Below are 170,832 nucleotides of genomic sequence, written 5' to 3'. Positions count from 1 at the left end.
GGAACCTCCAGACGTTCAAATGTGGCTCTACCAGTCCACACCCCGCACCAGATTGCGGAACAGACCGTGGACCGGCAACCCACGAACCTCTTTGAACCCGGGGTTCCAGTCCTACGTCAGGCGATCACCACACTTCATATCGTCTAGCCTGCGGGGTTGCCGGGTTGGTGAAAAGGGGAAGCCAGCGCGTGCCGCGGCGAAGCCCGCGGAAACGTCGAATGGGCAGAAATCCGGGATTACAGACAGATCGGGCATTGGAGATATTGCGTTTGGGTCTGGTTTAGTTATCCAATAGTGAAACTTAGTTTTCTGTGACGTACATCTCTTTGTCGGCGATACACTTTTTAAATCGACTTGAATACGCATCCCTCCTGCAACAAAAAGGTAAGAAAATGCAGATCTCCCGTTCGCTCCTGAGCAACCCCGCACTCAAGGCCGCCACGGTGCTCGCCGTGAGCGCATTGGCCCTCACAGCCTGCACGAACGCCTCCGAGACCGGGACCGGCGGCGCGGCCACCCCTTCCGGCAGCGCGGCGGCAAGCTTTGACCCCAGCACGGTCCAGAAGGACGATGCCCTGGCGGCCATGTTGCCTGAGGCGATCAAGACCAAAGGCACTCTGACCGTGGGCTCGGATACGTCCTATGCACCCGCAGAATTCCTCGGTACCGACGGCCAGACCGCCGTGGGCTACGACGTCGACATCGCCAAGGCGATTGGCGCCGCGCTGGGCCTGAAGGTCCAGGTCCAGACGGCCGAATTCACCGGCATCCTCCCGGCCCTGGGCCCGAAGTACGACCTCGGGATCTCCTCCTTCACCATCAACCCGGAGCGGCTTGCCGCCGTGAACATGGTCAGCTACTACAAGGCCGGCACCGGCTGGGCAGTCCAGAAGGGCAACCCGAAGAAGGTGTCCCTGGATGACCTGTGCGGCAAGTCCGTCGGTGTGCAGACCGGCACCATCCAGGAGGATCCGGATCTCTCCGGCCGCAACAAGAAATGCCTGGCCGAGGGCAAGCAGCCCATCAACATCGTGACGCTCAAGACCCAGACGGATATCACCACCCGCCTGGTCAACGGCAGCATCGATGCGATGGCAGCCGACTCCCCCATCATCGGCTACGCGCTGACCCAGACCGGCGGTCAGCTTGAAAAGCTCGGCGAGGTCTACGACGCCGCACCGCAGGGTATCGCCGTCGCCAAGTCGGACAAGGCCCTGGCAGACGTCATCCAGAAGACCGTCACCAAATTGATGGAAGACGGCTCCTACAAGAAGATCCTGGAAGGCTGGGGCGCCGCTGACGGCGCCATCACCACGTCCGAGGTCAACCCGGCGGTCTCGTCTTGAGCCTTCCCACAACCCCACCAACGGCAGGGACAGCGATGGACAGCCATCAGGACGCTCACGCAGCGCCGGTACTGAACAACGCAGTACCGGTGCGGCACCCCGGCCGCTGGATCAGCGCCGTCATCATCGTCGGCGTCCTTGCCGCCTTCCTCCAGAGCCTGTTCACGAACCCTAACTTCCGCTGGGATGTCGTGGGCACCTACATCCTGGACACCAAGGTGGTCCAGGGCGTGATGTGGACCCTGTTCCTGACGTTTGCCTCCATGGTCCTGGCAATCGTCCTGGCCATCCTCCTGGCCTTCATGCGGCAGTCCGACAACCCTGTGTTCCGCTGGTCCAGCTGGACGTGGGTCTGGTTCTTCCGCGGCACCCCGGTGTACACCCAGCTGCTCTTCTGGGGACTGGCCACTGTTCTCTATCCGACCATCGTCCTCGGAATCCCGTTTGGTCCTGCAGCCATCACCTGGGTGACCTCGGATCCCACCCACGGCCTGATTCCGGCCATCCTTGGCCTGGGTTTGAACGAGTCCGCGTATCTCGCCGAGATCTTCCGTGCCGGCCTGAAGTCGGTGGACCAGGGCCAGAGTGAGGCTGCCGAGGCACTTGGCATGACGAAGGGCAAGATCATGCGGCGGATCATCCTGCCGCAGGCCATGCGCGTCATCGTTCCGCCTACCGGCAACGAGACGATCGGCATGCTGAAGACCACGTCCCTGGTCCTGGCCGTGCCGTTCACGCTGGACCTGACCTTCGCGACCAATGCCTTGGCCAACCGAATTTACCTTCCGATTCCGCTCCTGATTGTCGCCGCTTTCTGGTACCTGCTAGTCACCAGCCTGCTGATGGTGGGCCAGCACTTCATTGAGGCGCACTACGGCAAGGGCGTGGACAACCGGGTTCCGGCCGCAGTCAACCCCGCGGCAGCCAAGGCTTCCGCGGCAGTGGCCCCCAGCGCCGAGGCCGAGCCGGACCTGAAGATGGACTTCCCCGAGGAGGAGGCGAAATGACGATCACCACTGAGAAACCGCTGGTACAGATCGAGGGCCTTCACAAGTACTACGGCCACCACCACGTGCTGCGCGGAATCGACCTGACCGTCAACCAGGGCGAGGTGTCGGTGGTGATCGGCCCTTCCGGTTCGGGCAAATCCACCATGCTCCGCTGCGTGAATCTGCTCGAGACCATCAGCGCAGGTCGCATTTCCGTGGGCGGCGAGCTGATCGGCTACCGCGAGGTCAAGGGCCGGCTCCATGACCTGAAGACCAAGGAAATCGCGGCCCAGCGGCGCGAGATCGGCATGGTGTTCCAGCGTTTCAACCTGTTCCCGCACAAGACGGCGCTGCAGAACATCATGGAAGCTCCGGTCCAGGTCAAGGGCCAGTCGAAGTCAGTGGCCCGGAAGCGGGCCCTGGAGCTGCTGGACCGCGTGGGCCTTGGCGACCGTGCCGGCCACTACCCGTCCCAGCTCTCCGGCGGCCAGCAGCAGCGCGTTGCGATTGCCCGGGCCCTGGCCATGGATCCCGAGCTCATGCTGTTCGATGAGCCCACGTCCGCGCTCGACCCGGAGCTCGTGGGCGATGTCCTGAACGTGATGAAGGACCTCGCCAAGTCCGGCATGACCATGATCGTGGTGACCCACGAGATCGGCTTCGCCCGGGAGGTCGGTGACCGCCTGACGTTCATGGACGGCGGCATCGTGGTGGAGTCCGGCGACCCGCGGGAGGTCCTGGCCAACCCGCAGCACCCCCGCACCAAGGAGTTCCTGAGCCGGGTGCTGTAGCCCGACGCGGAAGGTTCCCGTCGATGCGCAAATKCCCTGTCGCTACCGTTATTCGGGTGGCGACAGGGCATTTGCGCGTCGCGGGAAGGGTTGTGTGTCATGGCCACGGTGCGGAACGGGCTCGACGGCGGGGTGCACCGAACGCGTCCAGCTTCTGTTCCAGCCGGCCCGGTTCCATGAGGTCCGCCCAGGCCCACCGCACCACCCGGAGCCCCGTGGCCCGGATCCGGTTTTCGCGCTCTTTCTCGTCCACGACGGCCTGCGATGCGGTCCTGCCCCGAAGGTATTCGGGTTTCAAATATTTCTCGACGCCGTCGAACTCGCCCACCAACCGTGCTTTCTGCCAGTAGTAATCCCCATAGCCCACCAGACCGGAGCCGTCCCGGACTTCGTGCTGAAGTTCCGCCGGCTGGAAACCGGCTACGCACATGAGCCCGCGGCTGTAGGACTCCCCCGGAGACCGGGACCGCGGATCCGCGAATTCCACGGCAGCCCTGATCCTCCGCGCAGCCGCAGCGGTGTAATTGCCGTCGACACCCGCCAGCAGTATTTCCTTAGAGAGCGCGGGCAACCCATGCGCGGGGTCAGGCCTAAGCACATGGTCCAAGGGAACAATGGCTTGAGCAAACGGCGTGAAAGCAGCCAGATCCAGCACCGTACGGACCCTCCCCGTGACCAGAAGGCCCTCGCGCCGGAACACCTTGAGACCGTCCGGGTCTGCGTAGTGCCGCCGCACTCCGGCGCGCGAGCGTCCGCCGCCGCTCTGAAGCGTCAGCGCATGGACCGGATGACGCTGGCCAATAGTTGGAACTCCCCACACGGACGCGGCTGAGTGCCTGGCAAAAACTGTCCGGGCCGTGAATGTCTCCGCCGCGGCACTAACCCGGATCCGGTACTGTTCCCAAGGCTGCAGCGACCTCCACGCCTCCCCGTCGACGTAGACGCCATGGCGCACGCGAACCAGCGCGCCTGACCGGCAGCGTTGGGCGAGATCTTTCGGCGTGAGCCCATGTTGGATGTGCTCGCGGGCCAAGATCAATCTCGGTAGTTCGTTCATGGAACGAACATCGCAGCAAGGGAGGATCGGCGCCATGACCGGCCGCCCGGATGTGGACAACCCGACGCCCTTCCCCTCCGCAGACACAGATTCCGGCCTGCGACGCTCATTCCGGCCTGCGATACGCAAGTTACCTGACGTGGCGGGTATTCGGGTGTCGACTGGTATTCTGCGCAGCGCAGGGCGCCGAGCGCAGCGCCGGGCCAGGAGCGCCCCGCAGCCAGCGGCTACGTCTGCGGGAGGCCTTCCACGGCGGTGGCCACCGCGGCCCGGATGGCGCGGTGCAGCTCCCCCAGGCGGTGCCGGTCCGTGCGCACTTCGATGATGCTGCGGCCCTCCAGCGGGCCGGCCAGCGCTTCGGCAAGTTCCGCCGTCGTGCCGACCCGGCGGTGCGCGACGCCGTAAGCCGCGGCCAGCGCGGCGAGGTCCACCTGCTGCGGGGTGGCGAAGAGGCGTTCGACGGCGTTGCCGTAGCGTCCCGCCGCGGCGACTGCGCCGTGCTCCAGGAGCCCGAATATGGCACCGCCGGCGTCGTTGAGCACCACGATGCGCAGCTGCGGTTCGGCCTCCCCGGCGCCGAGCAGGAGTCCCCCGGCGTCGTGCAGGAACGTCACGTCCCCCATGAGCACGGTGGTTTCCTGTCCCCCGCCCAGCGCGATCCCCGTGGCGGTGGACGTGGTGCCGTCGATCCCGGCCAGCCCCCGGTTGGCGAACACGGTGGCCTGCGGCTCGGCTGGCGGCGCGCCGGCGAGGTCGACGTCGCGGATCCCGTTCGAGGAGCCCAGGACGAGCTGTCCGCGGGCGTGTTTCCAGACCTCGGCGCCGACCGACGGGCCGGTCGCGGCAGGGGACGCGGCCAGGACCAGGTCCACGGCGTGCTGTGCGGCGGCTCCTGCCAGCAGCCAGGCATCGAGCCACGCGGCGGCTCCGCGCCCGGCGAATTCCGCCAGGTCCGCCAGGGATTCAAGCGGCAGTTCGGTGCGGCGTCCGGGTTCGTACCAGGCCACCGGCACGGGCTGGTACAGGGCGGAGGGGACATCGGCCCGCTCCAGCAGAGCGCTCACCGGCCGGGAGAGCGTCGGCCGGCCGAAGAGGACCACCCGTTCGATCGGGTGGGCCGAGTCCGCGCCGAAGTGGTCGAGCAGCAGCCGGTAGGGCCCCACGGCGTTGGGGCCGAAGCGGGCGTTGGAGGACGGCTCGGCCAGCAGCGGCAAGCCGTGCGCGCGGGCGAAGGCCTCGGCGACCGGACCGGCGTCGTGCCCGGCCAGCACCACGGTGCGCCGCTCCGGCAGTGCCGTCGGCGCAGCCGGGAAGTCCAGCGCCAGGGGGCTCCGGGCGGCCCGGTACAGCCCGCGTCCGCCCGCAGCGGGCAGCCCGTCGCCCACGGCGGGGACCAGCGGGTCGCGGAAGGCAAGGTTCAGCTGCACCGGCCCGGGAGGGGCGTCCTCGAAGGCTCCGGTGGCGGCGCTGAGGGCGGTGTCCACGGCGCGCCGGGGATCGCTGCCCGCGGGCACGTCTACGGCGAAGCGGACGTGCTCGCCAAAGAGGTCCAGCTGCACGGTGGTCTGGTTGGCACCGGTCCCCCGCAGTTCCTCGGGCCGGTCGGCGGAGATCACCACGAGCGGCACCGCGGCGTGGTTGGCCTCCATGACGGCCGGCAGGACGTTGCCGACGGCGGTCCCGGACGTGGTGAGGACGGCGGCGGGGGCACCGGCGGACAAGGCGAGGCCCAAGGCCGTGAAGCCGGCCGAACGCTCGTCGATCCGGACCAGCAGTTCCACGCGTCCGGCGGCTTCGGCCTCGGCCAGGGCGTAGGCCATGGGCGCCGAGCGCGAACCCGGGGACACCACCACCTGGCGCACACCGGCGGCGAGCAAACTGTCGACGGCGATGCGCGCGGTCTCCACCGCGGTTAGGCCGCCGGGAGTCGCCGACGCGGCAGCGGAATCCGGACTCACATGTTCTCCGGCGTTTCGATGCCCAGCAGTTCCAGGCCGCCGGAGAGGCGGCGCAGCGCCAGCGCGCACAGGGCCAGCCGCGAGTCCCGGACCGATTCCTCGGCCTTGAGCACCGGGCACTGGTCGTAGAAGGTGGTGAACAGCTGCGCAAGCTCAAAGAGATAACCGCAGAGCCGGTGCGGCTCCAGCGCGTCCCGGACCTTGTTCAGCGTCGCGTCGAACTCCAGCAGGTGCAGGGCCAGCGCGCGTTCTGCGGGTTCGACGACGGCGATCGCCGTGGCCGGCCCGCCCGCCCCGGCTGCCGCGATGCCGGTTGCCTGGGTGCCGGCCGGCGTGCCGCCGTCACCGCCGGTGACCTGCTCCAGTACCCCGGCTTTGCGCAGGATGGAGCGGATCCGTGCGGCAGCGTACTGCACGTAGGGTCCGGTGTTGCCGCTGAGGGCGAGCATGCGGTCGAAGTCGAAGACGTACTCGGTGTCGTGGCCGGTGGAGAGGTCGGCGTACTTGACGGCGCCGATGCCCACCTGGCGGGCGGTCACGGCGCGTTCGTCCTCGCTCAGCTCGGGCCGGCTCGCGTCAATGACGGCACGGGCGCGGTCCACGGCCTCCTCGAGCAAGGCCATGAGTTTCACCGGGGCACCGGAGCGGGACTTGAGGATCTTCCCGTCCTCCCCGAGCACGTTGCCGATCTGCACGTGCACTGCCTGCACCGTGTCCGGCAGCCAGCCGGCGTCGCGGGCGGTGGCCATGACCATGCGCAGGTGGACGTTCTGCGGGGCACCCACAACATAGAGAACCCTGTCGGCCGCCAGGTCCCGGACCCGGTAGCGGATGGTGGCGAGGTCGGTGGTGCCGTAGCCGTAGCCGCCGTCGGACTTGCGGATGATCAGCGGCAGCGGCTGCCCGTCGCGCCCGGTAAAGCCTGCGGGGAAGGTGCACAGGGCGCCGTCGCTGATCCGGGCGAGGCCGCGTTCCTCCAGTTCCTGGCACAGCTGTGCCAGATGCGCGTCGTAGGAGCTTTCGCCGGCGATGTGGTCATCGGTGAGGCTGATGCCCAGCGTGGAGTAGATGGCGTTGAAGTAGCGCTTGGACTGTGCGACGAGCCGCTGCCAGACGGCGAAAGTCTCGGCGTCGCCGCTTTGAAGGGCCACGACGCGGAGCCGGGCACGGGTGGCGAAGCCGTCCTCGTCGGTGGCGGAGGCGTCGAACTTGGCCCTGGCGGCCTGGTAGAACGCGCTGGGGTCCTCCACCAGCAGCGCCGCTTCCGGCGAGTCCTCACCGACCTCCAGCCAGTGTTCGATCAGCATGCCGAACGGGGTTCCCCAGTCACCGATGTGGTTCTGCCGGATCACGGTGTCGCCGAGGGCTTCCAGCACCTTCACGAGGCTGTCCCCCACCACGGTGGTGCGCAGGTGGCCGACGTGCATTTCCTTGGCCACGTTGGGGGAGGAATAGTCGACGACGACGCGCTGCGGCGTCGCGGCCGGCGTCACCGCGGTGGCCTTGGACGCGGCCTGGACCGACTCTGCATTGAGCAGTTCCTCGATCCAGGTGCCGTCAAAGCTCAGGTTGATGAAGCCGGGCCCGGAGATTTCCACGCTGGTGCAGATGCCGTCCAGGTTCAGCGCTTCCACGATCTTGGCGGCGGCGTCCCGCGGCGGCAGGCCGGCCTTCTTGGCCAGGGCCATGGCGGCGTTGATCTGGATGTCGGCGAACTGGGAGGGCCTGACCACCGGGTCCGTGTGCCGGAACTCTTCGCCGAACGCGGCGGCAATTGCAGCCTGGACTCTGGGGACAACCAATTCGGCCGGATTATTCACAGTCCCAAATTATCAGTTCGGGCTTGCCCGGGCTTCTCCCCTCCCTCAGCCCAAAGCAACGCGGGGTCAGATCGCGCCCATGTAGCGCCTCAGCATGGGCGCGAAGTGACCCCGCGTTGCAGTTGCGGGAGGTGGCTAGGCGCCGGTGCGGAACACCTGGACCACGGACGGACGCGGGGCACGCACCTGGCCGGGCTTCGGCGTCGCGCCTTCGGCGACGTAGTCCGGGAAGTAGGAGTGCTGCTCGGCGAAAGTCCCTTCCTCGCCCGGGTGCTGAACGGCAACGAACACTGTGCGTTCGTCGTCGTGGATGACCGGGCCGCAGGTCTCGGCGTCGCGCGGGACGGCCAGGAACTGCTCCACCTTGCCACGCTCGGCACCGGCCAGGGTCACCTTGAAGAGCCCGTCGGCGTAGCCGATGCTGGAGGGCGCGCCGTCGGTGGAGATCCACAGGTTGCCTACGGAATCGAAGGCCACGTTGTCCGGGCAGGAGATGGGTGAGACCTGGCTGGCGGGGAACCCGGCGAAGTAAGCGGCGGAGTTCTTGGCCGGATCGCCGCAGACCATTAGCAGGTTCCAGCCAAAGGTGGTTGACGTCTGGTCCCCGGTCTCGGTGATTTCGACGATGTGGCCATCGCGGTTGAGGGTGCGGGGGTTGACCTCGGTGGCCCCTTCCTTGCCGGGCTTGCCGCGGTCCGCGTTGTTCGTGCAGACCACATAGACCTTGCCGGTGTGCAGGCTGGGCTGGACGTCTTCGCAGCGGTCCATCTTGGTGGGGCCCACCTTGTCGGCGGCGAGGCGGGTGTAGACGAGCACCTCTTCCACGGACATCCCGGCCACCTTGGACTGTCCGCCCACCACCAGGGGCAGCCACTCCCCGGAGCCGTCGAAGGCTCCGTCGGCCGGAAGCTTGCCCGCGCCGTCGAACCCCGAGGCCGGGGAATTTCCGGTGAACTTGGCGACGTACAGGTCGCCCTCGGAGAGCAGCATGAGGTTGTTCCTGCGGTCCTCCGCCGTTTTCCCGGGCCGGTATGTGCCGGCGGAGACGAACTTGTACAGGTAGTCGAAGCGCTCGTCGTCGCCCATGTAAGCCACCACGTGGCCGGACTTGGCGACGATCACGTTGGCGCCTTCATGCTTGAAGCGGCCCATCGCGGAATGCTTGCGGGGCGTGGAGGAGGGATCGAACGGGTCCACTTCCACGATCCAGCCGAAGCGGTTGGCCTCGTTCTGGTAGCCGGGGTTGCGGGTGTCGAAGCGCGGGTCATCCAGTTCCCACTGGCGGGCAGTGGGCTTGCTGGTCAGGCCGTAGCGCTTGTCGGCGTCAGAGGTTCCAGGCGTGGCGAAATAGCCGTTGAAATTTTCCTCGCCGGACAGGATGGTGCCCCACGGCGTGGTGCCGCCGGAGCAGTTGCCCAGCGTGCCCTTGATGGAACGGCCGGAGGGATCGGCTGCGGTCTTCAGAAGCGCGGATCCGGCGGCCGGGCCGTCGAGCTGGTAGGTGGTGTCGGTCAGGAAGCGGCGGTTCAGGCCCGCGCCCCGGACGTAGTTCCAGGGCTTGTTCTTGTTCTTGCGCTCCAACTCGACCACCGTGAGGCCGTGGGCTGCGCGGCCGATCGCGCGGGCCTCGGCGGCGTCGAATCCAGCTGGCAGCATGATGGACTCGTTGGTGTATTCGTGGTTGGTGAAGAGCACGGCCCGGCGGTCCTTGGAGCCGTCGATCGGCAGGATGTCCGTGTAGTCGTTGTTATAGCCGAACTGGCGGGCCTGCGCCGCCGCGCTCTGGCGATCGAGGTCGAAGGCCGGCGAGTCCTTGAAGAGCGGGTCGCCCCAGCGGATGACCGGTTGCCAGGTGAACCCGGCCGGGACGGTGAGCTGGTCCACGGCGGCGTCCACCGGAGCGATGGCGGTGAACTGCAGCTTCGATTTTCCAAACCCCTCCTTGGCGGCGGCGGCGAGGCCCGGGCCGCCGTCGGCCGCGGCGGGCCCGGCGGACGTGACAGCGTTGCCGAAAGCGACGGCGAGGGCTCCGGCGGCGCCGAAGCCCAGGGCGGCGCGGCGGGACATCGTGGCGGAGGCGATATCGCGGAAGTAGCTGTTGGTGCTGGTGTTGCAGACCTCGCCGGAGCAGGCGTTGTCGCACTTCAGCGCGCAGGTAACGGGGCTTCGTTTGCCTTTGGTGTGGCCAAGCATGGGGAGCAGGGAGAACGTGCGTCCGGAGGAGACAGACATGGAGAGACCTTCCATGGGGTGAGTTGCGGTCGGGCCCACCCTTCCAGCCGCTGGCTGCCGAGAGGCGTCTCCCAGATGAAGGCTCGGTGAACGGCGCACCTCCCTACGGAACCCGCCCTACCGACCTCGCACTACGGACCAAGGCACTACGGAGCAGTCGATGCGGCCAGCACCGCGTGCACGCGCCGCAGCCGGTCCAGCCACCAGTCCCGGCGTTCCGGTGCGGCGGCGTGTGCGTCCAGCAATTCCGGCGCCGGGCGGACGTCGCGGAGGGTGATCGCGCCGTCGTCGGGAACCAGTGAATCCTGCGTGACATCAGCGGCGAGCAGGGACACTGTCCCCAGGCCGCAGGCGTACGGCAGTTCGGGCAGGGCGGCGGCGAGGGCCAGGCCGGCCCGGATGCCCACAGAGGTGTCCAACGCCGAACTCACGACGGCGGGCAGCCCAGCCTGCGCCACGATCTGCAGGGCGCGGCGCACTCCCCCGAGCGGGGCGACCTTGACCACGACCAGGTCCGCGGCGCCGGCACGGGCCACTTTGAGCGGGTCCTCTTCCTTGCGCACGCTCTCATCCGCGGCAATCAGCACGGGGACGCCGGCGGCCCGCAGCTGCCGCCGAACCTCGGCGAGGCCCGCGATCTCCGGCACGGGCTGTTCTGCATATTCGAGCCCGACGGCGGCGAGCCGCCTGAGTGCCGTGACGGCCTCCGGCACGTCCCAGCCGCCGTTCGCGTCCACCCGGATCGCGGCGTCCGGCAGGGCCTCCCGGACGGCCGCCACCCGGGCGGCGTCGTCGTCGAGGCTCTGGCCGCGTTCCGCGACCTTGACTTTGACCGCGTCCACCCGGCCAAAGCGGGCCAGGATCTCGGGCACCTGGCGCGCCGGCACGGCAGGGACAGTGGCGTTGACCGGGACGCTGTCCCGCAACGGGGCCGGAAACCCGGCCCAGCCGGCCTCGATCGCGGCCGCAAGCCAGCGGGAGGCCTCGGCGTCGTCGTACTCGGGGAAGGGAGAGAATTCGCCCCAGCCCAGCGGCCCGCGGAGCAGCAGGGCCTCGCGCTGCAGGATGCCCCGGAACTTCACGCGCATCGGCAGGCTCACAACATGGGCGCCGGCCAGGAGTTCGTCGAGGCCGGGCAGGGGCGCGGCGGGACGTGCCGGGGTGTCCATGGGGAGGGCGGGCATGGTGCCACTGTACTGGCATGCCCTCCTGCGATGCCGCACCGGGACGCGAACGTCTGGGGACGCGAGGCGCTCGGAAGCGCCGGGACGCGGTGCAGGGAGGCTGATGAGGTCCTTGATGGGCCGGCGATGACTGGGGGTGAGTCCCTGGTCCAGGAAACTCGTCTTCGCCGGCCCCGCTCAAGGAGCGTAGTGCCGGGGGATCATCCGCGCCGGCACAAACGACTCTACGAGGCCCGGTCCGGCGCGACACGAGTAGCGAGTACTCGATTATTGGCAGGCGCTACACCCGGCGCGCGCCGGACCTTCAGCTGGCGCGCAGGGTTCTGTGGGACCCTTGATGGCATGACTTTTTGGCGGAAGCACACCCCTGGGGACCCGTCTGCCCGAGTCCAGAAAACCCCGTCTGCCGGAGTCCAGATAACACAGCTCCCGGAAACGCAGCTTCTCACCGCCCTGCCGCCCGAACCTCCGGAACGCCGGCCTCGAGCCCACCGAACACGGGATGCGCAGGCAGCGCCGCCTCCCGGCAAGGCCACGGCCGCCTTGTTCGTGCTGGCCACGGTGGCCTGCGTCGCCGGGCTGGCCGCCACCTACTTCTTCTTTGTCCGCACCACCACGGGACAGTTCATTGACGAATCGGCCCTCGTCGAAGCCGTTGAGATCAGCGGTACCGTGGGCAAGGCCGCCACGAAACTCCTGGACTGGCTGCCGGCGCTCTCTGTGGTGATCGCGTCAATCGTGGTGGTTTTCGTCACCATCCTGAGGCGCCGCTGGTCTGCGGCCGGGATCGCGATTGCTGCCTGCGTGGGCGCCAATGTGGCAACGCAAATCCTGAAGGACCTGCTCCCGGTGCGGCCATACCGCGGCGTCGAGACACTGGAGCTGAATTCGCTGCCCTCGGGCCACACCACCCTGGCGGCCTCGGCCGCAGCAGCCGTGTTCCTGCTGGTCTCGCCGCGCTGGCGGCCGCTGGCCGGCTATCTGGGCGGCAGCTTCGCGGTCGCCACGGGCGTGTCCACCCTGATCAACCAGTGGCACAGGCCCGCCGACGTCGTGGCAGCCTTCCTGCTGGTGGGCACGTTCATGATCCCGGCCGGCTGGCTGATCATCCGCCGGGGCCCGCGCTGGAACGTCTGGGACGGTTACGGAGGCCACTGGGCCTCGGCCAGGGTGTGGCTGCTGCTTCCGGTCCTCACCGGCCTTGCCGCGGCAGGGGTGGCGGCGTATGCCTTGCTGAGCATCGGCCCGGGCGGGCAGATCAGCACCATCAGTTACTTCTGGGCCGGAACGTCGCTGATCATCATTGCCGGCTACCTCGGCACCGTGGCCGGCGTGTGGTTGTTCGGCCTGGCCGCCCGGCAGGTCAGTAGTTCAGGCGGTCAGTAGTTCCGGCGGTGTTTAAGGCGCGGAATGGTCACGGCGAACACCGCCGCGGCGGCGAAGCCGATCACACCGGTCGCAGCCACGCCGGCCCCCAGGGCAGCGACCGCGGTGACGGCTGAGAGCAGCACGGGACCGCCGGTGGCGCCGGCGTCGGCCATGAAGCGCCAGATCCCCAGGAACTGGCCGCGGCCGTTGTCCGGCGAGAAATCGGCCCCGAGCGTCATGTTCAGGCCGGAGCTGATGCCGTTGCCGAAGCCGATCAGGAGCGCAGCCAGCATGAGCGAGACGAATCCCGTGCTGAGCGGGATCAGCAGCATGGCCGTGCCCATGATGAGCGTGGACGGTACGGCCACCCATTGCCGGCCCTTGCGGTCCATCAGCTTTCCGGCCGGATAGAACACCAGCATGTCGATCGCCCCGGAGATCCCGTAGATCAGGGAGGCCTGGGTGGGGTCAAGGCCCAGGTGATCGGCCCACAGCGGGATGACCACCTGGCGCGAGGCGCGCAACGCGCTCAGCAGCAGAACGCCGGCCCCGACGCTGAGGAAAACGCCGGCGTGCGACACAGCGATGCTGCGCATGGTGGGCTGTTGCACCGGAACGCCGTCGGCCGGAAGCGGCTTCGCCTCGAGGTCGGGGATGGTGACGGACACCGCCGCCGCCGCGGCCATGGCCACGACGCCAGCCCAATAAGCCCCGCTGATCCCGGCAAACTGCATCACGGCGGCCCCGATGAAAGGGCCGATGAAGATGCCAATCCTGTTGACGCCTCCCAGTGTGGACAGGGCCCGTGCCCGGACCATGACCGGCACGGCCTCCGTCAGGTATTTCTGCCGCGCCAGGCTGAAGACGCTGGCGGCCATGCCCACCACCACCATCGCCGCCGCCAGCACCCAGAGGCCGCCGGGAAACAGCGGTGCAACCGCCGCCGCGGCGAGGGCGACAGCGCTGGCGGCCGCGGCCCCCACGATCGCCCAGCGTTCCCCGAATTTCAGCGTGATCAGTGACGCCGGCAGGTTGAAGAACCAGGACCCGAGGCCAATCAGCGTAACAATCAGCGCGGCCCCTGGAACCGAGGCGCCAAGATCGCGGGCGGACAGGGCCACCACGGGAAGGATCGCGCCCTCACCCAGGCTGAACATGAGGGCCGGCCCGAACGCGGGAACGGCGATGCTTCGGAGGCTGAAGGGTGCGAGGCGTGTGGTGGTCATCCCCTTCATCCTAGGCATCCGCCGGGGCCCTCCCTGACTTAGGCGTCGAAGTGGGTGCGGACCCCGACGCTGGTGACGTGCCGGAGGACGTCCGCGGCGACGTCACGGAGCTTCTGGTTCCGGTTGCTGGATACTCGGGTCAGGATGGCCATGGCCTCGTCCTGGGAGCAGCGGTTCTGCGCCATGATCACACCACAGGCGAGATCTATGGAGGTGCGGTTCTCCATGGCGGCCTGCAGGTCCTCGGCCCGGGACTGGGCGGTTCCGATGCGCACGGCCAGGCGCAGGGCACGCCCTGCCAAGTCCGCGAACCCGGCCGCTTCAGCGATGGTCGCCTCCGTGAAGAGTCCAGTGTCCGCCGCGAAGAAGTTCAGTGCCGCGGCGGCGTCCTCACCGATCTCCAGGGGAACGCCCAGGGTGCTGCGGCACCCGTTAGCGGCAAGCTGGAGCTGGTAGTCGGGCCAGCGGGGGTCCGTGTCCACGTCCGCCAGCAGGACCACGGCCTTGGTGCGGAGGGCCTCGACACAGGGGCCGGAACGGAGACTTTGCTCAATGCGGTCCAGGACCACGGCGTGAGGGCTGCTGCCCGCGACCGTCATGGTCCGTTTACGGCGCTGGAGCGTGACACCGCACTCAATCTCGGCGCCGGTCATGTGGCTCAGCGAGGCGGCCGAAAACTCCGCGAGACGATTCAGGAAGTCGTCGACGTTTTCGGTCCCCAGGAGTAAGTCCTGCAGGTGCCGGGCGGCGTCGTCCCCGACGTAGTTGTTGGCCATGCTCAAATGTACCGCGGAGTCCTGCGTGGGCGCGTTTAGACGTAGCCGTCCACGATTGCCGCGGCGATCTCACGGTAGGCGCGCCGCGTTTCAGGGCGAAGTACGTCGAGGGTGACGAGGTCGCCGTCGGCCACTCCGCGGTCGTGCGGAACCGCGATCAGCTGGCGGCAGATGCCGGACAGGTGTTCCTCGATTGCGTCCTTGTCCACCCGGGTGGACACCTCGTCCTTGTCGGTGATGACCACGACGGCGTTGCGCGCCAGGTCTTCGTAGCCGTGGCTCGCCAGCCAGTGAAGGGTGCTTCGGGCCCGTTTGGCGCCGCTGACGGCATAGCCGGCAGCGATGATCAGGTTGTCCGCCGACTGCAGGATGCCGCTCATGGCATTGTGCGTCACGCCCGTGCCGCAGTCGATCAGCGCCACGGAATAGTAGGCGGAGATGAGCTTGCGGATCCGCAGGTATTCCTCGGCCGTCAGCGAATCCGATACCTCGGGATCCTGTTCACCGGCAATGAGGTGCAGCCTGCCGGCATGGTGCATGTAGCGGGCCAGGGCCGTGAGGGAATCGACTGACTCGATGTTCCCGAGCAGGTCCGTGATGGTCCGCGGGCTCTGCTGCTGGTAAATGCCCTCGCCGAGGGCGCGTTCGACGAGGTCGCCGGAATCAGGGTTGGCGTCGATCGCGCACGGGGGATCGCCCCGGAACTCCGCCAGGGTCAGTCCGACGCCAACCGTGGTGGAGGTCTTGCCGATGCCGCCCTTCAGGCTCAGGACGGCGGTGTTGTAGCTGCCCTGGAGCTGGCGGGAGATGCGCCGGGCCAGTTCGTCTTCCTCACGCTGCCTGGCGCTCGGGCCCAGGTTCAGCCCGCCGCCGGTCAGGTTGTAGAGCGCCCCGCGGAAACCGCCGACGGGCCGGGGCTTCTGCTCGCGGACAAAGAGACCCGGGGAACTGATGAAGTCGGGCACCGGGGCGTCGGCCAGTGCCGCCGCCCTGCTGGCCGAACGCGTGGAACGGGTGGGCTGGGCGGGCACGGCAGGAGCAGCCTCGGGGGCAGGCGGCTTCAGAGCAGGATCCTTGGACGGTTTTGCGGGCTGCGGGCGCGCGGGTGCGTCGGCTGCAGCAGCAGCCTGCGCCCAGGAACTGCTGGGGGCCGTCGGGCGCTGGTCAGCCTGGTTGCTGGAAATGATAGGCATGGTTCCTGTCCAGGCGTCGGAGTCGTCGCCGCGGCGGCGGTCCCTCCGACGCGGGAGTTGGGCCTCCTCTGCAGCTGCTTCAGCTTCAGCGAGGGCGTTGGCGGTCTTGTTTTCGACCTGTTCTGGCATGTTCGTTCCCCCCAGGGATCACAGCGCAGACCGCTGCAGTGCTCGATTGACATCGTTCCAGGAACAAGTCTAGGGGCAGTAATGAGCACACTTACCATTACTGCCAAGATCCTGGCCCTAGCGGTGGGCCCCTGTGTCCTGCAGGCGCTTGATAAACCAGCGCGACTGCTCGGGGCCGTACGGCAGGATCGGGATGGCCTTGGTGGCGTCGTCCGGGGTTTCCCGGGTGGCCTGGATTGCCTGCCGGACCGCGGTGGTCATGGTGTTGGCCATGGTCTTGACGAACTGGTCCGAGCACGGTTCGCCGTGGCCGGGAATCAGGAACTCGTAACGGTGCCGCAGCGCAGAGAGGTGCCGGAGGGCGTCGGCCCAGTCTTCCGGGAATGAGTCCTCGAAGGAGGGGTGTGAACCCTGTTCCACGAGGTCGCCGGCGAAGAGGGTGCTCGCCGTGCCGACCAGGAGGTCGCCATCGGTGTGGCCGCGGCCCAGATAGAACAAGGTGGCGGTCTGGCCGCCAAGATCCACAAGGACGGGCTGGTCCTTCACGATGGCGTTCGGAACCACCAGCTCGGCATCGGTGCCCTGACCGGCCGCCATTTCCGGTTCCGCCGAGGCCACGAACCGCCGCTGCTCATCACCGTTCTCCTCGATTTCCGCAGCGCAGTTCTCGTGCGCCCAGAATTCCGTGACGCCGTCGTCGGCGAAGACGGCGTTGCCGAAGAAGTGGTCGTAGTGGGCGTGCGTGTTGACCACCACCAGTGGCAGCGCGGTCTTTTCCCGCACGGCCGCCAGGATCTCACGGCCCTGCCGGGGGCCGCCGCCGGTGTCGATCACCATGGCGCGCTCGGTGCCGACCACCATACCCGTATTGAGCAGGGAACCTTGAGTTGTCAGTACGTAGTTGTCTGGACCGACCTCGAGCCATCGTGACATTGCATCTCCGTATTTCCGACGCTTTTCCGGCGTTGTTTGTGCGGTCTTGTTGGTGCTGTGTTGGTGCGCTGCACAGGCCTCGATTCTACCCGTGTCGGCTGGCAATTCCCTTCAGGGCATGCCCGTCCCGCCCCTGTGGCGGCTCTGCCCGGAGGCCCTCGTCTTAGCCTCGCCGCGGAGTAGCCTGTGGCCACCACTGACGACTTTGCCCTCATCCGCCGCTTCAGCGCGAACGGCTGCTGCTCCTGCCGGCGTCGTGGCTGGTGCGGCGGCCTTCCGCGCGGGCGGAGAAGGGAGCGGGAACCGCACAGAACTAACCGTGCGGCCCCGCCCGGCCGGGAATCCCGGGCCAGGGAATCCCCCGAGCCAAGTGCTCACATGTCCGCGAGCGCCGACCCCGGGTTCTCGATCGCGTCGGCGACATAGCGCAGGAAACCGCCTGCGGCGCCCCCGTCGCACACCCGGTGGTCGAACGTGAGGGTCAGTTCGGTGACCTTACGGACCGCGAGCTCGCCGTTGACCACCCAAGGCTTGTCGATGATCCGCCCGACGCCCAGGATCCCCACCTCGGGGTGGTTGATGATCGCGGCGGAACCGTCAACCCCGAACACGCCGTAGTTGTTCAGCGTGAAGGTGCCGCTGCCCAGCTCCGCCGGGGTCGCCTTGCCCTCGCGGACGACGGCGGTGAGGCGGCGGATCTCGGCGTCCAGTTCGCGGGCGCTGAGCTTGTCAGCGTTCCGCACCGAAGGCACCATCAGTCCGCGGTCGGTCTGCGCCGCGAAACCGAGGTTGACGCCGTCGAAGGCCACAATCTCCTGCATCATGCCGCCCGCAGCATCCTCGGTGGTCACGATCCGCGTGTTCAGCTCCGGGAACTTCTTCAGCCCGGCGGTAACGAACCGGGCAATGAAAGCCAGCAGGCCCGGGGTATTGTGCGGGTCAGCCTTCTTCAGCGCCGCACGCATCTCCACGAGCGCCGTGGCGTCCACATCCACCCACACCGTCGCTTCCGGGATCTCGGACCGGCTGCGTGTCATGTTCGCCGCGACCGCCTTGCGCACTCCACGTACGGCTGTGCGTCCGGAGATGCCCAGCCCGGTGCGCGCATCGGTACCCGACGCCGAGGCCGGAACGGCCGGCTCCACGACAGGTTCCGCGGCCGGGCGCTCAACCACCGGTGACGGCTTGATGACGGCTTCGACGTCGCGCCGCATGATGAGCCCGCTGGCCCCCGACCCCTGGAGTTCCCCCAAATCAACCCCATGATCGCGCGCCATCCGGCGAACCAGCGGAGAAATAACCGCCCCGAGCTTCCCCGGCACCCGGGTCCGCAGCAGCACCAGGTCATCGGCAGCCTTCTCGGCAGCAGACGCCGGGCCGGCAGGCTCGACAAGCGAAGTAGCGACGGCCCGCTTAGGAGCCCGGCTCCGCCGGGCAACCCCATGCCCGCCCGGAGTCCCATAGCCGATCAAGACATTCCCAGACCCAGCCTTCTCCTCCTCGCGGTAAGCCTCAGCCGCGGCAGCGGCCGGGGTGTCAGCAACAACACCAGCCGACGCAGGCAATGCCGCCCCGGGAGTGGCATCGGGCCTGTCGGAGCCGGACGGCATGCTGCTTGCAGCAATGCCGTCCGGCGAAGGGGCGGGTGCGGCATTGCCTGTGGCGGCGCCACCGGCGGCATCATCCGCACCGGCCCCACCCGAAACCGGGGAAGCACCGGCAGCACCCACAGGCATCACCGAGATCAGCGGCTTGCCGACGTCGAGCGTCTGGCCGGGCTCGCCGTGCAGCACGGCCACGGTGCCGGCGTACGGGGAGGGCACCTCCACCATGGACTTGGCCGTCTCCACCTCGGCGATCGGCTGGTCGACGCGGATCTCGTCGCCCACGGCCACGAGCCAGTTCACGAGTTCGGCTTCGGTGAGGCCTTCGCCCAGGTCCGGGAGGAGGAATACTTTGGGTTCGCTCATGGTCAGTCTTCCCACTGGAGGTCGTCAACGGCGTCGAGGATGCGGTCCACGCCGGGCAGGTAGTAGTGCTCGAGCTTGGGCGCCGGGTAGGGCACGTCGAAGCCGGTGACGCGGCGGATCGGCGCGGCGAGGTGGTGGAAGCAGCGTTCCTGGACCCGGGCGACGATTTCCGAGGCCACGGACGCGAAGCCGTGGGCCTCGGCGATCACGACGGCGCGGCCGGTCTTGCGGACCGAGGCGCAGACGGTCTCGTCGTCGAACGGCACGATCGAGCGGACGTCGATCACTTCCAGCGAGCGGCCTTCCTCGGCGGCGGCGGCCGCGGCGGCAAGCGCCGTCGGGACGGACGGCCCGTAGGCGATCAGCGTGGCGTCGGTGCCGGGGCGGGCAACGGCGGCCCGGCCCTCGGAGGAAGTGCCGTTCTCGGTGTTCGCGGCGTGCTCGGCGCGCAGCGCGTCCAGGTCCACCTGGTCCTTGGACCAATACAGCTTCTTGGGCTCCATGAACATGACGGGGTCGTCGGAATCGATGGCTTCGCGGAGCATCCGGTATCCGTCGGCCACGGTGCCGGGGGTGAAGACCTTCAGGCCGGCGGTGTGCGCGTAGTAGGCCTCGGAGGAGTCGCAGTGGTGCTCCACTCCCCCGATGCCGCCGGCGTACGGAACCCGGATGACCATGGGCAGCTTCACGGCGCCCTTGGTGCGGTTGTGCATCTTGGCGACGTGGCTGACGATCTGTTCGAAGGCCGGGTAGGCGAACGCGTCGAACTGCATCTCGATGACCGGGCGCATGCCGTTCATGGCCATGCCCACGGCCATGCCCACGATTCCGGATTCGGCCAGCGGGGTGTCGAAGCAGCGGCTGGTGCCGAAGGTCTTGGTGAGCCCGTCCGTGATGCGGAAGACGCCGCCGAGCATGCCGACATCCTCGCCGAAGACCAGGACCGAGGGGTCCGCGTGCATGGCGTCGGCCATCGCGGTGTTCAGAGCCTTGGCCAGCGTGATGGTCTGCGGGCCGGTCAGCTCTGCGGTGGCAGCAGCTTTGGCGGCGGCGCGGGCGGTCGCGGCGCTGACGTTCCCGTTCGCCTCGGAGGACGTGGTGATGGTGGGGCTCATTTGCCGGCCTCCGTAGCGGCGGATGCGGCTGCGGCGGATGCGGCGTCGCGTGCCAGTTCGTCGGCGAGCATGGCTGACTGTTCCTTCAGCTGTGGGGTGGGGGTGGAGAAGACGTACTTGAAGAGATCCTGCGGTTCCACCGGAACCTCTTCGCTGAGGCCTTCGCGCAGCTGCGTGGCAACTGCTTCGGCCTTGTCGGTGATCCTGGCAGCGCGGTCATCGTCCAGCAGGCCGCGGTCCGTCAGGTAGGTCTGCATCCGGCTCAGCGGGTCCTTGGCCACCCATTCGGCGACTTCGCTGTCCTGACGGTAGCGGGTGGCATCGTCGGCGTTGGTGTGCGCCTGCATCCGGTAGGTGTGCGCCTCCACGAGCAGCGGGCCGGAACCTTCCCGGGCGAGCTTGACGGCCCGGCCCAGGACGGCGAGCAGGGCCACGACGTCATTGCCGTCCACGCGTTCGCCGGCCATGCCGTAGCCCACGGCCTTGTGGGCCAGCGAGGGCGCAACCGACTGGTGCGCGAGCGGCACGGAGATCGCGTACTGGTTGTTCTGGACGAAGAAGACCACAGGAAGGTGGAAGACGGCGGCGAAGTTCAGGGCCTCGTGGAAGTCGCCTTCGCTGGTGGCGCCGTCCCCGCACATGGCCAGGACCACGGTGTCCTCGCCGCGCAGCTTGGCGGCGTGCGCAACGCCGACGCCGTGCAGCAGCTGGGTGGTCAGCGGAGTGCACTGGATCCCGACCTTGTTCTTGGCGGGGTCGTAGCCGCCGTGCCAGTCGCCGCGGAAGAGCGTCATGGTCTGCACAGGGTCCACGCCGCGGGCCATGACGGCCACCGAGTCGCGGTAGGTGGGGAACAGCCAGTCACCCTCGGCAAGGCACAGTGCGGCGGCAACCTGGCACGCCTCCTGGCCGTGGCTGGAAGGGTAGACGGCCATGCGGCCCTGCCGGACCAGCGCGGAGTTCTGGTCGTTGACGCGGCGGCCGACGACGAGCTGCTCGTAGGCGGCCAGCAGTTCGGCCTCGCTGGGCAGGCTGTATTCGTGCCCGGGCTGGGTGCCCTGTTCCGTGTGCGGGTTCAGGGTGCCGTCGGGGCCGACCATCTGGATCTGGTGGCGGGCCGGGAGCATGTAATCCTCAACCGTGATGCCGAACTTGGTCACGGCATCACTGGCTGGATTTTGCTGCGCGGCCTGCTGCGCAGGTTGCTGCGCAGCATGGTCTGCGGAGATCGTCATTGGTCCGTCCTTCTGTAGCCACTAATCTTTCCCAGTATGCTGCCAGCCGCTGTTTCGTATCCACCTCCGTGGCAAACCGTGGAGAAGTCCACAAATTTGCCCTAGTCTGGAAGACGAATCGTAAGTGTGAGCTGGATTACCGGCGGGGGTTGTAGACGAATGGCAGAGCTTGAGGCGGAGCAGGTGGCGGTGCCGCTGGACGATGTGGACCGGAACATCATTGCGGAGCTGACCCGGGACGGCCGGATGTCCGTGACCCAGGTGGCCGAGAACGTCCACATTTCCCGCGCCCACGCGTACACCCGGATAGCCCGGCTCACCGGTGAAGGCGTCCTGACCAAGTTCACCGCCCTGGTGGATCCCATCAAGGCCGGCTTGAAGTCGTCGGCCTACGTCACGCTGAAGGTGCGCCAGCATTCCTGGCGCGAGCTGCGCGAACTCCTGCGCGCCATCCCGGAGGTCCATCACATCGCGCTGGTGGGCGGGGACTTCGATGTCATCCTGCTGGTGCGCGCCGTGGACAACATTGACCTTCGCCGGGTGATCTTCGACCAGTTGCAGTCCATGCCCGGTGTCTTGGACACCCAGACCTTCCTGGTGTTCGAAGACGTGGACACGCGCTAGCTTACGAACGCCTTCATCCAGGCCCGGAGCTCCTCGCCAAACTCCACCCGCTCGGCCGCGATCGAGATGACCGCCTTGAGGTAGCTGAGTTTGTCTCCGGTGTCGTACCGGCGGCCCCGGAAGACCACACCGTAGACGCCGGCTCCGTCGCAGTCGGACACGGCAAGGGTCTGCAGCGCATCGGTGAGCTGGATTTCGCCGCCACGGCCGGGCGGGGTGTCCTCCAGCACATCGAAAATCTCCGGATGCAGGACGTACCGCCCGATCACGGCCAGGTTCGACGGGGCATCGGCGATGGCGGGTTTCTCCACGAGCCGGTTGACCCGCACATGGTCCTGGCCCGGCACCACCGAAATGTCGGCGCAACCATAGGCACTGATTTCCGCGGGATCCACCTCGATCAGCGCCACCACGGAGCCGCCGGTCCGGGCCTGGACGTCCATCATGGTGGTCAGCAGCTCGTCCCGCTCGTCGATCAGGTCATCGCCCAGCAGGACGGCGAAGGGTTCATGGCCCACGTGCTGGCGGGCGCAGAGGACCGCATGGCCCAGCCCCTTGGGGTCGCCCTGGCGCACATAGTGCAGCGGGCCCAGGCGGGAAGCGTGACGGACGGCCTCCAGCCTGTCGAAATCACCCTTGAGTTCAAGGGCGTGCTCCAGCGAGGGTTCGCGGTCGAAGTGGTCCTCCAGTGCACGCTTCTGGCGCCCGGTAACCATCAGCAGATCCGTCAGCCCGGCCCGGACGGCTTCTTCCACGACGTATTGGATGGCCGGCTGGTCGACCACCGGCAGCATTTCCTTGGGCATTGCCTTAGTGGCCGGCAGGAAGCGCGTTCCCAGCCCCGCCGCGGGTATGACAGCTTTAGTTACAGATCTCCCCAGACTCATAACCGAACATTACAAGCGGGTTAAGGAAATGAGAATGCTTCGGGGCAAAGACGAGTACTCGGGAAATGAGTTTCCGCGGAACCCGCCGGGCCGCCGGTCAGCCCTTGAAAACCGGGGTGCGCTTCTCCTGGAAGGCGCGGAAACCCTCGGCGTAGTCCTCGCTCTTGCACAGCCGTGCCTGCTCTGCGTTTTCCTCTTCCATGGCCTCCCACAGCCCCAGCCGCTGGTCCCGGATATGCGCCACGAGCTCTTTGCTGGCCCGGAACGCACCGGTGGCGCCAGTGGCAACGCCGGCCACGATGGCCCGGGTGTTCTCCAGCAGTTCCGCCGCGGGCATGGCCCGGCTGAACATACCCCGTGCCACGGCGTCGGCGCCGCTCATGAGCTCCGCCGTGTAAATCAGGTCCAGGGTCCGGTGCATGCCCAGGCGCTCGGTGAAATACCAGTGCCCGCCGGAATCGAGGGTGGCGCCGAGCTTGGCGAACGGTGAGCCGAACTTGGCGTTCTCCGCCACGTAAACCACATCCGTGGCCAGCAGCAGGCCCAGCCCCACACCGAGGCAGGCGCCCTGCGCCGCCGCGAACGTGGGCGCGGGGAAAGTGCTCATTTTCTTGAGCAGCGGCTGGACGAGCCCGCCCAGGTACGCCTGCGCGTCGTCGCTCTCCGGGGTCACGCCGGCGATGTCCCGGCCGGCGCAGAAGGCGCGGCCCTCGCCGCGGAGCAGCAGTGCGCGGACCTCGCCGCGCGCGGCGGCGTCAGCGGCGTCGTCGTACGCCCGGGACAAATCCGCGAGTGCCTGCTCGTCGAGGGAGTTCAGCTTGTGTGGGGCATCGAGTACGACTTCGGCAACGCCGTCGGCGATGGACAGGGAAATCATGGGGCTCCTTGGATTCGAAAGGCGGGCGCCGAAAAACCTAGACGTCGAAGTCGACCGTGACTTCCGGGGTGGTGGGGTGGGACTGGCAGGTCAGGACGTAACCCTTGTCGAGCTCATCCTGCTCCAGGGCGTAGTTCTCGTCCATGGTGACATTGCCGCTGACCAGCTTGGCCCGGCAGGTGCCGCAGACGCCGCCGGCGCAGGCGAACGGCACGTCGGGGCGGACCCGGAGGGCGGCGTTGAGGATGGATTCGCGGGCGTGGGTGGGGCTCGCCACGTCGCCCTGCAGGCCGTCCAGCTTGAACGTGATCTTGTAGGTCTCCTTGGACTCGTCCTCGATCACTGGCCGGCCAATGTTGCCCTCGGGGCGGTCCGGCTTGCCGGAGGTGAACAGTTCGAAGCGGACGTGCTCCGGGGCGACGCCGCGCGCGGCGAGGGTGTCCCGGCACAGCTGCACGAGTTCGAACGGGCCGCAGAGGAACCATTCGTCGACGTCGTCAGCGTGGATGGCGGTGCCCAGCAGCGCCTGCAGCTTCTCGGCGTCGATCCTGCCGCTGAGCAGCGGCGCGATCCGCTGTTCACGCGAGAGCACGTGGTGCAGCGCCAGCCGGGCCGGGTACTTGTCCTTCAGGTCCGCGAGTTCTTCGAGGAACATCACGTCCATGGCGGCCTTGTTGGCGTAGATGAGGTCGAAGCGGGTCTCGGGGTGGGCCGCCAGCAAGGTGCGGGCGATGGCGATCACGGGGGTGATGCCGGAGCCTGCGGCGATTGCCACGAACGAGCCGGGCTCCCCCGCCAGCTCCTTCGGATCATTCATGGAGGTCATAACATTTTGCTCCACCGGCTTGCCGTCGCGGCCGTGCTTGGAGACGAAGGCACCCATGGGGCTCATGACGTCCAGGACGTCGCCGGCCTTGAGTTCGGCGTTGGCCCACGTGGAGAACAGGCCCCCGAGGTCTTTCTTGATGGCCACCCGGATTTCGCTGCTGCCGTCCGCGAAGCTACGCGGTTCGGCGCAGATCGAGTAGCTGCGGCGGATCTCGTGCGGCTGCCCGTCGGCGTCGGGCAGGGTGGTGCGCAGCGCGACGTACTGGCCCGGCAGGTAGTCGAACTGCCCGGATAGCCCGGCCGGGACGCCGAACGTCACCTCGATGGCGTCGTCGGTGAGCCGGCGGACCTCATCCACCGTCAGGGTGTGGAAGGACGCACGACGGCGGCCGGTGGCTGCGGCCGACTCCGCGGCGGTCTGGCGGACAACCTTCATGGAGGCACCTGTTCCTTACAAAACTTTGAAGTAGTCGAACGGTTCCTTGCAGTCCTGGCACACGTAGAGGGCCTTGCAGGAGGTGGAACCGAAGCGGGTGAGTTCTTTGGTGTTCAGGGATGAGCACTGGGGACATTTGACGGCAAGCGCGAGCCGGACCGGGCCGGCGTGCCGGACTGCCGACTGGCCCGACGGCGGGGCGATCCCGTACTGCTCCAGCTTGGCCTTGCCGTCCTCGCTCATCCAGTCGGTGGTCCAGGCCGGGGAGAGGACAAGTTCGACCCTCACGCTCGGGTACCCCGCGCGGTGGAAAGCCGCGGTGAGGTCATCCCGGATGGCGTCCATGGCGGGGCAGCCCGAGTACGTCGGGGTGATGGTGACCTGGACGGCGGGAACCATCCCGCCGTCGTCGTAGAACTGGACATTGCGCAGGATGCCGAGATCAGCAATGGTGAGGACCGGGATTTCGGGGTCGCACACAGTGGCTGCGACCGCCCAGGCTTTCTCCTGGGCGGTGTTGCCCCTGGCGGCGTTGCGGCGCTCCGCGGTTTCCGGATCGGAGACAAACATTTCCATGGTGCCTACCAGCTGGCTCCGGGGTGCTCGCGGGCGAGCACCTGCATCTCGGCGAGGATGTAGCCGAGGTGTTCGGAGTGCAGGCCGCGGCGGCCCCCGCCCGGTGTGGGCTGCACATTGGGGACCTCGAGCTCGGCTTCGGCCAGGACCTCGCCGGTGAGCCGGTCGAAATCCTCGCGGAGGCTCGAGGGCTGGGGCGCGGCGCCGGCCTCGCTGAGGCGTCCGGTGAGCTCGTCGTCGCGGAACAGCTCATCCACGAATGGCCAGATGACTTTGAACGCGTGGATCATGCGCTGGCGTGATTCGTCGGTGCCGAGGGCCAGGCGCAGGACCCACTGGGCGCTGTGGTCCCGGTGGTAATCCACCTCCTTGACCGCCTTGGCGGCGATGCCGGCCAGGGTGGAGTCGGTGGAGGACGTCAGCCGGCGGTAGAGCTCGAACTGGTAGTAGCTGACCACGAACTGCCGGGCAATGGTGACGGCGAAGTCGCCGTTCGGCTGTTCGAAGAGCGCCGCCGAGCGGAACTCGTGCTCGCGGCGGAGGTAGGCGAGATCGTCTTCGCTGCGCCCGTCCAGTCCGCCGGCGTAGCTGAGGAAGGACCGGGCGTGGCCAAGTTCGTCCAAGGCGATATTGCCGAGGGCGACGTCCTCTTCGAGCTCCGGCGCGCGGGAGATCCAGTGGCCCAGGCGCTGGGCCAGGATCAGGGCGTCGTCGCCCAGGCGCAGGGCGAACTCGGCGACGTCTTCGCTCGGCTTCGCGGTACCGCGGCTGACAGAGAGCGCGATGTCTTCCGGGCGGAGGGCGTTGCCGGGGGTGATGCGGGTGGCGCTGGCTCCGCTGTCTCCGGCGGCGCCGGATACGCCGACGGTGATGTCGCCGTGGCCGGTCGTTTCCTCTGAGTTGAGGGCTGTTTCAGGAGTAGTGCTCACAGGTGCTTCACGCCCTCACTCTTGGTGTAGTACGTGGCGTGGCGGTAGTCCTTGCCCTGGGGGGATTCAAAGAAGGAGCCTTTGGAATCCGGGTCGCTGGAGGCGATGGCCTCGGCCGGGACCACCCAGATGGACACCCCTTCGTTGCGGCGGGTGTAGAGGTCCCGGGCGTTGCGCAGGGCCATGGCCGCGTCGGGCGCGTGCAGGGATCCTGCGTGGACGTGGGACAGGCCGCGGCTGGAGCGGACAAATACTTCCCAGATGGGCCAGACGTTTCCTGCTTGGGGTTCTGTTGTCATGCTGCTGATTCCTTCTGCTTGCGGCTCTGCTTTTCCGCGTAAGCGGCTGCGGCTTCGCGCACCCACGCGCCGTTCTGGTGTGCCTCGCGGCGCCGTTCCAGGCGCTGGGCGTTGCAGGGGCCGCGGCCGGCCAGGACTTCATGGAATTCGGCCCAGTCCAGCGGCCCGTGCTCCCACTTCTTGGTTTCCTCGTTGAACCGGATGTCCTTGTCAGGCAGCGTCAGGCCGAGGACCTTGACCTGCTCCATCATCATGCCGACAAACCGGTTGCGGAGTTCGTCATTGCTGAATCGCTTGATGTTCCAGGCCATGGACTGCTTGGAGTTGGGCGAGTCGTCATCCGGGGGGCCAAACATCATCAGGGCCGGGGCGTACCAGCGGTTCACCGCGTCCTGCGCCATCTGCTTCTGCTCGGGAGTGCCGTGGGAGAGTTCCAGCAAAATCTCAAAGCCCTGGCGCTGATGGAAGGACTCTTCCTTGCACACCCGGACCATGGCCCGGCCGTAGGGACCGAAGGAGGCGCGGCAGAGCGGCACCTGGTTGGCGATCGCGGCGCCGTCGACCATCCAGCCGATGGCACCCATGTCGGCCCAGGTGCGCGCCGGGTAGTTGAAGATTGAGGAGTACTTGGCCTTGCCGTCCATCAGGTCCTGCATCATCTGATCACGCGGCTGGCCGAGGGTTTCGGCGGCGGAGTAGAGATAGAGTCCGTGGCCGGCCTCGTCCTGGACCTTGGCCATGAGGATGGCCTTGCGCTTCAGGCTCGGGGCGCGCGAGATCCAGTTGGCCTCGGGCTGCATGCCAATGATCTCCGAGTGGGCATGCTGGGAGATCTGGCGCAGGAGCGTTTTGCGATAGGCCGGGGGCATCCAGTCACGCGGCTCGATCCGGGAATCCTCCGCCATGACCTTGTCGAAGTATGCCTGGCCCTCGGCGTCGCGCCGGGCCGCGTCCTCGGGCCTCGGCTCATGCCGTTCCGGCGATGGCTCGGCGGGCACTGACTGCAGGGTCTGCGATGCCATGGTTGCTCCTCATGAATTTCCGATAAATAATTACCGACCGTTCGTTCAGGATATGCGGAAGGCGCGAGATGCGTCAAGGACAAAGGTTTGCCGCAAACCGCCGCGCCAGGGCATCTATACCTAGAGCTACTATGTTTGATACCTTTCAGTCCTACGTATCACTTCTAGGCACAGGAGGCGCGGTGCGCATTGATAAAGACCTGGTCGCCGCTTCAGCCACTCCCCTTGTGCTGGGCATCTTGGCGGACGGCGACCTGTATGGCTACGCAATCCTCAAGCGGGTGACTGAGCTCTCGGGCGGCGGCATGCAGTGGACCGACGGAATGCTCTATCCGCTGCTGCACCGGCTCGAGCGGCTCGGTTACGTGTCCTCGCTGTGGGGGACGTCCGACGCCGGGCGCCGGCGCAAGCACTACACCATCACGCCGGCGGGCAGGGATGCCCTCGCCGACCGCCAGGAGCAGTGGACCGTCGTCGCAGACGCGCTGCGCCAGGTGTGGCAGACCACCCAAGGCCCGGCGGCCGCGACTGAGGGGTGGGCGTGATGACGCCACACGCTGAGCTGGAGGCCCAGATCGACCGGTGGCGCGGATACGTTCAGCGGAACCGGGCGATCTCCCCCGCCGACGTCGACGAGCTCGAGGACCATCTGCGCGAGCAAATCGCCGACCGGCAGGCGACCGGCCTCGACGACGAGGAGGCCTTTCTCGTCGCCATCAAGCGACTGGGCAACCTGGACGCCGTCTCCCGCGAATTTGCCCGAGAGCACTCGGACCGGCTGTGGAAGCAACTCATCCTGGTACCGGCAGGCTCCGACGACGCCAGCGCGTCCCCGTGGCGCGAGTTGGCCGTCGTCCTCTCACTCGCCGTCGGGGCGGGCGCGGCCGTCAAGGCCGGCTCTGCCTGGCTCGACGACGGCGCCGCCCTGATGCGCAACCTGGGCTTGCTCGTATTCCCCTTCCTGGCCGCGTTTTTCGCGTGGAAGCGGCGCATCACCGGTGCGGTGGCGGCGACACTGATCGTCCCGTTTGCCGCCCTGGCGGTCGCCCTCAACGTCTACCCCTTCGCCCCAGCCGGATCCACCGGGATGCTCGCCGCCCTGCACGCCCCGGTCATCCTGTGGCTGCTGACCGGCCTGGCCTACGTCGGCGGGAGGTGGCGGTCCGACAGGCGACGCATGGACTTCGTCCGGTTCACCGGCGAGCTCGCGGTCTACTACACCCTGCTCGCGCTGGGCGGGGCAGTCCTGATCGCCCTCACACTCGCGACCCTCCGGGGTATTGGTGTCGATTTCCAGCCGGTCCTGGAAGGCTGGGTCCTTCCGTTCGCCGTGCCCGGAGCTCTGGTGGTCGCTGCCTGGCTCGTCGAGGCCAAGCAGCAGGTTGTGGAAAATATGGCCCCCGTCCTCACCCGCGTTTTCACACCGCTGACCGTTGCCATGCTGCTGGTCCTGCTGGCCGTGCTCGCCACGGCGGGCGGTTTTGTCGACATCGACCGAAACCTGCTCATCCTCATGGACGCAATCCTGGTGCTCGTCCTCTGCCTGCTGCTCTATTCGATTTCCGCCCGCGACCCGCTCGCCCCTCCCGGACTGTTCGATGCATTGCAGTTGGCCCTCGTCATCGCGGCCCTTTCGGTCGATGCCGTGATGTTGACGGCGATGCTGGCCCGTATCGCCGAGTTCGGCTACAGCCCCAACAAGATCGCCGCGCTGGGCCTGAACCTGCTGCTGTTGGTGCACTTGCTGCGCGCGGCCTGGCTCGCCGTCGCCTTCCTGCGCGGCCGTCTCCCGTTTGCTGCCGTCGAGCGCTGGCAAACCCGCTACCTGCCGATCTATGGCGTCTGGGCAGCAGTCGTGGCGGCGGTCTTCCCGCCGGTCTTCGGCTTCATCTAGTCGCTGCCGTCAGCGCCGGTCCCCGAAGTGCAGGTGCGGCGCGGAGGTGTTTCCGGTGTTGCCGATCTTGCCCAGTGTCTGGCCGGGCAGTACGTTGTCGCCCACTTCGACGGTCACCGAGCCCTTCTGCATGTGGGCGTATGTCGCGTAGCGGCCGTCGCTGTGGCGCACCGTGACGTTGTCGAACGCATCCGGACTCGGAATCATTCTGCTGCGTCCGCCCGGCTCCGCGGCGTAGAAATCAGCAGCCGAAACTTCAGCCCCCAGCACTTATGAGCCCGCGCAGGGATTGGGGCTTTGATCGCGCCCGGATCGTGCAAGGCTAGTGGCATGGATCTGGAGGTTTCGCCCGCGCTCACGATTCCCGCCGCCGAACTCGGCTGGCGGTTTTCGCGTTCGTCCGGGCCCGGCGGACAACACGTCAACACCTCGGACAGCCGCGTCGAACTCTCGTGGAACGTTGCCGGCTCGGCCGCGCTTTCGGATGGCCAACGGCTGATGCTCCTCACGCGTCTGGGCCAGCGTCTCATCACCGGGGTGATCACCGTGACCGCCTCGGAGCGGCGCTCTCAGCTGCGCAATCGCGAGATCGCGCTGGCCAAGCTCTCCGCGCTCGTGGCAGAGGGGCTTGCTCCCGAAGGTGCCCGACGCCGCGCCACCAAACCCACCCGGGGCTCGAACCGTCGGCGCCTCGCCGCAAAGGGACAGCGGGCAGAGACGAAACGTCAACGGCAGCGGCCGTCTGCCGACTAGCGCCATCCCGCTGCTAATTTTCCAGCCACGGGGAGGCGCGGCGCCCGCAGGCAGGGGAACCCAGCCCGTGGGGCGGGCCGCTGGGCGCCGCTCGCGACCGCCACGCCGGGGGCCGGCCGGTCGTGAACGCCCAGTTTCGTGAGCGCGAGCGGGCCGAGGACGGTCAGCAGGCTCCGGCCGCGGCCCACCCGGTGCCCGTTGACCTCGGCCACGACATTCTTCACTCGAGGCCCTTGTCGGAAAAGAAAGCAAAATCTCATGGTGCTTTCCGGCAGCCAGGCTCGCCATGCGCAGTTAGACTCGGAAACCATGCCGCTGGCAAGAGTCTCGCTAATGGAAGGTGGATTGTCCTTGCAATCGCCCCGCCCCGTTCGGATCCTGACGGTCTGCACCGGCAACATCTGCCGCTCGCCGGTGGCCGAGCGCCTGCTGCAAGCTGGCCTGGACCAGGTGCAACCCGGTGCCTTTGAGGTGCGGAGCGCCGGCACGCGGGCGATGGTGGGCGAGCCTATCCAGCCACTCTCTGCAGAGATCATCAGGACTTATGGCGGAACGCCGGACGGCTTTGCGGCCCGCCAACTCACGCCGGAAATCCTCAAGGAGTCCGATCTGGTGTTGACGATGACCGTTGGTCATCGCGGTGAGGTGATGCAGTTGGATGCCTCATTGCTCAAGCGCACCTTTACTATCCGCGAGTTTGCCCGGATGCTTGAGGTCCTTGAGCAGCGCGACACGCCCTCCCCATCCAGTGACGTTTCGGGCTTTTGGCGGGAGCTCCCCGGCCAGGCGGCGTCGGTAAGGCACTTGGCGCTGCCCAAGGACGCCTCTGACAACGACGTTGTGGATCCCTACCGACGCGGGCAGGAGTCCTACGACCAGATGGTGGACGAGCTCGCCCCGGCCATCCTGGCCATTCTGCGGTTCGCACACCACCGCAGCTGAGTCGGGTGCTTGTATCTAGGCCGCCGCCAGCCTTCGGACCCGGGGAACAGCGGCCGTTTCCGCCGGCGCGACGATGCTGAGCTGGCATTCTGACTGAAGCGGATCAATGGCGGGCGGCAGGTGGTGGGAGGCGGAGCACTCCCGCAACTGCTCGAGGGCCGCCGGTTCCACCACGGCGTGGCTGACATCCACCACCAAATGGAGTCCTTCCCTCAAGTGGTTTGCCCGCTTGACCACCACGTACAGGGCTTGGAGGCTCCTCGCCGTCACATGTCCCTGTGCTGCTACTTCTGCCTGGCCGCAATCGAGATCGAGCCTGACAAGAACCCGGATTTTGTGGTCCACAACGATTCCCCTGTTCGTGCATTTACCGCTTGGTCGCGACGCTGCGACCGCTTTGGCCGCGACGCTGCGACCGCAACCCAGCCTAGGCAGGGAGTGTGACGCAGGCAACAGGGCGCTTCATATCGGGGAAACCTCGCGTTATGTGCCGGTTTATTAGCGGAAAAGTGTTGATCGGTAGGCCCGGTGTATTGTAAAGGAGGCCCCACGGCGGCCATCCAGGCACTTGGCCCAAGTCCAGGACGCAACGGAGAGCGACGTCGTGGCCTCCTACCGCCACGGCGGGGAACTGCATCCACCGGATGCAGGACGAGCCAGCGCGGCCAGCCAGTGCACTCTGCGTTTCGCGCCCCTCAATGCTCCGGCGCGGCACGCCTGGGTACTGACAGCCAGAATCCGGGCACCAGGCCCGGCCGACTTAGAGGAACTCATGACACACCCCTTCGACAGCCCAGATGACGTCCGCGGGGCGGAAACCCGCGAACGGCGGCCCGTGAAGAAACGCCGAGGCCGCAACGTGCTGATCGCCGTCGCCGTCGTGGTTGCGCTCGTCGCGGTGGTGGCAGGTGGCTACCTCTTCAACCTCGCACGGACCTTTGACTCCGGCACGAGCAAGATTGACCAGGCCTTCCCGGAGGAGTCCACGCGCCCGCAGAAGACAAATACCGCGATGAACATCCTGGTGATGGGCAGCGACAGCCGCGGCGCCACCGAATCTGATGCCGCGGGTGGAACGCCCACGAACCAGCGCGCGGACACACTGATGCTCATGCACATCCCGGCGGACCGCAAGAACATCTACACCATGTCCATCATGCGCGACCTCTGGGTGGACATCCCCGGTCACGGCGAGGCGAAGATCAACTCGGCGCTGGCCCTAGGCGGCACGCCCCTGATGGTGCAGACCATCGAGTCGATCTTCCACCAGCGCATCGATCACGTAGCGATGATCGACTTCGAGGGCTTCAAGGGACTCACAGACGCGCTGGGTGGGGTGAGCGTGAACATCAAGGTACCGTTCACCTCGACCGCACTGCCGGGCCAGTCCTTCGCCCCGGGCCAGCACACCTTCAATGGAACGCAAGCCCTGGCCTTCGTTCGCGAACGCCACGCGTACGCGGACGGCGACTACCAGCGGGTCCGCAACCAGCAGGAGTTCCTGCGGGCCATCATCAAGAAGTCGATCGCGGGCCAGACCCTGAGCAACCCGATCACGATCAACAACATGGTGGGCGCCGTCTCGCCGTTTGTCACGGTCGACAAGACCCTGGACTCGGGCGCCGTGGCAGGGCTGGGGCTCGAGCTCAAGGACATCCGTGCGCAGAACACCGTCATGTTCACGCTGCCAACCGGCGGCATCGGAACGTCCACGGACGGCCAGTCGATCGTGCTGACAGACCCGAACGCCATCAAGGACATTTCCGCGGCGATGGCCTCGGATTCCCTGGGCGAGTACGTCGCCGCGAACAAGTTCGAGAACGGGAACTGAGCCCCGTCAAGTGAGGCGGCAGGAGAGGCCCTTGGACCCTTAGCCCGCGGCGGGCGGCAGTGCTAGCGTCCGTTCATGGGGAACGATCCGGAGCCAGCAGACGCGGCTTCCGCGGCGTCCCCGCCCCCTTCCACATCCCCCGCGGCGGGCCGCCGTCGTCCGATGATAGTGATTCTGGGCGCGCTGCTCGCGGTGGTCGTGGCCGTCGCGGCGTACGTCCTCACAGGGCAGCGGGCCGGGGGGCCCGCTCCGGCCGGAGACGCGGTGCCGACCGCTACCCCGGCTGCCGCCACAGCGAGGGTACCGAGCCCCACGCCCTCGCCGCCGCCCAGCCCCACACCCACGCCGGAACCACCCGCCGTCGCCCTCAACATCTTGCTGATCGGGAGCGACAGCCGCGTGAATGAACGGGCTGCGGCCGCCGGCGGCTCCGCCTCCGACCAGCGCGGGGACGCCCTCGTACTGATCCACCTCCCGGCGGACCGGAAGAGCGTCTACGGCATCTCGATCATGCGCGACCTGTGGGTGAAAATCCCCGGTCACGGAACCGCGAAAGTGAACGCCGGGCTTGAACTTGGCGGGCTGCCCCTGATGACGCGGACGGTGGAGGCGCTGCTGGGCCAGCACATCGACCACACCGTGATGTTGGACTTTCAGGGTTTTGCCGCCCTGACAGACGCGCTCGGCGGCGTCGACGTCAACGTCAAGCGGGCATTCACCAGCACCGCTGATGACAAGGTGTATTTTCCGGCGGGCGTCAACCGACTCAACGGGCTCCAGGCCCTGGCCTTTGTCCGTGAGCGCCATGCCTTCCCCGACGGCGACTACCAGAGGGTCCGGAACCAGCAAACTTTCCTCAAAGCCGTCATGGCAAAGATGGCATCCGAAGGCCGGCTGGCGGACCGCGACACCATCCGCAAACTCATCAAAACCGTGCTGCCGCACGTGACCCTGGACGCAAGCTTCACCCTCAAGTCGCTGGAAAACCTCGCCTCCAGCCTCCGCAACACAGTGCCGGGCCGTGGCGCGTTCTTCACGCTGCCGACCGCCGGCACCGGGTTCAGCCAGGACGGCCAGTCGATTGTCCTCCAGGACCCTGCCGCGACCGCCGCGGTCTCCGCCGCACTGGGCTCGGGAACGCTCGCCCGCTACGTGGCGGCCCACAATCTGCAGAACGGCAACTGAGGCTCCTCTTCGGTACATTGGGTCCATGACCCAAACTCCCGCCCAGCCGTCCCACCAGCCCCCCGCCGCCCGGAAAGTTCCCTCGGTGCGCACCCACCACGGCGACGCGTTCGAGGACAACTACGAGTGGCTGCGGGACAAGGAATCCGCCGAGGTGGTGGACCTGCTCAAGGCGGAAAACACCTATCAGGAGGCGTTAACCGCGCACCAGGAGCCGCTGCGCGAGGCCATCTTCCAGGAGATCAAGGGCCGCACCCAGGAAACGGACCTCTCCGTCCCGAACCGCAAGGACGGCTGGTGGTACTACACCCGCTCGGTCGAGGGCAAGGAGTACGGCATCCACTGCCGCGTGCGCGGCCAGGACACCGGGGACCGCGTCGCGGACTGGACTCCCCCGGCCGTGGAAGCCGGCGTCGTCATCCCCGGCGAGGAAGTCCTCCTCGATGGCAACCTCGAGGCCGAGGGCAAGCCGTTCTTCGCCGTGGGCGGGGCCGCCACCACGGTCGACGGCACGCTCTACGCCTACGCCGTGGACAACGCCGGCGACGAGCGCTTCACGCTGCGCATCAAGGACCTGCGCACCGGTGTGCTGCTGCCGGACGTGATCGAGAACGTCTTCTACGGCATCTCCTTCTCACCCGACGGCAGCCGGATCTTCTACACCGTGGTGGACGATTCCTGGCGGCCGTACCAGGTGAAGTCCCACGTGCTCGGCACGCCCGTCAGCGAGGACGCGGTGATCTATCAGGAGGACGACGTCGCCATGTGGCTCGGTTTCGAGCTCTCGGCTGACAGGCGCCACCTTGTGCTCAGCATCGGCTGCTCCGAGTTCAGCGAGACCCGCTTGCTGCGCTTTGATGACTTCGACGCCGGATTGCGCACCGTGATCTCCCGCGACGAGCGCATCCTGTACGAGGCCGAGCCGTTTCTGCTGGCCGACGCCTCGGGCCGGAGCCGGGAGCGGATCCTGCTCACCCACAACAAGGACGCCATCAATTCCATGGTCTCGCTGGTGGACCCGGCAGAGCTCGCCAAGCCGCTCGCCGAGCAGCACTGGGACACCGTCGTCGCCCATTCCGACCAGGTCCGCGTCAACGGCGCCGGGGTCACCTCCACCCACGCTGTGGTCTCCATCCGCAAGGACACCATCGAACGGGTCCAGGTCCTGCCCCTGGCCGGCCTGGGCACACCGGAGCAGGGCGCCGCGGTGGAACCGGCGTTCGACGAGGAGCTGTACACCGCCGGCGTAGCGGGCTCGGACTACGAGGCCCCCGTCATCCGGATGGGCTACACCTCCTACTTCACCCCGTCCCGGGTCTACGACTTTGTGCTGCCCACCCCGGAGCAACCGGGCGGTGAACTCCTACTGCGCAAGGAGAGCCCGGTGCTGGGCGGCTACTCACCGTCGGACTACGTCGCCACCCGGGAGTGGGCCACCGCCGGGGACGGGACGAAGATTCCGCTCTCGGTGCTCCGCCACACCTCCGTACCGCAGGATTCGACGGCGGCCGGTCTGGTGTACGGCTACGGCTCGTACGAAATGAGCATGGATCCGGGCTTCGGGATCCCCAGGCTGTCCCTGCTGGACCGGGGCATCGTGTTCGTGATTGCCCACATCCGTGGTGGCGGCGAGCTGGGCCGGCACTGGTACGACGACGGCAAGAAGCTGCACAAGAAGAACACGTTCACGGACTTCATCGCGGCCACCGACTGGCTCGCCGGATCCGGCTGGGTGGACCCGGGCCGGATCGCCGCTATGGGCGGCTCCGCCGGCGGCCTACTGATGGGCGCCGTCGCCAACCTGGCGCCGGAAAAGTTTGCGGCGATTGTTGCCGCCGTCCCGTTCGTGGACGCGCTGACCACCATCCTGGACCCCGAGCTGCCGCTCTCGGCGCTGGAGTGGGAGGAATGGGGCAACCCCATCACGGACCCGGACGTGTACGCGTACATGAAGTCGTACACGCCGTACGAGAACGTCCGCGCCGTGGCGTACCCGAAGATCGCCGCGGTCACCAGCTTCAACGACACCCGCGTGCTCTACGTGGAGCCGGCCAAATGGGTGCAGCGGCTGCGCGAAGTGAATACCGGAAGCGAGCCGATTCTCCTGAAGATCGAGATGGAAGGCGGCCACGGCGGCGCCTCGGGCCGGTACGTGCAGTGGCGCGAACGGGCCTGGGACTACGCGTTCGTCGCCGATTCCCTCGGCGCCACCGAACTGCTGCCGGGAGCCGGGCTGAAATAGCCGAATGACCCATCGATCGCTCCGTTGGCGCCCTTTTGGACGTCCGTAAGGGCAGTTGCGGAGCAATCGATGGGGTTCCGGTACCCAATCAATGATCATCATGCTTACTATTGACCGGTGTTAGGCACATCGATGTAGAAACTGCTCACTGGGGGCAGCAAGTGTGCCGGAGATGGAGTTTGGTATGAGCGTTGAGCAGGGGATGACCCCGTTGACTGATGATGAGCTGATGGCACAGGGCGGCACCGCCCTCCCGGACAAGGAGGTCGCCTCTGTCCTGGACCTGAACGCCGACCTAAATCTGGGAATCAGCGCCGCGGCGCCGATCGACCTCGGCATCGCGGCCAACGCCAACGTTGCCGCGCCGATTGATGCGGCCGCGTCGGCAAACGTGCTTTCCTTCGGGTCCGAGTCCCAGGCCCTGGCCGATCAGGGAACCCTCATCAACCAGGGCATCACCGGCGATGCCACCGCAGACTCCACCCAGGACAGCGTGCTCGATCAGGGCAGCGGCACGGATGCCGGGACCGCGGCGGATGCTGCTGCAGCGCCTGCCGCCTCGGATCCGGGCACAGCCGCCGATCTCGGCGGTGCCGTGCCTGCCGGTACTGTACCTGCCGGCGCTGTACCTGCCGGGGCTGTTCCCGCCGGGGCCACCGGCGTCCTGCCCGATGGCACGGCCCCGGACCTGGGCGGCGCGGCGACTGATGCGGCCGGAGCCGCCGGCGCCGCGGGTGCCCTCAGCGGCAACCTGCTCAACGTCGACGTAAACCTGGACGCCAACGCCGGCATCGCAGCACCGATCAACGGCGCGGTGGCCGCGAACGCCAACGTGGCCGCGCCGATCGACGCGGCCGTCGGCGCCAACATCGGCTCAATCGACAGCAACGCGTTCGCCGTCGCCCATCAGGATGCCATCATCAACCAGGACATCCATGGCGACGCCACGGCGTCGGCTGACCAGCAGTCCGACCTGAAGCAGTAGCACCCAGATGAGCACTGTGCACGGAGGGCCGTCCGGGCAGGACGGCCCTCCGGCCGCGCCCGCCCCCGGCGGCGTCGGCTCGGCCACCAATACTGCTGGCGGGTCTGCCGCAGTCACTGCCGGATCCGACGTCCGAACGGCCGGCGCAGGAACGGCCGGCGCCGGTACCGCCGGCACAGGTGCTGAGGGCGCAGGTCGGTCCGTGGCGGTCGGCCTGCAGCCGGTGCCGGTGCGGGCCGACGGCGTGCAGCTGATCGGCGAGGCGAAGGGGTCCGGCTACAAGGAAGCCCCGTCGCTGGTGCGCCGCTCCGACGGCCAGACCATCCAGCTCACCCGCCTGCTGTACCTGGTGCTCGAGGCGATCGACGGCGAGCGGGGCTTGGAGGAAATCGCCGGGCACGCCAGCAACAGTTTCGGGCGGCTCGTCAGTGCCGAGAACGTCCGCACTCTGATCACCTCCCAGCTCCTCCCGCTCGGCCTCCTCCGGCTGGCGGACGGTTCCGAGCCCGCGGTGAAGAAATCGAACCCGCTGCTGGGCATGCGCTTCCGGTATTCCGTGACCGATCCGGAACGCACCCGGAAGATCACCGCGCCGTTCGCCACGCTGTTCAACCCCTTGATCGTGGTGGCCGTGACCGCTGCCTTTCTGGCCGCGTGCTGGTGGGTGCTGATGGTCAAGGGTCTGGCTTCGGCCACCCACGAAGCCTTCGCCAACCCCGGCTTGGTGCTCCTGATCCTGGTGGTCACGGTGCTCTCGGCCGGTTTCCATGAGTTTGGCCACGCCGCCGCCGCCCGCCGCGGCGGCGCCACCCCCGGCGCTATGGGTACGGGCCTGTACCTGATGTGGCCAGCCTTCTACACCGACGTCACCGATTCCTACCGGCTGGGTCGGGGCGGAAGGCTGCGCACCGACCTCGGCGGGCTCTACTTCAACGCAATCGTGGCCGTTGCCATCATGGGCATCTGGTGGGCCACCGGGTTCGACGCGCTGCTGCTGGTGGTGGTCACCCAGATCCTGCAGATGGTCCGGCAGCTGATGCCGCTGGTCCGATTCGACGGCTATCACATCCTGGCCGACGCTACCGGCGTCCCGGACCTGTTCCAGCGCATCAAGCCCACCCTGCTGGCCCTAGTGCCGTGGCGAAAAACGGATCCCGAAGCCAGACTCCTGAAGCCCTGGGCGCGGACCGTGGTCACCATCTGGGTGCTGGTCACGGTTCCCCTGCTGCTCTTCAGCATGGCCACCATGGTGCTGACCCTGCCGCGCGTTCTCGGCACCGCCTGGGACAACGGCCTCAAGCAGCAGGCCATGCTCTCCCACAGCCTCACCGCCGGGGACTTCGCCGACGCCGCCGTGCGGGTGATCGCGATCGCGTGCCTGGCACTGCCGGTGCTGGGCATCCTGTACATCCTGCTGCGACTGGTCCGCCAGCTGGCCACCGGGCTGTGGCAGAAGACCCGCGGCAAGGCCCTCCAGCGCGCCACCGCCATCGTTGCCATCGCGGCCGTGGCCGCGGGCCTCGCCTGGGCCTGGTGGCCCGGCGCCGATACCTACCGACCCGTCCAGCCGTACGAGCGCGGCACCCTGGCCGACGCCACCACGGCAGTCTTCCCGGCCGCCGTCACCAGCCGGATGGCAGAGGGCCAGTCGGGCAAGACCGTGGCCCTGTGGCCGGAGGGCGCCCGGAAGCCCACACGCGACGAGCCGCAACTGAGCATGGTCCTGGTGCCCCGCCAGGCCGCCCCGGACGGCTCGGCCGCGACGCCCGGCTCGGAAGGTACGGCCGGCGCCGCGGCGCCGGCTGCCCCTTCTTGGGTCTTCCCCTTCGACCGCCCGGCCGCTCCGGAGGACGACGGCAACCAGTCCCTCGCGGTCAACACCACTGACCGTTCCGTGGTCTACGACGTCGCCTTTGCCCTGGTCTGGGCGGACGACGGCGCGACCGTGGACACCAAGAACGAGGCTTACGCCTTTGCCAGCTGCGCGGACTGCGCCGCAGTGGCCGTGGGCTTCCAGGTGGTCCTGATTGTGGGCCAGACCGATGTGATTGTCCCGGAAAACCTCTCGGCTGCGGCCAACTATAACTGCCTCCGGTGCTTGACTTACGCCCTGGCGAGCCAACTGGTGCTCACCCTCGACGGGCCCCTGAGCAGCGACGGCATGGCCAGGCTCAAGGCGTTGTGGCAGGAAATCGCTGCCTACGGTAAGGACCTGCGGAACCAGCCGCTCTCAGAGATCCAGGGCCGGCTCAGCGCGTACAAGGAACAGATCATGGCGGTCATCAAGGCTGATCCGAGTGCCACCCCGTCCGGGTCTGCCGGTACGGCCACGACGCCGGGCGCAACATCCGGCGCCACTTCCGGCGCCAGAACCGGCACCACAACCGGAGCTTCTCCCGGCAGCACGCAGGCTCCGTCACCGGGCTCCAGCGGCTCCGGGACCCCTGCCCCGGCTGGCGGCGCTGCTCCCACTGACGGTTCCGCGACGTCCGTTCCCGGCTCGGGTTCCGGCTCGGGTTCCGGTTCGGGTTCTGGGGCCACAGTGCCCGCGGAGCAGCAACCGACGCAGTCCGCGGCACCGGCGCCGGCCGGTTCCACCGCGCCTGCGGCGGGGACGGCCACGCCCGTGCCGGCAGGAACCGCCCCGCCGGCTCCATAGGCGCGCACCCGAACGGCACCCGGACCGGGTCCGGCCCGCCCGGGGGCGCGTGTTGCCCGGATGACGGCGCTCCCTCCCAGTTGCTGGCCGCCGGTACCGATTCCGGTCCCGTGGAACCCCGGGATTACACGGGACCGGGGCGGTCCGGGCAGAAGCAACTGGGAGGGAGCGCCGCCCTGGACTTCAATCCGTTGAGCGCTTCGCGGGCCAGCGGGCCTTCCATTCATCCGCGAGGAGGGTGTACACCATTTCCGTGGCCCATTCGCCCCTTAGTGCCACTTTGACCTGCCACTTTTCATCTGCCGCGATTCCAGGCGCACTGAGTCGTTGAACCCCGATGACCAACGCGGCAACCAACACGGAGAGGCAAATCGATGAAACTGACGCTGACAGAGTTCCTCACATTGGACGGCGTGGCGCAGGGCCCCGGATCGCCCGAGGAGGACACCAGCGACGGCTTCACACAGGGAGGCTGGTTCGTCCCCTACCTGGACGAGGATTTCATCCAGCGGGCGGCGCACTGGCTCGCTGAGGCGGATGCGTTACTCTTCGGTCGCCGGACCTACCTCAATTTTGCGAGGGACTGGCCGAACATCACGGACCCTGACGATCCATTCTCCGAAAAGATGAATGGGTTGCCGAAGTATGTGGCCTCGCACAGCCTGGCGCACGCTGGGTGGGCGCCGACGACCATCCTGTCCGGGGACGTCCCCGCACAGGTCGCCGAGTTGAAGAGGCAGCCCGGCAGGGAGCTGCAGATCCACGGGAGTGCCGGGCTGGCCCAGTCGCTGCTGGGCGCAGGGTTGATCGATGAACTGAGGCTGGTGATCGCCCCGGTGCTGGTGGGCAACGGCAGGCGGCTGTTTCCGCCCGGAGGCGCCCCGGCGGGCCTTCGTCTGGTCCGCAACGAGACGACGCCGGGCGGACTGGCCATTCTTATCTTTGAGTCGGCAGGGCTTCCCACGTACGGGACCTATGATCCCGGTTCGTCCCGTGCATGAGGCAGGCAGAGCCTGTCCCTAGGCGGTGCTCTCCTTCGTCGCGGCGTTCGTCTCCACAGCATCCCTGCCGAGCCAGAGGCCGCCGGGTTCAACCGCCGGGGCTTGGTTAGCGGGCCTTCCATTCATCCGCCAGGACGGCATACACCACTTCGGTCGCCCATTCGCCCTTGTAGTGCCACTTATCCACCTGGCGTGACTCCAGACGCATGCCGAGCCGTTCACAAAGCGCCGCCGAGTCCGTGTTCAGGGCATCGAGCTTGGCGTCGATGCGGTGGAAGCCCAGGTCCTCAAAACCCAGCTTGAGCAGCGCCCGGGCGGCCTCGCTCGCGATACCCCGGCCCCGCGCCTCCGGCGCCAGGCTCCAGCCGATCTCGGCCTGCCCGCACCCCTCCAGCCATTTCAGCACCACCTCGCCCAGCAGCCCGGGCGAGTCCGCGGACTCAATGGCCAGTGCCACCCAGTCGCCCTCCTTCTCGAAGTCGAAGTTGGCGTACCGTCCCACCGTTTCCATCGACTGGGTGTAACTCTTGGCCTCGCGGGGCAGGAACCGGGCGGTTTCCGGGAGCGAGTGGTAGGCGTGGAAGGCATCGAGGTCGGACGCTTCAAAGCGCCGCAGCACGAGCCGTTCGGTGCGGATGGGCAGCGGAGGGAGGGGCTTGGGTTCGGTCATGACTTCAACGCTACCCATCCGCTGCTCCATAAGCGCCGTTTTGAGCCGCCACACGGGCGGTTACGGAGCAACCGATGCCCGGGCGACGACGGCGGCCGTTGCCTCGGCGATCGCCCGCTCCTCGTCAGTGGGGACCACCAGGACCGGCAGGGCCGACGTCGGGGTGGAAATGACCCGGGGTTCCTTGGACCGCTCCCGGTTCAGCCCGGCGTCGAGTTCGACGCCCAGAGCACCGAGCCGCTGCGCCACCAGATTACGGAACTGGTGCGAGTTCTCGCCGATCCCGGCCGTGAACACAAGGGCCCTCGCACCGCCGACGGCCACGTGGTACCCGCCGATGTACTTCGCCAGCCGGTACGACGCGACCGCCAGGGCCATGGCCGCCTTGGCATCGCCGGCCTCCGCGGCCTCCACAACCGCTCGCATGTCGTTGTTTCCGGCCAGGCCCTTGAGCCCGGACTGCCGGTTCAGCATCGAATCCAGGTCCTCGGGTGACCAGCCGGTCCGGGCCAGGAAGACCAGGATGGACGGATCGAGGTCGCCGGAGCGGGTTCCCATGACGAGTCCTTCGAGGGGGGTGAATCCCATGGACGTGTCGATCGACTGGCCGCCACGGATCGCCGTGACCGAGGCGCCGTTCCCCAGGTGGGCGATGACGGCGTCGAACTCCTCGACCGGAACATCCAACAGCGTGGCCGCCCGGTGCGCAACGTATTCGTGCGAGGTGCCGTGAAATCCGTAGCGGCGGATCCCGTGGTTCGTGTAGAGCTCGTCCGGCACCGCATAGCGCCAGGCGTGCTCGGGCAGGGTGCGGTGGAAGGCGGTGTCGAACACGGCCACCTGCGGCAGCTCGGGCCACTTCTTCGAGATCGCACGGATGCCGAGGACGTTGGCGGGGTTGTGCAGCGGAGCGAGCGGGTTCAGCCGTTCAATGGCCCGGGTGATCTCGTTGTTGACCAGCACCGGCTCGGCGAAGCGCTCCCCGCCGTGCACCACGCGGTGGCCCACGGCATCGAGCACGCGGTCCCCCAAGGCTGCGTGGATGGCCGCGTCCACCTGTTCGAGGGCCTCCGCGTGGTCACGGGGGCCTTCGATCTGGCCGTCGCCCTCACCGCCGGCACCCATGCCGATCTTTTCGATCAGGCCTTCGGTGAGGACGTTGCCGGCCTCAACGTCGCGCACCTGGTACTTGAGCGAGGACGAGCCGGAGTTGATGACGAGCACGAGCATGGGGCCTCCTAAGCCTTGGCTTCGACGCTACCGTGAGGGTGCGTCGGGACTGGCATCACGCCGGAGCCTGGCGGAGCGCTCCGTGGGATCCACTATAAATTGCCGGACCGGCAAGGGCGCCAATCCGTTGCGAAAGCCGGTCCGGGCGCCTAGAGTCGGCGGACCAACTAGACAACGCACGAAGGGATTTCCATGACTAACGACGCGACCGAGCGCGAGCCCGCCCAGCCAGAGAGCACCAAGCCGGCCAGCGGTTCCGGAAGGCCGGATCCCACCGGCGTCGTAGGTGCGAACCCCGCCCTGGACGATACGGGAAACCCGAAGGCAGCCGAGGTCGGAGAAGCCGGCGAGGCCCCCGAGAATCTGCAGGATCTGGATCTCACGCCGGCCGGGCTGGCCGATGAGCCTGCCAAGCAGGAAGATCCCGAAAGTCCGGCGAAGCCGGAAAACAGCTGACGGGAAATCAGCTGACTAGGCACGGGCCGCCGCGGGTGCCGGCTCGGCAGCGGGCTCCACGGACTGCGCCTGGACGGCGGTGATGGCCACCGTGTTCACAATGTCCTCCACCGTGCACCCGCGGGAGAGGTCATTGACCGGCTTCCGGAGCCCCTGCAGGACCGGCCCGACGGCGACCGCCCCCGAGGACTGCTGGACCGCCTTATAGGTGTTGTTGCCGGTGTTGAGGTCCGGGAAGATGAACACGGTGGCCTGCCCGGCGACGGACGAGCCGGGCATCTTGGACTGCGCGATCGCGGCGTCCACGGCGGCGTCGTACTGGATGGGGCCTTCGACGGCGAGATCCGGGCGGCGGCCCTTCACGGCTTCGGTGGCCTGCCGGACTTTGTCCACTGCCTCCCCGGTCCCGGACCCGCCGGTGGAATAGGAGAGCATCGCTACCCGCGGCTCCACGCCGAACTGGACCGCGGTCTCGGCTGAGGCCAGCGCGATGTCTGCCAGTTGCTCCGCGTTCGGGTCAGGATTGACCGCGCAGTCGCCGTAGACCAGCACCCGGTCCGGCATCAGCATCAGGAAGACCGAGGAGACGATCTTTACGCCGTCACGCGTCTTCACGAATTCCAGCGCCGGACGGATGGTGTGGGCGGTGGTGTGCGCGGCGCCGGACACCATGCCGTCCACCGCTCCCAGCTGCACCATCATGGTGCCGAAGTAGCTGCCGTCCAGCATGACTTCCAGGGCCCGGGCGAGGTCCACGCCCTTGTGCGCGCGCAGCTCCGCATATTTTTCCGCAAACTGCTGGCGCAGCTCCGACGTCGCGGGATCCACGATTTTGATGCCGGCGAGCTCGATGCCCCGGGTGGACGCCAGCTCCCGGACCGCGGACTCGTTGCCCAGGATGGTGAGGTCGCAAACGTCCCGCCGGTGCAGAATCTCGGCGGCGCGCAGGACCCGCACGTCGTTCCCCTCCGGGAGGACGATGTGGCGGCGCTGCAGCCGGGCCCGCTCAATGAGGTCGTGCAGGAACCGCAGCGGCGTCATCCGTTCCGGCCGCGGCAGGTGCAACCGCTCCAGCAGCTCCGCTTCGTCCACCCGTTTGGCCCACAGGCCCAGGGCGGAGGCCACTTTGCGGCGGTGGCCGGACCAGATCTCGCTGCGCACCTCGGAGACCCGCTTGGCGGTGGTGTATGTGTCGTCCAGGGCCGCGAACACGGGGAATGGCGCCTGCGCCAGCAGCGAGTAGATGTTGGGGTCCGGGGCCAGGCCGCCCGTGAGGATGAGCGCCGACGGCACCGGGAACTCCGGAGAGAACGAGGACGCGAGGCACCCCACCATCACGTCCGCACGGTCCCCGGGGACGATCACCAGGGCGCCGTCGTCGAGCACGTGCAGGAAGTTGGCAACATTCATCGCCGCCACCTTGATGGAATGGACGTCGCGTTCCATGTCCGGCCGGCCGGCCACCTGGCCGATCCCGAGGGCCGAGGCCACCTCGCCGGTGGTGGGCCGGGCGATGTCTTCCAGCTCAGGGAAGACGTACACGGGGCGGCCGGACGCACCGGGCTTCACGGCGGCGGCGATCCCGTCCATGTCCTCCGGGTCTGCACGGTTCACCATGATGGCCAGGAGGCTGCAGCGTTCCGCCGCCAGTTCCTTGCGGGCAACCTCGACGGCGTCTGCGGCTTCCGCGACTGTCCGTCCCTTCGCGCCCACCACGGCCACCACGGAGGCGGCCAGGTTGTTCGCGAGGCGTGCGTTGAGATCGAATTCGACGGCGGCATCCTGGCCGGTGAGGTCCGTGCCCTCCACAATGACCACGTCGCAGTGGCGGGACATTTCGGCGAAGATCTCCACGCAGCGGGCGTCGATCTCGGCCCGGTTTCCCTCGGCCAGCAGCCCGCGGACCTCGGCAAACGTCAGGCCGCCGCGGCAGCGCTGGTCGTCAAGATCGAACCGGGCCTTCATCAGCGCCACCATCGGGTCCGCAGCGGCGTCGTTGCCGTGGACCACAGGCTTGAAGAAGCCGATGCGGTCCGCGTGCCGGTGCAGCGTGTCCGCCAACCCCAGCGCTATGAGGGACTTGCCGGAGCCCGGGGTGGTCGCGCTGACGTAGATTCCTTTGGCCATGTGTCCCAGCATACTTACACCTCTTGACAGCGGGCACCCGGATGGGATTACCTAATGAACATTCGGTAAATAAAGCTGGAGGCAACGAGGCATGGCTGAACTGACGATTTCCGGTGGCACCCACGCCATCCTGAAAGATGACTATGCCTCCGAATGGATGGGCATCGAAGTTCTCGCACTGGACGACGGCCATGCCACGATCCGGATGACGCTCCGGCAGGAGATGCTCAACGGATTCGGCATGGCCCACGGCGGAATGATCTTCGCCTTCGGCGACACAGCCTTCGCACTGGCCTGCAACCCGGCCAGCCCGGGCCCGGCCGAGGAGGGCAGCATCACCGTGGCCTCCGGCGTCGACATCAACTTCCTCAAACCGGCGTTCCGCGGGCAGGTCCTGACCGCCGTCGCCAACCGCCGCGCCAGCACCGGGCGCAGCGGGCTGTACGACATCCAGATCTATGCCGCCGATCCCGGCGCGGGCGCGCCTGGGACGCCGCCGTCGGCACCCGCCGGCCCGGTTCCCTCCGCCACGGTCCCGGGCGAACTCCCCGCTGACCTCGCCACCGGCGCCGCCGCGGGCGAACTCATCGCCGAGTTCCGCGGCCGCAGCCGCACCATCTCCAAGAAATAGAAACAGGGAACCACAGATGAGCCAAGAAACTGCCGCCGCCACCACTGACGCTGTCCTGGACCGCGAGGAAACCATTTCCCGCGACGAACTCGAGGCGCTCCAGCTCAGCCGCCTGCAGCACACGGTGGCCTACGCCTATGACCGTGTCCCCCTGTACAAGCGCAAGTTCGACGAGGCCGGCGTCCACCCGGCGGACCTGCGTGAGCTCTCCGACCTCGCCAAGTTCCCCTTCACCACAAAGGAAGACCTCCGGCTCGAGTACCCCTTCGGCATGTTCGCCGTGCCGCAGAACGAGGTCGCCCGGATCCACGCCAGCTCCGGCACCACGGGCCGCGCCACCGTGGTGGGCTACACCAAGAAGGACCTCGCCGACTGGGCCAAACTCGTGGCCCGCTCGCTGCGCGCCTCCGGCGTCCGGCCGGGCATGAAGGTGCACAATGCCTACGGCTACGGCCTGTTCACCGGCGGCATGGGCGCCCACGCCGGCGCCGAGGCCCTCGGCTGCACCGTCATCCCGATCTCCGGCGGCCAGACCGAACGCCAGATCACGCTCATCCAGGACTTCAAGCCCGACGCCATCCTGGCCACCCCCACGTACCTGCTGACCATTGCCGACGCGATGATCAAGCAGGGCATCGACCCGGCCTCCACGTCACTGAAGTACGCGGTCCTGGGCGCCGAGCCGTGGACCGAGGAAATGCGGCACGAGCTCGAGACCACCATGAACCTCAAGGCCTGCGACATCTACGGCCTCTCCGAGGTCATGGGCCCGGGCGTCGCCGGCGAGGCCGTGGAAACGCAGGACGGCAGCCACATCTGGGAGGACCACTTCCGGCCCGAGATCATCGACGCCTTTGACCCCACCGTGGTGCTGGGCGACGGCGAACCGGGCGAGCTCGTCTTCACCTCGCTCACCAAGGAAGCGCTGCCGATCATCCGGTACCGCACCAAGGACCTCACGCGGCTGCTGCCGGGGACCGCCCGCCCGGCGCACCGCCGCATGGGCCGCATCACCGGCCGCAGCGATGACATGATCATCCTGCGCGGGGTGAACCTGTTCCCGTCGCAGATCGAGGAGATCGCCCTGCGCATCCCCGAGCTCAGCCCGCACTTCCAGCTGGAACTGACCCGGCCCGAGGGCACCCGCATGGACCAGCTGACCGTCAAGATCGAGCGCCGCGACGCCGTCACGATCGAGGGTGCTTCGGCCGCCGCCAGGGCCCTGCAGCAGCAGATCAAGATCCATGTCGGCTCCTCCTGCACGGTCGACGTCGTCGACCCCGGTTCGCTGGAGCGGTCCAACGGCAAGCTGCGGCGGATCTACGACATGCGCCCCAAGGGCTGAGTAGCACCCGATCGTGAGAAACTAGCCACTATGCCCAGCACAGCAACCACCACCAAGCGCGGCCGCCCCGGCTATGACCAGCAGTCGGTGCTGGTGATCGCCGTCGACGTCTTTAACCGCCACGGCTACGACGCCACCTCGATGGGCATCCTTGCCGAGAACCTGGGCATCTCCAAGTCCGCGATCTACCACCACGTGCCGTCCAAGGGCGACCTGCTCAAGCTCGCCCTGGACCATGCCCTGGGCGGTCTCGAGGCGATCCTGGACCAGCCCGGGGCCACCACCGGCTCAGCCGATGCCCGCCTGGAGTTCGTGGTCCGCCAGACCATCTCGGTGCTGGTGGAGCGGCTGCCCTTCGTGACGCTGCTGCTGCGCCTGCGCGGGAACACGGAAATCGAGCGGGACGCGCTGGAACGGCGCCGCACCTTCGACCACAAGGTCGCCGCCCTGATTTCCGAGGCCCGGGATGAAGGCTCGCTCCGCCAGGACATCGACCCCCGCACCGTGACCCGCCTGTTGTTCGGCACCATCAACTCGATTGTCGAGTGGTACAAGCCGGGAGGCTCGCTGTCTCCGGAGAAGCTGGCCGACGACGTCATCACCATGGCGTTCCACGGCCTCCACGTCCCCCGCTAGGCCGGGACCTTCCGTTTCTCCTGCGGAACCGTCATTGACGGCAATCTCTCATTGGCGGCCCCGAATCTTATTGACGGAGCCGGGCGCCGGGTCCACGCTGTGAGCATGGCCACCAGATTATCGAAGGTGCTCATGGGCGCTTTCCCCCAACTGCGCTACGAACCCACCGCCAAAAGGGTCCGCGCGAGCCTCGGCGGCGACGTCGTGGTGGACACGCTGCAGGCCTGGCTGATTTGGGAACCCCGGCGGGTCACCCCCATTTTTGCCGTGCCGGAGCAGGAACTGCTGGCGGAGCTGGCACCACCGGCCCTGCCGGCACCTGCCGTCGAGGAACACGCCTTCGCGCTTCGGAAGGGGGAGGCTCCGACCTCACTCGACCCCGGAACAAAGTTTGGCAGGCACACCTGCCCCGGCGAGGAACTCGACGTCGTGACGGCGGCGGCAACGGCTCCCCGGGCAGCCTTCCGCCCCGAGGACCCGGACCTGGCCGGCTACGTGGTGCTGGATTTCACCGCCTTCGACTGGCTCGAGGACGATGAGGAGATTATCGGCCATCCACGTGACCCGTTCCACCGCGTTGACATCCGTTCGTCGTCCGCGGAGGTGGATGTGGCGCTCGACGGCGTGACGCTCGCCAAGACGAACGCCGCGCAGTTGCTCTACGAGACGCTGCTCCCGGTGCGGTACTACATCCCGCCGTCGGATGTGCGGCTGGAACTGATGGAGGAGAGCCCCAAGCGGACCGTCTGCCCGTACAAGGGCCAAGCGAGCTACTGGAGCTACCCGGAGTCCGCGCAGGGCAGGAATATCGCGTGGAGCTATGACCGGCGCTACCGCGACGCCGCCCAGATCCATGGCCTCATCAGCTTCTACAACGAAAGAGTGGACCTGAGGGTCAATGGCGTACTCCAGGTCCGCCCCGTGTCGCCGTGGTCCCGCCCCGACGGACCGGCGGCACCTCCCGGATGAGGGCCGGCCCCCACGACAAAAGGGACGCCAACAGAAGGGGCGCCCCGCTGAGCCGGAGCGCCGCGCTTCTCTCCACCCTGATCTTGTCCCCCCGACTTTCCAGGGCTGGACCGGACCTCAGAGCTGGTAATCAGCTGCCGTGGTGATGTTCTCGTGCACGCAGAGAATATTGTGCTCGGAGTCCATGAACCAGGCACACTTCTCTGAATCAGTTGTACAAATGTGGTTTTCAGTCTTGAGATCCGGGAGATCGTAGTCCTGGAACATGACGCCCTTGGCTTCCATTTCCTGGACTGTGCGTTCGATCTCGCTGACTTCGAAACTCAGGGTGGTGTGCTCTGAATGCTTTCCATCCTTGACTGGCATCAACTGCAGCATCGGGCCGTCGCCGCTGCCAAATAATTCACTTCCGTCGTCTGCCACTCCCCGGTGCGGGAGACCGAGCATCTCGGCGTAGAAACGCCGGGCGCGTTCTGCATCATCGACTGGCAGGACTGTTGTGGCTTTGTTGAGTACTAGGGACATTTCGCCACCTCCTACGAGCACGATTTTACGCCGGAGCGTGGTGGAAAGAGCCTGCAAATTGCCCCCTGAACAGGCGACGCTCCACCGGATGCACCCGTTCCTCAGCGGGCGGCGTCGGAGCGCGGCACCGGGCGATAGTAGTCAGTCAGGAATCCGGCGAGGAGACCGCCCAGAAGCAGCATCAGCCCCGGCCAAAGTCTTATGGGGCCAACGACGTCACGGATATCGACCCTCAGGAACGGCAGAAGCAGCAGCGCGACGGCTCCGTAGATGATTGCCAGCGCCAGTCCGATCTTGATCATGGTTGCACCCAGTGATCGCATCTTCTTCTTGGGAAACTGCTTCGCGTAATCCTGCGCATTAACGAAGTCGTCGCCAGCCGGAGTCCCGGCGTCGCTCTCGTGAGCGCGGACTTCGTCCAGGGTCTCCGCGATCTCCTCTTCCGAGAACCCGCGGATGCGCAGGTTGAACGTCAGGTCCCGTGCGTAGCTCATGGTTGTTCCTGTCGGGTGGCTCGGATCTCGGTGAGGGTTTCGTTCATGCGCTGCCAGGCTGCCGCCGAGCTCTGCATCTCGCAGATAGTGTCACGACTTAGATTGCGGGACAACCCACATTTTCCGGGCAAAAGTCCACCCCGCTCCTCTGTTAACCCGACACGATCGTTGCAACTCCCATAAATTCTGGGGGTTGCAACGACCGTTGGAGCCTCAGTGAGGTGGAGCGTCGGGAGGGGCTACTTCTCGACGAGGGTCAGGACGTCGTAGGTCGCCACGATTTCGTCGTTCTGGTTGGTCAGGACGGCGTCCCAGGCCACCTCGCCGTACTCGTCGGTCTCGCGCGGGGTGATCTTCTTGGCCGTCAGGGTCACACGGATGGAGTCGCCCGCGGCCACCGGGGTGATGAAGCGCAGGTTCTCCAGGCCGTAGTTGGCCAGGACGGGGCCCGGGGCGGGCTCCACGAACAGGCCGGCGGCCCAGCTGAGCAGGAGGTAGCCGTGCGCCACGATGCCCGGGAAGAAGGGGTTGGCCGCCGCGGCTTCCTGGTTGGTGTGGGCGTAGAAGGTGTCCCCGGTGGAGTTCGCGAACTTGGTGATTTCCTCCAGAGAGACCTCACGCAGCTCCGAGCGGATGGCGTCGCCGATGTGCAGCGTGGCCAGGGATTTCCGGAACGGGTGCTGGCCCTCGGTCTCGAGCGTGAAGTTGCGGTCCGCGCCGGTGTGCCAGACGCCGGTGACGGCGGTAAGCATGTTGGGCGAACCCTGGAGGGCCGTGCGCTGCATGTGGTGCATCACCGAGCGGATGCCGCCGAGCTCTTCGCCGCCGCCGGCGCGGCCGGGGCCGCCGTGGACCAGGTGCGGGACCGGGGAGCCGTGCCCGGTGGAGCTGCGGGCGTCCTCGCGGTTGAGCATGAGCACGCGGCCGTGGTGGGCCGCGATACCGGTGACGAGTTCGCGGGCAACCTCGGGATCGTTCGTGCAGACCGAGGCGACGAGTGAGCCGCCGCCGCGGGCAGCGAGGCGGACGGCGTCGGCCAGGTCCGTGTAGCCGATCACCGAGGACACCGGGCCGAAGGCCTCGAGCGAGTGGACCTCCTCGGTCTCCGGGTTGGCCCAGCTCAGCAGGACCGGGGACATGAAGGCACCGCCGTCGACGACGCCGACGCTGCCGTCCGCGCTGGTGACCTTCGGCGCATCGAGCGTGCCGTAGGCAAGCTCCCCGCCGGCGTCGAGCATGGACTGGACGGCGGCGCGCACGTCGGCGAGCTGCTCGAGGGAGGCGAGGGCGCCCATGGTGACGCCTTCGGCGCGGGGGTCACCGAGCACGACGCGTTCGCGGATGCGGTCCCCCACGGCGACGGTGACGTCGGCGACGAGTTCCTGCGGCACGATCGCGCGGCGGATCGAGGTGCATTTCTGGCCGGCCTTGGCGGTCATCTCGGTGACGAGGGACTTGATGAAGGCGTCGAATTCCGGCGTGCCCTTGACAGCATCCGGGCCCAGGATCGCGGCGTTGAGCGAGTCGGTCTCGGACGTGAAGCGGACGCCGCCCTTAACCACGTTGGTGTGGGACTTAAGAGTGTTAGCTGTCGAGGCCGAACCCGTGAAGGCCACAAGGTCGCGGTAGTCCAGGTGGTCCAGCAGGGTGCGGACGGAGCCGGAAATCAGCTGCAGCGAGCCCGCGGGCAGGATGCCGGATTCGTCGATCGCCTTGACCACGGCCGCGGCCACGTACCCGGTGGGGGTGGCCGGTTTGACGATGGTGGGCACGCCGGCGAGGAAGGCCGGGGCCAGCTTCTCCAGCATGCCCCACACAGGGAAGTTGAAGGCGTTGATCTGCACGGCGACGCCGGGGATGCGGGTATAGATGTGCTCGCCGGCGAACGATCCGTCGCGGGACAGCACCTCCATGGGGCCATCCACCACTACCTGGGAGTTGGGCAGTTCGCGCCGGCCCTTGGACCCGAAAGTGAACAGGACGCCGATCCCGCCGTCGATGTCGATCATCGAGTCGATCTTGGTGGCGCCGGTCTGCGCCGAGAGCGCGTAGAACTCCTCGCGGCGGCCGTTGAGGTACTGCGCCAGTTCCTTGAGCTTGAGCGCGCGCTGGTGGAAGGTCAGCGTGCCAAGTTCCGCCTGGCCGGTGGTGCGGCCGTAGTCCACGACGGCGGCGAGATCCAGCCCCTCGGTGCTCACCTTAGCCAGGAGTTCGCCGGTGCTGGCGTCCAGGACCGGCGCTGCGCCGGCGGCGGAGGCGGCGTCGGGAGTCCACCAGGAACCCCGGATGAAACTGGGAACGATCTCGACAGTGTCTACTGTGGGTGCGGCTGTGGTGGTCATCGTTGACGGGTCCTTCCAACGGGGGAGCAAGATCAACACGGCCGGAACATTACTGACCGTCCGTTCGGTAATATGATCTAGAGTACATGAATGAGGCCTGCCGCACACTAGCCGCGGCGGCACCGACCGTCCGGGCCCACGGCTGGCCGGCAACAAAGGAGACGATATGACGCCCGAGACCGGCAGCACCGAGTTGTGGAAGATTACACTCGGGGAACTCGACGAGAAGATGGGCGTGAAGATCGTCGAGGAGTCCGTGGACCGCGTGGTGGCGACCATGCCGGTGGAGGGCAACCGGCAGTCGTTCGGGCTCCTGCACGGCGGCGCGTCGCTTGCCGTGGGCGAGGCCGTGGGGTCCTGGGCCGCCGTCATCCACGCCAGCACCCTGGGCAAGACGGCGGTGGGCGTCGACGTCTCGGCCACGCACCACAAATCGGCCCGCGAGGGGCTGATCACGATCACGGCAACCCCCATCCATCTGGGCGGCACCCTGGCCACGCACGAAGTGCTGATCACCAACGAGGCCGGCCAGCGGCTCTGCACCCTGCGGATCACCAACCTGCTGCTGGACCGCAAGGCCTGAGTCCGGAAATCGCGGCTCGCGGCACGCGCCTTCGCCCCCAACCCCTCGGCGTCGCCGGAACCGTGCGGGGTCGCCGGAACGTTCCGGCGACCCCGCAGCTTTCCGGCGAGACCGCAGCTTTCCGGCGAGACCGGGCGTGGATGCGGGCCTGGAGGTGGACCTAGGACGTGGACGTCGCGTACACCCGGTCTCCCCGTCGGCGTAGGGCCGATGGACCCGGAGGGCCCGCTGCCCCGGCTGTTAGCGTGGAAGGGCTGAGTCGCCCGGCACCGCCGGGTATCACCGGTCGCACCCGAAGGATCCGCCATGCTCTCTGACACCTCGCTTCCTGTCATCAAGGCAACGCTTCCCGTAGTCGGCGAGCACATCGAGGAAATCGCCAAACGCTTCTACAAACACATGTTCGAGGCGCGGCCGGATCTCCTGGATGGCCTCTTCAACCGGGGAAACCAGGCGGACGGCCGCCAGCAGCAGGCACTCGCCGGATCCATCGCGGCATTCGCCACCATGCTCGTGGAGAAACCGGACCAGGTGCCGGATCATCTGCTCTCCCGGGTGGCCCACAAACACGTCTCGCTGGGACTGAGCCCGGACCAGTACCAGATTGTCCACGACCACCTCATCTGGGCGATCGTGGATGTACTCGGGGATGCCGTCACTCCCGAGGTCGCCGCCGCGTGGGACGAGGTCTATTGGTTGATGGCGAACCTGCTCATCAACAAGGAGCGCGGGCTGTACAACGCCGTGCACCTCTCCCCCGAAACCATCTGGCGGACGTGGCGGGTGGTACAGCGGATCCAGGAGAGCGCCGACGTCGTCTCGTTCGTCGTCGAACGGACCGACGAGCGCGACGTCAAGCCGTCCCTGCCCGGGCAGTACGTGACCATCAAGATGACCATGCCCGACGGCGTGCAACAGCCGCGGCAATACAGCCTGACCAAGGCCGACGACGGGCAGCACCGGCAGTTTGCCGTCAAGAGGGTCCATGGACTTCCGACGCCCGACGGCGAGATGTCCACACTGCTCCACCACGATGTCCAGGTGGGCGACGAGGTGGTGCTCTCAGCACCGTTCGGCGACGTGGTGCTGGAGTACACGGACCGGCCCCTCGTCATGGCCAGCGCAGGAATCGGCATCACCCCCATGGCCGGGATGCTCTCCCACCTCGTTCAGTCCAGTTCCCAACGCCAAGTGATGCTCCTGCATGCCGACGACAGCGAAGCATCCTTCCCGCTCCGCGCGCAGGTCACGGAGGATCTCGCGAAGCTGGCGGACGGGACCTTGAAGACGTGGTTCCTGACTCCCACCGAGGCCGGCGGCACGTCCGGGTCCGCATTCACCGGCTTCATGGATGTCAGCGACGTGGAACTCCCCGACGACGCGGAGTACTACCTCTGCGGTCCCCTGCCGTTCCTGAAGTCGGTTCGGAGCGCCTTGATTGCCGGTGGCGTAGCGGCCAAGGACATTCAATACGAGGTTTTCGGCCCGGATCTCTGGCTGGCTGACTTCCAGTAGCCGCGGCGCGCTTTTCTGCCCCGCCCCCGCGGGTTCGCCGAAAACCTGCCCGGGTCGCCGGAACGTTCCGGCGACACCGCACCTTTCCGGCGAACTGGGGCCCCGGCGTGGATGCGGGCCTGGAGGTCCGGCTACCGCACCGGCCGGAGCCGGCCGAACGCCACGAAAGCGGCGCCGAGCAGCAGGGCTCCGGCGCCCAGGCCGGCGGCAGTCAGGAGCCCGCCGGCACCCGTGCTGGCCAGCAGGCCAGCATTGCCTGCCGTCGTGCCGTCCGGTGCTGTGCCGTCCGGTGCTGTGCCGCCCACAATTACGGAGGTGTCCGACGGCGGGACGGGAACTCCGGCGGGTTTGGCCGGCTGCGCGGGCACTCCTGGCGGTTGGGCAGCAGGCGGCTGCGCGGCCACTCCTGGCGGCTCGGCAGCAGGCGGCTGGGCCGGGGACCCACCCGAAACGGCAGGGGGGTCGATAATGAAGGCTACTTTGGCCGGGCGCGAGGTGACCCTATCAACCGCCTGCGTGACCGTCAGCGTGTGCGCTCCGGCCGCCAGTCCCGCAGGGAACGGGACGCTCCACCGGGCGTCGCCGGCCGGGTTCCGCGCCGTCCGGGGCTGAAGCGCCGCCCCGGCTCCTGCCCCACCGGCTTCAGCCTGCACCGATCCAACGATCACCCCGTCCAGGGCAACGCGCACATCCGCACCGTCAACGGCGGTGCCGGAGATGTCCGTGGGCAAAGCGCCCGGGCGGAGGTGTCTGCCGTCCCGGATGCTCGACACCGCCGGCGCCGGCGGCGTGACGGTATATGTGCTGGTCGCGGAGGGGCCGTCCGCCTCTCCGGGAGCTGTGAGCACCGCCGTGACCGAGACCTTCCCGACGACCAGCTGATCGGCCACGTTGATGCTCCAGCGGCCGTCCAGACCGACCGTCCCCGAGCCGTCGACGTCGCCCGACAGCACAACGGTCGCACCGGGCATGCCCGTGCCGGCGATGCTGTTCAGCGCAGGCAGAGCGGTACCCGTCGGCGTCGTCATTCCGGGCGCCGGAAGCGGGGCAGCTGCGACGGTGGCCGTAAAGGACGCCGGTCCAGAATGGCTGAAGCCGTTCACGGTCTCCGCTGAGAAGGCCAGCTGCCCACTCGGTAGCGGGGCCCGGAACGTCCAGTTCCCGGCAGCATCCACCGGCACGTCGAGATTTTGCCCCCCAACGGTGATGCGGACCTTGGATTTCGCAGCCACCACGGAGGCCGGACCGGCCCCCACGTGCCCGCTAATCGGCGCCCCGGCTGTGACGGTTCCGTTGGCGGCCGCGGTGAGCGTTGGCTTGGTCAGGAACAGCTGCAGCTGGACACCGCCGGGGACCCGGCCAGCAGCGTCCTCCAGCGTGGTGGCGATGGCGCGTGTCTGGACGCCGCCCTCGCTTTCGGCTCCGGTGTGCATGCCGACGGCGAAGTTCCCGCTGATCCACGGGCCGCCGGAATCTCCGGGGCGGGACTTTACCGTACTGGAGTCGAAGCCGTTCAGGGCCCGGAGATCGTTGTCATAGTTTGGTGGCAGGGAGTTCGGTCCGGCGATGACCCAGGTGCCCACCGAGTCCACGGTCCCGCACGACCAGCCGAGGCTCCGGCCGGAGCGGCACACGGGCTGGCCCTGGAACGGGGCCACCGTGCCGACGATCTTCACCGACGTCGGCCCCGGATCGGCGGGGTTGTCCCACCGCGTGACGGCGGGCTGGAGGTTCAGGCCGCTCCTGATGCCTTGGAGGACGGCAATGTCCGTGCCGACGTTGGTGCCGTCAGCAGCCACTACTGAATTGCCCGGGCCGCCGAACTGGCTGAACCCGAATGTCCCCAGGGTCCCGGCGGCCGCGCCCAAACCGGGCCCGCCGGCCGCCGGCGCTCCTGCCGGAATCTCGATCAAGGCCTGCTTCGCGGTGCCGTCCGCGGCACAGTGTCCGGCCGTCAGGACCAGGGGTTTGCCCGCTTGGCTGAAGGCTCCGAAGCCGGCCGAACAGACGGAGTGGCGGTCAACGACGTACCCCTGGCCGCCAAAGAAGTCCTCCTCCGTCGAAATCCGCGATCCTCGTTCCAGCGCCACATTGGCGTAACGGGCCACGAATTCCGCCGCGGACATCTTCGGCTTCGCGCCCGACGCTGCAGCCGGCTGCGGATCCGGGCCGGAGGTCGGAACGGACTGCGCCGTGTTGGTGCCGCCGGTGCGGATGACGAAGTGGCCGTCGGTGTAGGTGACAGCCTGCAGCCCGGCGGCCCCGACCTCGCGGACGTAGGCCTCGAACAGTTGCCGGGTGCTGGAGGCCAGAAGCTCCGCGGCCGAGGGTGCAACGGCGGCAGCTTTGGGTGCCACAAGCACAAAGGTGGCCGGTCCGGTCCCGTCCAGTTCGGCCACGCGGGCCAGGAGCTCGGGGCCGCTGCCTTCAACCGCGATCTTGCCGCCGGCGAGGCTGATCCCCACATAGCCGGGAAGGGCCCGAAGGGAGGGCGTGGCGTCGGCGGCGCGCCGGGCCAGTGCACCGGCGGCGTTAAATTCCGTAAGGGTCATGCCGAGGTCCCGCTGCACGGCCTCGGCGAGGCCGGCGTCGTTAATGGGCGTCGTAGCGGACGTGGATGAAGGGTCCGGAGTCGAAGACCCCGTCTCTGAGGGAGCAGAGTCCGACGGCGCCGCCGTCGCCGGGACCGCCGTCGGGACCGGCGTCGTCGTTGGTGTCGATGCCGCAGGAGCCGGTGAGACGGTGCCGGTGCCGGTTTCAGCCAGCGCCGGCACCGCGGACAACGCACCAGCAGGCAAGATGCCGGCAAGCGCAATCGCGAGGGCCGCGGCGGCGCGCACCATCGGCTGGAACTTCGGAGTCTTCACCGGGCTACCCTACCTGCCGAGCTTTGCCAAGATGGCCGCGAGCTCGCCGGGGGTCACACCGTGGCGGCACAGGTAGTCCGCGGTGTTCAGGGACCGGACAAATTCCAGCAGGCTTTTGCCCCGGGATTCCAGCAGGGGCAGCAGGACGTCGTCGGGCAGAAACCGTTCGTGCGGATGCGGGACGACTGTGCGCCGGTGGTGCTCGTTGATGCCCCTCATGGAGCGCTGGTAGCCGCGCACAATGGCCTCGTCGCTGTGCCCGGCGAGGTCCTGGAGCATGGCCGCGATCATGCCGCTCCGGTCCCGCCCGGCGGAGCAGTGGATAACCACCCCGCCCTCCGCCGCGGCCACCGCCGCGGCCACCGCCATGAAGACACGGGTCAGCAGGTGCGGGAACAACCTGGCATTGTCGGCATAGCAGGCAGGGTCGTTCAGGTAGGGCACGCAGAGCGCGCGGAATTCGGCGTTGTCCGGGTCTTCGGTGGCGGCCAGCACGACGTCGAAGCCGGCCAGGGCCGCCGCCGCCACCGGCGGATCGGCCTCCCGGCGCCGGATTTCGGTTTCGTTGCGGAGGTCGATCACGGTCCGGATGCCATGGCGGTGTGCCTGCCGCCAGCCGGCCTCGGTCAGCCATTCCCGGCGCCCCATCCGGTACACGTCGCCGGCCACATGCCACGCGTTGACGGCCCCGTCCCACTCCACCGCACCGGGCACCGCCGTCGCCCTGGCGTGCTCGGATGACCCGGCGGGAATTGTCATCCTGAAAGCTAAGCACACGCACCGGCGCTGATCCACGGTGGAATTCAGGAAAGTTCTGCACAACGGGACTATCGGTATGGTGTGGGTCCGGGCTTCGGCATAGGGTGGCGGTGAACCCGGCAGCCTCCGGGCTCTTATCAGTTCGCCCGCGGCCGGGACTGACACCCCTTCGCGGCACGTTTCACGGCACTGGCGCTGAATCCAGCATGCTACTGAGGGGAACACCATGGGATCTCTGAATCTTCGACGCCGGCGGACGGCTCTGGCGGCCGGTCTCGCCACTCTGGCGCTGGCAGTCGGTCTGGCGGCGGTGCCGGCGCAGGCCGTGGACAAGACCAAGTACATCGCACTGGGAGACTCCTACGCCGCTGGGCAGGGGGCGGGGCCGTACTTAGATGATTGTTACCGCAGCGAGAACACCTATTCCGAGCTCGCGGCCGAATCGAAAGCCATCAAGCTGGTCACTAACGCGGCGTGCAGCGGCAAGACGACCCAGGACGTCGTGAACACCCAGTTAAGGAAACTGAACAAGAGTACGGAGCTCGTCACTATCACTGCCGGCGGCAACAACCTCCGGGTTGGGGCCATCTTTACGTCCTGTGCCGCAGCGATGGTCAACCCCGCCGCCGTCCCGCAGTGCGAGGCTGCCACGGCCTACGCGGCGGGCGAGATCGCGAGCAAGAAACTGGCCGGTGATGTGACCGCGATGATTCAGAGCGTGAAGGCTGCCGCGCCAAACGCCAAGGTTGTGGTGACGGGCTACCCCTACCTCTACGATCCGGTCGCCCCCGGTCAGACGGATCCGATGTCGCTGTTCATCAACAAGGCGGCCCAACTGGCTGACGGCCTGAACGGGTCCATCGCCGCAGCCGCCTGCGCTACCGGAGCAGAGTACGTCGACGTCAGGGCAGCCTTCGCCGGTCACGGCATAAACTCGGCAGCCCCGTGGATCAACCTCGACCGTTCGGCCCCGACCAGTCCCGACAACTTCCACCCGAATGCCAAGGGGTACCAGGCGTACTTCGCATCGCTTAACCGGGCCAAGGCCTACTCGGCACCCTAGCGCCGCTTGGCCAGCCTGGACTCCAGGGCGTTCCGGACCATCGGCCACTCGTGTTCCAGGATGGAAAACACAACAGTGTCCCGCAGCGCCCCGTCAGCGCTGCGGGTGTGGCTGCGGAGCACGCCGTCTTGCTTTGCGCCCAGCCGCGCGATTGCCTCGCGGGACTGGTGGTTGAGCCAGTGCGTCCGGAACTCGACGGCGGGGCAGCCGAGCGTTTCGAAGGCATGCCGCAGCAGCAGCAACTTGGAGTCTGGGTTGGTCCCGCTGCCATGTGCCGACGCCGCGTTCCAGGTGGAGCCGATCTCCACCCGGGGCGTGGCGGCGTCGATGTTCATGTAGGTGGTCATGCCTATCACCCGTCCGGCTCCGCCCGTAGCGGGATCCAGCAGCCGGGTAGTGAAGGGCAGCATGTCGCCGCTGTCCTGCAGGGCCAGGCGCCGCTCAATCTCGGCGGCCATGTGTTCCGGCGCGGGCACACTGGTGTACCAGAGCTGCCACAGCTCGCCGTCGCGGGCCGCCTCGACGAGGCCGTCGTGGTGGGCCGGGCTCAGCGGCTCAAGGACGACGTATTTGCCGGTCAGGGTGATGGGGGCGATCGCGGGACGGTCCAGGGAAGTCACCGCACCATCCTAGGGGCACGGACAGGCGCCGGTCACTTGGTCCAGTCGAAGAAGCCTTTGCCGGACTTGCGGCCCAGTTCCCCGCGGGCAACCTTGTCCCGCAGGATTTGCGGCGGAGCGAAACGATCCCCCAGCGTGGACTGCAGGTACTCCGCGATGCCGAGGCGCACATCGAGGCCCACGATGTCGGTGGTCCGCAGCGGGCCCGTGGGGTGCTTGTAGCCCAGGACCATGGCGTTGTCTATGTCTTCAGCGCTGGCCACGCCCTCTTCCACCATCCGCATCGCCTCGAGGGCGATCGCGACGCCAAGCCGGGAAGAGGCGAAGCCGGGCGCGTCGTTGACCACGACGGCGGTTTTGCCGAGGGCCTCGACCCAGCCGCGGGCGGCCTGGGCGAGGGCGTCGGAAGTCTGCTCGCCGAGGACCACCTCGATCAGCGTCGACGCCGGCACCGGGTTGAAGAAGTGCAGGCCCAGGAAGTTCTGCGGCCGCTTCAGCTCACGGGCCAACCCGTTGACGGACAGCGACGACGTGTTTGAGGCGAGGTAGGCGCCGTCGGCGAGCCGTTCCTCGATGCCGCGCAGTGCGGTGACCTTCAGATCCCAGTCCTCCGGAACGGCTTCGACCACCAGCTGCCGGCCAGCGAAGTCGTCGTAGTCCACCGTGACCTCGAGCCGGGAAGCCATCTCGTCCAGGTTGCCGTCCACGGCGCCGCGCTCAATGCTCTTGGCAGCGGCGGACTCGACCCGCTCCCGGGCGGCCTCGGCCGAAGCGTCGTCCCGCTCGACCACCACGACATTGGCTCCCTTGATCAGGAAGGCGTGCGCGATGCCGGCGCCCATGCGGCCGCCGCCGAGCACACCGACGTAGTCGGGAAGGTTGTTGTCGGGGAGTGCGGAGTTGCCCATGTCTATTTCTGCTTCCCGGATTCTTTGGCTGACTTCTTCTCTGATTTCTTCTCTGATTTCTTGTCCAGAAAAGCCTGCATACGGTCGAACTTGGCCTGGGACTCGAAGAGGATCCCCTGCGCCAGCTGGTCGATGAGCGGATGCGCCTCGGCCGGGGCCTGGAACACGGACTTGGTGATCCGGACGGCCAGCGGGTCCTGCCTGGCGATCCTGTCGGCGAGCCCGTGGGCGGCGTCCATCAGCCCGGACGGTTCATGGATTTCGGTGATGAGATTGACGGCGAGGGCACGTTCTGCGCGCAGCACGGCACCGGCCAGCAGCATTTCCTTGGCGACGGGCTCCCCCACGAGTTCCTTCAGGCGCCAGCTGGCGCCGGCGGCGGCCAGGATGCCGAGACCGGTTTCGGGATTGCCGATCCGGACTGACGGGGTGCCGATCCGGAAGTCGGCGGCGTAGGCCAATTCGGCGCCACCACCGAGGCAGAAGCCGTCCAGAGCTGCGATGACGGGCATCGGCAGCTTGGCGATCCGGACGAAAATGGTGGAATTGATGCCCTGCAGGGCATCGTCGCGGCGCCGTTCGCGCAGCTGCCCGATGTCGGCACCGGAGGCAAAGACCCCGCCGGCGCCGGCGATAATGAGGACTTTCGGGTGCTGCTCGAGATGGGCGCAGACCGCGTGGAGTTCGTCGACCATCTGCTGGTCGATCGCATTGCGGACCTCGGGGCGGTTGAGCACCACCACCACACGGTCCTCACGCTCTTCGACCAGGAGCGTGCTGAAGCCAGCCGCTTCGAGGGACAGTGCCGCGGCCGCCACTACACGCCCTCCAGCAGCATGGCCGTGCCCTGGCCGACGCCGATGCACATGGTGGCGAGGCCGATCTTCGCGTTTTCGCGTTCCATCCGCCCCAGCAGCGTGATGGCGATCCGGGAACCGGACGACCCCAGCGGGTGCCCCAGGGAGATCGCGCCGCCGTCGCGGTTCACAATCTCCGGGTCGAGACCGAGCCGGCGCATGCTGGCCAGGGACTGGGTCGCGAACGCCTCGTTCAGTTCGACGGCGCCGAGGTCACCGACGCTGAGCCCGGAACGGGCGAGCACCTTCTGGGTGGCCGGGACCGGGCCGATGCCCATGATTTCGGGCTCGCAGCCGGCAGAGGCGCCGTCGATGATGCGGGCCCGCGGTGTGAGGCCAAGCTTCTGGATGGCTGCTTCGGAGGCCACGATGATGGCGGAGGCGCCGTCGTTGAGGGTGGAGGAGTTGCCTGCCGTGACGATCGAGCCGCCCTTGACAACCGGCCGGAGCCCGGCGAGGACGTCCATGGTGGTGCCGGCACGGGGGCCCTCATCGGTGTCCACCACGGTCTCGCCCTTGCGGGATTTGACGGTCACGGGGACGATTTCCTCGGCGAAGCGGCCGGCGGCGATGGCGGCCAGGGCGCGTTCGTGGGAGCGGACAGCGAAGGCGTCGGCGTCCTCCCGCGAGATGCCGTCAATCCGCCCCACTTCTTCCGCCGTCTCGGGCATGGAGTAGGTCATCTTGCCGTCCCGGGAGAGCTCACCCTTGGTGAACTGCGGGTTGACGAAACGCCAGCCGATGGAGGTATCGAAGATTTCGCCCGGTTTGGCGAAGGCGGTCCGGGGTTTTTCCTGGACCCATGGGGCCCGGCTCATGGATTCGACGCCGCCGGCGATCACGATGTCCGCGGCGCCGGATTTGATCATGTGGCTGGCCATGATGATGGCGCTGAGCCCGGAAGCGCAGAGCCGGTTCACGGTGATGCCGGAGATGTGGAGGGGCAGCCCGGCCAGGAGGGTGGCCATCCGGGCCACGTTGCGGTTCTCTTCGCCGGCGCCGTTCGCGTTGCCAAGGATTACCTCGTCGATGGTGTCCGGATCGACGCCGGCTCGTGACACTGCCTCGCGAACCACAAGTGCGGCCAGGTCATCGGGGCGGACTGCGGAGAGGGCGCCGCCGTAGCGGCCCACGGGGGTGCGGGCGCCGCCAACAAGAAAAGCCTCGACCATGAGAACATCCTTCACCAAGAAAGCGGGGCCGGCAGCAGAGTAAATTACCGACCGTTCGTTCTATAAAGATTACACGGCGGGGCAAAGGGGTCAACCGGATGCCGCCGGATTACGCGACGACGACGCCCAGATGCGCCGCGAGCAACGGGGCGAGCAGGGTGAGCTGGTAGTCATCCACCACGAGACCGGCCAGGCTGCCCAGGCCGCTGATGGTGCGGAAGTCGGTGCCGCGGAGGTCGAAGTCCTTGAGCCGGGCGCCGGTGAAATCTAGGGTCCCGATCGTGCAGTTCTTCAGGGCGACCCTGGTGGCGGTGCAGGAGCCCAGATCGAGTTCGTTGATGATGCAGTCGCTGATCTGCACGTCCGTGAGCTTGGACCCTCGCAGGTTCACATAGTCGAGTTTGCCGCCGTCGATCCGCACCGACTGCCAGCCGCTTTCATAGAGCTCCGCCGATCCCCAGCGGGGGTTGCCGATCTCCACATCCCGGAGGCTGGCCCGGGCCGCCATCAGCACCGGGGCGTAAACCTCGGTCAGGACGCAGTCACGGAACGTGGCGCCGCGCAGTTGCGTCTCATTGAGGGACACTCCATTGAATTCGCATTCGGCAAAGTCCGTGGCGCCGAGGTCCAGGCCGTCTGCGGACGCGCGGCTGTACCGGACGCCGTCGTACCGAACACCCCGCCGGAACTCCGGGGCGGGATCGTCCCGCAGCTCCCCCGGCCGGACCGGCGCAAGGCGGGGAGCTGTGACCTTGGGAGCTCTGTCCGCCGCAGCGCGCCGCACCGTCACAGGGATTCGGCTTTGGCGGCGATGTCCGTCAGGTCTTTTGCAAGCGCCTTGCGGGTGATGCGCATTCCCAGCGGACCGAACACGGCGAGCATGATCCTGTTGAACCGGGTCGGCTCGATGACTTCGGCGCCGAAGGTCAGCGTGAGATCCGTTCCGCCGTCGCGCTCCGCCAGCGAAAACCTGGACGTGTAGTCGGCGCCGCCCTGCAGAGCCTTCACCGTGGTAGTGCCGCCCCGGCCGCCCGACGGCGCCTCGGCCTGGGAAACCCACATCTCCACCGTTTCCGAGCGCCCCAGCATGGTGCGGGTTTCCTTCCATCGCGTGCCCACGGCGTAAGGTCCGTCGGTGAGCATCTGGATGGACTCGACGCCGGACAGGGTCGCGGCAGATCCGGGAATGTCCGACACCACCTTCCAGACCGAGTCCGCGGGAGCATTAATGTGCTGCGTGAGAGTGGTCTTGTGGTCCATGACCTCGAGCCTATCGGATCACCGTGCGTCACCCCTTGAATTAGTAAGCATGCTTTGTGTTATGGTGATCGAACAGTGAATTTCAACCGGAAACGAAAGGTGGCCAACACCATGGGTGTCGGAGACAAGATTCAGAACGAAGCGGAGAACCTGGGCGGCAAGGCCAAGGAAGCTGCCGGAAACGCCACAGACAACGACCGGTTGCGCGCCGAGGGCCAGAAGGACCAGGTTGTAGCCGACGCGAAGAAGGTCGGCGAAAACGTCAAGGACACCTTCAAAAAGGACTAGTCCTTCCAAATTTTGCGGCGCCGGATCTTCCTTTGGGGGATGTCCGGCGTCGCTTTTTTATGCCCGTTTGCGAGAATGGCCCCACACCGTCGACAAAGGGGACACCATGGCACGGACCAAAGCAGACCACGGCCAGCCCGCCGGCCGGGAACTCAGCAACGTCGACCTGAGCCGGGCCAGTGCAGCCGCCGGCGGCTCCCCGGTGCTGCGCGGCTACCTGGCGTCGCCGGAGGGCGAGGGGCCTTTTCCTGCGGTCCTGATGGTCCATGAGGCCTTCGGCCTGGACGACATCACTGTCCGCCACGCCAACCGCATGGCGGCGGCCGGTTACCTGACGCTGGCCGTTGACCTGTACAGCGACGGCGGCGCCCGCCGCTGTCTCGTGGCCACCATGCGTGCACTGGCGGCGGGCGAGGGCCGGGCCTTCACGGATCTGGCCACCGCCCGGGACTGGCTGCGGGAATCGGGCCGGACCACGGGCAGGATCGGCGTGATCGGTTTCTGCATGGGCGGCGGCTTCGCCCTCCTCCTGGCCAATGACGGCTTCGACGCCGCCGCCGTCAATTACGGCCGGCTCCCCAAACACCCCGAGGAGGCCCTCGCCGGCGCCTGCCCGATCGTGGCCAACTTCGGCGGCAAGGACCGCACCCTGCGTGGCGGGGCCGCGAACCTCGAGGCCGTGCTCGACAGCCTGGGCGTGGCCCACGACATCAAGGAATTCCCGCACGCAGGGCACGCCTTCCTCAACGATGTGGAGACAGGGCCGAGGGCCCTGCGGCCGCTCTTCCGGGTCATGGGGGTCGGTCCGGATCCGGAATCGGCCCCGGACGCCTGGCAGCGGATCGAGGACCACTTCGCCCAGCACCTGAAGGCCTGAGCCCGCGCGCCGGACGGTGCGACGACGCTCGATCCCAGTTACTCGGTGCCGGACCCCGCTTCACCTCTCCGCACCCCCGGGATTGTGCGGGTACGTAGAGGAGCGGCCAGCAGCAACTGGGCGGGAACGTCACGGCGCCATCGGAAGGTGCCCCTGAGCCCGCGCGCTCTCGTGGACTAGAGAGAGCGCACGCTGGTCATACCGCCTCGCGCTGCCCGGCCCGCAGGAGGGGCGCGAAGAACGCGGCGAGTTCCGCCGTCGCCGTCAGCGGCAGGACGTTGGCCACGTACTGGTCTGGCCTCACCACCACCACGACGCCGCCGCGGTCGATGCCGCGCAGTTCGAAGATGTCCGCCGTCGGATCGGTGGCGTAGACATTCTCGAGGTAGGTGAGCCGGAGCGGACCCACCTGCGGCTTGAACGGCGCCGGCACGGCGCCGATGTCGATGCCCGTGTGGTCCTGCTGGTAGATCACCTTCACGTCGAACCAGGCGTCGCGGTCTGCCCCTTCGGGGGTGGCGGCGAGCGGCGAGTCCGGCGCGTTCGCGATCCAGTCGGCAAACTCGGCGGCGGCCGACGCCGCACCCTGCTGCGCTGGGCCCGGTCCCGCCTGCGGTGCCGCCGCGTCCGCGAAGACGTAGATGCGCCAGCGCCCGTCCGCCTTCGCCTGGTGGCCGAGCTGGACCGGATTGGTGTCGCACACGCGCTGCACCGGCGCAGATTTGAAGCGCTTGCCGACGGGGAAGCCGGTGGCCAGGTTCTGATGTGTCGCCTCGCCGACGATCATTGACGGCGCGTACTCCGTCATGAAGCCCGCGGGGAACTCGGCGGTGCGCACGTAGAAGTCCTCGAGTTCGGAGGGGTTCTCGAACTCCTCGGGCTTCTTCGCCATGAGTGTCGACCACACCTTGTCGAAGTCGATGAGGTTCTTGGCAACGACCTGCCGCTCGGCCGAGTAGGTGGTGAGCAGGCTTTCCGGGCTGCGGCCCTCGAGCACGTGCCCGAGCTTCCAGCCGATGTTGAAGCCGTCCTGCATGGATACGTTCATACCTTGGCCGGCCTTGGCGCTGTGCGTGTGGCAGGCGTCGCCGGTGATAAACACGCGTGGCGTGCGCGTGCCGAGTTGCTCCGGGAGGACGTCGTCAAACCGGTCGGTGAGGCGGTGGCCCACCTCGTACACGCTGTGCCACGCCACGTTGCGCACGTCCAGCGTGTAGGGGTGGATGATCGCGTTGGCCTTGGCGATGATCTGCTCGATGGTGGTCTTGCGGACGGCCCCGTTGTCGTCTGCGGCCACCTCGCCGAGGTCGACGTACATGCGGAAGAGATGCCCGCCCTCGCGCGGGATCAGAAGGATGCTGCCGCCGTCATGGGACTGGATGGCGCACTTGAGGCGGATGTCGGGGAAGTCTGTGTTTGCGAGCACGTCCATGACGCCCCACGCGTGGTTGGCCTGGTCGCCGGCCATGGTGCAGCCGATCGAAGCCCGCACTTTGCTCCGCGCGCCGTCCGCACCCACGACGTACTTCGCCCGGACTCTGCGCTCTTGGCCCTCGTCGGGGCCTGCCGTGTGGACCAGGGTCACTGTGACCGGGTACTCCCCTTCATCAGTGACCTCAAGGCTGCGGAACTCCAGGCCGTAGTCGGGCGCCATGCGGGTGGGTGAGTTCGCCATGAACTCGCCGAAGTAATCCAGCACGCGGGCCTGGTTGACGATCAGGTGCGGAAACTCGCTGATCCCGCCCGGGTCGTCGAGGGTGCGGGCGCTGCGGGCGATGTTCGAGGGGTCCTGGGGGTCCGGCTTCCAGAACGCCATCTCCGTGATGCGGTACGCCTCCGCGATGATCCGCTCGGCGAAACCGAAGGCCTGGAAAGTCTCGACACTGCGGGCCTGGATGCCGTCGGCCTGGCCGATGGCGAGCCTCCCGCCGCGGCGCTCCACGATCCGCGTGGTGACGCCCGGGAACTGGGAGAGTTGCGCTGCGGTGAGCATGCCCGCAGGGCCGGTGCCCACAATGAGCACGTCCACTTCGTCAGGAAGCTGCGTGGGCCGATCGATGCCGACGCCGGCGGCCGGCTGGACTCGCGGGTCACCGGATACGTAACCGTGGTGGTGGAACTGCACGGGCTTTCCTCACTTCGTTGTGTGGCGGGTCGTTGTGTCGGGGCTTACGCCGTGGCGGCGTTCGATATTAGAACATGACGTTCGATAATAGAATTTTGATTCCCAATCCAAAACTGTACGGCAGATATGACGCGGGTTACAAGCACCGTGGAAATTGCCCAATAAGGGGTTGACGTTCCCCGATCCGCGGACCATAGTTTTCGTATACGATTTCGTACTCGATGAGGAGCAACACTTGGAACAGGTCACCGACCACATCCTGGCCGCGGCCCGGAAGGTCATCGCTGTGCATATCAACTACCCCAGCCGGGCAGCCCAGCGCGGGCGCACGCCGGAGCAGCCTTCCTACTTCCTGAAGCCGTCGTCGTCCCTGGCAGTCGGGTCGGCAGCGGCCCCTTCTACGGTGGAGCGTCCGGCCGGCTGCGAACTCCTCGGCTACGAGGGCGAGATCGCCCTGATCATCGGCAAGCCCGCCCGCCGCGTGGGCATCGAGGACGCCTGGAGCCATGTCGAGTGGGTCACCGCGAGCAACGACCTCGGCGTCTACGACCTCCGTTACGCGGACAAAGGCTCCAACCTCCGCTCCAAAGGCGGCGACGGCTTCACGCCGGTGGGGCCAGGCCTGATCGCGGCAGATGCCGTCGACCCCGCGAAACTGCGGATCCGCACCTGGCACAACGGCCAGCTGGTCCAGGACGACACCACCGGGGACCTCCTGTTCCCGTTCGCAAGGCTCGTGGCCGATCTGTCCCAGCTGCTCACCCTCGAAGAGGGCGACATCATCCTCACCGGCACCCCCGCCGGGGCCTCGGTGGCCAAGCCGGGCGACGTCGTCGAGGTGGAAGTCAGCGCCGGCGAACCCACCGCGCTCTCTACCGGCCGGCTGGTCACCCGGGTTGCGGAAGGCACGACGCCGTTCACTGACTTTGGCGCCCGGCCCAAGACCGATGACGTGCAGCGGGAGGAGGCGTACGGCTCGCGCGAGGCCGCCGGCCTCGCAGCGCCGGAGGGCGCCGCGGTCGGACCCGTCCTGTCCCCGGAGCTGAAGGCGAAGCTGGAAAGCGTCTGCACGGCCACCCTGTCCTCCCAGCTGCGCAAGCGCGGCCTGAACAACGTCAGCATCGACGGACTGACTTCGACGCGGCCCCAGAAGCGGATCGTGGGCCTGGCCCGGACCCTGCGCTACGTCCCCAACCGCGAGGACCTCTTCAAGACCCACGGCGGCGGTTTCAATGCCCAGAAGAAGGCCATCGATTCCGTCAACGAGGGCGAGATCCTCGTCATGGAAGCCCGCGGCGAAAAGGGCACCGGCACCATCGGCGACATCCTGGCCCTCCGCGCCCAGGTCCGCGGCGCCGCGGCCATCATCACCGACGGTGGGGTCCGTGACTTTTCGGCCGTGGCAGCGATGGACATGCCCACGTACTATGCCAACCCGCACCCCGCGGTCCTGGGTCGCCGGCACATCCCGTGGGACACGGACATCACCATCGCCTGCGGGGGCACCACCGTGCAGCCCGGGGACATCATCGTGGCCGACGCGGACGGCATCCTGGTGATCCCGCCGGCCCTCGCCGACGAGCTCGCCGACGACTCCATCGCCCAGGAACGCGAGGAAACCTTCATCGCCGAAATGGTGCAGCAGGGCCACAGCGTGGACGGGCTCTACCCGCTCAACGCCGCATGGCGGACCCGCTACCAGGAATGGGAAGCCGGCAAGGCCAATGACTGACACCGCCGCCCCCGCCACCACAGGCAACGCAGCCACCACGGCCAGCAAGTCCGAGCAGGCCTACGCGGCCGTCAAGTCCCGGATCGTGGACGGCACCTACTCCCCCGGCTACCGGCTGGTGCTGGCGAAGATCGCCGAGGACCTGGGCGTCAGCGTGGTCCCGGTCCGCGAAGCCATCCGCCGGCTCGAGGCCGAAGGCCTGGTGACGTTCGAGCGGAACGTCGGCGCCACCGTGGCCGGGATCGACCCCACCGAGTACCTCTACACGATGCAGACCCTTAGCATCGTCGAGGGGGCCGCCACAGCCCTCTCGGCGCCGCTGATCGGGGCGGCCGATGTGGCCCGCGCCCGGGCCGTCAACGCCGAGATGCGCGAATGCCTGCAGCACTTCGACCCCGTCCGGTTCACCCGGCTGAACCAGGACTTTCACAGCGTCCTGTTCGAGCACTGCCCCAACCCGCACATCCTGGACCTCGTCCACCGCGGCTGGAACCGGCTGGCGTCCCTGCGATCGTCCACGTTCCGCTTCGTCCCCGGCCGCGCCCACGAATCCGTGGACGAACACGAGGCCCTGCTGCAGCTGATCGAGTCCGGCGCCAGCCCGGACGACATCGAAAAGGCCGCCCGCCGCCACCGCAGCGCCACCCTCGACGCGTACCTCGCCCAAAGCAACGCGGGGTCACTTAGCGCCCATTAAGGCCCCCTACATAGGCCGTAAGTGACCCCGCCCTGCACTCTGTAAGTAAGGAAAAACAATGACGTTCACTGCCGCAGAAACCACCACCCACCACGTTCCGCAGGACCTTCCCAGCCACATCCAGCACTACATCAACGGCGAATTCGTTGACTCCGTGGGCGGGAAGACCTTCGACGTGCTGGACCCGGTCTCCAACACCAACTACGCCACCGCCGCCGCCGGCCAGAAGGAAGACATCGACCTCGCCGCCGCCGCCGCCCGGGACGCGTTCGTCAACGGCCCGTGGCCGAGGATGAAGCCCCGCGAGCGGGCCCGCGTCCTGAACAAGATCGCCGACGCCGTCGAAGCCCAGGAGGCGAGGCTGGCCGAACTGGAAACCTTTGACACCGGCCTGCCCATCACTCAGGCCAAGGGCCAGGCGCTGCGTGCGGCCGAGAACTTCCGCTTCTTCGCGGACCTGATTGTGGCCCAGTTCGACGACGCCATGAAGGTCCCCGGCGCCCAGATCAACTACGTCAACCGCAAGCCGATCGGCGTCGCGGGGCTCATCACGCCGTGGAACACGCCGTTCATGCTCGAATCCTGGAAGCTCGCCCCGGCCCTGGCCACCGGCAACACCGTGGTGCTCAAACCGGCCGAGTTCACCCCGCTGTCCGCCTCGCTCTGGGCGCAGATCTTCAAGGACGCCGGCCTCCCGGACGGCGTGTTCAACCTGGTCAACGGCCTCGGCGAGGAGGCCGGCGACGCGCTCGTGAAGCACCCGGACGTGCCGCTGATCTCCTTCACCGGTGAAACCACCACGGGCCAGACGATCTTCCGCAACGCCGCGGCCAACCTCAAGGGCCTCTCCATGGAGCTCGGCGGCAAGTCCCCGTGCGTAGTGTTCGCCGACGCCGACCTCGACGCCGCGATCGACTCCGCCCTGTTCGGTGTCTTCTCCCTCAACGGCGAGCGCTGCACCGCCGGCTCCCGGATCCTGGTGGAACGCGCCGTGTACGAGGAATTCTGCGACAAGTACGCCGCCCGGGCCAAGAACATCGTGGTGGGCGACCCGCACGACCCCAAGACCGAGGTCGGCGCGCTGGTCCACCCGGAGCACTACGCCAAGGTGGCCTCCTACGTGGAGATCGGCAAGACCGAAGGCCGGCTTTTGGCAGGCGGCGGCCGCCCGGACCACCTCCCGGAGGGCAATTACATCGCCCCGACGGTGTTCGCCGACGTCGCCCCGGACGCCCGGATCTTCCAGGAGGAGATCTTCGGCCCCGTGGTTGCCATCACCCCGTTCGATACGGACGACGAAGCCCTCGCCCTGGCCAACAACACCAGGTACGGCCTGGCGGCCTACATCTGGACCCAGAACCTGACTCGGGCGCACAACTTCTCGCAGAACGTCGAGGCCGGCATGGTCTGGCTCAACAGCCACAACGTCCGCGACCTGCGCACCCCGTTCGGCGGGGTCAAGGCTTCAGGACTGGGGCATGAGGGCGGCTACCGCTCCATCGACTTCTACACCGACCAGCAGGCCGTCCACATCACCCTCGGCACCGTTCATACGCCCAAATTCGGCCACACCCCCCAATTCGGCGCCTAAGCGCCCTGCGACCCCACCTCAAAGAAGAGAGAACGCCATGACTAACTTCGTCCCCACCCCCACTGTCCCGGCCCCGGATATCGTCCGCTGCGCTTACATGGAAATCGTCGTCACCGATCTCGCGAAGTCGCGCGAGTTCTATGTGGACGTCCTCGGCCTGCACGTCACCGAGGAGGACGAGAACGCCATCTACCTGCGCTCCCTTGAGGAGTTCATCCACCACAACCTGGTGCTGCGCAAGGGACCCATCGCCGCCGTTGCCGCGTTCGCGTACCGGGTGAAGTCCCCCGCCGAGGTGGACGCCGCCGAGGCCTACTACAAGGAACTCGGCTGCCGCACCGAGCGCCGCAAGGACGGCTTCACCAAGGGCATCGGCGACTCCGTCCGCGTCGAGGATCCGCTGGGCTTCCCCTATGAGTTCTTCTACGAGACCGAGCACGTCGAACGCCTCACCCAGCGCTACGACCTCTACTCCGCCGGGGAGCTCGTGCGCCTGGACCACTTCAACCAGGTCACCCCGGACGTTCCCAAGGGCCGCAAGTACCTCGAGGACCTCGGCTTCCGCGTCTCCGAGGACATCCAGGATTCCGACGGCGTCACCTACGCCGTCTGGATGCACCGCAAGCAGACCGTGCACGACACCGCCCTGACCGGCGGGAACGGCCCGCGCATGCACCACGTCGCGTTCGCCACCCATGAGAAGCACAACATCATCCAGATCTGCGACAAGATGGGCGCCCTGCGCATCTCCGACCGGATCGAACGCGGCCCCGGCCGGCACGGTGTCTCCAACGCGTTCTACCTCTACATCCTGGACCCCGACGGGCACCGCATCGAGATCTACACCCAGGACTACTACACCGGCGACCCCGACAACCCCGTGGTGACCTGGGACGTGCACGACAACCAGCGCCGCGACTGGTGGGGCAACCCCGTGGTCCCGTCCTGGTACACCGAGGCCTCGCTGGTCCTGGACCTCGACGGCAACCCGCAGCCTGTCATCGTCCGTGAGGAAAAGTCCGAGATGGCCGTGACCGTGGGCGCCGACGGGTTCTCCTACACCCGCAAGGACGCAGCCCCCGAGGGCGACCGAACGGGCTTCAAGCTCGGGGCCCAGCTCTAAGCCTCGATCTGCCCGGCCGGTCCCGCATCCCGCGGATGCGGGACCGCGCCTCAGACGCCGCCCAAATTGACCTGCCCAACCACCTGAGGAGCACCCGAATGCTTGACCCCGCGACGATCGAGGCCATCGCCGACGAACTGCTGGAAGCCGGGCGCTCCCGCACCTCGGTCCCCCGCCTGACTGCCCGCTACCCGGATATGACGGTGGAGGACTCCTACGCCGTGCAGCAGTTGTGGCGGCGCCGCAAGGAGGACGCCGGCCGCACGCTGGTGGGCCGCAAGATCGGCCTTACGTCCAAGGCCATGCAGGCCGCCACGGGTATCACTGAACCGGACTACGGCGCGATCTTCGATGACATGGTCCTCGAAACCGGCTGTTCTGTGCCATGGGACCGGTACACCCACCCCCGGGTGGAGGTGGAACTCGCCTTCGTGCTGAAGAAGGACCTGTCCGGCCCCGGCTGCACCATCTTCGACGTCCTGAACGCCACCGACTACGTCGTCCCGGCCCTCGAGATCCTGGATTCCCGGATCGAAATGGAGGGCAGGACCATCGTGGACACCATCGCCGACAACGCCGCGATGGGCGCCATGGTGATCGGCGGGCGTCCGGTGAAGCCCGACGCCGTGGACCTCCGCTGGGTCTCCGCCATCCTCTACAAAAACCAGACCGTGGAGGAAACCGGCGTGGCCGCCGGCGTCCTGGACCACCCGGCCAACGGCGTGCACTGGCTCGCAAATAAAATCGCCGCCCACGGCGACTCTGTGAAAGCCGGCGACATCATCCTCGCCGGATCCTTCACCCGCCCGCTGTGGGTCTACAAGGGCGACACCGTGCACGCCGACTACGGACCGCTGGGGAGCATCACATGCCGCTTCGAGTAGAACCCGACGCCACCTTCCGTGACGCCCTCGCCGCGGCAGACCGGCCGCTGGCCGGGATGTGGGTCTGCTCCGGCAGCCCGCTGGTGGCCGAGCTCAGCGCCGGGGCCGGCCTTGACTGGCTGCTGATCGACGCCGAGCACAGCCCCAACGGGCTGGAATCCATCCTCGCCCAGCTGCAGGCCGTCCGTGGCTACCCGGTCCAGGCGATGGTCCGCCCGCCCGTGAACGACACCGTGCTGATCAAGCAGTACCTTGACCTGGGCGTCCAAAACCTGCTGATCCCCATGGTCAACTCCGCCGCCGACGCGGAGGCCGCCGTGGCCGCCACCCGCTACCCGCCGCACGGCGTCCGCGGCGTGGGCTCCGCCCTGGCTCGGGCGTCGCGCTGGAACCGGATTCCGGACTACCTCGCCCGCGCTTCCGAAACCGTCAGTGTCACCGTCCAGATCGAATCCGAAGCAGCCGTTGCCGCCGTGGACGACATCGTGGCGGTGGACGGCGTGGACGCGATTTTCCTGGGCCCCTCCGACCTCGCCGCCTCGATGGGGCTGCTGGGCCAGCAGGAACACCCCCGGGTGCGCGCCGCCGTCGAACACTGCCTCGCCGCCGCCAAAGCGGCCCGGAAGCCCGCCGGCGTGAACGCCTTCACGCCCGCCACCGCACACCGGTACCTGGCAGGCGGCGCAGCCTTCGTGCTGGTCGGGGCCGATGTGTCCATCCTCGCCCGCGGCTCCGAGGCACTGGCCGCCGAATATATGCCACCGGGCCCGGGGGTTGAGCCGGCCAGCACCCCCGTCAGCTACTGAGGATCCGCAGCGTTAAAAGCGACGGCGGCAACCACCTGTTCGAGGTGATTGCCGCCGTCGCCGCGCTACAGCCTGTTGCGGTCAGCTTGGTGCGGCCCGCACCGGGACCGGTAGGTCCTAGCTGAAGAGCTCGCTCTTGGGCGAGTTGTTCTTGACCTTCTGCCAGCCCAGCCACAGCACCAGGGCGAAGAACGGAACGGTCGCCAGGGTCCACAGACCCAGGTGGAAGACCTCGCCGGTCTTGCTGGTCATGGTGTCGAAGCCGATCAGCACGGTGATGGCCAGCAGCGCGACCAGTCCGGCCCAGCTGGTCCAGGGCGAGCCCGGCATGGGGAGGCTGGAGACGCGGCCCTTCTGGTGTCGCAGCGCGATCTGGCTGGCGAAGATGGCGCCCCACGTGAAGATCACGCCGATCGAGGCGGTGTTCAGCGCGAGGTCGAAGGCGTGCGAGCCGCCCAGCCAGATGTTCAGCATGATGCCCACGAGGTAGAACGCGGCGATCGCGAGGATGGCGGCGTACGGCACGTGGCGCTTGGACATTTTGGTGAGCCACTGCGGGGCATGCCCATTGTTGGCCATGGTGCGGAAGACACGGCCGATCGAGTACAGGCCCGAGTTGCAGGAGGACAGCGCGGCGGTGATGACGATCATGTTCATGACGTCGCCCACCCAGCCGAGGCCCATCTGGCCGAACACGGTGACGAAGGGGGACACGCCGGCCTTGTACTGGTCCGAGGGCAGCAGCATGGCCAGGAGCAGGACGGAACCGACGTAGAACACCACAATGCGCAGTACGACGGCGCGGATCGCCTTGGGCACTTCGCGCTTGGCGTTCTGCATCTCGCCGGCGGTGATGCCGACGAGTTCGATGCCGTTGTAGGCGAAGATCACGGCGTTGAGAACGAGGACCATCACGAGGGCGCCCTTGGGGAACATCCCGCCGTCGTCGGCAAAGAGGTTGGCCACCGAGGCGTGGCCCGTGCCGACCTTGGCGTTGGTGACCACCATGAAGGTGCCGACGGCCAGGAAGATCAGGATGGCGCCAACCTTGAGGCACGAGGCCCAGAATTCAAACTCGCCGAACGCCTTGACGCTGAGCAGGTTGACCGCCACCAGCAGCGCCAGGGCCGCAATCGCGGAGGCTTCCACCGGCACGTTGGGGAAGAAGAACTGGAAGTACAGGCCGATCGCGATCAGTTCCGCGATCCCGGTCATGCCCCAGTTGATGAAGTACATCCAGCCGGAGAGGAAGGCACCCTTCTTGCCGAACATTTCGCCGGCGTAGCTGACGAAGGAGCCCGAGGTCTGGCGGTACATGATGAGCTCGCCCAGAGCCCGCATGAGCAGGTAGGCGATCACGCCGGCAATGGCGTAGGAGAAGATCAGCGCCGGGCCCGTGGACGCCAGGCGTCCGCCGGCCCCCATGAACAGGCCGACGCCGATTGCGCCGCCCATCGAGATCATCGTGACGTGGCGGCCGCTCAGGGTCTTCTTGTAGCCCTCGGCGCTGAGGGTCGAGTCGACGGCGGGTTGCGCCGGCGCGCTCTTGAGTTCTGTGGGGGTAATTGATGGCACAGCTGATTCCTTGTAGGTCGGGGTATGGCCGGAACAGGACCGTGGATTCAAGTACACAAAATTCGGGCCTAAGCCTCTTGCAGGGGCCAAGACATGTACCGAACCTCACAAGTGTCGAAGCTCGGGCGGCTCATCTATCGTACTAGCACTCAGAGCCCCGGCGTGACCCGGGCAACACCCGGATGCTCCCCGAAAGCGCCACAACACCGGAAATTTCACGAAAAAGCGCAGGTCAGAGGACTGTTTCCATTACCCTAAGCACACCGGCGGGAACTTTCCGTCCGGTGTGCCTGCAACTCAGTGCAGGCCACGGCAGGAACGCCGTGAGTCAGGGGGGACCATGAAACAGAGAGCGCTACTGCCTGCAGTTTTGCTTCTCGTACTGGCGGGTTGTTCGAGCGGCGGTTCCGGTCCGGCGGGAACCAGCACCGCAGCAACGCCAGCACCAGCAATATCAACATCACAGACATCAGGATCGCCGGCGCCGGATGCCTCCGAGCCGGGCGATGTTTCCACTTCGCTGAACGCGCCCGACGCATTGCGGCAGCACGTCTGCACCGCAACAGCCGACGGGTCCTGGTCCTTCAAGGGCACCCTAGTCAACAACTCGGATAAGAACAGGGTGTTCACCGTGGCCATCGCGGTCACAGCCGGCCCCACGGTGGCAGGGCACGCCCTCATCACCCAAGTTGTCCCAGCCGGCCGGTCGGCCGACATTGCCGCGCCGAACTTCGCCAAGACCAAGGACGGCGGCGCGACCTGCACGCCAGTCGTCTCCGTAGAGGACGCCCCATGACAAAGAAGTTACTTCTCATCACGGCCGTGGTCCTCGGACTAACTGCCGGGCCCTTGGCCGTCGGGCCGGCCTTCGCTGAGGATGCGCCGGCGGCACCGCCGGCAACCAGCCCGGCGGCCACGCAGACCGCAACGCCGGCCACGCAGACCGCAACGCCGGCGCCGACCGGATCCGCGCCCACCAGCCCGGTTCCAAAAACAACCGCAACTCCCACTCCGACGGCGACGGCGAAAGCCACCGCGGAGCAGACACTACCCCTTGTCGAACCGACGCAGACCCCGACGACAGAGCCGACGCCTCCGTCCGTCGTTGTCCGAGGAGGCATCGAGACCAAGTGGACGGCACTGAAGGGTGCCGCCGGGGCTCTCGGCGCGCCGACCGCCGTCGAGGTCTGTTCACTGGGCGTTTGCAGCCAGGCGTTCGACGGCGGATCCATTTTCTGGACCAAGGCAACAGGGGCGCACCCGATCCTGCTGACCGAGGGACACACCGGCCCCCGCTGGCACGCAAAGGGCGGCCTGGCGATTTTCGGCTATCCCGTCACGGATGAGAATGCGGTGTCTGGGGGAACTATCCAGAAGTTCTCCAGTGGCCGCATCCTGGCATGGACAGGCACGCGGATGCTGGAGTTCTCGGCCCTAAGCGGCATCGGGAGCCGCTGGGCCGCGGCCGGCGGCGAGACCGTCCTGGGCCTCCCGGTAGCCGCCGAGGCCTGCGGTCTGAAGGGATCCGGGTGCTCTCAGCGGTTCGATAAAGGCAACATCTACTGGGCGCCGGGAACCGGCGGCCATGTCGTCTGGGGTGGCATCCTGGGCCGCTGGACGGCCGGCGGGGCGCAGAACAGTTCGCTGGGCTACCCGCTCACTGAGGAAACCTGCGGGACTTCAGGGGGCTGCGTGCAGCACTTCCAAGGCGGCAGCATCTTCTACTCGCCCACCACGGGCGCGCACGTGGCCCGCGGCGCTATCGGCAGCCGATATTCCGCTGCCGGAACGACGCGAAGCACGCTGGGATACCCGATCACGAGTGAGACCTGCGGACAACCCGCCGGTGGCTGCGTGCAACGCTTCCAAGGCGGAAGTATTTACTGGTCACCCACCACGGGTGCATGGATTTCCGGCAGGGGAATCGACAGCAGGTTCGTCTCGGCGGGTGGCCTTGGCGGCTCGCTGGGGTATCCCATCGCGAGCGAGCGCTGTGTTGCCGGTGCCTGTTCGCAGTCCTACCAGCGCGGGGATATCACGTGGACCACGTCCGCCGGGTCCCGAGTGTATGCGATGTCTGAATGCCATAAGCTCAACAACGGCCAGGCCAAGTACTCCACGTACGGAGCGAACCGCGTCCTGCTTACCTGGACCTCAGGCTACGGACAGTCCCACGCGACCAACATGTACTGCGTGAAGGTCGCCGGAGCCTACGTGCAGGACTGGCGGACTGACGGCTACGTCGGTAAATCAGGGTTCAAGCCGCCGGGAGTGCCGTCCGGTCCCACCCGGAACCTGTACTCGCCCACCGGCTCGTTTTCCGTGACGGAGGCCTTCGGCCTGGGCAACCCGGGAACGAAGCTTTCCTACCGCACCCTGAATCCCCGTTCGCGGTGGGGCGGCAACCCCTGGACGCCCACATACAACAAGTACCACGAGTCTTCCTCCTGGGTGGGCTGGGACGAGAACATGTGGTGGTTCGCCAGCGGGGGCTACTACCGCCAGGGCGTGGTCATCAACTACAACCGGCCTAACATCGTCCAGGACGCTGGCTTCGCCATTTTCCTGCACATGAACAAGATTCCGACAGCCGGTTGCATCTCGCTCGATGACTGGGCAGTGGTGGACTACATCCGCAAATCCACCCCGGGCGACCGGATCATCATGGGAACCTACGGGGCCCTGTTCCGGTAGATCGCTGTTCCGTTAGATCCAGCACCACAGAAAGCTAACGCCCGGCGCCCTCGGCCCGGGCGTTAGCCATTTCCGGGCGCAAACCCCGGTGGGTCGTTCTGCTACACCAGAGCGCCGTCACGCATGGCGTAGCGGAGCCAGTTTCCAGAGCCGGCCCCGTGCCCGGTTTCGCTTCGCTTCGCGCACGTGCTGAACCACTCCCCCAGCGCGCGGTCGTGGCTGACCATGACCAATGTCCCTTCGAAGCCGGAAAGGGCCGCTTCAAGCTGTTCCACCAACACGGGCGCCAGATGGTTGGTGGGTTCATCCACCAGCATCGTCCCGTAGCCGCCCAGCAGGAGCCGGGCCAGCGCCAGCCTGCGTTGTTGCCCAGCGGACAGTCCGCCCACCGGCACGTGGAATTCGCTGGTCCGGAACAGCCCCAGACGCAGCAGCGCCTCGGCGTGCTCATCGATGTTGCCGCCCAAGCCCGAGGCAAAAGCGGGCAAGAGCCGCAATGCCGGGCGCTGTGGGAGTTCCAGTTCCTGCTGGAGGTAGCCGATCCGGCCGTGCCTCGCCACGGTGCCCTTGGCCGGCACCAGCGTGCCGGCCAGGACGGAGAGCAACGTGGACTTGCCGGCACCGTTGGGGCCTGTGATGAGGATTTTCTGCCCCGCCTCCACGCGGAAGTCCGTGGCTTCCAGGCGGCCGGGCACGGCCACCCCTTTCGCTTCAAGAGCGGGGCCGGCCGCAACGTCCGCCCGCAGATCCGTCGCCAGCTCCAGGGGAACCGGGGGGCGGTCGATGGGATTTTCCTCCAGGCGGCGCAGACGCTCCTGGGCGTTGCGGACCTTGCTGGTGGCCGCCTTTTGCCACGTGCCGGCCTTGAAGTCGAACCCCATTTTGTCGCCGTCGCGTTGGCGGGCGTAGCCCATCTTCCCCGCCACCGTGTCCGCCTGGAGCTGCTCGGCAGCCATCGCGTCAAGCCACCCGCGGTACTGCTGCGCCCAGCGCTGGCGTTCTGCAGACTTCTCCCGCAAGTAGCCTTCGTACCCGTTGCCATACCGGTTGACCGCCCGGCGTTCGGCATCCACCTCAATCACGGTAGAGGCCACTTTGCGTAGCAGCACGCGGTCATGGGAGACCACCACCACGGTTCCGCGGTGCGCGGCCAGCCGCGCCTCCAGCCAGGCCGTGCCGCTGGCGTCAAGGTGGTTGGTGGGTTCGTCCAGGAGCAGGATGTCCGCGGGATCCGCGAGCACGCAGGCCAGTGCCACGCGTTCCTGTTCCCCGCCGGAGAGCGAGCCCAGTGTCCGCATCCGGTCCAGCCCGCCCAGGCCCAGCCGGTCCAGCGCCGCCTCCACCCGGGACTCCGCGGCGTAGCCTTCCCTGAGCTGGTACTGCGTCTGCAGGTTTCCGTAACGCTCCAGTTCGTCCGCTTCCGCGTCGGCAAGCCCGCGCTCCAGACGGTCCAGCTCGGCCTCCAGTGCCCGGAGCGATTCCAGCGCGGCGTCAATCGCGTTGCTGACGGTGAACTGTTCCGGCAGGCCGTGGGTCTGGGCCAGGTAGCCCACGCGGCCGTGGCTGACGGCGGTGCCCTCGTCCGGAGCCTCCAGCCCCGCCAGGATCCGGAGCAGCGTGGATTTGCCTGCGCCGTTTTCGCCGACGATCGCCACATGCTCGCCTGCTGTGATGGCAATGTCGACGCCGACGAAGAGCTGGCGGTCCCCATAGCCATGGGATACGCCCGAAAGGCGGAGATGTTCGCTCAAGGAGTCCTCGCAGGTAGATGCCCAGCCTGCCCGGCGGCGGCTTGCGTCCTCAGTATCGCACCGTCGACTGTTAGGGAGGCACGGGGGCGCCTCCCGCCGTCGGCCGGGCTCAGGGTACTGGACCGCGATAGTCTGCCGCGGCGCTAGGCTGGGGACATGGGCACAGCTCTCCGCACACCACCCGCGCCGCAGCCGGAGCTTTACCGGTTCTCCCGGCTCGATTTCATCACTGTTGGACTCTATGTTGCCGTGGCCGCATTCTTCGCCGTGGCGGGCGCGTTGTTGGCGCCACTGCTGCTGCAGATCTCGCCCAATCCTGCGGTGGCGTCCTACGCGGTGAACCTGGTCTTTTACGCCACCATCGGCGCCCTTGCCCTGGCCGCCGCTCGGCGCGTCGCCGCCCGCGACCTCCGCGTCCTGGCCACCAGGCCCTGGTTCACGGCGCTCATGGTGCCGCTGGCCGTCGTGGTGATGCTCATCGTTACCGCGGTTCTCGTGGCCGTCAGCGGGCCGGTACAGACCTCCGCCAATCAGGCCGGTCTCCAGGCGCTCATGCAGCAGGTCCCGGTGTGGCTCATGGTGCCGCTGCTGGTGATCGTGGGCCCGTTCGTCGAGGAATACATTTTCCGCCACCTGCTGATCGGCAAACTGAGCCGCCGGGTCAACCTCTGGGTCTGCTGCGCCCTGTCCGTGGTCCTCTTCGGGGCCCTGCATATCGTGGGCCAGGAGCAAATGACCCTGCAGGTGCTGATGCCCTACCTGGCCATGGGTGCCGTCCTGGTGTTCGTCTACGTCTGGACCGGGAAGAACGTGATGTTCTCCTACTTCGTCCACGCCTCCAAGAACCTCCTCGCGGTCATCTTCATCTACGCGATTCCGCCGGAGGTCCTCGAACAGCTGCAGCAGGTCCAGGGCTAGCCGAACCATCGCGGGGTCACTTGGCGCCCATTCCGGTGCCCCGCATGGACGCCAAGTGACCCCGCGATGCTTTGGGATTGTCGGGGGCCGGGCCCTTCCGGCGCGGGCGCCGACGTCGTAGGTTCTTTCCATGACACTGAACATCCAGATCGCCGTGGACTGCAAGAACCCGCACGAGCTCGCCGACTGGTGGGCTGAAACACTGGAATGGGCCGTGGAGCCCCAGGATGAGATCTTTATCCACTCCATGATCGAGCAGGGCTTCGCCACGGAGGCAGACACCACCACACACCGCGGCAGGCTCGTGTGGCGCGAGGGCGCCGCGATCCGCCCGCCCGACGAAATTGACGCCAAATCGCCCGCCCGGCGCATTCTGTTCCAGATCGCCCCGGAGGAAAAGACCGTCAAGAACCGGGTCCATTGGGACGTGAGGCTCGCGGGCGCGGATAAGGACTCAGTGCGGGCCCTTGTTGCGCGTGGCGCCACGTTCCTCTGGACGGCCAACCAGGGACCGCATTCCTGGCACACCATGGCGGACCCGGAAGGCAACGAGTTCTGCATCAGCTGACGCGATTACTAGACTCGGACTGTGAGCAACGAAATCCCCGCCAAGGTATCCGACGTCTTTGACCCCACCCGGTGGCGCACCGTGTCCGGTTTCGACGACTTCCAGGACATGACTTACCACCGGCAGGTGGAGCGTGGCGCGGACGGCTCCGTGGTCCGGGACCTGCCAACCGTCCGCATCGCCTTCGACCGCCCCGAGGTCCGCAACGCCTTCAGGCCCGGCACCGTGGACGAGCTCTACCGCGCCATGGACCACGCCCGGATGACCCCGGACGTGGCCACGGTCCTGCTCACCGGAAACGGCCCCTCCCCCAAGGACGGCGGCCACTCGTTCTGCTCCGGCGGGGACCAGCGGATCCGCGGCCGCGACGGCTACCGGTACGCCAACGGGGAATCGACGGAAACCATCGACCCCGCCCGCGCCGGCCGGCTGCACATTCTGGAAGTCCAGCGGCTCATGCGCACCATGCCCAAGGTGGTCATCGCCGTCGTCAACGGCTGGGCGGCCGGCGGCGGGCACTCCCTCCACGTCGTCTCGGACCTCACCATCGCCTCCCGCGAGCACGGAAAGTTCAAGCAGACCGACGCCACCGTGGGTAGTTTCGACGCCGGCTACGGCTCGGCCCTGCTGGCCCGCCAGATCGGCCAGAAGTCCGCCCGGGAAATCTTCTTCCTGGCCCGCGAATATTCCGCCGAGGACATGGTCAGGATGGGCGCCGTGAACGAGGCCGTGGACCACGCCCGCCTTGAGGAAGTCGCCCTGGAGTACGCCGCGGACATCGCCCGGCAGTCCCCGCAGGCCATCCGCATGCTCAAGTTCGCGTTCAACCTGGCCGACGACGGCCTGGCCGGCCAGCAGGTCTTCGCCGGGGAGGCGACCCGCCTCGCGTACATGACCGACGAGGCCGTGGAGGGCAAGGAGGCCTTCCTCGAGAAGCGCGATCCCGACTGGTCCGCGTTCCCGTACTACTTCTAAGGCGCACTGTGACTTCCGGAAGCATGAACATCGAGCCCGCGCTCAAGGCGCTGGCTGCCGCCCTCCACGGCGAGGGTCCCGCCGTCGAGCTCTCCGCCGGGCCGGACGGCTCACCGGCGCTGGGCTTCCCTGACACGGCCGGCATCGAGGACGCGGCCGTCGTGGTGCGGACCTCCGGGTCCACTGGCACGCCGAAGGCAACCGTCCTGACCGTCGAGGCCCTGGCGGCCTCGTCCGTGGCGACCGCCTTTGCGCTCAAGGGCGAGGGCCAATGGCTGCTGGCCCTGCCCGTCCAGTACGTGGCCGGGGTGCAGGTGCTGGTCCGCTCGCTCTTTGCGGGGACCCGCCCGTGGGTCATGGACCTGTCCGGCGGCTTTACGCCGGAGGCCTTCACCGCAGCGGCGCTGGAGCTCACGGACAAGATCCGTTTCACCTCCCTGGTGCCCACCCAGCTTCGGAGGCTGCTGGATACGCCCACGGCCGAGACATTGGCGGTGCTGCGGCGCTTCAACGCCATCCTGCTCGGCGGCGGTCCCGCGCCGGCGGAGCTGCTCGCCGCGGCCCGGGACGCCGGAGTCCGCGTGGTGACCACCTACGGCTCGTCCGAGACCTGCGGCGGGTGCGTGTACGACGGCTTCCCGGTCGAGGACGTCCTGGTCCGGGTGGAGGACGACGGCCGCATCCTCCTGGGCGGGGCAACCATCGCTGCCGGGTACCTTCAGGCCCCCGAACTCTCGGCCGCGACGTTCAGCGAAGAGGACGGCGTCCGCTGGTACCGCACCAACGACCTCGGTGAACTGGACGCCGACGGGCGGCTCACCGTGCTCGGCCGGGCCGACGACGTCGTCATCACCGGCGGCGTCAAGGTTTCCGCCGCCCATGTCCAGGCTGAGCTGGAAAAGCTCGACGGCGTGCGGGCGGCTTTTGTCGCCGGCGTGCCCTCTGCCGAGTGGGGCCACGCCCTGGCTGCGTACGTCGCCGTGGGCGACAGTTCCGCGGAAGGCCTGGCGGCGTTCGCCGCCCGCCAGAACGAAACCTGGGGACCGATGCTGGGCGCCCTGGCCCCGAAAACGGTCCTGCCCGCGGCGGAACTGCTCATGCTGCCCAACGGCAAACCGGACCGCCTGGGCATGACGGTCCTGCTGGATGCGCTCCATCAGGGAAAATAGACAAGCCGCTTCCGGCCAGCTCTCCAACCAACCAACGAGTATTCAACCAACAGCGAGTATTCAACCAACCAACGAGGTACTGACCGTGGCCACAGCCGCACAATGGATCCAAGGCGCCCGACTGCGCACCCTGCCGGCCGCGATCGCACCGGTGCTGATCGGCAGCGCAGCCGCCTACGAGATGGATTCGTTCATCCTGCTGAACGCCGTGCTGGCCGCCTTGGTGGCCCTGCTCCTTCAGATCGGCGTGAACTACGCCAACGACTACTCGGACGGCATCCGCGGCACGGATGAAGATCGGGTGGGTCCCCTCCGGCTCGTGGGCTCGGGCGCGGCCAGCCCGGAGCACGTCAAACGGGCCGCGTTCGCGGCGTTCGGGCTGGCGATGCTGTTCGGCCTGATCCTCGTGATCATCACGCAGGCCTGGTGGCTCATCCTGGTCGGCGTCGGCTGTGTGCTGGCCGCCTGGGGCTACACAGGCGGCAAGAACCCGTACGGCTACCTCGGCCTGGGCGACGTCTTCGTGTTCGTGTTCTTCGGACTCGTCGCAACGCTGGGCACCACGTACACGCAGGCGGGGCAGCTCAGCCTCGCCGCCATCATCGGGGCGATCGGCACCGGGCTGATCGCGTGCGCGCTGCTGATGGCCAACAACGTCCGCGACATCCCGACCGACAGAAAGGCGGGAAAGAAAACCCTGGCCGTCCGGCTCGGAGACAAGCACGCACGCGAAAGCTACGTGCTGATGCTTGCCGTCGCGATCCTGCTGGTCATCGTCCTGGCCCCCGCGCGGCCGTGGATGCTGATCGTGCTGCTGCTGATCCCCGCCAGCCTCATGCCGTCCTGGCTGATGATCGCCGGGCGGCGGCGCAAGAGCCTCATCCCCGTCCTGAAACAGACCGGACTGATCAACCTGGGCTTCGCCGGGCTGTTTTCACTCGGGCTCATCCTCAGCCACGGGTTCTAAGGCCGCGGCCCTGAGCCGCAGCTGTGCACGGACTGCTTGAACCAGGACTGGTTGAACCAGGACTGGTTGAACCCGCGGCCGGGCTCAGGCCCCTGGCTGCTGGGAATCCTTGCGGCGGTGCTCCGTGCGGACTGCAATGTCGGGGTTCGCGTCCACGAGGCGGTCTTCGGCGTCGGCGTCAGCAACCTCGCCGGCGCTGCGCAACGGCTTCGCCTTGCCCGAGAACCGGTGGTGGAGCGTCGCGGTGGCCGCGTCGCGCTGCCTCTGGAAGAACAGGAAGCTGATAGCGAAGGACATCATCCCGGCGCACAGGGCAGCCAGGAGCACGCCCAGCTGCAGGTAGAGGAAGAGGGCAAACAAGGGCGCAAACAGCGCCAGCCGAATCAGGGTGTATTTGAGGAAAGCCACCCCTCAAGTTTAGCCGCCAGAACGGCGGCGCTGCTTCGGTCTCCCCCGCCCCTCGCCGCTGCGGCCGGCGGCCTGCACCCGGGCACAGTGGCAGGCGCCGTGGAGGCGCCCGACGGCTAGACTGAAGATATGCTCCGTGTAGTGGTTCCGATCGTCATACTGGCCGTCTTTGTCTATGGACTGGTGGACCTCATCCGCACTGATAAGCGGCTGACCAGGGGCATCTCCAAGACCGCCTGGATCTTCGTGCAGGTCCTCCTCCCCGTAGTCGGCGCCACCCTGTGGTTTCTCCTTGGCCGCCCCCGCGCCACGGACACCGCTCCGGTCGCCTACAGCCACCCGGTAGCGCCCGACGACGATCCCGACTTCCTCCGCAACCTTGAAATCCGCCGCCGCAACCAGGCCGAGGCCGACAGGCTCAAGAAGCTCAAGGAAGAACTCGAGGCCAAGGAACGCAAGCCCGACGCCGGCGGCGCGGAAGCCAGCGGCACCGAAGGTGCCGGCGATGCCCACGAACCCGGCGACGCCGGAACGCCAGGAACCGACGAGGTTAAGTAGCGCGAGGTTCAACAGCGCGGAGTTCAGTAGCGCGAAGTTAGGCAGGGCGAGGTCCAGTGGGTGGGTTGACCGTTGCACTATTCCTGTTGCCACCGTGGTGAACAGTGACGAAAGGCCCCGCGCCAAGCGCGAATCCGGCGCCTAGAATGGGTAGATCATCGGCCAAAGCACCTTGGCCTCGGAAGTGGTGGAATGCGTTTGAACAGTGAAAATGCGTTTGAACAATGAAATGTGTTTGAACAATGAAATGTGTTTAAACAATGGAATGCCTTTGAACCATGGATAACATTTCGCGCAGGACCCTACTATCCGCCGGCTTGGGTGCCGGCATTCTCATTTCGTTGCCCGGGCCCGCTGCGCCCAGCATCTCAATCGCGGAGGATACCGGGCTCCGGGGCGACCCGTTCATGCTCGGCGTCGCCTCAGGCGAACCGTGGCCGGACGGCTTCGTGCTCTGGACCCGCTTGGCGCTTGACCCGCTCGCCGAGGATGGCCTCGGCGGAATGCCGTCCCGGAGCATCCCGGTCGCCTGGGAGGTAGGCGAGGACGCCGCGATGGGCAAAGTGGTGGCCCGGGGCCTTGAATACGCCCATGTAGAGAGCGCCCATTCCGTACATGTGGAATTACGGGGGCTTCAGCCGGGCCGCGAGTACTTTTACCGGTTCCGCTGCGGACGTTATGTTAGTCGCACTGCCCGGACGCTTACGAGCCCCGCACGCCATGAAACTCCGGCGGCGCTCGCGATGGCCTTCGCCAGCTGCGCGAAGTATGAGCAAGGCTACTTCACGGCGTATGCCCGCCTTGCCCAAGACCACCCTGACCTGGTGCTGCACCTTGGCGACTACATCTACGAACGCCGCAGCGGCACCGATGTCCGCGAAGAGGCCCGCCACCTCGACGTGCTGGAGACCGTAACGCTTGAGGGCTACCGTCAACGCCATGCACAGTACAAGTCCGACGCCGATCTGCAGGCTGCGCATGCGATCGCACCGTGGCTGGTGGTATGGGACGACCACGAAGTCGACAACAACTATGCGGATGACGTTCCGGAGGACAGGGATCCGAGGGAGATGAACGATACCGCTGCGCGATTCCTTGAGCGCCGCGCCGCGGCCTTCAAGGCCTACTACGAGAACATGCCGTTGCGCGCGTCCTCAGTGCCGGCCGGAACGGACATGAAAATATATCGCACGATCCAGTGGGGCCAGTTGGCCAATTTCCATATGATGGACACCCGGCAGTACCGGGACGCTCAGATCTCCGGCGGCGGCCGGGGCAAGAATGTTGCCGGGCGGCTGGACAAGAACCGCACAATCACCGGCACCCTGCAGGAGAAATGGCTCCTGGAAGGCTTCAAGAACTCCACCCAGCGCTGGGACATCCTGGGCCAGCAGGTTTTTTTCGCGGAACGGGACCGCAATGCGGCCGCCAGCATCGACGACGTCTCCATGGACAGTTGGGACGGCTACGCGGCATCTCGGCGGCGCATTACCCAGGGGTGGGTGGATGCCAACGTGCGCAACGCCGTCGTACTCACAGGGGACGTGCACCGGCACTGGGCCAACGAACTGAAAATCGATTTCAAGGACCCAGACTCGCCGGTGGTGGGCTCAGAACTGGTCAGCACGTCCATTACCTCCGGGGGCAACGGTTCAGGTGCCACGTTCGATCCAGTCATGGCGTGGAACCCGCATTTGAAGTTTTTTAACAATCAGCGCGGCTACGTGACTACGCGAATCACCAAGGACTCCCTACAGGCGGATTTCCGCGTACTGGACTTCGTCAGCGTGCCGGGTTCCCCAGTCAGCACCAAGGCCTCGTTCCAGATCAACGACACAGTCCCGGGCCTCGAGCCCCAGGCCTAGCTGTACCCGGCCAGACGCACGGTCCCCGCCGGTCCCCTGTCCCCGGCCGGCGGGGCTGCAGCTTTAAAGCCCCGAGTAGGAGTGCAGGCCGTTGAAGAACTGGTTCACGATCGTGAAGTTGAAGACCACGCACAGGTAGCCGACGATCGACAGCCAGGCGGCACGGGTTCCGGTCCAGCCGCGGGTGGCGCGGGCGTGCAGGTATCCGGCGTAGACCACCCAGATCACGAACGTCCAGACTTCTTTCGTGTCCCAGCCCCAGAACCGGCCCCATGCCTTCTCGGCCCAGATGGCGCCGAACATCAGCGTAAACGTCCAGCCGACGAACGCGATGGCGTTGATGCGGTAGGACAGGTTCTCCAGGCTCAGGGCGTTCGGGACCAGGCGCATGAACCCGAGCTTGTCGGCACCGCCGGCGGCGATGGTCTTCTGCCGGTGCGACTGCACGAGCTGCAGCGCGGACATGGCGAACGTCAGGGTGAACAGGGCCGAGGACATCACTGCGATGGAAACGTGGATGATCAGCCAGTAGCTCTGCAGCGCCGGCACGAGGTGGCCCACGGGCGTCCAGAAGGCGATGGAGGCCGCAACCAGCATGATGATGGCCAGGCCGATCACAAACGTGCCCAGGAAGCGCAGGTCGCGGCGGATCAGCACCAGCAAGAAGACGGCCACGGCCACGAACGCGCCGGTGGTGAGGAATTCGTACATGTTGCCCCACGGCACCCGGCCGGCACCCAGCGCGCGGGTGATCACCCCGGCCGCGTGAATTGCAGCGCCGAGGACCGTCAGCGCGACGGCCACCCGGGCAGGGGCACGCCGCTCACCGGCGTAGCGCATGCTGCCGTCGGCGGTCTGGCCCGCACCGGCCGCGGTGCCGCGGCCGGAGACGGCCGACGTCGGACGCTCGGCACGGCCTGCAGGGCCGCTGACGTCCGCATCGGAGCGGTCAACGTCGCCTCCGGCGCTCCCCGCCCCGACGCCGACGGGTATGCGCGCGGCCTCAGCAGGGGTCGCCTGGGCGGCCAGTTCGGCGGCCTTGAGGTCCACCGCGCGCAGCATCTTGCTGCTCTTGGCCAGGTCCCAGGCGAAGGCGATGAACGCCACGGTGTACGTGCCGGCGGCCAGCAGCATGAAGAGCTCGCTGTACTGGCCCATGGTTTCGTTGATCGAGAACAACATTACTGATCCTTCTTCGACTCGGAGGAGCCGGCTGTTGACTGGATGAAGTCTTCTGCGGGTTGTTCTGGGGTGGCGTGTGTGCCGCCGTCTGCCGTGCTGCCTGTTGCCGTGCCGGCCTTATCCGCCCGGTCATTATCCGCCGTTGCGCTGGGAGCAGGCTGGGAACCGGTCGTGGCGTCCACGCCCAATAGCCACTCGTCGGAGAGGATTTTGCGTATGGCCGCCGCCTCCCCGGCGAGGCGGTGGTCTTCACCGCGGGCCAGGAGACCGTACTCCACCATGGTGCGGCCGTCCGCGTGGGTGCCGGCGCGGACCCAGACGCGGCGCCGGTTCACGTAGAGCGAGGTCACCAGCCCCGCCACGGCCAGGAGCGCGAAGATCAGGGCGTACAGCTGGCCGGGGTTGTGGTGGATGTCCACGCCGATGTAGCGCTTGACGCCGTCGAAGCTGATGGAACCCTTGCCGTTCGGCAGCGTGTAGCTGCTCCCGGGCGCCAGGACAATGCCCTTCGTGGCCAGGTTGCGGGCGTTGAGCGGCGTCAGCTTCTTGACGTCGAGCTCGAAGACGTTCTGCGGGGAGCCAGCGTTCAGGCCGAGGTCGCCGAAGTAGGAGTTCAGCGTCAGCTGAGGGTTGATCAGCTCCGGGTCACCGCTGAAGGACACGCCCTTGTCGGAGACGAACGCCGTCGGCAGGAAGAACCCGGCGAAGGCGAGCTGTTCCGGTTTGGCGTCCGGGACCTTGATGACCACGGAGGAGTAGTAGTTCTCGCCCTGGAGCTTAGCCACCACGGGACCCTGCATGGCGATGTTTCCGGCGCCGTCGCGGACGGTGACCACAGGAGCGTAGCCGTTGCCGGTGAGGTACACGCTGGTGCCGCCGAGGCTCAGGGGGTCGTTGACCTTGAGTACTTCCTTCTTGGCGGGTGCGTCCGGGTTTTCCTTCGTGGTCACCGCGGCCGTGAAGTCGATGGGCTGACCGAACTTGCCCTTCGACTCACGGTCGAACTTGATGTCGAATTTATCCAGCTGCACCGAATACGGCTGGAGTTGGCTGCTTTGGAAATTGGTGCCGGGCGTGAACTGGTCGTAGCCGACGAGGGTGTTGACGAACGTGTCACCCTCCACCAGGATCCGCTGCCCGCTGTAGCCGAAGAGGCCGCCGGCCGCCACCGAAACCAGCACGCCGATCAACGCGGTGTGGAAGACGAGGTTGCCGACTTCCCGCAGGAAGCCGCGTTCGGCTCCCAGGGAGGGGCGGGCGCCGTCGCGGTCCCGGACGTCCACGCGGTATCCGCGTTTCTTCAGCAGTTCCGCGGCGTCGGAAATGGCGGCCGACGCCGGGACCCCATCGTCGGCCGGAATCACGAGGGTGCCGTATTCGGGGAGCCTGGACAGCCGGGCTGGCGTGCGCGGGGGCTGGGAGCGCATCGCCTTGTAGTGCGCGATGGCGCGCGGGATCACGCAACCGATCAGCGACACGAACAGCAGGATGTAGATCGCGGAAAACCATGCCGACGAGTACACGTCATAGAGCTGCAGCGAGTCCAGGATCTTCCCGTAGTCCGGGTGGTCCTTGATGTACTGGGTGACAATCGCCGGGTTGGCCGGGCGCTGCGGGAACAGCGAGCCGGGCACGGCGGCGACGGCAAGCAGCAGGAGCAGAAACAGGGCCGTGCGCATGCTGGTCAGCTGCGTCCACGCCCACCGGAGCATGCCCCAGGGACCCAACGAGGGCAGGACGGCCTCGGGCTTCGGGGACTTCTTCTTCTTTTCGTTCACGCGCTCGCTCATCAGATTGGCAATTTCACATCGGTTTGGAACCAGTACTGCAACCCGGAGACCCAGGTGCCCCACACCCCGCTGGCCATCAGAATGCCGAGCAGGATCAGGATGCCGCCTCCGGTGCGCTGGATGGCGAGCCGGTGCTTGCGGAAGAAGGACATCAGGCCGATGCCGCGGCGCACGGCCAGGGCGATCAGCAGGAACGGGATCCCCAGCCCCAGGCTGTACACGAAAGCCAGGAACGCGCCCTTGGCCGCCGAGGAGCCGCCGGAGAGGCTGAGCAGCTGGACGGCGGAATAGGTGGGGCCGATGCACGGCGCCCAGCCGAGCCCGAAGGTGATGCCCAGCAAGGGCGCGCCCCACAGCCCGGCCGGTGGTTTGGCATGGATCTTGGCATCGCGCTGGAGCCAGCCGAAGCCGCCCATGAACACGACACCCATGATGATCACCAGGACGCCCAGCAGCTGGGTGATCCACTTGTTCTGCGAGCCGGTGATGAGGCTGCCCAGCTGCCCGAACGCCCCGCCGAGCAACACGAAAATCACGGAGAATCCGAGGACGAACAGCCCGATGCCGGCCAGCATGCGGCCGCGCCTTTGCTTCTGCAGGTCGACGCCGGTCAGTCCCGTCACGTAACCCAGGTATCCGGGCACTAGCGGAAGGACGCACGGCGAGAGGAACGAGACGAGTCCGGCCAGCAGCGCGACGGGAATGGCAAGCAGGAGCGATCCATTCAGGATGGCTTCGGCGAAGGGGCTGTTCACGGCTGGGCCCGCGCTACTCGGCCACGGCGGAGGCGATGAGGGATTTCAGGGTGCCCTGCTGGATTTCGCCCAGGACCCGGGAGGCGACGCGGCCTTGCTTGTCCAGCACGAGGGTGGTGGGCACGGCACCGGGCGGCACGAGTCCGGAGACGGCCAGCAGCACCGCGCCGTCCTTGTCATTGAAGCTCGGGTACGTCAGGTTGAAGGTCTTGTCGAACGCGTCGGCCGTGGCCTTCTCGTCGCGCAGGTTGACGCCGAAGAACTGCACGCCCTTGGTCTTGAATTCCTGGTGCAGCGCCTCGAGGGAGGGCGCCTCGACTCGGCACGGGGCGCAGGCGGCGAACCAGAAGTTCAGCACCGTGACCTTGCCGGGGAAGTCCGCCGACGTGACGGCCGTGCCGTCGAACAGCGTCCCCTTCAGCGCCACGGGACTCTTACGGTCAGCGACGGCGAACTCGGTCACGGCCCCGTCACCGGCCACGTAATTCTTGTTATCCCCGGCCTTGGCCTGCTTGGCGAGGGCGTCGTCCTGGGCGCAGCCGGAGAGCCCGAAGACGGCAGCCAGCGCGGCGCCGCCGATGGTCAGGACGCTGCGGCGGGACAGCGGAGTCCCTTCGTAGCGGTTGGCAGCCACGGTCAGGCTCCCGGGGTGCTGGCAGCACCGGGCAGGAGGGCGGCAGCGGGCTCGCTGTAGTCGACGCGCACCAGAGCGCCGGCGTCGTCGAACACCAGGGAGGTGAGGGACGTCAACGTGCATTCGCGCTTGCGCGGATCGTGCCACAGCGGCCTGCCTTCGGCGCTGAGCCGCGTGGCCCAAATGGGCAGCTGGTGGCTGACAAGGATTGCTTCGGCCCCGTTGCCGCCCAGTTCGACGGCACGGACGCGCGCGTCCTGGACCGCCGCGATGACCCGCGCGGCCTGCTCCTTGTACGGCTCACCCCAGGAGGGCCGGAACGGGTTGTACAGCCGGGCCCAGTGCTTGGGCCGGAGCAGCTCCGCCTTGGAGACGTGGAGACCCTCAAAGTAGTTCTCGGCTTCGATGATGCGGGCTTCGGTGGCAACCTCGAGGCCCAGGGCATCGGCAATCGGCTGTGCCGTCTCCTGGGCGCGGCTCAGCGGGGACGCGGCGAGGTGGACGATCCGGGCCCCTTGTTCGGATCGCTCCCGGAAGTGTTCGGCCAGCGTGCGGGCCATCTCCCGGCCGAGGTCGGAGAGGTGGAATTCCGGCAGCCTGCCGTACAGGACGCCATCGGGATTGTGGACCTCGCCGTGGCGGAGCAAATGAACAGTGGCTTGGGGCATGTCTACCAGTTTCTCAAAGATGCCGGTCGATCTGAAATCTTCTACGGAAGGTAGAACTGACGAGTTTGGAAAAATGTTCCCTGGAGTTGGAATAAAAGATGCAAATGCATGTTTATACTGGGTGAAGCAGTTAGTTGAGATTTCAACCAATGATTCTTCAACTAACGATCAGACGAACACCCGCAGTACCAACCCGACTCAAGGAGATTCACCATGGCACTTCCCACAAACGTCACCACCGGCACCTGGACCCTCGACCCGTCGCACAGCGAGATCGGCTTCACCGTCCGCCACGCCGGCATCAGCAAGGTCCGCGGTCAGTTCACCGACGCCGCGGCAACCCTGGACCTCGCCGAGAGCCTCACCGACTCCAAGGTTAACGCCTCGATCAAGACCGCAAGCTTCGACTCCGGCGACGCCAACCGCGACGGCCACGTCCGCGGCGAAGACTTCTTCGACGTCGAGACGTTCCCCGAGATCTCCTTCGTCTCCAACGCCATCGTCCCCAAGGGCGACGCCTACGAACTCCAGGGCGACCTCACCATCAAGGGCATCACCCGCCCCGTGACCCTCGAGACCGAATTCAACGGCGTGGCCGTCGATCCCTTCGGCAACACCCGCGCCGGCCTCAGCGCCGAAACCACCATCAGCCGCAAGGACTTCGGCCTGACCTGGAACGCGGTCCTCGAAGCCGGCGGCGTGCTGGTCAGCGACAAGGTTGCCATCAACCTGGAACTGGCTTTCATCGCTCCCGCAGCGTAACTAGTATTCGGTGCAGCCCAGGACCGTTCTTTTCGTCCGGTCCGGGCGGCCGACGCCGGCCCGCCGGTTCCAGCGCCCTGCTTCATCTTCGCGATGAAGCAGGGCGCTGTTGTTTGCGCCGCTGTTGGGCCGTTTCTGTTGCCGGGGGCGGGCACCGGTATGGGCTCCGCGACAGGCACGCAAGTCCCTAGATAACAGGGGTACGGCGGTCTACAGTGAGAGCCATGAGCAACCCGAGTGATGTACCCCCACAGCAGCCGGGCGCCCAGCCTCCGGCGTCGGGCAACGTCCCGCCGGGCGGTCCACAGCAGCCCCCAGTCAATCCGCCGTCCGCTCCCGGCTACCAGCCAACGCCGCCGGGGCGTCAGGGCGAGCACGGCTATCAGGCTCCCCCACCGGGGTACCAGGCACCACCGCCCGGCTATCAGGCTCCCCCACCGGGGTATCAGGCACCACCGCCCGGCTATCAGGGCCAGCCTGTGGGACATCAGGGTCGGTCTGCGTCTAGCGGCGGATTCCGCTTCGAGCTGCCCACTGACCGTCCCAGGAATTTCGGCGATGCGCTGCCTATAGGCGGTCTCTCCGGCATGTTCAAGGTCGCTGCGATGCCCACCGAGCTGAAGGTCTCGTACTGGATCTGGCTTATCGGCGGGCTGTTGGGACTCCTCGGTGGAGTCATCGGGCTGTTTGGGTCTTTCGTCCTGATCGCCTTCGCGCCGCCAATCGGACTCCTGGTGCTGCTGCTTGTCATCGTGGCGCTTGCCCTGGCAACCGCTCAGATCGTCTTGGCCATGAAGATGAAGGAAGGCCGGGAGTGGGCCCGCTTCGCCCTCACCATTCTTGTCGGCATCTCCTTGGTGCTGACATTCATCAGCGCCGGGGTCGCCGACGGCCGGGGAGGCGGAGGCCTGCTGGGCTTCATCATCAGCCTGGTGGCGACCGTGCTCATGTGGCTACCGAACGCCCAGGCCTGGTTTGTCGCCAACCGGGGCCGGATCTAGGCCTGCCGCCGCATGCGGAACCCGCCGGATCGTGGCAGCGCCGGAGCGTCCCGGGCGCGGCCGTAGCGGCCCAGGAATGAGGCTTGAGAATACCTCTCCGGAATGATCCACAGGGCGGCCGGGCCGCGGTACGGTTGAGCTAAACCATGCTGGGGGCAGGGCAGGATCTCTGGTCCCGTTGGCCGATTCAGTGATCGACACGCAAAGGACCGCTTATGAGCAACCCGCCAGTCCAGCCCCCACCGCCCAACGGCTCCGAGCCGGGCGGGGAATCCACTCCGGCCTACGGGCAGAACTCCCCGCAGGAGCCGCAGTACGGCCAGAACGCGCCGCAGTACGGCCAGCAGACACCGCCGGCGCCGCAGTACGGCCAGATCGCGCCGCAGACGCCGCCCGCCTACGGCCAGAACGCACCGCAGTACGGCCAGCAGGCGCCGCCGGCCTACGGCCAGAACGCCCCGCAGTACGGCCAGTCCCCCTATGCCCAGTACCCGTCCCAACAACCGCAGGCTCCGGGCACTGCTCCCCAGTTGGTCAATACATCCTTCTGGCTGATCGTCGCAGCCGGAGCCCTGTGGGTCATCTCGATGCTGATGTCTTTGGGAACCCTGGACACCCCCGCCGTCCGGGACATGTTCGAGCAGCAGATGGCAACGAGCGGCGCGAAGGTCGATTTCGAATCCATCAAGGGTGTCCTGATCGGCACCATCGTGGTATTCGCCCTGATCAGCGCCGGGCTCTACGCCCTCGTCGCATTCAATGTCCGCAAGGGCAAGAACTGGGCTCGCATTCTGGGCACCGTGTTCGCCGCCTTGTCGATCTTCAACATCATCCCGCTCAGCCTCGCCACGCTGGCGGCGCTGGTGGGCATCGCGGCCATCGTGCTGCTCTACCTGCCCGCAGCCTCGCCGTACTTCCAGAAGCGGCAGTCCTTGGCCAATCCCTACGGACAGCCCGGAGCCCCCTTCGGGAAGTAACCGGTCCAAGAACCACCCAGCCAAGAACCGCCAGCAGAGAGAACGGTTCGGCGGGTGCGGGAACCGGAGGGCAGGCCGATCCTAGTCGGCGTCCTCCGGGACCTGCGCCCGCTGTGCGTGATAGGCCAGAATCTGCAGTTCCGTTGCCATGTCGACCTTGCGGAGGTTGACCCCCGGGGGAACCTGAAGCATCACGGGCGCGAAGCTGAGGATGCTCCGCACGCCGGCGGCAATCACCCGGTCGCAGATGTCCTGGGCCACCGCGGCGGGCAGGGCGAGGACCACCATGTTGGCACCCGTCCGTTGCAGTACGGGCTCGAGGTCAGCGGCGTCGCTGACCCGCAGCCAGCCGACCTCGCTGCCCACCACCATTTGGTCGGCGTCGAAAATTGCCACAATGTCAAAGCCCCGCGACTCGAATCCGCCGTACCGGGCCAAGGCCTTGCCCAGGTTGCCCGCACCGACGATCGCGACTTTCCAGTCATGCGTCAGCCCGAGCGCAGCAGCGATGTTGCGGTTAAGGTACTGGACCTCGTAACCGACACCCCGGGTTCCGTAGGAGCCGACATAGGAGAGGTCCTTGCGCAGCGTCGAAGAGCTGACCCCGGAAGCCTCCGCCAGCGACTCGGACGAGACCCGGTCCACCCCTTCAGCCAGCAGTGTGGTCAGGGCGCGCAGATAGATGGTCAGCCGGGCCACGGCCGCGGGGGGAATCTGTTTGGCGGCAGTCCCGGCTCCCCCGGGGACAGCCCCGGGAGATGAATCCAGCGAAGTCACTATCTGCTCCATTGCGTCGCGTTGTGCTTCCCACTCTAGAGCCCCCGCGCTTCACGCAACAAAGCACCCCGCCGTCAGGACGGCTCACCGATGATCCGTTGCAGGGTCCGGGTCAGGCGGCCCTCGTCGATCTTCCAGAAATCCCGCTGGACCCCGTTGACCAGCACCACCGGGATCTCCTCGGCGAAGCGCTCCCGCAGCCCGGCGTCGTCGTCCACCGATTTCTCCGACCAATCGATTCCGAGCGCAGCGGTGACGCGGGCGACGGCGGCGCGCGCCTCAGCGCACAGGTGACAGTCAGCTTTGGTGATCAGTACTACATCGGGGATCGACGCGGGTTTGGCCATGCATCCACCGTAGCCCGGCGCCCGCTTCGGCGTCGATGCACGGCGCAGTCGGCCTGGGGCCGGGCCCTCCTGCCGTCGCGTCGCGCGCCCTGCGGGCGGTCCGGGGCCGGTCATTGACTAGACTCGTGGCATGCCCGAGGAGAAATACGTCATTGTGGCCAACGAGCCTGCTGCATCGACGCAGCACGGCGAGGCCGCATTTTTCGACGTCGACAACACCCTCATGAAGGGCGCAAGCCTCTTCCATGTCGCCCGCAAGCTTCACCAGCGCGGCGCGTTCACCCTGCCGCAGGCTGCCGGGTTCGCGTGGAAGCAGTTCATGTTCGTGCTGCGCGGCGAAAACATGGACGATGTCCACGCCGTCCGCGATTCCGCCCTGACGCTGGCTGCCGGCATCACGGCGAAGGACATCGAGGCCCTGGGCGAAGAGGTCTACGACGAGATGATTGAGTCGCGGATCTGGCCGGGCACCAAGGCCCTGGCGGAGCAGCACCTCCGGGTCGGGCGCAAAGTATGGCTCGTCACGGCGACGCCGATCGAGGTGGCCACGGTCATTGCCGCCCGGCTGGGCCTGACCGGGGCGCTGGGCACGGTGGGCGAGATCCTGGACGGCTCGTACACGGGGCGGCTCGTGGGCGAAATCCTGCACGGCCCGGCCAAGGCGGTCGCGGTCCAGAAAATTGCCGAGGACCAGGGGCTGGACCTCAGCCGCTGCTGGGCCTACAGCGATTCCCACAACGACATCCCGCTGCTGAGCATGGTGGGGCATCCCGTTGCCATCAATCCCGATTCCAAGCTGCGCCGTTACGCCCGCGAGCACAACTGGCCGGTGTACGACTTCCGTGCCGGCCGGCGCGCAGCCACCCTGGGATTCAAGGCCGCGACGGTCGGCGGGGCCATTTACGGCCTGTGGCGGGGGTTCTCCCGCTTCCGCGGACCCAGCCGCTAGGCCCCCGCAGCGTTCCGCTGCGGTTTCGGACCGCGCGCCGCGGTTTCAGACGAGGGCGCCGCGGATCCGTGCCGCCTGCGTCCCACGCCGCAGCCGGATTGAAATCTTCCCACCGGGACGGAGCAAGAAAAATGCCCGCCGCCTGGAAGGCAACGGGCATTTCATGCACATCGAAGTATTGCTACTTCTTATTGCGACGCTGGTGGCGCGTCTTGCGAAGCAGCTTGCGGTGCTTCTTCTTGGCCATACGCTTGCGACGCTTCTTAATAACTGAACCCACGAAAGTTCCTTACCGGCTAGATGCAGTACCTGCCTGTTGGGAAGGGTCCGCGGGCTAAGCAGCAGACTGAAACAACGGACAGGTTCTTACAATGACGTAAAACGTTCCTTAACAGGGTACCGCCTCTGCGAGGCACCCCACGACCGCGGGCCCCATGCGGGGCCCAAAGCGGCCAATTCACGCGGTGATTGTTGCCGCTGGCTGTTCAGCCAGTTCCGGCGTGCCCGTCGCTCCGGTCGACGACGGCACCCTTGAGGTACTGTTCGACGGCGTTTTCCGGTACGCGGTAAGAGCGGCCGAACCGCACGGCCGGCATCTCCCCCGAATGCACAAGACGGTACACAGTCATCTTTGATACCCGCATAAGTTCCGCGACTTCAGCCACAGTCAAAAAACGGGCCTTGGAGAAGTTGGCCTCCGTAGACATTTCCTATTCCTTTGCTCAAGCGAACGGCAGCCCCACCTGGTGACATGGCGGTGTGCCGATGCTGAGCCATCTAACAACCATGTGTTAGCAACACTAGTTGCTCATGGTGCCAATGTGAAAGGCTTCCTCAGGAATCCCCACACGATTTCCGCAGGAATCTCCGAAATCTCGCACAGCCCGCGCCTCCTGCTCAACCCTCAGGCACGCGTCCGGCGGGTGCGGGCCGAGGCGGCCAGTTGGCCAAGTACCGACGCCGTAACATCCCAGTCCATGCAGGCGTCCGTGACGCTCTGGCCGTAGACCAGCTGGTCCCGGCCGGCAGCTCCATCTTTGCCTCCGGCCGTGACGTCGGCGTTAACGGCGGCGTTGACCTCAAGGGCCTGCGCCCCACCCACCAGGAAGCTCTCCAGCATGACGCCGGCGATGGCCCCGGCCGCGGCGCCGGCACTTTCCAGCTGGGCACCAATTTCAAGGGCGACCTCGGCCTGACGGTGGTGGTTCTTACCGCTGTTGGCGTGGCTGGCGTCGACGATGAGGCGGGGGTTCAACTGCTTCGCGGCGAGCTTGGCGGAGGCCGCTGCAACGTCGGCGGCGGAGTAGTTGGGTCCCTTGCGTCCGCCGCGGAGGATGACGTGGGTGTCCGGGTTGCCGGCGGTGGCCACAAGGGCGGCCCTGCCGTCGTCGTCGATCCCGAGGAAGGCCTGCGCGGCAGCGGCGGCGCTGCACGCATCCAGCGCCACTTGGAGGTCGCCGTCTGTGCCGTTCTTGAAGCCGATCGGCATGGACAGCCCGGAAGCCAACTGGCGGTGGATCTGGCTCTCCGTGGTGCGGGCACCGATCGCGCCCCAGGCGACCAGGTCCGCGACGTACTGGGGGCTGATGGGCTCAAGGAACTCGGTGGCGGTGGGCAGGCCGAGGGCGGTGATCTGGCGCAGGAACGCCCGGGCCGCGCGCAGGCCCGCGGCGATGTCGTGGCTGCCGTCCAGGCGGGGGTCGTTGATCAGGCCCTTCCAGCCCACCGTGGTGCGCGGCTTTTCGAAGTACGTGCGCATGACGATCAGCAGGTCTTCGCGGTGCTTCTCCGCCTGGCTTACCAGCCGACGGGCGTATTCCAGCCCGGCCTTGGGATCGTGGATGGAGCAGGGACCCACAATGACGAGCAGCCGGTCGTCCACACCGTCCATGATCGCCCGGACCTCGTCCCGGCCCCGTCCCACCACCTCGGCCAGGCGGGCGTCCAACGGCAGTTCCGCCATGAGGTCCTGCGGGGTGGGGAGCGGGGTGAACTCGCTGACGCGCAGGTTCGAGGTGGAGTGCTGGGTGCCGGGGGCTGCTTCGATGCTCATGTTCGGGTCCTGTTCCGGATGCGGAGCGGGCCCTGATCAGAACCCGCCGGAGAAATGGCGAAGGGCAGAGAATAATCTCTGCCCTGTTGGCTCTGAAGGAAAGTTGGTTGCGTGTCAGTTAGACGCGGGCCCCTCCAGAGCCAACGAAAAATACGCATACCAACGGTTAGTCATAGCGTCGAGCTTAGCTCCGGGGCCGCGGCCGGGGCAAACGCCGGGCGTAACAATCCGCCGGGCCCACCGCCCCGGGACGCAGGCCGGCCCTCGAGAGTGCAGTTCTCGTCTGTGTTTGGCGCCAACACTGACGCGGAGGGTCACGTCGACGCACACGGACACCACCTAGAGTGTGAGGAACCCCAGCACGAGCATTCGACCACTCGCTCCGACCACTATGGAGGCAGCCATGACGCACACCGTTCCGCCCGGCAACCCCGAGGCTCCCACCACTCCCGGGGCCACCGCCACGGACACTGGTGCGTCCGCGTCCGGGCAAGGCACAGAGGCGGCGGCCGGCCGCGGACTCCCTGCCGCATTGAAGCGGCGGGTGCCCAAATACGCCGATCTTGCTCCGCTGATGCAGTTCAAGAAGCCGGAGTTCAGCCGGGAGGCCAGGCTGCGCCGTGCGAGCACCATCTGGGACCTGCGGGACATGGCCAAGCGCCGCACGCCCCAAGCGCCCTTCGACTACACCGACGGCGCCGCAGAGGCCGAAATCTCCCTCCGCCGCGCCCGCCAGGCGTTCCTGGACATCGAGTTCCGGCCCGGGGTCCTGCGGGACGTCTCCAGCATCGACCTCCGCACCGACATCCTGGGCGGGCCCTCCCGGCTGCCGGTGGGAATCGCGCCCACCGGATTCACCCGGATGATGCAGTCCGAGGGCGAATACGCCGGCTCCCAGGCCGCCGCGGCCGCCGGCATCCCCTACACCCTCTCCACCATGGGCACCGCGTCCCTGGAGGACGTCGCCGCCGCGGCACCCACCGGCCGCAACTGGTTCCAGCTCTACCTCTGGACAGACCGGGACCGCTCCCTGGAACTGATCGAACGCGCCGCCGCGGCCGGCAACGACACCCTCATGGTCACCGTGGACACCGCCGTCGCCGGCGCCAGGCTCCGCGACGTCCGCAACGGCATGACCATCCCGCCCGCCCTGACGCTCAAAACCGTCCTCGACGCCTCCTACCGGCCCGCCTGGTGGTTCAACTTCCTCACCCACGAACCGCTCACCTTCGCGTCCCTGTCCCGGTACACGGGCACCGTCGCGGACCTGATCAACTCCATGTTCGACCCCACCCTGACCTACGTCGACCTCGACTGGCTGCGCGAGACCTGGAAAGGCAAGCTCGTCGTCAAGGGCATCCAGACCGTCGAGGACGCCCGCAAGGTAGTGGACCACGGCGCGGACGGGATCGTGCTCTCCAACCACGGCGGCCGCCAACTGGACCGGGCACCGATCCCCTTCCACCTGCTCCCCGAGGTCTCCGCCGCGCTCAAGGCGGACCGCAGCGACGCGGCGATCATCCTGGACACCGGCATCATGAGCGGCGCGGACATCATCGCCGCCCTCGCCCACGGCGCCGACTTCACCCTGATCGGCCGCGCCTACCTCTACGGGCTCATGGCGGGCGGACGCGCCGGCGTGGACCGCGCCCTCCAAATCCTGGAAAAGGACATGGAACGCACCATGGCCCTCCTCGGCGTCAGCAAGATCGCGGACCTCACCCCGGATCACGTGCGGATCCTCGGCAGGTAGCCCGCCCGAAATGGGTGGCCGAATGCGCGGGCCGGGCGCGTACGCCGGGAGGCATACGCCGGCGGGACGGGTTACTTCTTGCGGCCGAACTTGGGCAGGTTGGCCAGGAGATCGGCGGCCTTGGTCGCGGCACGGCCCACGGTCCGCCCGATCTGCTGGGGCATCTTGTCCTCGCCTGCCGTTCCCACGGGGATGACGACGGCGGGGCTCAGCGGGCTGCCGGCAGGGCGGGCAACCAGTGCAGCGGCGGGCTCCGCGGCGACTGGCTGCGGGACGGCCGCTGCGGCCAGATTGTCCGGGACGGCGGCAGGAGTGGATTCGGGCTGGCGGGGTGCGGCCTCGTCCGCTGCTACTGCGGGGCCGACGTCGAAAGCCTGCAGCCAGTTGGCGATCCCGGCGAGCGGTTTGGGGTTGAGCGTGTAGTACCGCTTCTGGCCCTGGGCTCGCATGCTCACCAGGTCCGCTTCCCGGAGGACTTTGAGATGCTTGGAAATGGTGGGCTGGCTTGCTTCAAGCTCCTGGACCAGTTCCCCCACTGCTTTGTCTCCCTTGCGGAGGGCTACCAGAATGTCACGCCTGGTTGCCTCAGCAATGACGGCAAATACGTCGTCTGTCACCATGCCCTCCACACTAGCGACATATACGCCAGATGGCATCCACCAATTGCTGCCTGGGGACCGGCCCTTCGCCCGGGCCCGGACCTAGTCGAACCAGGGGTCCAGTCCGTGCAGGGGAAACACTGCTTTGCGGGTGGCCATGATGGTGCGGTCCACCTCGTCGTTGGGGTCGAACCCCACTTCCCAGGACCGCCACCAGAGGTCGACGTCGTCACCCATCGCCTCGGGGGGCTCTACACCGAACTTGGCCCCGTACTTGTCTTTGACATAGCGTCGCCACTCCTCCGGAACCTGGGTGCGCAGCGGTACCGGCCGCCCGGCGGCGATGGCTATCAGGTGGCTCCAGGACCGCGGAACGACGCTGACGACGTTGTAACCGCCGCCCCCTGTGGAAATCCACCGCTTAGCGCAGTACCGCGCGGCGAGGTTGCCGATGGCCGTGGCGGCCTCGCGCTGGCCATCCACACTGATGTTCAGGTGGGCGAGCGGGTCAAGCCGGTGCGAGTCGCAGCCGTGCTGGCTGACGATGACTTCCGGCAAGAACGCGCCAATAAGTTGGGGCACGACGGCGTGGAAGGCCCGCAGCCACCCGGCGTCCGCGGTGCCGGCCGGGAGTGCCACGTTCACCGCGCTGCCCTGCGCGTTCGGGCCGCCGATCTCGTTGGCGAACCCGGTGCCCGGGAAGAGGGTCAGCCCGGATTCATGCAGCGAAATAGTCAGCACACGCGGATCGTCCCAGAAGATGCTCTGCGTGCCGTCCCCGTGGTGAGCGTCGACGTCGACGTAGGCCACGCGCTGGACGCCGCCGTCGAGAAGCCGCTGGACCGCGAGGGCGGCGTCGTTGTAGATGCAAAAACCGCTCGCCCGGTCCCGGGAGGCGTGGTGCATCCCGCCGCCGAAGTTCACGGCCCGCACCGCGCTGCCGTCCAGGATGGCTGCGGCCGCGAGCAGGGAGCCGCCAGCCAGCCGGGCGCTGGCCTCGTGCATGCCGGCAAAGGCGGGATCGTCCTCGGTTCCCAGCCCCCTGGCGTGGTCGGGGGTGTCCGGGTTTTCGCTGACGCGCCGCACGGCCGCCACGAACTCCGGGCTGTGGACCGCGCACAGCTCCGCGTCGGAGGCGACGTCCGGTGCGGCCACCGTGACGTGGTCCAGATCCAGCAGCCCCAGGCTGCCGGCCAGCTTCGCGGTGAGCTCCATGCGCTCCGGCGCCATCGGGTGGGAGTGGCCAAAGTTGTAGGCGGTCATGGCAGGAGCCCACACCACCGTCGTTGGCAGCGCGGTCTGATCGAGTCCGGGCAGGAATGTCATCAATCACAGGCTACCCGAGCGGTCCCCGGCTTCCCGCGCCTGCAGGGGTGCTCCCCGCGGCCATTACCGAACTTTAGTGGTTTACTACTTGGGGAAGCAGTTTCAACCGAGGAAAAACATGACGCAAAGCCAGTCGAGGTCCACGAGCCCGGCCAACTGGCAGCCAGGTATGCCGGAGCGGGAAGGCCTGTGGATCTTCACACGCCTGCGGGACTTCATTGACGGCATCGCAAACAGCTCACCTGCCCGCCTGGCACTCTCGGCGTTCGGCCTCGTGATCCTGGTCTTCACCGCTTTGCTCTCGCTGCCCTTAGCTTCCGCGACGGGACAGGTCACACCACTCCATCAGGCGTTCTTCACCGCGGCCTCCGCTGTCTGCGTCACGGGCCTGACAGTGGTCTCCACGGCTGTGCACTGGTCCTTCTTCGGCCAGCTCGTGATCCTGGTCGGCATTTTCGTGGGCGGCTTGGGCACTTTGACCCTCGCGTCGCTGCTGGCGCTCATGGTCAGCAAGAGACTCGGTGTCCGCGGCAAGCTGATCGCCCAGGAGGCCATGAATGCCGGCCGGCTCGGCGAAGTCGGCACGCTGCTCCGGATCGTGATCGTGACCTCCGTGGTGATCGAGGCGGCCTTGGCGCTGGCTCTTATCCCCCGCTTCCTGATCCTCGGGGAGAGCTTGCCGCAGGCTCTCTGGCACGGCATCTTCTACGCAATTTCATCTTTTAACAACGCCGGTTTCACCCCGCATTCGGACGGAATCGTCCCCTACGAAACCGATCTATGGATCCTCGTCCCGCTCATGCTCGGCGTGTTCTTGGGCAGCCTGGGCTTCCCCGTTGTCATGGTGCTGCACCAGAACGGGCTGCGGTGGAAGAAATGGAACCTTCACACCAAGCTGACCATCCAGGTCTCCTTCATCCTCCTCGCCGCCGGAACGGTCCTCTGGGGCTTCCTGGAGTGGGACAACCTGCGCACCATCGGGGACATGGATCTCGGCGACAAGATCACGCATGCGCTGTTTGCCTCAGTCATGCTGCGCTCCGGCGGCTTCAACCTTGTGGACCAGAACCACATGGAGTCCACCACCATGCTGCTCTCCGATGCCCTCATGTTCGCCGGCGGCGGCTCGGCCTCCACGGCCGGCGGCATCAAGGTGACCACCATCGCGGTGATGTTCCTGGCCATCGCCGCCGAGGCCCGCGGCGACGCCGACGTGAAGATCTACGGTCGCACCATCCCGGAGGGCACCATGCGCGTGGCCATCTCGGTGATCGTCGCCGGCGCCACCCTCGTCTCGGTCTCGGCCCTCCTGCTCCTGCACATCAGCCATGCCTCCCTGGACCGGGTCCTGTTTGAAACCATTTCCGCCTTCGCCACGGTGGGCCTAAGCACCAACCTCAGTGCAGAGTTGCCGCCGTCGGGCGTTTACGTCCTCGCTTTGCTCATGTTTGCCGGGCGCGTCGGGACGGTCACCCTTGCCGCAGGCCTGGCCCTGCGCCAGCGCAGCCAGCTGTACCACTACCCGGAAGAGAGACCCATCATTGGCTAGTTCCTCAGGCGCCGTCAACCGCCCCGCCCACAACGCCCCCGTGCTGGTGATCGGGCTGGGCCGTTTTGGCGCCTCCACCGCAGAGCAGCTGGTCAAGCAGGGCCGGGAGGTCCTGGCCATTGAACGCGACCGCACCCTCGTCCAGAAGTGGGCGAGCGTCCTGACGCATGTCGTGGAAGCCGACGCCACGAACATCGACGCCCTCCGCCAGCTCGGCGCCCAGGAGTTCAGTTCCGCCGTCGTGGGCGTGGGCACTTCCATCGAATCCTCGGTGCTGATCACCGTGAACCTCGTGGACCTCGGGATCGAACACCTCTGGGTCAAGGCCATTACGCCCTCGCACGGCAAGATCCTGACCCGGATCGGCGCCAACCACGTCATCTACCCGGAGGCCGATGCCGGCGTCCGCGCCGCGCACCTGGTCTCCGGGCGCATGCTGGACTTCATCGAGTTTGACGACGACTTCGCGATCGTCAAGATGTACCCGCCGCGGGAGACCGTGGGCTTCACCCTCGATGAGTCCAAGGTCCGTTCCAAGTATGGCGTCACGATTGTGGGCGTGAAGTCCCCGGGCGAGGACTTCACCTACGCGCGGCCGGAAACCAAGGTTTCCTCGCGGGACATGCTCATTGTTTCGGGCCACGTGGACCTGCTCGAACGATTCGCCGCCCGCCCCTAGGCCACAACCGGCGCACACCGGTGCCTGGAATCACGCCTGTAGCGCCCGGGGCCACGGCCGGTGGCCCCGGTGTCCGCTTGGAAGCGGGTGGCCGACCGGGCAGGTTCAGGCCAGCTGCCGGGTGATTTCTGCCGCGCGCGCTGCGGCCGCGCGGGCGCCGTCGGCGATGATGCCCGGCAGTCCCCGCTCGTCAAACATGGCAATGGCCCGTTCGGTGGTGCCGTTCGGGCTGGTGACCGCCTTGCGCAGGCTGGAGGGATCCGCGCCGGGCTCGGCCAGCATGAAGCCCGCCCCGGCGACCGTCTCGCGGGCCAGCAACAGGGACAGCTCCGGATCCAGGCCCAGTTGCGCGCCGGCCTCCGCCATGGCCTCCGCCAGGTAGAAAGCGTAGGCCGGGCCCGAGCCGCTGATCGCGGAGAGGGCGTCCACCTGGTCCTCGGGAATCTCCACCACCGTGCCGACGGCTGCGAGGATGTCCTTGGCATGCTGGAGCTGCCCGGCGGAGCAGTTGGTCCCGGGAGAGACGGAGACGACGCCGCGGCCCAGCTTCGCCGGCGTGTTCGGCATGGTGCGGATGACCGGCTGGCCGGCCGGCAGCGCCGCCTCCAGTTGCGCCAGCGACACCGCGGCCGCGACGCTGATGACGATCGTGTTCGGTGACAGGGACTCACTGATTTCCCGGGCCAGATCGGCGATACCCACGGGCTTGACGCCAAGGATCACGACGCCGGAGCCGGTGGCCGCCTGCTTGTTGTTGTCGGGTTCTTCTTCGCCCGCGATGGCCGTGATCCCGTGGTGGCGCTGCGCCAACTCGGCCGCACGCTCGGCCCGGCGGACAGTAGCGACGATATCGGCCGGGTCCACGCCGCCGTCGATCAGCCCGCCGAGGATTGCCTCGTTCATTGACCCACAGCCCAGGAATGCGATTCGGTTGCTCATGTCCCCATCATTGCAGTCGGACATGATTCCCAGCCAGCTCACACGTTCACCGCAGTCAGCGCACAACTTGGGCCCCTAACGTAGGAGCTACCTCATTGAGGGTGCGAGTGATGCAGCAGGCATGCGGATGCCAGCGCGGCACCGGTGGTTTGCAGCGGATTTTTCCCATTTTTCCCGCAGCGGACCGCCGGTGCCTTTGCTTTTTAAGGACCCAGCGGCGGGCGGGCACAGGTACGCCAAGGGACGCCGTCGAATTGCCAGCAAACGCACAGGGAAATTTCGCCGGACGCCCAAGATCGGCCTCTACCTTGGAAAGTGCCTCAACAGGTGCGAGTGATGATAGTCGGCTCCCCGGAGCCGTCGGTGCGCCGGGCGATTGACAGCAGAGTTCCCCCAAGTCCTGCTCCAATCGCCCGGCGCTACTCCTTTTAACCGGCATTAACCGGCCCGCACCAGGGCGCGGGCGGGCCGGTGCCTAACCGGCCCCGCCGAACGCCGGGCTGCCGAGCTTGTCCTCCAGGAACCGGCGCTCCGCGGCGCTTCCTGCCAGCGCCAGGGCCCGCCTGTAACCCTGGGCGGCCTCCGGATAGCGGCGCAGGCGCATCAGGAAGTCCGCGCGGACGGCGTGGAAGAGATAATAGTTCTCCAGCGGCAGTTCCTCCACCGCGGCCAGCGCCGCACCCGGCCCGCGCAGTTCGGCAAGGGCGACCGCGCGGTTCAGTGCCACGACGGGTCCGGGCGCGACGGCCAGGAGCTGGTCATACAACTGCAGGATCTGCGTCCAGCCCGTGTCCGCGGCGGCCGGGGCGTCGCTGTGGACGGCGTTGATCGCCGCCTGGAGCTGATACGGGCCGGGACGGTTCCGGCGCAGGCACCGGCGCACCAGCTCCTTGCCTTCGGCGGCCAGGGCGCTGTCCCAGCGCCCCCGGTCCTGGGCCGCAAGCAGCACGAGTCCGCCGTCGGGGGCAAACCGGGCGGCGCGGCGGGACTCAATGAGCAGCATCAGGGCCAGCAGACCTGCCGCTTCCGGCTCGTCCGGCATCAAGGAGGCCAGCAACCTGCCCAGCCGGATGGCTTCCGTGCAGAGCTCCGCACGGGCCGGGCTGTCCGCGGGGCCCGCGGTGTAGCCCTCATTGAAGATCAGGTAGAGGACCGCCAGCACCGATTGCAGCCGCTCGGGCAGTTCGGCGCCCTGCGGGACACGGTACGGGATCTTGGCATCGCGGATCTTCGCCTTCGCCCGGACCAGCCGCTGTGCCATGGTCGCCTCCGGCACCAGGAAGGCCCGGGCGATCTCCGCCGTCGTCAATCCGCCCAGCAACCGCAGGGTGAGCGCCACCTGGGCGGACCTGGCCAGGGCGGGGTGGCAGCAGGTAAAAATCAGCCGCAAAGTGTCGTCGTCCACGTCCTCGACTCCTGACTGTTCCGCCAGGAACTGCTCTTCAGCGGCCGGCGCGGGTCCGGTCCCGGACCCCGCCGCCAGCCAGGCCGCCTGCGCATGTTTGTCCTCGCGGGACGTCTCCCTCCGGAGCCGGTCGATCGCCCGGCGCCGCGCCGTCGTAATGATCCAGCCGGCCGGGCTGGGCGGGATGCCCGCCGACGGCCAGTGGTGGACGGCCGCAGTAAAAGCATCCTGGACGGCGTCCTCGGCAATATCGATGCTCCCGAACGTCCGCGTCAGGACGGCTACGGCGCGGCCGTATTCGAGCCGGAACACGCGGGCAATGTCCGCCTCGGTCGCGCCGTCATGTGCACCATGGTCGCCCACAGCAGCCCCGCCCGCCCGGCTAGTGCTGGAAGGGACGGACTTCAACGGGAAGAGTGGTGGCGCCGGCCAGCTTCCGCGCCCAGCCGAGGGCCGCGTCCAGGTCTTCGGCCTCGATCACGGTGAATCCGCCGAGGTGCTCTTTGCCTTCGGTGAACGGCCCGTCGGTCACGAGAATCTCGCCGCCGTTGGGCCGGAGGACCGTGGCGGACCCCGCGGGGTGGAGTCCCGCGGCGAACACCCAGGCCCCCGCCGCCTGCATTTCATGGTTCAGGGCCGCCAAGTCACGCATGATCGGTTCGAGGAACTCAGGGTCCGGGGCGGGGCCGTCAGGCTGGTAAATGCTGAGCAGGTACTGCGTCATTTCGGGTGCCTCCTTGGCGAATCAGCCGGCGGTGTGCCGGCCTCTCAGCAATTACACGATCGGGGACGCTCCGGATCGACACAGTCGCAGGCCGGGCCGTCTCAGGAGGCTTTTTCCGGCGACTGGAGCCGCGCCGGCGGTTGCTCCGCCACATGCGGCGCGGGATCGACGGGCCCCTCAAACACCAACTGGTCCAGGCGGCGGAGGATGAGTCCCTCACGCAGGGCCCACGGGCACGTCACCAGGCTGTCGAACTCAAACATTTCCAGTGCCGCTTCCGCCACCAAGGCGCCGGCGAGGACCTGCGGCGCGCGGGCCTCGGAGACGCCGGGCAGGTGCAGTCTGTCCCCCACCTCCATGGCCGAGATCCGTTGCGCCCAGAGCCCCAGGTCCAGGGCCAGCAGCTCCCGCTTGACGTAGGGCCCGGCGGCGCTGGGGGCGGCGCCGGCGATCCTGGCGAGGGACCGGAACGTCTTGGACGTGCCCGCCACGAGATTGGGTCGGCCCAGCTTCTCGAATTTGCGCACCGCGGGTTTGAGCGTGGATCGGATGTAGCGGCGCAGCTCCTTGATGCTCTTGGCCGAGGGCGGATCCTCGGGCAGCCAGTCGCGCGTCAGCCGGCTGGCGCCGAGCGGAACGGACATCGCCAGCTCGGGCAGCTCATCCTGTCCGAGGGCCATCTCGAAGGAGCCACCGCCAATGTCCAGGTTCAAGATGGGCCCGGCGCCCCAGCCGTACCAGCGCCGGACGGCGAAGAACGTCATGGACGCCTCTTCGCTGCCGGAGAGCTCCCGGAGGGTGACGGTGGTTTCATGCTTGACCCGGGCCAGGACGGCAGCGCCGTTGGTGGCCTCGCGGATGGCCGAGGTGCAGAACGCGAGGAGGTCGTCGGCCTTGTGCTTGGCCGCGAATTCCCACGCTTCAAGGACGAACTCGACGAGTTCATGCTGCCCGGCGTCGTTGATGTTGCCGTCGTCGTCGAGGAACTGCACGAGCGAGAGCCGCCGCTTGTGCGAGGCGTAGGGGACCGGACGGGCGCCGGGATGGGCGTCGACCAGCAGGAGATGGACAGTGTTGGACCCGATGTCGAGGACGCCTAGACGCATGGTGCCATTATTCCCCCCACGGAGCGGCTGGCCTAGCTGCGACGGCAGTATTCGCGAAGAATGGCGCTCTTCGCGAATAGTACCGACGCGGCGGGCTTAGGCCGGGTCGCCGTCCTGCGCCGGCCGGTCCGCTGCCCCGGCAGTGGGCTGGGCGGCAGCGCCGTCAGTGGGCTGGGCGGCAGCGCCGTCAGTGGGCTGGGCGGCAGCGCCGTCGGCGGGCTCATCCGTGGGCTTGAAGTCACGGCGGATGTTGGCCACGCCCTCCGGGTCGATTTCAAAGCCATAGGCTGCCCCGGGGTTGATCACCATGCCGAGCTCGGCGCCGAGGTTGCCGATGATCGCAGCGCCCTGCGTGCCCAGCACGTTCGGGGCGGCGGCGAGATACTGCTCAGTGACGCGGCTCGGGTGCGAGAAAACGGCCAGGACGGGCTTGCCGGAGGAGTTCGCGAGGACCAGCGGCTCGACCTGCGAGTCGGGGCCTTCCAGGGCGTCGGAGCTGACCACGTAGACCTCGTTGTTGAGGAAGGCGAGAATCACGTCCACCGGGTTGGCGTCCGGCTGCTCCCCCCGGGCAAGCTGCTCCTCGAGTTCGTTCAGCGGCTGGTTGTCCAGGTGTGCGGGCTGTTCAGTCATATTCCTACTCGATCACGTCCACGGCCGGTCCGCAAACGCGAAATCGCCGGAAACCAGCGAATTCGCCGGCAATTTCCGGCGAAACCGCGCGTTTCCGGCGAATTCGGTGGGCTGTCCTACTTCTTGACGGAGGCCTTCCGGGCGGGTGCCTTGCGGGCCGTCGTCGTGCGCTTGACCGGTCCCTTGGCCCGCTTCTCGGCAAGGAGTTCGACGGCCTGTTCCCGGGTCAGCTCCTCGACCGCGGTGCTGCGCGGCACGGTGATGTTGGTGATGCCGTCGGTGATGTACGGGCCGAACCGGCCCTCCTTCACCACAATGTTCTTTTCCGAGACCGGGTCCGGTCCGAACTCGGCCAGAGGCGGGACCGCGGCCCGGGCGCCGCGCTGCTTGGGCTGCGAGTAGATCTCCAGCGCCGCCTCGAGCGTGATGGTGAAGATCTCCTCTTCGGAGCCGATCGAGCGGGAGTCCGTACCCTTCTTCAGGTACGGGCCGAACCGGCCGTTCTGCACCGTGATCGGGTTGCCGTCCGCGTCCTGGCCGAGCACCCGGGGCAGGCTCATGAGCTGCAGGGCCTCGTCCAGCGTGATGGTGTCCACGCTCATGGACGCGAACAGCGATCCGGTGCGGGGCTTGGCCTTGACGGGTTTCTTCGCCGGCTTGGGCTTGCCGTTCTTGTAGTACTCAACGGGCTGGTTGGCCAGCTGTTCCTCGGTCATCTCCGGGATGACCTCGGTGACGTAGGCGCCGTAGCGGCCGTTCTTGGCCACGATGGTGTGCCCGGTGTGCGGGTCCGCGCCGAGGACGCGCTCCTCCGGGGCAGCGGTCTCCATGAGTTCAACGGCTTTGGCGGCCGTGAGCTCATCCGGGGCCAGGTCCTCCGGGACGTTGGCGCGGGCCGCTTCAACCACTTCGCCGGTCCCGGGATCCACGGTGGCGGTGGAGCTTTCCAGGTACGGGCCGAACTTGCCGACCCGGAGTGTAATCGCGTCCGTGATGGGGATGGAGTTGATCTCGCGGGCATCGATCTCGCCGAGGTTGTTCACGATGCTCAGCAGGCCGGGCTCGGAGTCTTCACCGAAGTAGAAGTGCTTGAGCCAGGCCGGTCCTGCCGCCTGGCCGTTGGCGATCTTGTCCAGGTCGGCTTCCATGTCGGCGGTGAACTCGTAGTCCACGTAGTCGTGGAAATGCTGTTCGAGGAGCCGGATCACGGAGAACGCGATCCAGCTCGGGACCAGCGCGGAGCCCTGTTTCCGGACGTAGCCGCGGTCCTGGATGGTGGAGATGGTGGAGGCATAGGTCGACGGGCGGCCGATGCCCTTCTTTTCCAGCTCCGCGGTCAGCGAGGCTTCGGTGTACCGCGGCGGCGGCGAGGTCTCGTGCCCGACGGCGACGATGTCGGTGGCCGTGAGCGCGTCGTCCTTGGCCACGTTGGGCAGCCGGCGGGCTTCCTCGGACTCGTCGTCGCCGCGGCTTTCGTCCTTGCCTTCTTCATAGGCGGCGAGGAATCCGGGGAAGGTGATGACAGTGCCCGAAGCCGAGAATTCGGCGTCGCGCTGGTCGGCCGGGTCACCAACAGTGACGGCGCCGAGGCGGATCGTGGCGGTGGAGCCCTTGGCGTCAGCCATCTGCGAGGCTACCGTGCGCTTCCAGATGAGCTCGTAGAGCCGGAATTCGTCGCCGGAGAGCTGCTTGGCCACCTGGGCCGGCGTGCGGAAGGAGTCACCGGCGGGGCGGATGGCCTCGTGGGCTTCCTGCGCGTTCGCTGCCTTGCCGCTGTAGACCCGCGGCGACTGCGGCACGTACTCGGGACCGTACAGCTCGGAGGCCTGGCGCCGGGCGGCCGTGACGGCCTCGTTGCTCAGCGCGGACGAGTCCGTACGCATATAGGTGATGTAGCCGTTTTCGTAGAGGCGCTGGGCCACCTGCATCGTGCTCTTCGAGGAGAAGCGCAGCTTGCGGCCGGCCTCCTGCTGCAGGGTGGAGGTGGTGAACGGCGCTGCCGGGCGGCGGGTGTACGGCTTGGTGTCGACGGAGCGGACCCGGAATTCGGCGTCCTGCAGCCCCGCTGCGAGCGAGGCAGCGAGTTCCTCGTTGAGGTGGACGGCGTTGCGCGAGGTCAGCTCGCCGTTGTCGTTGAAGTCCCGCCCGCTGGCCACCTTGGCGCCGTCGACGGCGGCGAGTTTGGCTTTGAAGGAGCCGGAATCGGCGCCGAATTGGCCGGTGAGGTCCCAGTAGGAGGCGGCTTTGAAGGCCATCCGCTCGCGTTCGCGGTCCACCACCATGCGGGTGACGACGGACTGCACGCGGCCGGCGGAGAGGCCGCGGGCCACCTTGCGCCAGAGCACGGGGGAGATCTCATAGCCGTAGAGCCGGTCCAGGACGCGCCGGGTTTCCTGTGCGTCCACCAGGTCCTGGTCGACATCGCGCAGGTTGTCCATGGCGCGGTGGATGGCTTCCTTGGTGATTTCGCCAAAGGTCATCCGGTAAACCGGAACCTTGGGCTTGAGCACTTCGAGCAGGTGCCACGCGATGGCCTCGCCTTCGCGGTCCCCATCGGTTGCGAGATAGAGAGCGTCGGCGTCTTTGAGCTGGGCCTTGAGCTCGGCGACCTTTTTCTTCTTGTCCGAGGACACCACGTAGTAAGGCTTGAAGTCGTTGTCGATGTCGACGGCGAACTTGCCCAGCGGGGTCTTCTTCAGTTCCGCGGGGAGCTCCGAGGGCTGCGGAAGGTCGCGGATGTGACCGATGGAGGCCTCCACAATGAAGCCTTCGCCGAGGTACTTGGCGATGGTTTTGCTCTTGGCGGGAGACTCCACGATCACGAGTTTCTTGCCGGTTTTGGCCTTGCTTGGCACGGTGCTCCTACAGAAAAAGGTGGCTCGGGCAGATGCGCCCATACCCGCCTAGTTCACCATATTTTGCAGAATCCCGCGCATCCGGCCGGAAATGACGGCCCGGCGGAGGTGGGTTCCGGCCGCGATCAGACCGTGTGTCCGGCTGCCATCGAGGGCGCGCGGGAGGCAACATCCGGCCGTGCCGGGGGTGGCTTTAAGACGGCGCCTCGGGTGGTTTTCAGGCCTCGCCGGCGGCCGGCCCGGCCCTTGCCCGTTGCTGGCTCGACCTGTGGCCGGCTCAGTCCTTGCCCGGGGCCGGCTTGGCGGCCGCCGGTCCGCGGTCATCCGGAATCATGGACCACATCGTGGCCATGCGTTCGGCGCCCTCGGGCACGTGGTCCGGATCCTCGAGTTCGTAATCCCGCAGGAGGTCAAAGACCCGCCGGTTCAGTTCGGCCCGCTGCTCCGGCGTCAGGTACAGGAGGTTGCTGGCCAGCACTACCGAGGACGGGCCGTCGGCGGTGTCGCCGTTCTCGCGCCGGGCGTTGCGGGCCTTGGCGTAGGCAAGGACCCGGCGGCGGTAGGCGTCGAGCTCGAGATCCAGGACGGCGAGTTCCGGGCTGGCCACTCCCCCTAGCGAGTGGATGGTGAAATCGGTGCCGGCGGCCTTCCAGCGCCGCTCCCGGGCGTCCCCGGCCGTCTCTGCGGGAACCACGATGCCCCACTTCTGCAGGGCCCGCAGGTGGTAGCTCATGGCACTGGGAGTCAGGCCGGTCTGCGCGGCAAGCTCGGTGGCCGTCCGGCTCACCTGGGTGGAATACAGTTCGGAAATGACCTCCAGCCGGGCGGCGTGGGCGAGGGCACGGATCGCCTTCGGGTCAGTGATTTCCACTTGCTTCTCCGGGCGATGCCGGCGCTTGGTGGCCGGCGGAGCCGTGGACTCCGCCGTCGGGGTTTCTGCGTTCACTCCTCCAGTGTATCCAGCCTCTCCAAACTATGAAAGAAATGCTTGACATCCATTCCGGGATCGGACTACTTTCCTATTTATGAAACAAACACTTCATAATGCGTCCACTTCCGCAGCACCGGCGCAGCCGCTGTGGCGCAACCGCGACTTCCTGATCGCCGGCACCGCCCGGTTCGTGGCGACGGCGGGGATGGGCGCCGTCGTCGTCAGCGTCATGCTGCACCTGCAAAACGCGGCCGCCGCCGGCGAAACGCCCGTCGCCGGGCCCTGGCTGGTGGCCGCGTACCTGCTGTGCTCGGCGCTGCCGCTGGTGCTGCTGGCCCCGTGGGCCGGCCGGCTCGCCGATACCATGGACTCCCGCACGCTGGCGACGGCGAGTTCCGCGGTCAGCGCCGCCGCCGTCGCCGGCATGGGGCTGGGCATGCAGTACCTGGAGAACTATCTGCCCGTGCTGTTTGCCATGACGTTCCTGCTCGACGCGGCCCAGGCGGTGGCCGGACCCACCTGGCAGGCCCTGCTGCCGCGGATCGTCGGCGAGGACCGCACCCCGCGGGCCATGGGCACCATGCAGGCGACCATCATGATTGCGGGCATGGCCGGTCCCGCCGCGGGCGGCCTGCTCAGCGGCTGGGGCGGCACCGGACTGGTCTTCGCCGTGGCCAGCGGCTGCTACGTCGCCATGGGGCTGGGCGCCCTGCTGATCCGGACCCGCCGCGGCACGGCGGCCGAACGGGCCGGCCAGGCGAAGCCGGCGCTGCTCGACGGACTGCGCCTGATCCGCCGGGACAGCCTGGTCTGGGCCCTGGTCCTCGGGGCGATGTTCTTCATCATTGTCGGCGAGGCCAGCAACGTGCTGGAGGTGTTCCTGGCCCGCGGCGAACTTGGCGCCACCGAGACGCAGTACGGGCTGCTGGCCGCAGCCTTCGGCCTCGGCATGGCGGCCGGTGCGGCGATGGCCGGCAGCATCAAGACACCGGTGGTCCGGCTGCGCGTGCTGCTGGCGTCCATGACCGGAGCCTCGGCGTTCCTGGTCCTCACGGGGCTGGTCCCGAACGTGGAACTGCTCTTTGTGGCCTACACGGCGACGGGCACGGCCTGCGGCGTCCTGAACGCCTGTTTCGGAGCCATCGCGATCCTGCGGATTCCGGAAAGCGGGCGCGGCCAGGCGCTGGCGATCGTGGGCGGCATGACACGCGCCGTCTCCATCGGCGCGCTGGCACTGGGCGGCTTCCTCGGCGCCGTGGTCCCGGTGCGTTTCAGCTTCGTGCTCACCGGGGCGGTGGGCGCCCTGGTGGCCCTGGCCCTCACGGCGTACGTCCTGCCGCGGTTCGGGCGGGAGGGCAGCGGAGTCAGCCTGGCGGCTGAGGCGGCGAGCGCCGTTTCAGGCGGGCAGCAGGAAGCCGTCGCGGACCAGGTTCCCCACTTCCTCGAGGAGGCCGGTGCGGAACTCGGCACTGTCAAATCCCTCATAGCCGCCCAGCAGCGCCTCCAGGGCGCCGATGATCTGCCCGACGGACAGGTCGCCGTCGCACGCTGAGACGAATCCGGCCAGCTCGGTACTGAGCAGGTTGGTGCGGCGCAGCCCGGCACCCTGCCGCAGCAGGATAACCCCGGGGTGCTCCGCCCCCGGGCGCTGGTGCCGCTCTTCGGTGACGTCCTCCGCGACCAGCAGGTGGGCGGCGCCCAGGTCGTGGGCGGCCAGCCAGTCGGCACGCTCGACGGCGGCGCCCAGGTGTGGCCCCACCGGCTGTTCGATCGGGTAGGTGATCTCCTCGAAGCGGGAAAGCACCCGCCCGGCGCCGTCGGCGGGCCTCCGCAGCCAGATCATGCCAAAGCCGATTCCCGCCACCTTGCGCGAGGCGAAGTCGTCGAGGTAGGCCGCGTACGACTCCTGGTACAGCCGGCGGTCGCGGTTTTCCGAGGCGTCCTGCAGCCAGGTCTCGGCATACTGCTCCGGGCCCACCTGCTCGCGCTGGATGAACCAGACATCGGCGGCCGGGCTGACCCAGCTCTGCGGCCGGTCGGCCCAGCCGGCACCGGCCGTGATCTCCCAGTTGCCCAAGAGCTGGGCCGTTCCGCCCGGGGCAAGGACAGAGGGCAGCGCGCGGACCAGCGACGACACGATCTCATCCCCCGGCAGGCCGCCGTCGCGATAGGTGAACTGGTCCGTGGCGGTCTCGCCGAGGCTGCGGGGCGTGATGACGAACGGCGGGTTGGACACCACCAGCTCGAACTCCTCCCCCGCGACCGGCTCCAGCAGGGACCCGAGCCTGAGGCTGACGCGGGAGTCGAGGTCGGCCGGGTCCAGGTGCAGCTCGTCGGCGTTGAGCAGAAGGTTGAACCGGGCGAAAGCCAGTGCGCGTGCGGAAATGTCCGTGGCGGTCACGTGCTCGGCATGGTGCAGCAGGTGAAAGGTCTGGATGCCGCAGCCGGTGCCGAGATCGAGGGCCCTGGCAACGTGGCGGCGGGCGGTGACCTGGACCAGGGTGGTGGAGGCCTGCCCGATCCCCAGGACGTGGTCATGGCGGAGGACCCCTGCGCGCTGGTGGGCCGAGAGGTCGCTGGCCACCCAGAGGTCCGCCCCGCCCTCACCGACCCCGTCCTCGCCCACGGTCGGGTCCCAGCCGTAGGGCCTCAGGTCCACCTTGGCCTGGATCAGGTCCTGGTCCGACGGCCCCACGAGCCCGAGTTCCAGCAGCCCCGCCGTGCGGACGCCTGGGAGCGCGGCGTCGAGGGTCTGCGCGCGCTGCGGCTCCGAGAGGAGCCAGAGACGCACGACGCCGGCGAGCGCCGCCGTCGCCGGCTCACCGAGGGAGCGCCCCGTGACGATCAGTGCAGGGATGAGCTGGTCCCGGCCGAGGGCGGAGTGCGCGGCCTCGCCGAGCAGCTCCGCAACCCCGTCCACGGTATAGCCAACGCCACGTAGGTCCGCCGCCAGGGCCTCGAGCAGGCCGGGAAGGTCGCTCCGCGGAGCGTCCGGAGTGTTGCCTGCTGTGAACGGGGCTGAGGGCGCCCGGTCTGAACGGTCCTGGGTAGAACGGTCCTGGGTAGAACGGTCCTGGGTTGAACGGTCCTGGGTTGAACGGTCCTGGGTTGAATGGGCCTGAGTTGAATGGGACGGTGCGGCGGGGCCCTGCGCTGAGGAAGTCACCGGACAAGTTTAGTCCCGGGGTTTAGTCCGGTGGTTTGGCCTTGGCTTGTCCCCGGCGGTTGGGCGGTCGTTGGCCCCAGACGGTGCGGCCGCGGCTTGGCCCGGGGTGGTCCCGGGCCGTGCAGGTCCGGCTAGAGCTCGGTCTCCGCGTAGATTTTCAGGGCGTCCCGGACGAAGGCCGCGCCGTCGGCACCGCCGTAGTTCGCGGCGAAACGGGGGTCGGCCACATACATCTCCCCGAGTCCCGTCACGTACCCCCTGATGTCCGGAGCTCCGGCGTTGTTGCCGGCCGCGGGGCCGCCCGCGGCAGCTGACGCCGCCGGGGTGCCGGGGATACCCCGGAGCCATTCGACGTGGCGCCGGGCCAGGTTCTGCGCCTCCGCGCTGGCTGCCGGAACCCCCGACTCCGCAGCGGCCGCCCAGTCGGCGCCGAGCTGCCGGGACTGCTCCGTCCAGGCAGCCTTCTCCTCCGCCCCCATGCCGCGCCACCAAGTGTCGGACTTCGCGTAGGCATCCTTTCCCCACCGCTGCTGGACTTCCTCCTGGTACTTGGTGTGGTCGAAACCGTCGAACATTTCTTCCGCCATGATCTTTCCTCCCGTTTGCAATGCCTCAATGGTGTGCCGGACCGAAGCAATCTGCCGGCCCAGCCTGTCCTCTTCCTGCAGCAGCAACGCCAGGTGCCGGCCCAGTGCATGCTCCGCGTCCGCCTCGTCGCTGAGCACCTCCGCGATCGCCGGCAGCCCGAGCCCCAGATCGCGCAGGAGCAGGATCCGCTGCAGACGGACCAGCGACTCTTGGCCGTAGTACCGGTAGCCGTTGCTGCCGGTGCGACTTGGCCTGAGCAGGCCAATGTCGTCGTAGTGTCGCAACGTCCGGCCGGTGGTGCCGGCCAGTTTCGCGATCTGCTGGACTGACCAGTCCATGCGTCCGCCTTCCTGTTTCCCTCGGGCCTGTTCCCTCGGGCGGACCGTTCCCTCTGCCTTCGGGGTGTGCCGCTCCCCCCGGTCGGCCGCTGCCCCCGTCCTTCGACTCTAAACTTTGACGCAACGTCAAAGTCAAGGGTCCGCGGGCGAGGGCGCTGGGGAAGGCCCATGCGGCCGGACAGGAGCCTGCGAGACGGTAAGTTTGAGGCATGATTTTCCCTTCCTCCCACACCCCGACCGCCCGGCTGGTCCGGCGGGCGCTCACAGGTGCGGCCGCCGCCGCCGTCGTCGTACTGGCCGCAACGGCCTGTTCCCCGGCCGGTTCGATTGAGAGCGCCGACGTCCCGGCGTGGAAGGCAACCGCCCTGCCCTCGGCCCCCGGAACGGTGCTGGAGGATGCCGGTAAGATCCTGAACCGGGATCCGATAGTCCGGACCGCGTCCGGCGTGCCCGCGGGCAACTACACGCTGACCATGACTTGCGAAGGCGGCGGCAAGGCGTTCTTCGCCGTCAGCCTGGACGGCAGCCAACTGGCCGAAGCGGGAGCCGCCTGCAACGGCAGCCGCGAAACCGCCCGCATTAAAGTGCCTGTGGCCGGCGAGGTCAAGCTCAGCACGTCCAGTGTGGATGCCCCGCTCCTCTACGCCTACCACCTGGCAGCGTCGGAGTAAGACCCGCCGACATCCGGATCACCGGGGTCCGGCCCGGCACCCTCTGACGGGCCCGCCCGAACCGGTCCTTTCGCCTCTGGCGCTTGATCCCGGGCAACCCTAATCTCAGGCTATGCCAACTGTGCCGGCGAGCAGGGCGCCGCGACAGCGCACCCCGGCCCCCGCCGTGGTGCTCTCAGTTGCGGTATTTATTGGGACGATCCTGTCCGGCTGCCAGTATGAATACAGCGCCGACCACTGGGACGATGAATCGACTTCCGCTGCCGCTGCGCCGACCACTGACGCCGCCCTGCCCCGGGACCCCCACCTCACTGAGCCGGTGTCCGGCAACGAGCTGGACGCCTGGGTCCACGAGGCACTGCCCGACGCCGCGGGGCAGGTTTTCCATACTGGATTTGGGACGCTGGCGGCCGACGAGGAGCGGGAAGAGACCACAACCGTGCTGCCCAAGGGTACCTACGCCCTGACTCTGGCTTGCCGGAGCGCTCGCCGGGTCTCCTTTTCCATCGAGAACGGTGACAGCGAGCTCGTGGACCTGAATCTGCGGTGCGGGACGTCCAGGGTGAATGTGGTGCAGCTGGCCGCAAATGCTGTGCTGTCGATCAAAGTGGATGCGAACGGGCCGGCGAACTACGCATACCGGGTGAGCCGAATCTGAGGGTTCCGGCCGCCCAAGAAGTCCCGAGCGTGTCTTAGGCGGCGCAGCCGTCGGGGCAGCGCAGGGTTTCGGGGCTCGCGGCGCACCCGGTGCAGTAGAGCGTGAGAGTCCGGCAGCTGGGATTCGAGCAGTTTTCGAACTTGCTGGTGGGCGCCGCGCAGCGGACGCACTCGCCAATGGTCTTGGCATCCCCGCTGAACTCCAGGTGCATGCGCTTGTCGAACACGTACAGGGAGCCCTCCCACAGGCCCTGGTCCTTGAAGGCCTCGCCATAGCGGACAATGCCGCCGTTGAGCTGGTAGACCTCCTTGAACCCGCGGTTCACCATCAGGCTCGAAAGCACCTCGCAGCGGATGCCTCCGGTGCAGTAGGTGACAACCGGTTTGTCCTTGAGGGCATCGTATTTGCCCGAGTCGAGTTCCTTGATGAAGTCATGGGTCGTGGCAACGTCGGGGACCACAGCGTCTTTGAACTTGCCGATCTGGGCCTCGAAGCCGTTGCGGCCGTCGAAGAACACGACCTCGTCGCCCTGCTGTTTTTTGGCTTCGATGAGTTCGTGGAGCTCCTCGGGTTTGAGGTGGGTTCCGCCGCCCACCACTCCGCCGGCGTCGACCTTAAGCTCGCCCGGGGCGCCGAAGGACACGATTTCGTCCCGCACCTTCACACTGAGCCGTGGGAAGTCTGCCGCGCCGCCGTCGGACCACTTCACGTCGATGTCGTGGAAACCCTTGTACTCCCGGGTGGCCTTGACGTACTGCTTTACCGCGTTTAATTCCCCGCCGACCGTGGCGTTGATGCCGTCCTTGGAGAGGATGATGCGGCCGGTTAGGCCGAGTTTTTCGCACAGGGCGCGCTGCCAGAGCCGGACGGCGTCCGGGTCAGTGAGGGGGGTAAAGCCGTAAAAGAGCACAATCCTGTTCAAAGCCACGTATTTAAGGGTACTTGCTGGGAAGGAGGGCCGGCCAACAGTCACAATTGGGTACGCAAGCGCCCTTCCCCGACCCGGCCACTGTTGCTCGTGGCACTGCTGGAATACGCTCATCACATGAGTCTTGACGCCATGGTTGAAGACACCACTCACCTGCTGGAAGTCTGGGTTGCCGGATGGGCAGGCTGTCGCGGATATGAGACACGCAGGGAGGGACGGTTCCCTGCGGCTTTTCGCGCGGACACCACCCACGAATGGGAATACTTCGCCTATGATCCCTCCGATGCAGAGTTCGCTGAGCTGGCGGCGAAGACGGCCGAAGTGCCGGCCAGAGTCCTCACGATTCTCACCAACGACGTTGCCAGGTATTCGGTCCTCGGACCGCGGCACGGCCTCCATGTCACCTCGGCTTCCCAGACCATGATGATTGTGGACATGGAGACCCAGGACTCGGAGGACCCGTGGCTTTCGGACGACGACCTCAAGCTGGAGACATCCCGGACGGACGGCGTCCACCACGCGGTGGTCCGCGCTCGCGATGAGGTCGCCGCGAGCGGACGCGTGTTTGTGGTGGGAAACACCGCCATCTTCGACAACATCGTGACGTCGCCGACCTACCAGCGGCGGGGGCTGGGCAGCTTCATCATGAAGGCCCTGGCCGCCCAGGCGTTCGAACACGACGTGGATTCCGGGTTGCTGCTCGCCTCGCTGGACGGGCAAAAACTGTATTCGCACCTTGGCTGGCGCATGGTCTCCCACGTACTGATGTTGTCGACGTCGGACGAAGGGGCGGACCTGTCCGTCGATTGAGGCGCCGCGCGCGGTGACCCCGCCCGGGAACGGGCGCCCGGCCAACCTGCCGACCTCTTGGCTGCCCCGCGCGACCCCCGTTTGGCCGTTCGCCGCGCTGGGGCCGCGGCCGCCTGTCGGGCGGGCGATTTGAGGCCGGATGAAAGAATGTGTGAGTGAACCCGCATGAGTCCCTGATTCCGTTGCTGGGCCGAGGCCCGGACCCGGAACAGCTGCGCCATGTGCGGACGATCCCGGCCCGCCAGGCCGTCAATGCGCCGTGGCCGGAGTGGTCCCACCCGGATCTTGTAGAAGCGTACGGTTCCCTGGGCATCCACGAGCCCTACCTCCACCAAATTCAGGCCGCCGAACTGGCTCACGCCGGAGAGCACGTGGTCATCGCCACCGGCACGGCGTCCGGGAAGTCCCTGGCGTATCAGCTGCCGGCCTTGGACGCGATCCACCGTTCCGAGCTCAGGGTCCTGTCCGATCCCGGGAAGATCCACGACGACGGCGCCGTGACCCTCTATCTGTCCCCCACGAAGGCACTGGCGGCCGACCAGCTGGCCGCCATCCGGGCCCTGAAGCTCCCCACCGTCCGGGCCGAAACCTACGACGGCGACACCGATCCCGCTTCCCGGCGCTGGATTCGCGACCACGCGAACTTCATCCTCGCCAACCCTGACATGCTGCACTTCGGCATCCTCCCGAACCATGCGTGGTGGGCCAGGTTCTTCCGGCGCCTCCGCTATGTGATCGTGGATGAGGCCCACAGCTACCGCGGGGTCTTCGGCTCCCATGTGGCAAACCTCATGCGCCGACTGCGCCGGATCTGCGCCTACTACAGCCCCGGCGGCTCGCATCCCGGACCTGTGTTCATCGCGGCCTCCGCCACGGCCTCTGATCCCGAGCAGTCCTTCGGCCGGCTGATCGGCGCACCGGTGCGCGCCGTATCCGAAGACAGCTCGCCTCATGGCTCCACCACCGTGGCGTTTTGGGAGCCGGCCCTGACGGAGCTCCGAGGCGAAAACGGTGCCAAGGAGCGCCGGACCGCCGTCGCAGAGACCGCCGACCTGCTGGCCAACCTGGTGTCCTCCCGCACCCGGACCATTGCGTTTATCAAGTCCAGGCGGGGGGCAGAGACGATTTCCTCCATCGCCAAGCGCCTCCTCGACGAGGTGGACCCCAGCCTGCCGCAGCGTGTGGCCGCCTACCGCTCGGGCTACCTGCCGGAGGAGCGGCGTGCTCTGGAAAAGGCGCTGCGCTCGGGCGAACTGCTGGGCGTCTCGAGCACGTCCGCGCTGGAGCTGGGCATCGACATTTCCGGTCTCGACGCCGTGCTGGTCGCAGGCTGGCCGGGCACCCGGGCGTCGTTGTTCCAACAGATCGGCCGGGCGGGCCGCGCCGGCCAGGACGCGATCGCGGCATTCGTGGCCAGCGATGACCCGCTGGACACGTACTTGGTGAACCACCCCGAGGCGATTTTCGACGTCTCGGTGGAGGCCACGGTGTTCGATCCCTCCAACCCGTATGTCCTGGGCCCGCACCTGTGCGCCGCCGCCGCGGAACTTCCCCTCGGGTTCGCCGAACTGGACCTCTTCGGAGCCACGTCGGAGAAGCTGCTGGACCGGCTGGTTCTGCAGGGCTACCTGCGCAAACGGCCGGCCGGATGGTTTTGGACCCATCCGCAGAGTGCCGCGGCCATGGTGAACCTCCGGGCCGACGGGGGAGGTCCGGTGAGCATCGTGGACGCCGAGACCGGCTCCCTGCTCGGCACCATGGATTCGCCCCAGACCCATTACCAGGCCCATACCGGCGCCATCTATGTCCACCAGGGCGACAGCTATGTGGTGGAGGACCTGAACGAGGACGATCACTGTGTGATGGTGCGCCGGGCGAACCCCGACTACTACACCACCGCCCGGGACGTGACCCAGATCGAGGTCCTCGAAACGGAACGCACCACCCAGTGGGGCGATGTGGCCGTGCATTTCGGCGACGTGAAAGTGACAACCCACGTGGTCTCCTTCCAGCGCAAGGCGCTGATTTCAAACGAGATCCTCGGCGAGGAACCCCTGGAGCTGGGCGCCAGGGACCTGTTTACCAAGGCTGTCTGGTTTGTCGTGGACAACCGCTCGCTGACCGGCGCCGGGCTGATCGAGGCGCAGTTCCCCGGAGCCCTGCACGCGGCCGAGCACGCGGCCATCGGCCTCCTGCCGCTCGTGGCTTCCAGCGACCGTTGGGACATCGGCGGAGTGTCCACGGCCATCCACGCCGACACCGGAGTGCCCACCATCTTTGTCTACGACGGCCACCCCGGCGGGGCCGGCTTCGCCGAACGCGGCTACGACAAGGCCAGGTTGTGGCTGACTGCCACCCGCGACGCGATCAAGGCCTGCGAATGCGAGTCCGGCTGCCCGTCCTGCGTCCAGTCACCGAAGTGCGGCAACAAGAACAACCCGCTCGACAAGGACGCTGCCGTCACACTGATCAACGTGCTGCTCAAAGACGCCAGCGAACTGATGCAGAGCGGCAACTCCGGCGCACCGGCGGCCGCGGCCGTGACAACGGGAGAGAAGCCCGCCCAGCCGCTCCGAGCCTGAACCGCGCCTCAGCATCATTTCGCCGGCGCACGGCCGTGGCACCTCGGAGCGGCCACCGCGGGACGTCGGCGCCAGCCAAGGGACGATTCGCGGAGCCAGCCGCGGGCAGATTCGCGGCTTCCGGCCCTCCGCGTCTGGTCCTCCGCAGGGAACGGGGCGCCGTTCACGGCGGGGTCTGGCTCCCGGGCGCAGGCGGCGGTCCCGCCCGGGCCAGCCCTGTGGCCGCCCCGAGGAACGGTCCGGCGCCGAGCTCGGTGCGGACCTGCACTGTGGCGTCCGCGCCCTCAGAACAGGCAACCATCGCGGCGTCGTTCTTCAACGCGACCTCCCGGGCCACGGCACAGGGCTCGCCGGACGTGATTCCCCGTGCGGCATCCGCGGCAGCCAGCGCCGCGAGGTCGGCAGCCGCCGCAGCCCGCGACGCCGCGACGGCCGATTGGGCCAGAAGCAGCAGCAAGGCCACCGCCGCGATGACCACCAGCCCGAGCCCCAGGGCCAAGACCGTCCCGGAGCCCCGCTCCGAAGGCCTCCAGCGGTGCGGGGCATGGTCAGGATCCGAACTTCGGGGCCGCGGCGCCCGGGCCCAGAGACGTGCCGGCGACATCAGGTGCCCTGCCCCGGGGAGCGGGAGGCACCATTCAAGCGGGGCTGTTGTGCAGCACCCGGGGCCTCAGCACGCGCCCACACACTGGCGCTCAGGAGCCACGGAATGAGAGAACCGACAGCCCCCGGGACGCGGCCGGACACGGTGACCCTGTGCCATTCGCCGTCGAGTGTCACCTCGGCCGCTGCCGTATCGCCGGCAAGCCGGCGGACAATGTCACCCACTTCGCCGGCCCCCGCTCCCCGCGCCAGCGCGCGGGCACCGCCGCGGGCCGCTTCCTCGACGCGCAGTTGCGTCACTCCCGCCGCCGAACCCGCCAGCAGCAGGGCGAGCAGGAACACGACCGATGGCAACGCCACGGCGAACTCCGCAGTCACCGCCCCGCGGCACTCCGCGGTGCGCGGCGGTTCCTTCCGGCTGCCACCGCCCCAGCCGCGCCAGCCTGCCTTCATGGCAGCGTGAGCGCAGTCCGAATGAGGTTCAGGAGGAAACCGCGGACCTCATCGCTGCGCATGATGAACACGAGGACCCCGGCGAACCCTACGGCGGCCAGCGTTGCAATGGCATATTCAGCGGTGGCCATTCCCGCCTGCGCGGATGGCGGCCTCCTGCGCCGGCGCGGCTGAACGGGGACAACCGAGCTGGCGCCGGGATAGATTTCGTACACCCCGGCCACACCGCCCTCCCCTGCGTCCTTCCGATTTGCAGCGGGACCGTCCTGACTTATTGACATCTGCTTTTCCTTCCACGGGACACCGGCAGGATCGCCGGCTGCTTCGACTCTCCCGGCTGGGCTGTTGCGCCGTAAGCCCCGAGGTCCGCCAAGTGGAAAACGTGCCCCTACGGGCGGGCTGTGGAGGAGAGCTGCCGGCATCAGGCCGGGATCAGCCCCAGGAGCACGGGCACGACGCCGAGGCACACAAACGCCGGCAGGGAGCACAGGCCCAGCGGCACAACGAGTTTCACGCCCAGCGCAGCAGCACGCTGCTCGGCCGCCCTGTTGCGTTCGCGGCGAAGCCGGGCGGCCTGGGCATAGAGCAGCGCTGAGGAGGGGGCTCCGGTGAGCGCGGCGAAGCAAAGCGCGTCGCGCAGGGCGAGGAGCTGGGGCGCCCGGGCACCGGAACTGCGCCATGCTGTGTCCCAGTCGGCGCCGATTGCGAGTGCCGATACGACCGGCCGAAGCTGTCGCCCGAGTTCCGGAGACACAAGGGCGGCGACGAGTTCGAGGGACCGGCCAAGCCCGGCACCCGCATCCAGCATGGCGCCGATCAGTTCCAGCATCATGGCGGTATCCCGCAGGCCTGGGAACCCATGCCCTCCGCGCCGTCCGGTGCCGCCGGGCGCCGGACGTCGGGCGGCCGGGTGTGCCGGGGCCGGAAATTGGCGCCGGAGCCGCCGGCGGGCCCGGTCCGGGCGGGCGAGGACCACTGCGGCTGCACCGGCCAGGCTCGCTGCCACCACGAATCCGGCCAGTTCGGGCCTCACGGCGGCCGCGGAGTCACGATGGGGCTTCCGCCGCGGCCCGGACGAGCCGTGAGGACCACCACCGGCCGACGGCGGTCAGCACCACACCTGCGGCCAGCGCCGCGAGGCCCCAGGGGTTCCCCAGCAGCGTCGCCACCGGATCCACGCCCAGCAGCAGGCCGAGAGCCAGACCGGACAGCGGGAGCCAGGTCAGTAAACGGACAGTCGCGCGCGGACCCGCCAGGGCGGTCTCCCGGGCGGCCTCGGCGTCGTCCTCCGTCTCAAGGTGGGCGGCAAAGCGCGCCAGGACATCGGCCAGCGGGCAACCGCTGGCCTCGGCTGTGTCAAAGCATGCGGCGAGCTCGCCCCACACGTGCACGTCCCGGCCGGCGCGGACGCCCGCCGCCCCCATGGCTAAAACGACGGTGCCGTCGCCGGCAGTGCTGCCGGAGACCTCGCGACGGATGGCCGAGGCCACGGAGGACCCGCGCAGGGCGGCGGCACGCGCGGCCGCAAGGATCCTGAGGGACTCCGGGCCGAGGACCGTTCCGGAGCCTTCGCGGGCTTGGTAGCGGCCGGCACCGTGACCCGCCATCTGGCCCGCGGACCGTTCCCGCGCAGCGTCCCCGCCGTACAGGACCCAGAGTTCGTCCCACAGCCGGGCGGGGATGCGCCCTCCCTTCAGCAGCGCGGCCAACTGTTGGACCACCACCGTCATTGGCACGGTCCCAGCATCTGCTGATCCCCTACCGTGCAAGCCACGGAATCGCCGGACAGCCCAAAGCCGGCGGGATCGCGGCTGCGCGTCGGCGGCGGAACTTCCGGTGCCGGCGCCTTGCAATGCCCTGCGGATACGCTGACCGGCCGCGCGCGAGGAGGGAAATGCCAGCCACACGGCCAGCACCAAGGCGAAGATCACCAGGGCGGTCATCGAAGCGTCCTTGCCCTCGCGGGTTCGTGTCCGGATCCCGGCGGGCGCTCTGCCGGCCGCGCTTCCTGTAGCTCGGAGGGGCCCGCTCCGGCCAGCCCGGGATCCAGGCCGAGACGGTGTGCCAGCTGCGGCCAGGCCCGGCCGAAGCGGAGCCGGCCCTGTTGGACGTCCAATGCGCCGGTGACTGTCAGGCCAATGTCGTCGGCCTCCATGATTCCAATGCTCGCGACCTGGCGCCCGGTTTCGGTCCGTTCGACATGTACGACGGCGTCGATCGCACTGGCGACCTGCAGCCGTACGGCGTCCTGGCCCATGCCGGCGAGCGCGCCAAGGGCCGCCAGCCGGGCGGGAACAGCCGAGGCCTCATTCGCGTGGATGGTCCCGCCGCCTCCGGTGTGTCCGGTGTTCATGGCCGAGAGCAGTTCGCGGACTTCCGCGCCGCGGCATTCGCCCACCACCAGCCGGTCCGGCCGCATCCTCAGGGCCTGGCGGACCAGTTCGCCGAGGTCCACGGCACCGCCGCCTTCCAGGTTTCCGTGCCGGGATTCCAGCGCGACGACGTGCGGGTGGACCGGATTCAGTTCCGCGGCGTCCTCAATCAGGACGAGCCTCTCCCCCGGGTGGCAAAGTCCCAGCAGCGTAGCCAGTAGCGTCGTTTTCCCCGAGCCGGTGGCTCCGCTGATGAGGAAGCTCAGCCTGGACGCCACCATGCGTTCGAGTACGGACTGGACCACGCTCCCGGACGTTCCGGTCCCGAACATGCCGTCGCGCCTCAGCTCGGGCATGGTGAAGACCGTGGCCCGGCGGATGCGCACGCTCAGGAGGGTTCCGGCCGTGGAAATGGGCGGCAGCACCGCGTGCACCCGGTAGCCGCCGTCGAGCCGGACGTCGACGCACGGCGAACCGTCATCCAGCCGGCGGCCGCCGGCTGCCACCAGCCTCGCGGCGAGGGCCCGGATCTGCGGTTCCCCGGAAAAGACGACAGGCGCCTTCTCCAGACCGCCGCCGCGGTCCAGCCAGACCGAGTCCGGCCCGTTGACAAAGATGTCCGTCACGGCGGGGTCCCGGGTGAGCGGCTGCAAGGGGCCCAGGCCGTTCAGTTCCGCGCTGATGCTCTCCACCGCAGCCAGGGCGCCGGCCGTGCCGAGCAGCCGTCCGCTGGCCTGCACCGCGGCCGCCACCCGCGACGGAGTCACCGGGGAAGCATCTGCCATGACGGACTCGCGCACGGAATCCAGCAGCGTCTGATCGAGAAATCCCTGCGAACGCCGGCGCCCCGGAGCCCGCCGGGTGGGCTGTTCCGGTTCGGCGGGTTCCACGGCCGCATGGGCACTCATGAGGCATCTCCGCCGTTCAGATCAAGGACTCCGGTGGCGAACCGGCGGACGGCGCGCTGCCGGCCGGCTTCCAGAAGGCGGCCGAGTTCCGTTGCTCCGGCCAGACCCTTGATGTCTGGCATGATGCCCTGAAGGGCAAGCCCCACGGAGTCGGCAATCAGTGGCGCATCCAAGGCGGCGCCGGGACCGGCCCGGACCACGAGCGCGGTGTCCACAAGTGGAAGCTCCTGCACCAGCCAGGCCGTGGCGACGGCGGCCCGCAGCCGGGCGGGCGCGACGACGATGATCCGGTCGCATTCGCCGGCGAAGGCCCGCAAGGCCTCCCGTTCCCGGCCAATATCCAGCACGACCAACTCGCAGCCGCGGCGGGCGGCGTCGAGCACCGCGGCCACGGTGACCGCGTCCACACCGACGGCACGATCCCGGGTACCCGGCCACGACAGGAAAGCGAATCCGCCGGCGCCCGGCAGCGCATCGTGCAGTTGGGCAGGGTCGATGCTCCCGCTCACCCCGGCCAGATCCGGCCAGCGGAGCCCGGGGGCGTCCTCGGCGGCCAACGACAGTTCCAGGCCGCCGCCACAGGGGTCGCCGTCGATCAGGAGCACGCGGATCCCGGTTCCGGCGGCGGCCTGCGCGATCCAGATGGCGGCCGTCGTGGCCCCGGCACCGCCGCAGCCGCCGGTGAGACCCAGAACGAGTCCGCCGGCTTCCGGCGCGCGGGACCGGCTCAGGTATTCCGCCAGCCAGGCGGCCGCCTCCGGCAGCACCGCGACGCGTTCAGCCCCGACGGCGGCGGCCAGATGCCACAGCCCGTCCCCGTCACCTTTGAGGCCGAGCAGCACGGCAGGAGCCCTCCGCCGGGGCGGCAGCTCGCGGATGTCACTGCCCACCAGCACGGCGGCCGCGGCGTCCCAGAACGGTGCAGCCTCGGCAACGTCCTGCACCGTCCGCAGCTGGCCGCCGGCCGCCGCCACGATGCGTTCCACTTCGCCGCGCAGCACATCGACCCCGGTGACGAGCAGGGTTTCCGCGGAATCCCCGGGGATCCAGGGCCCCTGCTCCGGCGGAGGCGGCGAGCCTGGACCACGTTGCTGGTGCCTGTTCATGCTGCCACTGTGCCCGGGCGCCAAGCGCGGCGTAACCGCCGTCGTGGGCTATGTGGACAAGCATCGCGGCCTTCCTGCCGCCGCGGCGAGGAGATGCGCACGGACCACGCCCCGGGGCAGGGCAGAATTGACCCTATGTACCTGCTGCTCGCTGCCCACGCCGACGGCGCGGCGCTGCAGCAACTCACGGCGGACGGCGCTCCTGAACCGTCCAATCCGGGACCCCGGGTTGTCAGCGCCGGCGACCTCGCCGGAGTTGTGCGCGGGCTTGAGGCGCGGCACCCGCGCTGGATCTGGCACCGGACGCAGGACTGGTACCCGGCGCTTCTGGGCGCCGGGGTGGATCTCGAGCGTTGCTACGACCTCACGTTGTGCGGTTCAATCCTGGCCCACTCGGAGTTCACCGCGCACACCGGCTATGCGCAGGCGGCGGAGAAGCTGACGCAGGACGACGAGCTGCACCAGCCACCGCGGGGCCTGCAGCCCCCTGCCCCGCCGCCGGAACAGGGGGCCCTGTTCGATGCCCCGGCCCCCGGCCAGCGTCCCGGCCAGTCCCTTGAGGCTCTCCGCGCCGAGTACGCCGCGCAGCAGGCGGCGCTGAGCCAGGCGGGAACGGACCCTGGCTCGGGCTCGGGCACGGCGACCGTCACCGACGCCAGCTGGCGCCAACGGCTGCAGCTGCTGCTCGCGGCGGAATCTGCCGGGGCCATGATCGCCGTCGAAATGCAGCACACCGGTGTCCCGTGGCGGGAGGAACTGCACGAGCAGATTCTCGCGGATCACCTCGGACCCCGCCCGGCTCCGGGACAGCGCCCGGCCAGACTCGAATCACTCACGGTCGACCTGAGGCTGCTGCTGAAGTCGCCGGCGCTGAACCCGGACTCCCCGCAGGAGCTCATGCGCGCCCTGCACCGCAACGGCATCGAAGTGAAGACCACCCGCCAATGGGAGCTGAAGGAATCCAGCCACCCCGCGATCGTGCCGCTGCTGGAATACAAGAAGCTGGCCCGTCTCCACGCGGCCAATGGCTGGGCATGGCTCGATACTTGGGTGAAGGACGGGCGGTTCCAGCCTGAGTACGTGGTGGGCGGCGTGGTGTCGGGCCGGTGGGCGTCCCGGGGCGGCGGGGCGCTTCAAATCCCGCGCCAGATCCGCGGCGCGGTGCACGCCGATCCAGGCCACAAACTGATCGTTGCCGACGCCTCGCAGCTGGAACCGCGTGTGCTCGTGGCGCTGGCTCAGGACTCCAAGATGGCCGAGGCCGCCCGGGACAAGGACCTCTATGCAGGCATTGCCGCGCAGGGCTTCGGCGGCGACCGGGCAAAAGCCAAGGTGGCCCTCCTCGGAGCCATCTACGGGGCGACGACGGGCGAGTCCGGACGGCTGATGCCCCAGCTGGCCCGCACATACCCCCGCGCCGTGGGCTTCGTCGAGCAGGCCGCCCGCGACGGCGAAGCCGGCAAGACCGTCACTTCACGGCTGGGCAGGAGCAGCCCGCCGCCGTCGGACCGCTGGCTGCAGAGCCAGCACTCCACCACCGCGGAAGAACAGCGCCGGGCGGACTCGATCGCCCGCTCGCGCGGCCGCTTCACCCGGAACTTCGTTGTCCAGGGCTCGGCCGCTGATTGGGCGGCGTGCTGGCTCGCTGAACTCAGGCGCCGGCTACGCACCATGCGATCGGACGGCGCAGCCGTTGGCGAACTGGTGTTCTTCCTCCACGACGAAGTCATGGTGCACTGCCCCGAAAGCGCCGTCGGCGACTGCATCAAGGCGATCGAGGCCTCCGCGACTGCCGCCAAGGAACTGTTGTTCGGCCGGATTCCAGTCGAATTTCCGGTCAGCGTGGCGGTGGTGGACTCGTACGACCACGCCAAATGAGTGACAGAAGTCACCGCCTGTAACGTACCCGTCGGTAGCGTTGTGTGGGCTCCGTCACCCGACTACCCTCGAAAGGCTGGCGAATTCCCGTACGAACCGCCGGCTATTGCAACGACGCAAGGAATTGGGGAGGCAGCGGTTTGGCTGGCATTTTTGAGATCGCGCAGGCTGGCGATAAGGCTTATTTCTTCAGGTTAACGGCGGCGGATGGCACGGTAGTTGCCGTGTCACCGCTCTTTAGCTCCATCAAGAGCGCGGCGGCGGGCATCAACGCCGTGCGCGAGAACGCCGCGACCGGCCTGGTTGTGGATCGGTCAGGTACCAACCGGCGGATGGCCGCCAGCACGTCGGCAGGACGGCTGCGCGTTCCCCTGGCGGGCAGTGCCGTGGCGACCGGCTAGCGGACCCGCCGGTACCCTGTGGGCTTCACGCATCAATCCCGTAGAGCCGCGCGCGGTCCCAAGGAACGGCCCAGCCCAGCTGTTCAAAAAGCTGGTTCAGGATCATCCCGGTAAACCCCCACACCACTACTCCGTTGACGGTGAAGGCGGGGCTCTGGAACGTTTGGCCGGCCCGGCTGACCGTTGCCATCACGCGGTTGTCCGGGTCCAGCAGGTCGCGGACCGGAACACGGAACACCTGCGCGGATTCACCGTAGTCCACCACACGGACCGGTGACTGGGCAGCCCACCAGGCCAGGACCGGGGTGACCAGGAAATTGCCCCGGGGCAGCGCCAGTTCAGGCATTACTCCGAGGACGTCTACGCCTGCAGGGTTCAGTCCGGTCTCCTCTTCCGCCTCGCGAAGGGCGGCGTCGACCACGGACTCCCCCGGGTCGATGCCGCCGCCCGGAAAAGCCACTTGCCCGGGATGGTCCTCCAGGGTTTGGGCCCGCTGGAGCAGCAGCACGTCCAAATCGGCGGGAGCGAGCAGTTTCTCGGACTCGGCTGGATCGTTGCCCAGCGCACCAAAGAGCATGAGCACGGCGGCCCTGCGGACCCGCTCACCGGGTTCGACGGCGAGTTCCCGCCAGCGCGGATCCGGGGCCGGCGCCGTGCCCGCCTCCACCGCGGCTACGAGGTCGACGAGGTCCTGGCGCGCGGTCAAGGCTGCTTCCTCTGCGATTCCATCCGGATTTCCGCGGCGCGGTGCGTCTCGGCCAGCAACCGGGCCAGCAGTGCCTCCTGCCCCGGGGCGAGTTCGTACTTCAGCAGTTTCCTGGCCTTCTCCGGATCGGTTTCCCCCATCCCGTAGCTGGGGCACCAGTTGGCGACGGCGCAGGCGCCGCAGGCCGGCTTGCGGGAGTGGCAGACGCGGCGGCCGTGAAAGACGACGCGGTGCGAGAGCATGGTCCAGTCCTTCGGCTCGAACAGCGCAGCGACGTCGGATTCGATCCGGACCGGGTCATCCGATTCCGTCCAGCCCAGACGCCGCGCCAGGCGGCCGAAGTGGGTGTCCACCGTGATGCCCGGAATGCCGAAAGCATTGCCCAGCACGACGTTCGCGGTTTTCCGCCCGACGCCGGGAAGCGTCACCAGCTCCTCCAGCCGGCCCGGCACCTCGCCGTCGTACTCGTCCACAAGCCGGGTGCACAGCGCCAGGAGATTTCTGGCCTTGGCGCGAAAGAAACCGGTGGGCTTGATGATGGCCTCCAGCTCGGCCGGATCCGCCTCCGCCATCCGCCGCGCGTCCGGGTAGCGGGCGAACAGCAGGGGCGTAATCTGGTTGACCAGCACGTCCGTGGTCTGCGCGGACAGCACGGTAGCTATCACGAGCTCGAACGGGCTGCGGAAGTCCAGCTCCGCGTGGGCATAGGGGTACTGTTCCGCGAGTTCCCGGTTGATCCGGCGCGCGCGGCGCTTGAGCGCCAGGACAGACTCCCCGGACGCCCGCGCCGCACGGGGCTTGGCGCTACCGGGGACCGGGGTGCCGGATACCGTGCTGCCGGATTCCGTGGTCACAGGGTTGGGCTAACCGCGTTCGATGTTGCTGAGGTCCCGCAGGACGCCCAACCGGCCGTCGGTGTGCTGGACGAGGAACTCGTTGCCGCGGTCCTCAATGGCCAGGACCCAGCCGCCGGGTTCAATGACGAAAGCCGGGGCTCCGGTGCGCGGGTCGACGGCGGTGCGGGGCTGTGCGACGGCGAACCAGAACGCCTCGTGCACAGGGTGGACATCGTCCTCGGCGGGCCGGCTGGCGGGATCCACCGTGGCGCCGATGGGCTCCTGCGGGCGGACCTGGTCGTTTGGCCGGACCTGGGGGTTGACGGTGGTGGGGGCACTGCCGCCGGGGGTTGCCGGAACGCCGGCGGCCTGGGTCTGCTCAGCCGCGGTCGGGGTCTGCGCAGCGGCACCAGCGGCTGCAGCGGCACCGGCGGCTGCGGCACCGGCGGCAGCAGCCGGGACGGCGGCGGCCCGGGTCTCTGCCGCACCGGACGCAGCCGGTTCAGCGGACCGTGCCGACTCAGCCGACGGAGACGGCGTCGACGGCGTCGACGAGGCGCCCGGCGTCGACGAGGCCAATGGCGCTGTGGCAGCCGCGCCGGCTGCGGGTACAACGCCCGAAATCTGAGTCTCCGGTGCACTGGATGCCGCAGCGCCCGGTGACGCAACGGGTGCCGCACCCGCCGACGGCGCCCCTGCTGACGCTGCTCCCGCCGCCGGCGCGGCCGGTGAAGTTGCCGCCGGCGCGGCCGGTGAGGTTGCCGCCTGGCCGCCGGTTACCGGGCCGCTGGCGGCCGGGCGCTTGCCCCAGCCCGCTGCCGCGCCCGATGCTGCGGTGCCGGATGCTGCCGCGCCCGATGCTGCGGCGCCCGTACCTGCCGCCTTGGATGCACCTGTTCCCGCGGAGTCCTTGGCCGTTTTGGGCTGTTTCGGCGCCTTCGGCGCACGGGGCTTTTGCACCGGGGCTGAAGCTTCACGGGCCACGATGTGGGCAGGGGATTCCTCCCGGCCCAGGAAGTCGCCAGCAAAGAACGGAATCCAGCGGGCCAGGACGGTGGCCGCGAAGAGGCCCAGGGCGCCAAGGAGCGCTATCAGCATGCTCGGCACGAAGGCCCCGGCGACGGCCAGGAAGAAGAAAGCCAGCGTGAAAGACGCCACGACGGACGCGAACTGGTCGATCGACAGGGACCCGATCCGGATTTTGGTCGACGGGCTGAGGCGGCGGGCCACGAACAACGCGGTGACAATGAGCGGAAGCACGATACCCAGGCCCAGGAAGAACAGGCTGCCCAGATTCCACAAGTTGTATGCGAAAGCAAACATCGGAATCAGCGAGGCAATGAAAAGAAGCAGTGTAGAGCCGAAGACGGTGAGGTCCCGGATGGTGAAGGGGCCGAGGACGGCCTCGTTCTTCTTCGCGGTCTTCTTGTCCACCGTGAAGCGTGGCGCATCCCCGAACCCGGCCGGCCCCGGCTGCGCCGTTCCGCCCTGGCTCTGGGCGGGCGCCCGGAGCTGCCCGTTGTCTTGCTCGTTCATTCCGTATCTCCTTAGCATGGCGGCACCCTGGACAGCGCCGCCTAACGGCAGGCAAAGACAGCGCCGCAAGCGGTTCCTGTCGCCTCCATCGGATGTCACAACTTCATCTCAGCCTAGCCAAGTGGATGGCCGATCACTAGCGGACAAGCCGAGGACGGCCACAGCAGAATTCTCCGGCCTTCCGAATCGCGGACGCCTGGCTCCCGGCCGCAGCCCGGCGCCGCCAACGAACCATTCGGCGCTTAACAAACACCACTCACGGCGCTGTTTGTGACGGGGCGCACGTTTGGTCGGACCCACGTATTAGTGTTTATTCCAGACAGCTCCAGCGGCACTGCCGCGGTCTGCCGCCGCCCGGCGTCGCGCATGCGGCCCCGCGCGGAGGCGACGCGCATGGCCGCGGAGCCCGGATCGATGAATGACGAGGTTCACCATGTCCCAGCAGACACCCGGCTCCATGGCCACGCAGACGCCCCACGGCGACGCCTTCGAAAACTTGTCCCAGGAGAACCGCCGCTTCGCGCCGTCGGCCGAGTTCGCGGCGAATGCGGTGGTCTCCGCGGGTGAGTACGCCGAGGCCGACGCCGACCGCCCCGCGTTCTGGGCGAAGCAGGCCCGCGAACTGCTCAGCTGGTCCAAGGACTTCACCCAGACGCTGGACTGGTCCAACCCGCCGTTCGCGAAGTGGTTTGTCGGCGGGGAGGTCAACGCCGCCTACAACGCCCTGGACCGCCACGTCTTGGCCGGTAACGGGGACCGGGTGGCGATCTACTTCGAGGGCGAGCCCGGCGACACCCGCACGTACACTTACGCACAGCTGACCGAGGAAGTGAAGAAGGCCGCGAACGCCTTCGAGTCCCTGGGCGTGGCGAAGGGCGACCGCGTCGCGGTGTACCTGCCCATGATTCCCGAGGCCGTCATCACCATGCTGGCATGCGCCAGGATCGGCGCTATCCATTCCGTGGTCTTCGGCGGCTTCTCCGCCGATGCCTTGCGTTCCCGGATTGACGACGCCGAGGCCAAGCTCGTGGTCACGGCCGACGGCACCTACCGCCGCGGCAAGCCCAGCGCTCTGAAGGCCGCCGTCGACGACGCCCTGGCCCGCGAGGGAGATGGGGACGGCCACACCGTGCAGAACGTGGTGGTGGTCAAGCGCAACGGGGCGGACGTGGACTGGCACGAGGGCCGCGACCACTGGTGGGCGGACACAGTCGACGCCGCGTCCGCCGAGCACACCGCCGTCGGGCACGACGCCGAGCACCCGCTCTTCATCCTCTACACCTCCGGCACTACCGGAAAGCCCAAGGGCATCCTGCACACCACCGGCGGCTACCTCACCCAGACCGCCTACACGCACCGGGCCGTCTTCGATCTCCACCCGGAGACCGACGTCTACTGGTGCACCGCCGACATCGGCTGGGTCACCGGGCACTCCTACGTTGCCTACGCCCCGCTCATCAACGGCGCCACCCAGGTCATCTACGAAGGCACTCCGGACTCCCCGCACCAGGGCCGCTGGTGGGAGATCGTGGAGAAGTACAAGGTCTCCATCCTCTACACCGCCCCCACCGCCATCCGCACGTTCATGAAGTGGGGCAAGGACATCCCGGCCAAGTCCGACCTCTCCTCGATCCGCGTCCTCGGTTCGGTCGGCGAACCCATCAACCCGGAAGCCTGGATGTGGTACCGCGAGGTCATCGGCTCCAATGCCGGCAAGAACGGCGAACGCAAGGAGAACCCCGCACCGATCGTGGACACCTGGTGGCAGACCGAGACCGGGGCGCAAATGATCGCCCCGCTGCCGGGTGTCACGGCGACCAAGCCCGGTTCGGCCCAGGTCCCGCTGCCCGGCATCGCCGTGGACGTCGTGGACGAGGCCGGCGAATCGGTGCCCAACGGGCACGGCGGCTTCCTGGTGATCCGTGAACCGTGGCCGGCCATGCTGCGCGGGATCTGGGGCGACCCCGAACGGTTCAAGGAAACCTACTGGTCCCGCTTCGAGACCATGTACTTCGCCGGCGACGGCGCCAAGAAGGACGAGGACGGCGACCTCTGGCTGCTGGGCCGTGTAGATGACGTGATGAACATTTCCGGGCACCGGCTCTCCACCGCCGAAATCGAGTCCGCGCTGGTGTCCCACCCCGCGGTGGCGGAAGCCGCCGTCGTCGGAGCCGCAGACGAGACCACCGGCCAGGCGGTCGTCGCCTTCGTGATCCTGCGCGGGGATGCCACGGACACCGGAGAGACGATCGTGCAGGAACTCCGCAACCACGTGGGCAAGGAAATCGGTCCGATCGCCAAGCCCAAAATTATCCTCGTGGTCCCCGAGCTGCCCAAGACCCGGTCCGGCAAGATCATGCGCCGCCTGCTCAAGGACGTCGCGGAAGGCCGCGAGGTGGGCGACGCGACCACCCTGGCCGACAACACCGTCATGGCCCAAATCGCCCAATCGCTGAAGAAATAGCCGGCGCCCCTTCGACACGCGTTTGCCGACGGCGTTCGGCCGGCGGCGCCGCCCACCCTGGTGGGCTGCGCCGCCGTCGTCGGTCCAGCAGGTCGACGCCGCAGCACGCTGCGTTCCGCCTAGCGGACAGTGCCCCGATAACGAGGTGCGCAGATAAAGAAGTGGCCGGTAACGAACAGCGCGTGGATGCCGCGGCGCGATAGATTTGCAGACATGACTGAAGCCACACCCGCCAGCGGCGCAGGCCGCGGCACCATTCTGGTACTCAACGGACCCAACTTGAACCTGCTCGGCACCCGCGAGCCGGAGAAATACGGGACGGCGACCCTGGCCGACGTCGAACAGCTCGCCAAGGACGCCGGCGCAGCACACGGCATGGACGTCGAGTGCTTCCAGTCCAACCACGAGGGTGCACTGGTGGACGCCATCCACGCCGCACGCGGGAAGGCGGTGGGAATCGTGATCAACGCCGGCGCCTACACGCACACGTCCGTGGCCATCCGGGACGCCATTTCCGCTGTTGCCCTGCCGACGGTCGAGGTGCACATCACCAATGTTCACGCCCGCGAGGCCTTCCGGCACCATTCCTACCTTTCGGACATCAGCAAGGCCGTGATCGCCGGCGCCGGGATCCTGGGCTACCGCTTCGCAATCGAATACCTCGCCGGACTGCACGCGGACAAGGGCTGAGCATGTCCCCCACGGGGCCCGCATCCCCGTCCGGGGACTCGGGCGGGGACTCTGCCACGGAGTCAGCCACTGAATCTGCGACAGCGCAGTGGTACCGGCACTTCGGCGCGGTCGATGCCCCGGGTTCCTCCCCGTGCTATGCCGCGTGGGCACTGGGGATCGCCGGTGACGCCGAGCTGATCCGGCGGATCGATCAGTGGCCGCACAACAAGCGGCAGCCGCTGCTGATGCTCGCGGCGGCCCGGTTCCTCGGCGCACAGGTCAGCCCCTACGGAGACTTCCGGGCCTTCCTGGCCGATCACTGGGCCGAAGTCGCGGAAATAGTTCTCTCGCGGTCCACCCAGACGAACGAGGCCGGACGCTGCGCCACACTGTTGCCGTCACTCGCCCAAATTTCGGCCGTTGAGGGCCGTCCGTTGGCCCTCATCGAGGCGGGCGCCTCGGCCGGGCTGGCTTTGTTCCCTGACCGCTACGGCTACGAGTTTGTCCGTGCACGGGCCGACGGCGGCGCGGCGGGCAACGCTGTCGACGACGGCGCGGCGGAATCGGGCGCCAGCCGGGGGGACGCGGACCCGGCGGAGGTCGCTGAACCAGAGACGACACGGCTGATTCCGGCCGGCGCCACGCCCGGCACGTTTCCGGTCCTGCGCTGCGTCACCTCGGGCCCGGTACCACTGCCGGCGCAAACCCCCCTGGTGGCCTGGCGAGCCGGTATCGATCTCAACCCCCTGGACGTCCGCAACCCGGACGACGTCGCCTGGCTCGAAGCCCTCGTCTGGCCGGAGCAGGAGTTCCGGCTCGAACGGTTCCGCCAGGCGATCGCAATCGCCCAGGAACACCCGCCGCTGCTGGAGGCAGGCGACCTCAATGAACTACTCGTGGACCTCGTCGGCCGCGCCCCGGCCGACGCAGCCTTGGTGGTGTTCCACAGCGCCGTGATGGGATACCTGGATGCCAGCGGACGCTCCCAGTTCCGGCGCACCATGGCGGATCTTGCGGCGGAGCGGGGCTGCCACTGGCTCTCGAACGAAGGGCACACGGTGATTGCGCAGGCCGACGGGTCCAATGTGGTCCCGGAAATGGACGACGCCCGGCTCCGCGGCCGGTTCCTTTTACTGCAGGACGGCCAGCCAGCGGCCATCACCGGCCCGCACGGGCAGAGCTTGGAGTGGCTTTAGCCGTGGCTTAGGCGTAGCTCTGGCCGGCGCCACGCCCGGCTATTTCTTGATGCACTGTCCAGACGAGACAGCACTGCCCAGACCCGGCGCCTGGGCAGCGACCGGGCTGAGGTCAGCCATGGTGATCGCAAATCCGAGTGAGGACTCCGATGTGGCCTTAGCAAAAACCACCCCCGCCACCTGCCCGTCCATGGTCAGGAGCGGGCCGCCGGAGTTGCCCGGCTGCACGTCACCGGCCAGCCGGTACACATCCTCGGGTGACGCATTTTTGCCGTAGATGTCTGGGACCAGCACGGTGGCGATGTCCTGCACCGTGGCCGGCTTGGACTGGAAGGGCCCGCCGTGCGGATAACCGGCGAAGGCCGCGGCGCTGCCGGACGGCAGGTCAGCGGCCAGCGCTAGGGGTTCCGAGCGCAGGCCGTCCACCGCCACAACGGCGAGGTCGTGCTGGGAGTCAAAGTAGACGACGCGCCCGGGCAGTGCGCGGCCGCCGGGCGTTTCCACCACCGGCTCGTCGACTCCGGCGACCACGTGGGCGTTGGTCACCACCCGCCCGGGGGCGACCACAAAGCCTGTTCCGGTCTGGTTCTGGCCACACTGGTAGGCAGTTCCGGCGATCTTAAGTACAGACGCAGCGGCCTTGTTCAGCGCCGGCGTATCCGTGCTGGTGTTCGGGATGGCAACGGGCCGGCTCTGGCCGAAGCCGTCCAGCAGGGTGGGGATGCCGTCGCCCATCACGGCAGAGCGCAGCTGCGCCATCGATGCCTTGACCGGCGTGGGCGTCGCGCCGTCGATGAACCTGATGACCTTGGACTCCGCGAGCTGCTCCGACACGAACGGCACGCCCAGGGCCCCGATGCTGAACGCCAGCATCGACATCACGAGGGCGGACACCACCACGTTCACGCCCCCGCCCACAAGACGGTCTACCGCGCGCAGGGGGCTGAACGGGACCACGCTGCGGATTTGCCGCCCGATCATGGTGCCGAGGCCGTTCCCCACGATCATGAGCAGGACGGCGGTGGCAACGATTGCTGTCAGGCGCCAGCCGCTGTCCTCTACCAAGCCGCTGACGATGGGAACGGAGACGAAGGCGGCGACGGCACCGGCAGCGAATCCCGCGATGCCGCCGAGCGTCACAAGGAAGCCGTTGCGAAGACCGTGGATAAGGTAGGACAAGAGCGCCACAACCAACGCCACGTCCAAAATGGTCAGGCCAAACACCGGGGCTCCTTACAGACAGTTCAGCGACGATTGTACCGGTGTAAGCTGAACGTTTGCCGACCGGCCGTTAGCCTGCGCAGGGATCTGCGCGGACTTCCCGAGCCGTGCGCATTCGGCCCCTTCGGGCGTTTCAGTGCCAACTACGTCACAGAAGCTCCAAAATTCTGAAAGAATGGCTGAAGCGCCCCAGCCGACACAGCTAGTCAGGAGATTTCATGGATATCGAGGTATTGCGCCGCGCCCCCCTTTTCGCCACGCTCGACGACGAGGCGTTCCGTCTGCTGACGGACGAACTTACCGAGGTGGACCTTTCACGCGGTGCCTCGGTATTCCGGGAAGGCGATCAGGGTGACCAGCTTTACTTCATCGTCTCCGGCAAGGTGAAGCTCGGCCGCACGTCGCCGGACGGCCGCGAGTCACTGCTGGCCATCCTCGGCCCGGGCGAACTTTTCGGCGAAATGGCACTGTTTGACCCCAGCCCGCGAACGGCCACGGCAACTGCCGTTTCCGAGACGCGCCTCGCCGGCCTGAAGAACGAGAGCCTCAATGCGCTGCTGCGCACCCGCCCGGAGGTCTCGGCGCAGCTGCTGCAGGCCTTGGCACGCCGCCTGCGGCGCACCAACGACTCCCTCTCCGACCTCGTCTTCTCCGACGTGCCGGGCCGAGTGGCGAAGGCGCTGCTGGATCTGGCCGACCGCTTCGGCCGCCCGGCGACCGACGGCGTCCTGGTCGCCCACGAACTGACGCAGGAAGAGCTCGCCCAGCTGGTCGGCGCCTCCCGCGAAACGGTCAACAAGGCCCTGGCTGAATTCGTGCAGCGCGGCTGGCTGCGCCTGGAAGCCCGCGCCGTCGTCATTCTCGACATGCAGCGCCTGCGCCAGCGTTCCCGCTAGGGATCCGAGCAGCAACCACGAAGGCCGGCCCCGGGAACGGGACCGGCCTTCTGTCGTTTTTGCTCGCCAACTCCTCCTACTGACCCGCTAGGCATTCCCAGCGGCCGCAGCGAGGACTGGACATAATGCCACTATGTCCACCCGCCCGGGCCAATGAAGGGCAAGGGCATGTCCCGGGCCGGCATACGGCAACGAGGAACATGTCCAGCTCCAACAGCGAGGACTGGACGTAGTGCCACTATGTCCACCCGCCCGGGCCAGTAAAGGGCAAGTCCCGGGCCGGCACACGGCAACGAGGGACATGTCCAGCGGCGCAGGGACCTAGCGTTCCCGCTGGGGTTCGCCGGCAACCGTCGTGGCGGCTTCAACTTCGAGCATGAGCCGGCCGTCTTCCTCGACGAGCTTGGGCTGGTAGACGTGGGCCTTGCGCTTGTAGCTGAGATAGGCGATGCAGCCGTTGGCTTTGGCCATCTTCTCGAGCATGATCTCCGAGCCGGGCACCAGGAGTTCGCCCAGGGTTCGGCCAACAGTGTTCTCCTGGCCCACCTCGTCGCCAAGAACGGTGGTGTCCCGCTGGTCCACGACTTTCCGGCAGCACACCCAGCGGCCCCACATACCCTTGCTGGCCAGCAGCGAGGGCTGCTGGTTCACGGGCACGGTGGCGGCGAAGTAGCGGGTATTGAACCGGCGGTGCGCAAAATCGGGGCTGAGCCAGTTCACCAGGGGCTTGAGCAGGTCGGTGCGCAGCGAGAGTCCGCGCTTGGCGAGCAGGTCGGTGAAGGATTTTTCCTGCTCTGCCACGGCCTCGCGGGCGCGCATCCAGTCGGCGCTGGAGGTCAGCTCCACCGTGGTGGACAGATCGGGGCCGGCCAGCAGGATGCCGGTCTCCTCAAACAGCTCACGGATGGCGCCGACGACGTGGCGGCGCGCCAGCCCGACGTCGGACGTTCCCATCTGCTCGGCCCAGTGCTGCGGCGAGGGGCCAAGCCAGCCGACGGCGTCGTCGTCGGTTGTATCCAGCGATCCGCCGGGGAAGGCGAGGATACCGAGCGGGGAGGACCCCGTCCGGTAACCGAGCCAGGTTTCCAGGCCTGTGGGCGAGTCCCGCAGGAGGATCACCGAGGAGGCCAGGCGGGGGGCACGGGGCATCCGCTCACCGTGTTCAATCCAGCTCCGGGCTGCTCCCTCGAGATCGGGGGGCAGAACAAACAGGCGACGCGCTAACTGAGGCAACGAAGTGACCGGCCTTCTAGGCGAATTCGGCGATCAGTTCGACTTCGACAGGCGAGTCGAGCGGCAGGACGGATACCCCGACGGCGGAACGTGCGTGCTGGCCGGCGTCGCCGAGGACCTGGCCCAGCAACTCCGAGGCGCCGTTGATGACGCCGGGCTGGCCGGTAAAGGAAGGGTCGGAGGAAACAAACCCGACAACCTTGACGATCCGCGTGATGCGGTCGAGGTCGCCGATCACGCTCTTGACGGCGGCCAGGGCGTTTACGGCGCAGACGGCAGCGTAGGCCTTCGCGTCTTCCGGGGACACGGTGGACTCATCGGCGGCGCCTGCTGCGCCGGCGGACACCTTGCCGGTGGCCTCGAGCTTGCCGTTGATGAACGGCAGCTGCCCGGACGTGTAGACGTGGTTGCCGGAAATGACGGCCGGAACATACGCCGCGACCGGGGCCGCGACGTCAGGGAGCGTCAGGCCCAGCTCCGCTAGGCGCTGTTCGACGGCGGACGACGCGCCGGTGGCCGTCGCGGCAGGGGTGTTTTCGGAGACATTTTCCGCGCCCGCGGACGTGGCCGGCATGGCTTCTGAGGGGGTGCTCATGGCTACTGCTTCTCCCGCTTCAGGTAGGCAACCAGGCCGTTTCCGTCAGGGCCGGGAACAACCTGGACGAGCTCCCAGCCGTCCTCGCCCCACTGGTCCAGGATCTGCTTTGTGGCATGGATAATGAGCGGAATCGTGGCGTACTCCCATTTGGTCATGACATAAAGCCTAGTCGTTGCCGGTAAAGTGGAAAACATGGCGACTGGCAAGAACCCTTTATTTGACACGGCCACCACCCTCGGAAAGATCTTTCTTTTCCTGGGCGTGAGCGCTATTTGTGGCGTCCTGGTGGCGGGCCTCCTGGTCCCCGCGGCGGCCGTTTCAGGCAGCGCGGCGAGCGGTTCGATCCAGTTCTTCGACACCCTCCCGGCTGAGCTGAAGGTCGATCCGCCGAGCCAGTCGACCACGATCTTGGCCTCCGACGGCAGCGTGATCGCCAACCTCTACGCGGAAAACCGCACCCGGGTGTCGCTTGACCAGATGTCCCCGCACATCAAGGACGCGATCATCGCCATCGAGGACAGCCGCTTCTACGAGCACGGCGGCGTGGACACCACCGGCATCCTGCGTGCCCTCGTGAGCACGGCGCGCGGCAACAAGCAGGGCGCGTCCACCATTACTCAGCAGTACGTGAACAACGTCATCAACTCCTCGCTGGAGGCCGAAGGCAAGGGCGACGAGGTCCTCCTCAACGGCGTCAACAAGGGCGTCGGGGACAAGCTCCGTGAAATGAAACTGGCCATCGCGCTGGAGAAGAAGTTCACCAAGGAGCAGATCCTCGAGGGCTACTTGAACATCGTGTTCTTCAACCGGGACGCCTACGGCATCGAAGCCGCATCCAAGTTCTTCTTCAGCACCACGGCCAAGAACCTGACCATTCCGCAGGCTGCACTGCTGGCCGGCGTCGTGAACAGCCCTTCGTACTACGACCCGATCACTAATCCGGAGAACGCCAAGGTCCGCCGCGACCTCGTGCTCCATGCCATGCTGGCCCAGGGCAAGATCAAGCAGGCCGAGTACGACGCAGCGGTCGCGACGCCGGTGACGACTAAGGTCACCCAGCCCCGCCAGGGCTGTGCCTATTCGAAGACGGCGCCGTACTTCTGCGACTACGTGCTCCACCTGCTCCTGAACAACCCGGCTTACGGGGCCGACGCCGCCGAGCGTGAACGGAAGATCTTCCGCGGCGGACTGACCATCAAGACCACGCTGGATCCGAAGGCCCAGGCCGTCGCCCAGGGCCAGGTTGACGGGTCAGCCGGGGCGAATCCGGACAAGTGGGGCGCCTCGCTGGTGTCCGTACAGCCGGCCTCCGGCAAGATCGTCTCCATGGCCCAGAACACCGTGTGGTTCCCGGCGCCCGGCAAGTTCGACCAGACGCAGAACTTCAACGTTGACGTCCAGGACGCCAAGGGCAATGACCTCAACGGTCTCGGCGGCTTCCAGCCCGGCTCCACGATGAAGCCCTTCACGTTCGCGGAGTGGCTCAATGAGGGCAAGTCGATGAGCACGCGGCTCAACGGCGCCGTGCGCCGATACTCACCCGGCTTCCCGTGGAAGAACACATGTCCGACGCCGACGACCGACTTCTACGACAGCACCGCCGGCAGCACCGACCTGCAGAACGCCGACGAGGACCACTACAAGTACATGTCGGTCCTTGACGGCCTGGCGAACTCCATTAACACCATCACTTTCGCCTCCGCCGCACAGGTGGACCTCTGCGGCATCCAGCATGTCGTCGACTCCGTCGGCATTCACGGCGGCCTGCCGGACAAGGACAGCCCCAACCCCCAAGTGAACATGACCCGACTGTCCAACCTGATCGGCGCCACCCAGACGGCCCCGCTGACCATGGCCAGCGCCTTCGCCACCTTCGCCAACGACGGCAAGTACTGCGAACCGATCGCCATCGATTCGGTGACGGACGCAACCGGCGCCCAGCTGCCGGCCCAGACCGTCAACTGCCGGGACGCAATCAAGCCCGAGGTAGCCCACGGCGTCGCGTACGCCATGCAGGAAGTACTCAACCGCGGCTCGGGCTCGCTGATCCGGCCCCGGATTTCGACCCGGACCTCCTTCCCCATCGCGGCCAAGACCGGAACCAACGACAACAACAGCTCCACTTGGGTGGCCGGTTACACCAAGGGCCTGGCGACCGCCACGTGGTTTGGCGATCCTCTGGGTGACCAGCAGCGCGCCGGACAGAATGTCACGATCAACGGCAACTTCTACAAGGGCATCGATGGCTACATGATCGCCGGTCCGCAGTTCTCGAACTACATGGCCCAGGTTGCGCCGGCCTACGGCACCGATCCGTTCCAGGATCCGCCCTCGGACATGCTGTACGCCCCGGCGCCGCTAGCCCCCCCTCAGGCCACCATCCCGTCGGAGCGGAGCACGGCACCGGCCACTGAGCCGTCCTCGCAACCGTCCGCCGACCCGAAGCCGGCACCCACGAAGTCGTCCGGCAAGAAGTAACCGATGACCCTGGGGAACCATCTGGCAAGCCGCGTTCGAAGCATCGGACGCGGCTTCGCCGTGACCGCCGCGATCGGGGCGGCGGCTGGGGCTGCCGGCGCCGGCTATGGGCTGTGGGAGAAGAACCAGTTCGTGCTCAGGGAGGAGACCCTTCCCATCCTGCCGGCCGGGTTCGGCACGTTCCGGGTCCTGCACCTCTCCGACATCCACTTCGTGCCGGGCCAGCACCGGAAGGCCCGGTGGCTGTCGTCCCTGGCGCAGTTGAGACCGGACCTCGTGGTGAATACGGGCGATAACCTCAGCCACGCCAAGGGCGTTGACCCCCTCGTGGCGGCCCTGCGTCCCCTGCTGGAGTTCCCGGGCGTGTTCGTCCCCGGCTCGAACGACTACTTCGGCCCGAGCTTCAAGAACCCCGCCTCGTATTTGCGCGGCCCCTCGGCACAGCGCCCAGAGCCGGAGAAACTCGACTGGCCCCGGCTGAGGTCCGAGTTCGGCATGTCAGGCTGGGTGGAACTGACCAACCGCTGCCAGTCCCTGGTGCTGAAGGGCATGCGCTTTGATTTCTCCGGCGTCGATGATCCCCACCTGCGCCTCGAACGGTATGCGGGCTGGCCGCGCGGCACCAAGGGCCGGGACGCCGACCCGCACGTGCGCATCGCCGTGGCCCACGCTCCCTACCAGCGCGTCCTCGACCACTTCACCGAAGCCGGCGCGGACCTCCTCCTGGCCGGGCACACCCACGGCGGACAGATCTGCGTCCCGGGATTCGGGGCACTTGTCACCAACTGCGACCTTCCCACCTGGCGGGCCAGGGGCCTACACACTTGGGAAAGCAACGGCAGCACGACGCCGGTCAACGTCTCGGGAGGCATCGGCACCTCCCGCTTCGCACCCGTCCGCATCGCATGCCGGCCCGAAGCCGTCCTGCTCACGCTGACCTCCCGCGCCTAGCCAGCCCGCATCTCGGCTGGGCCGCCCTCCGGTCCGACGGGTGGACATGCCCTCCCCTCGCCGCGGGCGTTGGGCATAAACCCACAATGCCCACCCGCCGCGGCCAAGACTGGACATGTCCTCCCAGGGCAGGGCGCCAAGACTGGACATGTCCCACGGGCACGCGTCCCGCCGCCCGGACCCCATTGCGGATCGTAATGACTGGGCGAGATGCTGGAAGCGCTGGGCAACGTGTGAATCCGGTCACGTGATGGCCTAGGGTAGTTGCTACAGGAAACTACATTCAACGGTGCTATCTATGCACGGGCGTCTTAAGAAGCAGGCATGGCCAAGCAGAGTTCATTTTTCACCTCCATCAGCCGTCTCTACCCGCATGTCAGGCCAATCCTGCCGCGGCTGGTCATGGGCCTGCTCTGCGCACTGCTGGCGAGTGTCATGGCGCTGGCCATCCCCCAGGTGCTGCGCGTGCTGGTCAACGAGTCACTGGAGCCTGGCGGCAGCGCGGAAGCCGTCTGGGGCGCCTCGATCCTGATCCTGGTCCTCGGCATCGCCGAGGCAGGCCTCGTGGCCCTGCGGCGGCAGTTCGTCATCAATCCGGCCACCACGGTCGAGACCCGGATGCGGGTCTCCCTCTACGGGCACCTTCAGGACCTCACCGTCTCCTTCCATGACCGCTGGGGCTCCGGGCAGCTGCTCTCCCGGGCCATGACGGACCTGAACTTCCTGCGCCGCTGGATGGCCTTCGGCGCCATCATGCTGGTGGTCACCACGCTCACCGTGGTGATCGGCGTCGCGGTGATGTTCTCCATGAGCTGGCAGCTGGCCCTGATCTTCCTGGCCGCCGCCGTGCCGATCATGATCTACGGATTCCGGTTCCGCACCCGGTTCAGCAAGGTGGCCCGCCGCAGCCAGGACCAGGCCGGGGACCTCGCCACGACGGTCGAGGAATCCGTCCACGGCATCCGCGTCCTGAAGGCCTTCGGCCGCAGCCGCGAGGCGCTGGAGAACTTCAACGAACAGGCCGAGGAACTCCGGCAAACAGAGATCGCCAAGGCCAAGCACCTGGCCACCTTCAGCCTGGTGGTGACGCTCCTGCCCGAACTCGCGCTCGGCGCCGGCCTCGTCGTCGGCATCCTGCTGGCCTCCACGGATCAGCTCTCCATCGGGTCCCTCGTGGCCTTCTTCGCCACCGCCGCCGTGGTTGCCGCGCCGGTCGAGTTCTGCGGCATGCTGCTGGCGATGGCCCTCACAGCGAAGTCCGCGGTGGACCGGCACTTCGAGGTAATGGACGCGCAGAACACGATCACCAGCCCGGACCAGCCCCGCCGGCCGGCCGGGCTCAGCGGCGCCCTCAGCTTCCGCAATGCCTCGTTCGCGTACGAGGACGCCCCGGACAAACCAATCCTCAAGAACATCACGCTGGACATCCGGCCCGGCGAAACGATGGCTCTCGTGGGCATCACGGGCGGCGGCAAGAGCGCGCTGCTGCAGCTGGTCCCCCGCCTTTACGACGTCACCGGCGGTTCCATCACCATCGACGGCGTGGACCTTCGTGAGTTCGGGGTGGAGGAGCTGCGCACCGTGGTCGCCGTGGCATTCGAAGACACCACGCTGTTCTCCAGCTCCGTCCGGGAGAATGTCCTGCTCGGCGCGCCCGACGCCGGGTCGGCGGAGGGCCGCGACGCGGCCTTGGAGGAAGCCCTCGACGTCGCCCAGGCCCACTTCGCCTATTCCCTGCCGCACGGGGTGGACACCCTGATCGGCGAGGAGGGCCTCAGCCTCTCCGGCGGCCAGCGCCAGCGCATCGCCCTTGCCCGCGCCATTGCCGCGAAACCGGCCGTTCTGGTCCTGGACGACCCGCTCTCGGCCCTGGACGTGAACACCGAAGTACTCGTCGAGGCCAGGCTGCGCCAGGTCCTCGCGGACACCACCACGCTGATCGTGGCCCACCGGCACTCCACGGTGGCCCTAGCCGACCGGGTGGCCCTGCTCGAGGACGGCCGGATCGCCGCCGTCGGAACACACGCGGAACTGCTCGCCCAGAACAGCCACTACCGCTACGTGATCGCCAGCCTGGACGCGGAACCGCGGGACCTGGATTCAGAATTGTCCGCCCTCGAGGACCAGTCCGAGGAGATTTCCCGATGAGCAGCGCAACGTTCGGCACCGCCAACGAGGACAACGCCCACCTCAGCAGGAACGAGAGCAAGGCCGTGCGGCGGCGCTCCCTGACCCTTCTGGGCTCCCTGATCCGGCCCGTCCGGGCCCGCTTCTGGCTCACGATCGGCGCCGTCGTCCTCTCCCAGGCCGCCCGCGTGGCCGGACCGGCGCTGATCGCCTTCGGGATCGACCACGCCTTGCCGGCCGTGCGCGCAGGCGACAGCCTTCCCCTCGTGTTCGCCGGGGCCGCCTACCTTGCCGCGGCCGTCGTGGCGGCCGGGCTGACGGCCCTGTACGTGACCTCTACGGCGCGGCTCAGCCAGGCGATGCTGCTGGACCTCCGCGTCCGGGTCTTCCGCCACACGCAGCGGCTGAGCCTGGAATTCCACGAGAAATACACTTCCGGCCGCATCATCGCACGGCAGACCTCGGACCTGGAGGCCCTGCGCGAACTCCTGGATTCCGGCGTGAGCTCGCTGGCCTCGGGCATGCTGTTCATGGCGTTTACGGCCGTGACGGTGTTCGCCCTGGACTGGCGCACCGGGGTGCTGGTGCTGGCCGCGGGGGTGCCGATGTATTTCCTGGCCCGCTGGTACCAGAAGCACTCACAGATCGCCTTCCGCGAATCCCGGGTGGTCTCGGCCCGGCTGATCGTTCACTTCGTGGAGACCATGACCGGCATCCGAGCCGTGAAGGCATTCCGGAAGGAACGCGAGAATGCCGCACGCTACGCCGACCTGTCGGAGGACTACCGCCGCGCGACCGTCCGCTCCATCAACCTCAACGGCATCTTCCAGCCAGGGCTGGTCCTGATCGGGAACGTGTGCGTGGCCCTCGTGCTGCTCACGGGCGGTTTCCGGGTCCTCAGCGGCGACCTAGAGGTCGGCGTACTCCTGGCCCTCATCCTGTCCACCAAGCGCTTCTTCCAGCCGGTGGACCAGATGGCGATGTTCTACAACTCCTTCCAAAGTGCCCAGGCCGCGCTGGAAAAAGTCTCGGGACTGCTCGAGGAAGTTCCCACCGTGCGGCCGCCGAAGACACCCGTGGCCCTGGCCCACGCGCGGGGCAGCATCGACTTCAACGGCGTCGAATTCCGCTACGGCGACGGCCCGGTGATCATCCCGCGGCTGGACCTGCACATCCCCGCCGGCCAGACGGTCGCGCTGGTCGGGCAGACCGGCGCCGGCAAGTCCACCCTCGCGAAGCTGATCGCCCGCTTCTACGACGTCTCCGACGGTTCCCTGACGCTCGACGGCGTGGACTTGCGCCAGCTCACCACCGAGGACCTGCGCCGGAACGTTGTCATGGTCACCCAGGAGGCCTTCCTGTTCAGCGGTTCCGTGGCGGACAACATCGCCCTGGGCCGGCCCGAGGCCACGCGCGAGGAGATCGAGGACGCGGCCCGGGCAGTGGGGGCGCACGCCTTCATCACGGAGCTTCCTGACGGCTACGACACCGACGTCAACAAGCGCGGCGGCCGCGTCTCCGCCGGGCAGCGCCAGCTGATCAGCTTCGCCCGGGCCTTCCTGGCCCGCCCCGCTGTCCTGATTCTGGACGAGGCCACGTCCTCCCTGGACATCCCGTCGGAGCGCATGGTCCAGCAGGGCCTCGCGGGGCTGCTGCGCGGCCCGCGGGACACTGCTACCCGGGACACTGCTACCCGGGAAGCGGTCACGCGGGAGGCCCCCGCAGACGCGGCCTCCGGCGCCGGGCGGACAGCGCTGATCATCGCCCACCGACTTTCCACCGTGGAGACGGCGGACCGGGTGCTGGTGGTGCACGACGGACGCGTCGTCGAGGACGGCACCCCAGCGCAGCTGATCGGCGACGGCGGCGCGTTCGCCCGGCTCCACGGCGCCTGGAAAGACTCGCTCGTCTGAACAGCCACTGCCGAGCCCGGCCGCCGGCAGGCCCGATTTCACATCCGGGGCCTTGATCGGATACTCTTGTGAAGTTGCTTTTGAAGCAGCGGATCGGGATGTGGCGCAGCTTGGTAGCGCGCGTCGTTCGGGACGACGAGGTCGCAGGTTCAAATCCTGTCATCCCGACCACAGATAAAAGAGGGCCCTCCACGCGGAGGGTCCTCTTTTGCGTTCCCTGCACTATTCAGTGTTCTGCAGCGGTTCTGCAGCGAGTGTCTTCCAGCGCCGGAGATCCTCCGGCCGCCGGGGACGCTGCCCGGACACGGCAACAGTGCGGCCCGGGGAGAAATCTCCCGGGGCCGCACTGTTGAATCGGGATTGCTATATCGGGATTGCTATATCGGGGCTGTTACATCGGGTCGGGCCAGTTGCCGACGTTCAGCGAGTGCGTCATCGGGTCGGGCCAGTTGCCCACCGCCTGGGCGGCTCGCATGGGGTCGGGCCAGTTGCCGACGGCGGCAACGTCTGAGACATCGGTCAGTGAAGCAGCGGACAGCACGGCCGGGGCCGCGGCGGAGAATGCCAGTGCGCCCGCCAACACGGCGCCGGCTGCAATCTTCTTCAACATAGAGTTCCTCAATATGGGTTGGGGTCCTTAACCAAGTCAGCACTACCCTTGTTGACACACATTGTAAAATGGTTTCCACAGAGACTGTCAAGCATTTAGTACAAAGAATGTCCGGAATTAGGAGGTATCCGTGGGGAACGGATTTGGGGAGAAGCTCCGCGCGGAACGTCTCGAACGGGGCCTGACGCAGGCGGAGCTGGGCCGTGACCTGTACTCCCCCAGCTACATCTCTCTGCTGGAAACCGGACGGCGCGAGCCGACGGCCGATGTCATCGAGGAGCTTGCCCGCCGGCTCGAACTGGCCCCCAAAGCGCTCGAGGCATGGAGCCAGCCAGTGTCCGTCAGCGACGCCGAATACGTGCTCGCGGGGCTCTATGCCCGGCAGGCCTGGGACCTCCGGGACTACCCCGTGGCTGCCGCCCACGCCGCCGCCGCCGCCAAGATCGCCCTGGAGGCCAAAAACACCAGCGCGTGGTGGAACATGACCTACATGCAGGCCGAGTGCCTGATAAAGCAGGGCCTCTGGCAGGAGTGCAAGGACGTGGTCCAGAACCTCCTGGACCACCCCATGGCCGCGGAGTCGGCCGGGCTCGGTGTCCGGGCCGAACAGATGCTCGCCGCAGCCTCGCAGGGGCAGGGCCAGCTGACCGCCGCCGTCGAGCATGCGCAGGAAGCGGTCCGGCTCTGCGCGGAGCTGCCCAAGGGCTCCACCATGATCATCGGTGCCCTCCGCGCCCTCATCGGCGCGCTGGCCGAGAGCGGCCGCCTGGACGAGGCCTGGGAGTATTGCCAGGCCATGAATGAGCAGATGGACGACCACTCCATGTCCCAGCTCGCCGGCGAGGTGGCCTGGGTGATCGGCAACGTGGCCTTCATGCGCCATGACTACCCCGAGGGAATCAAATACCACGAGCGGGCCGGCCGGCTGCTCTCCCCGGCCAACGACATCGATCTGTGGGCCCGGTTCAACAAGGCCTCCGCCGCCGTCCGGCTCTCCTCGGGCATCGTCGAACCCGAGACCCTGTCATCGATCGAGCGCGCCGAACTGGCTCTCTCGATCGTCGGCGGCAACAAGACGGACCAGCTCGAAGTCGCCTTCATCCGGGCCCGCTGGCTTTACCTCACCGGCGACATCGTGGCCGCCGTCCAAAAGCTGCGCGAGATCCATGCCGAGCGGGAGGTGCTGGCCCGGCATACGGCAGGCGAGGTCTCGCTGCTGCTGGGCAAGGCCCTCAAGGCTGCCGGGGAGTCCGCGGAGGCGCTGGTGTACCTGGAGGAAGCCCAGAAGGAGTTCAGCGCGGCGGGCGCCTCGGACCGGGTCCAGCAGGCGCTGGACGCCGTGCTCGAGATCAAGCTGGCCCAGCGGCGGGCCGAGGCCGCTTCCGCGGAAGCGTAGCCCCGGCCGGGCCCGCCTAGGCGAACGTCCGGCCGGTGAGCTTCTCGTAGGCCTCCACATAGCGGCTGCGCGTGCGCGCCACGACGTCGGCCGGAAGGGCGGGCGGGGGCGTGTCGGAGGCCTTGTCCCAGCCCGATTCGGGCGAGGTCAGCCAGTCGCGCACGTACTGCTTGTCGTAGGACGGCTGGGCCTGCCCGGGCTGGTACGTGGCCGCATCCCAGAAGCGTGACGAATCCGGGGTCAGCACCTCATCGCCCAGGGTGATGGCGCCGGTGGCGGCGTCGAGGCCGAACTCCACCTTGGTGTCGGCCAGGATGATGCCGCGGCCGCGCGCGATTTCCTCGGCCTTGGTGTAGATCTCCAGGGTCAGCCGGCTCAGTTCCGCCGCGACGTCCGCACCGACGAGGCCCACGACGGCGTCGTAGGTGATGTTCTCGTCGTGCTCGCCCACTTCGGCCTTCGCCGAGGGCGTGAAGATGGCGTCCTGCAGGCGCGAACCGTCAACCAGACCGGCGGGCAGCAGGATGCCGCACACGGTGCCCGACGCGCGGTACTCCAGGAGCCCCGAGCCGGTGAGGTAGCCGCGCGCGATGCATTCGACCGGGAACATGTCCAGTTTCTTGCAGATCATCGCCCGGCCCTCGACGGCGGGGGGAACACCGCCGTCGACCGTGGACGCGAGGACGTGGTGCGCGACGCCGAGCTGTTCGAACCACCACAGGCTCAGCTGGGTCAGGACGCGGCCCTTGTCCGGGATCTCGCTGGCCAGGACGTGGTCGTAGGCGCTGATGCGGTCGCTGGCTACCACCAGGACGCAGTCCTGGCCGAAGCGTTCGGTGAAGGCCTGGTCCGCGGGGACGTAGAGGTCGCGGACTTTGCCGGAGTAGACGTGCTGCCAGCCGGGCAGGTCCAGAGTCGCGGTGTCCAGGCCGCTCTTGGGCTGGGTCTCTGGTGTGGGCGCTGCGGGTTCTGTCATGCTCACGCCTTCGCTTTCGACGCGGCCGGGGTTCCCGGCGCCGCTACGCGGATTTGCCCGCGGGCGGCCTTGCCGCCGATGTCCGTCCGGAACTGGCTGCCGTCCAGCTGGACGAGCTCGACGCCGTCGTACGCCCGTTCCCGGGCCTCCACGAGGTCCGTGCCCAGCGCCACGACGGCCAGGACGCGGCCGCCGGCGGACACCACCTTGCCTTCGCCGTCGAGCTTGGTGCCGGCATGGATCACGTGGACGCCGTCCAGGGCATCGGCCTTTTTCAGGCCCCGGATGCGGTCGCCGGTGCGCGGGGTGTCGGGGTAGTTTTCTGCGGCCACGACGACGGCGACCGCCGTGTCCTTGGACCAGCGCAGCGGCTGCACCTTGTCCAGTTCGCCCTTGGCGCCGGCCATGAGCAGCCCGCCGAGGGGCGTCCTGAGCCGGGCGAGGACGGCCTGGGTTTCGGGATCGCCGAACCGGACGTTGAATTCGATGACCCGCGTGCCGCGCGAGGTCAGGGCGAGTCCGACGAAGAGGACGCCGACGAACGGGGTGCCGCGGTGGGCCATCTGGTTGACCGTGGGCTGGGCGACGCGGTCGATCACTTCCTGGACAAGGCCATCGGGGGCCCATTCCAGCGGCGTGTAGGCGCCCATGCCGCCGGTGTTGGGGCCCTCGTCGTTGTCGAAGATGCGCTTGAAGTCCTGCGCCGGGGACAGTGCCACCGTGTTGGTGCCGTCGCAGAGGACGAAGACCGAGACCTCGGGCCCGTCGAGGAATTCCTCGATCACGACGGCGCCGCCGGCGTCGAAACAGCTCTGGGCGTGCGCGAGCGCCTCGTCCCGGTTGTTGGTGACCACGACGCCCTTGCCGGCGGCGAGCCCGTCGTCCTTAACGACATAGGGGGCGCCGAAGGTGTCGAGCGCGTCGGCCGCTTCCTCGGCAGTGCCGGCCACGCGGGCCATTGCCGTGGGGACGCCGGCCTCGGCCATGACTTCCTTGGCGAAGGCCTTGGACGCTTCCAGCTGGGCTGCTGCCTTGCTGGGGCCGAAAACCGGAATGCCGGCGGCCCGGACGGCGTCGGACACACCGGCGGCGAGGGGCGCCTCAGGGCCGACCACCACCAGGTCCACGGTGAGCTTGACGGCCAGCGCGGCGACGGCGTCGGGATCGTTCGCGTCGATCGCATATGTGGGGACCAGCGCGCTGATGCCGGCGTTGCCCGGGGCCGCGTGGACCTCGGAAACGTTGGGGTCGGCGAGCAAGGATCGGACAATGGCGTGTTCGCGGCCGCCGGGGCCGATGACAAGTACCTTCACAGTCTCCAAGGGTACGGGGTGCACCCCGCAGGCTCCTAAGCTGTGTCGGCCCCCGGACATGCTCAACCTTCGCGGCAACGCACGCCCGGGCGCCGGGGAATCCGAGGGACATGCCCCAGTCCCGGTCTCGGCCACTGGACATAATGCCTTCATGTCCATGCTTGGGCCCCAGGGCTGGACATGTCCCTCTGGGGCCCGTGAGCATGTCCGTTCTTGGGCCCCAGGGCTGGGCATGTCCCGCGGGGACCCGTGAGCATGTCCACTGGCCAGACAATCCGCCGGCCGCGCAGCTACGAATGGCCTGTATGAACAAGCCCAGTATGAAGCCCAGCAAGCGGTCCCGCGGCGCCACAGCCCTGGCCGCGGTGGCCGGAGTGGCCGCCGCCGCCGTCGTCCTGTCCGTCGCGGAACTGATAGGCGCGTTCTTCACCACGCGGGCGACGCCCCTGATTGCGCTGGGCTCCACGTTTATCGACTTCACGCCGCTCTGGATGAAGAACTTTGCCGTTGAAACGTTTGGCACCAACGACAAGGCCGCGTTGTTCGTTGGGATGGCCGTCACGATCCTGCTGCTCGCGTGCGTGCTCGGCATCGTGGCGTACCGGAAGTGGGCCCTGGGTGTGGCCGGTGTGGTGCTGATGGGCGCCGTGATCGTCGGCAGCGTGGTGACCCGGGCCAGCGTCAAACCGGTCGACGCCATTCCCTCCCTGATCGGCACCGTGGCAGGTCTGGTGGTGCTGCGGCTCCTGATCACCAGGCTGTGGCGGATGCAGGAATGGCCGGACCAGGAGGCCGATCTCGCCGCGAAGGAACCCGACCGCCCGGCGACCACCCGACGCGCGTTCTTTGCCGCCGCCGGCATCACCGCGGCCGCCTCGGGCATCGCCGCCACCGGCGGGCGCCTGCTGAGCGCCGCCCGCAGCAATGTGGCCGCCGCCCGCGAATCGCTGAAGCTGCCCGCACCCGCCAAGGCCGCGGCCGCCGTCCCGGCCGGTGTCCAGTCCAAGGCGTCTGGGGTCACACCGTGGCTGACCCCGAACAAGGACTTTTACCGGATCGACACGGCCCTGAGCGTGCCGGAGATCAACGTCCAGGACTGGGAGCTGCGCATCCACGGCCTTGTGGAACAGGAGGTCCGGCTCACCTTCCAGGATCTGCTCGACGCCCAGCTCATCGAATCCCATGTGTCCCTGACCTGTGTGTCCAACCCGGTGGGCGGCAACCTGGCCGGCAACGCCAAATGGCTGGGCATGCCCATCCGGGACGCCCTGAAGCTGGCCCGCCCCAAGCAGGGCGCGGACATGGTGCTCTCCACGTCGGTTGACGGCTTCAGCGCCTCCACGCCTCTGGAGGTTCTCCAGGACGACCGCGATGCGATGCTGGCGATCGGCATGAACGGCGAGCCCCTCCCGCTCGAACACGGCTACCCGGTGCGGATGGTGGTTCCCGGGCTGTACGGCTTCGTCTCCGCCACCAAGTGGGTGGTGGACCTCGAGGTGACCCGGTTCGCCGACAGCAAGGCTTACTGGACCCAGCGCGGCTGGTCCGAACGCGGCCCGATCAAGACCATGGCCCGGGTGGAAGTGCCCAAGTCCTTCGCCAAGGTCCCCGCCGGAAAGGTCGCGCTTGGCGGTACCGCGTGGGCCCAGACCCGCGGGATCACCAAGGTGGAGGTGCAGATCGACAGCGGCCCGTGGACCGAGGCAGTGCTTGCCGATGAGGCCTCCCTCATCACCTGGCGGCAGTGGTCCCTCAACTGGGACGCCACGCCGGGCCCGCACTACATCAAGGTCCGGGCCACTGACGGCACCGGCGAGGTCCAAACGGACAAGCGGGCGGATCCGGTCCCGGACGGCGCCTCCGGCTGGCAGTCAGTGATGGTGACCGTGGAATAACCGGGGTATCAGGACCGGGCACCATAGACTTGCTGCATGGCTTTGAACCCGCATGCAACCTTCACGGTCGACTCCGCCGTCGAACTGGCAGTCATCGAACGCAGCGGCTTCGTGGAGTCCCGCCACATCGGCTCGGCTGTCGTGCTGGCCGCGGATGGAACCGTGGTGGTCGAGCTCGGCGACATTAACGCCCCCATCCTGGCCCGGTCCACGCTCAAACCGCTGCAGGCCCTCGCATCGATGCAGTCCGGAGTGCCCCTGCGGGGCGCCCAGGTGGCCATCGCGTGCGGCAGCCATGTCGGATCCCTGGACCACATGGATGTGGTGGAGGGCATGCTCAAGGCGGCCGGGGCCAAGGAAGACCAGTTGCAGTGCCCGGCCGACTGGCCCCAAGATGAGACCGCCCGGAACTGGCTGGTCCAGACTGAGCGCGGCAAGTCCAAGCTTGCGTTCAACTGCTCGGGCAAGCACGCCGCGTTCCTTTGGGCGTGCACGGAGAACGGCTGGGACAAGAACAGCTACCTCGAACCCAACCACCCGCTCCAGCAGCGGATCCGCTCCGTGATCGAGGAGTACTGCGGTGAACACATCGCCCACCTCGGCATCGACGGCTGTGGGGCGCCTGTTGCTGCGGTGTCCCTGACAGGGCTGGCCAGGGCCTACTCGAAGCTGGCCAAGGCGCCGGGCGACAAGAATTCGAACGCGCGGGCTGCCACGATTGCCACGTCCATGCTGGACTACCCGTGGGCTGTCCAGGGACGCGGACAGGCCAACACGATCGTCATGGACGAACTCGGCATCCTGGCCAAGATCGGCGCCGAGGGCGTGCTGGTCATGGCCACCCGCCAGGGCGTCTCCGTTGCCATCAAGATGCTCGACGGCAACATCCGGGCCACCACCCTGATCGGACTGACGCTCCTCGCGGCCTCCGGCGCCGTCGAAATCCCTGAGGTGTCCAGCGTCCTGGACAAGGTGGTGGACCCCGTCCTGGGCGGGGGACGCCCGGTGGGCAAGATCCGGCTCGGGCGGGCCGTCGCGGCTCTGCTCGACTAGGGCTGGAGGCAGGAAAGTGGCTGTACCGCGCCGTCGAATCGCCGTGGACGAGGGCCGCGCGGCGCTCGCCGCCTGGCAGGCCGCCACCCCGGTCGCGCCGGGAATCAAAGTACCCGGCGCGGAAGGAACCAGTACCGGCGGTTCCAGCCCCGTCCCGCGCGCCACCATCGCGACGGCGGTGCGCTACTCGCTGGAGGAAGTCAGCGCGCGGGCGCCCGGCAACTCCGTGGAAGTGCGCGTCCCGCCGTTCGGCGTCACGCAGTGCGTGGAGGGCCCGCGGCACACGCGCGGCACTCCGCCGAATGTCATCGAGTGCGACGCCGCCACCTGGCTGGCGATGGTCAGCGGGCGTTTGAGCTGGGCAGACGCCGTCGCGGCCGGCCAGGTTGCGGCCTCGGGACTGCGCGCGGACCTGTCCGCCCTCCTGCCCCTCTAACCCCTAACCGGGCCGCGCGGGCCGGGCCCAACAGCCGGTCCGGGCCCTCTAGCCTGTCCGGGCCCTCAGCCGCGTCCGATGTAGGGCATGCCCGCGGCCGTGACCACGAGGGAGCCCACGTTGGCCGACGCCGGCATCCCGGCCATCAGCAGCACGGCCCGGGCGGCGTCCTGCACCGCAAATGTCGGCTCGGCCCGCACGCTGCCGTCCGCCTGGGCTGCCCCCGAGCCGACGCCGATTTCCTCCATGAGATCCGTGGCGGCATTGCCGATGTCGATTTGTCCGCAGGTGATGCCGAACCCGCGCCCGTCCAGGTCAATGCTTTTGGTCAGCCCCGTGATCGCGTGCTTGGTCACCGTGTAGGCCACTGTCCGCGGCCGGGGCGAATGCGCCGCGATCGAGCCGTTGTTGATGATTCTTCCGCCCTGGGGTGACTGGGCCTTCATGGCCCGGACGGCGGCCGCGGCGCAAAGGAGGGACCCTGTGAGGTTCACGGCTACGGTCGCGTCCCAGTCCTCCCTGGTGATCTCGTCCACCGAGGCGGCGGGGCCGAACACGCCGGCGTTGTTGAAGAGCACGTCAACGCGTTCCCACTGGCCCAGCGCCGCGGCGAAGAGCCGCTCGACGTCGTCGGGGACGGTGACATCGCACGGGACCGCGAGTCCCTGGCGGTGGCCGGCCGCCGTCTCGCGGAGCGGCTCTTCCCGCCGCCCCGCCAGGACCACCCGGTAGCCCTCCGACAGCATGAGTCGGGCCACCGCACGGCCGATGCCGGAACCGGCTCCGGTGACGACGGCGACCCTTCCGGGGGTGTGGTGCTGGCTCATAGGGTCCTCCTCGACCATTACGCGGCTGCCCGGCCAGCGTACCGCCGAGACGGCACATCACGGCAGTGTTACTCGCCCGGACCGCCGCGAACTGTCTTCTCGGGAGGGGGCGGGGCGGACATTTTGGGGGCGTGCCGCCCTAGCGGGAGTCGCCGCTGCGGTCCCGGACCTGCCGGCCCGTGCGGTAGCCGGACCAGAACGCCAGCACCAGCAGCCCGACGCCGATCAGCGCGGACCCGGTCCAGGCGCTGGCGCCCATGAACATGAGCCCCTGCGGCAGGACGGGCCCCGTGGCCAGCGGCGGATACCCGATCCAGCCAAAGTCCTCCTGCGCCACCGGCTGGGCGAGAAAAACCAGACCCGCGAGCAGCATGGCCGCGGCAACAAGCGGCACTGCCACGCGGCCGAGCACACTCTTCCGGCCACTGCCGGAACCTCGATTCCCCCGCGGATCCATGGCCATACTGTACCGCTCTGTGCGGGATTCTCGGCTGGGGCAACGGCCGCGCGGAGAGTCAGTGGCGGGCCCGTGCCCTCTTTCCCGCTGCCAGTGAGCCCCCCGTTGCGGACGTTGGGCGTCCGGCACCGCCGAGCCGCCCCCTGATCACCCGGGCGGACGAGCCGGGCATGGGGGCCCGGCCGTCGGCGCTGCGGTCCCTGATCAGGCCGGTCCCGGCGATCTCCCTCGCCTGGGCCACCCCGGCCACCGCCGCTTTCTTGGTGGGAAACGTCACCGAAACTGCCATCAGTTGCCCTGCCCCGTCCATCATCCGAATGCGGTAGCCGCCGTCGGGCGCGTCCACGAGCTCAAAATACCCCGCCATTGCACACTCCTCGTTCCCTCATATCCCCCGCCGGGATGTTAGTAAGTGTACTTACTTAACGGTGGAGGGAAAATGCTGAAGGTCCCGCCCACCGCCCACGGGCGGCCGTCGGCGGCCAGAACGGCCCTCACGGGCGGCCCCTGCCGGGGCGCGGACTACCGGCGCGGCGCGGGGCGCGGGCGGGGCGGTCGGACGGGCCGGGGAGGCACCCCGACCGCGGTGTGCGGCGGCGTATCGCTGCGGCGGATGCCATCTTCGTGCAGTTCCAGCGCGCTCATCACCAAGGCGAAGTGGCTGAAGGCCTGCGGTGTGTTGCCCAGTTGCCGGCCGGCGTCGACGCCCCACTCCTCGCTGAGGAGCCCGACGTCGTTGCGCAACGCCAGCAGGCGCTCAAACAGTTCCCCGGCCTCGTGGCGCCGGCCCGCCCCGATCAGGGCCTCCACCAGCCAGAAGGAGCACGCCAGGAACACCCCTTCCTCACCGGGAAGCCCGTCATCGCTCTGCGCCGGCAGGTAGCGGCGCAGGAAGCCGTCATGCGTCAACTCCCGCTGGACGGCGTCGATGGTTCCGATGATGCGCGGATCATCCGGCGCCAGGAACCCCACCCGGGGCAGCAGCAGGAGGCTCGCGTCCAGCTCGGGCCGCCCGTAGGACTGCACAAACGTGTTGCGTTCGGCGTCGAACCCGTTGGCCATGACCTCGGCGTGGATGGTGTCACGCAGCTCCTCCCAGCGGTCCGCCGGGCCAATCAGGCCGAAGTCCCTTACCCCCTTGACCATGCGGTCCGCCGCCACCCATGCCATCACCTTGGAGTGCGTGAAATGGCGTCGCGGGCCCCGCATTTCCCACAGCCCGTTATCCGGCTGGCTCCAGGCTGTCTCGAGATGTTCCATGAGGGCCACCTGGACGTCCCAGGCGTCGTCGGTGTGCTTGAGGAGCGAGTTCCGGGTCAGGGACAGGCAATCTAGCACCTCGCCCCAGACGTCTAGCTGCAGCTGGCCGGCCGCGCCGTTGCCGGTACGCACCGGCGCCGAGTTTTCATAGCCCTTCAGCCACGGCAGTTCGAGCTCCGGCAGCCGGCGTTCACCGTGGAGCCCGTACATGATCTGCAGATCCGCGGGGTCCCCGGCGACGGCGCGGAGCAGCCAGTCACGCCACGCGCCGGCCTCCTCCGTGTAGCCGGCGGCCAGCAAAGCCTGCAAGGTGAGGGTGGCGTCGCGCAGCCAGCAGAAGCGGTAGTCCCAGTTCCGGGTGCCGCCGATCTCCTCCGGCAGGGACGTCGTGACGGCTGCAACGATGCCGCCGGTGGGGGCGAAGGTCAAGGCTTTGAGCGTGATCAGCGAGCGCTGGACCGCGTCGCGGTGCGGCCCGGTGATCTTGCACTTCGCCGACCAGTCGAGCCAGAACTCCTCGGTGGAGGCCAGGACCGCCTCCGGGTTCACGGAGCGCGGCCGGCGGAGGTGGCTGGGGCTCCAGGTCAGCACGAAGGGCACGCGCTCCCCGGCCGTGACCGTGAAGTCGCTGACGGTGTGCATCCGCTCACCGCGCAGGGGCGCCTCGGTCACCAGGTAGGCGGCGTCGGGCCCGGCGACGGCGTGGATTCCGCGCTCGTCGTGGCGGACCCACGGCACAATATGGCCGTAGTCGAACCGGAGGGCCAGTTCGCCGCGCATCCGCACCGTGCCGCTGACACCGACCACGATCCGCACGATGTCCGCCACTTCGTCGCGGGGCGGCATGAAGTCAATGATCCGGACCTTGCCCTCGGGCAGGTCCCACTCGGTTTCCAGGATCAGCGTGCCCGTGCGGTAGCGGCGCCGCGTGCATTCGCCGCCGGCTGCCGGCGCCAGCAGCCACCGGCCGGCCGCGGGGGTATCGAGGAGCGCGCTGAAACAGGCTGGTGAGTCGAAGCGTGGCAGGCACAGCCAGTCGATGGAACCTTCAGTGCTGATCAGGGCCGCGGTATGCAGATCCCCGACCATTGCGTAATCCTCGATGCGTACCATGACACTTACAGTGCCACACCGCCGTCGCACCCGGCACTGTGACGGCACCCGGGAGACGGCGCACTGGGTCGGCACCCGGGAGGCGGCGCACTGGGTCGGCGCCCGGGAGGCGGCGCACGGGAGCGGCCGGTGGACGAGGATCCAAAGTTCGGGAGGAGGACGGGCATGGCAGAACACGGAAGAGCTGTGCGGATCGGCACGTCCGGCTGGAGCTATGACCACTGGGACGGGGTCCTCTACCCGCCGGGCCTGCCGGCCCGGGACCGGCTGGCCCACTACGCGGCCCGCTTCGACACCGTGGAATTGAATGCCAGCTTCTACCGCTGGCCGAAGGAGGCAACGTTCGCCAGCTGGCGCCGCCGCCTGCCCGACGGTTTCGCCCTGTCCGTCAAGGCGCCCCGTGGCCTGACGCACGCCAAAAAGCTCTACGCCCCGGAGGTCTGGGCGGGCCGGATCACCCGGTGCTGGCACGAACTCGGCGACAAACGGGCCGTGCTGCTCGTCCAGCTGCCCCCGGGCTTGGCGCGGGATGACGCCCGGCTGGACTACTTCCTGGCGGCGCTCCCCGCGTGGATCCGCGTCTGCGTGGAGTTCCGCCACCCCAGCTGGGACGACGACGCCGTGTATGCCCTGCTGGAACGTCACGGGGCTGCCTACTGCATCATGAGCGGCGCCGGACTCCCGTGCGTCCTGCGCGCCACCGCGCCGTTCGTTTACATCCGGCTGCACGGCCCCGACCACGACTTCCTGTACGGCGGATCCTATTCCGATGACGACCTACGCTGGTGGGCTGACCGGATCCGCGAGTGGCAGGCCAGCGGGAAAGACGTCTACGCCTATTTCAACAACGACGGCGGCGGCAACGCCGTGCGCAACGCCGCCACTCTGCGCGGGCTGCTGGGTGAGCAGGCACCCTGGTAACCGGGCGTCACGGGGGGCGACCTCACCGCGCCCCGCAGGCACCGCCGGCGCCCGGCACTGTGGGAGAGTGGAGGCATGGAATTGGCGTCGCAACCAGCGCAACAGCTGCCCGTATCCGGCAACAGGGCCTTCCGGCTCGCCCACTGGGTGTCAGACGCCGTGAATGAGGTTCGCCTGAAGACGGCCCGGAGCTGGAAGTTCGTCCCGCAGACCGTCGCCTATCAGGGCTACGGCTCGACAGAGTGGGTCAGGCTACTGGGCCGCGTGGTCCTCACCAGCAAGCCCGTGCCCGGCAGCAAAGCGGAGCGGGTGGCCCTGAACGGCAACCAGAACGTCCGCGGCTGGCGCGCCTTCACGAGCGTCCCAGTCCAGTTCACCGAGGTGGAGATCCAGATCGGCGGCGTCACCACGCACGTGCATACGGACCGCGGCGGCCTGGTGGACACCCTGGTGCACGTGAAGCTGACCCCGGGCTGGCATACGGCCGTGCTGCGGGCCGAGGGAACGGAACCGGTCGAGGCCAGGATTTTCGTGATCTCCTCTGATACCACGCTGGGCATTGTCTCGGACATTGACGACACCATCATGGTCACAGCCCTCCCCCGGCCTTTCCTGGCGCTGTGGAACACCTTCGTCCTGAACGAACGCGCCCGGATGGCGACGCCGGGCATGGCCGTCCTGATGGATCGACTCAAGGTGGAGCACCCGGAGGCGCCGGTGATCTACCTGTCCACCGGGCCGTGGAACGCCGCGCCCACCTTGGCCCGCTTCATCGCCCGGAACCTCTACCCCTCGGGCGCCCTGCTGCTTACGGACTGGGGGCTGACCCACGACCGCTGGTTCCGCAGCGGCCAGGAACACAAACGGCGGAACCTTGAGCTGCTGGCCCAGGAGTTCCCGAACATGCGCTGGGTGCTGTTCGGCGACAACGGGCAGCACGATGAAGAGATTTACTCCGGCTTCGCGCAGGAGCACCCGGACCAGGTCGCCGCGATCGGCATCCGGCAGCTCTCGGCCAGCGAGGCCGTCTTCGCCGGCGGCCACTCCGACACCGGAGACCACTCGGAATCATCCGTCCCGTGGCTCTATTCGCCCGACGGCGCCGGACTCGCCAAGGGCCTGCAGGACCTGGATCTGCTCTGAGTTGAACCTGCTTTAGGTTGAAGCTGATTTGGGTTGAACCTGCTTTAGGTTGAACCCGCTTTTTAGGGCGTCAGCCCGCCGGGCTGGGCTCTCCGACGTCGGCCGCCCCGTCCTGCTGTCCGGCGGGGCCCTTCTGTCCGACGTCGGCCGCTTCATCCTGCTGTCTGCCTGCCGTTTGCGCGGCGGGCACAGCGTTCCGGGCCGCAAGGACCTCTTGGAGCCAGTAGTAGGAGGCCTTCGGTGTGCGGACCTGGGTGTCGAAATCGACGTGCACCAAACCGAACGGCTGCTTGTAGCCGGCGGACCATTCGAAGTTATCCATGAAGGACCACACATAGTAGCCGCGAAGGTCGATGGCCTCGGCCGCACCGCCGGGACGGGTCGCTTCCAGGGCGGCGCCGATGTGGTCCGCGAGGTAACGCAGGCGCCGTTCATCCGGAACCATCCGTCGGTCCGACCCGACACACTGGACCACCACGTCCTCGAAACTGGCCCCTCCCTCGGTGATGTAGACCGGGGGGAGATCCGGGTAGCGGTCAGCCACCTCAGCCAAGGCAACCGACATGTATTCGGGCTTGACCGGCCAGCCGTAGGCGGTGGTCTCGGTGTCCGGGAACGGCGCGATGTGGAAGGGCGCACCGGGCGTCCCGCTGAGGTCATCCCCCATGGCCTCGGCCATTCCGGCCGGCACGGCACCCTCACCCGGACCCGCCCCGACGCGGGTGGGCATGTAGTAGTTCAGGCCATAGAAATCCAGGGGCTGGGAGATCAGTTCCATGTCTTCACTGGAGGGGTTGAACGACGATGAAAAGAATGTGGCGGCCCGAATGATGTCCGGGTACTTGCCGAGCAGCACGGGGTCGGCGTAGAGCCGGTTCTGCGCCAGATCCATGAGTCCGGCGCTGACCGCGTCCAGCGGGTTGGCGGTGGCCGGGACCATTGGCGAGTACACGTTGGTGATGCCGATGTCGCCCTGCACCTTGGCGGCACGCAGCGCCTGGAGCGCCAGTCCGTGGCCCAGCAACTGGTGATGCACACTGGGGAGCGCCTTGAGCATGAGCGCCTCGCCGGGCGCGTGCATTCCCAGGACATAGCCGTTGGTGGTGACTGTGGCGGGCTCGTTGACCGTAACCCAGCGGGAAACGCGATCCCCGAAGGCGGCCGCGGCGATCGCGGCGAAGTCCCCCAGCCGGTGGGCCGTATCCCGGTTCATCCAGCCGCCGGCCTCATCCAGGGGCAACGGGGTGTCCCAGTGGTAGAGCGTGGCCATGGGGGAAATGCCGTTGGCAAGCAAAAGGTCGATCAGCCGGTCATAGAAGTCCAGTCCGGCGGGGTTCACGGGTCCGCTGCCGCCGGGCTGGATCCTGGACCAGGACAACGAAAATCGGTACGAGTCGATCCCCAGGGCCTTCATCAGTGCCACGTCCTCCGGCATCCGGTGGTAGTGGTCGCAGGAGACGGCAGGGCTGTGGTCCTCCACGATCGACCCCGGTTTCGCGGCGAAGAGGTCCCAACCGGACGGGCCGCGGCCGTCCTCATCGAGCGCACCCTCGATCTGGAAGGCCGACGTAGCCACGCCCAGGGTGAAGCCGGGCGGAAGAAGGGAAGCCAGATCCTTGGCGGAAGCGTTCATCGACGGGGACCTCTATGTTGTTTCGGGAGTTGGTTGACTGATCTTAGGCTTCGACCGGGGCCGGGCGCCACGACGTGCGCAGTGTGCCGGGCACGGTTTGACGGGCGCCGCTCCGTTGGCCAGTGTTGACCCGTGCACGTGAAAACTGAACAAGCCGTCAACGGCCGGCCGTCCTCGACGGCGCCGCCCAGCCTCGGCCGGCAGGCAGCGGCTCTCGCCTGCTTCCTCGCGGTCTCCCACGGGGTGTCTTTCGTGGCGTCGCTGGTCATCATCGAGAACGCTGGCGGCTGGTACGCCGCGGCGGACAAGGCTCCGTGGACTCCGCCCGGCTGGGCCTTCGGAGCGGTCTGGACGGTCCTTTATTCGACCATGGCGGTGGCGGCGTGGCTGGTCTGGCGCCGGGGAACACGACGTTCCTCCGGACGCAGCCGAGGCGCCATGACCGTCTACGGCATCCTGTTGCTCCTGAACCTCGCCTGGGCGCCCCTGTTCTTCGGCATGTACTCAGTAGTCGGCTCGGCCGCCCTCTGGCTGGCCCTCCTGGTCATCGCCGCCCATACCGTGGCCGCCGGCGCCACAGTGGTCCGGTTCGGCCTCATCAGCCGGGCCGCGGGCCTGCTCATGCTGCCGTACGTCTCCTGGATTGTGTTCTCACTTAGCCTGAACGCCTACGCCGCCGCCAGCAACTGAACGCTGACGGCGCTCAGTCCTGGCTGGCGTCGGCGGCGGACAGCGTTCCGGTGACTTGTTCGCCCGGAATCCGGGCCGTCCGCCAGGTGTCCAGCGCAATGACTCCGCCCAGGACGACGAGTGAGATGGAGAAGGCGCCCAGGGCATCGGTCAGCCAGTGGTAGCCCAGATAGAGGCGGCTGAAGGCTGCGAAGAACATGCCGATCCCCGCCACGATGAAGGCGATGACGGCGGCTTTGGGGTTCTTCCGGCGCGAAAAGACCAGGAAAGTGGTGACCAGCAGGAAATCACATGCGCCCAGGACGTGACCGGAAGGAAAGGAGAATGTGGTGTCGGCGCCGAAGAGCATCAAGTCCACGGGAGGACGCTGGCGTTCCACGATGCGGCCAATGATCTGGGCAAGGATCACCCCGGTCAGCATGGCGCCGGCCAACAGCATCGGCCGCCAGGCGTGCTTGGCAAGCAAGCCCCAGGCCACCGTCACGACGAGGACGATGATCGGCAGGCCGATGGGGCCGAAGACGATCGCCAGGATGATCATGATGGTGGTGGCAGGCTCCCCGCGCAGGGTCAGGAGCCAGGACCGCGTGGGCTCATCCGCCGCCGACAGGCCACCGTGCTGGAGGACTCCGGCGAGGATTACCGTGAACAGCACGGCGCCCGCGATCATCAGGACCACGGCAGTGCGGTAGAGATTCCGGCGCGCCGTCGCGCTCATGTACCGCTCCTCCACGACGAACTTGTCGTGGAAGGTCCGCCACCGGCCCTGCGGTTTGCCTGTTTGAGCCTCTGCCATGTCTCCCTGCCGCCTTTGCGCCGTGTTGTCGATAGTCCCCGCTGACGATTATCCCCCTTATGGGCGCAGTGGGAGGCAAATCGCCAGCCGGGACCGCCAGCGCCCGGGGGTGGCGAGCTGCCGGCCTGCGTAACCTTTGCGCCCGAACGGGGGCTGGACCTTGCTGTGAGCGGCTTCACACTGTAATCTCCCAGACAGACAATGTAGCCCTCAAGGCAACTTGTGATGCTTAGTAAGCAACTCTTTCGGAAATCAATGATGAGCTGGATGGAGAACAACAATGGTCGACGAACAGCCTGCCGGTGCCCGCGGGGTGCGGAGCCGCGGAAAGGTCACCGATGTGGAGACCTACGGCATTGAACGGATACCGGAGAAGGACCGCAACGCGAGCGCCTTTGACCTGTTCAGGGTTTCGTTCGGCGGGGCCAACACCTTTGCCACGGCCTTCCTGGGCGCATTTCCGATCCTGTTCGGCCTCTCATTCTGGCAGGGGCTCGCCGCGACGGTGACGGGCTTGGTTGTCGGCGCCCTCCTGCTGGCACCCATGGCCGTGTTCGGCCCCACGAACGGGACCAACAACGCGGTGTCCTCCTCCGCCCACCTCGGTGTGCATGGCCGGGTGGTCGGATCATTCCTGTCCTTGCTGACTGCCTTGGCGTTTTTCTCCATCTCGGTCTGGAGTTCCGGCGATGCCCTGGTGGGCGGCCTGAACCGGCTGGTGGGCCTGCCGCAGGACATGGGCTCGTTCGCCGTCGCCTACGGCCTCTTTGGTGGACTCGTCCTGGTTGTCTGTGTCTACGGGTTCAAGTTCATGCTGCTGGTGAACAAGATTGCCGTCACGGCGGCCACCCTGCTGTTCGTTGTCGGCTTCATCGCCTTCGCGGGCGACTTCAACCTGAACTTCGAGGGCACTTTCGGGACCGGATTCGACGGCGTCGGCATGGCGGGATTCATTCCGGCCTTCATCGGCGCGGCCCTGATCGTCATGTCCAACCCCATTTCCTTCGGCGCGTTCCTGGGCGACTGGGCTCGATACATTCCCACCGCTACACCGAAGCGCCGGGTCATGGGTGCGGCGCTGCTGGCCCAGCTGGCGACTCTTATTCCGTTCGTCTTTGGTCTGGCCACGGCGTCCATCATCGCCACCAAGGCGCCGGAATTCATGGACCCGGCGGCGCCGAACTACGTCGGCGGGCTGCTTGCGGTTTCCCCGGCCTGGTATTTCGTGCCGCTTTGCGCCATAGCCCTGATCGGCGGCATGTCCACCGGGGCGTCCTCGCTGTACGGCACCGGCCTTGACTTCAGCAGCGTCTTCCCGAGGTTCAACCGGGTCCAGGCCACCCTCTTCATCGGGGTCCTGGCGATCGCGTTCATCTTCGCCGGCCGTTTCGCCTTCAACCTCGTTCAGAGCATTTCCACGTTCGCCACCCTGATCGTGACCTGCACCGCGCCGTGGATGGTGGTCATGATCATCGGCTTCATCACCCGCCGCGGCTGGTACGACGCCGATGCCCTCCAGGTGTTCAACCGGCGCCAGAGTGGCGGACGGTACTGGTTCAACCACGGCTGGAACCTGCGCGGCATGGCCGCCTGGCTGGTCAGCGCCGCGGCCGGGCTGAGCTTGGTGAATATGCCCGGCCAGTTCCAGGGGCCGCTGGGCAACCTGGCAGGCGGCGTGGACATCAGCCTGCCGGCATCGCTGGCGCTTGCGGCTGTCCTCTACCTTGGGCTGCTGTGGATCTTCCCGGAACCGCGCGGGGTGTTCCCCGCCGCCGGGCCGCGCTGGATCCCATCGAAGGACACCGCGGTGCCGCCGGTTACGGATGCAGCTGGCAATACCGTGCCGGCCCTGACAAAGGAGGCTGCTTCGCCGGGCTTGCCCGGCGACCGGGATCCCGAGCTGGTGGGCCAGCCGTGACGTGGTTCGATCTCAGCGTTCCGCTCCGCAACGGAATGCCTGTCTACCCCGGAGACCCAGAGGTCCGGATCGCACCGGCGCTGACAGTGGAGGCCGACGGCGCCAATGTGCTCTCCCTCGCGTTGGGTTCCCATTCGGGCACCCACGCCGACGCACCCCTGCATGTGGGCGACGGCTGGGCGGCCCTGGACGAACTGCCGCTGTCCCGCTTCGGGGGGATCGCCGAAATAGTGGACGTCCGCGGTGTGGCCCGCGGAGGCGCCATCACCGCCGCGCAGTTGGCAGGGATCGCCCCGGCGGGCTCGCCCGGGGATCCAGGGAATCCGGCGGTTCCAGGGAATCCGGCGAAAATCCTGCTGCTGCACACCGGCTGCGCCGCGGCTTGGGGAACCGACGAGTACCTCAAGCACCCGTGGCTCGATGCTGCCGCGGCGCAACTGATCCTGGACCGCGGCTACCGCGCCGTGGGCTTGGATGCCCTCAGCGTGGATCCCACCTTCGCCGGCGCCTCGGACGGGACCCCGGCGGCGAGCGGCTTCCCCGCCCACGCCATCCTGGCCGGAAACGGCTGCATCATCGTGGAAAACCTCACAGGGCTGGAGCAGGTCCAGAGGGCGACGGACGCAGGAACCGACGTCGAGGTCTTCCTCTTTCCGCTCAATATCCCCGGGGCCGACGGCGCCCCGCTCCGGGCCGTGGCCCGGCCGCTGCCCGTTCCGGAGCTGCAGCCGCCGGTAGTGCCGCGGACGGAGCCCGGCGCCCTCAGCCGGGAAGAGGTGCAGGAGGCGGCGGACCGTCTGGTCGCCGCTTTCGCGGCCACGGACACCGAGGCCTACTTTGCAGCCTTCAGCCCCCAGGCGACATTCATTTTCCATCCGGAAGCCCATCGCCTTGGTTCGCGGTCCGCCTACCGGACCCTCTGGGACAGCTGGCTCGCCAGCGGCTGGCGGGTGCTGGACTGCCGGAGCAGCGAGCAGGACATCCAGCTTCTGGGGGCTACCGCGGTGTTTTCGCACCGCGTGGCCACGACAGTCCAGATTGACCAGGAAGGTGGCCGCGAGACAAGCGATGAGCGCGAGACCATCATCTTCTCCCGGGCCGTGGACGGCAGCATCGTCTGCGTCCACGAGCATCTCTCGACCTGCCCCGCAGATGTCTAGGGCCAAAGGTCCCGGAACGAAAGGAACCGCAGGTCAACGTCGCCCGGGCCGCTGAAACCGTATTTCCGGACCGAAAGGTGCCCCTGGAACGATTTGACGCGTCAATAAATATGACGTTACTGTTCCTGAATCCATTGGGGCCGACTAGAAGTACTCCAAGAAAGATAGAGCGATGACCACCATTACCCAGTCCATTGAGATCCAAGTCGACAACCGGCGCGTCCTCGACGAACGACTCAACGACGCCGTCCGCGGGCTGCAGCAGCTCGCCATGACCACGGGGACGCACGGCATTCTGCTCACGCGACACAAGCCGGGCCACTACACCGCGGCCCTCTCCGACCAGGTCCCCTTCGGCATGACCCGCGAACTCGTTCACTGAGCTGAGCCACCGGCAAACCGGACGCTGAGAGCCGGATTCAACAAAGCCAGGTCCCGGGCGGCAGAGCATCGACTCGCCGCCCGGGACCTTTTTGGTGTTTCAGGGACAGTCACCGGTCAGGGTCTGGTCACCGGTCAGGGTCTGGTCACCAGTCATGGACGGTGCCGTCCACGAGGCGGTTGTAGGGCAGGTAGGCCTGCTGGTAGGGGAACGCGGCGGCGGCTTCTTCGTTGAATTCGACGCCGATGCCGGGTTTGTCGCCCGGGTGCAGGTAGCCG

At 67.7% G+C, this 170,832-nt stretch carries 155 protein-coding genes, 1 tRNA gene and 3 pseudogenes; 73 read left to right on the top strand and 86 right to left on the bottom strand.

The window, feature by feature from the left end; all coding sequences use genetic code 11:
• Positions 1-392: 392 nt before the first annotated feature.
• From AC1DEM_RS11895 to AC1DEM_RS11885, 3 genes are read left to right on the top strand one after another with little or no spacing between them, the layout of a single operon-like run.
• Positions 393-1,346: an ABC transporter substrate-binding protein gene (locus AC1DEM_RS11895; RefSeq protein WP_377987400.1), complete on the top strand. Its 954-nt coding sequence runs from the start codon at positions 393-395 to the stop codon at positions 1,344-1,346.
• A 35-nt stretch (positions 1,347-1,381) separates the two neighbouring features.
• On the top strand, positions 1,382-2,353 hold the full coding sequence (locus tag AC1DEM_RS11890) for an amino acid ABC transporter permease (RefSeq protein WP_476884558.1): 972 nt from the start codon (positions 1,382-1,384) through the stop codon (positions 2,351-2,353).
• Complete coding sequence (locus tag AC1DEM_RS11885; RefSeq protein WP_476884557.1) at positions 2,350-3,126, top strand: amino acid ABC transporter ATP-binding protein; 777 nt, start codon at positions 2,350-2,352, stop codon at positions 3,124-3,126. Before AC1DEM_RS11890 ends, AC1DEM_RS11885 begins: the two co-directional genes overlap by 4 nt.
• Positions 3,127-3,223: 97 nt before the next feature.
• On the opposite strand, the gene AC1DEM_RS11880 is transcribed toward AC1DEM_RS11885, so the two are convergent.
• The 5 genes from AC1DEM_RS11880 to AC1DEM_RS11860 all read right to left on the bottom strand — a co-directional run bounded on the left by AC1DEM_RS11880 (position 3,224) and on the right by AC1DEM_RS11860 (position 11,377).
• A complete protein-coding gene (locus AC1DEM_RS11880; protein WP_476884556.1) occupies positions 3,224-3,613 on the bottom strand; it encodes a hypothetical protein in 390 nt (129 codons plus the stop codon).
• A gap of 797 nt (positions 3,614-4,410) precedes the next feature.
• Positions 4,411-6,141 (bottom strand): 2-succinyl-5-enolpyruvyl-6-hydroxy-3-cyclohexene-1-carboxylic-acid synthase, encoded by a 1,731-nt coding sequence (gene menD, locus AC1DEM_RS11875; protein ID WP_476884555.1) that lies wholly within the window; start codon positions 6,139-6,141, stop codon positions 4,411-4,413.
• Positions 6,138-7,961, bottom strand: a complete 1,824-nt coding sequence (gene argS, locus AC1DEM_RS11870) for an arginine--tRNA ligase (RefSeq protein ID WP_476884554.1) — start codon at positions 7,959-7,961, stop codon at positions 6,138-6,140. The genes menD and argS overlap by 4 nt, the downstream gene beginning before the upstream one ends.
• 135 nt (positions 7,962-8,096) lie before the next feature.
• Complete coding sequence (locus AC1DEM_RS11865; RefSeq protein WP_476884553.1) at positions 8,097-10,193, bottom strand: PhoX family protein; 2,097 nt, start codon at positions 10,191-10,193, stop codon at positions 8,097-8,099.
• A 146-nt stretch (positions 10,194-10,339) separates the two neighbouring features.
• A complete protein-coding gene (locus tag AC1DEM_RS11860; RefSeq protein WP_476884552.1) occupies positions 10,340-11,377 on the bottom strand; it encodes an o-succinylbenzoate synthase in 1,038 nt (345 codons plus the stop codon).
• A 342-nt stretch (positions 11,378-11,719) separates the two neighbouring features.
• Here AC1DEM_RS11860 and AC1DEM_RS11855 point away from each other — a divergent pair, with 342 nt between their 5' ends.
• Positions 11,720-12,763 carry a phosphatase PAP2 family protein gene (locus AC1DEM_RS11855; RefSeq protein WP_476884551.1) on the top strand — a complete coding sequence of 348 codons (1,044 nt, stop codon included), beginning with the start codon at positions 11,720-11,722 and terminating at the stop codon, positions 12,761-12,763.
• Here AC1DEM_RS11855 and AC1DEM_RS11850 read toward each other — a convergent pair.
• From AC1DEM_RS11850 to pdhA, 7 genes are all read right to left on the bottom strand, one after another.
• Positions 12,757-13,971 carry an MFS transporter gene (locus AC1DEM_RS11850; RefSeq protein WP_476884550.1) on the bottom strand — a complete coding sequence of 405 codons (1,215 nt, stop codon included), beginning with the start codon at positions 13,969-13,971 and terminating at the stop codon, positions 12,757-12,759. The two genes, AC1DEM_RS11855 and AC1DEM_RS11850, sit on opposite strands and share 7 nt — an antisense overlap.
• 38 nt (positions 13,972-14,009) lie before the next feature.
• On the bottom strand, positions 14,010-14,747 hold the full coding sequence (locus AC1DEM_RS11845) for a GAF and ANTAR domain-containing protein (protein ID WP_476884549.1): 738 nt from the start codon (positions 14,745-14,747) through the stop codon (positions 14,010-14,012).
• A 35-nt stretch (positions 14,748-14,782) separates the two neighbouring features.
• Entirely contained in the window at positions 14,783-16,069 is a 1,287-nt protein-coding gene (locus tag AC1DEM_RS11840) for a MinD/ParA family ATP-binding protein (protein ID WP_476884548.1), read from the bottom strand.
• 117 nt (positions 16,070-16,186) lie between these two features.
• Positions 16,187-17,002, bottom strand: coding sequence for an MBL fold metallo-hydrolase (locus tag AC1DEM_RS11835; protein WP_476884547.1), 816 nt, complete (start codon positions 17,000-17,002; stop codon positions 16,187-16,189).
• 374 nt (positions 17,003-17,376) lie between these two features.
• Positions 17,377-18,972, bottom strand: coding sequence for a dihydrolipoamide acetyltransferase family protein (locus AC1DEM_RS11830; protein WP_476884546.1), 1,596 nt, complete (start codon positions 18,970-18,972; stop codon positions 17,377-17,379).
• A 2-nt stretch (positions 18,973-18,974) separates the two neighbouring features.
• The gene (locus tag AC1DEM_RS11825) at positions 18,975-20,087 is read right to left on the bottom strand and encodes an alpha-ketoacid dehydrogenase subunit beta (RefSeq protein ID WP_476884545.1); all 1,113 of its coding nucleotides are present in this window, start codon (positions 20,085-20,087) and stop codon (positions 18,975-18,977) included.
• Positions 20,084-21,322, bottom strand: coding sequence for a pyruvate dehydrogenase (acetyl-transferring) E1 component subunit alpha (gene pdhA / locus AC1DEM_RS11820; protein ID WP_476884544.1), 1,239 nt, complete (start codon positions 21,320-21,322; stop codon positions 20,084-20,086). Before pdhA ends, AC1DEM_RS11825 begins: the two co-directional genes overlap by 4 nt.
• Before the next feature lie 159 nt (positions 21,323-21,481).
• Between pdhA and AC1DEM_RS11815 the strand changes: the two genes are divergently transcribed.
• Positions 21,482-21,946 (top strand): Lrp/AsnC family transcriptional regulator, encoded by a 465-nt coding sequence (locus AC1DEM_RS11815; protein WP_090574884.1) that lies wholly within the window; start codon positions 21,482-21,484, stop codon positions 21,944-21,946.
• Here the strand turns inward: AC1DEM_RS11815 and galU are convergent.
• The 7 genes from galU to paaA all read right to left on the bottom strand — a co-directional run bounded on the left by galU (position 21,943) and on the right by paaA (position 27,800).
• Positions 21,943-22,833, bottom strand: a complete 891-nt coding sequence (gene galU / locus AC1DEM_RS11810; RefSeq protein ID WP_476884543.1) for a UTP--glucose-1-phosphate uridylyltransferase GalU — start codon at positions 22,831-22,833, stop codon at positions 21,943-21,945. The two genes, AC1DEM_RS11815 and galU, sit on opposite strands and share 4 nt — an antisense overlap.
• 97 nt (positions 22,834-22,930) lie before the next feature.
• Positions 22,931-23,710 (bottom strand): enoyl-CoA hydratase/isomerase family protein, encoded by a 780-nt coding sequence (locus tag AC1DEM_RS11805; protein WP_476884542.1) that lies wholly within the window; start codon positions 23,708-23,710, stop codon positions 22,931-22,933.
• 37 nt (positions 23,711-23,747) lie between these two features.
• Positions 23,748-24,974 carry a 1,2-phenylacetyl-CoA epoxidase subunit PaaE gene (gene paaE / locus AC1DEM_RS11800; protein ID WP_476884541.1) on the bottom strand — a complete coding sequence of 409 codons (1,227 nt, stop codon included), beginning with the start codon at positions 24,972-24,974 and terminating at the stop codon, positions 23,748-23,750.
• 15 nt (positions 24,975-24,989) lie between these two features.
• A complete protein-coding gene (paaD, locus tag AC1DEM_RS11795; RefSeq protein ID WP_476884564.1) occupies positions 24,990-25,544 on the bottom strand; it encodes a 1,2-phenylacetyl-CoA epoxidase subunit PaaD in 555 nt (184 codons plus the stop codon).
• 11 nt (positions 25,545-25,555) lie between these two features.
• A complete protein-coding gene (gene paaC, locus AC1DEM_RS11790) occupies positions 25,556-26,479 on the bottom strand; it encodes a 1,2-phenylacetyl-CoA epoxidase subunit PaaC (RefSeq protein ID WP_476884540.1) in 924 nt (307 codons plus the stop codon).
• Complete coding sequence (paaB, locus tag AC1DEM_RS11785; protein WP_028277739.1) at positions 26,476-26,778, bottom strand: 1,2-phenylacetyl-CoA epoxidase subunit PaaB; 303 nt, start codon at positions 26,776-26,778, stop codon at positions 26,476-26,478. Before paaB ends, paaC begins: the two co-directional genes overlap by 4 nt.
• Complete coding sequence (gene paaA, locus AC1DEM_RS11780; protein ID WP_476884539.1) at positions 26,775-27,800, bottom strand: 1,2-phenylacetyl-CoA epoxidase subunit PaaA; 1,026 nt, start codon at positions 27,798-27,800, stop codon at positions 26,775-26,777. The genes paaB and paaA overlap by 4 nt, the downstream gene beginning before the upstream one ends.
• A 182-nt stretch (positions 27,801-27,982) precedes the next feature.
• Here paaA and AC1DEM_RS11775 point away from each other — a divergent pair, with 182 nt between their 5' ends.
• Complete coding sequence (locus AC1DEM_RS11775; RefSeq protein WP_476884538.1) at positions 27,983-28,345, top strand: PadR family transcriptional regulator; 363 nt, start codon at positions 27,983-27,985, stop codon at positions 28,343-28,345.
• The gene (locus tag AC1DEM_RS11770; RefSeq protein WP_476884537.1) at positions 28,345-29,694 is read left to right on the top strand and encodes a permease prefix domain 1-containing protein; all 1,350 of its coding nucleotides are present in this window, start codon (positions 28,345-28,347) and stop codon (positions 29,692-29,694) included. Before AC1DEM_RS11775 ends, AC1DEM_RS11770 begins: the two co-directional genes overlap by 1 nt.
• Positions 29,695-29,703: 9 nt before the next feature.
• Here the strand turns inward: AC1DEM_RS11770 and AC1DEM_RS11765 are convergent, their stop codons facing one another.
• The gene (locus AC1DEM_RS11765) at positions 29,704-29,901 is read right to left on the bottom strand and encodes a M23 family metallopeptidase (RefSeq protein ID WP_476884536.1); all 198 of its coding nucleotides are present in this window, start codon (positions 29,899-29,901) and stop codon (positions 29,704-29,706) included.
• Positions 29,902-30,024: 123 nt separating this feature from the next.
• Between AC1DEM_RS11765 and arfB the strand changes: the two genes are divergently transcribed.
• Positions 30,025-30,447, top strand: a complete 423-nt coding sequence (arfB, locus tag AC1DEM_RS11760) for an alternative ribosome rescue aminoacyl-tRNA hydrolase ArfB (RefSeq protein WP_476884535.1) — start codon at positions 30,025-30,027, stop codon at positions 30,445-30,447.
• On the opposite strand, the gene AC1DEM_RS11755 is transcribed toward arfB, so the two are convergent.
• Positions 30,444-30,671 carry a hypothetical protein gene (locus tag AC1DEM_RS11755; RefSeq protein WP_476884534.1) on the bottom strand — a complete coding sequence of 76 codons (228 nt, stop codon included), beginning with the start codon at positions 30,669-30,671 and terminating at the stop codon, positions 30,444-30,446. The genes arfB and AC1DEM_RS11755 overlap by 4 nt on opposite strands.
• A 127-nt stretch (positions 30,672-30,798) precedes the next feature.
• On the opposite strand from AC1DEM_RS11755, the gene AC1DEM_RS11750 reads away from it, so the two are divergent.
• Positions 30,799-31,389, top strand: coding sequence for an arsenate reductase/protein-tyrosine-phosphatase family protein (locus AC1DEM_RS11750; RefSeq protein WP_476884563.1), 591 nt, complete (start codon positions 30,799-30,801; stop codon positions 31,387-31,389).
• Positions 31,390-31,404: 15 nt separating this feature from the next.
• On the opposite strand, the gene AC1DEM_RS11745 is transcribed toward AC1DEM_RS11750, so the two are convergent.
• Positions 31,405-31,734: a hypothetical protein gene (locus AC1DEM_RS11745; RefSeq protein ID WP_476884533.1), complete on the bottom strand. Its 330-nt coding sequence runs from the start codon at positions 31,732-31,734 to the stop codon at positions 31,405-31,407.
• Between the two features lie 427 nt (positions 31,735-32,161).
• Between AC1DEM_RS11745 and AC1DEM_RS11740 the strand changes: the two genes are divergently transcribed.
• From AC1DEM_RS11740 to AC1DEM_RS11715, 6 genes are all read left to right on the top strand, one after another.
• Entirely contained in the window at positions 32,162-33,220 is a 1,059-nt protein-coding gene (locus AC1DEM_RS11740) for an LCP family protein (protein ID WP_476884532.1), read from the top strand.
• 75 nt (positions 33,221-33,295) lie between these two features.
• Positions 33,296-34,405, top strand: a complete 1,110-nt coding sequence (locus AC1DEM_RS11735) for an LCP family protein (protein ID WP_476884531.1) — start codon at positions 33,296-33,298, stop codon at positions 34,403-34,405.
• 25 nt (positions 34,406-34,430) lie between these two features.
• A complete protein-coding gene (locus AC1DEM_RS11730; protein ID WP_476884530.1) occupies positions 34,431-36,647 on the top strand; it encodes a S9 family peptidase in 2,217 nt (738 codons plus the stop codon).
• A 184-nt stretch (positions 36,648-36,831) separates the two neighbouring features.
• Positions 36,832-37,632, top strand: a complete 801-nt coding sequence (locus AC1DEM_RS11725; RefSeq protein WP_476884529.1) for a peptidoglycan-binding protein — start codon at positions 36,832-36,834, stop codon at positions 37,630-37,632.
• 7 nt (positions 37,633-37,639) lie between these two features.
• Entirely contained in the window at positions 37,640-40,291 is a 2,652-nt protein-coding gene (locus tag AC1DEM_RS11720) for a hypothetical protein (protein WP_476884528.1), read from the top strand.
• A gap of 374 nt (positions 40,292-40,665) precedes the next feature.
• Positions 40,666-41,292 (top strand): dihydrofolate reductase family protein, encoded by a 627-nt coding sequence (locus AC1DEM_RS11715; RefSeq protein WP_476884527.1) that lies wholly within the window; start codon positions 40,666-40,668, stop codon positions 41,290-41,292.
• Between the two features lie 106 nt (positions 41,293-41,398).
• On the opposite strand, the gene AC1DEM_RS11710 is transcribed toward AC1DEM_RS11715, so the two are convergent.
• Both AC1DEM_RS11710 and AC1DEM_RS11705 read right to left on the bottom strand, forming a co-directional pair.
• A complete protein-coding gene (locus AC1DEM_RS11710) occupies positions 41,399-41,962 on the bottom strand; it encodes a GNAT family N-acetyltransferase (protein ID WP_476884526.1) in 564 nt (187 codons plus the stop codon).
• Positions 41,963-42,022: 60 nt separating this feature from the next.
• Positions 42,023-43,192: an acetate kinase gene (locus AC1DEM_RS11705; protein WP_476884525.1), complete on the bottom strand. Its 1,170-nt coding sequence runs from the start codon at positions 43,190-43,192 to the stop codon at positions 42,023-42,025.
• A 192-nt stretch (positions 43,193-43,384) separates the two neighbouring features.
• Here AC1DEM_RS11705 and AC1DEM_RS11700 point away from each other — a divergent pair, with 192 nt between their 5' ends.
• Positions 43,385-43,648: a hypothetical protein gene (locus AC1DEM_RS11700; protein WP_476884524.1), complete on the top strand. Its 264-nt coding sequence runs from the start codon at positions 43,385-43,387 to the stop codon at positions 43,646-43,648.
• A 15-nt stretch (positions 43,649-43,663) separates the two neighbouring features.
• Here the strand turns inward: AC1DEM_RS11700 and pta are convergent, their stop codons facing one another.
• Positions 43,664-45,775, bottom strand: a complete 2,112-nt coding sequence (gene pta, locus AC1DEM_RS11695; RefSeq protein WP_476884523.1) for a phosphate acetyltransferase — start codon at positions 45,773-45,775, stop codon at positions 43,664-43,666.
• 91 nt (positions 45,776-45,866) lie between these two features.
• Here pta and AC1DEM_RS11690 point away from each other — a divergent pair, with 91 nt between their 5' ends.
• The 4 genes from AC1DEM_RS11690 to AC1DEM_RS11675 all read left to right on the top strand — a co-directional run bounded on the left by AC1DEM_RS11690 (position 45,867) and on the right by AC1DEM_RS11675 (position 49,356).
• Positions 45,867-46,406, top strand: a complete 540-nt coding sequence (locus AC1DEM_RS11690) for a hotdog fold thioesterase (protein WP_476884522.1) — start codon at positions 45,867-45,869, stop codon at positions 46,404-46,406.
• Between the two features lie 16 nt (positions 46,407-46,422).
• The gene (gene paaK / locus AC1DEM_RS11685) at positions 46,423-47,751 is read left to right on the top strand and encodes a phenylacetate--CoA ligase PaaK (protein WP_476884521.1); all 1,329 of its coding nucleotides are present in this window, start codon (positions 46,423-46,425) and stop codon (positions 47,749-47,751) included.
• A gap of 30 nt (positions 47,752-47,781) precedes the next feature.
• On the top strand, positions 47,782-48,387 hold the full coding sequence (locus AC1DEM_RS11680) for a TetR/AcrR family transcriptional regulator (protein ID WP_377987453.1): 606 nt from the start codon (positions 47,782-47,784) through the stop codon (positions 48,385-48,387).
• Between the two features lie 105 nt (positions 48,388-48,492).
• The gene (locus tag AC1DEM_RS11675; RefSeq protein ID WP_476884520.1) at positions 48,493-49,356 is read left to right on the top strand and encodes a DUF427 domain-containing protein; all 864 of its coding nucleotides are present in this window, start codon (positions 48,493-48,495) and stop codon (positions 49,354-49,356) included.
• A gap of 117 nt (positions 49,357-49,473) precedes the next feature.
• On the opposite strand, the gene AC1DEM_RS11670 is transcribed toward AC1DEM_RS11675, so the two are convergent.
• The 3 genes from AC1DEM_RS11670 to paaZ all read right to left on the bottom strand — a co-directional run bounded on the left by AC1DEM_RS11670 (position 49,474) and on the right by paaZ (position 52,717).
• Positions 49,474-49,881, bottom strand: a complete 408-nt coding sequence (locus AC1DEM_RS11670) for a VOC family protein (protein WP_476884519.1) — start codon at positions 49,879-49,881, stop codon at positions 49,474-49,476.
• Positions 49,882-49,982: 101 nt separating this feature from the next.
• On the bottom strand, positions 49,983-50,375 hold the full coding sequence (locus AC1DEM_RS11665; RefSeq protein WP_476884518.1) for a hypothetical protein: 393 nt from the start codon (positions 50,373-50,375) through the stop codon (positions 49,983-49,985).
• A gap of 239 nt (positions 50,376-50,614) precedes the next feature.
• Positions 50,615-52,717: a phenylacetic acid degradation bifunctional protein PaaZ gene (paaZ, locus tag AC1DEM_RS11660; RefSeq protein WP_476884517.1), complete on the bottom strand. Its 2,103-nt coding sequence runs from the start codon at positions 52,715-52,717 to the stop codon at positions 50,615-50,617.
• Positions 52,718-52,883: 166 nt separating this feature from the next.
• Between paaZ and AC1DEM_RS11655 the strand changes: the two genes are divergently transcribed.
• Together AC1DEM_RS11655 and AC1DEM_RS11650 are read left to right on the top strand one after the other, a co-directional pair.
• The gene (locus tag AC1DEM_RS11655) at positions 52,884-53,300 is read left to right on the top strand and encodes a PaaI family thioesterase (protein WP_476884516.1); all 417 of its coding nucleotides are present in this window, start codon (positions 52,884-52,886) and stop codon (positions 53,298-53,300) included.
• Positions 53,301-53,606: 306 nt separating this feature from the next.
• Positions 53,607-54,815, top strand: coding sequence for a globin domain-containing protein (locus AC1DEM_RS11650; protein ID WP_476884515.1), 1,209 nt, complete (start codon positions 53,607-53,609; stop codon positions 54,813-54,815).
• 131 nt (positions 54,816-54,946) lie between these two features.
• On the opposite strand, the gene AC1DEM_RS11645 is transcribed toward AC1DEM_RS11650, so the two are convergent.
• Together AC1DEM_RS11645 and AC1DEM_RS11640 are read right to left on the bottom strand one after the other, a co-directional pair.
• Positions 54,947-57,682 (bottom strand): S1 family peptidase, encoded by a 2,736-nt coding sequence (locus AC1DEM_RS11645; RefSeq protein ID WP_476884514.1) that lies wholly within the window; start codon positions 57,680-57,682, stop codon positions 54,947-54,949.
• Between the two features lie 9 nt (positions 57,683-57,691).
• Positions 57,692-58,441, bottom strand: a complete 750-nt coding sequence (locus AC1DEM_RS11640; protein ID WP_476884513.1) for a tyrosine-protein phosphatase — start codon at positions 58,439-58,441, stop codon at positions 57,692-57,694.
• Positions 58,442-58,667: 226 nt separating this feature from the next.
• On the opposite strand from AC1DEM_RS11640, the gene AC1DEM_RS11635 reads away from it, so the two are divergent.
• Positions 58,668-59,504: an SGNH/GDSL hydrolase family protein gene (locus AC1DEM_RS11635; RefSeq protein WP_476884512.1), complete on the top strand. Its 837-nt coding sequence runs from the start codon at positions 58,668-58,670 to the stop codon at positions 59,502-59,504.
• Here the strand turns inward: AC1DEM_RS11635 and AC1DEM_RS11630 are convergent.
• From AC1DEM_RS11630 to AC1DEM_RS11605, 6 genes are all read right to left on the bottom strand, one after another.
• On the bottom strand, positions 59,501-60,124 hold the full coding sequence (locus AC1DEM_RS11630) for a GNAT family N-acetyltransferase (protein ID WP_476884511.1): 624 nt from the start codon (positions 60,122-60,124) through the stop codon (positions 59,501-59,503). The two genes, AC1DEM_RS11635 and AC1DEM_RS11630, sit on opposite strands and share 4 nt — an antisense overlap.
• 32 nt (positions 60,125-60,156) lie before the next feature.
• Positions 60,157-61,032: a 3-hydroxyacyl-CoA dehydrogenase family protein gene (locus AC1DEM_RS11625; protein WP_476884510.1), complete on the bottom strand. Its 876-nt coding sequence runs from the start codon at positions 61,030-61,032 to the stop codon at positions 60,157-60,159.
• Between the two features lie 2 nt (positions 61,033-61,034).
• Positions 61,035-61,850, bottom strand: coding sequence for an enoyl-CoA hydratase/isomerase family protein (locus AC1DEM_RS11620; RefSeq protein ID WP_476884509.1), 816 nt, complete (start codon positions 61,848-61,850; stop codon positions 61,035-61,037).
• Positions 61,850-63,061 carry a thiolase family protein gene (locus AC1DEM_RS11615; RefSeq protein ID WP_476884508.1) on the bottom strand — a complete coding sequence of 404 codons (1,212 nt, stop codon included), beginning with the start codon at positions 63,059-63,061 and terminating at the stop codon, positions 61,850-61,852. Before AC1DEM_RS11615 ends, AC1DEM_RS11620 begins: the two co-directional genes overlap by 1 nt.
• A 109-nt stretch (positions 63,062-63,170) precedes the next feature.
• On the bottom strand, positions 63,171-63,851 hold the full coding sequence (locus AC1DEM_RS11610; protein WP_476884507.1) for a pentapeptide repeat-containing protein: 681 nt from the start codon (positions 63,849-63,851) through the stop codon (positions 63,171-63,173).
• Positions 63,848-64,321 carry an SRPBCC family protein gene (locus AC1DEM_RS11605; protein WP_476884506.1) on the bottom strand — a complete coding sequence of 158 codons (474 nt, stop codon included), beginning with the start codon at positions 64,319-64,321 and terminating at the stop codon, positions 63,848-63,850. The genes AC1DEM_RS11610 and AC1DEM_RS11605 overlap by 4 nt, the downstream gene beginning before the upstream one ends.
• A 111-nt stretch (positions 64,322-64,432) precedes the next feature.
• Between AC1DEM_RS11605 and AC1DEM_RS11600 the strand changes: the two genes are divergently transcribed.
• Both AC1DEM_RS11600 and AC1DEM_RS11595 read left to right on the top strand, forming a co-directional pair.
• Complete coding sequence (locus AC1DEM_RS11600) at positions 64,433-64,609, top strand: CsbD family protein (protein WP_476884505.1); 177 nt, start codon at positions 64,433-64,435, stop codon at positions 64,607-64,609.
• A 106-nt stretch (positions 64,610-64,715) separates the two neighbouring features.
• Complete coding sequence (locus AC1DEM_RS11595; RefSeq protein WP_476884504.1) at positions 64,716-65,486, top strand: dienelactone hydrolase family protein; 771 nt, start codon at positions 64,716-64,718, stop codon at positions 65,484-65,486.
• 196 nt (positions 65,487-65,682) lie between these two features.
• Here AC1DEM_RS11595 and AC1DEM_RS11590 read toward each other — a convergent pair whose 3' ends face one another.
• Positions 65,683-67,611: an FAD-binding monooxygenase gene (locus AC1DEM_RS11590; protein ID WP_476884503.1), complete on the bottom strand. Its 1,929-nt coding sequence runs from the start codon at positions 67,609-67,611 to the stop codon at positions 65,683-65,685.
• Between the two features lie 235 nt (positions 67,612-67,846).
• Here AC1DEM_RS11590 and AC1DEM_RS11585 point away from each other — a divergent pair, with 235 nt between their 5' ends.
• The 6 genes from AC1DEM_RS11585 (at position 67,847) to AC1DEM_RS11560 (ending at position 74,444) form a co-directional block, all read left to right on the top strand.
• Positions 67,847-69,343 carry a fumarylacetoacetate hydrolase family protein gene (locus tag AC1DEM_RS11585; protein ID WP_476884502.1) on the top strand — a complete coding sequence of 499 codons (1,497 nt, stop codon included), beginning with the start codon at positions 67,847-67,849 and terminating at the stop codon, positions 69,341-69,343.
• A complete protein-coding gene (locus tag AC1DEM_RS11580) occupies positions 69,336-70,040 on the top strand; it encodes a GntR family transcriptional regulator (protein WP_476884501.1) in 705 nt (234 codons plus the stop codon). The genes AC1DEM_RS11585 and AC1DEM_RS11580 overlap by 8 nt, the downstream gene beginning before the upstream one ends.
• A gap of 58 nt (positions 70,041-70,098) precedes the next feature.
• Complete coding sequence (gene hpaE / locus AC1DEM_RS11575; protein WP_476884500.1) at positions 70,099-71,631, top strand: 5-carboxymethyl-2-hydroxymuconate semialdehyde dehydrogenase; 1,533 nt, start codon at positions 70,099-70,101, stop codon at positions 71,629-71,631.
• Positions 71,632-71,668: 37 nt separating this feature from the next.
• Positions 71,669-72,754: a 3,4-dihydroxyphenylacetate 2,3-dioxygenase gene (gene hpaD / locus AC1DEM_RS11570; protein ID WP_476884499.1), complete on the top strand. Its 1,086-nt coding sequence runs from the start codon at positions 71,669-71,671 to the stop codon at positions 72,752-72,754.
• Positions 72,755-72,852: 98 nt separating this feature from the next.
• On the top strand, positions 72,853-73,638 hold the full coding sequence (hpaH, locus tag AC1DEM_RS11565; RefSeq protein WP_476884498.1) for a 2-oxo-hept-4-ene-1,7-dioate hydratase: 786 nt from the start codon (positions 72,853-72,855) through the stop codon (positions 73,636-73,638).
• On the top strand, positions 73,623-74,444 hold the full coding sequence (locus AC1DEM_RS11560) for an HpcH/HpaI aldolase family protein (protein ID WP_476884497.1): 822 nt from the start codon (positions 73,623-73,625) through the stop codon (positions 74,442-74,444). Before hpaH ends, AC1DEM_RS11560 begins: the two co-directional genes overlap by 16 nt.
• Before the next feature lie 117 nt (positions 74,445-74,561).
• Here AC1DEM_RS11560 and AC1DEM_RS11555 read toward each other — a convergent pair whose 3' ends face one another.
• Positions 74,562-76,019 (bottom strand): amino acid permease, encoded by a 1,458-nt coding sequence (locus AC1DEM_RS11555; protein ID WP_476884496.1) that lies wholly within the window; start codon positions 76,017-76,019, stop codon positions 74,562-74,564.
• A gap of 538 nt (positions 76,020-76,557) precedes the next feature.
• Here AC1DEM_RS11555 and AC1DEM_RS11550 point away from each other — a divergent pair.
• Together AC1DEM_RS11550 and AC1DEM_RS11545 are read left to right on the top strand one after the other, a co-directional pair.
• Positions 76,558-76,815 carry a hypothetical protein gene (locus tag AC1DEM_RS11550; protein ID WP_476884495.1) on the top strand — a complete coding sequence of 86 codons (258 nt, stop codon included), beginning with the start codon at positions 76,558-76,560 and terminating at the stop codon, positions 76,813-76,815.
• Positions 76,812-78,713 carry a hypothetical protein gene (locus tag AC1DEM_RS11545; RefSeq protein ID WP_476884494.1) on the top strand — a complete coding sequence of 634 codons (1,902 nt, stop codon included), beginning with the start codon at positions 76,812-76,814 and terminating at the stop codon, positions 78,711-78,713. Before AC1DEM_RS11550 ends, AC1DEM_RS11545 begins: the two co-directional genes overlap by 4 nt.
• 101 nt (positions 78,714-78,814) lie before the next feature.
• Here AC1DEM_RS11545 and AC1DEM_RS11540 read toward each other — a convergent pair whose 3' ends face one another.
• Entirely contained in the window at positions 78,815-80,464 is a 1,650-nt protein-coding gene (locus AC1DEM_RS11540) for an ABC-F family ATP-binding cassette domain-containing protein (protein ID WP_476884493.1), read from the bottom strand.
• A 156-nt stretch (positions 80,465-80,620) separates the two neighbouring features.
• On the opposite strand from AC1DEM_RS11540, the gene AC1DEM_RS11535 reads away from it, so the two are divergent.
• The 5 genes from AC1DEM_RS11535 (at position 80,621) to AC1DEM_RS11515 (ending at position 85,061) form a co-directional block, all read left to right on the top strand.
• Positions 80,621-81,382 carry a lysostaphin resistance A-like protein gene (locus AC1DEM_RS11535; RefSeq protein ID WP_476884492.1) on the top strand — a complete coding sequence of 254 codons (762 nt, stop codon included), beginning with the start codon at positions 80,621-80,623 and terminating at the stop codon, positions 81,380-81,382.
• 130 nt (positions 81,383-81,512) lie between these two features.
• Complete coding sequence (locus AC1DEM_RS11530) at positions 81,513-81,950, top strand: VOC family protein (RefSeq protein ID WP_476884491.1); 438 nt, start codon at positions 81,513-81,515, stop codon at positions 81,948-81,950.
• A 21-nt stretch (positions 81,951-81,971) separates the two neighbouring features.
• Positions 81,972-82,925 carry a 1,4-dihydroxy-2-naphthoyl-CoA synthase gene (locus tag AC1DEM_RS11525; RefSeq protein ID WP_476884490.1) on the top strand — a complete coding sequence of 318 codons (954 nt, stop codon included), beginning with the start codon at positions 81,972-81,974 and terminating at the stop codon, positions 82,923-82,925.
• Between the two features lie 23 nt (positions 82,926-82,948).
• Entirely contained in the window at positions 82,949-84,094 is a 1,146-nt protein-coding gene (locus AC1DEM_RS11520; RefSeq protein ID WP_476884562.1) for an AMP-binding protein, read from the top strand.
• Positions 84,095-84,179: 85 nt separating this feature from the next.
• On the top strand, positions 84,180-85,061 hold the full coding sequence (locus tag AC1DEM_RS11515; RefSeq protein ID WP_476884489.1) for a 1,4-dihydroxy-2-naphthoate polyprenyltransferase: 882 nt from the start codon (positions 84,180-84,182) through the stop codon (positions 85,059-85,061).
• Between the two features lie 84 nt (positions 85,062-85,145).
• On the opposite strand, the gene AC1DEM_RS11510 is transcribed toward AC1DEM_RS11515, so the two are convergent.
• The gene (locus AC1DEM_RS11510) at positions 85,146-85,469 is read right to left on the bottom strand and encodes a DUF4229 domain-containing protein (RefSeq protein WP_476884488.1); all 324 of its coding nucleotides are present in this window, start codon (positions 85,467-85,469) and stop codon (positions 85,146-85,148) included.
• A gap of 129 nt (positions 85,470-85,598) precedes the next feature.
• Between AC1DEM_RS11510 and AC1DEM_RS11505 the strand changes: the two genes are divergently transcribed.
• Both AC1DEM_RS11505 and AC1DEM_RS11500 read left to right on the top strand, forming a co-directional pair.
• The gene (locus AC1DEM_RS11505; RefSeq protein ID WP_476884487.1) at positions 85,599-86,027 is read left to right on the top strand and encodes a PLD nuclease N-terminal domain-containing protein; all 429 of its coding nucleotides are present in this window, start codon (positions 85,599-85,601) and stop codon (positions 86,025-86,027) included.
• Between the two features lie 278 nt (positions 86,028-86,305).
• Positions 86,306-87,892: an alkaline phosphatase D family protein gene (locus tag AC1DEM_RS11500; RefSeq protein ID WP_476884486.1), complete on the top strand. Its 1,587-nt coding sequence runs from the start codon at positions 86,306-86,308 to the stop codon at positions 87,890-87,892.
• Between the two features lie 63 nt (positions 87,893-87,955).
• Here the strand turns inward: AC1DEM_RS11500 and ccsB are convergent, their stop codons facing one another.
• The 5 genes from ccsB to AC1DEM_RS11475 are packed head-to-tail and all read right to left on the bottom strand — an operon-like array spanning position 87,956 to position 92,921.
• Positions 87,956-89,074 carry a c-type cytochrome biogenesis protein CcsB gene (gene ccsB, locus AC1DEM_RS11495; protein ID WP_476884485.1) on the bottom strand — a complete coding sequence of 373 codons (1,119 nt, stop codon included), beginning with the start codon at positions 89,072-89,074 and terminating at the stop codon, positions 87,956-87,958.
• Positions 89,074-90,864 (bottom strand): cytochrome c biogenesis protein ResB, encoded by a 1,791-nt coding sequence (resB, locus tag AC1DEM_RS11490; RefSeq protein ID WP_476884484.1) that lies wholly within the window; start codon positions 90,862-90,864, stop codon positions 89,074-89,076. Before resB ends, ccsB begins: the two co-directional genes overlap by 1 nt.
• Positions 90,864-91,619 (bottom strand): cytochrome c biogenesis CcdA family protein, encoded by a 756-nt coding sequence (locus AC1DEM_RS11485; protein ID WP_476884483.1) that lies wholly within the window; start codon positions 91,617-91,619, stop codon positions 90,864-90,866. The genes resB and AC1DEM_RS11485 overlap by 1 nt, the downstream gene beginning before the upstream one ends.
• A 13-nt stretch (positions 91,620-91,632) precedes the next feature.
• Complete coding sequence (locus tag AC1DEM_RS11480) at positions 91,633-92,253, bottom strand: TlpA family protein disulfide reductase (RefSeq protein WP_476884482.1); 621 nt, start codon at positions 92,251-92,253, stop codon at positions 91,633-91,635.
• Between the two features lie 2 nt (positions 92,254-92,255).
• On the bottom strand, positions 92,256-92,921 hold the full coding sequence (locus AC1DEM_RS11475; protein WP_476884481.1) for a histidine phosphatase family protein: 666 nt from the start codon (positions 92,919-92,921) through the stop codon (positions 92,256-92,258).
• 213 nt (positions 92,922-93,134) lie between these two features.
• On the opposite strand from AC1DEM_RS11475, the gene AC1DEM_RS11470 reads away from it, so the two are divergent.
• The 3 genes from AC1DEM_RS11470 (at position 93,135) to AC1DEM_RS11460 (ending at position 95,661) form a co-directional block, all read left to right on the top strand.
• Entirely contained in the window at positions 93,135-93,683 is a 549-nt protein-coding gene (locus AC1DEM_RS11470) for a YceI family protein (protein WP_476884480.1), read from the top strand.
• Between the two features lie 587 nt (positions 93,684-94,270).
• Positions 94,271-94,684: a hypothetical protein gene (locus AC1DEM_RS11465; RefSeq protein ID WP_476884479.1), complete on the top strand. Its 414-nt coding sequence runs from the start codon at positions 94,271-94,273 to the stop codon at positions 94,682-94,684.
• Positions 94,685-94,899: 215 nt separating this feature from the next.
• Positions 94,900-95,661 carry a hypothetical protein gene (locus AC1DEM_RS11460; RefSeq protein WP_476884478.1) on the top strand — a complete coding sequence of 254 codons (762 nt, stop codon included), beginning with the start codon at positions 94,900-94,902 and terminating at the stop codon, positions 95,659-95,661.
• A gap of 81 nt (positions 95,662-95,742) precedes the next feature.
• On the opposite strand, the gene AC1DEM_RS11455 is transcribed toward AC1DEM_RS11460, so the two are convergent.
• Positions 95,743-96,438, bottom strand: coding sequence for a redox-sensing transcriptional repressor Rex (locus AC1DEM_RS11455; RefSeq protein WP_476884477.1), 696 nt, complete (start codon positions 96,436-96,438; stop codon positions 95,743-95,745).
• A gap of 74 nt (positions 96,439-96,512) precedes the next feature.
• Positions 96,513-96,785: a glutaredoxin family protein gene (locus AC1DEM_RS11450; RefSeq protein WP_476884476.1), complete on the bottom strand. Its 273-nt coding sequence runs from the start codon at positions 96,783-96,785 to the stop codon at positions 96,513-96,515.
• 130 nt (positions 96,786-96,915) lie between these two features.
• Between AC1DEM_RS11450 and AC1DEM_RS11445 the strand changes: the two genes are divergently transcribed.
• Complete coding sequence (locus AC1DEM_RS11445) at positions 96,916-97,734, top strand: HAD family hydrolase (protein WP_476884475.1); 819 nt, start codon at positions 96,916-96,918, stop codon at positions 97,732-97,734.
• Between the two features lie 181 nt (positions 97,735-97,915).
• On the opposite strand, the gene AC1DEM_RS11440 is transcribed toward AC1DEM_RS11445, so the two are convergent.
• The 3 genes from AC1DEM_RS11440 to AC1DEM_RS11430 all read right to left on the bottom strand — a co-directional run bounded on the left by AC1DEM_RS11440 (position 97,916) and on the right by AC1DEM_RS11430 (position 99,787).
• Positions 97,916-98,014 (bottom strand): 30S ribosomal protein bS22, encoded by a 99-nt coding sequence (locus AC1DEM_RS11440; protein ID WP_003792170.1) that lies wholly within the window; start codon positions 98,012-98,014, stop codon positions 97,916-97,918.
• A gap of 205 nt (positions 98,015-98,219) precedes the next feature.
• On the bottom strand, positions 98,220-98,441 hold the full coding sequence (locus AC1DEM_RS11435) for a helix-turn-helix domain-containing protein (RefSeq protein WP_090574680.1): 222 nt from the start codon (positions 98,439-98,441) through the stop codon (positions 98,220-98,222).
• Between the two features lie 197 nt (positions 98,442-98,638).
• Positions 98,639-99,787 carry a 3-deoxy-7-phosphoheptulonate synthase gene (locus tag AC1DEM_RS11430; RefSeq protein ID WP_476884474.1) on the bottom strand — a complete coding sequence of 383 codons (1,149 nt, stop codon included), beginning with the start codon at positions 99,785-99,787 and terminating at the stop codon, positions 98,639-98,641.
• Between the two features lie 403 nt (positions 99,788-100,190).
• Here AC1DEM_RS11430 and AC1DEM_RS11425 point away from each other — a divergent pair, with 403 nt between their 5' ends.
• Complete coding sequence (locus tag AC1DEM_RS11425) at positions 100,191-101,540, top strand: alpha-hydroxy acid oxidase (protein ID WP_476884473.1); 1,350 nt, start codon at positions 100,191-100,193, stop codon at positions 101,538-101,540.
• 71 nt (positions 101,541-101,611) lie between these two features.
• Here AC1DEM_RS11425 and AC1DEM_RS11420 read toward each other — a convergent pair whose 3' ends face one another.
• On the bottom strand, positions 101,612-102,160 hold the full coding sequence (locus tag AC1DEM_RS11420) for an ArsR/SmtB family transcription factor (protein WP_476884472.1): 549 nt from the start codon (positions 102,158-102,160) through the stop codon (positions 101,612-101,614).
• A gap of 81 nt (positions 102,161-102,241) precedes the next feature.
• Positions 102,242-103,465 carry an acetoin utilization protein AcuC gene (locus AC1DEM_RS11415; RefSeq protein ID WP_476884471.1) on the bottom strand — a complete coding sequence of 408 codons (1,224 nt, stop codon included), beginning with the start codon at positions 103,463-103,465 and terminating at the stop codon, positions 102,242-102,244.
• 118 nt (positions 103,466-103,583) lie between these two features.
• On the opposite strand from AC1DEM_RS11415, the gene AC1DEM_RS11410 reads away from it, so the two are divergent.
• Positions 103,584-105,014 (top strand): TrkH family potassium uptake protein, encoded by a 1,431-nt coding sequence (locus AC1DEM_RS11410; protein ID WP_476884470.1) that lies wholly within the window; start codon positions 103,584-103,586, stop codon positions 105,012-105,014.
• 40 nt (positions 105,015-105,054) lie between these two features.
• Entirely contained in the window at positions 105,055-105,693 is a 639-nt protein-coding gene (locus AC1DEM_RS11405; RefSeq protein ID WP_026266712.1) for a potassium channel family protein, read from the top strand.
• Between the two features lie 105 nt (positions 105,694-105,798).
• Here the strand turns inward: AC1DEM_RS11405 and proC are convergent, their stop codons facing one another.
• The 7 genes and pseudogenes from proC to AC1DEM_RS11370 all read right to left on the bottom strand — a co-directional run bounded on the left by proC (position 105,799) and on the right by AC1DEM_RS11370 (position 114,301).
• Positions 105,799-106,632 (bottom strand): pyrroline-5-carboxylate reductase, encoded by an 834-nt coding sequence (gene proC / locus AC1DEM_RS11400; protein WP_476884469.1) that lies wholly within the window; start codon positions 106,630-106,632, stop codon positions 105,799-105,801.
• A gap of 475 nt (positions 106,633-107,107) precedes the next feature.
• Positions 107,108-108,349, bottom strand: a complete 1,242-nt coding sequence (locus AC1DEM_RS11395) for an RNA polymerase sigma factor (protein ID WP_476884468.1) — start codon at positions 108,347-108,349, stop codon at positions 107,108-107,110.
• Positions 108,350-108,419: 70 nt separating this feature from the next.
• Entirely contained in the window at positions 108,420-108,761 is a 342-nt protein-coding gene (locus AC1DEM_RS11390; RefSeq protein WP_476884467.1) for a YciI family protein, read from the bottom strand.
• Between the two features lie 101 nt (positions 108,762-108,862).
• Positions 108,863-109,867: a Ppx/GppA phosphatase family protein gene (locus tag AC1DEM_RS11385; RefSeq protein WP_476884466.1), complete on the bottom strand. Its 1,005-nt coding sequence runs from the start codon at positions 109,865-109,867 to the stop codon at positions 108,863-108,865.
• A 219-nt stretch (positions 109,868-110,086) separates the two neighbouring features.
• A pseudogene (locus tag AC1DEM_RS11380) lies at positions 110,087-110,500 on the bottom strand (SseB family protein); the annotation flags it as partial.
• A gap of 116 nt (positions 110,501-110,616) precedes the next feature.
• Positions 110,617-113,355, bottom strand: a complete 2,739-nt coding sequence (gene topA / locus AC1DEM_RS11375) for a type I DNA topoisomerase (RefSeq protein ID WP_476884465.1) — start codon at positions 113,353-113,355, stop codon at positions 110,617-110,619.
• A gap of 277 nt (positions 113,356-113,632) precedes the next feature.
• Positions 113,633-114,301: an ArsR/SmtB family transcription factor gene (locus tag AC1DEM_RS11370; RefSeq protein ID WP_476884464.1), complete on the bottom strand. Its 669-nt coding sequence runs from the start codon at positions 114,299-114,301 to the stop codon at positions 113,633-113,635.
• A 79-nt stretch (positions 114,302-114,380) separates the two neighbouring features.
• Here AC1DEM_RS11370 and AC1DEM_RS11365 point away from each other — a divergent pair.
• Positions 114,381-115,616 (top strand): annotated as a pseudogene (locus AC1DEM_RS11365) (MFS transporter); the annotation flags it as partial.
• Between the two features lie 66 nt (positions 115,617-115,682).
• Here AC1DEM_RS11365 and AC1DEM_RS11360 read toward each other — a convergent pair.
• Both AC1DEM_RS11360 and AC1DEM_RS11355 read right to left on the bottom strand, forming a co-directional pair.
• Positions 115,683-117,251: a DUF7059 domain-containing protein gene (locus tag AC1DEM_RS11360; protein ID WP_476884561.1), complete on the bottom strand. Its 1,569-nt coding sequence runs from the start codon at positions 117,249-117,251 to the stop codon at positions 115,683-115,685.
• A 332-nt stretch (positions 117,252-117,583) separates the two neighbouring features.
• Complete coding sequence (locus AC1DEM_RS11355) at positions 117,584-118,378, bottom strand: MerR family transcriptional regulator (RefSeq protein WP_476884463.1); 795 nt, start codon at positions 118,376-118,378, stop codon at positions 117,584-117,586.
• A 209-nt stretch (positions 118,379-118,587) separates the two neighbouring features.
• Here AC1DEM_RS11355 and AC1DEM_RS11350 point away from each other — a divergent pair, with 209 nt between their 5' ends.
• Both AC1DEM_RS11350 and AC1DEM_RS11345 read left to right on the top strand, forming a co-directional pair.
• A complete protein-coding gene (locus AC1DEM_RS11350) occupies positions 118,588-119,049 on the top strand; it encodes a hypothetical protein (RefSeq protein WP_476884462.1) in 462 nt (153 codons plus the stop codon).
• Between the two features lie 112 nt (positions 119,050-119,161).
• Positions 119,162-119,707, top strand: a complete 546-nt coding sequence (locus tag AC1DEM_RS11345) for a DUF6023 family protein (RefSeq protein WP_476884461.1) — start codon at positions 119,162-119,164, stop codon at positions 119,705-119,707.
• A 34-nt stretch (positions 119,708-119,741) separates the two neighbouring features.
• On the opposite strand, the gene trhO is transcribed toward AC1DEM_RS11345, so the two are convergent.
• Positions 119,742-120,635: an oxygen-dependent tRNA uridine(34) hydroxylase TrhO gene (gene trhO / locus AC1DEM_RS11340; RefSeq protein ID WP_476884460.1), complete on the bottom strand. Its 894-nt coding sequence runs from the start codon at positions 120,633-120,635 to the stop codon at positions 119,742-119,744.
• Positions 120,636-120,752: 117 nt separating this feature from the next.
• Here trhO and AC1DEM_RS11335 point away from each other — a divergent pair, with 117 nt between their 5' ends.
• Positions 120,753-121,445: a GNAT family N-acetyltransferase gene (locus AC1DEM_RS11335; protein WP_476884459.1), complete on the top strand. Its 693-nt coding sequence runs from the start codon at positions 120,753-120,755 to the stop codon at positions 121,443-121,445.
• Positions 121,446-121,600: 155 nt separating this feature from the next.
• Positions 121,601-124,027, top strand: coding sequence for a DEAD/DEAH box helicase (locus AC1DEM_RS11330; RefSeq protein ID WP_476884458.1), 2,427 nt, complete (start codon positions 121,601-121,603; stop codon positions 124,025-124,027).
• A 163-nt stretch (positions 124,028-124,190) separates the two neighbouring features.
• On the opposite strand, the gene AC1DEM_RS11325 is transcribed toward AC1DEM_RS11330, so the two are convergent.
• The 7 genes from AC1DEM_RS11325 to ssd form a co-directional block, all read right to left on the bottom strand.
• A complete protein-coding gene (locus AC1DEM_RS11325; RefSeq protein ID WP_476884457.1) occupies positions 124,191-124,631 on the bottom strand; it encodes an Rv3654c family TadE-like protein in 441 nt (146 codons plus the stop codon).
• On the bottom strand, positions 124,631-125,083 hold the full coding sequence (locus AC1DEM_RS11320; RefSeq protein WP_476884456.1) for a TadE family type IV pilus minor pilin: 453 nt from the start codon (positions 125,081-125,083) through the stop codon (positions 124,631-124,633). Before AC1DEM_RS11320 ends, AC1DEM_RS11325 begins: the two co-directional genes overlap by 1 nt.
• Positions 125,080-125,364 (bottom strand): DUF4244 domain-containing protein, encoded by a 285-nt coding sequence (locus tag AC1DEM_RS11315; protein ID WP_476884455.1) that lies wholly within the window; start codon positions 125,362-125,364, stop codon positions 125,080-125,082. Before AC1DEM_RS11315 ends, AC1DEM_RS11320 begins: the two co-directional genes overlap by 4 nt.
• Positions 125,365-125,504: 140 nt before the next feature.
• Positions 125,505-126,116, bottom strand: coding sequence for a type II secretion system F family protein (locus tag AC1DEM_RS11310; RefSeq protein WP_476884454.1), 612 nt, complete (start codon positions 126,114-126,116; stop codon positions 125,505-125,507).
• A gap of 13 nt (positions 126,117-126,129) precedes the next feature.
• Complete coding sequence (locus tag AC1DEM_RS11305) at positions 126,130-126,813, bottom strand: type II secretion system F family protein (protein ID WP_476884560.1); 684 nt, start codon at positions 126,811-126,813, stop codon at positions 126,130-126,132.
• Positions 126,814-127,022: 209 nt separating this feature from the next.
• Positions 127,023-128,363 carry a TadA family conjugal transfer-associated ATPase gene (locus tag AC1DEM_RS11300; RefSeq protein ID WP_476884453.1) on the bottom strand — a complete coding sequence of 447 codons (1,341 nt, stop codon included), beginning with the start codon at positions 128,361-128,363 and terminating at the stop codon, positions 127,023-127,025.
• Positions 128,360-129,469 carry a septum site-determining protein Ssd gene (gene ssd, locus AC1DEM_RS11295; RefSeq protein ID WP_476884452.1) on the bottom strand — a complete coding sequence of 370 codons (1,110 nt, stop codon included), beginning with the start codon at positions 129,467-129,469 and terminating at the stop codon, positions 128,360-128,362. The genes AC1DEM_RS11300 and ssd overlap by 4 nt, the downstream gene beginning before the upstream one ends.
• Before the next feature lie 135 nt (positions 129,470-129,604).
• Between ssd and AC1DEM_RS11290 the strand changes: the two genes are divergently transcribed.
• Positions 129,605-131,347 carry a bifunctional 3'-5' exonuclease/DNA polymerase gene (locus AC1DEM_RS11290; RefSeq protein WP_476884451.1) on the top strand — a complete coding sequence of 581 codons (1,743 nt, stop codon included), beginning with the start codon at positions 129,605-129,607 and terminating at the stop codon, positions 131,345-131,347.
• 44 nt (positions 131,348-131,391) lie between these two features.
• Entirely contained in the window at positions 131,392-131,748 is a 357-nt protein-coding gene (locus tag AC1DEM_RS11285; RefSeq protein ID WP_476884450.1) for a YegP family protein, read from the top strand.
• 25 nt (positions 131,749-131,773) lie between these two features.
• On the opposite strand, the gene AC1DEM_RS11280 is transcribed toward AC1DEM_RS11285, so the two are convergent.
• From AC1DEM_RS11280 to AC1DEM_RS11270, 3 genes are all read right to left on the bottom strand, one after another.
• Entirely contained in the window at positions 131,774-132,454 is a 681-nt protein-coding gene (locus tag AC1DEM_RS11280) for an NUDIX hydrolase (RefSeq protein ID WP_476884449.1), read from the bottom strand.
• Complete coding sequence (gene nth, locus AC1DEM_RS11275) at positions 132,451-133,218, bottom strand: endonuclease III (protein ID WP_476884559.1); 768 nt, start codon at positions 133,216-133,218, stop codon at positions 132,451-132,453. Before nth ends, AC1DEM_RS11280 begins: the two co-directional genes overlap by 4 nt.
• Before the next feature lie 99 nt (positions 133,219-133,317).
• Positions 133,318-134,826, bottom strand: coding sequence for a hypothetical protein (locus tag AC1DEM_RS11270; protein WP_476884448.1), 1,509 nt, complete (start codon positions 134,824-134,826; stop codon positions 133,318-133,320).
• Positions 134,827-135,259: 433 nt separating this feature from the next.
• Here AC1DEM_RS11270 and acs point away from each other — a divergent pair, with 433 nt between their 5' ends.
• The 3 genes from acs (at position 135,260) to AC1DEM_RS11255 (ending at position 139,158) form a co-directional block, all read left to right on the top strand.
• A complete protein-coding gene (acs, locus tag AC1DEM_RS11265; RefSeq protein WP_476884447.1) occupies positions 135,260-137,290 on the top strand; it encodes an acetate--CoA ligase in 2,031 nt (676 codons plus the stop codon).
• Between the two features lie 213 nt (positions 137,291-137,503).
• The gene (gene aroQ, locus AC1DEM_RS11260; RefSeq protein ID WP_476884446.1) at positions 137,504-137,980 is read left to right on the top strand and encodes a type II 3-dehydroquinate dehydratase; all 477 of its coding nucleotides are present in this window, start codon (positions 137,504-137,506) and stop codon (positions 137,978-137,980) included.
• Between the two features lie 2 nt (positions 137,981-137,982).
• Entirely contained in the window at positions 137,983-139,158 is a 1,176-nt protein-coding gene (locus tag AC1DEM_RS11255) for a DUF2332 domain-containing protein (protein WP_476884445.1), read from the top strand.
• Between the two features lie 39 nt (positions 139,159-139,197).
• On the opposite strand, the gene AC1DEM_RS11250 is transcribed toward AC1DEM_RS11255, so the two are convergent.
• Positions 139,198-140,382: a MarP family serine protease gene (locus AC1DEM_RS11250; protein WP_476884444.1), complete on the bottom strand. Its 1,185-nt coding sequence runs from the start codon at positions 140,380-140,382 to the stop codon at positions 139,198-139,200.
• 215 nt (positions 140,383-140,597) lie between these two features.
• Here AC1DEM_RS11250 and AC1DEM_RS11245 point away from each other — a divergent pair, with 215 nt between their 5' ends.
• Positions 140,598-141,275 carry a Crp/Fnr family transcriptional regulator gene (locus AC1DEM_RS11245; RefSeq protein ID WP_011693220.1) on the top strand — a complete coding sequence of 226 codons (678 nt, stop codon included), beginning with the start codon at positions 140,598-140,600 and terminating at the stop codon, positions 141,273-141,275.
• A gap of 321 nt (positions 141,276-141,596) precedes the next feature.
• Here AC1DEM_RS11245 and AC1DEM_RS11240 read toward each other — a convergent pair whose 3' ends face one another.
• From AC1DEM_RS11240 to AC1DEM_RS11230, 3 genes are read right to left on the bottom strand one after another with little or no spacing between them, the layout of a single operon-like run.
• Positions 141,597-142,508, bottom strand: coding sequence for an NUDIX hydrolase (locus AC1DEM_RS11240; protein WP_476884443.1), 912 nt, complete (start codon positions 142,506-142,508; stop codon positions 141,597-141,599).
• Positions 142,509-142,524: 16 nt separating this feature from the next.
• Entirely contained in the window at positions 142,525-143,103 is a 579-nt protein-coding gene (locus AC1DEM_RS11235; protein WP_476884442.1) for a RidA family protein, read from the bottom strand.
• Between the two features lie 2 nt (positions 143,104-143,105).
• Positions 143,106-143,261, bottom strand: coding sequence for a DUF4177 domain-containing protein (locus AC1DEM_RS11230; protein WP_009359196.1), 156 nt, complete (start codon positions 143,259-143,261; stop codon positions 143,106-143,108).
• 37 nt (positions 143,262-143,298) lie between these two features.
• On the opposite strand from AC1DEM_RS11230, the gene AC1DEM_RS11225 reads away from it, so the two are divergent.
• From AC1DEM_RS11225 to AC1DEM_RS11205, 5 genes are all read left to right on the top strand, one after another.
• On the top strand, positions 143,299-145,584 hold the full coding sequence (locus AC1DEM_RS11225) for a transglycosylase domain-containing protein (RefSeq protein ID WP_476884441.1): 2,286 nt from the start codon (positions 143,299-143,301) through the stop codon (positions 145,582-145,584).
• Between the two features lie 3 nt (positions 145,585-145,587).
• Complete coding sequence (locus AC1DEM_RS11220) at positions 145,588-146,535, top strand: metallophosphoesterase (RefSeq protein WP_476884440.1); 948 nt, start codon at positions 145,588-145,590, stop codon at positions 146,533-146,535.
• A 324-nt stretch (positions 146,536-146,859) separates the two neighbouring features.
• Entirely contained in the window at positions 146,860-148,683 is a 1,824-nt protein-coding gene (locus AC1DEM_RS11215) for an ABC transporter ATP-binding protein (protein WP_476884439.1), read from the top strand.
• Entirely contained in the window at positions 148,680-150,575 is a 1,896-nt protein-coding gene (locus tag AC1DEM_RS11210; protein ID WP_476884438.1) for an ABC transporter ATP-binding protein, read from the top strand. The genes AC1DEM_RS11215 and AC1DEM_RS11210 overlap by 4 nt, the downstream gene beginning before the upstream one ends.
• A gap of 94 nt (positions 150,576-150,669) precedes the next feature.
• Positions 150,670-150,746, top strand: a tRNA-Pro gene (locus tag AC1DEM_RS11205).
• A 220-nt stretch (positions 150,747-150,966) separates the two neighbouring features.
• Here AC1DEM_RS11205 and AC1DEM_RS11200 read toward each other — a convergent pair.
• On the bottom strand, positions 150,967-151,185 hold the full coding sequence (locus AC1DEM_RS11200) for a hypothetical protein (protein WP_229995200.1): 219 nt from the start codon (positions 151,183-151,185) through the stop codon (positions 150,967-150,969).
• A 130-nt stretch (positions 151,186-151,315) separates the two neighbouring features.
• Here AC1DEM_RS11200 and AC1DEM_RS11195 point away from each other — a divergent pair, with 130 nt between their 5' ends.
• Positions 151,316-152,581 (top strand): helix-turn-helix domain-containing protein, encoded by a 1,266-nt coding sequence (locus AC1DEM_RS11195; RefSeq protein WP_476884437.1) that lies wholly within the window; start codon positions 151,316-151,318, stop codon positions 152,579-152,581.
• Positions 152,582-152,597: 16 nt separating this feature from the next.
• On the opposite strand, the gene AC1DEM_RS11190 is transcribed toward AC1DEM_RS11195, so the two are convergent.
• Positions 152,598-153,557, bottom strand: coding sequence for a phosphoribosylaminoimidazolesuccinocarboxamide synthase (locus AC1DEM_RS11190; protein WP_476884436.1), 960 nt, complete (start codon positions 153,555-153,557; stop codon positions 152,598-152,600).
• 2 nt (positions 153,558-153,559) lie between these two features.
• Positions 153,560-154,870 carry a phosphoribosylamine--glycine ligase gene (gene purD / locus AC1DEM_RS11185; protein ID WP_476884435.1) on the bottom strand — a complete coding sequence of 437 codons (1,311 nt, stop codon included), beginning with the start codon at positions 154,868-154,870 and terminating at the stop codon, positions 153,560-153,562.
• A gap of 305 nt (positions 154,871-155,175) precedes the next feature.
• Here purD and AC1DEM_RS11180 point away from each other — a divergent pair, with 305 nt between their 5' ends.
• From AC1DEM_RS11180 to AC1DEM_RS11170, 3 genes are read left to right on the top strand one after another with little or no spacing between them, the layout of a single operon-like run.
• Complete coding sequence (locus AC1DEM_RS11180; protein WP_476884434.1) at positions 155,176-156,765, top strand: molybdopterin-dependent oxidoreductase; 1,590 nt, start codon at positions 155,176-155,178, stop codon at positions 156,763-156,765.
• A gap of 36 nt (positions 156,766-156,801) precedes the next feature.
• Positions 156,802-157,818 carry an asparaginase gene (locus tag AC1DEM_RS11175; protein WP_476884433.1) on the top strand — a complete coding sequence of 339 codons (1,017 nt, stop codon included), beginning with the start codon at positions 156,802-156,804 and terminating at the stop codon, positions 157,816-157,818.
• A 16-nt stretch (positions 157,819-157,834) separates the two neighbouring features.
• Positions 157,835-158,254, top strand: coding sequence for a sterol carrier family protein (locus AC1DEM_RS11170; RefSeq protein WP_476884432.1), 420 nt, complete (start codon positions 157,835-157,837; stop codon positions 158,252-158,254).
• Positions 158,255-158,319: 65 nt separating this feature from the next.
• Here AC1DEM_RS11170 and AC1DEM_RS11165 read toward each other — a convergent pair whose 3' ends face one another.
• From AC1DEM_RS11165 to AC1DEM_RS11150, 4 genes are all read right to left on the bottom strand, one after another.
• Positions 158,320-159,081 carry an SDR family oxidoreductase gene (locus AC1DEM_RS11165; RefSeq protein WP_476884431.1) on the bottom strand — a complete coding sequence of 254 codons (762 nt, stop codon included), beginning with the start codon at positions 159,079-159,081 and terminating at the stop codon, positions 158,320-158,322.
• Between the two features lie 139 nt (positions 159,082-159,220).
• Positions 159,221-159,538 carry a hypothetical protein gene (locus AC1DEM_RS11160; protein WP_476884430.1) on the bottom strand — a complete coding sequence of 106 codons (318 nt, stop codon included), beginning with the start codon at positions 159,536-159,538 and terminating at the stop codon, positions 159,221-159,223.
• A gap of 58 nt (positions 159,539-159,596) precedes the next feature.
• On the bottom strand, positions 159,597-159,905 hold the full coding sequence (locus AC1DEM_RS11155) for a DUF1508 domain-containing protein (protein ID WP_476884429.1): 309 nt from the start codon (positions 159,903-159,905) through the stop codon (positions 159,597-159,599).
• 155 nt (positions 159,906-160,060) lie between these two features.
• Positions 160,061-161,911: a glycoside hydrolase family 15 protein gene (locus AC1DEM_RS11150; protein WP_476884428.1), complete on the bottom strand. Its 1,851-nt coding sequence runs from the start codon at positions 161,909-161,911 to the stop codon at positions 160,061-160,063.
• Between the two features lie 165 nt (positions 161,912-162,076).
• Between AC1DEM_RS11150 and AC1DEM_RS11145 the strand changes: the two genes are divergently transcribed.
• A complete protein-coding gene (locus tag AC1DEM_RS11145; RefSeq protein ID WP_476884427.1) occupies positions 162,077-162,832 on the top strand; it encodes a DUF72 domain-containing protein in 756 nt (251 codons plus the stop codon).
• A gap of 75 nt (positions 162,833-162,907) precedes the next feature.
• On the top strand, positions 162,908-163,975 hold the full coding sequence (locus AC1DEM_RS11140) for an App1 family protein (RefSeq protein ID WP_476884426.1): 1,068 nt from the start codon (positions 162,908-162,910) through the stop codon (positions 163,973-163,975).
• Positions 163,976-164,045: 70 nt separating this feature from the next.
• Here the strand turns inward: AC1DEM_RS11140 and AC1DEM_RS11135 are convergent, their stop codons facing one another.
• Positions 164,046-165,608, bottom strand: coding sequence for a GH1 family beta-glucosidase (locus AC1DEM_RS11135; protein ID WP_476884425.1), 1,563 nt, complete (start codon positions 165,606-165,608; stop codon positions 164,046-164,048).
• A 132-nt stretch (positions 165,609-165,740) separates the two neighbouring features.
• On the opposite strand from AC1DEM_RS11135, the gene AC1DEM_RS11130 reads away from it, so the two are divergent.
• Positions 165,741-166,298: a TspO/MBR family protein gene (locus tag AC1DEM_RS11130; protein WP_476884424.1), complete on the top strand. Its 558-nt coding sequence runs from the start codon at positions 165,741-165,743 to the stop codon at positions 166,296-166,298.
• A 13-nt stretch (positions 166,299-166,311) separates the two neighbouring features.
• On the opposite strand, the gene AC1DEM_RS11125 is transcribed toward AC1DEM_RS11130, so the two are convergent.
• Positions 166,312-167,094, bottom strand: a complete 783-nt coding sequence (locus tag AC1DEM_RS11125) for a phosphatase PAP2 family protein (protein WP_476884423.1) — start codon at positions 167,092-167,094, stop codon at positions 166,312-166,314.
• A 280-nt stretch (positions 167,095-167,374) separates the two neighbouring features.
• Here AC1DEM_RS11125 and AC1DEM_RS11120 point away from each other — a divergent pair, with 280 nt between their 5' ends.
• The 3 genes from AC1DEM_RS11120 (at position 167,375) to AC1DEM_RS11110 (ending at position 170,554) form a co-directional block, all read left to right on the top strand.
• Positions 167,375-169,012: a purine-cytosine permease family protein gene (locus AC1DEM_RS11120; protein ID WP_476884422.1), complete on the top strand. Its 1,638-nt coding sequence runs from the start codon at positions 167,375-167,377 to the stop codon at positions 169,010-169,012.
• Positions 169,009-170,172, top strand: coding sequence for a cyclase family protein (locus tag AC1DEM_RS11115; RefSeq protein ID WP_476884421.1), 1,164 nt, complete (start codon positions 169,009-169,011; stop codon positions 170,170-170,172). The genes AC1DEM_RS11120 and AC1DEM_RS11115 overlap by 4 nt, the downstream gene beginning before the upstream one ends.
• Before the next feature lie 172 nt (positions 170,173-170,344).
• Complete coding sequence (locus AC1DEM_RS11110; RefSeq protein WP_476884420.1) at positions 170,345-170,554, top strand: hypothetical protein; 210 nt, start codon at positions 170,345-170,347, stop codon at positions 170,552-170,554.
• A gap of 145 nt (positions 170,555-170,699) precedes the next feature.
• On the opposite strand, the pseudogene AC1DEM_RS11105 reads toward AC1DEM_RS11110, so the two are convergent.
• Positions 170,700-170,832, bottom strand: a pseudogene (locus AC1DEM_RS11105) (bifunctional D-altronate/D-mannonate dehydratase); the annotation flags it as partial.

The sequence above is a fragment of the Arthrobacter sp. 05T420 genome, from assembly GCF_056396305.1.
This window is presented reverse-complemented; position numbering and strand designations above follow the sequence as displayed.

Bases quoted from the DNA above. Each gene is read 5' to 3' on its own strand.
- acs (WP_476884447.1), top strand. From the start codon at position 135,260: ATGTCCCAGCAGACACCCGGCTCCATGGCCACGCAGACGCCCCACGGC.
- arfB (WP_476884535.1), top strand. From the start codon at position 30,025: ATGGATCTGGAGGTTTCGCCCGCGCTCACGATTCCCGCCGCCGAACTC.
- AC1DEM_RS11730 (WP_476884530.1), top strand. From the start codon at position 34,431: ATGACCCAAACTCCCGCCCAGCCGTCCCACCAGCCCCCCGCCGCCCGG.
- paaD (WP_476884564.1), bottom strand. From the start codon at position 25,544: ATGTTTGTCTCCGATCCGGAAACCGCGGAGCGCCGCAACGCCGCCAGG.
- AC1DEM_RS11715 (WP_476884527.1), top strand. From the start codon at position 40,666: ATGAAACTGACGCTGACAGAGTTCCTCACATTGGACGGCGTGGCGCAG.
- AC1DEM_RS11390 (WP_476884467.1), bottom strand. From the start codon at position 108,761: ATGACGCAGTACCTGCTCAGCATTTACCAGCCTGACGGCCCCGCCCCG.
- AC1DEM_RS11175 (WP_476884433.1), top strand. From the start codon at position 156,802: ATGGCTTTGAACCCGCATGCAACCTTCACGGTCGACTCCGCCGTCGAA.
- AC1DEM_RS11700 (WP_476884524.1), top strand. From the start codon at position 43,385: ATGACTAACGACGCGACCGAGCGCGAGCCCGCCCAGCCAGAGAGCACC.
- AC1DEM_RS11665 (WP_476884518.1), bottom strand. From the start codon at position 50,375: ATGAGCTACGCACGGGACCTGACGTTCAACCTGCGCATCCGCGGGTTC.
- AC1DEM_RS11225 (WP_476884441.1), top strand. From the start codon at position 143,299: ATGGCGACTGGCAAGAACCCTTTATTTGACACGGCCACCACCCTCGGA.
- AC1DEM_RS11245 (WP_011693220.1), top strand. From the start codon at position 140,598: ATGGATATCGAGGTATTGCGCCGCGCCCCCCTTTTCGCCACGCTCGAC.
- AC1DEM_RS11335 (WP_476884459.1), top strand. From the start codon at position 120,753: ATGAGTCTTGACGCCATGGTTGAAGACACCACTCACCTGCTGGAAGTC.
- AC1DEM_RS11840 (WP_476884548.1), bottom strand. From the start codon at position 16,069: ATGCCAGAACAGGTCGAAAACAAGACCGCCAACGCCCTCGCTGAAGCT.
- AC1DEM_RS11345 (WP_476884461.1), top strand. From the start codon at position 119,162: ATGCCAACTGTGCCGGCGAGCAGGGCGCCGCGACAGCGCACCCCGGCC.
- AC1DEM_RS11160 (WP_476884430.1), bottom strand. From the start codon at position 159,538: ATGGATCCGCGGGGGAATCGAGGTTCCGGCAGTGGCCGGAAGAGTGTG.
- pta (WP_476884523.1), bottom strand. From the start codon at position 45,775: ATGGCCAAAGGAATCTACGTCAGCGCGACCACCCCGGGCTCCGGCAAG.
- AC1DEM_RS11850 (WP_476884550.1), bottom strand. From the start codon at position 13,971: ATGACCACCACACGCCTCGCACCCTTCAGCCTCCGAAGCATCGCCGTT.
- AC1DEM_RS11740 (WP_476884532.1), top strand. From the start codon at position 32,162: ATGACACACCCCTTCGACAGCCCAGATGACGTCCGCGGGGCGGAAACC.
- pdhA (WP_476884544.1), bottom strand. From the start codon at position 21,322: ATGACGATCTCCGCAGACCATGCTGCGCAGCAACCTGCGCAGCAGGCC.
- AC1DEM_RS11230 (WP_009359196.1), bottom strand. From the start codon at position 143,261: ATGACCAAATGGGAGTACGCCACGATTCCGCTCATTATCCATGCCACA.
- AC1DEM_RS11140 (WP_476884426.1), top strand. From the start codon at position 162,908: ATGGAATTGGCGTCGCAACCAGCGCAACAGCTGCCCGTATCCGGCAAC.
- AC1DEM_RS11830 (WP_476884546.1), bottom strand. From the start codon at position 18,972: ATGAGCGAACCCAAAGTATTCCTCCTCCCGGACCTGGGCGAAGGCCTC.
- AC1DEM_RS11625 (WP_476884510.1), bottom strand. From the start codon at position 61,032: ATGGGCAACTCCGCACTCCCCGACAACAACCTTCCCGACTACGTCGGT.
- AC1DEM_RS11890 (WP_476884558.1), top strand. From the start codon at position 1,382: ATGGACAGCCATCAGGACGCTCACGCAGCGCCGGTACTGAACAACGCA.
- AC1DEM_RS11860 (WP_476884552.1), bottom strand. From the start codon at position 11,377: ATGCCCGCCCTCCCCATGGACACCCCGGCACGTCCCGCCGCGCCCCTG.
- AC1DEM_RS11865 (WP_476884553.1), bottom strand. From the start codon at position 10,193: ATGTCTGTCTCCTCCGGACGCACGTTCTCCCTGCTCCCCATGCTTGGC.
- AC1DEM_RS11320 (WP_476884456.1), bottom strand. From the start codon at position 125,083: ATGAAGGCAGGCTGGCGCGGCTGGGGCGGTGGCAGCCGGAAGGAACCG.
- AC1DEM_RS11720 (WP_476884528.1), top strand. From the start codon at position 37,640: ATGAGCACTGTGCACGGAGGGCCGTCCGGGCAGGACGGCCCTCCGGCC.
- AC1DEM_RS11580 (WP_476884501.1), top strand. From the start codon at position 69,336: ATGACTGACACCGCCGCCCCCGCCACCACAGGCAACGCAGCCACCACG.
- AC1DEM_RS11520 (WP_476884562.1), top strand. From the start codon at position 82,949: ATGAACATCGAGCCCGCGCTCAAGGCGCTGGCTGCCGCCCTCCACGGC.
- proC (WP_476884469.1), bottom strand. From the start codon at position 106,632: ATGAGCAACCGAATCGCATTCCTGGGCTGTGGGTCAATGAACGAGGCA.
- hpaE (WP_476884500.1), top strand. From the start codon at position 70,099: ATGACGTTCACTGCCGCAGAAACCACCACCCACCACGTTCCGCAGGAC.
- AC1DEM_RS11235 (WP_476884442.1), bottom strand. From the start codon at position 143,103: ATGAGCACCCCCTCAGAAGCCATGCCGGCCACGTCCGCGGGCGCGGAA.
- AC1DEM_RS11560 (WP_476884497.1), top strand. From the start codon at position 73,623: ATGCCGCTTCGAGTAGAACCCGACGCCACCTTCCGTGACGCCCTCGCC.
- AC1DEM_RS11500 (WP_476884486.1), top strand. From the start codon at position 86,306: ATGGATAACATTTCGCGCAGGACCCTACTATCCGCCGGCTTGGGTGCC.
- AC1DEM_RS11710 (WP_476884526.1), bottom strand. From the start codon at position 41,962: ATGACCGAACCCAAGCCCCTCCCTCCGCTGCCCATCCGCACCGAACGG.
- paaZ (WP_476884517.1), bottom strand. From the start codon at position 52,717: ATGACCACCACAGCCGCACCCACAGTAGACACTGTCGAGATCGTTCCC.
- AC1DEM_RS11215 (WP_476884439.1), top strand. From the start codon at position 146,860: ATGGCCAAGCAGAGTTCATTTTTCACCTCCATCAGCCGTCTCTACCCG.
- AC1DEM_RS11765 (WP_476884536.1), bottom strand. From the start codon at position 29,901: ATGATTCCGAGTCCGGATGCGTTCGACAACGTCACGGTGCGCCACAGC.
- AC1DEM_RS11135 (WP_476884425.1), bottom strand. From the start codon at position 165,608: ATGAACGCTTCCGCCAAGGATCTGGCTTCCCTTCTTCCGCCCGGCTTC.
- AC1DEM_RS11855 (WP_476884551.1), top strand. From the start codon at position 11,720: ATGACTTTTTGGCGGAAGCACACCCCTGGGGACCCGTCTGCCCGAGTC.
- AC1DEM_RS11595 (WP_476884504.1), top strand. From the start codon at position 64,716: ATGGCACGGACCAAAGCAGACCACGGCCAGCCCGCCGGCCGGGAACTC.
- ccsB (WP_476884485.1), bottom strand. From the start codon at position 89,074: ATGTTGTTCTCGATCAACGAAACCATGGGCCAGTACAGCGAGCTCTTC.
- AC1DEM_RS11305 (WP_476884560.1), bottom strand. From the start codon at position 126,813: ATGACGGTGGTGGTCCAACAGTTGGCCGCGCTGCTGAAGGGAGGGCGC.
- hpaD (WP_476884499.1), top strand. From the start codon at position 71,669: ATGACTAACTTCGTCCCCACCCCCACTGTCCCGGCCCCGGATATCGTC.
- AC1DEM_RS11120 (WP_476884422.1), top strand. From the start codon at position 167,375: ATGGTCGACGAACAGCCTGCCGGTGCCCGCGGGGTGCGGAGCCGCGGA.
- AC1DEM_RS11835 (WP_476884547.1), bottom strand. From the start codon at position 17,002: ATGTCACGATGGCTCGAGGTCGGTCCAGACAACTACGTACTGACAACT.
- AC1DEM_RS11255 (WP_476884445.1), top strand. From the start codon at position 137,983: ATGTCCCCCACGGGGCCCGCATCCCCGTCCGGGGACTCGGGCGGGGAC.
- AC1DEM_RS11535 (WP_476884492.1), top strand. From the start codon at position 80,621: ATGGGCACAGCTCTCCGCACACCACCCGCGCCGCAGCCGGAGCTTTAC.
- ssd (WP_476884452.1), bottom strand. From the start codon at position 129,469: ATGAACAGGCACCAGCAACGTGGTCCAGGCTCGCCGCCTCCGCCGGAG.
- AC1DEM_RS11735 (WP_476884531.1), top strand. From the start codon at position 33,296: ATGGGGAACGATCCGGAGCCAGCAGACGCGGCTTCCGCGGCGTCCCCG.
- AC1DEM_RS11545 (WP_476884494.1), top strand. From the start codon at position 76,812: ATGACAAAGAAGTTACTTCTCATCACGGCCGTGGTCCTCGGACTAACT.
- AC1DEM_RS11125 (WP_476884423.1), bottom strand. From the start codon at position 167,094: ATGGCAGAGGCTCAAACAGGCAAACCGCAGGGCCGGTGGCGGACCTTC.
- AC1DEM_RS11475 (WP_476884481.1), bottom strand. From the start codon at position 92,921: ATGCCCCAAGCCACTGTTCATTTGCTCCGCCACGGCGAGGTCCACAAT.
- AC1DEM_RS11200 (WP_229995200.1), bottom strand. From the start codon at position 151,185: ATGTTGAAGAAGATTGCAGCCGGCGCCGTGTTGGCGGGCGCACTGGCA.
- AC1DEM_RS11145 (WP_476884427.1), top strand. From the start codon at position 162,077: ATGGCAGAACACGGAAGAGCTGTGCGGATCGGCACGTCCGGCTGGAGC.
- AC1DEM_RS11705 (WP_476884525.1), bottom strand. From the start codon at position 43,192: ATGCTCGTGCTCGTCATCAACTCCGGCTCGTCCTCGCTCAAGTACCAG.
- AC1DEM_RS11430 (WP_476884474.1), bottom strand. From the start codon at position 99,787: ATGAGCATCGAAGCAGCCCCCGGCACCCAGCACTCCACCTCGAACCTG.
- AC1DEM_RS11895 (WP_377987400.1), top strand. From the start codon at position 393: ATGCAGATCTCCCGTTCGCTCCTGAGCAACCCCGCACTCAAGGCCGCC.
- hpaH (WP_476884498.1), top strand. From the start codon at position 72,853: ATGCTTGACCCCGCGACGATCGAGGCCATCGCCGACGAACTGCTGGAA.
- AC1DEM_RS11725 (WP_476884529.1), top strand. From the start codon at position 36,832: ATGAGCGTTGAGCAGGGGATGACCCCGTTGACTGATGATGAGCTGATG.
- AC1DEM_RS11615 (WP_476884508.1), bottom strand. From the start codon at position 63,061: ATGGTCGAGGCTTTTCTTGTTGGCGGCGCCCGCACCCCCGTGGGCCGC.
- AC1DEM_RS11885 (WP_476884557.1), top strand. From the start codon at position 2,350: ATGACGATCACCACTGAGAAACCGCTGGTACAGATCGAGGGCCTTCAC.
- AC1DEM_RS11165 (WP_476884431.1), bottom strand. From the start codon at position 159,081: ATGAGCCAGCACCACACCCCCGGAAGGGTCGCCGTCGTCACCGGAGCC.
- AC1DEM_RS11415 (WP_476884471.1), bottom strand. From the start codon at position 103,465: ATGACATTCCTGCCCGGACTCGATCAGACCGCGCTGCCAACGACGGTG.
- paaK (WP_476884521.1), top strand. From the start codon at position 46,423: ATGAGCCAAGAAACTGCCGCCGCCACCACTGACGCTGTCCTGGACCGC.
- AC1DEM_RS11640 (WP_476884513.1), bottom strand. From the start codon at position 58,441: ATGACAATTCCCGCCGGGTCATCCGAGCACGCCAGGGCGACGGCGGTG.
- AC1DEM_RS11385 (WP_476884466.1), bottom strand. From the start codon at position 109,867: ATGCGTCTAGGCGTCCTCGACATCGGGTCCAACACTGTCCATCTCCTG.
- AC1DEM_RS11770 (WP_476884537.1), top strand. From the start codon at position 28,345: ATGACGCCACACGCTGAGCTGGAGGCCCAGATCGACCGGTGGCGCGGA.
- paaE (WP_476884541.1), bottom strand. From the start codon at position 24,974: ATGAAGGTTGTCCGCCAGACCGCCGCGGAGTCGGCCGCAGCCACCGGC.
- AC1DEM_RS11210 (WP_476884438.1), top strand. From the start codon at position 148,680: ATGAGCAGCGCAACGTTCGGCACCGCCAACGAGGACAACGCCCACCTC.
- AC1DEM_RS11315 (WP_476884455.1), bottom strand. From the start codon at position 125,364: ATGTCAATAAGTCAGGACGGTCCCGCTGCAAATCGGAAGGACGCAGGG.
- galU (WP_476884543.1), bottom strand. From the start codon at position 22,833: ATGAGTCTGGGGAGATCTGTAACTAAAGCTGTCATACCCGCGGCGGGG.
- AC1DEM_RS11150 (WP_476884428.1), bottom strand. From the start codon at position 161,911: ATGGTACGCATCGAGGATTACGCAATGGTCGGGGATCTGCATACCGCG.
- paaA (WP_476884539.1), bottom strand. From the start codon at position 27,800: ATGGCATCGCAGACCCTGCAGTCAGTGCCCGCCGAGCCATCGCCGGAA.
- AC1DEM_RS11420 (WP_476884472.1), bottom strand. From the start codon at position 102,160: ATGGTGACAGACGACGTATTTGCCGTCATTGCTGAGGCAACCAGGCGT.
- AC1DEM_RS11450 (WP_476884476.1), bottom strand. From the start codon at position 96,785: ATGGCCAAACCCGCGTCGATCCCCGATGTAGTACTGATCACCAAAGCT.
- AC1DEM_RS11655 (WP_476884516.1), top strand. From the start codon at position 52,884: ATGACGCCCGAGACCGGCAGCACCGAGTTGTGGAAGATTACACTCGGG.
- AC1DEM_RS11815 (WP_090574884.1), top strand. From the start codon at position 21,482: ATGGCAGAGCTTGAGGCGGAGCAGGTGGCGGTGCCGCTGGACGATGTG.
- AC1DEM_RS11690 (WP_476884522.1), top strand. From the start codon at position 45,867: ATGGCTGAACTGACGATTTCCGGTGGCACCCACGCCATCCTGAAAGAT.
- AC1DEM_RS11110 (WP_476884420.1), top strand. From the start codon at position 170,345: ATGACCACCATTACCCAGTCCATTGAGATCCAAGTCGACAACCGGCGC.
- AC1DEM_RS11180 (WP_476884434.1), top strand. From the start codon at position 155,176: ATGAACAAGCCCAGTATGAAGCCCAGCAAGCGGTCCCGCGGCGCCACA.
- AC1DEM_RS11845 (WP_476884549.1), bottom strand. From the start codon at position 14,747: ATGGCCAACAACTACGTCGGGGACGACGCCGCCCGGCACCTGCAGGAC.
- AC1DEM_RS11300 (WP_476884453.1), bottom strand. From the start codon at position 128,363: ATGAGTGCCCATGCGGCCGTGGAACCCGCCGAACCGGAACAGCCCACC.
- AC1DEM_RS11290 (WP_476884451.1), top strand. From the start codon at position 129,605: ATGTACCTGCTGCTCGCTGCCCACGCCGACGGCGCGGCGCTGCAGCAA.
- AC1DEM_RS11805 (WP_476884542.1), bottom strand. From the start codon at position 23,710: ATGATTTCCCTGTCCATCGCCGACGGCGTTGCCGAAGTCGTACTCGAT.
- AC1DEM_RS11190 (WP_476884436.1), bottom strand. From the start codon at position 153,557: ATGACAGAACCCGCAGCGCCCACACCAGAGACCCAGCCCAAGAGCGGC.
- aroQ (WP_476884446.1), top strand. From the start codon at position 137,504: ATGACTGAAGCCACACCCGCCAGCGGCGCAGGCCGCGGCACCATTCTG.
- AC1DEM_RS11460 (WP_476884478.1), top strand. From the start codon at position 94,900: ATGAGCAACCCGCCAGTCCAGCCCCCACCGCCCAACGGCTCCGAGCCG.
- AC1DEM_RS11155 (WP_476884429.1), bottom strand. From the start codon at position 159,905: ATGGCGGGGTATTTTGAGCTCGTGGACGCGCCCGACGGCGGCTACCGC.
- AC1DEM_RS11325 (WP_476884457.1), bottom strand. From the start codon at position 124,631: ATGTCGCCGGCACGTCTCTGGGCCCGGGCGCCGCGGCCCCGAAGTTCG.
- AC1DEM_RS11270 (WP_476884448.1), bottom strand. From the start codon at position 134,826: ATGAACGAGCAAGACAACGGGCAGCTCCGGGCGCCCGCCCAGAGCCAG.
- resB (WP_476884484.1), bottom strand. From the start codon at position 90,864: ATGAGCGAGCGCGTGAACGAAAAGAAGAAGAAGTCCCCGAAGCCCGAG.
- AC1DEM_RS11355 (WP_476884463.1), bottom strand. From the start codon at position 118,378: ATGGACTGGTCAGTCCAGCAGATCGCGAAACTGGCCGGCACCACCGGC.
- AC1DEM_RS11670 (WP_476884519.1), bottom strand. From the start codon at position 49,881: ATGTCCCTAGTACTCAACAAAGCCACAACAGTCCTGCCAGTCGATGAT.
- AC1DEM_RS11605 (WP_476884506.1), bottom strand. From the start codon at position 64,321: ATGGACCACAAGACCACTCTCACGCAGCACATTAATGCTCCCGCGGAC.
- AC1DEM_RS11635 (WP_476884512.1), top strand. From the start codon at position 58,668: ATGGGATCTCTGAATCTTCGACGCCGGCGGACGGCTCTGGCGGCCGGT.
- AC1DEM_RS11825 (WP_476884545.1), bottom strand. From the start codon at position 20,087: ATGAGCCCCACCATCACCACGTCCTCCGAGGCGAACGGGAACGTCAGC.
- AC1DEM_RS11530 (WP_476884491.1), top strand. From the start codon at position 81,513: ATGACACTGAACATCCAGATCGCCGTGGACTGCAAGAACCCGCACGAG.
- AC1DEM_RS11470 (WP_476884480.1), top strand. From the start codon at position 93,135: ATGGCACTTCCCACAAACGTCACCACCGGCACCTGGACCCTCGACCCG.
- AC1DEM_RS11410 (WP_476884470.1), top strand. From the start codon at position 103,584: ATGACGCAAAGCCAGTCGAGGTCCACGAGCCCGGCCAACTGGCAGCCA.
- AC1DEM_RS11680 (WP_377987453.1), top strand. From the start codon at position 47,782: ATGCCCAGCACAGCAACCACCACCAAGCGCGGCCGCCCCGGCTATGAC.
- AC1DEM_RS11350 (WP_476884462.1), top strand. From the start codon at position 118,588: ATGATTTTCCCTTCCTCCCACACCCCGACCGCCCGGCTGGTCCGGCGG.
- AC1DEM_RS11675 (WP_476884520.1), top strand. From the start codon at position 48,493: ATGGCCACCAGATTATCGAAGGTGCTCATGGGCGCTTTCCCCCAACTG.
- AC1DEM_RS11435 (WP_090574680.1), bottom strand. From the start codon at position 98,441: ATGTCTACGGAGGCCAACTTCTCCAAGGCCCGTTTTTTGACTGTGGCT.
- paaB (WP_028277739.1), bottom strand. From the start codon at position 26,778: ATGACAACAGAACCCCAAGCAGGAAACGTCTGGCCCATCTGGGAAGTA.
- AC1DEM_RS11505 (WP_476884487.1), top strand. From the start codon at position 85,599: ATGCTCCGTGTAGTGGTTCCGATCGTCATACTGGCCGTCTTTGTCTAT.
- AC1DEM_RS11600 (WP_476884505.1), top strand. From the start codon at position 64,433: ATGGGTGTCGGAGACAAGATTCAGAACGAAGCGGAGAACCTGGGCGGC.
- AC1DEM_RS11445 (WP_476884475.1), top strand. From the start codon at position 96,916: ATGCCCGAGGAGAAATACGTCATTGTGGCCAACGAGCCTGCTGCATCG.
- AC1DEM_RS11425 (WP_476884473.1), top strand. From the start codon at position 100,191: ATGACGCACACCGTTCCGCCCGGCAACCCCGAGGCTCCCACCACTCCC.
- AC1DEM_RS11650 (WP_476884515.1), top strand. From the start codon at position 53,607: ATGCTCTCTGACACCTCGCTTCCTGTCATCAAGGCAACGCTTCCCGTA.
- AC1DEM_RS11220 (WP_476884440.1), top strand. From the start codon at position 145,588: ATGACCCTGGGGAACCATCTGGCAAGCCGCGTTCGAAGCATCGGACGC.
- AC1DEM_RS11465 (WP_476884479.1), top strand. From the start codon at position 94,271: ATGTTCAAGGTCGCTGCGATGCCCACCGAGCTGAAGGTCTCGTACTGG.